General features: G+C 75.9%; 184 protein-coding genes, 1 pseudogene and 2 riboswitches. Of the genes and pseudogenes, 79 read left to right on the top strand and 106 right to left on the bottom strand.

What is annotated here, in order from left to right; genetic code table 11:
• Positions 1–115: 115 nt before the first annotated feature.
• The 6 genes from D0Z06_RS05065 to lspA all read right to left on the bottom strand — a co-directional run bounded on the left by D0Z06_RS05065 (position 116) and on the right by lspA (position 7694).
• On the bottom strand, positions 116–808 hold the full coding sequence (locus D0Z06_RS05065; protein WP_158579885.1) for a DUF2567 domain-containing protein: 693 nt from the start codon (positions 806–808) through the stop codon (positions 116–118).
• Positions 809–953: 145 nt separating this feature from the next.
• A complete protein-coding gene (dnaE, locus tag D0Z06_RS05060) occupies positions 954–4520 on the bottom strand; it encodes a DNA polymerase III subunit alpha (RefSeq protein WP_199522134.1) in 3567 nt (1188 codons plus the stop codon).
• Between the two features lie 249 nt (positions 4521–4769).
• Positions 4770–5201 carry a GNAT family N-acetyltransferase gene (locus D0Z06_RS05055; RefSeq protein ID WP_117376281.1) on the bottom strand — a complete coding sequence of 144 codons (432 nt, stop codon included), beginning with the start codon at positions 5199–5201 and terminating at the stop codon, positions 4770–4772.
• Positions 5198–5986: a CPBP family intramembrane glutamic endopeptidase gene (locus D0Z06_RS05050; RefSeq protein ID WP_117376280.1), complete on the bottom strand. Its 789-nt coding sequence runs from the start codon at positions 5984–5986 to the stop codon at positions 5198–5200. Before D0Z06_RS05050 ends, D0Z06_RS05055 begins: the two co-directional genes overlap by 4 nt.
• Positions 5987–5994: 8 nt before the next feature.
• Positions 5995–6942: an RluA family pseudouridine synthase gene (locus D0Z06_RS05045; protein ID WP_117376279.1), complete on the bottom strand. Its 948-nt coding sequence runs from the start codon at positions 6940–6942 to the stop codon at positions 5995–5997.
• A 125-nt stretch (positions 6943–7067) separates the two neighbouring features.
• Positions 7068–7694 carry a signal peptidase II gene (gene lspA / locus D0Z06_RS05040; protein WP_117376278.1) on the bottom strand — a complete coding sequence of 209 codons (627 nt, stop codon included), beginning with the start codon at positions 7692–7694 and terminating at the stop codon, positions 7068–7070.
• A 187-nt stretch (positions 7695–7881) separates the two neighbouring features.
• Between lspA and mqo the strand changes: the two genes are divergently transcribed.
• On the top strand, positions 7882–9372 hold the full coding sequence (mqo, locus tag D0Z06_RS05035; RefSeq protein ID WP_117376277.1) for a malate dehydrogenase (quinone): 1491 nt from the start codon (positions 7882–7884) through the stop codon (positions 9370–9372).
• A 42-nt stretch (positions 9373–9414) separates the two neighbouring features.
• Here mqo and D0Z06_RS05030 read toward each other — a convergent pair whose 3' ends face one another.
• Both D0Z06_RS05030 and D0Z06_RS05025 read right to left on the bottom strand, forming a co-directional pair.
• A complete protein-coding gene (locus D0Z06_RS05030) occupies positions 9415–10524 on the bottom strand; it encodes an ABC transporter ATP-binding protein (protein ID WP_117376276.1) in 1110 nt (369 codons plus the stop codon).
• A gap of 151 nt (positions 10525–10675) precedes the next feature.
• Entirely contained in the window at positions 10676–12187 is a 1512-nt protein-coding gene (locus D0Z06_RS05025; RefSeq protein WP_117376275.1) for a potassium/proton antiporter, read from the bottom strand.
• Positions 12188–12302: 115 nt separating this feature from the next.
• Here D0Z06_RS05025 and ileS point away from each other — a divergent pair, with 115 nt between their 5' ends.
• The gene (ileS, locus tag D0Z06_RS05020; RefSeq protein WP_233517454.1) at positions 12303–15521 is read left to right on the top strand and encodes an isoleucine--tRNA ligase; all 3219 of its coding nucleotides are present in this window, start codon (positions 12303–12305) and stop codon (positions 15519–15521) included.
• A gap of 42 nt (positions 15522–15563) precedes the next feature.
• On the opposite strand, the gene D0Z06_RS05015 is transcribed toward ileS, so the two are convergent.
• Entirely contained in the window at positions 15564–16151 is a 588-nt protein-coding gene (locus D0Z06_RS05015; RefSeq protein ID WP_117376274.1) for a hypothetical protein, read from the bottom strand.
• A 244-nt stretch (positions 16152–16395) separates the two neighbouring features.
• Here D0Z06_RS05015 and D0Z06_RS05010 point away from each other — a divergent pair, with 244 nt between their 5' ends.
• The 3 genes from D0Z06_RS05010 to D0Z06_RS05000 all read left to right on the top strand — a co-directional run bounded on the left by D0Z06_RS05010 (position 16396) and on the right by D0Z06_RS05000 (position 19808).
• A complete protein-coding gene (locus tag D0Z06_RS05010; protein WP_117376403.1) occupies positions 16396–17778 on the top strand; it encodes an ABC transporter substrate-binding protein in 1383 nt (460 codons plus the stop codon).
• Between the two features lie 120 nt (positions 17779–17898).
• Entirely contained in the window at positions 17899–18888 is a 990-nt protein-coding gene (locus D0Z06_RS05005) for a carbohydrate ABC transporter permease (protein WP_199522132.1), read from the top strand.
• Positions 18885–19808 (top strand): carbohydrate ABC transporter permease, encoded by a 924-nt coding sequence (locus D0Z06_RS05000; protein WP_117376273.1) that lies wholly within the window; start codon positions 18885–18887, stop codon positions 19806–19808. Before D0Z06_RS05005 ends, D0Z06_RS05000 begins: the two co-directional genes overlap by 4 nt.
• A 180-nt stretch (positions 19809–19988) precedes the next feature.
• Here D0Z06_RS05000 and D0Z06_RS04995 read toward each other — a convergent pair whose 3' ends face one another.
• From D0Z06_RS04995 to mraZ, 18 genes are all read right to left on the bottom strand, one after another.
• Positions 19989–20705: a DivIVA domain-containing protein gene (locus D0Z06_RS04995; RefSeq protein WP_117376272.1), complete on the bottom strand. Its 717-nt coding sequence runs from the start codon at positions 20703–20705 to the stop codon at positions 19989–19991.
• 100 nt (positions 20706–20805) lie between these two features.
• Positions 20806–21102 (bottom strand): YggT family protein, encoded by a 297-nt coding sequence (locus tag D0Z06_RS04990; protein WP_117376271.1) that lies wholly within the window; start codon positions 21100–21102, stop codon positions 20806–20808.
• 48 nt (positions 21103–21150) lie between these two features.
• Entirely contained in the window at positions 21151–21993 is an 843-nt protein-coding gene (locus tag D0Z06_RS26885; RefSeq protein WP_117376270.1) for a cell division protein SepF, read from the bottom strand.
• A 31-nt stretch (positions 21994–22024) separates the two neighbouring features.
• Entirely contained in the window at positions 22025–22765 is a 741-nt protein-coding gene (locus tag D0Z06_RS04980; protein ID WP_117376269.1) for a YggS family pyridoxal phosphate-dependent enzyme, read from the bottom strand.
• A gap of 14 nt (positions 22766–22779) precedes the next feature.
• Positions 22780–23511 carry a peptidoglycan editing factor PgeF gene (gene pgeF / locus D0Z06_RS04975; protein WP_117376268.1) on the bottom strand — a complete coding sequence of 244 codons (732 nt, stop codon included), beginning with the start codon at positions 23509–23511 and terminating at the stop codon, positions 22780–22782.
• A gap of 178 nt (positions 23512–23689) precedes the next feature.
• Positions 23690–24964 (bottom strand): cell division protein FtsZ, encoded by a 1275-nt coding sequence (gene ftsZ, locus D0Z06_RS04970; protein WP_117376267.1) that lies wholly within the window; start codon positions 24962–24964, stop codon positions 23690–23692.
• 351 nt (positions 24965–25315) lie between these two features.
• Positions 25316–25900 (bottom strand): peroxidase-related enzyme, encoded by a 585-nt coding sequence (locus tag D0Z06_RS04965; RefSeq protein ID WP_117376266.1) that lies wholly within the window; start codon positions 25898–25900, stop codon positions 25316–25318.
• 21 nt (positions 25901–25921) lie between these two features.
• Positions 25922–26701 (bottom strand): cell division protein FtsQ/DivIB, encoded by a 780-nt coding sequence (locus D0Z06_RS04960; RefSeq protein WP_233517453.1) that lies wholly within the window; start codon positions 26699–26701, stop codon positions 25922–25924.
• Positions 26698–28143 carry a UDP-N-acetylmuramate--L-alanine ligase gene (gene murC, locus D0Z06_RS04955; RefSeq protein ID WP_117376265.1) on the bottom strand — a complete coding sequence of 482 codons (1446 nt, stop codon included), beginning with the start codon at positions 28141–28143 and terminating at the stop codon, positions 26698–26700. Before murC ends, D0Z06_RS04960 begins: the two co-directional genes overlap by 4 nt.
• Complete coding sequence (gene murG, locus D0Z06_RS04950) at positions 28133–29272, bottom strand: undecaprenyldiphospho-muramoylpentapeptide beta-N-acetylglucosaminyltransferase (protein WP_233517452.1); 1140 nt, start codon at positions 29270–29272, stop codon at positions 28133–28135. The genes murC and murG overlap by 11 nt, the downstream gene beginning before the upstream one ends.
• Positions 29269–30777: a putative lipid II flippase FtsW gene (gene ftsW / locus D0Z06_RS04945; protein WP_233517451.1), complete on the bottom strand. Its 1509-nt coding sequence runs from the start codon at positions 30775–30777 to the stop codon at positions 29269–29271. The genes murG and ftsW overlap by 4 nt, the downstream gene beginning before the upstream one ends.
• An 80-nt stretch (positions 30778–30857) precedes the next feature.
• A complete protein-coding gene (mraY, locus tag D0Z06_RS04940) occupies positions 30858–31937 on the bottom strand; it encodes a phospho-N-acetylmuramoyl-pentapeptide-transferase (protein WP_117376264.1) in 1080 nt (359 codons plus the stop codon).
• A complete protein-coding gene (locus D0Z06_RS04935; protein ID WP_117376263.1) occupies positions 31934–33358 on the bottom strand; it encodes a UDP-N-acetylmuramoyl-tripeptide--D-alanyl-D-alanine ligase in 1425 nt (474 codons plus the stop codon). Before D0Z06_RS04935 ends, mraY begins: the two co-directional genes overlap by 4 nt.
• The gene (locus tag D0Z06_RS04930) at positions 33355–34932 is read right to left on the bottom strand and encodes a UDP-N-acetylmuramoyl-L-alanyl-D-glutamate--2,6-diaminopimelate ligase (RefSeq protein ID WP_117376262.1); all 1578 of its coding nucleotides are present in this window, start codon (positions 34930–34932) and stop codon (positions 33355–33357) included. The genes D0Z06_RS04935 and D0Z06_RS04930 overlap by 4 nt, the downstream gene beginning before the upstream one ends.
• Positions 34933–35026: 94 nt before the next feature.
• Positions 35027–36850, bottom strand: a complete 1824-nt coding sequence (locus D0Z06_RS04925; RefSeq protein WP_117376261.1) for a peptidoglycan D,D-transpeptidase FtsI family protein — start codon at positions 36848–36850, stop codon at positions 35027–35029.
• Between the two features lie 3 nt (positions 36851–36853).
• The gene (locus D0Z06_RS04920; protein WP_117376260.1) at positions 36854–37774 is read right to left on the bottom strand and encodes a hypothetical protein; all 921 of its coding nucleotides are present in this window, start codon (positions 37772–37774) and stop codon (positions 36854–36856) included.
• Positions 37771–38754: a 16S rRNA (cytosine(1402)-N(4))-methyltransferase RsmH gene (rsmH, locus tag D0Z06_RS04915; protein WP_117376259.1), complete on the bottom strand. Its 984-nt coding sequence runs from the start codon at positions 38752–38754 to the stop codon at positions 37771–37773. Before rsmH ends, D0Z06_RS04920 begins: the two co-directional genes overlap by 4 nt.
• A gap of 463 nt (positions 38755–39217) precedes the next feature.
• Positions 39218–39652 carry a division/cell wall cluster transcriptional repressor MraZ gene (gene mraZ, locus D0Z06_RS04910; RefSeq protein ID WP_117376258.1) on the bottom strand — a complete coding sequence of 145 codons (435 nt, stop codon included), beginning with the start codon at positions 39650–39652 and terminating at the stop codon, positions 39218–39220.
• A 401-nt stretch (positions 39653–40053) separates the two neighbouring features.
• Between mraZ and D0Z06_RS04905 the strand changes: the two genes are divergently transcribed.
• The 3 genes from D0Z06_RS04905 to D0Z06_RS04895 are packed head-to-tail and all read left to right on the top strand — an operon-like array spanning position 40054 to position 44788.
• Entirely contained in the window at positions 40054–41040 is a 987-nt protein-coding gene (locus tag D0Z06_RS04905; protein WP_233517450.1) for an AAA family ATPase, read from the top strand.
• Between the two features lie 2 nt (positions 41041–41042).
• Positions 41043–42404 (top strand): DUF58 domain-containing protein, encoded by a 1362-nt coding sequence (locus D0Z06_RS04900; protein WP_117376257.1) that lies wholly within the window; start codon positions 41043–41045, stop codon positions 42402–42404.
• Positions 42401–44788, top strand: a complete 2388-nt coding sequence (locus D0Z06_RS04895; protein WP_117376256.1) for a transglutaminase family protein — start codon at positions 42401–42403, stop codon at positions 44786–44788. Before D0Z06_RS04900 ends, D0Z06_RS04895 begins: the two co-directional genes overlap by 4 nt.
• A gap of 68 nt (positions 44789–44856) precedes the next feature.
• Here the strand turns inward: D0Z06_RS04895 and D0Z06_RS04890 are convergent, their stop codons facing one another.
• The 3 genes from D0Z06_RS04890 to dinB all read right to left on the bottom strand — a co-directional run bounded on the left by D0Z06_RS04890 (position 44857) and on the right by dinB (position 47187).
• Entirely contained in the window at positions 44857–45267 is a 411-nt protein-coding gene (locus D0Z06_RS04890; protein WP_117376255.1) for a DUF2750 domain-containing protein, read from the bottom strand.
• A gap of 128 nt (positions 45268–45395) precedes the next feature.
• Positions 45396–45785: a DUF3040 domain-containing protein gene (locus D0Z06_RS04885; protein WP_117376397.1), complete on the bottom strand. Its 390-nt coding sequence runs from the start codon at positions 45783–45785 to the stop codon at positions 45396–45398.
• 208 nt (positions 45786–45993) lie between these two features.
• Entirely contained in the window at positions 45994–47187 is a 1194-nt protein-coding gene (gene dinB, locus D0Z06_RS04880; RefSeq protein ID WP_117376254.1) for a DNA polymerase IV, read from the bottom strand.
• Positions 47188–47648: 461 nt separating this feature from the next.
• Here dinB and D0Z06_RS04875 point away from each other — a divergent pair, with 461 nt between their 5' ends.
• The 3 genes from D0Z06_RS04875 (at position 47649) to D0Z06_RS04865 (ending at position 50205) form a co-directional block, all read left to right on the top strand.
• Positions 47649–47990 (top strand): BatC protein, encoded by a 342-nt coding sequence (locus D0Z06_RS04875; RefSeq protein WP_117376253.1) that lies wholly within the window; start codon positions 47649–47651, stop codon positions 47988–47990.
• Between the two features lie 239 nt (positions 47991–48229).
• The gene (locus tag D0Z06_RS04870; protein WP_370453288.1) at positions 48230–49261 is read left to right on the top strand and encodes a cupin domain-containing protein; all 1032 of its coding nucleotides are present in this window, start codon (positions 48230–48232) and stop codon (positions 49259–49261) included.
• Positions 49258–50205, top strand: a complete 948-nt coding sequence (locus tag D0Z06_RS04865) for a sucrase ferredoxin (RefSeq protein ID WP_117376251.1) — start codon at positions 49258–49260, stop codon at positions 50203–50205. The genes D0Z06_RS04870 and D0Z06_RS04865 overlap by 4 nt, the downstream gene beginning before the upstream one ends.
• Before the next feature lie 6 nt (positions 50206–50211).
• Here D0Z06_RS04865 and D0Z06_RS04860 read toward each other — a convergent pair whose 3' ends face one another.
• The 6 genes from D0Z06_RS04860 to D0Z06_RS04835 form a co-directional block, all read right to left on the bottom strand.
• Positions 50212–51381, bottom strand: a complete 1170-nt coding sequence (locus D0Z06_RS04860; RefSeq protein ID WP_117376250.1) for an alkaline phosphatase family protein — start codon at positions 51379–51381, stop codon at positions 50212–50214.
• The gene (locus D0Z06_RS04855) at positions 51378–52118 is read right to left on the bottom strand and encodes a methyltransferase domain-containing protein (RefSeq protein ID WP_117376249.1); all 741 of its coding nucleotides are present in this window, start codon (positions 52116–52118) and stop codon (positions 51378–51380) included. Before D0Z06_RS04855 ends, D0Z06_RS04860 begins: the two co-directional genes overlap by 4 nt.
• Before the next feature lie 167 nt (positions 52119–52285).
• Complete coding sequence (locus tag D0Z06_RS04850; RefSeq protein WP_117376248.1) at positions 52286–52771, bottom strand: VOC family protein; 486 nt, start codon at positions 52769–52771, stop codon at positions 52286–52288.
• 115 nt (positions 52772–52886) lie between these two features.
• A complete protein-coding gene (locus D0Z06_RS04845) occupies positions 52887–56687 on the bottom strand; it encodes a DNA polymerase III subunit alpha (RefSeq protein WP_117376247.1) in 3801 nt (1266 codons plus the stop codon).
• On the bottom strand, positions 56684–57151 hold the full coding sequence (locus D0Z06_RS04840) for an SAV_6107 family HEPN domain-containing protein (protein ID WP_233517449.1): 468 nt from the start codon (positions 57149–57151) through the stop codon (positions 56684–56686). The genes D0Z06_RS04845 and D0Z06_RS04840 overlap by 4 nt, the downstream gene beginning before the upstream one ends.
• Before the next feature lie 17 nt (positions 57152–57168).
• Positions 57169–57489 (bottom strand): DUF6504 family protein, encoded by a 321-nt coding sequence (locus D0Z06_RS04835; protein WP_117376245.1) that lies wholly within the window; start codon positions 57487–57489, stop codon positions 57169–57171.
• Between the two features lie 348 nt (positions 57490–57837).
• Here D0Z06_RS04835 and D0Z06_RS04830 point away from each other — a divergent pair, with 348 nt between their 5' ends.
• The 6 genes from D0Z06_RS04830 to D0Z06_RS04805 are packed head-to-tail and all read left to right on the top strand — an operon-like array spanning position 57838 to position 63187.
• Positions 57838–58368: a YbaK/EbsC family protein gene (locus tag D0Z06_RS04830; protein WP_117376244.1), complete on the top strand. Its 531-nt coding sequence runs from the start codon at positions 57838–57840 to the stop codon at positions 58366–58368.
• Complete coding sequence (locus D0Z06_RS04825) at positions 58365–58952, top strand: GNAT family N-acetyltransferase (RefSeq protein ID WP_117376243.1); 588 nt, start codon at positions 58365–58367, stop codon at positions 58950–58952. The genes D0Z06_RS04830 and D0Z06_RS04825 overlap by 4 nt, the downstream gene beginning before the upstream one ends.
• Positions 58949–60592 (top strand): phytoene desaturase family protein, encoded by a 1644-nt coding sequence (locus D0Z06_RS04820; RefSeq protein ID WP_117376242.1) that lies wholly within the window; start codon positions 58949–58951, stop codon positions 60590–60592. The genes D0Z06_RS04825 and D0Z06_RS04820 overlap by 4 nt, the downstream gene beginning before the upstream one ends.
• Positions 60589–61389, top strand: coding sequence for a carotenoid biosynthesis protein (locus tag D0Z06_RS04815; protein ID WP_117376241.1), 801 nt, complete (start codon positions 60589–60591; stop codon positions 61387–61389). The genes D0Z06_RS04820 and D0Z06_RS04815 overlap by 4 nt, the downstream gene beginning before the upstream one ends.
• A complete protein-coding gene (locus tag D0Z06_RS04810; RefSeq protein WP_199522131.1) occupies positions 61386–62540 on the top strand; it encodes a glycosyltransferase family 2 protein in 1155 nt (384 codons plus the stop codon). Before D0Z06_RS04815 ends, D0Z06_RS04810 begins: the two co-directional genes overlap by 4 nt.
• Positions 62537–63187 carry a flavin reductase family protein gene (locus D0Z06_RS04805; RefSeq protein WP_233517448.1) on the top strand — a complete coding sequence of 217 codons (651 nt, stop codon included), beginning with the start codon at positions 62537–62539 and terminating at the stop codon, positions 63185–63187. Before D0Z06_RS04810 ends, D0Z06_RS04805 begins: the two co-directional genes overlap by 4 nt.
• 10 nt (positions 63188–63197) lie before the next feature.
• On the opposite strand, the gene D0Z06_RS04800 is transcribed toward D0Z06_RS04805, so the two are convergent.
• Both D0Z06_RS04800 and D0Z06_RS04795 read right to left on the bottom strand, forming a co-directional pair.
• Positions 63198–64175 carry a carbohydrate kinase family protein gene (locus tag D0Z06_RS04800; RefSeq protein WP_117376240.1) on the bottom strand — a complete coding sequence of 326 codons (978 nt, stop codon included), beginning with the start codon at positions 64173–64175 and terminating at the stop codon, positions 63198–63200.
• A gap of 113 nt (positions 64176–64288) precedes the next feature.
• A complete protein-coding gene (locus tag D0Z06_RS04795; RefSeq protein WP_117376239.1) occupies positions 64289–64951 on the bottom strand; it encodes a CDP-alcohol phosphatidyltransferase family protein in 663 nt (220 codons plus the stop codon).
• Positions 64952–65009: 58 nt separating this feature from the next.
• On the opposite strand from D0Z06_RS04795, the gene D0Z06_RS04790 reads away from it, so the two are divergent.
• Positions 65010–65795: a lipase family alpha/beta hydrolase gene (locus tag D0Z06_RS04790; RefSeq protein ID WP_117376238.1), complete on the top strand. Its 786-nt coding sequence runs from the start codon at positions 65010–65012 to the stop codon at positions 65793–65795.
• Between the two features lie 37 nt (positions 65796–65832).
• Here D0Z06_RS04790 and D0Z06_RS04785 read toward each other — a convergent pair whose 3' ends face one another.
• The gene (locus D0Z06_RS04785; protein ID WP_117376237.1) at positions 65833–67323 is read right to left on the bottom strand and encodes a carboxylesterase/lipase family protein; all 1491 of its coding nucleotides are present in this window, start codon (positions 67321–67323) and stop codon (positions 65833–65835) included.
• A 187-nt stretch (positions 67324–67510) separates the two neighbouring features.
• Between D0Z06_RS04785 and D0Z06_RS04775 the strand changes: the two genes are divergently transcribed.
• Positions 67511–68173: a hypothetical protein gene (locus D0Z06_RS04775; protein ID WP_117376235.1), complete on the top strand. Its 663-nt coding sequence runs from the start codon at positions 67511–67513 to the stop codon at positions 68171–68173.
• Here D0Z06_RS04775 and metF read toward each other — a convergent pair.
• Positions 68163–69098, bottom strand: a complete 936-nt coding sequence (gene metF, locus D0Z06_RS04770) for a methylenetetrahydrofolate reductase [NAD(P)H] (protein ID WP_117376234.1) — start codon at positions 69096–69098, stop codon at positions 68163–68165. The genes D0Z06_RS04775 and metF overlap by 11 nt on opposite strands.
• Positions 69099–69268: 170 nt before the next feature.
• Here metF and D0Z06_RS04765 point away from each other — a divergent pair, with 170 nt between their 5' ends.
• The 3 genes from D0Z06_RS04765 to D0Z06_RS04755 are packed head-to-tail and all read left to right on the top strand — an operon-like array spanning position 69269 to position 72881.
• On the top strand, positions 69269–70396 hold the full coding sequence (locus D0Z06_RS04765; RefSeq protein ID WP_117376233.1) for a polyprenyl synthetase family protein: 1128 nt from the start codon (positions 69269–69271) through the stop codon (positions 70394–70396).
• Positions 70396–71931, top strand: coding sequence for a phytoene desaturase family protein (gene crtI / locus D0Z06_RS04760; RefSeq protein WP_117376232.1), 1536 nt, complete (start codon positions 70396–70398; stop codon positions 71929–71931). The genes D0Z06_RS04765 and crtI overlap by 1 nt, the downstream gene beginning before the upstream one ends.
• Positions 71928–72881: a phytoene/squalene synthase family protein gene (locus tag D0Z06_RS04755; RefSeq protein ID WP_199522130.1), complete on the top strand. Its 954-nt coding sequence runs from the start codon at positions 71928–71930 to the stop codon at positions 72879–72881. The genes crtI and D0Z06_RS04755 overlap by 4 nt, the downstream gene beginning before the upstream one ends.
• Here D0Z06_RS04755 and D0Z06_RS26140 read toward each other — a convergent pair.
• From D0Z06_RS26140 to D0Z06_RS04740, 3 genes and pseudogenes are all read right to left on the bottom strand, one after another.
• Positions 72878–73042 (bottom strand): annotated as a pseudogene (locus D0Z06_RS26140) (lycopene cyclase domain-containing protein); the annotation flags it as partial. The gene D0Z06_RS04755 and the pseudogene D0Z06_RS26140 sit on opposite strands and share 4 nt — an antisense overlap.
• 41 nt (positions 73043–73083) lie before the next feature.
• Positions 73084–73434 (bottom strand): lycopene cyclase domain-containing protein, encoded by a 351-nt coding sequence (locus D0Z06_RS04745; RefSeq protein WP_117376230.1) that lies wholly within the window; start codon positions 73432–73434, stop codon positions 73084–73086.
• 52 nt (positions 73435–73486) lie between these two features.
• On the bottom strand, positions 73487–73810 hold the full coding sequence (locus D0Z06_RS04740) for an Rv2175c family DNA-binding protein (protein WP_117376229.1): 324 nt from the start codon (positions 73808–73810) through the stop codon (positions 73487–73489).
• Between the two features lie 61 nt (positions 73811–73871).
• Positions 73872–73957: riboswitch (ZMP/ZTP riboswitch) on the top strand.
• A 29-nt stretch (positions 73958–73986) separates the two neighbouring features.
• Between D0Z06_RS04740 and D0Z06_RS04735 the strand changes: the two genes are divergently transcribed.
• The 10 genes from D0Z06_RS04735 to D0Z06_RS04690 all read left to right on the top strand — a co-directional run bounded on the left by D0Z06_RS04735 (position 73987) and on the right by D0Z06_RS04690 (position 94916).
• A complete protein-coding gene (locus D0Z06_RS04735) occupies positions 73987–75450 on the top strand; it encodes a glycine hydroxymethyltransferase (protein ID WP_117376228.1) in 1464 nt (487 codons plus the stop codon).
• Between the two features lie 154 nt (positions 75451–75604).
• Positions 75605–77605, top strand: coding sequence for a Stk1 family PASTA domain-containing Ser/Thr kinase (gene pknB, locus D0Z06_RS04730; RefSeq protein WP_199522129.1), 2001 nt, complete (start codon positions 75605–75607; stop codon positions 77603–77605).
• A gap of 4 nt (positions 77606–77609) precedes the next feature.
• Entirely contained in the window at positions 77610–78515 is a 906-nt protein-coding gene (locus tag D0Z06_RS04725; protein ID WP_117376227.1) for a deoxyribonuclease IV, read from the top strand.
• 288 nt (positions 78516–78803) lie between these two features.
• Positions 78804–79640, top strand: coding sequence for an ABC transporter ATP-binding protein (locus D0Z06_RS04720; protein WP_199522128.1), 837 nt, complete (start codon positions 78804–78806; stop codon positions 79638–79640).
• Complete coding sequence (locus D0Z06_RS04715; RefSeq protein WP_117376226.1) at positions 79640–82039, top strand: ABC transporter permease; 2400 nt, start codon at positions 79640–79642, stop codon at positions 82037–82039. Before D0Z06_RS04720 ends, D0Z06_RS04715 begins: the two co-directional genes overlap by 1 nt.
• 525 nt (positions 82040–82564) lie before the next feature.
• Positions 82565–90328: a type I polyketide synthase gene (locus tag D0Z06_RS04710; protein ID WP_117376225.1), complete on the top strand. Its 7764-nt coding sequence runs from the start codon at positions 82565–82567 to the stop codon at positions 90326–90328.
• A 236-nt stretch (positions 90329–90564) separates the two neighbouring features.
• Positions 90565–91773, top strand: coding sequence for a thioester reductase domain-containing protein (locus D0Z06_RS04705; protein WP_158579884.1), 1209 nt, complete (start codon positions 90565–90567; stop codon positions 91771–91773).
• A 24-nt stretch (positions 91774–91797) separates the two neighbouring features.
• Entirely contained in the window at positions 91798–93006 is a 1209-nt protein-coding gene (locus tag D0Z06_RS04700) for a glycosyltransferase (RefSeq protein WP_117376223.1), read from the top strand.
• Positions 92993–93748 carry a 4'-phosphopantetheinyl transferase family protein gene (locus tag D0Z06_RS04695; protein ID WP_117376222.1) on the top strand — a complete coding sequence of 252 codons (756 nt, stop codon included), beginning with the start codon at positions 92993–92995 and terminating at the stop codon, positions 93746–93748. The genes D0Z06_RS04700 and D0Z06_RS04695 overlap by 14 nt, the downstream gene beginning before the upstream one ends.
• 25 nt (positions 93749–93773) lie before the next feature.
• Positions 93774–94916, top strand: coding sequence for a sulfotransferase family protein (locus D0Z06_RS04690; protein WP_199522127.1), 1143 nt, complete (start codon positions 93774–93776; stop codon positions 94914–94916).
• Between the two features lie 45 nt (positions 94917–94961).
• Here D0Z06_RS04690 and D0Z06_RS04685 read toward each other — a convergent pair whose 3' ends face one another.
• The 3 genes from D0Z06_RS04685 to D0Z06_RS04670 form a co-directional block, all read right to left on the bottom strand.
• A complete protein-coding gene (locus D0Z06_RS04685) occupies positions 94962–95963 on the bottom strand; it encodes a threonine aldolase family protein (RefSeq protein WP_117376221.1) in 1002 nt (333 codons plus the stop codon).
• Between the two features lie 124 nt (positions 95964–96087).
• A complete protein-coding gene (locus tag D0Z06_RS04675) occupies positions 96088–97425 on the bottom strand; it encodes a class II 3-deoxy-7-phosphoheptulonate synthase (protein ID WP_117376220.1) in 1338 nt (445 codons plus the stop codon).
• A gap of 28 nt (positions 97426–97453) precedes the next feature.
• Positions 97454–98479: a 6-phosphofructokinase gene (locus tag D0Z06_RS04670; protein WP_117376219.1), complete on the bottom strand. Its 1026-nt coding sequence runs from the start codon at positions 98477–98479 to the stop codon at positions 97454–97456.
• Positions 98480–98565: 86 nt separating this feature from the next.
• Here D0Z06_RS04670 and D0Z06_RS04665 point away from each other — a divergent pair, with 86 nt between their 5' ends.
• Positions 98566–99447 carry an NmrA family NAD(P)-binding protein gene (locus D0Z06_RS04665; RefSeq protein WP_117376218.1) on the top strand — a complete coding sequence of 294 codons (882 nt, stop codon included), beginning with the start codon at positions 98566–98568 and terminating at the stop codon, positions 99445–99447.
• 41 nt (positions 99448–99488) lie between these two features.
• On the opposite strand, the gene D0Z06_RS04660 is transcribed toward D0Z06_RS04665, so the two are convergent.
• From D0Z06_RS04660 to D0Z06_RS04640, 5 genes are all read right to left on the bottom strand, one after another.
• The gene (locus D0Z06_RS04660; protein WP_147331979.1) at positions 99489–100094 is read right to left on the bottom strand and encodes a hypothetical protein; all 606 of its coding nucleotides are present in this window, start codon (positions 100092–100094) and stop codon (positions 99489–99491) included.
• 133 nt (positions 100095–100227) lie between these two features.
• Positions 100228–100653: an STAS domain-containing protein gene (locus tag D0Z06_RS04655; RefSeq protein WP_117376216.1), complete on the bottom strand. Its 426-nt coding sequence runs from the start codon at positions 100651–100653 to the stop codon at positions 100228–100230.
• Between the two features lie 99 nt (positions 100654–100752).
• On the bottom strand, positions 100753–101970 hold the full coding sequence (locus tag D0Z06_RS04650; RefSeq protein WP_117376215.1) for a PucR family transcriptional regulator: 1218 nt from the start codon (positions 101968–101970) through the stop codon (positions 100753–100755).
• Positions 101971–102055: 85 nt separating this feature from the next.
• Positions 102056–102541 carry a polyadenylate-specific 3'-exoribonuclease AS gene (locus D0Z06_RS04645; protein ID WP_117376214.1) on the bottom strand — a complete coding sequence of 162 codons (486 nt, stop codon included), beginning with the start codon at positions 102539–102541 and terminating at the stop codon, positions 102056–102058.
• A gap of 239 nt (positions 102542–102780) precedes the next feature.
• On the bottom strand, positions 102781–103545 hold the full coding sequence (locus tag D0Z06_RS04640; protein WP_233517447.1) for a lysophospholipid acyltransferase family protein: 765 nt from the start codon (positions 103543–103545) through the stop codon (positions 102781–102783).
• Between the two features lie 121 nt (positions 103546–103666).
• On the opposite strand from D0Z06_RS04640, the gene D0Z06_RS04635 reads away from it, so the two are divergent.
• The 3 genes from D0Z06_RS04635 to D0Z06_RS04625 all read left to right on the top strand — a co-directional run bounded on the left by D0Z06_RS04635 (position 103667) and on the right by D0Z06_RS04625 (position 106686).
• Complete coding sequence (locus D0Z06_RS04635) at positions 103667–104452, top strand: alpha/beta hydrolase (RefSeq protein ID WP_117376213.1); 786 nt, start codon at positions 103667–103669, stop codon at positions 104450–104452.
• On the top strand, positions 104449–105144 hold the full coding sequence (locus tag D0Z06_RS04630) for a hypothetical protein (RefSeq protein WP_117376390.1): 696 nt from the start codon (positions 104449–104451) through the stop codon (positions 105142–105144). Before D0Z06_RS04635 ends, D0Z06_RS04630 begins: the two co-directional genes overlap by 4 nt.
• A gap of 294 nt (positions 105145–105438) precedes the next feature.
• The gene (locus tag D0Z06_RS04625; protein ID WP_233517446.1) at positions 105439–106686 is read left to right on the top strand and encodes an ornithine cyclodeaminase, nickel-pincer nucleotide-dependent; all 1248 of its coding nucleotides are present in this window, start codon (positions 105439–105441) and stop codon (positions 106684–106686) included.
• A 19-nt stretch (positions 106687–106705) separates the two neighbouring features.
• On the opposite strand, the gene D0Z06_RS04620 is transcribed toward D0Z06_RS04625, so the two are convergent.
• Genes D0Z06_RS04620 through D0Z06_RS04605 form a run of 4 tightly spaced genes read right to left on the bottom strand, consistent with a single transcriptional unit; the run spans position 106706 to position 109682 of the window.
• Positions 106706–107710 carry an ROK family glucokinase gene (locus D0Z06_RS04620; RefSeq protein WP_117376212.1) on the bottom strand — a complete coding sequence of 335 codons (1005 nt, stop codon included), beginning with the start codon at positions 107708–107710 and terminating at the stop codon, positions 106706–106708.
• Complete coding sequence (locus D0Z06_RS04615) at positions 107711–108091, bottom strand: hypothetical protein (RefSeq protein WP_117376211.1); 381 nt, start codon at positions 108089–108091, stop codon at positions 107711–107713. It lies immediately after the preceding gene.
• Positions 108088–109242, bottom strand: a complete 1155-nt coding sequence (locus D0Z06_RS04610) for an ArsA family ATPase (RefSeq protein WP_117376210.1) — start codon at positions 109240–109242, stop codon at positions 108088–108090. The genes D0Z06_RS04615 and D0Z06_RS04610 overlap by 4 nt, the downstream gene beginning before the upstream one ends.
• Before the next feature lie 5 nt (positions 109243–109247).
• The gene (locus D0Z06_RS04605; protein WP_117376209.1) at positions 109248–109682 is read right to left on the bottom strand and encodes an SRPBCC family protein; all 435 of its coding nucleotides are present in this window, start codon (positions 109680–109682) and stop codon (positions 109248–109250) included.
• A gap of 158 nt (positions 109683–109840) precedes the next feature.
• Between D0Z06_RS04605 and D0Z06_RS04600 the strand changes: the two genes are divergently transcribed.
• Positions 109841–111634, top strand: coding sequence for an AMP-dependent synthetase/ligase (locus D0Z06_RS04600; RefSeq protein WP_117376208.1), 1794 nt, complete (start codon positions 109841–109843; stop codon positions 111632–111634).
• Positions 111635–111642: 8 nt separating this feature from the next.
• Here the strand turns inward: D0Z06_RS04600 and D0Z06_RS04595 are convergent, their stop codons facing one another.
• The 4 genes from D0Z06_RS04595 to D0Z06_RS04580 form a co-directional block, all read right to left on the bottom strand.
• Positions 111643–112764, bottom strand: a complete 1122-nt coding sequence (locus D0Z06_RS04595) for a glycosyltransferase family 4 protein (RefSeq protein WP_117376207.1) — start codon at positions 112762–112764, stop codon at positions 111643–111645.
• Positions 112761–114029, bottom strand: coding sequence for a M48 family metallopeptidase (locus D0Z06_RS04590; protein ID WP_117376206.1), 1269 nt, complete (start codon positions 114027–114029; stop codon positions 112761–112763). The genes D0Z06_RS04595 and D0Z06_RS04590 overlap by 4 nt, the downstream gene beginning before the upstream one ends.
• 73 nt (positions 114030–114102) lie before the next feature.
• Positions 114103–115170, bottom strand: a complete 1068-nt coding sequence (locus tag D0Z06_RS04585) for a C40 family peptidase (protein ID WP_117376205.1) — start codon at positions 115168–115170, stop codon at positions 114103–114105.
• Positions 115171–115187: 17 nt separating this feature from the next.
• Positions 115188–115386, bottom strand: a riboswitch (cyclic di-AMP (ydaO/yuaA leader).
• Positions 115387–115521: 135 nt separating this feature from the next.
• Entirely contained in the window at positions 115522–115902 is a 381-nt protein-coding gene (locus D0Z06_RS04580; RefSeq protein ID WP_233517445.1) for a hypothetical protein, read from the bottom strand.
• A 77-nt stretch (positions 115903–115979) separates the two neighbouring features.
• Between D0Z06_RS04580 and D0Z06_RS04575 the strand changes: the two genes are divergently transcribed.
• Complete coding sequence (locus D0Z06_RS04575; protein ID WP_117376204.1) at positions 115980–117854, top strand: DEDD exonuclease domain-containing protein; 1875 nt, start codon at positions 115980–115982, stop codon at positions 117852–117854.
• Between the two features lie 175 nt (positions 117855–118029).
• Positions 118030–118317 carry an Lrp/AsnC family transcriptional regulator gene (locus tag D0Z06_RS04570; protein ID WP_117376203.1) on the top strand — a complete coding sequence of 96 codons (288 nt, stop codon included), beginning with the start codon at positions 118030–118032 and terminating at the stop codon, positions 118315–118317.
• 48 nt (positions 118318–118365) lie between these two features.
• Here the strand turns inward: D0Z06_RS04570 and trpD are convergent, their stop codons facing one another.
• On the bottom strand, positions 118366–119406 hold the full coding sequence (gene trpD / locus D0Z06_RS04565; RefSeq protein WP_117376202.1) for an anthranilate phosphoribosyltransferase: 1041 nt from the start codon (positions 119404–119406) through the stop codon (positions 118366–118368).
• The gene (locus tag D0Z06_RS04560) at positions 119403–119822 is read right to left on the bottom strand and encodes a response regulator (protein ID WP_117376201.1); all 420 of its coding nucleotides are present in this window, start codon (positions 119820–119822) and stop codon (positions 119403–119405) included. The genes trpD and D0Z06_RS04560 overlap by 4 nt, the downstream gene beginning before the upstream one ends.
• Positions 119823–120038: 216 nt before the next feature.
• Here D0Z06_RS04560 and ctaE point away from each other — a divergent pair, with 216 nt between their 5' ends.
• From ctaE to qcrB, 4 genes are read left to right on the top strand one after another with little or no spacing between them, the layout of a single operon-like run.
• Positions 120039–120653 carry an aa3-type cytochrome oxidase subunit III gene (ctaE, locus tag D0Z06_RS04555; RefSeq protein WP_117376387.1) on the top strand — a complete coding sequence of 205 codons (615 nt, stop codon included), beginning with the start codon at positions 120039–120041 and terminating at the stop codon, positions 120651–120653.
• 7 nt (positions 120654–120660) lie between these two features.
• A complete protein-coding gene (gene qcrC / locus D0Z06_RS26880; protein ID WP_117376200.1) occupies positions 120661–121554 on the top strand; it encodes a cytochrome bc1 complex diheme cytochrome c subunit in 894 nt (297 codons plus the stop codon).
• On the top strand, positions 121551–122663 hold the full coding sequence (gene qcrA, locus D0Z06_RS04545) for a cytochrome bc1 complex Rieske iron-sulfur subunit (protein WP_199522125.1): 1113 nt from the start codon (positions 121551–121553) through the stop codon (positions 122661–122663). Before qcrC ends, qcrA begins: the two co-directional genes overlap by 4 nt.
• On the top strand, positions 122663–124327 hold the full coding sequence (gene qcrB / locus D0Z06_RS04540; RefSeq protein ID WP_117376199.1) for a cytochrome bc1 complex cytochrome b subunit: 1665 nt from the start codon (positions 122663–122665) through the stop codon (positions 124325–124327). Before qcrA ends, qcrB begins: the two co-directional genes overlap by 1 nt.
• A gap of 570 nt (positions 124328–124897) precedes the next feature.
• On the opposite strand, the gene D0Z06_RS04535 is transcribed toward qcrB, so the two are convergent.
• Both D0Z06_RS04535 and ctaC read right to left on the bottom strand, forming a co-directional pair.
• Positions 124898–125299, bottom strand: coding sequence for a cytochrome c oxidase subunit 4 (locus tag D0Z06_RS04535; RefSeq protein ID WP_117376198.1), 402 nt, complete (start codon positions 125297–125299; stop codon positions 124898–124900).
• 42 nt (positions 125300–125341) lie between these two features.
• Complete coding sequence (ctaC, locus tag D0Z06_RS04530; protein ID WP_233517444.1) at positions 125342–126142, bottom strand: aa3-type cytochrome oxidase subunit II; 801 nt, start codon at positions 126140–126142, stop codon at positions 125342–125344.
• Between the two features lie 334 nt (positions 126143–126476).
• Between ctaC and D0Z06_RS04525 the strand changes: the two genes are divergently transcribed.
• The 3 genes from D0Z06_RS04525 to asnB are packed head-to-tail and all read left to right on the top strand — an operon-like array spanning position 126477 to position 129212.
• The gene (locus tag D0Z06_RS04525) at positions 126477–126842 is read left to right on the top strand and encodes a metalloprotease (protein WP_117376197.1); all 366 of its coding nucleotides are present in this window, start codon (positions 126477–126479) and stop codon (positions 126840–126842) included.
• Positions 126832–127206, top strand: coding sequence for a DUF3817 domain-containing protein (locus D0Z06_RS04520; protein WP_117376196.1), 375 nt, complete (start codon positions 126832–126834; stop codon positions 127204–127206). Before D0Z06_RS04525 ends, D0Z06_RS04520 begins: the two co-directional genes overlap by 11 nt.
• Positions 127207–127262: 56 nt before the next feature.
• On the top strand, positions 127263–129212 hold the full coding sequence (asnB, locus tag D0Z06_RS04515; protein ID WP_117376195.1) for an asparagine synthase (glutamine-hydrolyzing): 1950 nt from the start codon (positions 127263–127265) through the stop codon (positions 129210–129212).
• A gap of 373 nt (positions 129213–129585) precedes the next feature.
• On the opposite strand, the gene D0Z06_RS04510 is transcribed toward asnB, so the two are convergent.
• Positions 129586–129933 carry a HesB/IscA family protein gene (locus D0Z06_RS04510; protein WP_117376194.1) on the bottom strand — a complete coding sequence of 116 codons (348 nt, stop codon included), beginning with the start codon at positions 129931–129933 and terminating at the stop codon, positions 129586–129588.
• A 145-nt stretch (positions 129934–130078) separates the two neighbouring features.
• Here D0Z06_RS04510 and D0Z06_RS04505 point away from each other — a divergent pair, with 145 nt between their 5' ends.
• Both D0Z06_RS04505 and D0Z06_RS04500 read left to right on the top strand, forming a co-directional pair.
• The gene (locus D0Z06_RS04505) at positions 130079–130684 is read left to right on the top strand and encodes a DUF3043 domain-containing protein (RefSeq protein ID WP_117376193.1); all 606 of its coding nucleotides are present in this window, start codon (positions 130079–130081) and stop codon (positions 130682–130684) included.
• Between the two features lie 31 nt (positions 130685–130715).
• On the top strand, positions 130716–131699 hold the full coding sequence (locus D0Z06_RS04500; RefSeq protein ID WP_117376192.1) for an aldo/keto reductase family protein: 984 nt from the start codon (positions 130716–130718) through the stop codon (positions 131697–131699).
• Between the two features lie 51 nt (positions 131700–131750).
• On the opposite strand, the gene D0Z06_RS04495 is transcribed toward D0Z06_RS04500, so the two are convergent.
• Positions 131751–131963, bottom strand: a complete 213-nt coding sequence (locus D0Z06_RS04495) for a hypothetical protein (protein ID WP_117376191.1) — start codon at positions 131961–131963, stop codon at positions 131751–131753.
• Positions 131964–132062: 99 nt separating this feature from the next.
• Between D0Z06_RS04495 and D0Z06_RS04490 the strand changes: the two genes are divergently transcribed.
• The 4 genes from D0Z06_RS04490 to D0Z06_RS04475 are packed head-to-tail and all read left to right on the top strand — an operon-like array spanning position 132063 to position 134398.
• Complete coding sequence (locus D0Z06_RS04490) at positions 132063–132497, top strand: phage holin family protein (protein WP_117376190.1); 435 nt, start codon at positions 132063–132065, stop codon at positions 132495–132497.
• Positions 132494–132973, top strand: coding sequence for a DUF3618 domain-containing protein (locus D0Z06_RS04485; RefSeq protein WP_117376189.1), 480 nt, complete (start codon positions 132494–132496; stop codon positions 132971–132973). The genes D0Z06_RS04490 and D0Z06_RS04485 overlap by 4 nt, the downstream gene beginning before the upstream one ends.
• A complete protein-coding gene (locus D0Z06_RS04480) occupies positions 132970–133257 on the top strand; it encodes a DUF4235 domain-containing protein (RefSeq protein WP_117376188.1) in 288 nt (95 codons plus the stop codon). The genes D0Z06_RS04485 and D0Z06_RS04480 overlap by 4 nt, the downstream gene beginning before the upstream one ends.
• A gap of 1 nt (position 133258) precedes the next feature.
• The gene (locus D0Z06_RS04475) at positions 133259–134398 is read left to right on the top strand and encodes a YihY/virulence factor BrkB family protein (RefSeq protein WP_117376187.1); all 1140 of its coding nucleotides are present in this window, start codon (positions 133259–133261) and stop codon (positions 134396–134398) included.
• A 43-nt stretch (positions 134399–134441) separates the two neighbouring features.
• On the opposite strand, the gene gcvT is transcribed toward D0Z06_RS04475, so the two are convergent.
• Positions 134442–135560 (bottom strand): glycine cleavage system aminomethyltransferase GcvT, encoded by a 1119-nt coding sequence (gcvT, locus tag D0Z06_RS04470; RefSeq protein WP_117376186.1) that lies wholly within the window; start codon positions 135558–135560, stop codon positions 134442–134444.
• Positions 135561–135911: 351 nt separating this feature from the next.
• On the opposite strand from gcvT, the gene D0Z06_RS04465 reads away from it, so the two are divergent.
• The gene (locus D0Z06_RS04465; RefSeq protein WP_117376185.1) at positions 135912–137423 is read left to right on the top strand and encodes a leucyl aminopeptidase; all 1512 of its coding nucleotides are present in this window, start codon (positions 135912–135914) and stop codon (positions 137421–137423) included.
• 19 nt (positions 137424–137442) lie between these two features.
• Here the strand turns inward: D0Z06_RS04465 and D0Z06_RS04460 are convergent, their stop codons facing one another.
• Positions 137443–137778 carry an oxidoreductase gene (locus D0Z06_RS04460; RefSeq protein ID WP_117376184.1) on the bottom strand — a complete coding sequence of 112 codons (336 nt, stop codon included), beginning with the start codon at positions 137776–137778 and terminating at the stop codon, positions 137443–137445.
• A 147-nt stretch (positions 137779–137925) separates the two neighbouring features.
• Here D0Z06_RS04460 and lpdA point away from each other — a divergent pair, with 147 nt between their 5' ends.
• From lpdA to D0Z06_RS04445, 3 genes are all read left to right on the top strand, one after another.
• Positions 137926–139305, top strand: a complete 1380-nt coding sequence (gene lpdA, locus D0Z06_RS04455; RefSeq protein WP_117376183.1) for a dihydrolipoyl dehydrogenase — start codon at positions 137926–137928, stop codon at positions 139303–139305.
• A gap of 48 nt (positions 139306–139353) precedes the next feature.
• A complete protein-coding gene (sucB, locus tag D0Z06_RS04450; RefSeq protein ID WP_117376182.1) occupies positions 139354–141234 on the top strand; it encodes a 2-oxoglutarate dehydrogenase, E2 component, dihydrolipoamide succinyltransferase in 1881 nt (626 codons plus the stop codon).
• 181 nt (positions 141235–141415) lie between these two features.
• A complete protein-coding gene (locus tag D0Z06_RS04445; RefSeq protein ID WP_117376181.1) occupies positions 141416–142324 on the top strand; it encodes a TIGR01777 family oxidoreductase in 909 nt (302 codons plus the stop codon).
• A gap of 2 nt (positions 142325–142326) precedes the next feature.
• Here D0Z06_RS04445 and D0Z06_RS26875 read toward each other — a convergent pair whose 3' ends face one another.
• Positions 142327–144000, bottom strand: a complete 1674-nt coding sequence (locus D0Z06_RS26875) for a serine/threonine-protein kinase (RefSeq protein ID WP_304999746.1) — start codon at positions 143998–144000, stop codon at positions 142327–142329.
• Between the two features lie 132 nt (positions 144001–144132).
• Here D0Z06_RS26875 and D0Z06_RS04435 point away from each other — a divergent pair, with 132 nt between their 5' ends.
• Genes D0Z06_RS04435 through lipB form a run of 3 tightly spaced genes read left to right on the top strand, consistent with a single transcriptional unit; the run spans position 144133 to position 146817 of the window.
• A complete protein-coding gene (locus tag D0Z06_RS04435) occupies positions 144133–145377 on the top strand; it encodes an NAD(P)/FAD-dependent oxidoreductase (protein WP_117376180.1) in 1245 nt (414 codons plus the stop codon).
• 2 nt (positions 145378–145379) lie between these two features.
• Positions 145380–146114: a Type 1 glutamine amidotransferase-like domain-containing protein gene (locus tag D0Z06_RS04430; protein ID WP_117376179.1), complete on the top strand. Its 735-nt coding sequence runs from the start codon at positions 145380–145382 to the stop codon at positions 146112–146114.
• 49 nt (positions 146115–146163) lie between these two features.
• Entirely contained in the window at positions 146164–146817 is a 654-nt protein-coding gene (gene lipB, locus D0Z06_RS04425) for a lipoyl(octanoyl) transferase LipB (protein WP_117376178.1), read from the top strand.
• 60 nt (positions 146818–146877) lie between these two features.
• On the opposite strand, the gene leuS is transcribed toward lipB, so the two are convergent.
• Together leuS and D0Z06_RS04415 are read right to left on the bottom strand one after the other, a co-directional pair.
• Positions 146878–149769 carry a leucine--tRNA ligase gene (gene leuS, locus D0Z06_RS04420; protein WP_117376177.1) on the bottom strand — a complete coding sequence of 964 codons (2892 nt, stop codon included), beginning with the start codon at positions 149767–149769 and terminating at the stop codon, positions 146878–146880.
• Between the two features lie 215 nt (positions 149770–149984).
• A complete protein-coding gene (locus tag D0Z06_RS04415) occupies positions 149985–150914 on the bottom strand; it encodes an LLM class F420-dependent oxidoreductase (protein WP_117376176.1) in 930 nt (309 codons plus the stop codon).
• A 119-nt stretch (positions 150915–151033) separates the two neighbouring features.
• Between D0Z06_RS04415 and D0Z06_RS04410 the strand changes: the two genes are divergently transcribed.
• The 3 genes from D0Z06_RS04410 (at position 151034) to D0Z06_RS04400 (ending at position 154156) form a co-directional block, all read left to right on the top strand.
• The gene (locus D0Z06_RS04410; protein ID WP_147331978.1) at positions 151034–152173 is read left to right on the top strand and encodes a hypothetical protein; all 1140 of its coding nucleotides are present in this window, start codon (positions 151034–151036) and stop codon (positions 152171–152173) included.
• Positions 152174–152274: 101 nt separating this feature from the next.
• Positions 152275–153249 carry a lipoyl synthase gene (lipA, locus tag D0Z06_RS04405; protein WP_117376174.1) on the top strand — a complete coding sequence of 325 codons (975 nt, stop codon included), beginning with the start codon at positions 152275–152277 and terminating at the stop codon, positions 153247–153249.
• 82 nt (positions 153250–153331) lie between these two features.
• Positions 153332–154156 (top strand): DUF4191 domain-containing protein, encoded by an 825-nt coding sequence (locus D0Z06_RS04400; protein ID WP_117376173.1) that lies wholly within the window; start codon positions 153332–153334, stop codon positions 154154–154156.
• A gap of 62 nt (positions 154157–154218) precedes the next feature.
• On the opposite strand, the gene D0Z06_RS04395 is transcribed toward D0Z06_RS04400, so the two are convergent.
• The gene (locus D0Z06_RS04395; RefSeq protein WP_233517442.1) at positions 154219–154626 is read right to left on the bottom strand and encodes an RDD family protein; all 408 of its coding nucleotides are present in this window, start codon (positions 154624–154626) and stop codon (positions 154219–154221) included.
• A 178-nt stretch (positions 154627–154804) separates the two neighbouring features.
• Between D0Z06_RS04395 and glnA the strand changes: the two genes are divergently transcribed.
• On the top strand, positions 154805–156238 hold the full coding sequence (gene glnA, locus D0Z06_RS04390) for a type I glutamate--ammonia ligase (protein ID WP_117376171.1): 1434 nt from the start codon (positions 154805–154807) through the stop codon (positions 156236–156238).
• 265 nt (positions 156239–156503) lie between these two features.
• Here glnA and D0Z06_RS04385 read toward each other — a convergent pair whose 3' ends face one another.
• Both D0Z06_RS04385 and D0Z06_RS04380 read right to left on the bottom strand, forming a co-directional pair.
• On the bottom strand, positions 156504–157637 hold the full coding sequence (locus tag D0Z06_RS04385; protein ID WP_158579882.1) for a serine hydrolase domain-containing protein: 1134 nt from the start codon (positions 157635–157637) through the stop codon (positions 156504–156506).
• A gap of 129 nt (positions 157638–157766) precedes the next feature.
• Positions 157767–158543 (bottom strand): hypothetical protein, encoded by a 777-nt coding sequence (locus D0Z06_RS04380; protein ID WP_147331977.1) that lies wholly within the window; start codon positions 158541–158543, stop codon positions 157767–157769.
• A gap of 232 nt (positions 158544–158775) precedes the next feature.
• Between D0Z06_RS04380 and D0Z06_RS04375 the strand changes: the two genes are divergently transcribed.
• From D0Z06_RS04375 to D0Z06_RS04365, 3 genes are all read left to right on the top strand, one after another.
• On the top strand, positions 158776–159933 hold the full coding sequence (locus tag D0Z06_RS04375; RefSeq protein WP_199522124.1) for a sensor histidine kinase: 1158 nt from the start codon (positions 158776–158778) through the stop codon (positions 159931–159933).
• Positions 159930–160589, top strand: a complete 660-nt coding sequence (locus tag D0Z06_RS04370) for a response regulator (RefSeq protein WP_117376168.1) — start codon at positions 159930–159932, stop codon at positions 160587–160589. The genes D0Z06_RS04375 and D0Z06_RS04370 overlap by 4 nt, the downstream gene beginning before the upstream one ends.
• A gap of 352 nt (positions 160590–160941) precedes the next feature.
• Positions 160942–162756, top strand: coding sequence for a bifunctional metallophosphatase/5'-nucleotidase (locus tag D0Z06_RS04365; protein ID WP_117376167.1), 1815 nt, complete (start codon positions 160942–160944; stop codon positions 162754–162756).
• A gap of 85 nt (positions 162757–162841) precedes the next feature.
• Here the strand turns inward: D0Z06_RS04365 and D0Z06_RS04360 are convergent, their stop codons facing one another.
• The 15 genes from D0Z06_RS04360 to D0Z06_RS04295 all read right to left on the bottom strand — a co-directional run bounded on the left by D0Z06_RS04360 (position 162842) and on the right by D0Z06_RS04295 (position 178872).
• The gene (locus D0Z06_RS04360) at positions 162842–163417 is read right to left on the bottom strand and encodes an ester cyclase (protein WP_117376166.1); all 576 of its coding nucleotides are present in this window, start codon (positions 163415–163417) and stop codon (positions 162842–162844) included.
• Positions 163405–165045, bottom strand: a complete 1641-nt coding sequence (locus D0Z06_RS04355) for a phytoene desaturase family protein (RefSeq protein WP_117376165.1) — start codon at positions 165043–165045, stop codon at positions 163405–163407. Before D0Z06_RS04355 ends, D0Z06_RS04360 begins: the two co-directional genes overlap by 13 nt.
• A 90-nt stretch (positions 165046–165135) precedes the next feature.
• On the bottom strand, positions 165136–165843 hold the full coding sequence (locus tag D0Z06_RS04350; RefSeq protein ID WP_117376164.1) for an RNA polymerase sigma factor: 708 nt from the start codon (positions 165841–165843) through the stop codon (positions 165136–165138).
• A gap of 177 nt (positions 165844–166020) precedes the next feature.
• A complete protein-coding gene (locus D0Z06_RS04345) occupies positions 166021–168480 on the bottom strand; it encodes an MMPL family transporter (RefSeq protein ID WP_158579881.1) in 2460 nt (819 codons plus the stop codon).
• The gene (locus tag D0Z06_RS04340; RefSeq protein ID WP_117376162.1) at positions 168477–169367 is read right to left on the bottom strand and encodes a ThiF family adenylyltransferase; all 891 of its coding nucleotides are present in this window, start codon (positions 169365–169367) and stop codon (positions 168477–168479) included. The genes D0Z06_RS04345 and D0Z06_RS04340 overlap by 4 nt, the downstream gene beginning before the upstream one ends.
• Positions 169368–169404: 37 nt before the next feature.
• The gene (locus D0Z06_RS04335; RefSeq protein ID WP_158579880.1) at positions 169405–169995 is read right to left on the bottom strand and encodes a DivIVA domain-containing protein; all 591 of its coding nucleotides are present in this window, start codon (positions 169993–169995) and stop codon (positions 169405–169407) included.
• A 29-nt stretch (positions 169996–170024) separates the two neighbouring features.
• The gene (locus D0Z06_RS25245; protein ID WP_158579879.1) at positions 170025–170936 is read right to left on the bottom strand and encodes a hypothetical protein; all 912 of its coding nucleotides are present in this window, start codon (positions 170934–170936) and stop codon (positions 170025–170027) included.
• A 30-nt stretch (positions 170937–170966) separates the two neighbouring features.
• The gene (locus D0Z06_RS04330; protein ID WP_199522123.1) at positions 170967–172190 is read right to left on the bottom strand and encodes an acyl-CoA dehydrogenase family protein; all 1224 of its coding nucleotides are present in this window, start codon (positions 172188–172190) and stop codon (positions 170967–170969) included.
• 37 nt (positions 172191–172227) lie between these two features.
• Positions 172228–172623: an SCP2 sterol-binding domain-containing protein gene (locus D0Z06_RS04325; protein ID WP_117376160.1), complete on the bottom strand. Its 396-nt coding sequence runs from the start codon at positions 172621–172623 to the stop codon at positions 172228–172230.
• An 86-nt stretch (positions 172624–172709) separates the two neighbouring features.
• Entirely contained in the window at positions 172710–173516 is an 807-nt protein-coding gene (locus tag D0Z06_RS26870) for an esterase/lipase family protein (RefSeq protein WP_117376159.1), read from the bottom strand.
• Between the two features lie 42 nt (positions 173517–173558).
• On the bottom strand, positions 173559–173750 hold the full coding sequence (locus D0Z06_RS04315) for a hypothetical protein (RefSeq protein ID WP_117376158.1): 192 nt from the start codon (positions 173748–173750) through the stop codon (positions 173559–173561).
• Positions 173751–173931: 181 nt separating this feature from the next.
• Positions 173932–176127, bottom strand: a complete 2196-nt coding sequence (locus tag D0Z06_RS04310) for a sensor histidine kinase (RefSeq protein WP_117376157.1) — start codon at positions 176125–176127, stop codon at positions 173932–173934.
• Complete coding sequence (locus tag D0Z06_RS25240) at positions 176124–177506, bottom strand: hypothetical protein (RefSeq protein WP_158579878.1); 1383 nt, start codon at positions 177504–177506, stop codon at positions 176124–176126. The genes D0Z06_RS04310 and D0Z06_RS25240 overlap by 4 nt, the downstream gene beginning before the upstream one ends.
• A gap of 56 nt (positions 177507–177562) precedes the next feature.
• Positions 177563–178231, bottom strand: a complete 669-nt coding sequence (locus tag D0Z06_RS04300) for a LuxR C-terminal-related transcriptional regulator (RefSeq protein ID WP_117376156.1) — start codon at positions 178229–178231, stop codon at positions 177563–177565.
• Complete coding sequence (locus tag D0Z06_RS04295; RefSeq protein WP_117376155.1) at positions 178222–178872, bottom strand: histidine kinase; 651 nt, start codon at positions 178870–178872, stop codon at positions 178222–178224. The genes D0Z06_RS04300 and D0Z06_RS04295 overlap by 10 nt, the downstream gene beginning before the upstream one ends.
• A 201-nt stretch (positions 178873–179073) precedes the next feature.
• On the opposite strand from D0Z06_RS04295, the gene D0Z06_RS04290 reads away from it, so the two are divergent.
• Positions 179074–181557, top strand: coding sequence for an Hsp70 family protein (locus D0Z06_RS04290; protein ID WP_117376154.1), 2484 nt, complete (start codon positions 179074–179076; stop codon positions 181555–181557).
• Positions 181558–181576: 19 nt separating this feature from the next.
• Here D0Z06_RS04290 and D0Z06_RS04285 read toward each other — a convergent pair whose 3' ends face one another.
• From D0Z06_RS04285 to D0Z06_RS04275, 3 genes are all read right to left on the bottom strand, one after another.
• Entirely contained in the window at positions 181577–181798 is a 222-nt protein-coding gene (locus tag D0Z06_RS04285; RefSeq protein ID WP_117376153.1) for a hypothetical protein, read from the bottom strand.
• 184 nt (positions 181799–181982) lie between these two features.
• Positions 181983–182735: an IclR family transcriptional regulator gene (locus tag D0Z06_RS04280; protein WP_117376152.1), complete on the bottom strand. Its 753-nt coding sequence runs from the start codon at positions 182733–182735 to the stop codon at positions 181983–181985.
• Positions 182732–184198, bottom strand: a complete 1467-nt coding sequence (locus tag D0Z06_RS04275) for an APC family permease (protein ID WP_117376151.1) — start codon at positions 184196–184198, stop codon at positions 182732–182734. Before D0Z06_RS04275 ends, D0Z06_RS04280 begins: the two co-directional genes overlap by 4 nt.
• Positions 184199–184433: 235 nt before the next feature.
• Here D0Z06_RS04275 and D0Z06_RS04270 point away from each other — a divergent pair, with 235 nt between their 5' ends.
• From D0Z06_RS04270 to D0Z06_RS04255, 4 genes are read left to right on the top strand one after another with little or no spacing between them, the layout of a single operon-like run.
• A complete protein-coding gene (locus D0Z06_RS04270) occupies positions 184434–185909 on the top strand; it encodes an APC family permease (RefSeq protein ID WP_117376150.1) in 1476 nt (491 codons plus the stop codon).
• 13 nt (positions 185910–185922) lie between these two features.
• The gene (locus D0Z06_RS04265; protein WP_117376149.1) at positions 185923–187836 is read left to right on the top strand and encodes a primary-amine oxidase; all 1914 of its coding nucleotides are present in this window, start codon (positions 185923–185925) and stop codon (positions 187834–187836) included.
• Positions 187836–188246 (top strand): hypothetical protein, encoded by a 411-nt coding sequence (locus D0Z06_RS04260; RefSeq protein ID WP_117376148.1) that lies wholly within the window; start codon positions 187836–187838, stop codon positions 188244–188246. The genes D0Z06_RS04265 and D0Z06_RS04260 overlap by 1 nt, the downstream gene beginning before the upstream one ends.
• On the top strand, positions 188243–189946 hold the full coding sequence (locus D0Z06_RS04255) for an AMP-binding protein (protein WP_117376147.1): 1704 nt from the start codon (positions 188243–188245) through the stop codon (positions 189944–189946). Before D0Z06_RS04260 ends, D0Z06_RS04255 begins: the two co-directional genes overlap by 4 nt.
• A gap of 112 nt (positions 189947–190058) precedes the next feature.
• On the opposite strand, the gene D0Z06_RS04250 is transcribed toward D0Z06_RS04255, so the two are convergent.
• The 8 genes from D0Z06_RS04250 to D0Z06_RS04215 form a co-directional block, all read right to left on the bottom strand.
• Positions 190059–191195 carry a 5-methyltetrahydropteroyltriglutamate--homocysteine S-methyltransferase gene (locus tag D0Z06_RS04250; RefSeq protein WP_117376382.1) on the bottom strand — a complete coding sequence of 379 codons (1137 nt, stop codon included), beginning with the start codon at positions 191193–191195 and terminating at the stop codon, positions 190059–190061.
• A 315-nt stretch (positions 191196–191510) separates the two neighbouring features.
• Positions 191511–192146, bottom strand: coding sequence for a class II aldolase/adducin family protein (locus D0Z06_RS04245; RefSeq protein WP_117376146.1), 636 nt, complete (start codon positions 192144–192146; stop codon positions 191511–191513).
• Between the two features lie 10 nt (positions 192147–192156).
• Positions 192157–193173, bottom strand: coding sequence for a s-methyl-5-thioribose-1-phosphate isomerase (locus D0Z06_RS04240; RefSeq protein ID WP_233517441.1), 1017 nt, complete (start codon positions 193171–193173; stop codon positions 192157–192159).
• Positions 193174–193248: 75 nt separating this feature from the next.
• Positions 193249–195540 carry a xanthine dehydrogenase subunit D gene (pucD, locus tag D0Z06_RS04235; protein WP_117376144.1) on the bottom strand — a complete coding sequence of 764 codons (2292 nt, stop codon included), beginning with the start codon at positions 195538–195540 and terminating at the stop codon, positions 193249–193251.
• Entirely contained in the window at positions 195537–196013 is a 477-nt protein-coding gene (locus tag D0Z06_RS04230; protein WP_117376143.1) for a (2Fe-2S)-binding protein, read from the bottom strand. Before D0Z06_RS04230 ends, pucD begins: the two co-directional genes overlap by 4 nt.
• Positions 196013–196873 carry an FAD binding domain-containing protein gene (locus D0Z06_RS04225; RefSeq protein ID WP_117376142.1) on the bottom strand — a complete coding sequence of 287 codons (861 nt, stop codon included), beginning with the start codon at positions 196871–196873 and terminating at the stop codon, positions 196013–196015. The genes D0Z06_RS04230 and D0Z06_RS04225 overlap by 1 nt, the downstream gene beginning before the upstream one ends.
• 134 nt (positions 196874–197007) lie before the next feature.
• Positions 197008–198555, bottom strand: a complete 1548-nt coding sequence (locus D0Z06_RS04220) for an AMIN-like domain-containing (lipo)protein (protein WP_117376141.1) — start codon at positions 198553–198555, stop codon at positions 197008–197010.
• 148 nt (positions 198556–198703) lie between these two features.
• Positions 198704–199309 (bottom strand): hypothetical protein, encoded by a 606-nt coding sequence (locus D0Z06_RS04215; RefSeq protein ID WP_117376140.1) that lies wholly within the window; start codon positions 199307–199309, stop codon positions 198704–198706.
• A 143-nt stretch (positions 199310–199452) separates the two neighbouring features.
• On the opposite strand from D0Z06_RS04215, the gene D0Z06_RS04210 reads away from it, so the two are divergent.
• Entirely contained in the window at positions 199453–200553 is a 1101-nt protein-coding gene (locus D0Z06_RS04210) for an iron-containing redox enzyme family protein (protein ID WP_117376381.1), read from the top strand.
• Here D0Z06_RS04210 and D0Z06_RS04205 read toward each other — a convergent pair.
• The 7 genes from D0Z06_RS04205 to D0Z06_RS04175 all read right to left on the bottom strand — a co-directional run bounded on the left by D0Z06_RS04205 (position 200463) and on the right by D0Z06_RS04175 (position 209625).
• On the bottom strand, positions 200463–201344 hold the full coding sequence (locus D0Z06_RS04205) for a bile acid:sodium symporter family protein (RefSeq protein WP_117376380.1): 882 nt from the start codon (positions 201342–201344) through the stop codon (positions 200463–200465). The genes D0Z06_RS04210 and D0Z06_RS04205 overlap by 91 nt on opposite strands.
• Before the next feature lie 151 nt (positions 201345–201495).
• Positions 201496–201840, bottom strand: coding sequence for a CDGSH iron-sulfur domain-containing protein (locus tag D0Z06_RS04200; RefSeq protein ID WP_233517440.1), 345 nt, complete (start codon positions 201838–201840; stop codon positions 201496–201498).
• A 43-nt stretch (positions 201841–201883) separates the two neighbouring features.
• Positions 201884–202714, bottom strand: coding sequence for an MIP/aquaporin family protein (locus D0Z06_RS04195; RefSeq protein ID WP_117376139.1), 831 nt, complete (start codon positions 202712–202714; stop codon positions 201884–201886).
• Positions 202715–202863: 149 nt separating this feature from the next.
• Positions 202864–205968, bottom strand: coding sequence for a bifunctional [glutamine synthetase] adenylyltransferase/[glutamine synthetase]-adenylyl-L-tyrosine phosphorylase (locus tag D0Z06_RS04190; RefSeq protein WP_117376138.1), 3105 nt, complete (start codon positions 205966–205968; stop codon positions 202864–202866).
• Positions 205965–206702: a type 1 glutamine amidotransferase gene (locus tag D0Z06_RS04185; RefSeq protein ID WP_199522122.1), complete on the bottom strand. Its 738-nt coding sequence runs from the start codon at positions 206700–206702 to the stop codon at positions 205965–205967. Before D0Z06_RS04185 ends, D0Z06_RS04190 begins: the two co-directional genes overlap by 4 nt.
• Positions 206703–206847: 145 nt before the next feature.
• Positions 206848–208197 (bottom strand): glutamine synthetase family protein, encoded by a 1350-nt coding sequence (locus D0Z06_RS04180; RefSeq protein ID WP_233517439.1) that lies wholly within the window; start codon positions 208195–208197, stop codon positions 206848–206850.
• Positions 208198–208389: 192 nt separating this feature from the next.
• The gene (locus tag D0Z06_RS04175) at positions 208390–209625 is read right to left on the bottom strand and encodes an NAD(P)/FAD-dependent oxidoreductase (RefSeq protein ID WP_117376136.1); all 1236 of its coding nucleotides are present in this window, start codon (positions 209623–209625) and stop codon (positions 208390–208392) included.
• Positions 209626–209791: 166 nt separating this feature from the next.
• Here D0Z06_RS04175 and D0Z06_RS04170 point away from each other — a divergent pair, with 166 nt between their 5' ends.
• The 7 genes from D0Z06_RS04170 to panB all read left to right on the top strand — a co-directional run bounded on the left by D0Z06_RS04170 (position 209792) and on the right by panB (position 215248).
• Complete coding sequence (locus D0Z06_RS04170; protein ID WP_158579876.1) at positions 209792–210322, top strand: DinB family protein; 531 nt, start codon at positions 209792–209794, stop codon at positions 210320–210322.
• Positions 210319–211098: an SDR family oxidoreductase gene (locus D0Z06_RS04165; RefSeq protein ID WP_199522121.1), complete on the top strand. Its 780-nt coding sequence runs from the start codon at positions 210319–210321 to the stop codon at positions 211096–211098. The genes D0Z06_RS04170 and D0Z06_RS04165 overlap by 4 nt, the downstream gene beginning before the upstream one ends.
• Before the next feature lie 123 nt (positions 211099–211221).
• On the top strand, positions 211222–211440 hold the full coding sequence (locus tag D0Z06_RS04160) for a heavy-metal-associated domain-containing protein (protein WP_117376376.1): 219 nt from the start codon (positions 211222–211224) through the stop codon (positions 211438–211440).
• A gap of 34 nt (positions 211441–211474) precedes the next feature.
• Entirely contained in the window at positions 211475–211945 is a 471-nt protein-coding gene (locus tag D0Z06_RS04155) for a hypothetical protein (protein WP_199522120.1), read from the top strand.
• 33 nt (positions 211946–211978) lie between these two features.
• Positions 211979–212449 (top strand): GNAT family N-acetyltransferase, encoded by a 471-nt coding sequence (locus tag D0Z06_RS04150; RefSeq protein ID WP_117376134.1) that lies wholly within the window; start codon positions 211979–211981, stop codon positions 212447–212449.
• Between the two features lie 136 nt (positions 212450–212585).
• Positions 212586–214421 (top strand): NAD+ synthase, encoded by a 1836-nt coding sequence (locus D0Z06_RS04145; RefSeq protein WP_117376133.1) that lies wholly within the window; start codon positions 212586–212588, stop codon positions 214419–214421.
• Positions 214418–215248 carry a 3-methyl-2-oxobutanoate hydroxymethyltransferase gene (gene panB, locus D0Z06_RS04140; RefSeq protein ID WP_117376132.1) on the top strand — a complete coding sequence of 277 codons (831 nt, stop codon included), beginning with the start codon at positions 214418–214420 and terminating at the stop codon, positions 215246–215248. The genes D0Z06_RS04145 and panB overlap by 4 nt, the downstream gene beginning before the upstream one ends.
• Positions 215249–215610: the final 362 nt, after the last annotated feature.

Below are 215610 nucleotides of genomic sequence, written 5' to 3'. Positions count from 1 at the left end.
GCCCGCGGGGCGGGCGGGCGGGCGGGGCGGGACCCTGCAGGAGGGCCGCCGCCCCCCCCCCCCCCCCCCCCCCCGCACGCTCGGCGCGGGACCCTGCAGCGGGGCCGCCGTCCTCCTACCCGCCGGCCGGCTCGTGGCTGGGCGCTGCGGAGCTCCTGCCCGGGACCGGGTCGACCCCACCGGGTGGCGGGCCGCCGGCCGAGGGAGCGGGCCGGACCGGGTCGGGCCGGTCGAGGTCCTCGGCCGGGGAGAGGAGCGCGGCGACCACGTAGGCCAGGACGGCGGCGAAGGGCCCCACCGCCAGTGCCGGCAGCGAGGCCAGGTCGAGGCCGGTCGTGAACCGCCCGCCGACCTCGGCGACCTGCTCCGGCGTGGGGCCGGGCGCCAGCAGCTCCCCCAGCTGCCAGGCGACCAGCGCGGCGAGCAGCGTGCCGACCGACAGACCGAGCAGCGTGCCCACGCCGCGGCGGGACCGCCACCACCACGCGCCCGCGCCGGACAGCAGCCCGAGGCCCGCCAGCAGGAGGGTGAACACGGCGTCGGCGGCCACCAGCAGCTCGGCGGAGGGCCGGCCGACGACCACCGGGCCGTCGGCGGTCACGTCGAAGCGGGCCTGCGGGGTCAGCACCACCCAGAGGACGCCGGCCGGCACCCCCGCCAGGGTCAGCGCGGTGGCCAGCAGCAGGGCGGGGCGCCGGTCGGCCCGCAGCTCCGCGGTGCCCGGCCAGCGCCGGCCGCCGTGCCCGCGGGCACGCCGGGGCACGCGCCCGGGCCGGCCGTCGCCGACCGGGACGGGAGGAGGGGTCACCGGACCAGTGAACCCCGGCGGGCCCGGGACGCGCCGGGCCGCCCCTCCTCCGCGACCCACCGGCGGGGCCTGGCTCGGCCCGGGGAGGCGGCCGCCCCGGGCCTCACGGCCGCACCCCGGGCAGGGCGGCCCACAGCAGGGCGGCTCACAGCAGGGCCACGCTGGTAGGCCCCAGCAGGGCCTTGATGTCGCCCATGAGGGCGGTGCTCGGACGGACCCGGAGGCCCTGGTCGAGGCGGAGCACCGTCTCCCGGCTCCCGTTGACGAGCTTGAGCTGCACCTCGGTCGTCCCCGGGTGGCTGCCGAGCACCTCGCGCAGCCGCTCGACCACCGGGGGCGTGCAGCGGGCCGCGGCCATCGACACCAGCACCGGGCCGCGCGGCCCCTCGGTGAGCTCGGGGATGGTGACCTCGGACCCGAACAGCGAGGGCTGGTCGTCGCGGCGGCTGATCCGGCCCTTGACCACGACGATCTGGTCGCGGACCACCTTCTCCGACACCTCGGCCCAGGTCTTGGGGAAGAAGAGGACCTCGATGCCGGACTCGAGGTCCTCGAGGGTGGCGATCGCCCAGGGCGCACCCTGCTTGTTGGTCCGCGGCTGCACCGAGGTCAGGATGCCGGCGATGGTGACGTTCGCGCCGTCCTCGACCCCACCGGCGTTGATCTCCGCGATGGGGGTGTCGGCGTTGGCCGCGAGCACGTGCTCGACCCCGTGCAGCGGGTGGTCGGAGACGTAGAGGCCCAGCATGTCCCGCTCGAACACCAGGCGCTCGGACTTCGACCAGTCGGCCGTGGGGATGGCGATGTCCAGCGCGCCGCCGAACGGGTCCCCCGCACCGTCGCCGTCGGCGCCGAAGCTGCCGAACAGGTCGAACTGGCCCTCGGCCTCCTTCCGCTTGAGCGCCATCGCCGAGTCGACCGCCTGCGCGTGGACGGCGACGATGCCCTGGCGGGAGTGGCCGAGGGAGTCGAACGCCCCGGCCTTGGCCAGGGACTCGATGACCTTCTTGTTGCAGGCCACCGTGTCGATCTTGCGCAGGAAGTCCGCGAAGTCCTTGAAGGCGCCCTTCTCCTCGCGGGCCCGGCGGATCGAGTCGACGACGTTGTGCCCGACGTTGCGCACCGACGCCAGGCCGAAGCGGATGTCGGTGCCGACGGCGGTGAAGTCCCAGGAGGACTCGTTGACGTCCGGCGGGAGCACCTTGATGCCCATGCGCCGGCACTCGGCCAGGTAGATGGGCCGGCGGTCCTTGTCGTCGCCGACGCTGGTGAGCAGGCCGGCCATGTACTCGGCCGGGTAGTTGGCCTTGAGGTAGGCCGTCCAGTAGGACACCAGGCCGTAGGCCGCCGAGTGCGCCTTGTTGAACGCGTAGTCGGCGAACGGGACCAGGATGTCCCACAGCGTCTTGATCGCCGCGGCGGAGTAGCCGCGCTCCTTCATGCCGGCCTCGAAGCCGACGAACTCGGCGTCCAGGACCGACTTCTTCTTCTTGCCCATCGCCCGGCGCAGCAGGTCGGCCTTGCCGAGGGAGTACCCGGCGACCTTCTGCGCGATCGCCATGACCTGCTCCTGGTAGACGATCAGGCCGTAGGTCGTGCCGAGGATGTCCTCCAGCGGCTCGGCCAGCTCCGGGTGGATCGGCGTGATCTCCTGCTGGCCGTTCTTGCGCAGCGCGTAGTTCGTGTGCGAGTTCGCGCCCATCGGGCCGGGCCGGTACAGCGCGCCGACCGCGGAGATGTCCTCGAAGTTGTCCGGCCGCATGAGCCGCAGCAGCGACCGCATCGGGCCGCCGTCGAACTGGAAGACCCCCAGGGTGTCGCCCCGGGAGAGCAGCGCGTAGGTGGCCGGGTCGGTGAGGTCCTTGCTGATCTCGTCGAGGTCGATCGGCTCCTTGCCGTTGGCCACGATGTTGCGCAGCGCGTCGTCGATGACCGTGAGGTTGCGCAGGCCCAGGAAGTCCATCTTCAGCAGGCCGAGCGTCTCGCAGGTCGGGTAGTCGAACTGCGTGATGACCGCGCCGTCGGCCTCGCGCCGCATGATCGGGATGCTGTCGATCAGCGGGTAGCGGCCGATGATCACCCCGGCCGCGTGCACGCCCCACTGCCGCTTCAGCCCCTCGAGCTTGCGGGCCTGGTCGACGACCTCGGCCGCGCCCGGGTCGGACTCGTAGCGGGCCCGGAACTCCGCGGCCTCCCTGTAGCGCGGGTGCGCCGGGTCGAAGATCCCCGACAGCGGGATGTCCTTGCCCATGACCGCCGGCGGCATGAGCTTGGTGAGCTCGTCGCCGACCGAGAACGGCCGGTCGAGCACGCGGGCGGCGTCCTTGATCGCGGCCTTGGCCTTGATCGTGCCGTACGTGACGATCTGGCTGACCCGCTCCTCGCCGTACTTCTGCGACACGTACTGGATGACCTCGCCGCGCCGGCGGTCGTCGAAGTCGATGTCGACGTCGGGCATCGAGACGCGCTCGGGATTGAGGAACCGCTCGAAGATCAGCCCGTGCGCCAGCGGGTCCAGGTCGGTGATGCCCATGGCGTAGGCGGCCAGGGAGCCCGCGGCCGAGCCACGGCCGGGGCCGACCCGGATGCCGTTGTCCTTGGCCCAGTTGATGAAGTCGGCGACCACGAGGAAGTACCCCGGGAAGCCCATCTGGGTGATGATCCCGACCTCGTAGTCGGCCTGCTTGCGCACGTGGTCGGGGATGCCGTTCGGGTAGCGCTTGTGCAGCCCCCGCTCGACCTCCTTGACGAACCAGGAGGTCTCGTCCTCCCCCGGCGGCAGCGGGAACCGGGGCATGAGGTCGGCGCCCTCGGTGAAGGACACCTCGCACATCTCGGCGACCAGCAGGGTGTTGTCGCAGGCGGCGCGCAGGTCCCCCGGGAACAGCGCGCGCATCTCCTCGGCGCTCTTGAGGTAGTAGCCGTTCCCGTTGAACCGGAAGCGGTTGGTCTCGCCCAGCCGCGACCCGGTCTGGATGCACAGCAGCGCGTCGTGCGCCTCGGCGTCCTCCTTGCGCGTGTAGTGCAGGTCGTTGGTCGCCAGCAGCGGGATGCCGAGGTCCTTCGCGATCGCCAGCAGCTGCGGGCGCGTCTTCTGCTCGATGGCCAGCCCGTGGTCCATCAGCTCGGCGAAGAAGTTCTCCTTGCCGAAGATGTCCTGGAAGTCCGCGGCGGCCTGGCGGGCCTTGTCCTCCTTGCCCGCCCGCAGCCACATGTTCACCTCGCCCGAGGGGCAGCCGGTGGTGGCGATGAGACCCGTGCCGTAGCGCTCGAGCAGGTCGCGGTCGAAGCGCGGCTTGCGGTACTGCCCCTCCAGGCTGGCCAGCGAGGAGATGCGGAACAGGTTGTGCATGCCCTCGGTGGTGCGGGCCAGCAGGGTCATGTGCGTGTAGGCGGCCTTGCCGCGCGAGGAGCCGCCCTCGCCGTCCTCGTCGATGAGGTTGTCGCCGAAGTCGAACGGCGCCCGGTCGAAGCGCGACCCGGGGGTGTAGTAGCCCTCCATGCCGATGATCGGCTCGACCCCGGCACCCTTGGCCTGCTTGTAGAAGTCGTAGGCGCCGAAGACGTTGCCGTGGTCGGTCATGGCCAGCGCCGGCATCCCGTACTCGGCAGCGGCCGCGGTGACCTCGGGCAGCTTCGCCGCACCGTCGAGCATCGAGTACTCGGTGTGGACGTGCAGGTGCACGAACGAGTCGGGTGACGGGGTGCTCACGTGCTCAGGGGCTCCTCACGGGTCGTGCGTGCCCGGCCGCCGGGATCCGCGGCGGGCGACCGGCGGGGAAGACCGGCGGCGGGGTGGAGCTCGGCGCGCCGGGCCGGGCGGTCGGGGCCGCCGGAGCCGTCGCACCGGCCGCCGGGTCGACCTCGGCTCGGTGGGGTCGATCCTCGCACCCTGCGAGGTCTACCCCGGGGGACCGACAGTCCGTGTCGCCCGTGTCCGGACCGCTCCGTCACGCCCCGCTCACGGGAGGGTCCGGCGCATCGTGACGTGCGCGATACCGGCCTCCTCGTACTCGTCCCCGACGGCGGTGTAGCCGGCCCGCTCGTAGAAGCCGCGGGCGCTCACCTGGGCGTGCAGCTCGACCTCCGCCAGGCCGCGGGCGAGGGCCTGCCGGTGCAGCACGGCGAGGACGGCGGCGCCGTACCCGCGGCCGCGGGCGGCCGCGTCCACGGCCATCCGCCCCACGACGGCCACGCCGCCGCGCTCGACCAGCCGCCCGGTCGCCACGACCCGGCCCCGCTCGTCGCGGGCCAGCGCGTGCACCGCCGTGGCGTCGAGCGCGTCGCGCTCCACCTCGGCGGGGACGCCCTGCTCCTCGACGAACACGCGGGTCCGCAGCGCTGCGACCTCGGGCAGGTCGGCCCGCGTCGCCACCGCGCCGGCCGGCCTCACCGGGGCACCGCCGGCAGGGCGCGGGCCGGGACGAGCAGGAACCGCAGGTCGACCAGGACGTGCAGGAGGACCGGCAGCAGCAGCGAGCCGGTGTCGACGTAGAGCCAGGCGAACACCCCGCCGAGGACGCCGGTGGTCACCACCCCGGCGACGCCCTGGTAGGCGTGCGCCAGGCCGAAGGCGACCGCGCCGACGACCACCAGCACGGCGGCGGGCGGGCCGCCGAGGACGGCGGCGACGACGGCGAGCAGGAAGCCGCGGTAGAGCCACTCCTCGCAGATCCCGGCCGTGGTGCCGACGAGGGTGAACAGCCGCCGCTCGGCGCGCGTGCGGGGCAGCAGGGCCAGCGTGGCGTGCACCGGCGGCTCGGCGTGCCGGCCCCGGGTGGTCGGGGGGTGACCCGGCTGCTGCGCGACCGCGTCGGCCACCGCCCCCGAGCGCAGGGCCCGGGTCGACACGACCACCAGCAGCAGCACGGCCGCGCCGGCCACGGCCGCGGCCGGACCGGGCGCCGACACCGGCCAGCACAGGCCCACCGCCGCGGCGTCCACCCCCGGGGCCGCCAGCCAGACGACCAGGGCCACCAGGGCGAGCCCCCACTCGAGCACCAGCAGCCGGCGGTAGAAGGAGCGGCGGGCGCCGGGGTCGGTGCGCAGCCTGCCCTCGAAGCGGCGGTGCAGGACCGCACCGACCACCGGCTCGCCCAGCACCAGGTAGCCGGCCACGACCACCGCCGACAGGGCCGCCGGCCCGAGGTCGGCGAGGGAGCCGGGGAGGCCGTCCACCGGCGACCTCAGGCCTCGGCGCGCAGGGTGTCGAGCGCGCCGGCCAGGTCGGGTGGGTACGGGCTGGTGAACTCGACCCAGGAACCGTCGGCCGGGTGCGGCAGGCCGAGGCGGACGGCGTGCAGCCACTGCCGCGACACCCCCAGCCGGGCGGCCAGCGTCGGGTCCGCCCCGTAGGTCGTGTCGCCCACGCAGGGGTGGCGCAGCGCGGCGAAGTGGACGCGGATCTGGTGGGTGCGGCCGGTCTCGAGCCGGACGTCGACCAGGCTGGCGGCCGGGAACGCCTCGACCACCTCGTAGTGGGTCACCGAGGGCTTGCCGCCCTGGACGACGGCGAAGCGCCAGTCGTGACGGGGGTGCCGGTCGATCGGGGCGTCGATGGTGCCCCGCGAGGGGTCGGGGTGGCCCTGCACCAGCGCGGCGTACCGCTTCTCGACGGTCCGCTGCTTGAACGCCGCCTTGAGCGCGGTGTAGGCCCGCTCGCTCTTGGCCACCACCATGAGCCCGGTGGTGGCGGCGTCCAGCCGGTGCACCACCCCCTGCCGCTCGGCGGCCCCGGAGGTGGAGATGCGGTAGCCGGCCGCGGCCAGGCCGCCGACCACGGTCGGGCCCTCCCAGCCGGGGCTGGGGTGGGCGGCGACGCCGACCGGCTTGTCGACCACCACCATGTCGTCGTCGTCGTGGACGACGGTGAGCCCGGGGACCGGCTCGGGTGCCCGCGGCTCGCCCGGCGGCGGGGGCAGCTCGACCTCCAGCCAGCTGCCGCCGGTGACCCGGTCGCCCTTGCCGCGCACCCGGCCGTCGAGGAGCACCCCGCCGGCGTCGGCGAGGTCGGCGGCCGCGCCGCGGGAGAGGCCGAACAGCCGCGACAGCGCCTGGTCGACGCGCTGCCCCTCCAGCCCGTCGGGGACCGGGAGCGCCCGGTGCTGACCCGCGGTGCTGCTCACGCCCCCCATCGTGACAGAGGGAGGACCCCGCCCTCGTCACCGGAGAGGGACCCCGTCCTCCTCACGGCTCGCCCGCTCGCGGCGAGCCCCCGGGACGGGCCGGGCGGGCGGCGGCCCCCGGACGGGGCCCGGCCCTACGGGCGCGCCGGGCCGCCGTCGCCCACCTCGCGGCCACGGGCGTGCCGGGAGCCGTCGAACTCCACGCCGCGCAGCGCGAGCAGGACGCCGAGCACCCCGCCGCAGACGATGGCGGAGTCGGCGATGTTGAAGATCGGGTAGACCCGGCCGTCGGGGGCGAAGACGGACAGGAAGTCGACGACGCCACCGCGCAGGAAACCGGGGTCGCGGAAGACCCGGTCGACGAGGTTGCCCACCGCCCCGCCCAGGACCAGGCCGAGCGCCACCGCCCAGCCGGTGGAGAACAGGCGCCGCGCGGTGCGCACGATGACGACCACCACCACGGCGGCGATCAGCGTGAACACCACGGTGAAGCCCTCGGCGAAGGAGAAGGCCGCGCCGGTGTTGCGGGCATGCGTCAGGTAGAGCGCCCCGCCGAGCAGCCGGATGTTCTCGCCCCGGTCGATGGTGGCGACCACCAGCAGCTTGCTGGCCAGGTCGGCGAGGAGGACGAGCACGGCGATCGCGGCCAGCAGCCGGGTGCGGGCGCGGCGGGCGGGCGGCGTCCCGCCGGCCGGGGCGCTGCGGTCCTCGCGCGGCTCGTCCAGCGGGGCTCCTCGGGTCGTGGGGCGCGGCGGGTGCACGCGGCCTCGCCGCCGACGATAGCCGCGCGGTGCGGCGGTCGGCCCCGCGACGGGGGGGGTTCGGCCCGGCCGTGACGGCTCTCACGGCGGAGTGCGACGAATCTCACCACTCCCGGTGACATGTCCAGGCCGGCTGTGGCCGACGTTGGAGGGGAACCGTTCACCCCGCCGTCACGGAAGGCCGTACGTGTCACCCGAACCCGCGTCCTCGACCGACCCCGACGTAGTCCTCGTCGGAGGCGGGATCATGAGCGCGACCCTCGCCTCGCTCCTCGGCATCGTCGCCCCCGGGTGGAGCACCGTGGTCTTCGAGTCCGGGCCCTCGGTGGCCGGCGAGAGCAGCGGCCCCTGGAACAACGCCGGCACCGGCCACGCCGCCCTCTGCGAGCTCAACTACACCCCGGCCGCCCGGGACGGCTCGGTCGACGTCTCCAAGGCCGTCACGATCAACGAGCAGTTCCAGGTCTCGCGGCAGTTCTGGTCCCACCTGGTGCGCGCCGGCCTGACCGGCTCGCCCAAGGACTTCATCGCCCCCGTCCCGCACGTCAGCTTCGTGACCGGGGACGTCGGGCGCCGCTACATGCGCGCGCGCTGGTCGGCGATGACCGCGCGGCCGCTCTTCGAGGGCATGGAGTACACCGACGACCCGGCCGAGCTGGCCTCCTGGGTGCCGCTGATGATGGCCGGCCGCGACCCCTCCCAGACGGTGGCGGCGACCCGGTCGGCGGCCGGGACCGACGTGGACTTCGGCTCGCTGTCCCGGCTGCAGTTCGCCGCCGCCGAGGCGCGGGGGGTGCAGGTGCACACCGGCCAGCGGGTGACCGGTCTGGCCCGCCGGGACGACGGCCGGTGGGACGTCAGCGTGACCGACCGCGCCGGGGAGCGGCGCCGGCTGCGCGCCCGCTTCGTCTTCGTGGGCGCCGGCGGGGGCGCGCTCCCGCTGCTGCAGGGCTCGGGGATCCGCGAGATCCGCGGCTTCGGCGGCTTCCCGGTGAGCGGCCGGTTCCTGCGGACCCGCTCCCCCGAGCTGGTCTCGGCCCACCAGGCGAAGGTCTACGGGCAGGCCGCCGTCGGGGCGCCGCCGATGTCGGTGCCGCACCTGGACCTGCGGCTCATCGACGGCGACCACTCGCTGCTCTTCGGCCCCTACGCCGGCTTCTCCCCGCGCTTCCTCAAGGCCGGGAAGCTGTGGGACCTCCCGCTGTCGGTCAAGCCCGGCAACCTGGGCTCGATGCTGGGCGTGGCGCGCACCGAGCTGGGGCTGACGCGGTACCTGATCGGCGAGCTGCTCAAGGGCGCCGAGGCCCGGCACGCGACGCTGAGCGACTTCGTGCCCGAGGCCCGGGCCCGCGACTGGGAGCTGATCACCGCCGGGCAGCGGGTGCAGGTCATCAAGCGCGACCCGGCCACCGGCCGCGGCGTCCTGCAGTTCGGCACCGAGCTGGTCGTCGGGGCCGAGGGCACCGTCGCCGGCCTGCTCGGGGCCTCGCCCGGCGCCTCCACCGCGGTGTCGGCGATGCTCGCCGTCCTCGAGCGCTGCTTCCCCGACCGGGTCGAGGGCTGGCGCCCGGCGCTGCAGGAGGCCATCCCCTCCTACGGGCGCCGGCTCTCCGACGACCCGCGCCTGCTGGCCGAGGTCCGCGCCGAGACGACGCAGACCCTGGAGCTCAACGGCTGACCCGGCCGGGTGCCGCACCCCGGGGGTGCGGCACCCGGCCGGTCAGCGCTCGTCCGCCGTGACCCGCCGGCCGCTCTCGCTGGAGAAGACGTGGCCCTCGCCGGCCCGGATCGCCACGTGCACGGTCTCCCCCTTGGCCGGGGGCTTGCGGGGGTCGACGCGCAGGGTGAGCAGCGGGTCGACGGTCTGCCCGGTCGCGGTGGTCAGCCGGCCGTAGGCGTAGGCGTCGGAGCCGAGCTCCTCGACGACCACCACCTCGACGGGGAAGCCCTCGCCGGCGCGCACCAGCTCCACCGACTCGGGGCGGAAGCCCAGCGTCGCGGTGCGCCCGCCCGCGTCGGCCAGCGCGGCGACCGCCGAGCGCTGCAGGGGGACGGTGTGGCCGCCCAGCCGTGCCCCGCCCTCGGTCAGCTCCACGTCGACGAGGTTCATCGCCGGGGAGCCGATGAAGCCGGCGACGAAGGCGTTGGCCGGCTTGTCGTAGAGGTTGCGCGGGGTGTCGACCTGCTGGAGGAAGCCGTCCTTGAGGACGGCCACCCGGTCGCCCATCGTCATGGCCTCGACCTGGTCGTGGGTGACGTAGACGGTGGTGACGCCGAGGCGGCGCTGCAGCGCGGCGATCTCGGTGCGGGTCTGCACGCGCAGCTTGGCGTCGAGGTTGGACAGCGGCTCGTCCATCAGGAAGGCCTGCGGGGAGCGCACGATCGCCCGGCCCATCGCCACCCGCTGCCGCTGCCCGCCCGAGAGCGCCTTGGGCTTGCGGTCGAGGTAGGGCTCGAGGTCGAGGATCTTGGCCGCCTCGCGCACGCGGGTGCCGATCTCGTCCTTCTTCATGCCGGCGATCTTGAGCGCGAAGCCCATGTTGTCGGCCACGGTCATGTGCGGGTACAGCGCGTAGTTCTGGAACACCATCGCGATGTCCCGCTCCTTCGGGGGCAGGTGCGTGACGTCGCGGTCCCCGATGCGGATCGTGCCCTCGGTGACGTCCTCGAGGCCGGCGAGCATGCGCAGGGACGTCGACTTGCCGCATCCGGATGGGCCGACGAGGACCAGGAACTCGCCGTCGGCGATCTCCAGGTCCAGCGCGTTGACCGAGGGCCGGGTGGCACCCGGGTAGGTCAGCGTCGCGTGGTCGTACGTGATGGCGGCCATGGGGTCCTTCCTCGTCCCGGCACAGGTCGGGCACGACTGTGACACGCACGACCGGCCCCCGCCACGGTCCGGTGACCCATTGGGGGCCGATCCGTTACCGGCCGGGCACGGACGGGTGACCGGCCCACCCGGACGGGCTCGGTCAGCCCCATCAGTCCGCGTCGCTGGGCCGCCCGGTCTCACCGCGCCACGTCGCCAGCCGGCCGGCCCGGCTCACCGCGCGCAGCCGGCGCTCGGCCTCCGGCCGGGACTGCCGCGCCGAGACCAGCAGCGCCTGGTCCCCGCGCACGAGCCGCGTGGTGGGGCCCGGGACGAAGGCCCGCCCGTCCCGGACGACGAGCACCACCGCGGCGTCCTCGGGCAGCCGCAGCTCGGGCAGGTACACGCCGTGCAGCCGGGAACCCGGCGGCACCGTCAGCTGCATGAGCTCCGCGTCGAGCTCCTCCAGGGGGGCGGCCTCCACCTCGATGTCGCGCGGCGTGACCGGCGCGGTGATGCGCAGCAGCCGGGCGACCCACGGCAGCGACCAGCCCTGGAGCAGGGTGAAGACCACGACCAGCACGAACACCGTGTCGAAGATGCGCAGCCCGCCGTCCACGCCGGCGGCGACCGGGAAGGTCGCCAGCACGATGGGCACCGCCCCGCGCAGCCCCGCCCAGGACAGGAACGCCTGCTGCCGCAGGGGCATGCGGAACCAGACCACGCTGAGCAGCACCGACAGCGGCCGCGCCACCAGCAGCAGCGCCCCGCCCACGAGCAGCGCCGGCAGCACCGCCTCCCCCAGCCGGGACGGCGAGGCCAGCAGGCCCAGCATCACGAACAGCCCGATCTGGGCCAGCGAGGCCATGCCCTCGGCGAACCCGAGGCTGGCGGCGCGGTGCGGCAGGGTGGCGTTGCCCAGCACCAGGCCGCACAGGTAGACCGCGACGATGCCGGAGGTGGCGGCCAGCGTGGCCGCCGCGAACGCCAGCACGCACAGCGCGAGGGTGGCCAGCGGGTAGAAGCCGGCCACGGGCAGCGCCACCCGCCGCAGCAGCCAGGCACCCGCCACGCCCAGTGCCAGGCCCACCGCCGCACCGCCGACCAGCTGGACCACGACGTCGACGGCCACCCACCACCACGAGTCGGCCGCGCCGGTGGTCAGCTGGACCGAGAGCACCGTGACCAGCAGGATCACCGGAGCGTCGTTGAGACCGCTCTCGGCCTCCAGGGACGCGGCCAGCCGGCGCGGCAGCGGCAGCCGGCGCAGGGTGGCGAACACGGCGGCGGCGTCGGTGGAGCTGACCACGGCGGCCAGCAGGACGGCGAACCCCCACGACAGGTCGAGCAGCCAGACCGAGATGGCCGCCGTCACCGCGACGCTGACCGCGACGCCGACGGTCGCGAGGGTCAGCCCCGGCCCCACCGCCCGCCGCAGGTCGCCCCACCGGGTGGTGAGGCCGCCCTCGGCGAGGATGACCACGAGCGCGGCCACGCCCAGCGTCTGGGTGAGGTCGACGTCGTCGAACTCGATGCCCAGCCCGCTCTCGCCGAGCAGCAGGCCGAGGGCCAGGTAGAGCAGCAGGCCGGGCAGCCCCACGCGGTCGGCCAGCCGCAGCGCGACGGCGGCCACGAGGACGACGAGGGCACCGACGGCGAGCGCGATGGTGACCGTCGTGTTCACCTGTGCCGCCCGTCCACCTGCACAGTCTCCCGTACCGCCCGGCCCGGCCCGGGCGGCCGCCCCGGGGCCGGGCGCGCCCGCCGGCGGGTGCCGGCCGGGTGGGAGGATTCGGGGCGTGAGTTCTCCCGGCCCCTCCAGCGCAACGCCCCCGGGGCGCTTCCGCGCCCTGCCCCCCCAGGTCGACCTGCCCGCCCTCGAGCAGGAGATCCTGCGGCGGTGGGAGGCCGACAAGGTCTTCGCCCGCTCGCTCGAGGCCTCGGCCGGCCGGCCGCAGTGGAACTTCTACGAGGGCCCGCCGACCGCCAACGGCCGTCCGGGGACCCACCACATCGAGGCGCGCGCGTTCAAGGACGTGTTCCCCCGGTTCAAGACCATGCAGGGCTGGCACGTGCCCCGCCGCGCCGGCTGGGACTGCCACGGCCTGCCGGTCGAGATCGCCGTCGAGCAGGAGCTGGGCTTCGCCGGCAAGCCCGACATCGAGCGCTACGGCATCGCGGAGTTCAACGCCCGCTGCCGCGTGTCGGTGGAGCGGCACGTGGCCGACTTCTCCGACCTGACCCGGCGCATGGGCTACTGGGTCGACCTGACCACCGCCTACTGGACGATGGACCCCTCCTACGTCCAGAGCGTCTGGTGGTCGCTCAAGCAGGTCTTCGACAAGGGCCTGCTGGTCGAGGACCACCGGGTCGCGCCGTACTGCCCCCGCTGCGGCACCGGGCTGTCCGACCACGAGGTCGCCCAGGGCTACGAGTCGATCACCGACCCGTCGGTGTACGTCCGGCTGCCGGTCACCAGCGGGGAGTGGGCCGGGAAGGCCGACCTGCTCGTCTGGACGACGACGCCGTGGACGCTGCCCTCGAACACCGCGGTCGCGGCCAACCCCGACGTCACCTACCTGGTGGTCCGGACGACGCACGGCGACGAGCAGCGCACGGTCGTCGTCGCCGAGCCCCTCGTCGACGCCGTCCTCGACGCGGAGGCACCGCGTGAGGTGCTGGCCCGCACCACCGGCCGGGACTGGGAGCGGGTGCACTACCGGCGGCCGTTCGAGCTGGTCGAGTTCCCCGAGGGGCAGGACACCCACTTCGTCGTCCTGGCCGACTACGTGACCACCGACGACGGGACGGGGCTGGTCCACCAGTCCCCCGCGTTCGGCGCCGACGACCTCGCCGTCTGCCGGGCCTACGGCCTGCCGGTGGTCAACCCGGTCGACGCGACCGGCCACTTCCTGCCCGAGATCCCGCTGGTCGGCAGGCACTTCTTCAAGGCCGCCGACCCCGCGCTGGTGGAGGACCTGCAGGCCCGGGGCCTGCTGTGGCGCGAGCAGCGCTACGAGCACAGCTACCCGCACTGCTGGCGCTGCCACACGCCGCTGATGTACTACGCGCTGCCCTCCTGGTACATCCGCACCTCGGCGGTGAAGGACCAGCTGCTGGCCGAGAACGAGCGCACGACGTGGTACCCGCAGACCATCCAGTGGGGCCGCTACGGCGACTGGCTGCGCAACAACGTCGACTGGGCGCTGTCCCGCGACCGCTACTGGGGCACGCCCCTGCCGATCTGGCGCAACGACGCCGACCCGTCGAAGGTCGTCGCGGTGGGCTCCCTGGCCGAGCTCTCGGAGCTGGCCGGGCGGGACGTCTCCTCGATCGACCCGCACCGCCCGTTCATCGACGAGGTCACCTTCACCCTGCCCGGCGAGGAGGGCACCTACCGGCGGGTGCCGCAGGTCATCGACGCCTGGTACGACTCGGGCTCGATGCCGTTCGCCCAGTGGGGGGCGCCCTACCGCGACCAGGCGGAGTTCGAGGCGGCCTACCCGGCGCAGTTCATCTGCGAGGCGATCGACCAGACCCGGGGGTGGTTCTACTCGCTGATGGCGGTCGGCACCCTGGTGTTCGGGCGCAGCTCGTACGAGAACGTGCTCTGCCTGGGCCACATCCTGGCCGAGGACGGCCGGAAGATGAGCAAGCACCTGGGCAACATCCTCGAGCCGATCCCGCTGATGGACCGGCACGGCGCCGACGCCGTCCGCTGGTTCATGCTGGCCGGCGGGTCGCCCTGGTCGGCGCGCCGGGTGGGGCACGAGACGCTCTCCGAGGTGGTCCGCAAGGTCCTGCTCACCTACTGGAACACCGCCAGCTTCTTCACCCTCTACGCCGAGACCAACCGGTGGGGCGGGCCGGGGGCGGACGTGCCGGCCCGGGCCGACCGGCCGCTGCTGGACCGCTGGGCGCTGGCCGAGCTGGCCGCGGTCACCGAGGGCGTCACCGCGGCGCTCGAGGACTTCGACACCGCCGGGGCCGGCCGGCTGCTGGCCGGGTTCGTCGACGACCTGTCCAACTGGTACGTGCGCCGCTCCCGGCGGCGGTTCTGGGACGGCGACCCGGCGGCGCTGGCCACGCTGCACGAGGTGCTCGACGGGCTGACCCGCATGATGGCGCCCTTCACCCCGTTCGTGACCGAGGAGGTCTGGGCCCGCGCGGTCGTGCCGGGCCTGACCGCGGCCGGGGTCGGGGAGGTGCCCGACTCGGTGCACCTGGCGTCCTGGCCGGCCGTCGACGAGGGCGCTCGCGACCCGCGCCTGGTCGAGCAGGTCGACCTGGTGCGGCGGCTGGTCGAGCTGGGCCGCTCGGCCCGGACCTCGGCGAAGGTGCGCACCCGGCAGCCCCTGGCCCGCGCGCTGGTCGCGGCACCGGGCTGGGCCGGGCTGCCGCGCGACCTCGTGGCCGAGGTGGCCGACGAGCTCAACGTGGCCGAGGTGCTGGACCTCTCCGCGGTCGAGGCCGAGCTGGTCGACGTCCGGGTGAAGGTCGACTTCCGGGCGGTGGGCCGGCGGCTCGGCGGGCAGGTGCAGGCCGTCGCCCGGGCGGTGGCGGCGGCCGACCCGGCCGAGCTGGTGGCCGCCTACCGGGCGGGCACGGCGAGCGTCGAGGTCGACGGCGCGCCGGTGCCCCTGGCCGAGGGCGACCTGGTGGTCACCGAGACCCCGCGGGAGGGCTGGACCGTGGCCAGCGGCGCCGGGCTCACGGTGGCGCTGGACCTGGAGCTGACGCCCGAGCTGGAGCGGGCCGGGCTGGTCCGCGAGGCGGTCCGGCTGGTGCAGGAGGCGCGGAAGGCGGCGGGGCTGGCCGTCAGCGACCGCATCGAGCTGTGGTGGGCCACCGACGGGTCCCCCGCGGCCGCCCGCGTCGCCGAGGCGCTGTCCGAGCACGCCGAGCAGGTCGCGGCCGAGGTCCTCGCCGTCCGGGTGCACGCGGGGACGCCGGGCGACGGTGAGCCGGTCACGGGTCCCGGGGGCACCCGGTTCTGGCTGGCCCGGGCCACCGGCTGAGCCCGGGCGGGTCCGGCCGGGTCAGCCGCCGGTCCGGCCGGATCAGCCCCGGCCGGGCCCGCGGCGGCTCCGCGCCGCCAGCGAGGAGACCGGCCGGCACACGGCGCAGGGGGTGAGCCCCTCGTCGCGGGCGTCGGCCAGGGCCCGGCCCTCGGAGGGACGCCCCTCCGCGTGCGGGCACCCCGCCAGGTGGTAGCGCGGCTCCCCGGGCACCACCCGGACCTCCTCACGGCTGTCCATGACCGCCAGCAGGTCGGTGAACTCGGCGTCCTCCTCCGGCGGCACCGGCCCGGACGCCGCCGGCCGGGCCGGCGTGGACGCCCCTCCGGTGCGCTCGGGCGGCGGGGGCGGCGGGCGGTCGGCCGGCCGCATCCGCCGCGGCGCGTCCGGCCCCCCGGCCGTCGGCTCGGTGCCGCGGCGGGCGGCGTCCCGGTCGGCCTCCCGGGTGGCCTCCCGGGTGGCCTCCCGGGTGGCCTCTCGGGTGGCACGGCGCCCGACGAGCACGAGCAGGACGCCGGCGAGCGCGGCCGCGGCCGCGGCGGACCAGAAGAGGACGGCGGTGCCGGTCACCAGCCCCGCGACGAACAGCCCGAGACCGGCCAGGACGAGGACGACGGCGGCCGGGAACACCCGGCGACCCTATCCCCGCCGCCCGCCCGGGGCCGGTCCCGGCCGGCGGCGCGCCCGGTCTCCCCCGACCGGGTGGTGCACGGCCGTGTGACGGGCGTGCTTCATAACGGTTCCATCGCAGGTCACCCGCACAGCCGTCGCGCACGGTTATCGTCCGGCCACCCTGGCGGTCACCGCGGACCCCGCGTGGCCGCCCTCTGCGCACCTGGTGCGCATGCACCACGACACGGGAGGACGAATGACCATGCGCGCGAGAGGCCGGCGCACGGCTGCCCTGGCCGGTGGCCTGGGCGTCGTGCTGGCACTGGCCGGCTGCGCCGACACCGCCGACAGCGGCGGCGGTGCCACCACGGGCGGCGGCACCGCCGACGCCTCCGAGCTGGAGATCGACTGCGCGCCCTACGAGGAGTTCGGCGACCTGGAGGGCGAGACGGTCAGCGTCTACACCTCCATCGTCGACCCGGAGGACCAGCCGCACATCGACTCGTACGTGCCGTTCGAGGAGTGCACGGGCGTCGACGTGCAGTACGAGGGGTCCCGCGAGTTCGAGGCGCAGCTCGTCGTCCGCACGCAGAGCGGCAACGCGCCCGACATCGCCTACATCCCGCAGCCGGGCCTGCTGGCCAACCTGGTCCGCTCCGGCGACGTCGTCCCGGCCCCGGCGCAGGTCGAGGCCAACGTCGACGAGTACTGGGACGAGAGCTGGAAGGGCTACGGCTCCGTCGACGGCGAGTTCTACGCCGCGCCGCTGGGCGCGAACGCCAAGTCCTTCGTCTGGTACTCGCCGGCGGCCTTCGAGGAGGCCGGCTACGAGATCCCGCAGACCTGGGACGAGATGATCGCCCTCTCCGACGAGATCGCAGCCGGCGGCGCCACGCCGTGGTGCGCCGGCATCGGCTCCGGTGACGCCACCGGCTGGCCGGCCACCGACTGGCTCGAGGACGTCGTCCTGCGGACCGCCGGCCCCGAGGTCTACGACCAGTGGGTCAACCACGAGATCCCGTTCAACGACCCGCAGATCGTCGAGGCGCTGAACACCGTCGGCGAGATCCTCAAGAACCCCGAGTACGTCAACGGCGGCCTCGGCGAGGTGCAGTCCATCGCGTCGACCGAGTTCGGTGACGCCGGCCTGCCCATCCTGGACGGCAGCTGCTTCATGCACCGGCAGGCGTCCTTCTACCAGGCCAACTGGCCGGAGGGCACCGAGGTCGCCGAGGACGGCGACGTCTTCGCCTTCCCGCTGCCGCCCATCGGCGACGCCGGCACCCCGCCGGTGCTCGGCGGTGGCGAGTTCACCGCGGCGTTCAACGACGACCCGGCCACCCAGGCGTTCCAGACCTACCTCTCCTCCCCGGAGTGGGCCAACATCAAGGCCCAGGTCTCCGGCCCGGGCTGGGTCAGCGCGAACACCGGCCTGGAGGTCGACAACCTCGTCTCGCCGATCGACCAGCTCTCCGCCGAGCTGTTCCAGGACCCCGAGGCGGTCTTCCGGTTCGACGGGTCGGACCTCATGCCCGGTGAGATCGGCGCCGGCGCGCTGTGGACCGAGCTGACCAACTGGATCGCCAACGACGAGGCCACCGAGTCGGTCCTCACCGACGTCGAGAACGCCTGGCCGACGTCCTGACCGGGCGGGACCGCACCGGCCACCGGCCGGTGCGGTCCCGGCCACCCTCCGGAGCCGGGGGGACCGCGGCGCTGCCACGGTCCCCCCGGCGTCCCGTTCCCCGAGAAGAGGTCTCCAGCGGTGCAGTGGTTCCTCGACGCGAACTCCACCGGGCACAAGTTCGCCCTGATGGCCTTCGCCGTCCTGCTGTTCGCGGCGGTGATGGGCGCGATCCTCTTCGCGGTCGACCGGCCCAGGAGGGTCCCCACGTGGGTCGTGGCGGCCGGCTTCCTCGGCCCGACGCTGCTGCTGCTCCTGGTCGGCCTGGTGTACCCGGCCCTGGCCACGATCCGCGGGTCGTTCTACGACCGGGACGGGTCGGCCTTCGTCGGGCTCGACAACTACGCCACGGTCTTCACCGAGGACAACTTCCAGACCGTGCTGCGCAACACCGTCCTGTGGGTGGTGCTGGTCCCGCTGGTGACGACCGGCCTCGGCCTGGTCTACGCCTACCTGGTCGACCGCACCCGCTTCGAGTCGCTCGCCAAGGCCCTCGTGTTCCTGCCGATGGCCATCTCGATGGTCGGCGCCTCGGTCATCTGGAAGTTCGTCTACGAGTTCCGGCCCGACCAGCCCGGCGTGAACCAGATCGGCCTGCTCAACCAGCTGCTGGTCCTGGTCGGCCTGGAACCCCGGCAGTTCCTGCTCGGCGCGCCGTCCAACACCTTCTACCTGATCGTCGTCATGGTCTGGATCCAGGCCGGCTTCGCGATGACGGTGCTCTCCGCCGCGATCAAGGCCATCCCCGACGACATCGTCGAGGCCGCCCGGCTCGACGGTGTGAGCGGGCTGCAGATGTTCCGCTACGTCACCGTGCCGAGCATCCGCCCCGCGCTGGTCGTCGTCCTCACGACGGTCGCCATCGTGACGCTCAAGGTCTTCGACGTCGTCCGGACCATGACCGGTGGCCAGTTCGGGACCAGCGTGGTGGCCAACGAGTTCTACGTGCAGGCCTTCCGGCAGTTCAACTTCGGCCTCGGCGCGGCACTCGCGGTGCTGCTCTTCGTGCTGGTCATCCCGATCATCGCCTACAACGTCCGCCAGCTGCGCCTGGCCGAGGAGATCCGATGACCACGACGACCCCCGTCGCCGCCCCGGTCCCCCCTCAGGAGCGCAAGCTCTCCCGGGCCGAGCGCCGGGCGGTGACCGCCAAGACCAAGCTCAGCTCGCCGGCGGCGTCGGCGATCGCGATCATCATCGCCGTCCTGTGGACGGTGCCGACCCTGGGCCTGTTCATCACGTCCTTCCGCACCGAGCTGGACATCCGCCGCTCCGGCTGGTGGACGGTGGTCACCGACCCGCTGTTCACCCTGCGGAACTACCAGGAGGTGCTGTTCGGCGGGGGCAACGACTTCGCGACGCTGTTCATCAACTCGCTGGTCATCACCCTGCCCGCGGTGGTCATCCCGATCACCCTGGCGCTCCTGGCCGCCTACGCGTTCGCGTGGATCAGGTTCCCCGGCCGCAACATCCTCTTCGTCGCCGTGTTCGCGCTGCAGGTCGTTCCGATCCAGGTCACGCTCATCCCGCTGCTGACCCTCTACGTCGACACGGGCCTGGCCGGGTCCTTCTGGACGATCTGGCTGTCGCACTCGATCTTCGCGCTGCCGCTGGCGATCTTCCTGCTGCACAACTTCATGAAGGAGATCCCCGCCTCCCTCGTCGAGGCGGCGCGCATGGACGGCGCCGGGCACGTGAAGATCTTCTTCCAGGTGCTGCTGCCGCTGCTCACGCCGGCCATCGCCGCGTTCGGCGTGTTCCAGTTCCTGTGGGTGTGGAACGACCTGCTCGTGGCGCTGACCTTCGCCGGCGGGGCGCCGGACGTCGTCCCGCTGACCGTCCGCGTCGCGGAACTCGCCGGCACCCGCGGGTCGGACTGGTACCTGCTCTCCGCGGGCGCCTTCGTGTCGATCGTGCTGCCGCTGGTGGTCTTCCTCGCCCTGCAGCGCTACTTCGTCCGCGGGCTGCTCGCCGGCAGCGTCAAGGGGTAAGGACCCCCTGCCCCCCACCCCTCGCACGCTCGGGGCGGGACCCTGCAGGGGGCCGCGCTCGCAGGCTCGCGGCGAGCCTCCGGACGGGGCCGCCCTCCCCCGGCGCGCGCCGGGAGCGGCACCAGCACGCGAGAGGGCCCCCGGACCGTCCGGTCCGGGGGCCCTCGCGCGTTCGGTGCGTCAGGCGCCGGCGTGCGTGGCCTGGCGGCTGTTGGACGCCGGCTCGGCCGACCCGCGGCTGTCGAGGTCCCGCAGGTGGGACTCGAGGTAGGACCGCAACCGGGTGCGGTACTCGCGCTCGAACGTGCGCAGCTCCTCGATCTTGCGCTCCAGGCTGCTGCGCTTCTCCTCCAGCGAGCCCATCACCTCGCCGTGCCGGCGCTCGGCGTCCTGCTCGAGGGCGGCGGCCTTGGCGCGGGACTCCCGCTCCATCGTGTCGGCGCGGGTGCGCGCGTCGCCGACCATCGAGTCGGCGCGCATCTTGGCCTCGGAGACCAGCTGCTCGCTCTTGGCGCGGGCGTCGGCGACCATGCGCTCGCTGTTGGTCTGGGCCGTGGAGACCATCTGGTCGGCCTGGGCCTTGGCCTCGTTGACGTACTTGTCGGCGGTCTCGGTGGCCAGCGCCAGCATCCGCGAGGCGCGGGCGCTGTCGTCCTCGCGGGGAGCCGGCGGGGGCGGCGGCGCCGGGGCCGGGGCGGGCGTCGGCTCGGCCTCGGCCGGCCGGGTGCGGCCGGTGGCCGACCCGGACCGCAGCTCGTTGTTCTCCTCGATGAGCCGGGCCAGCTCGGCCTCGACGACGTCGAGGAAGGCGTCGACCTCGTCCTCGTCGTAGCCCCGCTTACCGATCGGCGGCTTCTTGAAGACGACGTTGTGCACGTCGGCAGGCGTGAGTGGCATCGGGCTCACCTCGGGTCGGACAGCGGGCACAGGGAGGTCCGCGGCGGGGTGGGAGCCCCGGGCCGAGGACCGGTCCGGCCGGATCGGCCGCGTGAGGTGGTCACGCGGTGAGGGCCAGCTGGGTCGTGATGCTCCGCAGGATGTACACGGCGATCAGGAGCACCATAAACGCGAGGTCCAGCCGGATCGACCCCAGGTTCAAGGGGGGGATCACCTTGCGGATGGCCTTGAGGGGCGGGTCCGTGGTGGCGTAGACGACCTCCAGGCCGGCGGCGACGAGCCCCGATGGACGCCAGCTGCGGGCCAGGACCATCACCCAGTCAACGACGAACCGCGCGAACAGCAGCACGAGGAAGACGAGCAGGACCGACGACACGATCTGCCAGAAGAGAGCCACGGTCCTCGTTCGGTCAGGGCACCTCGCGTGCCGGCCAGTCGTCCGGCCTCAGGACTGGTTGAAGAAGCCGCCCTCGCGGATCCGCGCCTTGTCCTCGGCCGTCACGTCGACGTCCCTCGGACTGAGGAGGAACACCTTGTTCGTGACGCGCTCGATACTACCGCGCAGGCCGAACGAGAGGCCCGCAGCGAAGTCCACGAGCCGCTTCGCGTCGGCGTCGTCCATCTCGGTGAGGTTCATGATCACCGGCATGCCGTCGCGGAAGCTCTCCCCGATCTGGCGCGCCTCGTTGTACGTCCGTGGGTGCAGCGTGGTGATCCGGTAGGGCTTCGGGGCGGGAGCGGGGGCCGGGGCGGGCGCCGGCTCCGGCGCGGCGGCCACGGGGGCGACCACCGGTTCGCGCACGGCCAGACCCGCGGCACCGCCACCGGCGCCCGCGCCGGGCGAGGACGCCGCGCCGGCCGCGGTGGCACCGGCGGGGGTCAGCCCCGCGGCGCGGAGGGGGCGCTCGGGACGGTCGGCGGAGGGGGCGAGGTCCAGCCGGCGGGCGGGGGCCGGACGGCGCGGGAGCGGGGCGGGCTCGGGGTCCGGGACCGGCGCGGGGTCGGCCTCGGCCTCGAAGTCGTGGTCGCCGTAGCCGGGGTCCCCGTAGTGGTCGTCCTTGTACGGGTCCTCGTACCGGTCACCCTTGTAGGAGGCGCCCTTGTAGGGGTCGTAGCCGTCGTCGTCGGCGTAGCGGGTGTAGCGGCGCTCGTCGGCACCCCGCTCGTCCAGCCGGTCGTGCCGGTCGGCGTACTCGGCCTGGCGGGCGTCGTACCGGCCGTAGGCGCGGGCGTCGTCGTCCTCGACCAGACCGAGGTAGATGCCCATCTTCCGCATGGCTCCGGCCATCAGCCCTTCCCCTCCGGGTGCAGCGCGTCGGTCACCCGGACCCCTGGGACCCGTGTGACTGGTGTGACTCGTCTTCCGGCGAGGGTAGGGGGCGCTCCCCGAAGAGGGCGGTTCCGACACGCACGAGGGTGCTGCCCGCCGCGACCGCCGCCTCGAGGTCGGCGCTCATGCCCGCCGACACCTCCGTGGCCCCGGGGTGGTCGGCGCGGACCCGCTCGGCGAGGGCGGCCAGCCGGGCGAACGCCGGTGCGGGGTCGGCGTCGCGCGGGGCGACCGCCATGAGACCGAGCAGCCGCAGGCCGGGGTCGGCGGCGACGACGTCGGCGAGGGTGGGCACGTCCGCGGGTGCCGCGCCGCCCCGGGCGGCCAGCTCGCCCTCCGGACCGCCGAGGTCGACCTGGACGAGGACCTCGACCGGCCGGCCGGCGTCGGCACCCGCGCGACCCAGCGTGCGGGCCAGGGAGGCGCGGTCGACCGAGTGGACGACCGCGCCCAGCCGGGCGACGGCGGCGGCCTTGTTGCGCTGGAGCTGGCCGACGAAGTGCCAGCGCAGGTCGAGGTCGTCCAGCTCGGCCGCCTTGGCCGTGAGCTCCTGGGCGCGGTTCTCGCCGAAGTCGGCCAGCCCCAGGCCGGCCAGCTCCCGCACGGCGGCGGCCGGCCAGGTCTTGCTGATCGCCACGAGCGACACCGCGGCGGGGTCGCGCCCGGCGGCCCGCGCCGCGGCGTCGACCCGCGCCCGGACCGCGGCGAGGCGGTCGGCGGGTGAGGTCACGCCGCGATACTCCCTCAGCCGAGCCAGACGACCCCGGCCTGGCGTCCGGTCACGTCGTCGCTACGGTGGGAGAACAGCCGCCGGTCCTCGACGGTGCAGCGGGGGTCGTGCACCACCTGGCCGACGCCGGCGGCCCCCAGCAGCTCGGCCACCCCGGCGCGCAGGTCGAGGGCGGGCGTCCCACGGCGGGTGCGCACGGCGGCGGCGGGGGCGACCCGCGCCACCTCCGCCTGCATCGCGCGGGGCACCTCGTAGCAGGCGCCGCACACGGCGGGGCCGAGCAGGGCGGTGACGTCGGCGGGGCGACTGCCCAGCCGGCGCATCGCCGCGAGCGCCGCGGGGACGACGCCCGTCCGGACGCCCTCCCGGCCGGCGTGCACCGCGGCGACCACGCCGGCGGCCGCGTCGGCCAGGAGCACCGGGACGCAGTCGGCGACCAGCACGCAGAGCACCAGGCCGGGCGTGCGGGTCACGACCGCGTCGGTCGCCGGCAGGGCACCCGTGACGGGCCCGTCGACCACCGCCACGCCGGTGCCGTGGACCTGCTGCATCCACACCAGGTGCTCCCCGGGCACGCCGAGCTCGGCGGCGAGGCGGGCGCGGTTGGCGGCCACGTCGGCGGGGTCGTCACCGACGTGGTCGCCGAGGTTGAACGTGTCGTACGGGGCCGAGGAGCGGCCGCCCCGCCGGTCGGTGACGACCCTGCGGGGTCGCACCGCCGGCGAGGCGGCCGGGAGCGAGCTCACGGCACGACGCCGGTGACGCAGTGGAACGGCCACCCCTCAGGGGCCCGCGCCGAGCCTGCGCGGCGTGGGGGGAAGGGTGCGGCCCCTGTGCAGGGGCCCGCCCCGGTGAGGGACTGGAACGGCCCTCCTGCAGGGGCCCGCAGCGAGCGTGCGAGCTGCGGGGGGCAGGAGGGCCCTTTCACTGGCGCAGGAACTCCGGGATGTCGAGCTCCTCGTCGAAGTCCTCGTTGGTCAGCGGGCGCCGCGCACCCGACTGCACCCCGCCCTGCACCGGCGGCAGCGGCGGGACGGTGATCCCGCCGCCGGTGGCCGGCCGCGAGGGCACCTGGGAGGTGGGCGGCGGGGTGCGCTGGGCCTGCGGCGCGGCCGGCGCCTGGCCGACCAGCCGCTCCCCCGTCGGCGCCGGCCGGACCGACCCGACCGGCTGCGACCCACCGGGCAGCCGGGAGGCCGACGGCGTCGCGGCCGGGGCGGCGGCCGCCGGGGCGTCCTTGCGGCCGACGGGCCGCCCACCGTCGAAGCCGGCGGCGATGACGGTCACCCGCACCTCGTCACCGAGGGCGTCGTCGATGACCGCACCGAAGATGATGTTGGCGTCGGCGTGCGCGGCGTCGGAGACCAGCGAGGCGGCCTCGTTGATCTCGAACAGCCCGAGGTCCGACCCGCCGGAGATGGAGAGCAGCACGCCGTGCGCGCCCTCCATGGAGGCCTCCAGCAGCGGGCTGGCGATCGCCTGCTCGGCGGCGAGCAGGGCGCGGTTGTCCCCGCGGGCGCTGCCGATGCCCATGAGCGCCGAACCGGCCCCGGACATGACCGACTTGACGTCGGCGAAGTCCAGGTTGATCAGACCGGGCGTGGTGATCAGGTCGGTGATGCCCTGGACACCGGAGAGCAGCACCTGGTCGGCGGTGCGGAAGGCGTCCATGACGCTGACGTTGCGGTCACCGAGCTGCAGCAACCGGTCGTTGGGGATGACGATGAGCGTGTCGCACTCGTTGCGCAGCTCCTCGATCCCGGACTCGGCCTGGACCGCCCGCCGCTTCCCCTCGAAGGAGAAGGGGCGGGTGACCACGCCGATGGTCAGCGCGCCGAGCTTGCGGGCGATCGAGGCGACGACGGGCGCGCCGCCGGTGCCGGTGCCGCCGCCCTCCCCCGCGGTCACGAAGACCATGTCGGCGCCCTTGAGCACCTCTTCGATCTCCTCGCGGTGGTCCTCGGCGGCCTGGCGCCCGACATCGGGCTGGGCGCCGGCGCCCAGCCCGCGGGTGAGCTCGCGACCGACGTCGAGCTTGACGTCGGCGTCGCTCATCAGCAGCGCCTGCGCGTCGGTGTTGATGGCGATGAACTCGACCCCCTTGAGGCCGACTTCGATCATCCGGTTGACCGCGTTCACCCCGCCGCCGCCGATGCCGACGACCTTGATGACCGCGAGGTAGTTGTGCGGAGGTGTCATGTGGGGCTCCCGACCTCGACCCTCATCCTCAGGTAAAGCCTTATAGTTATGTCAACTGGGTCGACGCGGACGAAGTTAGGTGGGCCCGACAGGTGCGACAAACACCCGCAACGACCCGGCGTGTCGCTGCCGGCCGATCGCAGGGCCCGCATGCGACCCAGAGGTCACACGCGCATCACGATCGGTGACGACCCGCGGCGGGAACGTCTCGAGTGGAGGTCGAAGGCACCGACACGCCGCGAGCGCGGATCCGACGAAGTCACCGGGCCGCCCGGGCGTGTCGCGCCGCCGCGCGTGTCGTCCGCCGATGGGGCCGGCGACGGAACGCGGTCGCTCCGTCGCCGGCGGTCGTCAGCTCCGCGGTAGCCGGCCCATGAGGTAGAACTCCTCGTTCGGCGGGATGGCCGCCCAGTGCGCCAGCCGGTTGGACAGCGCGAACAGCGAGACGATCGCGCCGACGTCCCAGACGTCGTCCTCGGTGAGCCCGTGGCCGCGCAGCCGGTCGAGGTCGGCCGCGGTCACCGCGGCCGGCTCGACCGCCAGCCGCACCGCCACGTCGAGCACCGCGTGCATCCGCGGCGGCAGCGGCGCCTTGCGCCAGTCGACGGCGACCTGGTCGGCGATGTGCGGGTCCCGGGCCCGGATCCGGGCGATGGCCCCGTGCGCCACCACGCAGTACAGGCAGTCGTTGGCCGCGCTGGTCGCCACCACGACGAGCTCGCGGTCGGCCTTGGACAGGCCCGGGGTCTCCTTGTCCATGAGCGCGTCGTGCAGCGCGAAGAACGCCGCCGCCTCGGCCGGGCGCCAGGCAAGGGCGGCGAACACGTTCGGGAGGAAGCCGGAGCGCTCCTCGACGGCGGCGTAGCGCTCGCGCAGCTCGGGGGCGAGCTGGTGGGGCGCGGGGACGGGGAACCGGCTGGCGGGGGTGTCGGACACCCCGACAGCCTGCCCCGGGGCTCAGCGCAGGACCACCGCCGAGGGCGCGCTGACGTCGATCGTCCCGGCCGGGTCGAGCTCACCGGCGGCCACCTGGTCCAGCAGCGCCACCAGCGCGGCAGCCTTGTCGTCGGCCCGCTCCGCCCCGCCCCAGAGCACGGTGGTGCCGTCGGCGAGCTCCAGGGTCACGTCCTCCGCGGTGCGCGCCGAGGCGGAGGCGACCTCCTCGCGCAGCCCCTCCGGGAGGGCGACGAGCGCGGCGAGCGCGGCGCGGGTGGCCGGGTCGTCCGGCCCCGGCGCGCGGACGTCGAGGTCCACCGCCCCGGCCGGCGCCGGGCCGGTGACGGTCCCGAACAGCACGCCCCCGGCGTCGACGAGCGTCCGCGTGCCGGCCTGCTCGACGACGGCGACCGGCACGCGCTCGACCACGGTCACCACGACGCTGCGCGGCCACCCGCGGGTCACCTCGACCGAGGCCACCTGGGGCAGGCGGGAGACCCGCCGCTCCGCGGCGGCCACGTCGACCCGCAGCAGCGGGGTCCCCTCCGCGACGCCGGCCACCTCGACCACCTCGGCGGTGGCCAGCGTGGCGGCCCCGTCGACGCGGACCTCGTGCACCGCCAGCAGCGGGCTGGCCCACAGCGCCCAGGCCAGCGTGGCCAGCACCGCCACGCCGATCCCGCCCCGCAGCCAGAGCCGGCGGCGACGGTCGGCGGGGGTCTCGGCGCGGCGGGCCGGCCGGCGCCGGGCCGCGGCCGGGTCGTCGGCGCGGTCCCGGGTGGTCGTCCCGGCGCGGTTCACCGGTCGGGGTCCGCCGGCTCGGCCAGCCGCGCCCGCAGGGCCTCGAGCACCTCGGGCCCGACCATCGACACGTTGCCGGCGCCCATGGTGATCACCAGGTCACCGGGGCCGGCCCGGTCGGCCAGCGCCGGCGCGGCAGCCGACCACGACGGCTCGAAGCGGACCCGCTCGGGGGGCAGCGGCACCGCCTCGGCCACCATCGCGCCGGTCACCCCGGGCACGGGGTCCTCGCGGGCGCCGTAGACGTCCATCACCACGACCTCGTCGGCCAGGCCGAGCGCCGCGCCGAAGCCGGCCGCGAACTGCCGGGTGCGGCTGTAGAGGTGCGGCTGGAAGGCCACCACCACGCGGCCGGTGCCGGCGACCGCCCGGGCGGCCCGCAGCTGGGCCTCGACCTCGGTCGGGTGGTGGGCGTAGTCGTCGTAGACCCGGACCCCGCCGACGGTGCCCTTGAGCTCGAAGCGCCGGTGCACGCCGCCGAAGCGGCCGAGGCCGGCCACCAGGCCCTCCGCGGGCAGCCCGAGCTCCAGCCCGGCCAGCAGCGCGGCGGCGCTGTTGCGCGCCATGTGCTCCCCCGGCACGCGGATCTGCACCCGGCCGAGCACGCGGCCGTCCAGGACGGCGGTCCACGCGGTGGCCTCGGGGCCGACCTCGACGTCGAGCACCCGCAGGTCGGCGTCCGGGGTGGTGCCGTAGGTGCGCACCCGCGCCCCGGTGGGGACGCCGATCAGCCGGGCCGCACCGGGGTCGTCGGCGCACAGCACGACGAAGCCGGCCGGGTCGACGGTGCCCAGGAACCGGTCGAAGGCCTGCTCGACGGCGGCCAGGTCGCCGTAGTTGTCCAGGTGGTCGGCCTCGACGTTGGTGACCACGGCCCCGAACGGCGACAGCAGCAGGAAGGAGCGGTCGCTCTCGTCGGCCTCGGCCACGAACACGTCGCCCTCGCCGGCGTGCGCGTTGCTGCCGGACTCGTTGAGGTCGCCGCCGATGGCGAACGACGGGTCGGCACCGCAGGCCTGCACCGCGACGGTCAGCATGGAGGTGGTCGAGGTCTTGCCGTGGGTGCCGGCGACGGCCACGCTGCGCCGGCCGGCCATGACCGCGGCCAGGGCCACGGCCCGGGGCAGCACCCGCAGGCCCCGCTCCCGCGCCGCGGCGAGCTCGGGGTTGTCGTCCCGGATGGCGGTGGACACCACCACGGTGTCTGCCTCCCCCAGGTGCGCGGGGTCGTGACCGAGCTCCACCCGGGCGCCGAGGGCGCGCAGCGCGAGCAGGGTCGGGGTGTCGCGGCGGTCGCTGCCGGAGACGGTCACCCCCCGGGCCAGGAGGATCCGGGCGATGCCGCTCATCCCGGCCCCGCCGATGCCCACGAAGTGGACCGCACCCAGCTCCCCGGGCGAGGGCACGGGGCCCGACCAGGCGGCGACGTCGTCAGCGGGCACGGGCCACCTCGAGCACCAGGTCGGCCAGGCGCTCGTCGGCGTCCGGCACCCCGGCCGCCGCGGCGTGCGCGGCGTACCCGGCCAGCGCGGCGGGGTCGGTGACCAGCGGGACCACGTTCTCCTCGATCCAGGACGGCGACAGGTCGGCGTCGTCCACCAGCAGGCCGCCCCCGGCCGCCACGACCGGGAGTGCGTTGCGCCGCTGCTCCCCGTTCCCGATCGGCAGCGGCACGAACGCCGCCGGCAGCCCGACGGCCGAGAGCTCGGCCACGGTGACCGCGCCCGCCCGGCAGAGTGCCAGGTCCGCCGCGGCGTAGGCGAGGTCCATGCGGTCGAGGTAGTCGACGACGACGTAGGGTGCGGCACCCGCCGGCCGGCGGGGCACGGTGACGTCGCTGTTCTTGGGCCCGCGGGCGTGCAGCACCTGCACCCCCGCGGCGGTCAGCGCGCCTGCGGTCCCCGTCGCGGCCCGGTTGAGCGACGCGGCGCCCTGCGAGCCGCCGAAGACCAGCAGCGTCGGCCGGTCGGCGTCCAGGCCGAACGCGGCCCGTGCCTCCGCCCGGGCGGCGGCGCGGTCCAGCCGGCTGATCGCCGTCCGCAGGGGCATGCCGACGTGCACGCCGCCGCGCAGGGGCGTGCCCGGGGTGGTGACCGCGACCCGGGCGGCCAGGCGCGCCCCGATCCGGTTGGCCAGCCCGGGCAGGGCGTTCTGCTCGTGCACGACGACCGGCACCCGCTCCCGGCGGGCGGCCAGGTAGGCCGGCAGGGCGACGTACCCGCCGAAGCCCACCACCACGTCGGCGTCCAGCTCGCGCAGCAGGGCGCGGGTCTCGGCCACCGCGCGGAGCACCCGCCCCGGCACCCTCAGCAGGTCGGGGGTGGGCCGGCGCGGTAGCGGCACCGGCGGGATGAGCCGCAGGTCGTAGCCGCGGGCCGGCACCAGCCGGGTCTCCAGGCCCCGGGCGGTGCCCAGGCAGGTCACCCGCGGCCCCGGTCGGCGGGCGAGCGCGTCGGCGAGGGCGAGCATCGGCTCGATGTGCCCGCCGGTCCCGCCGCCGGCCAGGACGACGGACGGCGCGCCGGCGCCGCCGGTCGCCCCGGCCGCTCCCCCGCCGAGGTCGCCGGTCACCGGGGCCGCCTCGGGGCCTCGGCGCCGGACCGGGCCCGGGGCGGCGGCTGGCGGCGGGCGTCACCCGGCCGGCCGCGGCCGTCGGCCCGGCGTTCGCGTGGCGCCGCGCCACGCTCGCGGGCCGCCCCGGGGGTGACCCGGGCGACGGTGCGGGCGCCGCCGGGCACCACGGGGCGGCGCGCCGGGCGGTCGTCGTCGCGGCCGGGCCGGGACGCGTCGGGCCGGCCGGCCCCGCGGCGGCGCGGGCGGGGCGGCTCCACCGCCGCCGCGGGGACGGGCAGCAGCAGCCGCGCCAGCCACCCGCGCGGGTGGGTGCGCTGGTGCTCGACGGCCGCGGGCTCGGCGCGGGCGAAGCGGATCAGCAGGCCGACGATGAACAGGGTGAGCACCAGCGAGGTGCCCCCCGCCGAGATGAGCGGGAGGGTGACGCCGGTGACCGGGAGCAGGCCGACCACGTAGCCCATGTTCATGGCCGCCTGGCCGATCAGCCACACGGTGATCGCCATGCTGGCGAGCTGGACGAACCGGTCGGCGCTGCGCCGGGCGATCCGGGTGCCCGCGTAGGCGAGCACGCCGTAGAGGACGATCACCACCAGGCAGCCGAGGAAGCCCAGCTCCTCCCCGATGATCGCGAAGATGTAGTCGCTCTCGGCCTCGGGCAGCAGGTTCCACTTCATCGCGCTGTTGCCCAGGCCCACGCCCCACAGGCCGCCGGTGGCCAGCGCGTAGAACCCGCGGATGGCCTGGAAGCCGCTGTCGGTGGGGTCGGCGAACGGGTCGAGGAACGAGGTGATCCGCGCCATCCGGTACGGGGCCACGCGGATCATCACCGCGATCGCCAGCGCCCCGGCGAGGACGAACCAGCCGAAGTGGCGCAGCGGCAGGCCGCCGGCCCAGAGCAGCCCGACGAGCACCAGGCCGAGGGTGACCACGGCGCCGAAGTCGTTCTCCAGCAGGAACAGCCCCGCCATCACGGCGTAGACCGGCAGCAGCGGTACCAGCAGCGTCCGGACGGTCAGGAAGCGGTCCCGCAGCGCGAGGACGTGGGCGCCCCACAGCGCGAAGACGAGCTTGCCCAGCTCGGAGGGCTGGAAGTTGGTGAAGCCGAGGTCGATCCAGGCCCGGGAGCCGTTGTACTCGACGCCGATGCCGGGGACGAGCACGGCGAGCAGCAGGACCCCCACGCCCAGCAGGGCGATCGGCGCGGCGCGGCGCACCAGCCCGATGGGCAGGCGGACGGCGACCAGGAGCGCGACCAGCCCGATCAGGGCGAACACGAGCTGGTCGACGCCGGGGCGCCAGGCGGGCTGGTCGGCGAGGGCGGCCTTCATCGCCGAGGCCGAGAACACCATGACCAGGCCGATCGCGAGCAGCAGCCCGGCGGCGCCCACCACGAGGTGGCAGCTGGACATCGGGCCGTCGAGCCAGGCCAGGCGGCGGCCCGGGCCCGCGGTGCGCGCGCCGCGGCCTCCCCCGGGGGCGCGATCGACTCCGGTGGACTGCATCGGACCATCGTCGCCGCTCACGGCTGCCGCGCCGGGCAGGAGCCCGGGGCAGCGGCCGGCGTGTCGCGCGGGCGCCCGCCTCACAGGCCGGTGATCGCCAGCCAGTCGGCGTAGAACAGCCCGAGACCGAAGGCCACCGCCATCCCGGTCACCAGCCAGAACCGCACGATGACGGTGTTCTCCGCCCACCCGGCGAGCTCGAAGTGGTGGTGCAGCGGCGCCATCCGGAACACCCGGCGGCGGGTGGCCCGGAAGAAGGCCACCTGGATGACCACCGAGAGGGTGACGGCGACGAACAGCCCGCCGAGGACGACGAGCAGCAGCTCGGTGCGGGTGACGACGGCCAGCCCGGCGAGCAGCCCGCCGAGGGCCAGCGAGCCGGTGTCGCCCATGAAGATCCGCGCGGGGCTGGTGTTCCACCACAGGAAGCCCAGGCAGGCTCCCATCCCGGCGGCCGCCACCAGGGTCACGTCGAGCGGGTCGCGCACGGTGTAGCAGCCGTCGATCAGCTGGGTGGTGCAGTCGTGGGTGAACTGCCAGAAGCTGATGATCGTGTAGGCGCCGCAGACCATCGCCGAGCAGCCCGCGGCCAGCCCGTCGAGGCCGTCGGTGAGGTTCACCGCGTTGGAGAAGCCGGCGATGTAGAGGTAGGCCAGGACGACGAACCCGACCGACCCGAGCGCGAGCGGCTCGATGTCGCGGACGTAGGAGACGAACGTCGAGGCCGGGGTGGTGCCCGCCGGGTCGGGGAAGTTGATCGCCAGCACCGCGAAGGCGACACCGACGACCAGCTGGCCGACCAGCTTGGCGGTCTTGTTCAGCCCGAGGCTGCGCCGGTAGCGGATCTTGAGGTAGTCGTCGAGGAAGCCGACGGTGCCCAGGCCCACCATGAGGAAGAGCACCAGCAGGCCGCTGGCGGTGACGCCGCGCCCGGGCTGGTTGAGCAGGAACAGGTGGGCGATCAGGTAACCGCCGACGGTGGCGCCGACGATCACCGTGCCGCCCATGGTGGGCGTGCCCTTCTTCGAGAGGTGGCTCTCGGGGCCGTCGTCCCGGATCTCCTGGCCGAAGCCCTTGCGGCGGAACAGGTGCACCGCCATGGGCGTGGCCAGGATGGAGATCATCAGGCCGAACGCGGCCGCGACGAGGACGGATCTCACGCGCCTGCCCCGGCGTCGCGCGGGCCGGCGCCCGCCGGGTCCCCGCCGAGCAGGTCCATGGCGAGCAGCTCGAGCCCGTGGGCGCGACTGGCCTTGACCAGCACGACGTCACCGGGCACCAGGACCTCCGTCAGCAGTCGACGGGCAGCGGCGCGGTCGGGCACCGCGGCCACCCCCTCCCCCTCGCGGGCGCCGGCGGCGGCCGCGCCCTCGGCTATCCCTACCGCATCGGGCCCCACCGCGATGACGAGGTCCACCCCCGCGGCCACCGCGTCGGCGCCCAGCCGGGTGTGCTCCCCGGTCGCGGCCGGTCCCAGCTCGGCCATCCCGCCCAGGACCGCGACCCGCCGGCGGGCGGGCAGCCCGCCCAGCGCGGCCAGCGCGGCGCGCATCGACTCCGGGTTGGCGTTGTAGGCGTCGTTGACCACGGTCACGCCGTCCGGGCGGCGGGTGACCTCCATCCGCCAGCGGCTGCGCGGGGTGGCCGCCGACAGCGCGGTGGCCACGGCCTCCGGCGTCATCCCCGTGGCCAGGGCACCGGCGGCCGCGGCGAGCGCGTTGGCGACCTGGTGCTCGCCCACCACCCGGAGGGCCACCGGCAGCGACCGACCCGCGGCGGTGAGGGTGAACCGCGCCCGGCCGCCCTCGTCGAGGGTGACGTCCGCGGCGCGCACGTCGGCCTCGGGGCCGCGGCCGGTGGTCACCACGCGCGCCGCGGTCCGGGCGGCCATGGCCAGCACCCGCGGGTCGTCGGCGTTGAGGACGGCCGTGCCCCCGGCCGGCAGCGCGGCCACGAGCTCGCCCTTGGCCTCGGCGATCGCGTCGGCCGAGCCGAACTCGCCGAGGTGGGCCGACCCGACGTTGAGCACGATGCCGGTCCCCGGGCGGGCCACCTCGCACAGCCGGGCGATGTGCCCGCGCCCGCGGGCGCCCATCTCCAGCACCAGCGAGCGGGTGGCCGGGTCGGCCGCGAGGACGGTGAGCGGCAGCCCGATGTCGTTGTTGTACGACCCCGGCGGGCTGACGGTCGGCCCGGCGGTGGCGAGCACCTGGCCGAGCAGGTCCTTGGTCGAGGTCTTCCCGGCCGAGCCGGTGATCGCCAGGGTCCGCAGCCCGCCGGCGGCCAGCCGGCCGTGGACGGCGTGCGCGAGCCGGCCCAGGGCGGCGACCGGGTCGTCGACGAGCACGCAGGGCAGCGCGGGGTCGGGCCGGGTGGCCAGGGCGGCAACCGCGCCCGCGGCCGCCGCGGCGGGCAGGAAGTCGTGGCCGTCGACCCGCTCCCCGGGGAGGGCGACGAACAGGTCGCCGGGCGCGGCGGTGCGGCTGTCGACGGTGACCGCGCCGGTCACGGTGCCGGCCGCGCCGCCGGGCAGCCGCCCGCCGACCGCCGCGGCCACCTCGGCGAGGGTCAGGCTGATCACGGTCGGGTCTCTCCTCCGGCCCGGGCGCACCGCTCCAGGGCCTCGCGCAGCACGGCGCGGTCGTCGAAGGGGTGGACGGTGCCGCCCACCTCCTGGCCGGTCTCGTGCCCCTTGCCGGCGACGAGCACGGCGTCACCGGGCCGGGCCCGGGCCACGGCCGCGGTGATGGCGGCGCGGCGGTCGCCGATCTCGAGCACCTCGGCGCCGGCGGGCACGCCGGCCAGCATCGCGGCGCGGACGGCGGCGGGGTCCTCCGAGCGCGGGTTGTCGTCGGTGACCACCAGCAGGTCGCTGCCCCGGGCGGCGGCCTCCCCCATGGCCGGGCGCTTGCCGGGGTCGCGGTCGCCGCCGCAGCCGAGCACGGTGATCACCCGCCCGCTGGTGGCCGACCGCAGCGCGGCCAGCGCGGTGGCCACGGCGTCGGGGGTGTGCGCGTAGTCGACGACGGCGACGAACGGCTGACCGGCGTCCACCGGCTCCATGCGGCCGGGCACGACCGTGCCGGCCACCCCGCGCAGCGCGTCCTCGACGGCGACGCCGACGGCGTCGAGGAGCGCCACGGCGAGGACGGCGTTGGCCACGTTGAACGGGCCGGGCAGCCGCACCCGCGCCGGCCAGGTCCGCCCGCCCGGCCCGTGCAGGGTGAAGGCCGAGCCGCCGGCGGGGTCGGCGGTGACGCCGGTGGCCCGCCAGTCCGCGGCCGACCCGCGGCCGGAGACGGTGACCGCCCGGCGCCCGTCGAGCATCCCGGTCAGCCGCCGCCCGTGGGGGTCGTCGACGTCGACCACCTCGACCGCCGCCCGGCCGTCGAAGAGCCGCGCCTTGGCGAGGAAGTAGTCCTCGAGGTCGGCGTGGAAGTCCAGGTGGTCGCGGCCGAGGTTGGTGAACCCGGCGGCGGCGAACGGGATGCCGCCGACCCGGCCGAGCACGAGGGCGTGGCTGCTGACCTCCATGACGACGGTCTGCACCCCCTGCCCGGCCATCGTGGCGAGCAGCCGGTGCAGCGCCGGCGCCTCCGGGGTGGTGCGGACGCTCGGCAGCGTGGTGACCGTGGGGCGCCCGTCCGCGGTGCGGCCCCGGGTGCGGGTCTCGACCGTGCCGACCAGGCCGGTGGACCGGCCGGCCGCGGCGAGACCGGCCTCGACCAGGTAGGCGGTGGTGGTCTTGCCGTTGGTGCCGGTGATCCCGACCACCTGCAGCCGCCGGGCGGGCTCGCCGTACACCCGGGCGGCGACGGCACCGAGGACCGCGCGCGGGTCCTCGGTGACGCAGACCGGCAGGCCGGTGGCGCAGGCCTGCGCGCGCCCGGCCGGGTCGGTGAGGACGGCGACGGCCCCGCGGGCGGCGGCGTCCGCGGCGTGACGGGCGCCGTGGGTGCGCGCGCCCGGCAGGGCCGCGTACAGGTCCCCGGCGACGACCTCCCCGGAGGCCAGCGTGACACCGGTGGGCCGGGTGGCCGGGTCCCCCTGCACCGGTGCCCCCACGAGCTCGGCGAGGTCGGCGAGGGACGGGCGCGGCGGCGCGGGGCTGCTCCCCTCCGGACGGGGCGCCGACCCGCCAGGGGGCTGGTTCACGGGGCTCCAATCTACCGGCGGGCCGGTCGCCGTCCGCCGACCACACGCGGGCGGCGGGAGGACCGGCCGCAGCGGAGCCGGGCGGCGGGGCCTCCTACCGCTCCGGCCCGGTGAGGACGAAGTCCGGTCGCGGCGTCCCCGAGGGGACGACGGCGTCGGCCACCAGCACCTGCCGCATGATGTCGGCGAACACCGGCGCGGCCACCTGGCCGCCCTCGGCGTCGCTGGTCGGGCGCTCCAGGTCGACCGCGACCACGTACTGCGGGTCGTCGGCGGGGGCGAAGCCCACGAACGTGGTCACGTAGCCGCCGCCGTCGTAGCAGCCGCACTCGGGGTTGGCGCGCTGGGCGGTGCCCGTCTTGCCGGCGACCCGGTAGCCGTCGACCTGGGCCAGCGGCGCGGTGCCGCCCGGCCCCACGACGGCCTCGAGCATGCCGGCCATCTCCTCGGCGGTCTCGGTGCTCACCACCCGGGTCCCCTCGGGCCGCGGGGTCGGCTCGCCGCCCACCGAGGCGACCACCCGCGGCTCGATGCGCACGCCGTCGTTGGCGAGGGCCTGGTACACCGAGGCCATCTGCAGGGTGGTGACCGAGACCCCCTGCCCGATCGGCACGTTGGCCGCGCGGCTCTGGGTCCAGTCCTCCGAGCCCTCGAGGATGCCGCCGCTCTCGCCGGGCAGCTCGACGCCGGTGCGGCTGCCGATGCCGAAGGCGCGCAGGTAGCGCTCGAGCGTGGCGTCGCCGATCTCCCGGGCCAGCATGATCGTGCCGACGTTGCTGGACTTGGCGAGGATGCCGGTGACCGTCCAGTCGATCGGGTCGTGGTCGTGGGCGTCGGTGACCACCACGTCACCGGCCTGGATGTGCCCGTCGACGGTGAGCACGGTGCCCGGCTCGGCCGCCCCCTCCTCGAGGGCGGCGGCCAGGGTCACCGCCTTCATGACCGACCCGGGCTCGAACACGTCGGACACCACGGGGTTGCCGAGCAGCGCGGGATCGGTCCGGGACACCGCACCGGGGTCGTAGCCGGGGCAGGACCCCATGGCGACGACCTCGCCGGTGTGCACGTCGAGGACGACGGCCGACGCCCGGGTGGTCGCGCCGTCGGCGCACGCCTGCTCCAGCCGCTGCTCGGTGGCGTACTGGACGTCCTCGTCGAGGGTGAGCCGCACGTCGTCGCCGTCGACGGCGGGCGTGGACTCGTCGATGCCCGAGGGGATCGGGTTGCCGCCGCTGCCGACCTCGACCCGCCGCTGACCCGGGGTGCCGGCGAGCTGCTCGTCGAGGGTGCGCTCCACCCCCGCCAGGCCGGCGCCCTCCCGCCCGACGAACCCGACGACCTGGCCGGCGGTGCTGCCGGCCGGGTACAGCCGCACGGGGTCGTCCTCGAAGGAGACGCCGGCCAGCCCGAGCTCGACCACGGCGTCCACCGTCTCCGGCGGGACCTGGGCGGCGAGCACGACGTAGCGGCTGTCGCGGGAGAGCCGCTCGGTCAGCTCGGCGACGGGGACGTCGAGCAGCGTGGTCAGCGCGAGCGCGGTGCGGGCGGGGTCGCCGACGACGGTCGGGTCGGCCACCACGCGCGAGGCCGCCACCGTGTAGGCCAGCGGGTTGCCGTCGCGGTCGGTGATCTGCCCGCGCAGCGCGGCGATCGGGTAGGAGCTGAGGCGGTCGGCCTCGGCGGCGTTGGCGTAGGCCCGGCCGTCCACGCCCTGCAGCAGCACCAGCTTGCCGGTGACGAGCAGGAGGGGGACGAGGAGGAGGGTCAGGCCCAGGGTGGTCCGGCGGGGACCCGGGCGCAGCGGGCGGCGGACGCGGCGGCTGCCCGGGGGGCGGCGCGGCGCGAAGGCGCCGGGACGCCCGGAGCCGCGCTGGCCGCCGCGGCGGCCGGGGGCGGGGTGGCGGACGGTGCTCGCCACCCCTCAGCCCCCCGCCGCGGCCGGCGGGCCCGGTGGCTGCGCCGCAGGCTCGGGCGCGGGGGCCGGCTCGGGCCGGCCGCGGAGGACCACCGACCCGTCGGGGCCGAGCACCAGGTACGCCGCCGTCCCCGCGGGGACCAGCCCCGCGTCGCCCGCCGCGTCGGCCAGCCGGTCGGGGGTGCCGCCCGCGACGACCTGCTGCTCGAGCCGCTGGACCTCCTGGGCGCGCTCGGCGTTGGCGCTCTCCAGCTCGGTGGCCCGGAGCGAGTTCACGGCGATCGAGGTGTTGAGCACCAGCAGGCCCACGGTGGTCGCGGCCAGCAGGGCGACCACGAGCAGCGCGAACGGGGCCCGCCGGACGGCGATGCCGTGCCGCCCGCGGGCCGCCGGGGCGGCCGGCGCCGGGGAGGCGGCCCGGGCGGGCCGGCTGCCGGCACGCGGGGCGCGGGCGCGGAGGGCGCCGGTGCGCACCGGCACGCTGTGGGCCCGGCCGCGGACAGGGCCCGCCGGGGTGGCCGCACCACCGCCCGCCCGCTCGCCGACAGCCGACCGTGGCGCGGGGGCCCGGGAGGGCGGGTCGGTGCGGGCCGGGGCGGGCGGCCGGTCCGGGCCGGCCGCGGTGCGCCCGGCCGCGGTGCGCCCCGCCGCGCTGCGCCCGGCCGCGGTGCGCCCGGCCGTGGTGCGCCCGGCCGCGGCGCCGGGGTCCGTGCGGGGGGCGGGGGTCCGCGGCCCGTCGCCCCGCGGCGGTGCCTCCGCGGTGCGGGCGGCAGCGGAGCCGCCGGTGCGGGCAGCGCCGGCGGCCGGTACCCCGGTCCGGGTGTCCGCCGTCCCGGGGCCGGGCACCGGACGGGGCCGGCGGGTGGCGGGCGGGGCCGTCGGGGTCGGGTCCTCGGGCACCCCCGCGGCGCGGGCGGCGGCGCTCACGCGGCCACCTCGCGGCGGATCCGCTCCGCGGCCCGGACGCGGGCCGAGGCGGCGCGGGGGTTGGCCGCGACCTCGGCGTCCGACGGCGCCTCGCCACCGCGGGTGAGCAACCGCAGCGTCGGCCCGTGCCCGGGCAGCGGCACCGGCAGGCCCGGCGGGGTGCGGTCGGCGGCGCCCGCGGCGAGCACCCGCTTGACCATGCGGTCCTCGAGGGAGTGGAAGGTGATGACCGCCAGCCGGCCGCCCACGGCGAGCGCGGCCAGTGCCGCCGGCAGCGCCCGCTCGAGCACGCCGAGCTCGTCGTTCACCTCGATGCGCAGCGCCTGGAAGGTCCGCTTGGCCGGGTGGCCGCCGGTCCGGCGGGTGGCGGCGGGGATCGACGTCCGCACCAGCTCGGCCAGCCGGCCGGTGCGGGTGAACGGCTCCCGCGCCCGCTCCCGCTCGATCGCGGCCGCGATGCGGGTGGCGAAGCGCTCCTCGCCGTGGACGCGCAGCACGCGGGCCAGCTCCGCGGCGGGGTAGGTGTTCACCACGTCGGCCGCCGTCCGCGGGGCCGCGGGGTCCATCCGCATGTCGAGGGGGGCGTCGACGGCGTAGCTGAACCCCCGGTCGGGCCGGTCGAGCTGCAGGGAGGAGACGCCGAGGTCGAACAGCACCGCCGAGACCTCCGCCAGGCCGAGCCGGTCGAGGACGTCGGGCAGCTCGTCGAAGACCGCGGGGACGAGGGTGGCACGCCCGGTGCAGCCGGCGGCGGCGACGCGGCGGGCGGCCTCCGCGCGGGCGTCGGGGTCGCGGTCCAGGCCGACCAGCCGCAGCCCGGGGTGGGCGCGCAGCAGCGCGAGCGCGTGGCCGGCCAGGCCCAGGGTGGCGTCGACCAGGACGGCGCCGTCCCCCTCGCAGGCCGGGCCGAGCAGCTCGGTGACCCGGTGGAGGAGGACGGGCACGTGCACCGCGGGCCGCTCGGGCTCGGTGCTGCTCATCGTCGGGGCGCTCCTCGGGCGGGTCGGTACCGGCCGCGCCGGCCGGCGGGTCGGACGGGCCCGTCCATGGTGGGGCCGGACGGGGTTCGGCGGGTGGAGGCAGGAGGCGTTTCGCACGAGCCGGTGGCACCGGCGCGCGGTGCGGACGGGGCGGGTGGGCAGCGATGGGCCGGTGGGGAGCAGTGGGGCGGGTGGGGCGCGGTGGGGCGCTCGGAGCGGGTGGGTGGGAGCCGGCGCGCCCCGCGGGGCCCGCCTGGCGCCGGGGAAGTGCGTCAGGTGGGCCCCGCGGGGGCCGGGAGGTCCGTGCCGCGGAGCCGGCTCCTGCCGGCGGCCGGCCGCGGGGCGGCCGGTGCCCGGGGTCGGGGTGCACCGAGTCGCGGGGAAGGCGGCTCGGGGTCACCGACCCGGTCGAGCCGCGGGGAAGTCGGCTCGGCCGGGGGGCCCGGGCGGGGCACGGGGACGGTCAGGAGAGGGTGGGCATCCCCTCGCTCTCCATGTCGGCGAAGGCGGCCTCCTGCTCGGCGACGTAGGCGTCCCAGGTGGCGCTGTCCCAGATCTCGAAGCGGGTGTCGACGCCGACGACGACCACGTCGCGGTCGAGGCCGGCGTACTCGCGGAGGTTCGCCGGGATCGTGATGCGGCCGGTCTTGTCCGGCTCGACCTCGACCATCGAGCCGAAGCTCATCCGCGCACGCATGCGGGCGGCGGCGGTGTCGGCCGGGGCCATGGAGGCGACCGCGGCGCTCTGCTCGGCGACGCGGGCCATGGTCAGGCCGTAGATGCAGCGCTCCTGCCCCTTCTTGATCACCATGCCGCCGGCCACCTGCTCGCGGAAGCGCACGGGGAGGGCGAGCCGGCCCTTCTCGTCGAGGCGGAGCGGGTAGCTGCCGACGAACACCGGATCACCTCCCGCACTGGACCTCCCATGGCTCTCCGGGGACCCCGGAGCGGGCCCTGCTCCCCCACCGCGCCACACCCTAACCCACTGGGCCCCACCAGACACCACTCGACACCATGTCGTGACCGGCCTTCCCCACCGGTCACCGCGCAGGTCAGGGCGTCGTCGGCCACGGGTGGGGCGCGGTGGGGACCGGGTGGGACGGCGGCCCGTCCCCGGCCCCTCCCCGGCCCCCGCGGGCGCGCCCGCGGACCCACCGGTGGGAGCGCGGCCGCGGCCGTCGCACCGCTGCTCCCGCGAACGGCCCGGGGAACGGGTCGGCGACGTACCGTGAACCCCGAGCGCGGGGCCCGCCGGGGCCGGGGGCCGGACGCGCCGGCGGTCGCCGACGAGGAGGAGATGTGACGGAGCTGGCCCGGACTCCGGGGGGGACGGCCGGCGCGCCGCTCGACGTCGAGACCGAGGGACGGCGCATCGCGGCGAGCATGTCCCGCGTCGTCCACGGCAAGCCGGAGGTCGTGCACCTGGCCCTGGTGGTCCTGCTCGCCGAGGGGCACCTGCTCCTCGAGGACGTGCCCGGCGTCGGCAAGACCACGCTGGCCAAGTCGCTGGCCGCCTCGATCGACGCGACGGTGCACCGCATCCAGTTCACGCCCGACCTGCTGCCGAGCGACGTCACCGGCGTCTCCGTCTACGACCAGGAGAGCCGGGAGTTCGAGTTCAAGCCCGGCGCGGTGTTCGCCAACATCGTGGTCGCCGACGAGATCAACCGCGCCTCGCCCAAGACCCAGTCGGCGCTGCTCGAGGCCATGGAGGAGCGCCAGGTGACCGTGGACGGCGTCAGCTACGAGCTGGCCCGCCCGTTCCTGGTGGTGGCCACCCAGAACCCGATCGAGATGGAGGGCACCTACCCCCTCCCCGAGGCGCAGCGCGACCGCTTCACCGCGCGGATCTCCATGGGCTACCCCGACCGCGACGCCGAGCTGGCCATGCTCGACGACCTCACCACCACCGGCGACCCGCTGGCCGCGCTGACCCCGGTCGCCGACGCCGCGACCGTGCGCGAGCTCGTCGCGGGGGTGCGCCGGGTGCACGTCTCCGAGGCCGTCCGCCGGTACGTCGTGGCCCTGGTGGACGCGACCCGCCGGGCCCCCGAGCTGCGGCTCGGCGCCTCGCCGCGGGCCGGGCTGCAGCTGCTGCGGACCGCCCGCGCGTCGGCCGCGCTCTCCGGCCGCGACCACGTGCTGCCCGACGACGTCCAGGCCATGGCCGTCCCGGTGCTGGCCCACCGCCTGCTGCTCGCCCCCGACGCGGCCGCCGGTCGCCGCACCGCCGAGCAGGTGGTCACCGACCTGCTCGGGCACGTCCCGGTCCTGCGCGGGCGCTGACCGTGCGCGGACCGGTCGCCACGGCGCTGTCCTCCCTCACCCTCCGGGGCCGCTGCCTGGTCACCGGCGGGGCCACCCTCCTGGCCCTGGGCGTGCTGCTCGGCGAGACGGCGCTGGTCCAGGTCGCCGTCTTCGTCCTCGCCCTGCCCCTGGTGTCGGCGGCGGCGGTCGCCCGGCACCGGTTCCGCGCCACCTCCCGGCGCACGGTCACCCCGGCCCGGCTGCCGCGCGGCTCGGACGCCGGCGTCCGGCTCGAGGTCGGCAACGCCGGCCGTGGCCGCGGGGGGCTGTGGCTGCTCGCCGAGACCGTCCCCGCCGACCTCGGCCCCTCCCCGCAGTTCACCGTCGAGGGGCTGCCCGGCGGCGGGTCGGCGGTGCTGCACTACCGGGTGCACGGCGGCCGCCGGGGGCGTTACCGCCTCGGTCCGCTGCGGCTGCGGCTGGTGGACCCCTTCGGCCTGGTCCTGCGCACCGTCTCGGGCGCGGACACCGCGCCGCTGACCGTCGTCCCCCGGGTGCTTCCCCTGGGCCCGGGCGGGCCGGCGGGCAGCTCCGGCCGGGGCGGCGAGGGGACCCGGCGCGCGATCGCGGTGCACGGGGAGGACGACGTCAGCACGCGCGCCTACCGGCAGGGTGACGACCTGCGCAAGGTCCACTGGCGGGCGACCGCCCGGACCGGGGAGCTCATGGTCCGGCTGGAGGAGCGGCCGTGGCGCGCCCAGGCCACGCTGCTGCTCGACACCCGCACGCGGGCCCACCTCCTGGCCCGCGGGCACGCCGCGCCGCCGCCCCCGCCGGTCCCGGGTGACCCCGCCCCGCCGCAGGACAGCCTCGAGTGGCTGGTGGAGGCCGCCGCCGGCATCGGCACGGCGCTGCTCCGCCGCGGCGCGACCCTGCGGGTGGTCACCGACGCCGGGGAGCTGCCGCGCACGCCCGGGCACCCGGGCCTGGGCGAGGAGGAGCTGCTCGACCGGCTCGCCGGCCTGGGCCCCTCGCGGCTGCCGGGGCTCGGCCCGGGGGCGGAGCTGCTCGGCCGCGCCGCCGGCGACGGACCCGTGGTGGCGCTGCTGGGGGCGGTCGGCCCGGACGAGGCCGCGGAGCTGGCACGGGTCCGCTCCGGTCCCGGCACCGACGCCGCCGTCCTCACCGACCTGGGCAGCTGGGCCGCGGTCAGCGGCCGGGGGCGGCGCGGCGGCGGGGGCGCGGCGGGCGACGAGCTGTCCCGCCAGGTGACGGCGGCGGCCGACCTGCTGCGGGCCGCCGGGTGGCGGGTCGCCGTCGCCGGGGCGCGCGTGCCGCTGGCGGCGGTGTGGGCGCAGCTCGGACCGGCCGCCGCGCCGGTGCCCCAGGGGGTGCCGGGATGAGCGGCCACCGCGCACCGGCAGGCCGCGCGGCCCTCGACGAGGCCGGCACCACGGTGGCCGCCGCCGTCGCCAGCGTCCTGGGGGCGCTGGCCCTCCTGCCCGTCTTCACCGACCGGTCCTGGCTGCCGCCGGCGCTGGCCGCGATCGCGGTCGTGGCCGCCGGGGGGCTGCTGCTGCGGCTGGCCGGGGCCGTCGTGCGCGACGCCCTTCCCCGGTGGTCGGGGTCCCCCGTGGCGACCGCGCTCGGGGTGCCCCTCGTGCCGCTCCTGCAGCTCGGGCTGCTGCTCAGCGTGCTGACCGCCCTGTACGCGCCCGACGAGGCCGCGGGCGGGGTGCTGCCCACCGGGGAGGGCCTCGCGGCCCTGGGGCGGGTGCTGAGCGACGGGTCGGCCGAGATGCGCGAGCAGTCGACCCCGGCGCTGCCCCTGACGGGCCTGCTGGCGCTCACCGTGCTGCTCGTCGGGGTGGTCGCCGTCGTGGTCGACCTGGTGGCCGTCGGCGGCCGGCAGCCGGCGCTGGCCGGCCTCGGGCTGCTCGTCCTGGTGTGCGTGCCGGTCAGCACGGTCACCGGCAACGTCGGCGTACTCCCCGTCGCCGCTCCCTCCGCGGGCCTGGCCCTGCTGCTGTGGGCCGACCAGCGGCGCCGGCTGGGCACCGCCCCGCGCGAGGGGCGCCGGCCGCGGCGGGGGGCCGGCGCGCTCCCGGCGGTGCGCACCGGCGCGGTCGCCGTGGTGCTCGGTCTCGTGCTGGGCGCGCTGGTCCCGACCCTCACCGAGGGCGCCTTCGCCCGGGGCCTGGGCCCCGGCGGCGGGTCGACGGGGACCTCCCTCGACCCCGCCGCGGCGCTGCAGGGCCAGCTCACCCTCGACGAGCCGATCGAGCTGCTGCGCCTGGAGACCGCCGTCGAGGACCCCGGCTACCTGCGCGTCGTGGCCCTCGACGTCTACACCGCCGAGGACGGCTGGACGGTGGGCAACCTCGACGGCGAGCAGGCGGTGGCGGGCAACGCGGCGCTGGCGCCCCTGCCGGGCCGGCGGCCCGGCCGGCAGGTGGAGGCGCTGATCACCGCCCTGGGGCACGAGGACCGGTTCCTGCCGGTGCTGTTCTCCCCCCTGGCGGTGGGCGTGGCCGGCGCGGAGCGCTGGCGCTTCGACCCGAGCACCGCGACGGTCTTCGGCCGGGACACCTCCACCGCGGGGCAGACCTGGTCGGTCGTGGCCGTCGAGCCCCGGCCGGACCTGGCCGAGCTGTCCACCGCCGGTGAGCTGGCCCCGGCCGTGCCGCTGGTGGAGCGCCACACCGCCCTGCCCCCGCTGGACCCGTCGGTCACCGACCTGGTGGCCGCGGTCACCGCCGGGGCCACCACCCCGTACGAGCGGGCGCAGGCCCTGTACGCGCACTTCACCGACCCCGCCAACGGGTTCAGCTACTCCCTCGCCACCCCGGCGGGCACCAGCGGGGACGACCTGGTCGACTTCCTCGCCGGGCGGCGGGGCTACTGCGAGCAGTACGCCGGCGCCATGGCCGTGCTCGCCCGCGCCGCGGGGCTGCCGGCCCGGGTCGTGCTGGGGTACACCCCCGGGACCCCGCAGCCCGACGGCAGCCGGCTGGTCACCAGCGACGACGCGCACGCCTGGGTGGAGGTCTACTTCGACGACCTGGGCTGGATCCCGTTCGACCCCACGCCGATCGACGCCGACCGCGCCGTGGAGCTGCCGTGGGCGCCCCGCCCCCAGCAGGAGGAGGTGGCCGAGCGCACCGACGCACCGGCCGCGCCCCTCCCCGGGCCCGTCGCCCCCGCTCCGCAGGTCGACCCGCTCGCCGAGCCGGACCTGACCGCCACGCCGGCGGCGGAGGCCGGCACACCGGTCGGCCCGGTGCTCGCGGCCGGTGGCGCGGTCCTCGGGATCGCCGCGCTCGGGGCGACGCCGGCGGGGCTGCGGGCGCTCCAGCGCCGCCGCCGCGTCTCCTCCGGCGAGCCGGGCGCGCTGTGGGACGAGCTCACCGCGACCGCGCGGGACCTCGACCTGCCCTCGGACCCCGCCTGGACCCCGCGGCGGGCCGGGGAGCACCTGGTCGGCGCGCTCGGGCCCCCCGGGGGCGGGGCGCACCGGGCCGGGTCGCGGACCGCGTCGGCCGCCGCGGCGGTCCGCCGGCTGGCCCGGGCCGAGGAGGCGGCGTCCTACGCGGCGCCGGGCTCGGCACCCGGCGGCGACGAGCTGCGGGATGCCCTGGCCGACGCCCGGCACGGGCTCCTGGCGGCCGCGCCGCGGGGCGCCCGGCTGCGGGCGCTGCTGTGGCCGCCGTCCCTGGTGGCGGACGTGCGCGACGGGCTCCCCGCCGGGCTGCCCCGGCCGGCGCGCCGGCGGCCGGCCGCCGGCTGAGGCCGCCGCCGGCCGGGCGAGGAGGCCGCGGGCGGGGACCGGTGCCGGGGGACGGCGGCGGGGGCGGCTCAGCCGCGCATGTCCACCTGGGCCCGGAGCAGCCGGTCGGTCAGCTCGTCGAGGGCGACGGTGCCGGCGGCCCGGCCGGCCGCCGGCTGCAGCACCGCCGCGGCGACGCCGGCGGCCACCCAGTCGGGGACCTCGGCCAGCAGCTCGTCGACGGCGAGGAAGACCGGCCGCTCCCCCGGCTCGGCGTCGGCGCGGCACTCGGCCTCGGCGTCGGCCGCGCTGGTCCACAGCGGCAGGAGGTCGGTGCCGTCGTCGCTGGTCCAGGGCACGACGCCGTCGGCGTCACCCCAGGCCCACAGGCCGCCGTCGGCGCCGAGCCGGTCCCAGACGGCGGCGGTGGCGTCGTCCTCGGGGGTGTCGTCGGCGGGGGTGCCGGCGGGGGTGGCCCGGTCCTCCGGCTGCTGCGGCACGGTGTCCTCCTGACGGGCCCGGGGACGACGACAGCCGCCGGCCCGGGACGGGACGGCGGCTGTCGGGGAGACCTCGGTCGGGGGTCTGGCTCAGGCTCGGGAGCGAGGTCCGGGCTCGGGGCCCCGGCCTACTGGTCGTAGCGGCGGCGGAAGCGCTCCTCGAGGCGGTTCTTCATGGGCGGGCGACGGGGCTTGCCCCCGCGGCCGCGCCCGGCCGGCGCACCGCCGGGGCCGGCCTCGACGGTGCCGGTGGCCGCGCGGTAGTTGAGGACGGCGAGCGCGGCGCCGCCGAACATCACCAGGAAGCCCAGCACGCCGAGGGGCACGGAGGGGATCACCGCGCCGCCGACGAGGAGGGCCAGCCCCCCGAGGACGAGCAGGGCACCGAGCTGGAACCTGCGCCGGGCCTTGAGGCGGCGGTCGCCGCTGCGGACCGACGAGGCGAACTTGGGGTCGTCATCGACGAGGGCGCGCTCGATCTGCTCCAGCAGGCGCTGTTCGTGCTCGGAGAGCGGCACGTCGACCTCCACTTGGGCCTGAGCCAGTACCCGTCGGAGTGTTCGCCGACGGTGACTTCGAGGATACGAGCCCTTCGCAGGGCGCGAAAGGCGAGCCGGCGCCGACCCGCCGGGGATCGCGGGCGATCACCCTCGCGGGTGGCCCGCGACTCCGGGGAGGACGACGAACGGGCCCGGTACGGGGTTCCCGGCCGGGGGGCGCCGCCGCTCACCGGGGGCCTCCCCGCTGCAGCAGGGTGGCCGGGCGCACCGCTCCCGCCCCGAACCGGCGGGCGGCCCGGTCGGCGGCCAGCTCGGCGTCCCGCCGGCCGTGCTCCCGGGCGCCGAGCTCGAGCTGCCGGGGCGCGGAACCGGCTTCGACCAGGCGTTCGGCGCGGACGCCGACCAGCCGGATCCGCGCCCGGTCCAGGCCGAGGGCGTCGAAGAGCGCGCGGGCGGTCTCGTAGAGCTCCTGCCCGACGTCGGTGGGGACGCCGAGGGTGCGGCTGCGGGTGATCGTGGTGAAGTCGGCGAAGCGGACCTTGATCGTCACCGTGCGCGCCAGCCAGCCGCCCGCGCGCAGCCGGCCCGCCGTCCGCTCGGCCAGCCGCAGCAGCTCCCGGTGGACCACCGCCGGGTCGTCGACGTCGGTGCCGAAGGTCTCCTCGTGGCCGGTGGACCGCTCGGGCTCGTCGGGCACCACCCGCCGCGGGTCCCGGCCCCAGGCCAGCTCGTGCAGGTGCGCGCCGGCCGCCGGGCCCACCGCCCGCTGGAGGGTGCGCACGGGGACGTGCGCGAGGTCACCGACCGTGCGCAGCCCCAGCCGCAGGAGCACCTCCTCGGTCTTGGCCCCCACGCCCCACAGGGCACCGACCGGCAGGGGGTGCAGGAAGGCCATGACCTCGGCCGGTCGGACGACCCGCAGGCCGTCGGGCTTGGCGGAGGTGGAGGCCAGCTTGGCGACGAACTTGGTCGGCGCCACCCCGACCGAGCAGGTGATGCCCTGCTCGTCGTACACCCGGCCGCGCAGGTACTCGCCGATCTGGGCGGCGTCCCCGAGCCGGCGCCCGGCGCCCGCGACGTCGAGGAAGGCCTCGTCCATGCTCACCGGCTCCACCAGCGGGGTGACCGAGCGGAACAGGGCCATGACCGCGCGGGAGACCTCGGCGTAGAGCGCCACGTCCCCCGGCAGGACGGTGGCCGTCGGGCACAGCCGCAGGGCGCGGGACGTCGGCATCGCGGCGTGCACGCCGTGGCGGCGGGCCTCGTAGGTGGCCGAGGTGACCACCCCGCGGGTGCCCGCCCCGCCGACGATGACCGGCGTCCCGGCCAGCTCGGGGCGGCGGCGCACCTCGACGCTGGCGAAGAACGCGTCCATGTCGACGTGCAGCACCGTGCACCCCGCCGCCCGTCCCGGTGCCACCCCGACCTCCCGCCGCGTCCCTGCGGGTCGAACGCGTGTTCGACCTGCAGGGACGATAGCGGGCGACGGGCGGGCCCGGCGCCCGACGGGCGGGTGTCAGCGGTCCGTGACCACGCCCACCCGGTCGGCCTCGCGCTCCCGCTCGCCGGGCCACATCCTGGCGCGGAGCGCGCCGCCGAGGGCCGCGGCCGCGACGGGGAGCCCGAGCCCCGGGCCCGCCCAGGAGGCGCACGACTCCCGGTCATGCCATCCCCCTGCCTCGATCGTCGGTCCGGCTCCTCCTGCGGTTCCCCGGGGCCCGGCACCGGACCGGGCTGCGGTACCGCGACCGGATCGTCACCCGGCGCACCGCGGGAGGGCCGTCCCCGCTGGTCGCCCGGGGAGTGTGAGAGCACGATGGGCGAGGTACTGCAGCGACCGGAGGGCCACCACCCGGTGGCCCACGACCTGATGGGAGCAGCATGGCGCTCGACGACGACGACATGACCACCGCGGGCCACGGCCCGGCCGACGGCGGCGCCGCGGGTGGGGGCGCCGACGGCGGTGCGGACGGCGGTGCGGACGGCGGCGCGGGCCACGGCCCCGCCGACGGGGGTGCGGTCGGCGGCGGTGCGGACGGCGGTGCGGACGGCGGTGCGGACGGCGGTGCGGACGGCGGGGCGGACGGCGGTGCGGACGGCGGGGCTGACGGCGGGGCTGACGGCGCGGCCGGGCACGGCCCCGCGGACGGCGGCGCGGCCGGTGGTGGTTCCGACGGCGGCGCGGACGGCGGCGCCGACGGCGGTGCGGACGGTTCGGCCTGACCGCTGACCCCACCACGCAGGGCCGGTCGGAGGGCGCCCTCCGACCGGCCCTGCGTCGGTGCACCGCCCTGGACCCGGAGGTCTTCGCCGCGCAGTACTGGGGCCGCCGTCCGCTGCTGGTCCGCGCCGAGGAGACCGGCAGGTCGTTCGCCGACCTGCTCGACCTGGCCGCCGTCGACGAGCTGCTGTCCCGCCGCGGTCTGCGCACGCCGTTCCTGCGCATCGCCAAGGACGGCACGGTGGTCGACGCCCAGCGCTTCACCACGTCCGGCGGCGCGGGCGCCGAGGTGGCCGACCAGGTCTCGAGCGATGCGGTGCTGCGCCTGTTCGCCGAGGGCAGCACGGTCGTCCTCCAGGGGCTGCACCGCCTCTGGCCGCCGCTGATCGAGTTCGCCGACCAGCTCGCCGCCGACCTCGGGCACCCGACGCAGGTCAACGCCTACGTGACGCCACCGTCCTCGCGCGGCTTCTCCCCGCACTACGACGTCCACGACGTCTTCGTCCTGCAGGTCGCCGGGGAGAAGCACTGGCGGATCCACGAGCCGGTGCTCGCCGACCCGCTGCGCACCCAGCCCTGGAACGACCGGGCGGCCGACGTGGCCGCCGCGGCCCGGCGCGACCCGGTGGTCGACGCGGTGCTGCGGCCGGGGGACGCCCTCTACCTGCCCCGCGGCTACCTGCACTCGGCCGAGGCGCTCGGCCGGATCAGCGCCCACCTCACCGTCGGGGTGCACTCCGTGACCCGGTTCGCGGCCGCCGAGTCGGCCCTGGACCTCGTGCGCACCCTGGCCGCCGACGACCCGGAGCTGCGCCGGTCCCTGCCGCTGGGCCTGGACCTGTCGGACCCGGCCGGGGTGCGCCAGGAGCTCGCCACCGTGCTCACCGGGCTGCGCGACTGGCTGGGGCGGGTCGACCCCGACGAGGTCGCCGACCGGCTGCGGGCCCGCACCTGGGCCCAGGTGCGCCCGGAGCCGGTGGCCCCGCTGGCGCAGGCGACGGCCGCGGCGGCCCTGGGCCCGGGGACGGTGCTGCGGGTGCGGCGGCGGCTGCGGACGGCGCTGCGGGAGGCCACCGGGGACCGGGTGACCCTGCTGTTCGGGCGGCGGTCGCTGGACCTGCCGGCGAGCACCCGGCCGGCGCTGGCCGAGCTGCTGGCGGCCGGCGAGCTCAAGGTCGGCGACCTGCCCGGCCTGGACGCCGAGGACCAGCTCACCCTCGCTCGGCGGCTGGTGACCGAGTCGGTCGCGACCGTGCCGGACGCGACCGCGTGACCGGTCCGGACGTCCGCCGGCCGGCCCGGGTCCTGGGCCGGCCGGCCGGCCGGCTGAGCGCGGACCGGTGCTCGGTGCGCGCCCTCGCCCGCGGGGACTCCGGGGTGGGCACGGCCTCCCCCGCCCAGCGCTGGCTGCTGGTCGAGCAGCCGGGCCCGTGGGGGGTCGACGCGCTGACGCAGTCCCGGTTCGACCCGGCGGTGGCCCCCCGGCTGGCCCACCGGGCGCGCGAGGAGGGCGTCCGGGTGCTGCTGGTGCGCCGGCCCGGCGACCGGCTGGCCGACACCGGCCGGCGGTGGGCCTACGCCGACGGCCGGCCGGGGCGCGAGGGGCTGTGGTGGTCGGTGCGCGAGGACGACGCCGACATCGTCGACGCCCCCTGGGACGGGTCGGCCGGGCGCCCGGCGGACGGACCGACCTACCTGGTGTGCGCGCACGGCGGGCACGACGCCTGCTGCGCGGTGCGGGGCAGGCCGCTGGCGCAGGCGATGCCCGCCGACGACGTGTGGGAGTGCAGCCACCTGGGCGGGTGCCGGTTCGCGGCCAACGTGCTCGTGCTGCCGCACGGCTTCTACTACGGCCAGGTACCCGGGGACGGCGCCCCGCTGGTGGCCGCGCACGCCGCCGGCGAGGTGGCGCCGTCCTGGCTGCGCGGCCGGTCCGGCACCGCCCCGCCGGTGCAGGCGGCGCAGCAGGCGGCGCGCGAGGAGCTGGGCCTGCTCGGTGTCGACGACCTGCCGGCGCGCGAGGTGCGCCGGCTGACCCCGGCCGGGGCCGAGGAGGAGCGCTGGGTGGTCACGCTCGCCGGCCCGCACGGGGACGTGGTGATCGAGGTGGCCAGCCGGCCCGGGCCCGAAGGTGCTCGGCTGACCTGCCGGGCCACCCACGACGCGCACCCCCGCCTGTGGTCCGCCCGGCCGGCCGCCGGCCGCCCGGCGGGCTGAGGCGGCTCAGACCAGCGCGCGCCCCCGCGCGGTGAGCAGCGGGATCGCCAGCTCGGTCGCCGTGAGGGAGCCGTGGTAGGCGACCAGCCGGCTGGGGCCGGGCTCGCGCTCGGTGGCGGTGAGCGCCCAGGTCCCGCGGGCGAGCGCGACGACGTCGCCGATCCGGTCGGCCAGCGCGTCGTCCACCCGGCCGAAGACGCCGCTGGCGACCGCCTCCTCCCGGCCCACGACCCACGCCCGGTCGGCCAGCAGCTCCCGCCAGCGGGCCAGCAGCTCCCCGGCGGCGCCCGGGACGGTGTGCACGTAGCGCGCCCGCGGCTCCCCCGCGAGCAGCCGCACGCCCTCGGTCAGCTCCGGGGCGGCGTCCAGGTCGAGGCGGGTCGCGGCCGGGACGTCGAGCATGCCGTGGTCGGCGGTGACCAGGAGGGCGGCGTCGGCGGGCAGGCCGTCGACCACCTGCCGGACGAGCAGGTCGACGAGGGCGAGCTGGGCCCGCCAGCTCGGCGAGTCGACGCCGCGGACGTGCCCGGTCAGGTCGAGCTCGGCGGTGTAGCCGTAGACGAGGGTGCGCGGCGCGGCGGCGAGGGCCTCCAGCACCCGCCCGGCGAGGTCCCCCGCGCCGACCGTGCCGGCGTAGCGCGCCCCCCGGTAGGCGGCGGCGGTGAGGCCGGAGCCGGCGAAGGCGTACGGCGCGACCGCGGTGACCTCCACGCCGGCGGCGGCGACCCGCTCGAACACGCTGGGCCGGGGCTGCCAGGTGCGCGGGTCGGGGTCGTCGGCCCACTGGACGTGGTTGAGGGTGCGCTCCTCCCCCGGCACCGCCGTCACGAAGCCCAGCACCCCGTGGCTGCCGGGCGGCAGGCCGGTGCCCAGGCTGGTGAGGCTGACGGGGGTGGTGCTCGGGCAGGGGGCGGCGAGGTCCCCGGCGGGGGTGGCCAGCGCGGCGAGCGTGGGGGCGAGGTCGGCGTGCGCGCGCACGAGGTCGGCGCCGAGGCCGTCGACGAGCAGGACGGCGACCTTGCGGGCGCCGGCCAGCGCGGCGGTCAGCCCGAGCGGGTCGGCGGGCAGGCCGTCGCGCTCGACCGGCACGCCGAGGGCGGCGGCCGCCGAGGGCAGCACGTCGGCCAGCGTCCCCGCGCCGTAGGCCGGGACGGCCAGGTCGGCCGGGAGGGTCACGGGCGGGTGGCCAGGACGTGCAGCCCGCCGGCGACGTCCCGGTAGGGCGAGGTGCCGGCGAGGGCGAGCTCGAGCCGCCGGACCGCGGCGGGGTCGGCGTCGGCGGCCGCGTCGGCGCCCACGACGTCGAGCAGGTCGGCGACGACGGAGATCCCGCGCCAGGAGCCGGCGGTCAGCCCGGCGCCGGTGACCAGGTCCAGCAGGTCCGCGGGGGTGAAGCGGCGCCGCGACCGGGCGCCGCCGGGGCCCGGGCCCTCGAACAGGGCCAGGGCGTCGGTCGGGTGGCCGCCCACGGCGCGGGCCAGCACCGCGCCGGCCCGGTTGGCGACCGCGACGCTGGCGGTTCCGCCGGCGGTCAGGCTGCGGGCGATCTCGCCGAGGGTGGTCGCGGGGTCGTCGACCACCTCGAGGACCGAGTGGCACAGCGCGAGGTCGAAGCCGCCGGCGTCCGGGACCACCTCGTGCAGCAGGTCGCCGTCCCCCTGGACGCCGTGCACCCGCTCCCCGACGCCGGCGGTGCCGGCGCGCCGGGCGAGGGTGGCCAGGGCGTCGGCGCTGGGGTCGACGACGGTGACCTCGTGCCCCAGGCGGGCCAGCGGGACGGCGAAGACCCCGCTGCCGCCACCGACGTCGAGCACCCGCAGGGCGCTGCCCGCGCCGACGAGGGGGTCGAGGGCGGCCCAGACGGCGGCGGCGCGGGTGGGCAGCTGCTCGGAGGCGGGGGCGGACGGCGGCACCCGTCGAGCCTAGTGGCGGAGGCCGCCGGCCACCGGGCGCCGCCGCCCTCGCGGCGCCGCCGCCCTCGCGGCGCCGCCGCCCTCGCGGCGCCGCCGCCCTCGCGGCGCCGCCGTCCCCCGGGGCGCCGCCGTCCGCGGGCGTGCCGCCGTCGTGCGGCCCGGCCGGTTCAGGCGGGGACGGTGTCGGCGGCGCGGCGGATGGCGGCGAGGTCGATGCGGCGCATCTGCAGCATCGCCTGGGTGGCCCGCTGGGCGCGGCCGGGGTCGGCGTCGGCGGTCAGGGCCAGCAGCTCGACCGGGACGACCTGCCAGGAGACCCCGAACCTGTCCTTGAGCCAGCCGCACTGGCTCTCCTCGCCGCCCTCGGTGAGCCGGGTCCAGTAGTGGTCGGCCTCCTCCTGGTCGGCGCACATGATCTGGAAGGAGACCGCCTCGGTGAAGGGGAACTGCGGGCCACCGTTGAGGGCGGTGTACTCCTGGCCGTCGAGGGTGAAGGAGACCGTGAGGACGTCGCCCTCCTGCATCGGCGGGGGCATGTCGGGCCCGTAGCGCGTGATGGCGCCGATGCTCGAGTTGGGGAAGATCGAGGTGTAGTGCCGGGCGGCCTGCTCGGCCTGGCCGTCGAACCACAGGCACGGGATCTGCTGTGGCATGGTGGGTGCTCCTCCCTGGGGTGCGGGTGCGTTCGCGGTGTGGACCGCGGGGAGCCGCAGGACTCATCGGCGCCGGTGGGGCGGACCGGGTGCGCTGCCGTCGGGCCACGCGGGTTCAGTGGCCGGAGCTGCCGGGGCTGGAGTGCCACAGCTTGCGCGGCGCGGTGGCGGCCCGTCGGGCGGCCGTGGCGGCGTCGTCCCCGGCCGGCCTGATGTCGGCGTAGGGCGACATCCGGAACCCGGTCGGGTGCACGAGCACCGGCTTGACCACCACCGGCCGGGACCCGCGCGAGGCCGCGGCCCCGCTGATCGCCTCCTCGGTGTACCCCCCGGGCGCGGCCATGTGCTCGGCCACCGCCTCCGCCCCGCCTGCCTCCCACGCCTCGTGCAGCGCCGGCAGCTCCCAGGCGCCCGTGGCCCGCAGCGACACCCCGCGCGGGCCCGTCCGGCGCAGCACCCCCCGGATGACCAGCAGCCACCCGTGGAACACCGTCGCGGCGTAGGGCCCCTGCGCGTCCTCGAAGAACGTCGCGTCGGCGCAGCCGGTGCCGTCGTCCAGGGTCACGAAGACCACCCGGCGCCCCGACCGGATCGGCGGGGTCTGCGTGGCCACCTTGACCCCGGCCACCAGCACCTCCGCCCCGCTGCGGCAGCCGAGCAGCTCCCCCGCCGGCACCGCGCCCACCGCGGCGAGGAACGGCCGGTAGAAGTCCACGACGTGCCGGCTGGCGTCCAGGCCGAGCACCTCCAGCTCGGCGCGCACCAGCTCGGCGTCGGTGAACTCGGGCAACCCGCTGCCCTCGGCCCACTCCAGGCCGGGTTCGCCGTCCGCCCCCGCCTCGTCGGACGCCTCGGCCCCCGCGCCGAGCCCCATGAGGTCGAGGCTGAGCTGCCCGTGCGAGCCCGCCCGCGCGCCGCTGCGGCTCCACCGGTCGAGCTCGCCGATCTGCAGCAGGAGGTCGCGGCGGGTGACCTCGCGGCGGGAGCGGGTGGGCCGGCCCGTCTCGCGGTCGCGCACGCCGAAGCCGTAGAGGGAGTCGAAGCCACCGGCCAGCACCAGCCGCTCGACCACCGGCCGGGACACCGATGCCCGGTGCCAGAAGTCGGTGAGCGACCGGTAGGGCCGGCCGGCCACGATCCGGGCCACCTCCTCCTCGGAGATGCCCTTCACGTCGGCCAGCGACAGCCGGATGCCGTACCGCGCGGGGTCGGGCATCGACGCCGGCATCCAGGGCGGCCGCGTCCGGCCGGCGGCGCCCCGCCCCCCGGGGTCGTCGGCGCTCGCGGGGTCGTCGGCGTCCGCCAGCCGCTCCACCCGGTAGGTGCTGGTGGAGGCGTTGACGTCCAGGCCCAGCACCCGCACGCCGAAGTTGCGCGCGTCGTCGAGGATCAGCCGCTTGGGGTACATGCCGGGGTCGTGGGTCAGCACCCCGGCGAGGAAGGCCGCGGTGTGGTGGGCCTTGAGCCAGGCCGACTGGTAGGTGGGCAGGGCGAACGCCGCGGCGTGCGCCTTGCAGAAACCGAAGGACCCGAAGGCGACCAGCACCTCCCAGACCTGCTCGGCCACCTCCGGCGGGTAGCCCTCGGCCAGCACCCGGGGCATGAACCAGGCGCGCACCTCGGGGTGGGCGTCCTTCTCCCCCAGCGCCCGGCGCACCTCGTCGGCCTCGGCCAGGCTGCAGCCGGTCATCCGCGCGACGATCTGCAGGACCTGCTCGTGGAAGACCACGACCCCGGCGGTCTGCTCGAGGCAGAACGCGAGGTCGGGGTGCGGGTAGACCGGCTCCCGCCAGCCGTTCCGGGCCATGAGGAACGGGGTGACCATGTCGCTCTTCACCGGCCCGGGCCGGAACAGCGAGATGTCGATGACGATGTCCTCGAACGACTCCGGCCCGAACTTGCCGACCAGCTCCCGCTGCCCCGGGGACTCGATCTGGAACATGCCCAGCGTGCGGGTGCTCCGGATGAGCTCGAACGTCGTCGGGTCGTCGCGCGGCACCGCGTCGATGTCCACGGTCCGCCCGTCGACCCGGGCCACCTCGTCGAGCGCGTGCGCGATCGCCGACTGCATCCGGATGCCGAGCAGGTCGAGCTTGAGCAGCCCGAGCTCCTCGACGTCGTCCTTGTCGAACTGGCTCATCGGGTAGCCGAGGTAGCTGTTCTCCACCGGGGTGCGGTCGAGCAGCGTGGCGTCGGAGAGCAGCACGCCGCACGGGTGCAGGGCGATGTGCCGGGGCAGCCCGTCGAGCCGGGCGACCAGGTCGAACAGCAGGTCGAGGTCGCCGGTGCCGCCGCCGCGGCGCGACCCGAGCCGGCTGGCCCGCAGCTCCGGGAGGTCCCTGAGCGCGGCGTGCACCTGGCCGGCCCGGATGTGCGGGAAGGCCTTGGCGACCGCGTCGATCTCGGCCGGCGGCAGCCCGAGCGCGGCCCCGACGTCGCGGATGGCGTGCCGCACCCGGTAGGTGTCCATCATCGAGATGCAGCTGACCCGGTGGGCACCGAAGCGCTCGATGACCGCGTCGTAGACCTCCATCCGGCGGGCGGACTCCACGTCGATGTCGATGTCGGGCAGCTGGTGGCGCAGCGGGGAGAGGAAGCGCTCCATCAGCAGCCCGTACCGGATGGGGTCGACGTCGGAGATGCCCAGCAGGTAGGTGACCAGGCTGCCGGCACCGGACCCCCGGGCCGCGGCGCGGACCCGCAGGCCCTTGATCAGGTCCACCACGTCGGCGACGGTGAGGAAGTAGGACGGGTAGCCGAGGGCGTCGATGACCGAGAGCTCCTCCTCCAGCCGCACCCGCACCCGCTCGGTCGGCGCCATCCCGCGCCGGCCGAGACCGGCCTCGCAGCGGGCCCGCAGGACCTGCGAGGGGTCCATCCCCCGCTCGGCGGGGCCGGTGACCACGTCGAGCTCGGGGTAGCGCACGGTGCCGATGCCGAGGTCGGCCCGCACGTCGACGGCGCACTGCTCGGCCAGCCGGGCGGTGCGCTCCAGCAGCCGCAGGACGGCGTCCCGGTCGGGGCCGACGACGTCCTCGGCGACCTCGGCCATCTCCTTGCCCGACTTCAGGTACCCGTCGGCGGTGCGCCGGTCGACGTGCCGCAGGTCGAGCGGGACCAGCCGGCGCGCGGCGTCCAGGACGTCGGCGGTGGGGGCGTCGAGGGCGTCGACGTACCGGACGGCGTTGGTGAGCACCGCGGGCACGCCCTGCTCGGCCGCGAAGCGCAGCATCGCCTGCGCCCGGGCCCGGTCGCCCCGGCCCCGGTGGTGCACCAGCTCGAGCACCAGGGACCCCGGCCCGAAGACCGCCCGCCAGGCGGCCAGCCGCTCGGCGGCCACGTCGGCCCGCCCGGCGGCCAGCGCCCGGCCGACCGGGGACCCCGGGCCGAGCAGGGCGACCAGCCCGGGGGCGTGCTCGGCGGCCAGGGCCAGCGAGCCGACCGGCTCCCCCCGCGTGCCGCGCAGGTGCGTCGCGCTGGTGAGGCGGCACAGCGAGCGCCAGCCCGCACCGTCACGGGCCAGGAAGGTGACCCGGGGCAGGCGCGGGTCGACGCTGCTGCCGCCGCGCACCGGCACCCGCCGGCGGCCGGGCGTGCCGGCCGGTGCGCCCGGCCGGCGGGAGCGGGCCAGCGCGGGGGCGTGCTCCTCCCCCAGCAGCGGGGCCAGGGCCGGCGGTGTCGTGCCGTCCACCCCCGGGAGCACGGCGAGGTCCACCCCGAACAGCGGCCGGACGTCGGCCGCCCGGCAGGCCAGGGCGAACTTCACCGCGCCGTAGAGCCCGTCGCGGTCGGTGAGCGCCAGCGCCCGCATGCCGTGCTCGGCGGCCCGGGCGACCAGGTCGGCCGGGTGGTTGGCCCCGTACTGCATGGAGTAGCCCGAGGCGACGTGGAGGTGGACGAAGGGGTCGCCGCTCACCTCTGCTTCCGGTGCTCGGTGCCGCCGACCACCCGCGGGCGGGCGAGCCGGGGGGACTCGGGCAGGGGCGTGCGCCCCAGGTGCTCCTCGACCACGGCGAGGAAGGCGCGCACGTCGCGGACCAGGTCGTCGGCCTCCCGCTCGGTCACCGCCCGGGAGAGCCCGGCCTCGGCCGCGGCCCGCTTGGCCGCCCCGGCGGCGAAGAAGGTGGCCCACTCCCCCAGCTCGGGCGCGACCTGGCCCAGCAGGACCCAGGCGCTGCGCGGACGGCGCCGCCCCGACTCCGGCCGGGTGCGGGCCGCCAGCACCGCGGCGGCCGCGCGCAGCGCGCCCAGGTGCGCGGTGGCGTACCGCTCGCGCGCGTCGGTGCTCGCCGCGGCCTCGGCCAGCGCCCGGGTGGCCTGGTCGAGCAGCTGCGCGGCCGCCGCCGGCAGCGGCGGGGGGAGGGGGAGCTGATCGGCCATGACGCGGACCGCCCCCATCAGTCGTGCACCCGCACGAGCGACCACCGGTTGCCCCACGAGTCCCAGCTCAGGTCGTACACCCCGGCGAAGCTCATCCGCGAGCGCCCGGCCCGGACCGCCTCCACCCGCCAGACCTCCCGGGTGGCCACCAGCTCCGCGGAGGCGCCGCCCGCCTCCCCCTGCCGCCACCACGGCGCGGTCTCCACCCACGAGTCGAGCAGCTCGCCGACCTCGTAGCGCGACTGCCCGCGCCAGAACTGCACCGGCCCGAGCGGCCCGCGCTCGACCTGCACCTCCTCGCCGACCCGACCGCCGACCCCGCCCAGCACCCGGCTCATGACAACTCCCCACCGTTCGCGACCACCCGGCCGACCCCGACCCGCCGCACCCGGTGGGGAAGATCCGGGTACGGCGGGGGGCCGGCTACTGCTCGAACACGTGTTCGAACGAGTCGAGTAGACCCGACCCCGCCGACGACGTCAAGCCGGACGCGCCCGCACGGGACCGGCCCGCCTGCGGCGGACGGTACGGCCGGGGTCCGACACCTCGACGGGGGCCGCGACGGCCGGCACGCCGGGACGCGCCGCGACGACCTCCCCCGACCCACCACCGGCCGCACGCGGCGGCGGACGCCCGCGGCGCCCCGGGACGCGGCGCCGCTGCGGCCCCGATGGGAGGATCGGCCCATGAGCCGGCCCGACCACCCCCGGGTGGCAGCGATCGCCCGACTCCTGGCCGCGGCCGGTGCGACCGGTGAGGTGGTGGAGCTCCCCGGCAGCGCCCGCACCGCGGCCGCCGCGGCCGCGCAGCTCGGCGTGCCGGTCGGCGCCATCGCCAACAGCCTGGTCTTCGACGTGGCCGGCGCCCCCCTGCTCGTCCTGACCAGCGGCGCGCACCGGGTCGACGTCGGCACGGTCGCCGCGCTGCTCGGCGTCCCGGGGCTGGCGCCCGGCAGCCCGGAGTTCGTCCGGCAGCACACCGGCCAGCCGATCGGCGGGGTCGCGCCCGTCGGCCACCCCGAGCCGATCGGCACCCTCGTCGACGTCGAGCTGGCCCGCCACGAGCGGGTCTGGGCCGCGGCCGGGCACCCGCGCGCGGTCTTCCCCACCACCTACGACGAGCTGCTGCGGCTGACCGGCGGCACGGCCGCCGAGGTCGGTCCCGGCCCCGTCGACGCCGGAGCGGTCGGCCCGGCAGCGGACGCGGTGGCCCGGTGACCGGCACGACGCCCGCCGCGCGGGTCACCGAGCTGCCCGCCCGCTGGCTGCGCGAGCACATGCACGAGGCGCTGGCCATCTACGGCGAGGCCATGGGCTACACCCCGTCGGTGGTCGCCGGCCGGTACGGGTACGCCGTCCAGCACACCGAGCGGCCGGGGTTCCGGGCCGTGGGCGCCTTCGTCCCCACCCCGGACGGCGACCGGCTGGTCGGCTTCGGCTACGGCTACCTGGTGGCGCCCGGTCAGTGGTGGCACGACCAGGTGCGGGCCGCCCTCGACCGGCGGACGGCGAAGCGCTGGCTGCCCGGCGCCTTCGAGGTCTGCGAGCTGCACGTGCACCCCGACCACCAGAGCCGCGGCCTGGGCCGCCGGCTGCTGCACGCGCTGCTGGCCGACCTGCCCTACCCGGCGGCCCTGCTCTCCACCCCGGACAACGACACGAAGGCCTTCCGGCTCTACCACGCCGACGGCTTCGTCGACCTGGCCCGCAACCACCACTTCCCCGGCGACCTCCGCCCCTTCGCCATCCTCGGCGTCCGGCTCCCGCTGCCTGCTCCGTCGCCGCGGCCCGACGCCCGGTGAGGCCGCCCTCCCCCGCCGTCGACGCCGTCGTCGTCGGCTCCGGGCACAACGGCCTGGTCGCCGCCTGCTACCTGGCCCGCGCCGGTCTCCGGGTGGAGGTGCTCGAGCGCGACGAGGTGCTCGGCGGGGCGGTCTCCACCGTCGAGCGCTGGCCCGGGGTGCGGGTCGACCGCGGGTCGAGCGCGCACGTGATCATCCGGCAGAGCGGGATCGTCGAGGAGCTCGACCTCGCCGCCCACGGGCTCCGCTACGTCGACTGCGACCCGTGGGGGTTCGCCCCCGCCCCCTCCCCCGGCGACCCCGGGCCCGACGGCCGCCCGCTGGTCCTCTCGGTCGACCTGGACGCCACCTGCGCCTCCATCGAGGCCGCGTGCGGGCCCGCCGACGCGGCCGCCTACCGGGAGTTCGTCGCGGTGTGGCGCCCGCGCGCCCGCGCCGTCGTCACCTCCTTCCGCAACCGGCCCACCGCCGGCGGTCTGGTCCGCGCCTTCTGGCCGCTGGGCGCGCCGGCCGACGGCCGGCCGCGCACCCCCGGCGGCGACCTCGCCGCGGACTTCCTCGGCTCCGGGGACGCCCTGCTGGACCGCTGGTTCACCAGCGAGCGGCTCAAGGCGGCGCTGGCCTGGTTCGGTGCGCAGTCCGGCCCCCCGATGTCCGAACCGGGCACCGCGGCGATGGTCGGCTGGGTGGCGCTGCTGCACGACGTCCCGCCCGGCCACCCGGTCGGCGGCTCCGGCGGGCTGACCGCCGCGCTGCGCCGGCGGCTGGAGGCCGACGGCGGCCGCGTCGTCCTCGGGGACGGCGCGGCCCGGCTGCTGGTCGAGGACGGCCGGGTGACCGGCGTCGAGACGGTGTCGGGACGCCGGGTCGCGGCCCCCGTGGTGGTCGCCGCCTGCCACGTGCTGGCCACCCGCGACCTGGCCGGCGAGCACGCGCCCCCGGCGCTGGCCGCCGCCGCGCCGCCGCTGGGCAACGGGTTCGGCCTGGTGGTGCGGGCGCTGACCGACGCACCGCCGGCCTACCCCGGGGTCGACCCGGCGCTGGCGCAGGGCGGGCTGCAGCTGCTGTGCACCGACCGGGCGCAGCTGGCGGCGGCCCACGGCGACTGGCTGGCCGGCCGGCTGCCGCGCGAGCCGGTCGCGCTCGCGATGTGCTTCTCCGCGTCCGACGGCACCCTCGCCCCCGGAGGACGGCACGTGGTCACCGTGTGGGGGCAGTGGTACCCGTACGCCCTCGCCGGCGGCGGCGACTGGGACGCCCTCGCCGAGGCCGAGGCCCAGCGGCTCCTCGAGGCCGTCGACCGGTACGCCCCCGGATTCTCCGCCTCGGTCCGGCAGCGCTACGTGCAGACCCCGCTGCTGCTCGAACGCGAGCTGTCCCTGCTGCGTGGCAACGTGATGCACGTGGAGATGGGCCTGGCCAGCATGTTCGGCCTGCGGCCGACCCCGGCGCTCGCCGGCTACCGGGTGCCGGGCCTCGCCGGGCTCTACCTCGCCGGCGCCTCGACGCACCCCGGCGGCGGGGTGTCGGGCAACTCGGGGCGGACGGCGGCCGGCCTGGTGCTCACCGACCGCGGGCGGCTGGCCCGCGGCCGGGCCCTCGTGTCGGCGGCGGTCGGCCGCGTCCGGGGGCGGCGGTGACCGACCTCCAGGCACCCCCCGCCCGGCGGGCGCCCGCGCTGCCGTGGGCCCTGGCCGCGCTGGTGGTGCTGACCGCCATCGCCTACCCCCTGGCCGACGGCGGCACCCGGACGGCGATCAGCTGGGTCATCGTGCTGCTCGGCGCGGCGCTCTCGGTGGCCCACGCGGCGGTCAGCCGGGACGCCCGCACCGGCACGGTCGTCCTCGGCCTGGTGGCCGCGACCGCGGTCGTGTTCGAGTCGGTGGGGCTGGCCACCGGGTTCCCCTACGGCGAGTACTCCTACAGCGACGACCTCGGCCCCACGCTGCTCGGCGTCCCGTTCCTGGTGCCCCTGGCCTGGCTGATGATGGCCTGGCCGAGCTGGCTGCTGGCCGCCCGGCTCACCCGCGACGTCCGCCCGCGGCGGCGGCGCGCGGCCCGGGTCGCCGGAGCCGCCGCGGTCTTCGCCGGCTGGGACGTCGTGCTCGACCCGCAGCTGGTCCAGGCCGGCTTCTGGACCTGGGCCCACCCCGACCCCGGGCTGCCCGGCATCGACACCGTGCCGCTGACCAACCTGGCCGGCTGGCTGCTGGCCGGGGCGGTGCTGATGTCGCTGCTCGACCTCCTGGTCGCCGGCCGCCCGGTCCGCGCCGGCGACGGCCCGCCGCTGCTCGTGCTGGCCTGGATGACCCTCGGCGGGGCGCTGGCGCACGCCGGCTGGCTGGACCTCCCCGGCTCGGCGGCGTGGGGCGTGGTCCTCGCCGTCCCCGTGCTCGTCGCGCTGGCCGTCCAGCAGCGCCGGGCCGGACGGCGGTGAGCGGGCGGCCGGTGCGCGTGCTGGCCGGCCTGGCGGTGGCCGGGGCGGTGCACGCGGCGGTCAACGCCGCCCTCGTCCGCCGGCCGCCGGCCCAGCCGCCACCGGTCCGCCGGCCGGTGACGGTCGTGCTCCCGGTCCGGGACGAGGAGACCCAGGTCGGCGGCTGCCTGGCCGCGGTGCTCGCCCAGCGCGGCGTGCCGGACCTGCGCGTGGTGGTCGTCGACGACGGCTCCGCCGACGGCACCGCCGGCGTGGTGCGGTCGGTGGCGGACGACCGGGTCCGCCTGGTGCCCGCCGGCCCGCTGCCGGCCGGCTGGCTGGGCAAGCCGCACGCCTGCGCGGTCGGTGCCGGGGAGGCCGGCAGGGGCGACGGGGCCGGGCCCGACGACGGCGTCCTGGTCTTCGTCGACGCCGACGTCCGCCTGGAGCCCGACGCGGTGGCCGGCGCCGTCGCCGTCCTGGAGGCGCACGGGCTGGACCTCGTCTCGCCTTGGCCCCGGCCGGTGACCGGCGGCCCCGCGGAGCGGCTGGTGCAGCCGCTGGGCCCCTGGCTGTGGGTGACGACGCTGCCGGTCCGGCTGGCCGAGCGGTCACCGCGTCCCTCGCTGACCGCGGCCAACGGGCAGTTCCTCGTGCTCCCGCGATCGGCCTACGCGCGGGCCGGCGGGCACGCCGCCGTCCGCGGCGAGGTGATCGAGGACGTCGCCCTCGCCCGCGCCGTCAAGCGCACCGGCGGCCGCGCGGTGCCGGTCGACGGCTCCCGGCTGGCCTCCTGCCGCATGTACGACGGCTGGCCGGCCCTGCGGGCCGGCTACACGAAGTCGTTGTGGGCGTCGGTGGGCGGCTCGCCGGTGGCCAGCGCGGCGACGGCGGCGGCGCTGACGGCGGTCTGGGTGCTCCCCCCGCTGGCGGCGCTGCGCGGCTCGCGGGCCGGCCTGGTGGGCTACGCGGCCGGGGTGGCCGGGCGGGCGGTGTCGGCGGCCGCGACCGGGAGCCGGGTGTGGCCGGACGCCCTGGCCCACCCGGTCTCGCTGCTGGTCTTCGACCTGCTCGTGGCCGCGTCGGTGCGGGCCCGCCGGCGCGGCACGCTGAGCTGGCGCGGCCGCCCGGTGGGCGCGCCGGTCCGGGCGCGGGGGACGATGACCCGGTGACCAGCGGAACCGCCCGAGTGCAGTTCGACCCGGCGGGGATGGACAGCGGCGCCTTCTACCGGGTGCTCAACTCCGTCGTCGTCCCCAGGCCCATCGCCTGGGTGTGCAGCCGGTCGGCCGAGGGCCGGGTGAACCTGGCCCCGCACTCCTTCTACACGGTGGCCTGCGTGTCGCCGCCGGTCGTGCAGTTCACCTCGGTCGGCCGCAAGGACACCCTGACCAACGTGGAGGAGACCGGCGAGTTCACCGTCAGCCTGACGCCCGAGCCGCTGTTCGAGCAGGTCAACGCCACCGCCACCGACTTCCCGCACGGGGTCAGCGAGGCCGAGCAGTGCGGCGTGGCGCTGGAGCCGTCCGAGCGGGTCTCCGTGCCCCGGGTGGCCGGTTCGCCGGTGACGCTGGAGTGCCGCCTGCACTCGACCGTGCGGCTCGGGGACAGCACCGTCGTCTTCGGCCGGGTGGAACTGGTCAGCGTGTGGGAGGAGGCCGTGCACGACGGCCGGCCGCGGATCGAGCGGCTGCGCCCCCTGGCCCGGCTGGGCGGCAACGAGTGGTCGACCATCGGCGAGGTCAAGGAGATCCGCCGCATCCCCCACCGCCGGTGGGCCGAGGACCCCTCCATCGGCGAGCAGTTGCGCGGCAGCTGACCCCGCGCGCTCAGCCCGGGAGGAAGGGCGCGACCTCGTCCGCGGCCTCGGTGCCGAACGCGTCGGCGAAGCGGGCGAGGAACGGCTCCCGGTGCAGGCCGTACTCCTGGGTGCCGACGACCTCCACCGCCTCGGTGGCCACCGCCGAGCCCAGCTGCGTGGCCCGCTCGAGGGAGAGCCCCCAGGCGCGCCCGGCGATGAACCCGGCGCGCAGCGCGTCCCCGCCCCCGGTGGGCTCCACCGGCTTGGTCTCGGGCACCGCCTTGACCAGGATGTCCTCGGCCCCGGCCTGGCGCACCCGGGCGCCCTCGGCCGCGCGGGTGGTGACCCAGGTGCCCACCCGGGCGAGCACCTCGTCGTCGCCCCACCCGGTCTTCTGCCGGAGCAGCGCCGCCTCGTACTCGTTGGTGAACAGCACCTCCGCGCCGTCCACGAGCGAGCGGATCATCTCCCCGTCGGCCCAGGCCAGCTGCTGGCTCGGGTCCGCGGCGAAGGGGTAGCCCCGCTCCCGGCACTCCTCGGTGTGGCGGACCATCGCGACCGGGTCGTTCGGGCCGACCACCACCAGGTCCAGCGCGCCCACCCGCGCGGCCACCGGCGCCAGCTCGATCGAGGAGGCCTCCGACATCGCGCCCGAGTAGAACGACGCGATCTGGTTGTTCACCGCGTCGGTGGTGCAGACGAACCGGGCGGTGTGCTTGAGCTCCGACCAGTGCACGCTGCGGGTGTCCACGCCGTGCCGGTTCAGCCAGGCCTCGTAGTCGGCGAAGTCGCTGCCGACGGCCCCCACCAGCACCGGCCGCAGGCCGAGCAGGCCGAGCCCGTAGGCCATGTTCGCCCCGGCGCCGCCCCGGTGCTGCACGAGGTCGTCGACGAGGAAGGACAGGGACACGTTCTCCAGCTGGCCCTCGACGAACTGCTCGGTGAACTTGCCGGGGAACGTCATCAGGTGGTCGGTCGCGATGGAACCGGTGACGGCGACGGGCACGGGGCGCTCCTCGGGTGGGCGGTCGGTGGCACGTCCTGCGGGGTCGGTCCGGTGAACGCGAGGTGACGGCCAAAGCGTAGGGCCCGCGGGCCCGCGGCGCCGCCCGGCCCCGGTCAGTCGCCGAGGGCCCGGCGCAGCGCGACCCCCAGCTGGACCAGCGCGATCGCGCCCAGCAGCGACCCCACCGCGGTGCCTGCGGTCACCACGGGGGCGACCAGGTCGGCGTCCGCGGCGCTGACCACACCGGCCCCGCCGAGGGTGAAGCCGGCCATGGCCACCCGGGTCGGCCGCTCCCAGACCGAGAGCACGCCGGTCTCGCGCACCCCGGCCGACCCGGCGCGGGCCCGGAGGTACTCGGGCAGCCAGCACAGCGCGCCGAAGGCGGCGGCCAGCCAGCCCGGTGCGCCGGCGACCCACAGGGCGGCGGCGAACGCGGCCTCGCTGAGCCGGTCGACGGTCGAGTCGAGCACGTAACCGCGCCGCGACGCCCGCCCACCGGCGATGGCGAGGACGCCGTCGAGCGAGTCGAGGACCGCCGACACCCCGACGAGGACGCCGGCCGCCACCAGCCAGGCCCCGCCGGCGGCGGCGGGGACGACGGCGGCCACGGCCACCGCCAGCCCCAGCGCCGTGGCGACCACCGGCGGCGTCCCGGCGACCGGCCGGGCCAGCGCGTAGGACATCGACAGCCAGCCGCGCACCAGCCGGCTGCCGTCGGCGCCGGCGCCGCCGTGCCACCGCGACCACTCGGCGAGGTACTCGTCACGGCTGAGCACGGCGGGTCCCCATGCCGGGCAGTCCACCAGGCCGGCCCGCGTCGGGGACAGTGGGGCGGTGCCCGCCGTCCGCCGAGCCCGCGCCGCCGCCCTCGGCACCGCCCTCCTCACCACCGTCACCCTCCTGGCCGGCGGCTGCTCGGGCACCGGCGGCGGGGCGGCGGCCGACCCGGCGCCCCGGCCCGGCCCGGTGCTGCTCGTCCCCGGCTACGGCGGGTCCACCGCCGCGCTGCAGCCGCTGGCCGAGCGGCTGGGCGCCGAGGGCCGGGACGCCACCGTGGTGGCGCTGCCGGGCGACGGCACCGGCGACCTCGCGGTCTCGGCCGCGGCGCTGGCCACCGCCGTCGACGCGGCGCTCGAGCGCACCAGGGCCGCGGCCGCCGACGTCGTCGGCTACTCGGCCGGCGGGGTGGTGGCCCGGCTGTGGGTCGCCGGCGGCGGCGCGGACGTCGCCCGCCGGGTGGTCACCCTCGGCTCGCCGCACCACGGGACGACGCTGGCCGACCTGGCCGCCGGCCTGGCCCCGGAGCGCTGCCCGGAGGCCTGCCGCCAACTGGGCACCGCCAGCCCCGTCCTGGCCGCGCTCAACGCCGGCGACGAGACGCCGGCGGGCCCGGACTGGGTGTCGATCTGGACCACCGGCGACGAGACGGTCCGCCCGCCGGGGTCCGCCCGGTTGGAGGGCGCGCTGGACCTGCCGGTGCAGTCGGTGTGCGGCGACGCCCGCGTGGGCCACACCGACCTGCCCCGCGACCGGCTCGTGCAGGCCATGGTGGTCACCCAGCTCGGCGCCGGGGCCCCCGTCCCCCTCGGCCCGGACGACTGCGCCCGGCTGACCGGCTGACGCGACCGCATGCGGCCGGGCCGGCGCGTCGCCCGGCCTACCGGACGCCCTCCCACAGCTCCCGCTGGCCCGCCCGCGGGTCGGCCACCACCCCGCCGGGGACGCCGAACACCTGCACCGGCCGCTTGGCCGTGTCGTACGGCGGCCAGCCCGGGTCGCCGTCCCGCACGAACGCCACCCAGGCGGCGTGCATGGCGTCGGCGAGCTCCTGCGGCGCCGCCGGCCCCGCCATCGGCTCGACCCCCTCGGCGCCCAGGGTGTCGAAGGCGAAGGCGATCTCCAGGGCGTGGCAGGCCCCGAGCCGGCCGCCGAACTGCGGGCTGGGCCAGGCGAACTCGTAGACGAAGGTCCGCCCCGGCCCTCCCTGCCGCGCCTCGGCGAGCCGCACCGCCGGGATGCGGAAGAACCAGTCCGTGGCGGCCCGGACCAGCAGGTCACCGGGCGAGGCCGTGGGGGCGTCGGCGCGGTAGGCGGCGAGGGCGGCGCCGGCCGGCACCCCGTAGCCGGCCAGGACCATGTGCAGCGCCTGCTCGGTGACCACGTCGGCCACCCCGTTGGGGACGAGGAAGAGGGTGTGCTCGTCGGTGTTGCTCCCCACCAGCACGTCGACGTCCGCCCCGGCCCCGGCCGCGACCGCGGTGATCGGCAGGGCGGGCAGCACGTCGCCGTCGACGACGGGCTCGAAGACCATCGCGTTGAGCGTGATCTCGCCCCACCGCGCCGGGTCCGGGACGGTGGCGGCCTCCACGGACAGCGCCCGCTGCGCGGCCACCAGCTCCTCCACCGGCACCGCGGCCAGCGCCTCCCGGGTCGGCGGCACGCCCAGCCGCTGGCCGAGGTACCCGGCCACCCGGTGCGCGGTGGCCGGGGACAGCGCGTGGTGCCCGGCGCCGCTCTGGGCCACCGCCCGCCGGAACAGCCCGGCCGCCCGCGGCATCGACAGCAGCGACGTCACGCTCATCGCCCCCGCGGACTCGCCGGCGATCGTGACCCGGTCCGGGTCCCCGCCGAAGGCCGCGATGTTGTCCCGGACCCACTGCAGCGCGGCGACCTGGTCCAGCAGCCCGCGGTGGGCCGGGCCGTCGTCGTCGAAGTGCAGGAAGCCGTCGACGCCCAGCCGGTAGTTGACGGTCACCAGCACGATGCCGTCGCGCGCGAACGCCGTCCCGTCGTACACCGGCACCGCGCCCGAGCCGTTGACGAAGGCCCCGCCGTGGATCCACACCATCACCGGCAGGCCCCCGGCCCCCGGGTCCGGGGTCCAGACGTTGAGGTTGAGCACGTCCTCGCCCGGGATCACCGGCTCGGGCAGCAGCGCGTCCACGGGCACGGGGTACGGGGGCTTGAGCGCGGTGGGGCCGTACCCGGAGCAGTCCCGCACCCCCTCCCAGCGGGGCGCCGGGGCGGGCGCGGCGAAGCGCAGGTCGCCGAACGGCGGCGCGGCGTAGGGGATGCCCTTGAAGGCGACGACGGGACCGCTGGGGGCGCCGCGGACGACCCCGGACGTGGTGACCACCTCGAGCTGCATGCCCGAGGTCTACCCGACCCGCGCGCGGGCCGCCGCCCGGGCCCGGGCCGGCGGGCGGGGGCGGCTCCGCGTCGCGGTCGCCGGCTCCGCCGTGGACCGCGGGGCCGGCGGGCGCACGGCGAGGTCGGCGAGCACGCGCCCGACGCCCGGTGCATGGCCGACCGGCGGCCGCGGGTAGCCCCGGGCCATGGCGCCCCCCATCAGCGACGCGGTCGTCGTCGACGTCCTCCGCCGCGTCGACCGGCTGACCCGCCCCCTCGTGCGCCGGCTGGGCCGCCCCCCGGCCCGGCCGCAGGCCGAGCGCGACCGGTGGTGGGCCCACCGGCTCCCCCGGGTCCTGGCCGTGACCGGCGCCGCCCCGCGGTTCATCGGCAAGCTCGCCGACCTGCTGCCGCTGCAGAACGCCTTCGGCGCCGCGGCGCAGTCGCTGGTCGTCGGCGGGGTGGCCGTCGAGCACGCCGTGGACGATCCCGCCGAGCGGGTCGCCCTGCTCGCCCGCGTGCTGCTGGCCCGCGACCTCCCGGCCGACCGGGTCCGCCCGCTGCTCGCGCGCGAGAAGGGGGTCTACGCCGAGGAGGCCCTGGGCCCGCGGGACCGGCGCGCCGGGGTGCGGGGCAACCTGCGCACCCTCTGGCGGGTGGCCCGCCTGCTCTCCCGCATCGACGACGCGCTCGACGCCCGCCCCAAGGGGAAGCTGCGGCACCGGGCGCTGTCCAACCTGCCGGTCGTCGGCGTCCTCGGCGGGTACGCCGCCGAGCGGCAGGCGCTGCTCCGGGCCGCCGCGGCCGCCGCGGCGGCCGCGGACGGGTCGCGGGCGCCGGGCGACCCCGCGGTGCAGCTCAGGAAGTGACGGGGACGGCGGCGAGGTCGGCGTCCCGGGCGGCCGGGCCCGCCGTGAGGTTCGCGTGGACCTCGCGCGTCGCCGTCGACCGGTTCATGGTGATGAAGTGGATGCCGGGCACGCCCTCGGCCAGCAGCGTCCGGCACAGCTCGGTGGCCACCTCGACGCCGTAGGCGCGCACCGCGGCCCTGTCCTCGGGGCGGTCGCCGTCGAGCTCGGCGAACCGGGCCGCGAGCGGCTCCGGGAAGGCCTGCCCGGACAGCTGCACGATGCGGGTGATCTGCCGCGCGTTGGTGACCGGCATGACCCCGGCGATCACCGGGACGTCGCAGCCGCGCCCGGCGACCCGGTCGCGCAGCCGCAGGTAGTCCTCGGCCCGGAAGAACATCTGCGTGATGGCGAAGTCGGCCCCGGCCCGGCACTTGCGCACGAACATCTCGACGTCGGTCTCGAAGTCCGGCGAGCGCGGGTGGCGCTCCGGGAAGGCCGCCACCCCGACGGAGAAGTCGCCCATGGCGCGGATCAGCTCGACCAGCTCGGCGGCGTACCGCAGCCCCTCCGGGTGCGGGACCCACTCGGCCTGCGGGTCGGCACCCGGCGGGTCGCCGCGCAGCGCGAGCAGGTTGCGCACCCCGGCCGCGGCCAGCCGGCTGACCACGTGCCGCAGCTCGGCGACGCTGTGGTCGACCGCCGTCAGGTGCGCCAGCGGGGTCATCGTCGTCTCCGTGGCGATCCGCTCGGTCACCGAGACGGTGCCCTCGCGGGTGGAGCCGCCGGCGCCGTAGGTCACCGACACGAACGACGGCTGCAGCCGCTCCAGCTGCCGCAGCGCGGTCCACAGCTGCTCGGCGCCCTCGGGGGTCCGGGGCGGGAAGAACTCGAACGACCACGTGGGCCGGCCCTCGGCGAGCAGGTCCCGCACGGTCCGCGTCACGGGTCCCGAGGATACGGAGCGGCCCGCCGCACCGGTGCATCCGTCCCCGGGCACCCGGGCGAAGGGAGCGCGGAAGCCGCGCACCGTCCGCCCCGGGAGGACCCGTGACCTTGATCGACCACCACCAGCCGGTCGTGCCCCGCCGATCGGGTTCGGGCGATACTCGGACGGTGACGACCGGGGAGCAGCAGCGCGTGCCGAGGCCTGTACCCCCGGCCCCGCCCGAGGACGCGGCCGACGTCGCCCGGGTCCGGGCGGCGGTGGCCGACGCGCTGGAGGAGTTCCTCGGCCGCCAGCGCGAGACCCTCGCCGCGATGGACCCGGCGCTCACCCCGGTCATCGACGAGCTGTGCGCCCTGGCCGACGGCGGCAAGCGGCTGCGCCCCCTGTTCGCCTACTGGGGCTGGCGCGGCCTCACCGGCGAGGGTCCCGCCGAGGACGACGCCGCCGTCCTGCGGGCCGTCGCCGCGCTGGAGTTCGTGCACGCCAGCGCGCTGGTCCACGACGACGTCATGGACGGCGCGGTGACCCGCCGGGGCCGCGCCGCCACGCACGTCGGCTTCGCCCGGCTGCACGGCGACTCCGCGCTGGCCGGGGACGGCGAGGCCTTCGGGGTGGGCGCCGCCATCCTCGTCGGCGACCTCGCCCTGGTCTGGTCCGACGAGCTGCTGCGGCGCTCGGGCATCTCCCCCGCCGCCCTGACCCGCGCCCGGGGGGTCTGGGACACGATGCGCACCGAGGTCACCGCCGGCCAGTACCTCGACCTGCTGCGCGCCGCCGGAGGGCTGCCCGGCCCCCACGGCGCGCTCACCGTGGCCCGCTACAAGAGCGCCGGCTACACCGTGCAGCGGCCGCTGCAGCTCGGGGCGGCCATCGCCGGCGCCGGGGAGCGCGCCGCGGAGGTGTGCACGGCGATCGGCTTGCCGCTCGGCGAGGCGTTCCAGCTGCGCGACGACGTCCTCGGGGTGTTCGGCGACCCCTCGGTGACCGGCAAGTCCGCCGACGACGACCTGCGCGAGGGCAAGCGGACCCTGCTCATCGCCCTCGCCGAGGAGGCCGCCGACGCCGCTGGCCGCCGGCTGCTGGCCGACCTGCTGGGCAACGCCGAAGCCGGGCCGGAGGACTTCGAGGCGCTGCGGCGGCTGATCGAGACCACCGGCGCCCGCGCCCGGGTCGAGGAGCGGATCACCGAGCGCACCGCCCTGGCCCGCAGCGGCATCGCCGCCGCCCCGGTGACCGCGCCCGCCCGCGCCGCGCTCGACGCGCTGGCCGTGGCCGCGACCAGCCGCACCGCCTGATGGTCCGCACCGTTCCCGGGCGCACCGACCGGGTCGTCGTCGTCGGCGCCGGGCTCGCCGGGCTGGCCACCGCGCTGCGCCTGCGCGGCGCCGGGCGCGAGGTCACCGTCGTCGAGCGCGGGCCCGGGCCGGGCGGCCGGGCCGGCCGGGTCGAGGACCGCGGCTACGCCCTCGACACCGGCCCCTCGGTGTTCACCGCCCCCGAGGTCCTCGCCGACACCCTGGCCGCGGTGGGCGAGGACCTCACCGACCGCCTCGAGCTCCTCCCGCTGGAGACCAGCTACCGGGCGCAGTTCGCCGACGGCTCGCACCTGGACGTGCGCGCCGACCCCGACGCCTTCGCCGCCGAGGTGGAGGCGCTGTGCGGGCCGGCCGAGGCCGCCGCGCTGCGCCGCTACCTCGCCGACCTCGCCGACCTCTACCGGCTGCAGCGCGGCACGTTCATCGACCGCAACCTCGACACCCCGCTGGACCTGCTCGGCCCCGAGCTCGTGCGGCTGGTCCGCCGGGGCGGCTTCGGCCGGCTGTCACGGCACGTCGAGCGCGCCTTCACCGACGACCGGCTGCGCCGGCTGTTCAGCTTCCAGGCCCTCTACGCCGGGGTCAGCCCGTTCCGGGCCATCGCCGCCTACGCGGTCATCGCCCAGCTCGACATCGGCGCCGGCGTGCACCACCCGGTGGGCGGCATCGCCGCGGTGCCCCGGGCGCTCGCGGCCGCGGCGGCCGACGCCGGGGTCACGCTGCGGTACGACTGCGGCGTGACGGCGCTGGAAACCCGCGGATCCCGGGTCACCGCCGTCCGCACCGAGGACGGCGGCCGGCTGCCGGCCGACGCGGTCGTCGTCACCGCCGACGCGCCGCACCGGCTGGTGCCGGGGCTGCGCGGGCCCCGCCGGCCGGTCCACTCCCCCTCCTGCGTGGCCCTGCACGTCGGCGTGCGGACCGAGCTGCCCGGGCAGGCGCACCACACCATCACCTTCGGCGCGGCCTGGCGCGAGGTCTTCGACGAGCTGACCCGGCTGGGCCGGCCCATGACCGACCCGAGCCTGCTGGTCAGCATGCCGTCGGCCACGGACCGGTCCCTGGCCCCGGAGGGCGGGCAGGTGCTGAGCGTCGTCGCGCCGACCCCCAACCTGGACCGGCGCAGCGGCGGCAACCCCGACCTGGACTGGGCGGCGCTGGCCCCCCGCTACCGCGACGAGCTGCTCGCCGTGCTGGAGGCGCGGGGCTGGGCCGGGATCACCGGCGCGATCGAGGTGGAGCGCATGGACACACCGCTGACGTGGGCCGCGCAGGGCATGGCGGCCGGCACGCCGTTCGCCCTGGCGCACACCTTCGGCCAGACGGGGCCGTTCCGCCCGCCCACGCTGCCGCGCTCGGGCCCGGAGAACGTCGTCCTCGCGGGCTCCTCGGTGCAGCCGGGGGTCGGCGTCCCGATGGTGCTCATCAGCGGCCGGCTGGCCGCCGAGCGCATCACCGGCCCGGTGCAGCGCGCCGGCACGGCCGCCCCCGCCCGGCTGGAGGGGACCCGGTGACGCTCACCGGCCCCCCGCCGACGACCGCCGCCCGGCAGGCCCGCCTCGACGCGTCCTACCGGCACTGCGCCCGCATCGCCGCCGCGCACGGGAAGAGCTACCACCTGGCCACCCGGCTGCTGACCCCCGACCGCCGCCCGGCGGTGCACGCCCTCTACGCCGCCGCCCGCACCGCCGACGACCTGGTCGACCACCCCGGGCCCGACCCCGTCGGCGACCTGGGTGACTGGTCGCGGGCCGCCCTCGCCGAGCTGGAGGCCGGCTGGTCCGACGACCCCGTGCGCCTGGCCCTGGTGCACACCTACCGCCGCTACGCGATCCCGGTCGAGCACCTGGTCGACTTCCTGGCCGCCATGACCAGCGACCTCGAGGTCACCGGCTACGCCGACATGGACGCCCTCGACCGCTACATGTGGGGCTCGGCGGCGGTCATCGGCCTGCAGGTCCTCCCGGTGCTCGGCACCGCCCCCGGCGTGGCCCGGGAGGAGGCCGCGCCGCACGCGATCGCCCTGGGCGAGGCCTTCCAGCTGACCAACTTCCTCCGCGACGTCGCCGAGGACGTCGACCGCGGCCGGGTCTACCTGCCCGCCGACGTGATGGCCGCGCACGGCGTGACCCGCGAGCAGCTCGCCGCCAGGCACCACGACGCCCGGTTCCGGGGGCTCATGCGCGAGATGGTGGCGATCGTGCGCCGCCGCTACGACGACGCCGCCCCGGGGACGCCGATGCTGGCGCCGGGGTCGCGGGACTGCGTGCGGGCGGCCACCGCCCTGTACGGCGGCATCCTCACCGAGATCGAGCGGGCCGACTACCGGGTGCTCGACCGCCGGGTGCGGGTGTCCAGGCCGCGGCGCCTGGCGGTGTTCGCCCGCCGGTTGACCGCCGCCCAGCTGGCCAGGGTGAGCGTGACCATGGCGAAGCCGAACAGCAGGTCCTCGACCGGCGCGTAGGCGATCCGCGGCCCCCAGATCGTGCCGGGGTCGTAGGTCACCACGTCCAGGCCGGTGAGCACGCCGTTCATCAGCAGCTGGAAGGACACGATGATCGCGTAGGCCACCCAGAACACCGGGCGGGTGACCATGCGGGTGCGGTAGACGGCCAGGTCGACCACCAGCACGGCGACGACGGCGGCCACGGCCAGGGCGCTGTAGCTCACCGGCCCACCTCCGCTTCCTCGGCCGGGTACCCGGCGTCCCACCCGGTCACCGTGCGCACCGCCTCGAGCGCCAGCACCGAGCACACCGGGACGACGAGGAAGAACAGCACCTCCTCGACCGGGACACCGCCGGGCAGCCGGACGCCGAGGGTGAGCGACGCGGAGTAGTCCCAGTGGCCCTGGGAGATCGCGTACAGCACCCAGACGACGAAGACGACGAACTCCGGGGCGATCGCCAGGAGCAGCCGCCGCCAGCGGGCGTACACGCGGACCCGCAGCACCAGCTCCAGCGGCGCGGTGACGACCAGGCAGCCGGCCAGCAGCGCCAGGTAGGTCAGGGGGCCCACGCGCGCGCCCGGTGCAGCGGCAGGAGCACGGGGACCACGCCCTGACCCCGCATCAGAAGGCCAGGGCCTGGGCCCGGCGGGTGACCTCGGTGTGCCGGTCGCCGCGCAGCGCCTCGACCGGGGTGCCGGGCAGCGACTCGTCGGCCCGGAACAGCCAGTCGAACACCTCCTCGTCGGCGTACCCGCCGTCCCGCAGCACGGTGATCAGGCCGGGCAGGTGCTTGAGGACGGCGCCGTCCTTCAGGAAGTCGGCGGGGATGCGGCTGCCCCCGCTGCCCGGGACGGCGAGGAGCTTGCGCTCGCGCAGCAGCTGGCGGACCCGGTTGGGCGAGACCCCCAAGAGCGCGGCGACCTCCGCGGGGGTGAGCGTCTCCATGCCACGAGCCTAGGTCGGCGGGATCGCGTCCGGCCGACCGCCGTGCCGCGGCTACCATTCCCGGCGGGGCCGTGACTGGCGCATGGAGGTGGGACCGACCACCGGGGAGCGGCTCGCACCACCCCGCCGGGCGCCTGGGCACCCCTCCCGAGTCGACCCTGCGCTGGAGTGCTCCCATGACCGACGTGACCGTGACCCCCACCGCCACCGCAGCCGCCGCCAGCACCGCCTACGCGAGCGCCCTCGAGGTCATCGGCGCGGTGGAGCCGCGGGTGGCCGAGGCGATCGGCGCCGAGCTCGCCGACCAGCGCGCCTCGCTCAAGCTGATCGCCAGCGAGAACTACGCCAGCCCCGCAGTGCTGCTCACCATGGGCAACTGGTTCAGCGACAAGTACGCCGAGGGGACGGTCGGGCACCGCTTCTACGCCGGCTGCCAGAACGTCGACACCGTGGAGGCGCTGGCCGCCGAGCACGCCCGCGAGCTGTTCGGCGCCCCGTACGCCTACGTCCAGCCGCACTCGGGCATCGACGCCAACCTCGTCGCCTTCTGGGCGGTGCTCGCCCAGCGGGTCGAGGCCCCGGCGCTGGCCGAGGCCGGCGTGCGGCACGTCAACGACCTCACCGACGCCGACTGGTCCCGACTGCGCCACGCCCTGGGCGACCAGCGGATGCTCGGCATGTCCCTGGACGCCGGCGGCCACCTGACCCACGGCTTCCGCCCCAACATCAGCGGCAAGATGTTCGAGCAGTCCTCCTACGGCACCGACCCGGGGACCGGGCTGCTCGACTACGACGCCGTCCGCGCGCGGGCCCGGGAGTTCCGGCCGCTGATCCTCATGGCCGGCTACTCGGCCTACCCGCGCCGGGTGGACTTCGCCCGGATGCGCGAGATCGCCGACGAGGTCGGCGCCACCCTGGTCGTCGACATGGCCCACTTCGCCGGGCTGGTCGCCGGCAAGGTGTTCACCGGCGACCACGACCCGGTGCCGCACGCCCACGTCGTCACCACGACCACGCACAAGTCGCTGCGCGGGCCGCGCGGGGGCATGGTCCTGGCCCAGCCGGAGTACGCCGAGGCGGTCGACCGCGGCTGCCCGATGGTGCTCGGCGGCCCCCTGCCGCACGTGATGGCCGCCAAGGCGGTCGCGCTGGCCGAGGCCCGGCGTCCCGACTTCGCCGGCTACGCGCAGGCGGTGGCCGGCAACGCGCAGGCGCTCGCCGAGGGGCTCACCCGCCGGGGCGCCCGGCTGGTCACCGGCGGCACCGACAACCACCTCGTGCTCGTCGACGTGTCCGGCTTCGGGCTGACCGGCCGGCAGGCGGAGTCGGCGCTGCTGGACGCCGGCATCGTGACCAACCGCAACGCCGTGCCGGCCGACCCCAACGGGGCCTGGTACACCTCCGGCGTCCGCCTGGGCACCCCGGCGCTGACCACCCGCGGGTTCGGCGCTGCCGAGTTCGACCGCACCGCCGAGCTCATCGTCGACGTCCTCGGCGCGACCCGGCCCACCGCCACCCGCGACGGCAGCCCGTCGAAGGCGCGCTACGCCACCGCCGACGGGGTCGCCGACCGGACCCGTGCCGCGGCCGACGAGCTGCTCGCCGCCCACCCGCTCTACCCCGGCCTGGACCTCGCGTGAGGAGCGGGGTGGATCCGTCGGCGTGACGCCGACGGCGTGACGCCGACGGATCCACCCCGCACACCGTGGGGAGCGTGTGACGGGTGAACCGCCGCACCGGCCCCGCCCGCGTGTACCGGCCGTGACCGGCGGCGACGCTCCTACACTCGGCCGCGTGGACACCGCCGTGACCGACCCCGTGGTCGGCCTCGTTCTCGAGGGGCGCTACCACCTGCAGGAGCGGCTGGCCCGGGGCGGCATGTCCACCGTCTACGCGGCCCAGGACCTCCGCCTGCACCGCACCGTCGCGGTCAAGGTCATGGCCGAGCACCTGGCCCACGACCCGACCTTCGTCGACCGGTTCACCCGGGAGGCGCGGGCGGCGGCCATGCTCAGCCACCCCAACGTCGTGTCGGTCAGCGACCAGGGCAGCGACCAGGGCCTGGTGTTCCTCGTCATGGAGCTGGTCCGGGGGCGCACCCTGCGCGACCTGCTGCAGGCGCGCGGCCGGCTGACGGTCGCCGAGGCCTTCGCCGTCCTCGAGCCGGTGCTCGCCGGGCTGACCGCCGCGCACCGGGCCGGCATCGTGCACCGCGACATCAAGCCGGAGAACGTGCTCATCGGGGTCGACGGCGTGGTCAAGGTCGCCGACTTCGGCCTGGCCCGCGCGCTGACCGGCACCGGCCAGACCAGCCACACCGGCGGGGTGCTCATCGGCACGGTCGCCTACCTCTCCCCCGAGCAGCTCGAGCGGGGCAAGGCCGACGCGCGCAGCGACGTGTACGCCGCCGGGGTCGTCCTCTACGAGATGCTCACCGGCCACCCGCCCTACGGCGGGGACACCCCGCTGGCCGTGGCCTACCAGCACGTCCACCACGACATGCCGCCGCCGTCGGCGGAGGTGCCCGGCATCCCGTGGCAGGTCGACGAGCTGGTGACCCGCACGACCCGCCGCGAGCCCGCCGTCCGCCCGCTGGACGCCGGCGCGTTCCTCGCCGACCTGGAGGACGTCCGCAGCGACCTCGGGGTCGAGCGCATGCCGGTGCCCACCGGCCGCAGCAGCGCCGGCCCGGGGACCCTGCGGCCGACCAACCGGCCCACCCGTCCCCGGCCGCGGCACCCCAGCGACCCCGGCGAGCCGCGCACCCAGGTGCTCGGCCCCGGCGGCAGCCGGCCCGGCCGCGGCTCGCGGACGAGCACGCTGCCCGGCATGGGGGCCGGCCCGACCACCGACGTCGGCGCGCGCCGGCCGGCCCCGCCGGACCGCCCGCGGCCCGGTGTCCCGGAGGCGGTGCGCCGCCGCCGCGCCCGGCTGGCCGTGGCGGTCGTGCTCCTCGTGCTCGTGACGATCGGCGCCGTGGGCTGGTGGCTGGGCTCCGGCCGGTGGACGACGGTGCCCGCGCTGGCCGGCCGCGAGCAGGCGGTCGCGGTGGACCTGCTCCAGCAGGCCGGGCTCGACCCGGTCGTGGCCGAGGAGCGGTTCAGCGAGGACGTCCCGGCGGGCGTGGTCATCTCCGCCGACCCGGACGGCGGCGAGGCGATCCGCGGCACCGACGTCGAGCTGGTGGTGTCGCGGGGGCAGGAGCGCTTCGAGGTGGGCACCGACCTGGTCGGCCTGCCGCTGGACGAGGTCCGCACCCGGCTCGAGGACGTGCCCGTCGTCCCCTCCGAGGTGCAGGACTACAGCGACGACGTGCCCGTCGGCCACGTCTCCGGGTTCGAGCCGGAGGCCGGCACGCCGCTGCAGCGCGGCCAGGACCTCACCGTCTACGTGAGCCGCGGGCCTGCGCCCGTCGCCGTCCCGGCGCTGGTCGGCCTCGCCCCGGAGGAGGCCGCCGCGAACCTGGAGGCGCTGGGCTTCGACGTCGCCCGGGCCGAGGGCCGCAGCGCCGACGTCGACACCGGCGAGGTCATGTCCGTGACCCCCGCGACCGGCGTGAAGGCCGCCTACGGGAGCACCGTGACGATCACCGTCTCGGTCGGCGTGCCGCGGGTGGTCGTGCCGGACGTGTCCGGCCGCAGCCAGGAGGAGGCCGTCGCGCTCCTGGAGCAGGCCGGCCTGGTGCCCGAGTTCCAGACCTTCATCACCGGCGACCGCGTCTACCGCCAGGAACCCGCTGCCGGCGAGACCGTCGACCAGGGCACGACCGTCAACCTCTTGTTGAGCTTCGGGTAGGTCGGTGCGCACCCCACCCATCGGCGCGCACGTCCAGGTCGCGGGCGGCCTGGCCACCGGCGGCCTCGCCTACACCGACGCGGTCGGCGCCCGGGCGGTCCAGGTCTTCGTCGGCAACCCCCGCGGCTGGCGGCTGACCGCCGGCGACCCCCGCCAGGACGCCCGCTTCGTCGAGGGCTGCGCCGAGCGCGGCGTCCCGTCGTTCGTCCACACGCCGTTCCTGGTCAACGTGGGGTCCCCGTCGGAGGCGACCGTCGCGCGGTCGATCGCCGCGATAGCGCACAATCTGGCCCGCGGCGCGGAGCTCGGCTGCCGCGGCGTGGTGGTGCACGCCGGCTCGGCGGTCGGCGAGGACCGCTACGACGACGCCCTCCGCCAGCTGCACGAGCGGCTGCTGCCGGTGCTCGAGGCCGCGCCGGAGGACGGGCCGCGGCTGCTCGTCGAGCCGACCGCCGGCGGCGGGCGCTCGCTGGCCGCCACCGTCGAGGACCTCGGCCCCTACCTCGCCGCCCTGGAGCACCACCCGCAGGTCGGCGTCTGCTTCGACACCTGCCACGCCTGGGCGGCCGGCCACGACCTCGCCGTCCCCGGCGGGATGGCCGCGACCCTCGACGCGCTCGAGGCGGCGGTCGGCCCGGGCCGGCTGGGGCTGGTGCACGCCAACGACTCGCTCGACGGCTGCGGCTCGCGGCGCGACCGGCACACGACCATCGGCGCCGGCAGCATCGGCGGCGCGGCGTACGGCCTGGGGCCGTTCGCCGAGCTGCTCGCCCACCGCACGACGGCCGGCGTCCCGGTGGTGGTGGAGACGCCGAGCGAGCGGGGCGGCGTCCCCTGGGGCGGGCACGCCGCCGACATCGCGCTGCTGACCTCCCTGCTGCCGCCCGGGGCGGAGGACGCCGCCGCCTGAGCTCGGCCCCTCCGACGATCGCCGCGTCCGTCCTGTGCCCCGCACGGGTGCCCGCTCGTCGAACCCGAGCCGTGCCGGCTGTCCGGGCCGGCCACGTCCCCGCTGTGCCGAGCGCGGCGGGGGCCCGCACCTCCCCCGCACCCGGGCGGCCCGTAGCCAGTGGCACCGCGGCTCGACGCCGGGCACGGGGCCGCACCGTCCGCGCCGCCCCCCACTCACCGTGCACCGCTGACGCCGTTGACGGATATTCCCGTGCTACGGTGCTGACGCTTCCGCAGAACAATTCACGTGATCCTGACGCCGGATGTCCCGGTCGATGACGCCGGTGGATCCACATCGCAGCAGAGTGGCAGCAGATCGTGCTGGGTGGCTCACATGGGTGTGTCGGAGGGGCGTCACCGGTCCTCGGATCTCGCGCGTCTGATCGAGGTCCGGCAGGCCGTGAAGCGCTACGAAAGCGCAGCCGGGGCGTTCACCGCCCTCGACGGCGTGAGTCTTCGGATCGATTCCGGTGAATTCGTGGCCGTGATCGGCAAATCCGGCAGCGGCAAGTCGACACTTCTCAACATCATCGCCGGGATCGATCGTCCGACGTCAGGAGAAGTATTCGTCGACGGCACGGCCGTGCATTCTCTTCGCGAGCGTCGGATCGCTCCCTGGCGTGGGCGGACGCTCGGTGTCATCTTCCAGTTCTTCCAACTGCTGCCCACGCTCACGGTGCTCGAGAACGTCATGCTGCCGATGGACTTCTGCCACACGTACCCGTCGCGGGAACGGCGCGAACGGGCGCTGGACCTGCTGGTGCAGGTCGAACTGGCCGACCATGCCGCCAAGCTCCCCACGGCGCTGTCCGGCGGCCAGCAGCAGCGGGTGGCGATCGCCCGGGCGCTGGCCAACGACCCACCGATCCTCCTCGCCGACGAGCCGACCGGGAACCTCGACTCGCAGACCGCCGCAGCAGTGTTCCGCCTGTTCACGGACCTGGTGGACACCGGCAAGACGATCCTGATGGTGACGCACGACGCGGATCTGGCGCGCCAGGTCACGCGCGCTGTCGTCCTCCGCGACGGAGCAGTGGTGGACGAGGTGACGAACCAGCGGCCGTCCCTGGTCGGCAGCGACTGATGATCCGCCCCCGCTGGCGCAAGATCGCACGCGACATCGGGGGCAACAAGACGCGCACGTCCCTGGTCGCGCTGTCGATCGCCGTCGGCGTCTTCGCCGTCGGTACGACCGCCGGTACGTGGGTGCTGATGTCCCGCGACCTGTCCGCCGACTACGCCGCGATCGACCCCAGCAGTGCGATCCTCTTCACCGCACCCTTCGACGAGGAACTGGTCCGCTCGGTGCAGGACATGCCGGACGTGAGCGAAGCGGAGGGCCGCTTCAGCTTCGTCGTGCGCCTCAGGACCGGACCGGACGAGTGGCGCAACCTGCGGCTCGAGGCGATCGACGACTTCGACGACATCCGGCTCAACAGGGTCCGACCGGAGGAGGGCGCCTGGCCACCGCCGGAGCAGGAACTGCTCGTCGAGCGGGCCGCCATCGGGCTGACCGGTGCGGAGGTCGGCGACTCCCTCGTGCTCCGACCGTCCGACGGCACGGAGCGGGACCTGCGCATCGCCGGCCTCGCGCACGACCTGAACAAGGTGCCGGCCTCGTTCTCCGGGACACCGTACGGCTACATCACCTTCGACACGCTCGAGTGGCTCGGCTATCCGCGCTCCTTCAACACCCTGCACCTGCTCGTCGACGGGGACACCGCCGACGAGCAGCACGTCCAGGCGGTGATCGACCGGGTGAGGGACGAGGTCGAGCAGAGCGGGCGGACCGTCGACTGGATGTGGATCCCCGAGCCGGGGACGTTCGCCGCCGACGACGTCCTGCAGCCGATGGTCGTCGTCCTCGGTACGCTCGCGCTGCTCTCGCTCGTCCTCAGCGGCTTCCTGGTCGTCAACACGATCTCGGCACTGCTGGTGCAGCAGGTGCGCCAGATCGGCATGATGAAGTCGATCGGGGCACGCAACGGCCAGCTCGTGCGGCTCTACCTCGGTCTGGTGCTGATCCTCGGCCTGATCGCGCTCTGCATCGCGATCCCGCTGGCCGCGATCGCCGCGTACGCGATCTCCCGGTACCTCGCGAGCCTGATCAACTTCGATGCCACCGGCTTCCGCGTGCCCGTGCAGGTGCTCGCGCTCGAGATCGCCGTCGGTCTGCTGGTGCCACTGGTCGCGGCGTTGTACCCGGTCGTCTCCGGCGTCCGCATCACCGTGCGGGAAGCACTCGCCTTCCACGGCGTGGGAGGCGGCCAGTTCGGCCGGAGCCGCGTCGACCGGGTGGTCCAGCGGGTACGCGGCCTGTCGCGTCCCTTGCTGCTCTCCCTGCGGAACACCCTCCGGCGCAAGACACGGCTGGCCCTCACGATCGCGACCCTCACGCTGGGCGGCGCGGTCTTCATCGCCGTCTTCAGCGTCCGCGCCTCCCTGCTCACCACGCTCGACGAGTCGACCTCGTACCTGAACTACGACATCAGCGTGGATTTCGACGCTGCCTACGACACCGAGTCGATCGAGCGCACGGCCATGGGGGTACCGGGCGTCGCGGCAGCGGAGAGCTGGGGCAGCAGTACCGCGCGGCAGGTACGTCCGAGCGGTAGCGAGGGCTCCAGCTTCGAGCTCGATGCGCCGCCTGCCGGTACCGACCTGCTCCGCCCCGTCATCCTGGAAGGGCGTTGGCTGCACCCGGACGACGAGCGGGCGATCGTGCTCGACACCGACGTCCTCGAGAACGCACCGGGCATCGGCGTGGGCGACGAGGTCACGCTGCGGATCGAGCGGCGCGAGACGACCTGGGAGGTCGTCGGCATCGCGCAGACGACGCTGTCCGCGACGTTCATCCGCATCGGGACGGGTTACGTCGACCTCGGCGACCTCTCGAGCGTCGTCCCTCCGTCGGAGATCGACAGCAGCCTGCGCGTCGGCACCACGCGGCACGATGCCGACTTCCAGGCGTCCGTCGCGACCGCGCTGCAGGACCGGTTCGACGAGAGCGGGCTGGGGACGACGTCGATCAGGACGACCGCCGCGAACAACGAGGCGATCGAGTCCCAGTTCGACGTGCTGACGATCTTCCTGTCGATCCTGGCGACGTTGCTGGCGGTCGTCGGTGCCCTGAGCCTGATGGGCACGATGAGCATGAACGTCCACGAGCGCGCCCGGGAGATCGGTGTCATGCGCGCCATCGGCGCGTCGGACGGTGGGGTGCTGCGGATCTTCGTGGTCGAGGGCGTCCTCATCGGCCTGCTCAGTGCTCCCGTGGGGGCTGCACTGGCGCTGCCGATCAGCACGGCGCTGAGCGACGTCGTGGGCGAGGAGTTCACCCGCGCGCCGCTGAGCTACACGTTCTCGCTGGACGGCGCGCTGTTCTGGTTGGTGCTGGTCGGCGTCCTCGCCGCGCTGGCCAGCCTCCTGCCGGCGTGGAACGCCGCACGCCTGAGCGTGCGCGAGGTGCTGGGCTACGAATGAACCCGACGAGGCACGGTGTCCCACGGCTCCGCACCCGTGACGCTTTCCATTGACAGCAGCACGTCACGACGGAACGGTGGGCGGGCATCGGCGGACCTCCTCTGATGGGGTGGGGACGATGAAGCGGACTTGACGACGTCGATCCGGCCAATCGCTGCCAGGTGATCTCGCCGGGGCACCTGGCTCACCGAACTCTCCAGCAGACCCATTCGCGCAGCGCCACCCCGGCGCGTGCTCGGGCACGCCGGCGGACCACCGCCACGGCACGGGCCCCCTCCACGTCGCGGTTCACGAGGCCCTCTCGCACGTTCCGGTCCTGACCGCCGAACTCGTCCACCCCCGCCGCGGAACCACGGCACGGCCGAGGAAGCCCGGGGCCTCGATCACTGTCACGGCTCCCCGGCCCGGCCTGCCCCGCGACGGGTTCGGATGGTCACCCCGACAGCGCGGTTCGTGAACCGCCCAGCCGAACAACCCGTCCCCGTCGGCGGTGGGACACGCCGGCTCGCATCGAGGGAATGACGGATGAGCCAGCCCGAGCACGCCACAGCACTCCTCCCCGGTCATCGGACGGAACCGATCGCGATCATCGGGATCGGCTGTCGGCTGCCAGGCGGAGCGGACGACCCGGCACAGTTCTGGCGCCTGCTGACCGACGGCGTCGACGCCATCACCGAAGTGCCGGCGGATCGCTGGCACCCCCGCGCGTTCTACGATCCCGATCCGGCCCGGCCCGGGAAGACGTATGCCGCCAGGGGCGGGTTCATCCGCGGGGTCGACGAGTTCGACGCCTCCTTCTTCGGCATGTCCCCCCGTGAGGCGACGCGCGCGGATCCCCAGCAGCGCGTGCTGATGGAGGTCGCCTACGAGGCGGTCGAGGACGCCGGGATCGCGCCGGAGCGGCTCGCCGGGACGAACACCGGCGTCTTCATCGGCATCGCGACCCTCGATTACGGCGGGATCCAGACCAGCACGGTCGAGCGCCGTTCGATCAACGCCTACACGAACCTGGGGCTGGCGCTCTGCATCGCCGCCAACCGCCTGTCCTACCTCTTCGACCTGCACGGACCCAGCCTGGCGGTCGACACCGCCTGCTCCTCGTCGCTCGTCGCCACGCACATGGCGTGCCGGAGCATCTGGACCGGCGAGTGCGACATGGCGCTGACCGGTGGCGTGAACCTGATCCTCAGGCCGGAAGGGACCATCGGGTTCAGCAAGGCGTCCATGCTGGCCCCCGACGGCCGGTGCAAGAGCTTCGATGCGAGTGCCAACGGGTACGTCCGCTCGGAGGGCGCCGGTGTGGTCGTCCTGAAGCCGGTGTCCCGAGCACTGGCCGACGGTGATCCGATCCACGCCGTCGTCCACGGCACCGCGGTGAACCAGGACGGCCGCACCGCCGGCATCTCGTTGCCCAACGGCGCCGCCCAGGAGTCGATGCTGCGCGAGGCCTACCGCCAGGCCGGGGTCGCGCCGCGGCAGGTCCAGTACGTCGAGGCCCACGGCACCGGCACACCGGTCGGGGACCCGATCGAGCTGAAGGCGATCGGCGCGGTCCTCGGCCGTGATCGTCCGATGCAGGCCCCGTGCATCGTCGGCTCGGTGAAGACCAACATCGGTCATCTCGAGGCCGCGTCCGGTGTCGCCGGGCTCATCAAGGCGACGCTGGGTCTCGAGCACGGGCAGATCCCGCCGAACCTCCACTTCGACACGCCGAACCCCGACATCCCCTTCGACGCCCTGCGGCTGCGCGTCCCCCGGACCGTCGAGCCGTGGCCGGACACCGGCACGGCGCCGCGTCTGGCCGGGGTGAACTCGTTCGGATTCGGCGGTACCAATGCCCACGTCATCCTCGGATCGGCTCCCCCACGCGGCGACGACCGGCCGGACGACGGCACACGACCTGATCGCGCGGTGCTCGTGCCGCTGTCCGCGCGGGGCCCCGAGGCGTTGGAGGCGCGAGCACGGTCCTTGGTGTCGTTCCTGACGGACCGGGCCTCGGCCGGAGACGTGGCGGCCCACGACGTGGGCTACACCACGAGCCTGCGGCGGGGGCACCACGACCATCGTCTCGCCGTCGTCGCCCGGTCCGCGGAGGAACTGGTCGAACGGCTGGCAGCGTTCGCGGCGGGGCAGGCACGACCGACCACGTCCTCCGGGCGGGGTGTCGCGAGCCGCTCGCAGACGGTGGCCTTCGTCTTCTCCGGCATGGGTCCGCAGTGGTGGGCCATGGGGCGGCAACTGCTCGACGACGAGCCCGTCTTCCGCCAGGTGATCGAGCAGTGCGATGCGCTGCTGCGCCGGCACGCCCCGTGGTCCCTGTGGGACGAGCTGACCGCTGCGGAGACGCGCTCGCGCATGCACGAGGCCCACGTCGCGCAGCCGGCCACGTTCGCCCTCCAGGTGGCGCTGGCGACGCTCTGGCGATCCTGGGGCGTCGAACCGGCGGCGATCGTCGGGCACAGCGTCGGAGAGGTCGCCGCTGCGCACGTGGCGGGTGCGCTGGACCTCGAGGACGCCGTGCGGCTGATCTTCCACCGCAGCCGCCTGCAGCAGCAGACCACCGGGCAGGGGAAGATGCTGGCCGTCGGGCTGCCGGTCGAGGAGGCCGAGCACCTGCTGGCCGGCCGTGAGGACCGCCTGTCGATCGCGGCGGTCAACAGCCCCAGCGACGTCACGCTGTCCGGCGATGCCGCGGCGCTCGAGGAGATCGCGGCGTCCCTGCAGTCGACGCCGACCTTCTGCAGCTTCCTGCCGGTGGACGTGCCGTACCACAGCCCCCGGATGGACCCGCTCCGCCCGGAACTGCTGGCCTCGCTGCAGGACCTGCGCCCTCGGCCGGCCACGACCCCGTTGTTCTCCACCGCCGCGGGCCGTGCGGTCGGAGGTCCCGAGCTCGATGCCGCCTACTGGTGGGGCAACATGCGCGAGCCGGTGCGCTTCGCGGCCGCCATGGCGGCGCTCCTCGAGGCGAAGCACGGTCTGTTCCTCGAGATCAGCGCGCACCCGGTGCTGGCCACGTCGATCGCCAGGTGCATCGCGGAGGCGAAGCGGGAGGGAACCGCGCTGCCGTCGCTGAGGCGCGGGGAACCGGAACGGGCTCAGCTGCTCGGCACGCTCGGCAGGCTGTACACCTCCGGGTACCCGATCGACTGGCAGCGGCAGTACCCCGAGGGCGGCCGCCTGGTCCGCCTCCCGTCCTACCCCTGGCAGCGGGAGCGCTGCTGGCACGAGTCGGACCGGGCCCGGCGCGAGCGGCTGGGCACGAAGCGGCATCCCCTGCTGGGCAACCCGTTGGAGGCCGCCCACCCCGTCTGGCACGCGGAGCTCGACACGGGAGCACTCCCCTACCTGGCGGACCACCGCATCCAGGACACGGTCGTCTTCCCCGCTGCGGGATACGTGGAGATGGCCCTCGCGGCCGCCCGGGAGGGCTCCGGGCACCGCCCGTACGTCGCGGAGGACATCGCGCTGCAGCGGGCCCTGTTCCTGTCCGACGGGGAACCGCTCGCGGTGCAACTGGTCCGCGATCCGAGCCGGCCGTCCTTCGACATCTACAGCCGCGCCGACGGGACGGACCACGACTGGGTGCGGCACGCGACCGGCAAGCTCGGCCGTCCCGACGGCGAGGCGCCCGGGGGCGTGCCGTTGGAGGCGCTCCGCGACCGGTGCGGCCGCGAGATCGCCAAGAGCGACGTCTACCGGCTCTTCTCCGCCGCGGGCATGCAGTACGGCCCCCGCTTCCAGGGCATCGAACGCCTCTGGATCGGCGAGGGCGAGGCGCTGGGACTGGTCGAGCTGCAGGGTGCAGCGGAGGACGACTTCGACGACTACGAGGTGCACCCGACGATCCTCGACGCCGCGTTCCAGGTGCTGCTGGGAGCCATCGCGTCGAGGGGGACGGGGCGGACCGGTGCGGCGGGTGCCTACCTGCCGGTCCACATCGCCAGGGTCCGCGTGTTCGACCGCCCCGGTCGCCGGGTCCACGTCCACGCGCGGCTGGTCGAGGACGGTGCCTCACGGCTCGAGGGCGACCTGCAGCTGCTCGACGAGGCCGGGACCGTCCAGGCCGAGGTCCGGGGGTTCGTGTGCCGGCCGGTCGGACGCGGTGCCGAGCGGTGTGACGACCACCTGTACGAGTACCAGTGGAGGCTGAAGCCGCGCTCCGAGCACGGGGACGCGCGCCGCCCACCCGACTACCTCCCCTCCCCCTCCGCGATGGCCGATCGGCTCCGGCCGCGAGCGGACCGCCTGGCCGCGCTGCTCGAGCGCCGGCGGTACTACGAGGAGCTCGAGCCGCAGGACAGCGACCTGGCCCGGGCGTACATCCTCCGAGCGTTCCGACGACTCGGTTGGCGGCCCGCCGTGGGCCGGCGTTCCACGGCGGACTCGCTCGCCGACCGGCTCGGCGTCGCGCCGCAGCACCGGCGGCTCTTCGACCGGCTGCTCGGCATCCTGGCGGAGGACGGCGTGCTCGAGCACGCCGACGACCGGTGGCGGGTGGCCCGCGTTCCCGACGTCACCGATCCGGAGGAGATCTGGAGGGCGCTGTGGACGCGGTTCCCGGCCTACCAGGCAGAACTCACGCTCATCCGCCAGTGCGGCGACTCGCTGGCCGAGGTGCTCCGTGGTGACGTCGACCCCCTTCAGCTCATCTTCCCCCAGGGATCGCTGACCACGTCGGAGCACCTGTACCAGGACGCACCGACGTACCGGATCTACAACCTGTTGTCGCAGGAGGCCGTCGCGCACGCGCTGGAACGCCTGCCGGAAGGCCGCACCGTCCGCATCCTGGAGATCGGCGGCGGCACCGGCGGGATGACCTCCTACGTCCTGCGGAGGGTCCCGGCCGATCGGACGACCTACGTCTTCACCGACCTGACGCAGTTCCTCCTGGCGCACGCCGAGCAGAAGTTCCGCGCGCACCCCTTCGTCCAGTACCAGGTCCTCGACATCGAGGAGGACCCGGTGGCACAGGGGTTCGAGGCGCATTCCTTCGACCTGGTGCTCGCATCGGACGTCCTGCACGCCACCCGCGACCTGCGCCGCACGCTGGCCAACGTCACGGCGCTGCTGGCCTCCGAGGGGCTGCTGCTGCTCCTGGAGGGGACCAGGACGCCCCGCTCGGCCACCTTGATGTTCGGCCTGCTCGAGGGCTGGTGGCTGTTCGAGGACGTCGGCCTCCGCGGATCCGACCCGTGGATCTCGCAGGAGGCATGGCAACGGGTCCTCCACGACGCCGGCTTCACGGACGTGGCCTGGCTGACCGACACCGAACCCGCCGACCGGGCCGTGCACTCCGTCCTGCTGGCGCGAGGGCCCGTCGTCGAGCAGTCGTCCGCGGACGGCGAGGCGGCCGGTCCCCCTGCCCAGGAGCCGGGACGCTGGCTGGTCCTCGCCGACGACGGGGGCACCGGACTCCGGCTGGCCGATCACCTCAGGCGCTCCGGAGCGACACCGATCCTGGCATCGGCCGGTGAGACCTACCGGCGCCTCTCCGCTGACCGCTTCGAGGTGCCGCCGGCCCGGATCGATGACATGCGGCGGCTCGTCGAGGACGCCTTCGCCTGTGGCGAACCGTGCCGGGGCGTGGTCCACCTGTGGAGCCTCGACGCCCCAGCACCTGAGCAGACCAGCACGGCCGCGCTCGAGTCGGCGCAACGCCTGGGCAGCACCAGCGCGCTGCACCTGGCCCAGGTCCTCGCCGGCGCGGACGGGGACGAGAGCCCACGGCTCTGGCTGGTCACGCAGGGGGCGCAGGTCGCGGACCGGTCGACCCGAGCGGTCTCGGTCGCCCAAGCACCCCTGTGGGGGTTGGGCAGGGTCATCGTCAACGAGTTCCCGCAGCTCCGCTGCACCCTGGTCGACCTCGGCCCGACCGCCTCCCCCGAGGAGATCCGGTCGTTCGCCGAGGAGCTGCGGGCGCCGGACGCCGAGGACGAGATCGCGCTGCGCGGAGAAGCCCGCTACGTCCACAGGCTGCGCAACGTCGCGCTCGCCACGGTGGCCGGCCGGCGCGCGGACGTCGTCCGGCAGGGATCACGACCGTCCTTCCAGGTCGAGACCGCCCGGCCCGGCGTCCTCGATCACCTGACGTTCCTGGAAGCCCCGCGCCGCGAGCCGGGCACCGGTGAGGTCGAGATCGAGGTGCACGCGGTCGGCCTCAACTTCAAGGACGTCATGATCGCCCTGGGGCTGCTGCCGGAGCAGGCACTGGAAGGCGGGTACACCGGCAACGCGCTCGGGATGGAGTGCTCGGGGGTCATCCGCGCTGTCGGCCCGGGCGTGGAGGGGCTCGAGGTGGGCGACCCGGTGATCACGTCCGCCCCCGGGGCGCTGCGGACCCACCTGACCATCGAGGCACGGTTCGTGGTCCCCAAACCGGCCCACATCGGGTTCGAGGAAGCCGCCACGATCCCGATCACCTTTCTCACCGCGTACTACTCCCTGCACCACCTGGGCCGCATGCAGGCCGGTGATCGGGTGCTGATCCACGCCGCCGCGGGCGGGGTGGGACTGGCGGCGATCCAACTGGCCCAGCGGGCCGGTGCCGAGGTCTTCGCCACCGCCGGGACCCCGGGCAAGCGCGACCTGCTCCGGGCGATGGGCGTGCAGCACGTGATGGACTCACGGTCCCTCGCCTTCGCCGACGAGGTGGAGCAGATCACCGGCGGCCGAGGTGTCGACATCGTCCTGAACTCGTTGGCGGGCGAGGCGATCCCGAAGAGCCTGTCCGTCCTGGGCGCGTACGGACGGTTCATCGAGATCGGCAAGCGCGACATCTACGAGGACAGCAAGCTCGGCCTGCGGCCGTTCGGCAACAACCTGTCGCTGTTCGCCGTCGACCTGGACAAGCTGTGCGCGCAGCGGCCCGAACTCGTGCGCTCCTTCCTGCACGACATCATGCAGGGCTTCGTCGACGGCTCACTCCACCCGCTGCCCCACCGCGTCTTCCCCGTCCCGGACACCGTGAACGCCTTCCGGCACATGGCGCAGGCCAGGCACACCGGCAAGGTCGTGGTGTCCATGCACGAGGACGTCGTGGTGACCCCCCGACCGGAGGGCGCCCTGGCGTTGCGGGGGGACGGCTCCTACCTCGTCACCGGCGGCCTGGGTGGCTTCGGTCTGGCGGTCGCACGGTGGCTGGCGGAGCACGGTGCGGGCCATCTCGTGCTCGTGGGCCGCAGCGGTCTGTCGTCGACCGCGGCCGAGGCGGCGGTGACGGCCCTGCGCGAGTCCGGCGTGGACGTGGTCGTCGCCGCGGTGGACGTGACGGAGGAGTCCCAGGTCGCCACGCTGCTGGCCGGGATCCGCCGGTCGATGCCCCCGCTGCGCGGCATCGTCCACGCGGCCATGGTGCTGGACGACGCGCTGCTGCCGCAGCTGGACGAACGGCGCCTGCGCACGGTGATGGCGCCCAAGGTGCTCGGCGCCTGGAACCTCCACGCGCAGACCCTCGCCGATCCCCTCGACTTCTTCGTGTCCTTCTCCTCGATGACGTCGATGATCGGCAATCCCGGCCAGGGCAACTACGTGGCGGCGAACGCCTTCCTCGACGCTCTCGCACACCACCGCAGGCTCCAGCGGCTGCCGGCGCTCACCGTGAACTGGGGTGCGGTCTCCGAGGTCGGGTACGTCGCCGAGAACCCGGAGATCGGTCAGAAGCTCGACCACGTCGGCGTGAGATCCCTGCCCGCCCACCAGCTCCTGGGGATCCTGGGAGAACTCCTCCGCCACGACGCCGTGCAGGTCGGCGTGGGGCACATCGACTGGCCCCGGCTGGCGAAGGTGCACCTGATCCGGGTGACGCCGCGCTTCGCCCATCTGGTGGAGACCACGCCGGGGGACGACGGGGAAGGGACCGCTGCGTCGCTGATCGATGCGGTCCTGGCCGCGGACCCGGCCGAGCGGCAACCGTTGCTGTCGATGCACATCCGGGACCAGCTGGCACGGGTGCTCGGCATGTCACCGGAGAAGCTCGACGTGGAGCAGTCGTTGCTCAACCTGGGGCTCGACTCCCTCATGGCCGTGGAGATCGGCAACCAGATCCAGGCCATGGTGGGGGTGGAGGTGCCGACCATGAAGTTCATGGAGGGTCTCAGCATCGCCGGCCTGTCGGCCTTGGTGATCGAGCAGTTGAGCGGAGACGCGGCGGCCCCGGTGACGGCGCCGAGCGACCAGGACGACCCGGCGCAGGTGGTGGACGACGTGTCGCAGCTCTCCGACGAGGAGGTGTCGGCCCTGCTGCAGGAGATGGTGGCCGGGGAGGTCAGCGAGGAGGCGAACCCGTGAGCCGGACGCCTCCGGACCTGTCGTCCCTGTCCTCGGCGGAGAAGCGGGCGCTGCTCGTGAGACTGCTCGCGCGGAGGGCCCGGGGGGGCACGACGCCTTCGCCCGCGGACGTGCCGCACCGGAGCGCTCTCGACCAGTTCGCGGCTCCGGTGTCGGACCTGAGCGCTGAGGTGGACCTCGATCCGGCCATCCGACCGGGCGGTCCGCCCGTCGCCCGGCCGGCCGGCCGGGGTCACGTGTTCCTGACCGGTGCGACGGGCTTCCTGGGAGCCTTCCTGCTGCACGAACTGCTCGAGCGGACGGACGCGGTCATCCACTGCCTGGTCCGGGCCGCGACCCCCGAGGAGGCGCGACGGAGGATCGAGCAGAACCTCGCGTCCTACGTGCCCGATCGGGGGGATCGCCGATCGCGCGTCGTCCCCGTCGTCGGCGATCTGTCGAGGCCGCTGCTCGGCCTGACACCGGAGCGGTTCGATGCCCTCTCGTCGCGCGTCGACGCGATCTACCACAACGGTGCGGCGGTCAACTGGATCTCGTCCTACACCCGGCTGAAGCCCGCGAACGTGGCGGGGACGCAGGAGGTGCTGCGCCTGGCCTGTTCCGGCCGGGTCAAGCCGGTGCACGTCGTCTCCTCCCTCGCCGTCTTCCCCCTGGCGGACGATCCCGGAGGCACGGTCGTCCGGGAGCAGGACAGCCTCGACCACGGCGGGGTCCTCTTCGGGGGGTACACGCAGAGCAAGTGGGTCGCGGAGAAGCTGGTGGCCGTCGCCCGCTCCCGGGGCCTCCCCGTGGCCGTGTACCGACCGGGCATCATCACCGGGCACAGCCGGACCGGCGCGTGGAACACCGACGACTTCCTGCCCCGGCTGCTCACCAGCTGGGTCGAGCTGGGCACAGCTCCGGACCTGGACGGGGCGATCGACATGACGCCGGTCGACTACGTCAGCCGGGCGATGGTCCACCTGTCGCTGTCCGACCAGGCGCTCGGGGGCGTGTTCCACCTCGTCAACTCCCGGCCGGTGCACCTCCGGGAGCTCGCCCGGTGGATCCGTTCGTCCGGTTTCCCGGTCCGGCTGCTCCCCTACGACCGGTGGCGGACCACGCTGCTGAGCCCTGCGGGGCGTGCCAAGGCAGTCGGGGCGTCCCACCTCCTGCCGCTCTTCTCGGCGACCCCGGACGACCGTCCGCGAGGGCTGGACCGGGTGAGACCGGAGGTCCGGGGCACGGTGGACCGGGTCGGACGCGTCATGGCGGCCCAGTACGCAGCGCGGTCGGTGACGTTCGACGACCGGCACGCACGGGACGGGCTCGCCGGCACCACGATCACCTGTCCCCAGGTCGACGGGGACGTGCTCGCACGCTACCTGTCGTACTTCGTCCGCACCGGCTTCCTCCACCCCCCGGCGCACGTCGGTCGACGACCGCTCGTCGACCGGCCGGATTGATCCCGAGCTCGGTCGGAGGCTCCTGTGCGGGTGCTCGTCGTGGACGTGCTCTACGGCACGTTGCTCGCCATCATCGGCAGTTCCGTGCTGTGGACCCTCGTCATGCACCTCTGCACGTGGACCTATCTCGCCGGCCGTGACCCGTCGCCACGGCGGACGACGCACGAGCCCGAGGTCTCGGTCGTGAAGCCCACCAAGGGTGTCGACCAGTCGGCCTACGAGAACTTCGCCAGCTTCTGCCGGCAGGAGTACGGCGCCGCGTACGAGCTCCTGTTCTGCGTCGAGGAGGTGTCCGATCCGGTCGTCCCCGTCATCCGCCGGCTCATGGAGGAGCACCCGGACGAGCGGATCAGGCTGGTCTTCAGCGACTCCGCGGACTCACGGTCCTTCGGCAAGCTCAAGAACATGACGGCCGGGGTCGCAGCCAGCTCCTACGACGTGATCGTCTTCAGCGACTCCGACGCCCGTGTCCCGCCCACGTTCCTCCGCGACACCGTGGCGTGCATGGGCGATCCCTCGCTCGGCATCGCCTTCGGTCCGCCGGCGTACACCGGCTCCGAGGACTGGCCGGCAGCGCTCACCAGCACGTCGGTCAACGAGCTCGTGCTCCGGATCGCGACGTTGCACCGCTTCGGGCTCTTCGACGGCGCCATCGGGACCACGATGGTCACCCGACGATCGGTTCTGCGGGAGGTCGGCGGGATCGAGCGACTCGGATGGCACATCGCCGACGACATCCAGCTCGCCCGGGTGATCCGGCGTCGCGGGTACCGGATCCACCTGCTCAGGCAGCCGGCACTGGTCATCCACCCTCACGACAGCTTCCCGGGCTGGTGGTCGCACCGGCACCGCTGGCTGGTGATCATCCGCCACTACTGGCCGGTCCACTACCTGCTGATGCACCTGGTGGACCTCGTCCTCCTGTGGAGCCTCCTGCTCCTGGCCGTCACCCTGTTCCGGGGCAGTGACGTCCCGGTCGCCCTGACCTCGGTCCTCGTGGCCCTCGCCGTGCCGTCGGTCTCGGCGGTGGCCGTCAACACGGGCCTGGCACGCAACGAGAAGCTCGTACGCTTCCTCTGGGTCGTCCTGGTCCAGGAGCTGCTGCGGTTCCCGTTGTTCCTGCACAGCCTGGTCACGGACGAGATCGTGTGGCGGGGCCGGCGGTTCCGCGTCCACCCGGACGGAACGGCCAGCGTCGTCGAGCCCCGAGCGGTCGGTCATGGCACCGCGTGAGGCCGCGTGGGACTTCCCCTCTCCACGTCCCCGGCTCCCTCGGGGCGCGGTACACGTCTGGCGCGCGTCGCTGGATCCGCCCGCACGCCACCTCGAGCGCTCGCTGCGCGTCCTGTCGGATTCGGAACGCCGCCGAGCGGCGCAGTTCTGCTTCGAGCGAGATCGCAGGTGGTTCGTCGTCGGACGCGGTGTCGTCCGCATGATCCTGGCGTCGTACCTGACGATCCCCCCTCACCACCTGCAGGTGCACTCCGGCGGGACCGGGAAGCCGGCGCTGTCGGCGTCACAGGCCGGCGACGTGGAGTTCAGCGTGTCGCACTCGCTCGGGCTGGTCCTCTGTGCCGTCACGTGCGGCCGGCGGATCGGCATCGACGTCGAACGGATCCGCGACCTCGCGAGCGTGACGTCCCTGGCCGGGCGGGTCCTCTCGCCCCGCGAGCACGCGGCCTTCCAGACCCTCGCTCCCGAGCAGCGGCAGGCAGCCTTCTTCCGCGGCTGGACCCGCAAGGAGGCCTTCCTGAAGGCCTGCGGAGCAGGCCTGTCGCGATCGCCGGACCGCGTCGACGTCTCGCTGCCACCGTACGAACCGGCGCGCAGGCCGACCGTCGACGGCGATCCACGGCACTCCTCCCGCTGGTGGCTCCAGGACCTGGCGCCGGTGCCCGGCTACGTGGCTGCACTCGCCAACGAGGGGGACCAGGCACTGCCGGTGACCTGCGTGCAGTGGCCGGAGTGGCTCTGACCCACGGATGATGCGGAGGACCGACGTGACGGTGGCTTCCGGTGGCGGCCGGTCGGGTCCGGTCGAGGCCCTGCGGGTCTTCCTGGCCAGCTGGTTCTTCACCAGCCTGTACGGCATGACGCTCGGCGAGTACGTGCGCCTGCTGCGGAAGCACCGCTTCGCGGTCGCTCCGGCGTACTGGCCACGCGCGGCGTTCATGGCCGGCGCGGGCGTCCTGAACTCGGTCGTCGCTGGGCACGAGACGAGGGTCTACGGGCCCGAGCTGGCCGACGTCCGGATCCATCCCCCGCTCTTCATCCTCGGGCACTGGCGCAGCGGGACGACACACTTGCACAACCTGCTGGCCACCGACACGCAGTTCGCCTACCCGAACGTCTACCAGGTGCTCAACCCCCATACGTTCCTGACCACCGAACGGTATTCCAGGCTCCTGTTCGCCTCTCCGAGGACCCGCATCATGGATGAGGTACCCCTCGGTGCCGACGTCCCCTTCGAGGACGAGTTCGCGACCTGCGGCACGCTGCGTTCACCGTTCCTGACCTGGGTGTTCCCGCGGGACGCCGCGCAGTACCACCGGTACCTGACGTTTCGAGGGGTTCCCGAGCGAGAAGTCGCCGAGTGGACGGAGGCACTGACGCTCTTCTACCGGAAGCTGACGTGGAAGCACGGTCGCCCGCTCCTGCTCAAGTCACCGCCTCACACCGGCCGCATCAGGCTGCTCCTCGACACGTTCCCCGACGCGCGCTTCGTGCACATCCACCGCGATCCCTACGTGGTCTTCCAGTCCACGCAGCGGCAGAACCAGGTGAGCCTCCGCACGATGGGCCTCCAGCACTTCGACGTGCGCCGCATCCGCGATGTGGTCATCGAGCGTTTCAGGATCATGTACGACGCGTTCTTCGAGGAGCGTTCGCTGATCCCCGAGGGCAGGTACCACGAGGTGTGCTTCGAGGAACTCGAGAAGGACCCGGTAGGGCAGGTGGAGCGGATCTACGACACCCTCGGCATACCCGGCTTCGGCGCGGTGCAGCCCCCCCTGCAGCGCTACGTCGACTCCATCGTCGGCTATCGGAAGAACACCTACCCGGAGCTGTCGTCGTCCCTGCGCCGCGATGTCGGACGCGCCTGGCGGCGGAACTTCGAGGAGTGGGGATACGCCGCCGGCTGACGGTGAGGGCGACGGTGCCCGACCCCGCACGGCACGCCCCACCCCTCAGCGGTCGAGCAGCTCCGCCAGGACCTGCGCGGCGCGCTCGACCCCGGCGCGGTCCACGTCGAGGTGGGTGACCAGCCGCAGCCGGGTCGGGGCCACCTGGCTGACCAGGACGCCCCGGGCCTTGGCGGCCTCGGCCACCACGGGCGCGTTGACGCCGTCGATGCGCACGATGTTGGTCTCCACGCCGGCCGGGTCGACGCCGAGCCGCTCGGCGAGCAGCCGGGCGTGCGCGTGGTCCTCGGCCAGCCGCCCGAGGTGGTGGTCGAGGGCGTGGAGCCCCGCGGCGGCCAGCACCCCGGCCTGCCGCATGCCCCCACCGAGCCGCTTGCGCCACAGCCGGGCGACCGCGATGCGCTCGGCGGAGGCGACCAGCACCGAGCCGACCGGCGCACCGAGCCCCTTCGACAGGCACACCGAGGCGGTGTCGGCCAGCCGCCCGTAGGTGGCCGGGTCGACCCCGGCGGCGACCGCGGCGTTCCAGACCCGCGCGCCGTCGAGGTGCACCGCTACCCCGGCGCCCCGCGACCACTCCCAGAGCCGCTGCAGCTCCCCCAGCGGCTGCACCAGCCCACCGCCCCGGTTGTGCGTGTTCTCCACCGCGACCGCGGCGGTGGCGGTCAGGTGCCAGTCACCGCGCGGGCGCACCTGCGCGATGAGCGCGTCCACGTCGAGCCGGCCGGTGCCGGACACGACGGTGCGGGTGGAGATGCCGAAGACCGCGGCCGCGGCGCCCATCTCGTAGGTGACCACGTGCGCGTCGGCGTCGCAGAGCACCTCCTGGCCGGGCTCGCAGACCAGGCGCATGCCGATCTGGTTGCCCATGGTCCCCGACGGCACGAACAGCGCCGCCTCGTGGCCCATGAGGTCGGCGACCCGCTCCTCCAGCGCCCGGACCGACGGGTCCTCGCCGTAGACGTCGTCCCCCACGCAGGCCTCGGCCATCGCCCGGCGCATGCCGGGGGTGGGGCGGGTGACGGTGTCGGAGCGGAGGTCGATCACAGCGGCCTCTCCGGTCCCGTCCCGAGGCTCGTCCCGAGCCTGCGAGGGGTCGCCGGCCCCGTCCCGGGCACCGCCGCGAGCGGGCGAGCGGTGGGGAGGACGGGGTCCTTCCCGGGGTCCTTCTTCAGCCACGCAGCATCTCGGCGACCAGGAAGGCCAGCTCCAGCGACTGGCCGGTGTTCAGCCGGGGGTCGCAGGCGGTCTCGTAGCGGCTGTCGAGGTCCTCGTCGCTGATCTCCATCGCCCCGCCGAGGCACTCGGTGACGTCCTCGCCGGTGAGCTCGACGTGGATGCCGCCGGGCCAGGTGCCCAGGGCCCGGTGCACGTCGAAGAAGCCGAGGACCTCGTCGACGATCCGGTCGAAGTGCCGGGTCTTGTAGCCGGTGGGCGACTCGTGGGTGTTGCCGTGCATCGGGTCGCACTGCCAGACGACCTGGTGCCCGCTGGCGGTGACCTTCTCCACGATCGCCGGCAGCACGTCGCGGATCTTCCCGTTGCCCATGCGGCTGATGAGGGTCATCCGGCCGGGCACCCCGTCGGGGTCGAGCCGCTCGACGAGCTCGACGGCCTGCTCCGGCGTCGTCGTCGGGCCGATCTTGACGCCGATCGGGTTGGCGATGCGGGACATGAACTCCACGTGCGCACCGTCGAGCTGCCGGGTGCGCTCGCCGATCCACACGAAGTGCGCCGAGGAGGCGAAGGCCCGCGCGCCGTCGACCCGCAGCAGGGCCCGCTCGTAGTCGAGCACGAGCGCCTCGTGCGAGTTGTAGAGCTCCACCCCGCGCAGGGCGGTGTCGTCCACGCCGCAGGCCTTCATGAACGCCAGCGCCCGGTCGATCTCCCGGGCGATCACCTCGTAGCGCACGCCGGCCGGCGAGGTGGCGACGAAGTCCTTGTTCCAGTCGTGCACGGCGTGCAGGTCGGCCAGCCCGCCCCGGGCGTAGGCGCGGATCATGTTCATGGCCGCCGCGGCGTTGGCGTAGGCGCGGATCAGCCGGTTGGGGTCGGGGATCCGCTTCTCCAGCACCGGCTCGATCGAGTTGACCATGTCGCCGCGGTAGGACGGCAGGCCGAGGGCGTCGGTGTCCGACGAGCGGGGCTTGGCGTACTGCCCGGCCACCCGACCGACCTTCACCACCGGCACGCTCGCGCCGTAGGTGAGGACGACGGCCATCTGCAGCAGCGTCCGCGTGGTGCTCTGCAGGTGCGCGTCGGTGTTCTCGTCGAAGGTCTCGGCGCAGTCGCCGCCCTGGAGCAGGAACGCCTTGCCCTGCGCCACCAGCGCCAGCCGGGTGCGCAGCTCGTCCACCTCGCTGGCGGCGACGATGGGCGGCACCGACGACAGCGTGGCCAGGACGGTGTCGAGCGCGGCGCGGTCGGGCCACTGCGGCTGCTGGGCGGCGGGCAGGTCCCGCCACCGGTCCAGGCCGTCGACCAGCTGGGCGGGATCGCTGAGGCTCACGTCTGCCAAGGGTACGGCGGGCTCCCGGTCAGCCGAAGAAGACCTCCACCTCCGCGTACCGGTCCACGGGGACCAGCTTGAGCCGGGCGGTGGCCGCCGACAGCGGCACCCGCACGATGTCGGTGCCCCGCAGAGCGACCATGACCCCCGACTCGCCGTCGTGGACGGCGTCGATGGCGGCCAGGCCGAAGCGGGTGGCCAGCACCCGGTCGAAGTGGGACGGCGTGCCCCCGCGCTGCAGGTGCCCGAGGACCACGGCGCGGGCCTCCCGCCCGGTGCGCTCCTCGATGAGGGAGGCCAGCGCGATCCCGATCCCGCCCAGCCGGACGTGCCCGAAGGCGTCCGTCTCCCCCGTCTGGAGCGCCAGCTCCCCGCCCTTCGGGGCGGCGCCCTCCGACACCACGACGATCGGCGAGAACCCCGACTCGAAGCGGTGCTGGCAGTGCGTCACGACGGCGTCGACGTCGAAGGGCTGCTCGGGGATGAGGACGACGTTGGCCCCGCCGGCCATCCCGGCGTGCAGCGCGATCCAGCCGGCGTGCCGGCCCATCACCTCGACGACGAGCGTGCGGTGGTGGCTGTCGCCGGTGGTGTGCAGCCGGTCGATGGCCTCCATGGCCACACCGACCGCGGTGTCGAAGCCGAAGGTGTAGTCGGTGGCGTCGAGGTCGTTGTCGATCGTCTTCGGCACGCCGACGACCCGGACGCCGGCCTCGGCCAGCCGGGTGGCCACCCCGAGGGTGTCCTCGCCGCCGATGGGGATCAGCGCCTCGATCCCGAGCCGCTCCAGCGTGGCCAGGACACGGTCGGCACCTCCCTCGATGGCGTAGGGGTTGGTGCGCGAGGTGCCGAGCATGGTGCCGCCGCGCGGCAGGATGCCGCGGACCGCCGCGAGGTCGAGGGCGTGCGTGTCGGCCTCCAGCACCCCGCGCCAGCCGTCCCGGAAGCCGACCAGCTCGTCACCGTGGTGGGTGACGCCCTTGCGGACCACGGCGCGGATCACCGCGTTGAGCCCGGGGCAGTCGCCGCCGCCGGTCAGGATGCCGATGCGCATGTGCGTCCTCCGGGAAGGTCCGTGGCCAGTGGGCGGTTGGCACGCGTCATGATGCCGCAGCCCCGGGCCGTACCCGTAGGACACGCGTGATCGCCGTCACCGGGAGCACCGGCGTCCTCGGCGGCCGGGTGGCCCGCCGCCTGGCCGCGGCTCCCGGCGGGCCGCCGCTGCGCCTGGTGGTGCGCGACCCCGGTCGCGCACCGGCCCTGCCCGGGGCCGAGGTGGTCGCCGCACCAGGCGGCTACGCCGACGGCCCCGGCCTGGCCGCCGCCCTGACCGGCGTGCACACGCTCTACCTCGTGTCGGCCGCCGAGGCGGAGGACCGGCTGCAGCAGCACCTCTCCGCCGTCCGGGCGGCTGCGGACGCCGGCGTGCAGCGCGTCGTCTACACCTCCTTCGTCGGTGCCGCGCCGGACGCGGCCTTCACCCTGGCCCGCCAGCACGCCGCCACCGAGGAGGCCCTAGCGGCCACCGGGGTGCGGGCGACCGTCCTGCGGCACGGCATGTACGCCGACTTCGTGCCCTTCTTCGCCACCCGCGAGGAGGGCCGGGCGGTGATCGCCGCGCCCGGCGGGCAGGGCCGGGCGGGCTTCGTCTCCCGCGACGACCTCGCCGAGGTCGGGGCGGCCGCGCTGCTCGACGACTCCCCCGCCCTGGACGGCGCCGTCCTCACGGTGACCGGCCCGCAGGCGCTGACGCTGGCCGAGGCCGCCGCCGTCCTCACCGAGGTGACCGGGGTGCCGACCACGTACCGCGAGCAGACGGTCGAGGAGGCCTGGGCCACCCGCCGGCCCTCCGGGCACCCGGACTGGGAGGTCGAGGGGTGGGTGAGCAGCTACCTCGCGCTCGCCGCGGGCGAGCTGGCCGAGGTCACCGACGTCGTGCCGCGGCTGACCGGGCACCCGGCGCGGACCCTCGCCGAGCACCTGCGCGCTCACCCCGAGGACTGGGCCGCCCTGCGCGGCTGAGGACCGACCCCGCCGTCCGCCACGGGCTCGACCGACCGGGCTCACCCGGCCGCGTCGGCGCGGGTGGCCGGCCCCGGCGGGTCGCCGCCGGCGCGCAGCCAGGCCGCGACGCCCTCGGGGTCCCGGCGGGTCAGCTCGTCGAGCACCGCCGCGCGCCGGCGCACCGCCCGCGCGCGGTCGCGGGGCGAGGACCGCCGGTCGAGCACCGCACCGGCGGCCGCCCAGACGGCCACGAGCTGCGCGGTGGGCAGGGTGCGGAGGACCTCGTCCGCCGGCCCGTCGCCGTCCGCCGCGGCCACCTGCTCGAGCGCGGCGGCGGAGCCGAGGACCAGCACCAGGAGGACCAGCACGCCCCCGACGGGCTCGAGCTGGTTCGCGCCGGCCGCGAACGGCAGGGCCAGCACCCCGACGGCGCCGGCGAGCGCCGCGGCCCGCCGGGTGCCCGGCCGGACCGGGCCGCAGGGCTCGGCGGTGAGGACGACCCCGGCGGCGAACAGGCCGAGCAGCGGGCCCAGGCCGAGGACCGTCCAGGTCGGGAGGAGCAGCGCGCCGAGCAGCGACACCGGGATGACGACGAGCGGGACCGCGCGCCTCCCGGCGCGGGCCAGTGCCCGGCACCACGCGGGCAGCAGGGTCGGGTCCCCCACGGTCACCTCCTCGGCCGGGGTCGGCCCCTCCCGGCGGTCCCGCCCGCGGCGCCACCGGGCCCCGGGGCGCGCACCCGGGCGGGGACCGGAACGGCCGGGCGGGCGTTCCCTGCCGGGGTGCGGCAGCGGTCGCTCACCCCGGCGGCGGCCCGCCGGGCCGCCGCGCCGGGGTCGACGGCACCGGCGGTCCGCCGCGGGGCGGAGGGGCGCCCATCAGCGCGAGCAGCCGCGTCACCTCCGGCGAGGCGGCGACCAGGACGACGCCGGGCCGCAGCAGCGGCGCCAGACCGTGCGTGTCCGCGAACGGGACCGCCCGCAGGTCGACCGCGACGGGGCCGCCCTCGACCGCCGCCAGGTACTCCAGGACGGCGGTCAGCAGCCGCTCCCCGGCCGCGTCCAGCTCCCCGCGGACGACCACGACCGGCCCGGTGGGGCCCGTGCGGATCTCCGCGCTCAGGCCCTCCGACCAGGGCGCCGCGCCGTGCCGCGCCGGTGCCCGGCGTGGGGCGGTGCGCCGTTGCGGGGCGGGCGGGGCGACCGGGTGCGAGAGGGCACGCATGCACCGCATGCTCCCGGCAGCCGGCCCGCGCGCCCAGGTCCGGCCGGGGACGTCTCCTGGTCCCGGCACCTGCCGGGTCCCGGCAGGAACGGGCGGCGGTCAGGTCCCGGGCAGCGGCGTGCGGGGCCAGTCCAGCAGCCGCGCCCCGGTGACCGCGACCTGCAGGGGCAGGTCGGCGGCGGGATCGCCCGGGCGGTGGCCGGTGAGCTCCCGGACCCGCTCCAGGCGGTAGGTGACCGCCCGCACCGACAGGTGCAGCCGCCGGGCGGTCTCGGCGGAGTTGCGCCCGGCGGCGAACCAGGTCTCCAGGGTCCGCAGCAGCGGGACCGGCCCGCCCCGTGCCGCGGTCAGCGGCCCCAGGACGGTGCCCACCAGGTCGGCGATCGCCTCCTCGTCGCGCAGCAGCACCCGGTAGACCAGCAGGTCGCGGGCGTGCGTCACGCGCTGCGGCAGGTCCAGCCGCGCGGCCACGTCGAGGGCCTCCAGCGCCTCCAGGTAGGAGCGGGCGACGCCCTGCGGGCCGGGGTGGGCGCGACCGACCCCGGCGCGCCAGGTGACCTGGCGGGTGAGCCGGGCCACGGCCGGACCGGCCCGCGCGGCCAGCTCCTCCGCCGCGGCCGCGTGGGCTGCCGGGCCGGCCGCCGGCGGGACGGCGACCACGACGGCCAGCCGGCCCTCCTTCACCGCGAACAGCGTCCCGCGGTGCGCGGCGCGGGCCCGGAGGTCGTCCTCGAGCAGGGCGGCCACGGGCATGCCGGAGTCCGCGGCCCGGTCGGTGGCGGCCAGCAGCACGAGGTGGGTGCCGGCCAGCGAGAGCCCGAAGTGCTCGGCGCGCTCGACCAGCGACCCGACGTCCGAGCCGCCGCCGAGGAGGTCCTCGACGAACTCCCGGCGGAACGCCTCCTCGCGGCGCACCACCTGCCGCTGCGCCTCGCCGTGCCCCTCCGCCAGCGCGGCCAGCGCGGTGTCCGCCGCCTGCCACACCGCCTCGCCCAGCGCGACCAGCTCGGCCGTGCGGACCGGCCGGCCGCGGCCGGCGGCGACCAGCTCCGGCAGCCACGGCCACAGCCGCCGGGAGGCGGACATGTAGAGGTCCACGAGCACCGGCAGCCCGACGCCCGTGGCCGCGGCCTCCCCGCCGGCCCGCCGGCAGGCGTCCTCGTCCTCGGCGCTGAGCCGGCCGCCGGTGCGGGCCACGGCGACCAGCGCGCCGAGATAGCCCTCCAGCAGCCCCGGCGGCAGGGCGCGCTCCCGGGCGGCGGCCTCGGCGACGCGGGCGGTGACGGCCCCGGTCGTGTCCGCGGTGAGCGGGTCCACGGGCGCGACTCTGCCGCTCGACCCGGCCGCCCCGCCACGCCCGTCGGCGCCCGTCACGCGATCGCAACGGAGCCGTCCTGCCCCGTCAGCCCCCGCCGGGCTCCATGGCCCGCCACCGGGCCAGGTTGTACCGGGCGTCGACCAGCGCGTCGTGGCTGCCGGCCGGTTTCGGCGGCAGGGCAGGCTGCCCCCGGTCGTCCCAGCGCTGCCGCAGCTCGCGGGTGAACCGCGGCACCGCCCGGGGCAGCGCGGTCATCGGCCCCCACAGCTGGCAGAGGGCGACGTGGTCGTAGGCCCCGAACCAGGCCCACAGCTCCACCTCCTCGCCCGGGCCGGTGAGGAAGGCGAGCAGGTCCTCGCGGATCCGCCGCCGGCTGCGCCAGGCGCGGTCGGCGGGCGGGGGCAGCTGGTCGAGCACGTTGCGCCGCACCCACGGGATGGCCCTGCGCTCGTCGAACTCGGTGCTGACCGCGTAGAACTCCCGCCCGGCCTCGTCGACGACCCCGATGGACACCAGGTCGATGGTGGTGCCGTCCTCGATGAACTCGGTGTCGTAGAAGTACCGCCGCACGGCGCCCACCGTAGGTGCGCCCTCAGGTGGCCGTGACCGGAGCCGCGGCCTCGATCCCGACGAAGACCATCGGCATCGAGACCGGCGCCCGGGCGAGCGCGCGGGAGGACGGCGGCCAGCAGGGCCGCGACCCCCGCGGCCGCGTACACCAGTCCGGCCGGGTCCGGGCTCACCGCAGGGGACGACGGGGTCGACAGGGCACGGTCCGATCGTGCGACGCCGACCCCGGCGCCGCAGGGTCAGCCGGCCAGCGACTCCGGTGCGCGCTCGGCGGACTCCTCGGCCGGCGGCGTCATCCGCAGCAGGACCTCCGCCGCGCTGGCCCCGGTGGCGTCCATCGACTTCTTCACCCGCGCGCCGTAGACGTCGACGTACTCCTGCGCGGACAGGGTCATGATCTCGTACATGATCTCGTCGGTGATCGACCGCTCGACGAAGCGGTCACCGGCCAGGCCCTCGTAGCGGCTGAAGTCCAGCGGCTGCCCGAACCGCACGCACACCCGCGGCAACCTCCGGCCGACCAGCGGCCACGACCGCGGCTGGTAGACCATCGCCACCGGGACGACGGGCACCCGCGTCTCGAGCGCCATGCGCGCCACGCCGGTCTTGCCGCGGAACAGCCGGCCGTCGGGCGAGCGCGTGCCCTCGGGGTAGATGCCGAGCAACCTGCCCCCGCGCAGGATCCGCAGGCCCGTGCGGATCGCGTTCTCCGCGGCCGAGGCGTTGGTGCGGTCGATGGGCACCTGGCCCGCGCCGGCGAAGAAGGCCCGCTGCAGGAACCCCTTCACGCCGCGACCGGTGAAGTACTCGGACTTGGCGAGGAAGGTCACCCGCCGGCGCAGCGCCAGCGGCATGAACACCCAGTCCGCCGCCGACAGGTGGTTGCTCGCCAGGATCGCCGCCCCCGTGCGGGGGACGTGCGACGTGCCCTCGGCCCGCGGCCGGAGCACGAGCTTCACGACCGGGCCGATGGCCACGAACTTGAGGAACCAGTAGAACAACACGCCTCCCTCGGGGGCTGCCAGACTAAGGAGCCCGGCGGCGGGAGGACAATCGAGCCCGCCCTGTCCGCCGGACCAGCCGCGACGTACCCGCCGGGCCCCGCCCGGACGCCGAGGAGGACCCGTGCCCGACCCCGAGGTGCAGCCCGGCGCCGAGCCCTTCTCCGCCGCCGGCAGGCCGGCCGGCGAGGGCACCGGCGTGCTCCTGGTGCACGGCTTCACCGGCTCCCCGTTCAGCATGCGGCCCTGGGGCGAGCACCTGGCCGCCGAGGGCTTCGCCGTCCGCGCGCCGCTGCTGCCGGGCCACGGCACCCGCTGGCAGGACTGCAACCTCACCACGGAGGAGGACTGGGTCCGGGCGGTCTCCGCCGCTCTGGACGAGCTGGCCGCGGAGTGCGACCGCGTCGTGGTGGCCGGGCTGTCCATGGGCGGCACGCTGGCCCTGCGGCTGGCCCAGCTGCGCCCGGACGAGGTCGAGGGCCTGGTCCTGGTCAACCCGTCGCTGCTCACCGAGCGGCTCGACGCCAAGCTGCTGCCGCTGCTGGCCCGGGTCACGCCGAGCTGGCGGGCCATCGCCGACGACATCAAGAAGCCGGGGGTCACCGAGCGCGCGTACGGCCGGCTGCCGACCCGTGCCGTCCTGGGGCTGCGCCGGCTGTGGACGGCGACCCGGGCCGGGCTCGGCTCGGTGACCGCACCGCTGCTGGTGTTCCGCAGCGTCACCGACCACGTGGTCGAACCGGCATCGGTCCGGGTGCTGCTCGCCGAGGTGGGCAGCACCGACGTCACCGAGGTCCTCCTGGAGGACAGCTACCACGTGGCCACCCTGGACAACGACGCACCGCGCATCTTCGCCGGCTCCGTGGAGTGGATCCGCGCCCGCACGCCCGCCCGCGAGGCGGGCGCGTGAGCGGGCCGCGCCGCGGCAGGGGACGGCGCGACAACGGCCTGGACGCCGCGCTGTGGTCCCCCCTGCGCGACGTCGACCCGCGGGTCGGGGAGCACCTGCTCGACGTGCTGCGCGAGGCCGGCATCGCCGCCTACCTGGAGCCCTCGGCCGACGTGGAGCCCTACACCCGCACCGTGTCGCTGCCCAGCCCCCCGACCGACCGGCTGTTCGTCGACCGGGCCCGGGCCGGCGAGGGTCACGCCCTGGTCGACCAGCACGCCGACGAGCACGTCCCCGAGCGCACCCGGGCGCCGCGCGCGTCCCGGCCCGACCTCGACGAGGACGCCGAGTGGGCACGCATCGTCGCCGCCTACGAGGCCGAGCACGGCCGCGCGGCGGGCGGCGAGGGCGACGCCCCGGCGCCGGCCCTGGCGCCGGCACCGTCAGAGCCCGACCTGCTCGACGGCCCCGAGGAGCACTACGAGCCGCCGCCGCCCCCGCCGGTCCCGGCCCCCTCCCCCGCCTCCCTCTACGCCGTGCTGCTCGTGGCAGCCGGCGTCGTCCTCGTCTTCGCGCCGCGGGTGGTCGGGCTGTCCGGGGACACCGGCCTCGTGCTCGGGGTGGCCGCGGTGGCCGGCGGTGCGTGGCTGCTCCTCTCCCGCATGCGCGAGCGTTCGCTGGACGACGACGGCGACGACGGCGCGGTCGTCTGACCGTCCCACGGGGCAGGGGACCGCAGGGCTCCGCGCAGCGGCGACGGGACGGCTCGGCGCCGGTCGGGGACGGCAGGTGGTCGCGGACGTCGGCGCCAGTGGGGCCCGCAGGGCTCCGCGCAGCGGCGACGGGACGGCTCGGCGCCGGTCGGGGACGGCAGGTGGTCGCGGACGTCGGCGCCAGTGGGGCCCGCAGGGCTCCGCGCAGCGGCGACGGGACGGCTCGGCGCCGGTCGGGGACGGCAGGTGGTCGCGGTGTCGTCCGGAGGACGACCGTGCCATAGCCTCCGCCGGGTGGAGCCCACGCAGACCCCGACACCGCACGCCACGACGGTCGCTCTGAGCGGGCACCTCATGGACACCGGCGTCCTCGCCCGGGTCCTCGACGACGTCCTCGAGTACGGCGGGGACTACCGCATCGAGTCCCTCGACCTCGGCCGCCAGCACGAGGACGAGTCCCGAGCCCTGGTCCGGGTCAGCGCCGCCGACGCCGAGCTGCTCGACCGCATCGTGATGCGGCTGCAGACCCACGGCGCCAACGCCGTCGACCCGGGGACGGCCACCCTGCGGCCGGCCCCGGCCGACGGCGTGTTCCCCGACGACTTCTACTCCACGACCAACCTGGACACCTCCGTGCGGCTGGACCGCGAGTGGCTGCCGGTCGACCGCGCCGAGATGGACTGCGGGCTGGTCGTCTCGGAGGAGGGCGGCCGGCCGGTGGTGCGCACCGTCCCGGTCAGCGACGTCCGCGCCGGCGAGCGGGTGGTGTGCGGGTCGCACGGCGTCCGGGTCGAGCTGCCGCCCGCGGTCGCCCGCGGCGACGAGGAGGCCTTCGGCTTCATGTCCTCGGTGGCCTCGAGCGAGAAGCCGCAGGTGGTGCTGGTGCGCCAGATCGCCGAGCGGATGCGGGAGGTCAAGGCGGCCGGGCAGAAGGTGCTGTGGGTCGGCGGGCCGGCCGTCGTCCACACCGGCGCCGCGCCGGCGATGGTGCGGCTGGTCGAGGCCGGCTACGTCGACGTCCTCTTCGCCGGCAACGCGCTGGCCACCCACGACATCGAGTCGGCGCTGTTCGGCACGTCGCTGGGTGTCGACCTGGCCAAGGGCTCGGGCGTCCCGCACGGGCACGAGCACCACATCCGCGCGATCAACACGATCCGGCGGGCCGGGTCGATCGCGGGCGCGGTGTCCTCCGGCGTCCTCACCGGCGGGGTCATGCACGCGATGGTGCAGGCCGGGAAGCCGTTCGTGCTGGTCGGGTCGGTGCGCGACGACGGCCCGCTGCCCGACGTGCACACCGACGTCCTCGACGGTCAGCGGGCGATGCGGGCCCAGCTGCCGGGGGTCGGCTTCTGCATCATGGTGGCCACGATGCTGCACGCGATCGCGACCGGGAACATCCTCCCGGCGTCGGTGCCGCTGGTCTGCGTGGACATCAACCCGGCGACGGTGACCAAGCTGGCCGACCGCGGCAGCGCCCAGGCCATCGGCATCGTCACCGACATCGGCCTGTTCCTCGAGCAGCTGGCCCGCGAGCTGACGTAGCGGAGTGGACCCGTCGGCGTCACGCCGACGGATCCACTCCGCTCTCGGCGACCGCGGTGCGGACCAGGTCGGCGGCGCCCACGAGGCCGGCCTGCGCGCCGAGCTCGGCGACGACCACCCGCGGCCCGGGCCGGAACCCGCGGCCGGGCAGCGCCCGCTCGAGCCGCTCCCGCGCCGGCCCCAGCACCGTCTCGCCGAGCACGCTCACCCCACCGCCGATGACGACGACCTCCGGGTCGAGGACGGCGGCGAGGTCGGCGATGCCCTGCCCCAGCCACTCGCCCATCTCGGCCAGCAGCCCGCGGGCCAGCGGGTCGCCGTCGGCCGCGGCGCGGGCGACGTGCTCGCCGGTGAGCCGGTCGGGGTCGCCGTCCACCCGCTCGAGCAGCACCGCCGCGGCGGCCGGTGAGCTGCGGGCCACCTCCCGGGCGGTGTGGGCCAGCGCGGTCCCGCTGGCGTACTGCTCCCAGCAGCCGCGGTTGCCGCAGGCGCACAGCCGGCCGTCGGGGACCACCCGCATGTGCCCCCACTCCCCCGCGACGCCGTGCGAGCCGCGCTGCAGCCGGCCGCCCAGGACGATGCCGCCACCGATGCCGGTGCCCAGCGTGACCATCAGCGCGAGATCGGCCCCGCGGGCGGCGCCGTAGCGGTACTCCGCCCAGGCCGCCGCGTCGGCGTCGTTGCCGACCCACAGCGGCCGGCCGAACCGCGCGGCCAGGTCGCGGCGCAGGCTGGAGTTGCGCCAGGCCAGGTGGGGGCTGAACAGCACCCGGTCGCCGGTGCGGTCGAACCACCCGGCGGCCCCCACGCCGACGCCGACCGCGTCCCGGCCGGGGCCGGCGGCGAGCTCCTCGACGACGGCCGCGATCGCGTCCTCGGTCTCCTGGACCGAGGCGCCGGGGGTGGCCCGGCGCGCGGTGGCCAGGACCGCGCCGTCGGGCGCCACGACGCCACCGGCGACCTTGGTCCCGCCGATGTCGATGCCGAGCGCCGGCCGCCGGGCGGCCTCCTGCGTGCCGGTCACTCAGGCGATCTCGATGTGCTGGACCGGCGGCGACTGCGGCCGGGGCGGCACCCCGGGCTCCGCCGGCGCCGCGGCCGGGCGGGAGGTCGTGCCCGGGGTCGCACCGGGGGTCGCAGCCGGGGACGCGGCCGGGGACGAGGCCCGGCCCGCGGCCGTCGGCTCGGCCGGCGGCTCGGCCAGCGACCGCAGCGCGGCGGCGGCAGCGTCGAGCACACCGGCCAGCGCGGCGGCGACCTCGGGCCGCTCGCCGCGGACCACGGCCGCGACCTGGCAGACCGGGCACCACCGGCAGTCGGCCGGGTGCTCCCCCGCCCCGGACGCCCGGCCGAGGCCGGCCACCAGTCGCCGGGCCTGCTCCACCCAGTCGGGCGGCTCGCTCATCGTGTGCTCCCCTCGGCGGCCAGCAGGTCGGCCGGCCACTGCTCCGGATCGGGTGTGAAGGTGACCTCCAGGCGCGCGGACGCCGTGCCGGCGTCGGCCAGGGCGCCCGAGGTGACACGGCAGCGGCGCAGCAGCGCGTCCAGGCCGACCGCGCGCCGGGTGCCGGCGACGCTCACCACGAGGTCGTCCCCGGCGCGGGTCAGCGTGAGGTCGCCCCGCTCGGCGAACGGCAGCGGGAGGACGAGGCGACGTCCGCCCGGGGCCCGCTCGACGGTAGGGGCGGCCGGCGGGGGCGCGCTGCCCGGGTCGTCGGGCAGGAGGCCGGCCAGCCCCGCGGCCCCGGCCGGGGCCGCCGCGGCCTCGGGCACCGTCCGCAGCGGCGCCAGCGCGGCCAGCTCGGCCAGGACGGCGTCCTGCTCGGCGGCGCGCTCGGCCCACCACCCCGCGGGCGCGGGCGGCAGCACGCGGGCCAGCAGCGCCGCCGGCCGCTGGCCGTGCAGGGCCAGCGCGGTGACCGCGGCGCGCAGGGCGGCGGCGGCCCCGGGCCGCGGCAGCGCCACCAGCCGCACCTCGGTGGTGGCCGGGTCGTCGAGGGCCAGCCGGCCGAGCAGCGCCTCCAGCCGGGGGACGGCGTCCAGCGCCACGTCGAGGGGGCCGCGGGGCACCGCGCCGGCGCGCACCGCCGCCGTCCGCACCGCACCCAGCACCCGCGCCTGCCCGGGCAGGGCGCGGTCGAGCCACCAGCGCAGCGCGCCGGGCAGGGCGACCAGGGCCGGGCCGCCGGGCAGCGGGCCGGCGTCGACGACGACGGTGTCCGCCTCCGCCGCGGCTCCCGCCTCGGCCAGCCGGGTCAGCAGCGCGAGGTCCGCGGCGCCCGGCAGCAGCGGCACGGAGCTCGCCGGCGGGAGGGGCAGCCCCGGTGCGGCCGTGGCCAGCTCGGCCGACAGCGAGCCCCACAGCGCCTCCGCGGCGGCCAGCGGCTCGGGGCGCACGACGGCCAGCCCGGCCACGGCGTCGAGCCCGGCCGGCAGGGGGCCGGGGCGCGCCAGCAGCAGGGTGCGCGCTCCCGCCCGGGCGCTGCGCACCCCGGTCGCCGCGGCCAGCGTGGTGGTGCCGGCCCCACCGGGGCCGGTGAGGAGGAGGACCCGCACCCGGCTCAGCCCTCGACGCGCTTCTTGAGCTCCTTGAGCGCGGTGTCGAGGATGACCTTCTCCGCCTTGCGCTTGATCATCCCGAGCATGGGGATCGACAGGTCGATGGTGATCGCGTAGACGACCTCGGTTCCGCCGGCCGGGGTCGGCACGAGCGTGTAGGAGCCCTCCTGCCGCTTCTGCATCTGGCCGGTGACCAGGTGCCAGGAGACCCGCCGGTCGCCGTCCCAGTCGTACTCGAGGACGTAGTCGTCCTTCACCGCCCCGGCGTCCAGCACGAAGTGCACCCGGCGGGCGCGGCCGCCGGGGCCGGTCTCGAGCACCTCGACCGTCTTGGCCGCGGCCACCCACTGCGGGTAGGCCGGGAAGTCGGCGATGACCGCCATGACCGCCGGCGGCGGCGCCTCGACGGTGATCGACTGCGTGGACTGGTCGGCCATGCGGAGCAGGCTAGCCGCTCCCCGCCCCCCGACCGGGTACCGCTCCGGGCCGTCCCTGCTCGGGGGTAGCAGGCACCGGTTAGATTTCCGAGGAGGTACCCGTGACCGGGGCCGCGGGCGACGGAGCCGAGCGGCCGACGGGGAGGAGGAGACCAGGCGTGCGCGAGTTCAGCGTCCCCGCGACCACCGAGGTCGGCCCTGACGAGGCCGTGCCGGACCTGCTGGCCGCCAACGTCGCCGACCACGGCGACGAGGTCGGGCTGCGGGTCCAGCGCGACGGCGGGTGGGCCGACGTGACCTGGCGGGAGTTCGGCGACCAGGTCGCCGGCGTCGCCAAGGGCCTCATCGCCTCCGGCATCGAGGCCGGTGACCGCGTCGCCCTCCAGGCCCGGACCCGCTACGAGTGGACGGTGCTGGACTTCGCCATCTGGACGGCCGGCGCGGTCGTCGTCCCGGTGTACGAGACCTCCAGCCCGGACCAGGTGGCCTGGATCCTGTCCGACTCCGGCGCCACCGGGATCGTCGTCGAGCGCCCCGAGCACGCGGCCGCGGTCGAGTCGGTGCGCGACCAGGCGCCGGACCTGCGGTCGGTGTGGGTGATCGAGGACGGCGCCGTCGCGGCGCTCACCGCCGCCGGTGCCGACGTGGCCGACAGCGAGCTCGCCGCCCGCCGGGCCACGCTGAGGGCCGACAGCCTCGCCACGCTGATCTACACCAGCGGCACCACCGGGCGGCCCAAGGGCTGCGAGCTGACCCACGGCAACTTCCTGTTCGAGATCGGCAACGGGATGGGGCTGCTGGACCGCTACCTCGCCCCCGGCGGTTCGGTGCTGCTGTTCATCCCGCTGGCCCACGTCCTGGCCCGCGTGCTCGAGGTCGGCGCCGTCAAGACCCGTACCGTCATCGGGCACACCCCGGACGTGAGCAACCTGGTCGACGACCTCGGCGCCTTCCGCCCCACGTTCGTGCTGGCCGTGCCGCGGGTGTTCGAGAAGGTGTTCAACCAGGCCAAGGCGAAGGCCGAGGCCGGCGGCAAGGGGAAGATCTTCGACCGGGCCGCCGCGGTGGCCATCGCCTGGTCGCGGGCGCAGGACACCGGTGGCCCCGGGCTGGGTCTGCGGCTGCAGCACGCGCTGTTCGAGCGCCTGGTCTACGGCAAGCTGCGCGCCGCGCTGGGCGGCCGCTGCGGGGGCGCCATCTCCGGGGGCGCGCCCCTCGGGGAGCGGCTGGGCCACTTCTTCCGCGGCATCGGCGTCACCGTCTACGAGGGCTACGGGCTCACCGAGACGACGGCGGCGGCCTCGGTCAACCACGACGGCGCGCTGCGCATCGGCACCGTGGGCCGTCCCCTTCCGGGTGTGTCGGCGGCGATCGCCGACGACGGCGAGATCCTCGTCCGCGGCGGCATCGTGATGCGGGGCTACTGGCACAACGAGCAGGCCACGGCGGAGGCGATCGACGCCGACGGCTGGTTCCACACCGGCGACCTCGGCGACATCGACAGCGACGGCTTCCTGCGGATCACCGGCCGCAAGAAGGAGATCCTGGTGACCGCCGGCGGCAAGAACGTCGCCCCGGCCGTGCTGGAGGACCGGCTGCGCGCCCACCGCCTGGTCAGCCAGTGCATCGTGGTCGGCGACCAGCGCCCGTACATCGGCGCCCTGATCACCCTCGACGAGGAGGCCCTGCCGGCCTGGCTGGAGAGCAAGGGCAAGCCGGCCGGCACGAAGGCGGCCGACCTGACCGAGGACCCCGACGTGCAGGCCGAGATCGAGACCGCGGTCGCCGACGCGAACAAGGCGGTGTCGAAGGCCGAGGCGATCAAGCGGTTCCGGGTGCTCGGGGGCGACTTCACCGAGGCCAACGGCATGCTCACGCCCAGCCTCAAGCTCAAGCGCAGCGTCGTCCTCAAGGAGCACGACGCCGAGGTGGAGGCGCTCTACGCCCGCTGACGGGGCCGCTAGCCGGTGAGCAGCCGGTCGAGGTCCGCGGCGATCGTCGTCCACGACCACCGCTGCTCGACCCATGCGCGGCCTGCGGCCCCCATGGCCCGGGCCCGCGCCGGGTCGTCGAGCAGCGCGCACACGGCGTCGGCGACGGCCCCGGGTGAGCGCGGGTCCCCCACCACGGTGCCGGTGACGCCCTCGCGGACCGTCTCCGGGGCGCCGCCCGACGTGCCGGCGACCACCGGCCGCCCGCACGCGGCAGCCTCGAGGTAGACCATGCCGAGACCCTCGACGTCCAGACCGCCGCGGCGGGTCCGGCAGGGCATGGCGAACACCTCGCCGGCGGCGTAGTGCTCCGGCAGCCGGGCCGGCGGCACCGGGCCGGTAAGGACGACGGAGCCCGCCAGCCCGCGGGCCGCGACCGCGCGGCGCAGCGCCCCCTCGAGCGGGCCACCGCCGACCAGCAGCAGGCGGGCGCCGGGGTGGCGGGCCAGCACCCGCGGCCAGGCGGCGACGAGCACGTCCTGGCCCTTGCGGGGCACGAGCCGGGACACGCACACGACCACCGGCCCCCCGCCGAGGCGGTGCTGCCGCCGCACCGCCGCTCCGTCGGCGCGCGGGGTGAACAGGTCGACGTCCACGCCGGGCGAGAGCTGCGCGAGCCGCGTCCGGTCCCCCAACGCCGGCTCGAGGCGGTCGCGGGTGTAGTCGCTGATGCAGGTGAGCACGTCCAGACCGGCGGCGATCCGCCGCACGACCTGGCGTGCCCCCGGCAGCGCCACCCAGCCGGTCTCGTGCCCGTGCGTGATGCCGACCAGCCGCCGCACCCCGGCCGCGCGCAGCGCCGGGGCGATCAGGCCCAGCGGCGCCGCGGCGCCGAACAGCGCGGTGTCGCAGCCGTGCCGGCGGGCCAGGTCCGCGGCGGCCCGCGCGGTCGCCGGGGTGGGCAGCAACATGCCGGTGGGCCGGCGCACCACCGGGTAGGGCAGCTGCGCGTCGTGGGCCTGCCAGCCCGGCGACCGGGAGGTGAGCACGACCAGCGAGCCGGGCGGGCGGCGGGCGAGCAGGGCCGCGACGAAGGTCTGGATGCCGCCCTGGCGGGGTGGGAAGTCGTTGGTGACGACGAGCGTCCTCACCCGGCCTCCTGGAGGCGCTGCCAGTCCAGGGCGAAGGCCACCCGCTGCGGCCCGGTCGGGTGCGAGCCGAACCACCACTGCCAGGCGGCCGGCGGGTCGGGGTCGGAGAGGTTGGTCTCCGCGAGCCGGTCCTGCATGGCGATGAACGCGCCCGCGTCCCCGGTGAGCTCCAGGGCGTGCAGGTCCGCCCGGGCCTCGACGTGGCGGGACACCAGGTTCTGGACGGGCGCGGACAGCAGCGAGCCCAGGGTCAGCAGCAGCAGGGTCAGCGGCACCACCCGGGGGTCGGCCGAGGAGGTGGCGCCGGCCCGCCGCAGCAGCGGCGTCCACGCCAGCAGCCGGCCGAGCAGCGCCACCGCGGCCGCCGCCCCCAATGCGCCCATGACCGTGCCGGCGAGGACGTCGTCGGTGGCCACGTGGCCGAGCTCGTGCGCCACGATCGACTCGATCTCGTCGTCGGGCAGCCGCTCCAGGGTGGTGTCGTACAGGACGATGCGGCGGGTCGAGCCGAACCCGGAGACGTAGGCGTTGAGCGCGGTGGTGCGGCGGGAGGCGTCGGAGACGAGCACGTCCTCGACCGGGGTGCCGTTCTCCTCGGCGAGCGCCAGCAGGTCGGTGCGCAGCTCGGAGGGCGGCAGCGGGTCGAACCGGTTGAAGGCCGGCTCGATGAGCACCGGGTAGAGGAAGGACCCGACGACGACCAGGGCCGCCGCCCCGCCCGCGGTCCAGGCCCACCAGGTGCGCGGCAGCCGGCGGGCCAGCCCGACGACGACCAGCAGGCTCAGCGCGGTCAGGGCGGCGTCGATGGCGGTCGACAGCGCCACGTCGCGGGCCCACAGCCCCCAGCTGCGCGTCGACAGGCCGTAGCGGTGCCGCACCACCTCGCCGTAGGCGGCCACCGGCAGGGTCACCAGCCGACCGACGACCACGAGGACGACGGTGCCCAGGAGCACCTGCCAGGCCCAGCCGCCGCCGACGGGGCGGGCCACCCCGCGGACCAGGCGGGCGCCGATCGGCGTCAGGCCGAGCACGGCTGCGGTGGCCAGCCCCAGGACGATCGAGGCCAGCGTGGCCGGCCGCAGCGCCGCGGCGTACTCGGCGGCGAGCGCGCCGACCCCGGCGGGCAACCCCTCCTCGGGTCGGACCGGAGTCCGGCCGCCGGGCGGTTCGGGCAGCACCGTCCACGGCGTGGTCCACCAGATGACCGCGGTGAGCGCGCCACCCAGGACGGCCGCCACCACGAGGGCGGCCCGGGGGGCGCTCACCCGTCCGATCCTAGGTCGCCGACCATGACCACCGCGGGACGCCGCCGGGCCGGCGGCCGGCTGGCGGTGCGGGTCAGGCGACGCGGCGCATCGCGGTGATCCCGCCCATGGAGTCGACCGCGACGACCTCGACCGGTTGGCCGGAGGTCGAGGCGTGCACCATCTGCCCGTTGCCGATGTACATCGACACGTGGCTGACCGGGCTGCGGTAGAAGATCAGGTCGCCGGGCTGGAGGTCGGCGCGGGACACCGCGGTGCCCAGCTGCGACTGCATGCGGCTGGAGTGCGGCAGCGTGATGCCGGCCGCGGCGTAGGCGTACTGGGTCAGCCCGGAGCAGTCGAAGGCGTCCGGCCCGCCGGCTCCCCACACGTACGGGTCGCCCACCTGGCCGAGGGCGGTGTCGACGGCGACCTGGGCGGCGCCGCCGGGGGCCGCGGCCGGTGCCGGCGTGACGATCGCCTGCCCCCCGTGCGCGGCGACGACGACCTCCTGCTGGGCCACGGTGAGCGCGTCGTACTGCGCCCGGTAGTCGGCGATGTCGGCCTCGAGCTCGGCCTGGCGCGCGGCGACCTCGTCGAGGGCCCGCTGGGCCGCGCCCGTCGCTTCGTCGGCCTCGGCCTGTGCCTGCTCGGCGGCCGTCGCCGAGGCGGAGACCTGGGCGATCACCTCGCCGGTGTGACCGGCGATCGCGTCCAGGGTCGCCAGCCGGGAGACGAAGTCCTCGGCCGAGCCGCTGGTCAGCAGCAGCTCCAGCTCCGTCAGGTTCTCCCCGGTGAAGGCCGAGCGGGCGACCTGGCGGATCTGCCCGTCGAGCCCGTGGAGCTGCCGGCGGGCGGTCACGGCGGCCACGTGCGCGGCCTCGGCCGCGGCCTGCCGGCCGGCCAGCGTCTCGCGGGCCTCGTTGACCTGCTCGCTGACCACCTCGAGCTCGTGACCGGCCCGGGCGACGAGCTGCACGGCCTGCTCGGGGGTGGCCGCCCGCTCGGGGTCCGCGACCGCGGTACCCGGCAGGAGTGTGACCGCGAGGGTGGTGGTGGCCGCCACGAGGAGCACCCGGCCCAGGGGGCGGCGGGCTGCGACGGCGGGGTCGCGGTGGTCGGGGTCGACGGCATGCCCCGGGGCAGGGCGGCGGGACGCCACGGTCGGTGGCTCTCCGTTTCTTCCTCGGCGACCGCCTACCGGGTTAGCTGACGGGTTCGGGCTGGGAAGAAGCGCCCTATCTCTGCGCACCGGGGCAGCCGGTGCGTGCGCCCGGCGGACCGGGACGCGCGAGAACTCACCCCAGTGCTGCGGTGGGTCCCCGGTTCGCCCTCGTCGCTCTGCCGAGCGGGTCGGGCGATTCGGCGGTGTCCGCCCGAGGCCACCCCTCCAGGGGTGGCGACCACCCGGCCGGACCCGCACACCGTACGGGTGCGGTGCGGGGGTGACGAACGGGACCCCTGTGGTCTGCGGGGACCGGCGCGTGGGGGGACGGCCGGGCGCGCACCGCGCTCAGCCCGTCCGACGCCCGTGGGAACCGGCCCCCGGCGCGGGCCGGTGCCGCAGCGGCGGGACCAGGCCGCCATCGGCCAGCGCCCGCACGGCCCGCCGCTCGACGTCGTCGAGGTCCACCACCACGCCCGGCCGGACGACGACCGGCTCCTCCGCGCCCCCCGCGTCGTCGCGCGCGGTCATCGGGACGACGACCGGGTCCCTCCCCCGCCACCCCGGCGGGGCGCCCAGGAGCACGGTGACGACGCAGTCGGCGCAGCCGGTGCCGCGGACGGTGCAGGTGTCGCAGTCGATGTGCACGGCGCTCGCCTCCTCCTCGACCGACCGGGACGAGGCCGCCGTGGCCTCGGTCGGTGCGCGCCGGACGCTAGGAGCACCCACCGACAGTCCCCGCGGCCGTCCGGGCGCCCCGGCGCGCGTCCCCGGGACTGTCGGCACCCCGACCTAGCGTCCGCGCCGTGCACCTCTTCCCCGCCGGTCCGGCCGCCGCCACGACACCGGCCGCGGGCCGGCCGCGCTACGAGCAGGCGACGATCGACGAGCTGGGCACCCCGCTCGCGGAGGTCACCTTCGTCGTGGTCGACCTGGAGACCACCGGCGGGTCGCCGAACGACAGCGCGATCACCGAGATCGGCGCGGTCAAGGTGCGCGGGGGCGAGGTGCTGGGCGAGTTCCAGACCCTGGTCGACCCCGGCTGCGAGATCCCGCCCTACATCAGCGTGCTGACCGGCATCACCTCGACCATGGTGGCCGCCGCGCCGCGGATCGCCGCCGTCCTGCCGGCCTTCCTGGAGTTCGCCCGCGGCGCGGTGCTGGTGGCGCACAACGCGCCCTTCGACCTCGGCTTCCTCAAGGCCGCCTGCGCCGCCAGCGCGGTGCCGTGGCCGGCCGCGGCGTCGGTCGACACGGCCGTGCTGGCCCGCCGCCTGCTCAGCCGCGACGAGGTCCCCAACTGCAAGCTCGCCACCCTCGCGCCGTTCTTCTCAGCGACCACCTCGCCCACCCACCGGGCCCTCGACGACGCGCGGGCCACGGTGGACGTGCTGCACGGGCTCTTCGAGCGGCTCGGCCCGCTCGGCATCACCTCGCTGGAGGAGCTCTCCGGGCTCACCCGCCAGGTCGACCCCGAGCGGCGGCGCAAGCGGCACCTGGCCGACGACGTCCCCTCCGGCCCGGGGGTGTACGTCTTCCGCGGGCCCCGCGACGAGCCGCTCTACGTCGGCACGTCCACCGACCTGCGCAGCCGGGTGCGCAGCTACTTCACCTCCGGTGAGCAGCGCAGCCGGATCACCGAGATGGTGGCGCTGGCCCAGCGGGTCGACGCGGTCCCCTGCGCCCACGACCTGGAGGCCGCCGTCCGGGAGCTGCGCCTGATCGCCGAGCACAAACCCCGCTACAACCGGCGCTCCCGCTTCCCGGAGCGGGCCCTGTGGGTGCGCCTCACCGACGAGCCGTTCCCGCGGCTGTCGGTGGTGCGCCGCGTCCGCCCCGGTGCCGGGGTGTTCCTCGGCCCCTTCCCCGACCGGCGGGCGGCCGACTCCGCGGTCGCCGCCGTCCACGAGTCCCTGCCGCTGCGCCAGTGCACCGGCCGGCTGTCCCCGCGGGTGCTCGGCACGGCGTGCGCCCTCGCGGACATGGGCCGCTGTGGCGCGCCCTGCACCGGGGCGCAGTCGGTCGAGGAGTACGCCGCCGTCGCCGCGGTGCTGCGGGCCGCCGTGGCCGCCGACCCCCGCGCGCTGCTCACCCCGCTGCTGGACCGCGTCGAGCGGCTGGCCGCCGACGAGCGCTACGAGGACGCCGCCGTGCTGCGCGACCGGGTGGCGGTCCTCGTCCGCGCGGTGCGCCGCCGGCAGCGGCTGGAGTCGTTGGCCACCGTCCCGGAGCTGGTGCTGGCGCGGCCGGGGACCGAAGGGGGGTGGGCGCTGTCGCTCGTCCGGCGCGGCCGCCTCGTCGCCGCCGGCTGCGCCGCCCGCGGGTCCTCGGTGCGCTCGGCCCTGGCCGGCCTGCGGGCCACCGCCGAGACGCCGCTGGGTCCCGACGGCGAGCTGGCCGCCTCCGTGGACGAGACCGAGCTGGTGCTGCGCTGGATGGAGAAGCCCGGCACCCGCCTGGTGGAGGTGGACGGGACGCTCGCCTGCCCCGTACCGGGCACCGGTGGCTACAGCGACTTCCTGCACCGCGTCGAGCAGAGCCGCGCCGAGCGTGATCCCTTCGCCGACGACCGCCCGCTGCGCACCCGCGCGCGGCCCGAGCGGGTGTCGGCGGGCCCGCCCGGGCCCCGCGCTGGACGGGCCGGAACGGCCCTCCTGCCGGGGCCCGCGCCGAGCCGGTGACGGGCGGGAACGGCCCTCCCGCCGGGCCCGCGCCGAGCCGGTGACGGGCCGGAACGCCCTCGTGCCGGGGCCCGCGCCGAGCCGGGTGACGTGCTGGAACGGCCCTCCTACAGGGGCCCGCGCCGAGCGGAGCGAGGCGTGGGGGCAGGAGGGTCCTTCCACTAGCATCCCCGGCGTGATCACCGCCATCGTCATGATCGACGCGGCCACCGACGCGATCCCCGAGGTGGCCGAGGCCGTCGCCGACCTCGACGGCGTGAGCGAGGTCTACTCCGTGGCCGGGGACGTCGACCTCATCGCCGTCGTGCGGGTGCGGGAGTTCGACCAGGTGGCCGAGGTCATCGCAGGGCGGATCAACAAGGTCCCCGGTGTCCTGGAGACCGACACCCACATCGCTTTCCGCAGCTACTCGCGGCACGACCTGGAGGCCGCCTTCTCGATCGGCTTCGAGTCCGGCGCCTGAGCACGGCACCCGACCCGCCGCGGCGCCCCGCGCGGGTGCCCCCGGCCGTCAGCCGCGCAGCGCCCGGCTGACGGTCACCCAGCGGTCGAGCAGGGCAGCCGCCCGGCCGTCGTCGACCGCGGCCGCCGCCCGCTCCAGGCCCGCGGCCAGGGCGTCGTGCAGCCGCGCCGGCCGCTCGTCGAAGGCGGCCAGTGCCGCGGCCGCGTTGAGCAGCACGGCGTCGCGCACCGGCCCCGGCTCCCCCCGGACCACCCGCCGGAACGCATCGGCGTTGGCCGCGGGGTCACCGCCCCGGAGGGCGCCCGGCGGCGGCACCTCGAGGCCGAGGGCGGTGGGGTCGGCGCGGTCGGGCTCGACCTCTCCCCCGCGCACCACCCAGACCGAGGACGTCGTGGCCGTGGTGAGCTCGTCCAGGCCGTCGTCCCCCCGGAACACCAGCGCGCGCATGCCGCGCCCGGCCAAGACGGCCGCCAGCACCGGCGCCATCCGCGCGTCGGCGCAGCCGATCGCCGCGGCCACCGGCCGGGCCGGATTGGTGAGCGGCCCGAGGAAGTTGAAGACCGTGCCGATGCCCATCTCCCGCCGGGGCGCCGCGGTGTGCCGGTAGCCGGGGTGGAACACCGGGGCGAAGAAGAAGCCGATGCCGGCCTCCTGCACGCAGCGCGCGACCCCGGCCGCGGGCAGGTCGATGACCACGCCGAGCGCCTCGAGCACGTCGGCCGCCCCGGAGGACGACGACGCCGCACGGTTGCCGTGCTTGGCGACCGGGACCCCGGTGGCCGCCGTCACCACCGCCGCCATCGTGCTGATGTTGACCGTGTGCGCGCCGTCGCCGCCGGTGCCGACGATGTCGACGCAGGGCAGCGGGAGCGAGACCGGCGTGGCCTGCTCCAGCATCGTGGCCGCGAGGCCGGCGACCTCGGAGGGCGCCTCCCCCTTGGCCCGCAGCGCCACGGCGAAGCCGGCGACCTGCGCCGGCGTGGCCTCCCCGGTCATGACCTCGCGCATGGCCCACGCGGTGTCCTCGGCCGCGAGGTCCTCGCGGGCCAGCAGCCGGGTGAGCAGCGCCGGCCAGGTGCGGGCGCTCACCGGCGCGCGGCCGACCGCCCCCCGACGCGGTCGCGCAGCAGGGCCGCGACGACGTCGGGGGCGGTCAGCGGGTCGAGCGGGTGCGGGAGGGTCGCGTCGGCCTGCGACCAGTGCGCCAGCCACCGGTCGGGCTGCCGGGCCACCAGCACGCACAGCAGCGGGGGGTCGGCGAGCTCGATGCGCAGCTGCCGGGCCAGGCCCAACCCACCGGTGGGCTGGGCCTCGCCGTCGAGGACGCACAGGTCGACGCCGCCGCCGTCGACCGTGTCGACGACGTCCTGACCGGTGGCGCACTCCACCCAGGTGAGCGGGCCGACGTCCCTCGCCGGGCGCCGCCCCACGGCGGTCCGCACGGCGGCCCGGACCTCGGGGCGGGAGCTGTAGACCAGGACGGTGGCCGGCGCGGCGTCGATCACGCCGGCGAGCCTAGTGCCCGCCCGCCCGCCGCCCGGGGAGCGCGGGCCCGGAGCCGCGGCGGAGGCACCCCCCCGTTGCCCCCGCCGGGCCCCCCGGCCCGCTCGACCGGGCACCCGGACCCCCGGTCCCGGGCAAGGTCTCGGGCAGGTCACGGGAACGGCGCGCACACCACCCGCGGTCGGTGCGACGCCGGAGCCGATGCCATGATGGGCCTCGTGACAACGGCTCCCGTCGCGAGCGGCACCTTCGACACCTCGCGGGTGCACTCGCTGTCCCGACCGAACATGGTCAGCGTCGGAACGATCATCTGGCTGTCCAGCGAGCTGATGTTCTTCGCCGGCCTGTTCGCCATGTACTTCACCGCGCGGGCGCGCGCGACGGAGGGGTGGCCGCCGGAACCCACCGAGCTCAACCTGCCGTACGCGCTGGTCTTCACGATCATCCTGGTGCTGAGCTCGGTCACCTGCCAGCTGGGCGTCTTCGCCGCCGAGCAGGGCAACGTCTACGGGCTGCGCCGCTGGTTCACCATCACGTTCGCCATGGGCCTGGTCTTCGTGCTCGCCCAGGCCAACGAGTACCGCGTGCTGGTCGTGGACCACGGCACGAGCATCTCCAGCTCCACCTACGGGTCGGTCTTCTACCTGACGACCGGTTTCCACGCGCTGCACGTCATCGGGGGCCTGGTCGCCTTCGTGTACCTGCTCATCCGGTCCACGATGGGCCGCTTCACGCCGGCGCAGGCGACCGCGGCGATCGTGGTCTCCTACTACTGGCACTTCGTCGACGTCGTGTGGGTCGGGCTCTTCGCCACGATCTACCTGATCCGCTAGGGAACCGGTGTCCACCACGAACCCGCACTCCGACGCCCGGCACGACGACGCCTCCCCGCGGGGCCGCGGCCGCCGGTCCCGCCGTCCCGCCGCGGGCTCGCCGGCCGCGGCGGCCCGTGCACGGCGGCGCTCGCGGCAGCGCCGCCGCGTCACCAACGTGGCCGGCCTCATGGCCGCCCTGGTCCTGACCGGCACGCTGTACGCGTTCCTGTCCCCGGCCTACGCGGCCGGCGAGGAGGGGACGGCGACCACCGAGTCCTCCGCGGAGGCCGCCGGCCGCGAGCTCTACGAGCGCAGCTGCATCTCCTGCCACGGGGAGAACCTCGAAGGGGTGCCCAACCGTGGCCCCTCGCTCATCGGCGTCGGCGAGGCGGCCGTCTACTTCCAGGTCCACACCGGTCGCATGCCGCTGGTCCGGCAGGAGGCCGACGCCCCCGACAAGCCCGCGGTCTTCTCCGACGAGCAGATCGACCAGCTCATGGCCTACGTGCAGGCCAACGGCGGCGGCCCGACCCTGCCGTCGGGCGACCTGCGCGAGGGCGACCTCGCCGAGGGCGGTGAGCTGTTCCGGCTCAACTGCGCCTCCTGCCACAACTTCGTCGGCGCGGGCGGCGCGCTCTCCTCGGGCAAGGCGGCGCCGAGCCTGGAGAGCTCCAACGACCTGGAGATCTACACCGCGATGCTCAGCGGGCCGGAGAACATGCCGGTCTTCGGGGACAACCAGCTGACCCCCGAGGAGAAGCGGTCGATCATCAACTACGTCCAGACCATCAACGAGCAGGCCGACCCGGGCGGCGCCGGCATCGGGCGGATCGGCCCGGTGGCCGAGGGCCTGGTCATCTGGACCGTCGGAGTCAGCATCCTGCTGTTCGGCATCTTCTGGATGGGGAGCAAGGCGTGACCACGCAGCACACCGGCCCCGGCTCCCACGGCGGCGCCGGCGTCTCCGGCCCGCACGTCGGCGGGCCGGACGACCAGTACAGCGCCGAGCAGCTGGCGGCCATGCCGCGCGAGGAGCTCGACCGGCTCGGCGCGCGGTACGACGGCGTCGAGGTCCTGCACGTCGACCCCGGCCCGGAGCCGGGGTCGACGCTGGAGAAGCGGGCCGTCCGCCAGGTCGCGCTGACCTTCGCGCTGGCCGGGGTGGCCGCGCTCGCGTTCATCGTCGTCTACGTCGGCTCCGGCTGGTTCCTGCCCGACTGGCAGTGGGACATCACCGAGGGCGGCTGGAGCGCGATCTTCACCCCGTTGCTGGGCTCGCTCGGTGGCCTGTCGCTGATCCTGGTCGGCGTCGGGCTGGTGCTCTACACCAAGAAGCTCCTGCCGCACGAGACCGCGGTGCAGGACAAGCACGACGGCTCGCACTTCGACCGGGTCACCACCGGCGCCACCCTCGTCGGCGGCCTGCACGACAGCGGCCTGGCCCGGCGCAAGCTGCTCACCCGCTCGATGGTGTTCATGGGTGGCGCGCTCGGGGCCATGCTGATCATGCCGCTGGGCGGCCTGATCCGGAACCCGAACACCGGCAACCCGCTCGGGACCACCAGCTGGGGCGAGGGCGTCCGGCTGCTCCGGGACGACGGCACCCCGATCCGTCCGGGTGACCAGCAGCCCGGCTCGCTGGAGACGGTCTTCCCGGCCGTGCCCGGTGGCAACCGGGAGTCCGATGCGGCGACCATGCTCATCCGGCTGCGCCCGGAGCAGCTCGAGGCCGACCGGCCGATCCCCGGCCAGGAGGGCTTCGGCTACGGCGACTACGTCGCCTACTCGAAGATCTGCACGCACGCCGGCTGCCCCGTGTCGCTCTACGAGCAGGAGACCAGCCGGATCCTCTGCCCGTGCCACCAGTCGCAGTTCGACGTCACGCAGGGGGCCAAGCCGGTGTTCGGCCCGGCCACCCGCGCCCTGCCGCAGTTGCCCATCACGGTCGATGACGAGGGCTATTTTGTTGCGCGCAGCGATTACATTGAGGCCGTAGGCCCCACCTACTGGAACCGGGAGCGCATCTGATGGCTCGTACCGCCACGGCGCCGGGGGTCCCGACCACGCGGCTCGGCAAGGCCGCCGTGGACTTCGACGACCGCCTCATCGTCGCCGGCCCGCTGCGCCGGACCCTCAACAAGGTCTTCCCCGACCACTGGTCGTTCCTGCTCGGGGAGATCGCCCTCTACTCGTTCATCCTGCTGCTGCTGTCGGGCACCTACCTGACGTTCTTCTTCGACGCCTCCATGCGGGAGGTCGTCTACGACGGCAGCTACGCGCCGCTGCGGGGCGTGGAGATGTCGGCGGCCTACGACTCGACGCTGGACATCTCCTTCGACGTCCGCGGCGGGCTGTTCATGCGCCAGCTGCACCACTGGGCGGCGCTGCTGTTCGTCGCCGCCATCGTGGTGCACCTGCTGCGCATCTTCTTCACCGGCGCCTTCCGCCGGCCGCGGGAGACGAACTGGCTCATCGGCATCGCGCTGCTCGTCCTGTCCTTCGCCATGGGCTTCACCGGCTACTCGATGCCCGACGACCTGCTCTCCGGCACGGGCCTGCGGATCGTCTCGGCGATCATCCTGTCGATCCCGGTCGTGGGGACCTGGGTGCACTGGGCGGTCTTCAACGGCGACTACGTCGGTGAGTACATCGTCGGCCGCATGTACATCGTGCACGTGCTGATCGTGCCGGCGATCATGCTCGCGCTCATCGCCCTCCATCTGCTGATCCTGGTCAAGCAGAAGCACACCCAGTTCCCCGGCCCGGGGCGCACCGAGCACAACGTGGTCGGCAACCGGCTGTTCCCGGCCTTCGCGGGCAAGGCCACCGGTCTGGTGTTCATCGTCTTCGGCGTCTGCGCGGCCCTGGGCGGTCTGGTGCAGATCAACCCGCTGTGGCTGTGGGGCCCGTACAACCCGGCGCAGGTCTCGGCGGCGTCCCAGCCCGACTGGTACGTCATGTTCCTCGACGGCTCGACCCGGCTGTGGCCGGCCTGGGACATCAACCTGCCGGGTGACTACACGATCCCGGCGCTGTTCTGGCCGACGGTGGTGCTGCCGGGGATCCTGTTCACCCTCATGGCTCTCTACCCGGTGATCGAGCGCAAGCTCACCCGGGACGAGACCAGCCACCACCTGCTGCAGCGGCCGCGCGACGTCCCCGTCCGCACCTCGTTGGGGACGATGGCCATCACCTTCTACGTGGTGCTGATGATCTCCGGCGGCAACGACGTGGTCGCGGACAAGTTCGACATCAGCCTCAACGCGATGACCTGGATCGGCCGGATCGGACTCATCATCCTGCCGCCGATCGTCTACGTGATCACCTACCGGATCTGCCTGGGCCTGCAGAAGCACGACCGGGAGGTCCTCGAGCACGGCATCGAGACCGGTGTCATCCGGCGCCTGCCGCACGGCGAGTTCATCGAGGTGCACCAGCCGCTCGGACCGGTCGACGAGCACGGCCACGGCCAGCTCGCCTACGGCGGGGCCTCGGTGCCCAAGAAGATGAACCAGGTCGGCGCCGCCCGGCGGGCCGTCCGCGGCTTCTTCTCCCCCATCGAGGAGCCGGCCCAGGTGGAGCTCGAGCAGCGGCGCGAGTCCCACGGGGCAGCGGCCGCGGACGAGAGCCGCGAGCTCACCTCCTCCGGTCGCCCGTCCGACAGCGGACGCCCGCAGGAGCCGCGCGACTGAGTTCCCGCACGCGACGAGGGCCCCGACGGATCATCCGTCGGGGCCCTCGTCGTCCGTGCCCTGCCGGCCCCCGCGGAGCGGCCCGGGCGCTCGCCGAACCGGCCGGCCCGTCGGCCGGTTCGGCGTCGTCAGCGGCGGTCGGTGGCCGTCCACGTCCGGGCCGCAGCCGGCGGCCCTCACCTCGCGGTCGCCGTCCTCGCCGCCGGACGGGCGGCGACGATGCGGCGCGGACGCCGATCACCCGCCCCCGGGCGCTCCTGTGCCGCTGGGGGGTCCCCGCGGCCGCCCTGCGCCGCAGGGAAGGCCCTCCGCCCCGGCCGGTCGGCACGTACCGCTCAGGCACGGTCGGTGCCGCACCCGCCCAGGGACGGCGGCGGCCGGCTCAGCGCCGCCAGGAGGGCGGCAGCAGGCCCCGCCCTCCCCCGGGCCAGCCGCGGCTCGCCCGGGGCGCAGGGGCTGCGTGGCGCCCGCGGCCGCGCACCTCCGTCCGGGGAGCACGTCGCACGCTCCGACGACGAGGGCCCTCCCCGCCGGAGCGGGGAGGGCCCTCGTCGTCGGACCGGGTGCGGCTCAGCTGTGCGCGTTCTGCCCCACGTAGTACTCGAAGAGCAGACCGCCGACGGTGACGATGATGGCGGCCCCGGCCAGGAGGATCAGCCAGGCGTGGAAGTAGGCCAACCCGATGCCCATGAGGGCCGCGGAGAGCGCGATGCCGAAGGGCCAGTAGCTGCCGGGGCTGAAGAACCCGAGCTCACCGGCGCCGTCGGCGATCTCGGCGTCCTTGCGGTCCTCCGGGCGGGCGTCGATGCGGCGCGACACGAACCAGAAGAACCCCCCGATGAGGAAGACCAGCCCGCCGGACAGCGCCAGCGCCGTCGTCCCGATCGGCTCCCGGGCCCAGAGCCCGTAGACCACCGCCACCGCGATGCAGAACACCCCGATGAGGTTGAAGATGAGCGCTTCGACCTTCACGGCCGTCCCTCCTGCTGCGTGCCGGACGATGCCGGGCGGGTGTCAGCCATCGGCCCGCTGGGAGTCGGTGACCAGGTCGAAGGGGCTGGTGCTGATCGCCTCGCCGGGCTCGCCGATGCTCTCGAGCGCGTCGTAGGTCGTCAGCCCCGACTCGCGGGCGGCCAGGTAGGCGTCGTAGTCGTCCGGCGACACCGCCCGGACCTCGAAGTTCATGTACGCGTGGTACGTGCCGCACAGCTCGGCGCACCGGCCGACGAAGGCGCCCTCCTCGCGGACGGTCACCTCGAAGACGTTGTCCACGCCGTTCTCGTTGCCGGGGATGACGTCGAGCTTGAAGAGGAAGTCCGGCACCCAGAAGGAGTGGATGACGTCGGCCGAGGCCAGGTTGAACTGCACGGTCTGGTCGACCGGCACGACGACGATCGGGATCTCGTCGCTGGTGCCGACCGTGCTCACCGGCTCCCCGGTCTCCTCGTCGAAGGTCTCCGGGTAGACGAACTGCCAGTTCCACTTGAAGGCGTTGACCGCGATGGTGACGTCGGGGTCGGGGCTGCGCTCCTGGACCCGGTTCTGCACCACGACCGTGAAGAAGAACAGCCCGGCGATGATGAGGAACGGGATGATCGTGTAGACGATCTCCAGCGGCAGGTTGTACGCCGTCTGCCGGGGCAGCTCGTCGCCGCGCTTCTTGTAGCGCGCCATCGCGTAGAAGATCAGCCCCCACACGAGGGTGCCCACGATCATCGCGGCGATGATCGAGCCGATCCACAGGTCGTGCATCGCCTCGGCCTCGTCGGTGACGCCCTCGGGCCAGCCGATCTCCCAGAACCGGTCCCAGTTCACCGCACGCCTCCGCCCGTTCGGTCGACCGGGAGACCGAGCGCGGCCAGCCGCGCAGGCCTGCTGCCTCGAGCCACTGCTCGCTGCCTCCTCCTCCGTCCGGGCCTGCCGGACGGTCCTCCGGCGGGGCCGCCCGCCGGGTCCGGGCGGACGACGTCCTCCGCCGACGTCAGTCTGGGCCGAGCCTAACGGACCCCCCGTGGGCGCCGACCACCGGAGACGGGTGCCCGGCGGGTCGGGACGCCCGCGGGCCACGCCCGTCGCCGCGGGCCCCGACGCCCGTGAGCCGGCTCACCGGCACCCCGACCGGCAGGTCCCGGCGGTTACAGTCGGGGGCGTGTGGACGCGGCTGCTGACCCCCCGGTGGGTGCTCGGCCACCTTGTCGTGGCGGCGCTGTTCGTCGCCACCTTCTTCCTGGGGTACTGGCAGCTCACCAAGGCCGAGGCCGGCGGTGGGGCCGTCAACTGGAGCTACGCCCTGCAGTGGCCCCTCTACGGGTTCATGGGCCTGGGCTTCTACGTCAAGATGGCCCGGGACGAGCTGCACCGCGACCCCGACGAGGACGAGCCGGGCACCGCCGTCGTCCTCTACCAGCGGCCGCGCGTCGACACGACCGGCGACCCCGAGCTGGCCGCCTACAACGCCTACCTGGCCGAGCTCAACGCCAAGGCCCTGGGGCAGCGGGGCGACCGTGTCGGCTGAGCGCACCGCCACCGCCCCCCGACTGCCGCGGGCCCTGGCGCGCCGGGTCGGGAAGGACGTCCCCGCGGCCCTCACCCGCTACCGCGTCATGGCCTGGGTGGTCGGCGTCCTGCTCATCGCCCTCGTGCTCGTGGCCGTCCCGCTGAAGTACGCCGCGGGGATCGAGGGCCCGGTGACCGTCCTGGGCACGCTGCACGGCTGGCTCTACTTCATCTTCTTCCTCACCGCGTGCGACCTGGCACTCCGCGCCCGCTGGACCCTCAAGGGCGCGCTGCTGGTGCTCGTGGCCGGTACCGTGCCCGTGCTGTCCTTCTACGCCGAGCGCGTCGCCACCCGGCGGACCCGCGCCGGCGAGCGCGTCTGAGGGCCGCGGCGACGCCGCGCCCGGACGCGCCCTGACCCCCGGGAGACTCGCGCCCCATGTGCGGCCTGCTGGCCTACCTGTCCACCGACGCCGACCGGGTCGGCGACCCCCACGTCGCCGCCGTCCGGGAGGCGCTGCACTGCCTGCACCACCGCGGCCCCGACGACACCGCGGTCTGGTCCGACACCCGCGCCGTCCTCGGCTTCAACCGGCTGTCGATCATCGACCTGGAGGGCAGCCCGCAGCCCCTCCCCTACGCCGGCGACCGGTACCGGATCCTCTTCAACGGCGAGATCTACAACTACGTCGAGCTGCGCGCGGAGCTCGCCGCCGCCGGCGCGGACCTGCGCACGCACGGCGACACCGAGACGATCGTGGCCGGCTACCACCTGTGGGGGCCGGACGTCGTCCGCCGGCTGCGCGGCATGTTCTCCTTCGTCATCTGGGACACCGAGACCCGGACGGCGTTCGGCGCCCGCGACCCCTTCGGCATCAAGCCGCTGTTCACCGCGCGGCTGGCCGACGGCGGGCTCGTCTTCAGCTCCGAGAAGAAGGCGGTCCTGGAACTGCTCGGCGGGAGCGCCGCCGCCGGGGGTGTGGACCCGGCGTCGCTGCAGCACTACCTGACGCTGCAGTACGTGCCCGAGCCGGCGACCCTGCACCGCGGCATCCGCCGGATCGAGAGCGGCACGAGCTTCACCGTGGTGGACGGCGAGCTGTCCACCACGCGGTACTTCCACCCGACCTTCCGCCCGCAGCCGGTGCCGGCCGGGCGGGAGCAGGAGCTCTACGACCGGATCGCGGCGACCCTCGACGACTCGGTGGCCAAGCACATGCGGGCCGACGTCACCGTGGGCTCGTTCCTCTCCAGCGGCATCGACTCCACGGCGATCGCCGCGCTCGCGCACCGGTACAACCCGGACCTGATGACCTTCACGGTCGGCTTCGAGCGCGAGTCGACGTCGGAGGTGGACATCGCGGCGGAGTCGGCTGCGGCGCTCGGCGTCCGCCACGTGCCGGTCGTCATCGACGCCGAGCAGTTCGCCGCGGCCATCCCCGAGGTGGTCTGGTACCTCGACGACCCGGTCGCCGACCCCGCGCTCGTGCCCCTGTACTTCGTGGCCCGGGAGGCCCGCAAGCACGTCAAGGTGGTGCTCTCCGGCGAGGGTGCCGACGAGCTGTTCGGCGGCTACACCATCTACCGCGAGCCGCTGAGCCTGGCGTGGGCCGAGCGGGTGCCGCGGTCCGGCCGGCGGGCCATGGCCGCGCTGTCGGAGCGGCTGCCCGAGGGCATGCGGGGCAAGGACCTGCTGCGGCGGGCGTCGATCCCGCTGGAGGAGCGCTACTACGGCAACGCCCGCAACCTCTCCCCCGCCGAGCTCGCCCGGCTGATGCGCGGCCACGACCCGGACCTGTCGCACGTCGCGGTCACGGAGAGCCTCTACCGGCGCACCCGGGAGGCCGGGTACGACGACGTGACGGCGATGCAGTACGTCGACCTGTTCACCTGGCTGCGCGGCGACATCCTGGTCAAGGCCGACAAGATGACCATGGCCAACTCGCTCGAGCTGCGCGTGCCGTTCCTCGACCCCGAGGTGTTCGCCCTGGCCAGCACCATCCCGCTGGACGAGCGCGTGCCGCGCCGCGGCGCGGGCGACCGCAAGGGGGCGACCAAGTACGCGCTGCGGCGGGCGATGGAGCAGATCGTGCCGCCGGCCATCCTGCACCGGCGCAAGCTGGGCTTCCCCGTGCCGACGGCGGACTTCCTCGCCGGGCCGCTGCACGGCTGGGCCCGCGACATCGTGACCGAGAGCCAGACCGACGAGTGGCTCGACCGCGGCCAGGTCCTCGCCCTGCTCGAGCAGCTGCGCACCGCCGAGGTGCCGGGGAAGCGCACCGCCCGCCAGGTGTGGGAGGTGCTCGTGTTCATGGTCTGGCACGGGATCTTCGTCGAGGAGCGGATCAAGCCCGAGATCCCGGAGACGGTCTACCCGGTCCAGGTCTGACGGCCCGATTCGAGCGGGCGCGCCCGACGAGCGGGGGCCCGCAGGGTCCCCCGAGGAGGGCCCGACCGAGCGGCTCCGCGCCGGCCGGGGACGGCACCTGGCCGCGGGAGCGCCCGACGAGCGGGGGCCCGCAGGGTCCCCCGAGGAGGGCCCGACCGAGCGGCTCCGCGCCGGCCGGGGACGGCACCTGGCCGCGGGAGCGCCCGACGAGCGGGGGCCCGCAGGGTCCTCCGAGGAGGGCCCGACCGAGCGGCTCCGCGCCGGCCGGGGACGGCACCTGGCCGCGGGAGCGGTCCGGAGGACCGCAGATCACACAGCACGACGCCCGGCTCCCCACGGGGGAGCCGGGCGTCGTCGGGTCAGGCGGCGGGACTCAGCTGAAGGAGTCCCCGCAGGCGCACGAGCCCGTGGCGTTCGGGTTGTCGATCGTGAAGCCCTGCTTCTCGATGGTGTCGACGAAGTCGATCACCGCGCCGCCGAGGTAGGGGCCGCTCATGCGGTCCACGATGACCTCGACGCCGCCGAAGTCGTAGGTCTGGTCGCCGTCGAGGAAGCGCTCGTCGAAGAACAGCTGGTACCGCAGCCCGGAGCACCCGCCCGGCTGCACGGCGATGCGCAGCCGCAGGTCGTCGCGGCCCTCCTGGTCCAGCAGGGCCTTGACCTTCGCGGCAGCGGGGTCGCTCAGGACGACGCCGGTCGCTGCGGTGTCCTGCACCGTCATGTCTGTAGTCCTCCCAGGTTCGAGGGGTGCCTGCACCAGGCACGTCCTGCACCAGGCAACGCCGCCGGGGCGGCTCCTCTTCCCACTGTACGGCCCGGGGTCGCGCGCACCAGGGACGGCGGGACCCGCACGTAGACTCGGGAGCGTGAAGCTGCGCCTGCCCGGCCGTCGTGACCGCGCCGAGGCCGCCCCCGAGGCCACCGAGGCGGCCCCGTCGCTGGTGAAGGCCGGCGGCAAGGGCCGGCCCACGCCCAAGCGTCACGAGGCGCAGGGCCGCCGGCCCGGCCCCCCGCCGCCGCCTCCGACCACGCGCAAGGAGGCCTACAAGCGGATGCGGGAGCAGCAGGCCGCCCAGCGCGGCAGCGCGCGCTCCGCGGCCGTGCGCGGGGACGACAGCTACCTGCCGGCCCGCGACCGGGGGCCGGTCCGCAAGCTGGTGCGCGACGTGGTCGACGCCCGCCGCAACGCCGGGAGCTGGTTCCTGGTCGTCGCGGCGCTGGTGCTGGTGGGCTACTTCATCCCGAACCCGGCGGTGCAGAGCTACACCGTCTTCATCTGGTTCCTGTTCTTCCTCGTCATCATCGCCGACTCCTTCGTGCTCGGCCGCCGGATCAAGCGCAAGGTGCTCGAGCGCTTCCCGAACCAGGACCACAGGATGCGCGGCCTGGTCTGGTACGGCGTCAGCCGCGCCACGATGATCCGCCGCTGGCGGTTCCCCAAGCCGGAGGTCGCGCTCGGCGCCGAGGTGTGAGGTCGGCGGCCCCGGCCTAGCGTCGGGGCACGTGGAGTACCGACGCCTCGGCCGTTCCGGCCTGACCATCTCCGAGATCGCCTACGGCAACTGGCTGACCCACGGCGGTCAGGTCGAGGAGGACGCCGCGCAGGCCTGCGTGCGCGCCGCCCTCGACGCCGGGATCACGACCTTCGACACCGCGGACGTCTACGCCGGGACGCGCGCCGAGTCCGTCCTGGGGCGGGCGCTGGCCGGTCAGCGCCGCGAGGGGCTGGAGGTGTTCACGAAGGTCTACTGGCCCACCGGGCCCGGCCGCAACGACCGCGGCCTGTCCCGCAAGCACATCACCGAGAGCTGCGAGGCCTCGCTGCGGCGGCTGCAGACCGACCACATCGACCTCTACCAGGCGCACCGCTACGACGCGACGGTGCCGCTGGAGGAGACGATGACCGCCTTCGCCGACCTGGTGCGCGCGGGGAAGGTCCTCTACATCGGCGTCTCGGAGTGGCGCGCCGAGGAGATCGCCGCCGGCGCCGCGCTGGCCCGCGACCTCGGCGTCCAGCTGATCAGCAACCAGCCGCAGTACTCGATGCTGTGGCGGGTCATCGAGGACGAGGTGGTGCCCACCTGCGAGCGGGAGGGGGTGTCGCAGATCGTCTGGTCGCCGGTGGCCCAGGGCGTGCTGACCGGCAAGTACCGGCCCGGGGAGCAGCCGCCGGCGGGCAGCCGTGCGACCGACCCCGAGGGCAGCCGCTTCCTGGCCCGCTTCCTCCGCGACGAGGTGCTCACCCGGGTGCAGGACCTGCAGCCGGTCGCGGCCGACCTCGGGCTGAGCCTGGCGCAGCTCTCGATCGCGTGGGTGCTGCAGAACGGCAACGTGGCGGCGGCGATCATCGGCGCCAGCCGGCCGGAGCAGGTGCGGGACAACGTCGCGGCGGCCGGTGTCCGCCTGGACGCCGACGTCCTCCGGCGCATCGACGAGGTGCTCGGGGAGGTCGTCGAGCGGGACCCCGCGAAGACGGCCCGCGGCTGACGCGCGCCCCCGCCGGCGGCCGCACCGGCACGCCGGCGGGGGCCGGGCCGCTCAGGTGGCGGCGAGCCCCATCGGGCCGTACACCTCGCGGTCACCCTCGAACAGGGTCACGGTGGCCACCCCCCGCTCGAGCAGCACGCGCCAGTGCTCTCCGAGCCAGGACTCGGCGTCCCCCTGGTTGTCCGCGGGCGGGACCTCCACGCCCACGGACTCCGGGTCCACCTCCGCACCCGCGGGGTCCTCCAACCGCCACCACCAACCCATGGCCCGAGGCTAGCCGGGGTGTGACGCGGGTCGGGTTAAGCGGCCACGTCCAGGGGGCATGACAGATCATCGACCGTCCGTCCCAGCTCCGGAGGACCGATGAACGAGCCCACCACCGGCGCCACCCGCGCCGACGCGACGCCCCCACCCGGGGACGCCTCCACCGGTCAGCTCGTCGGGCAGCTGACCGAGCAGATCTCGCGGCTCGTCCGCGACGAGACCCGCCTGGCGCAGGCCGAGGTCAGCCAGAAGGCCAAGCGGCTGGGCGTCGGCGCCGGCCTCTTCGGCGGCGCCGGCCTGTTCGGCTTCTTCGGCCTCGCCGTCCTCATCACCACGGCCATCCTGCTGCTCGACCTCGTCCTGCCGGCATGGCTCGCTGCGCTGATCGTCGCCGTCGTGCTGTTCCTCGTCGCCGGCGTCCTGGCCCTGGTCGGGAAGAAGGACGTGCAGAAGGGCAGCCCGCCGATCCCGAGCGAGGCGATCGCCAGCACCAAGACCGACATCGCGACCGTGAAGGAGAGTGCACGCCGGTGAGCACCCCCAGCACCCCGGACGGGCAGTCGCCGCCCGCCAACGACCCCGACGCCATCAAGGCCGACATCGAGGCCACGCGGGAGCAGCTCAGCCGCACCGTCGACGAGCTGTCCTCGCGCCTCGACGTGCCGTCCCGGGCGAAGGAGGGGGCCTACCGGGCGCGGGACACCGCCGTCGAGACCTACCGGGAGAGCCCCCCGACCGTGATCGGCGCCGCGACCGGCGTGGCGGCGCTGCTGGCGCTGCTGGTCTGGCGGCGCAGCACCCGCGACCGGCGCCGGGCCAAGCGCGCCGCCAGGCGCGCCGCCAAGCGGGAGGCGAAGGCCACCGCCGCCCGGCGCGCGGCCCGGGCCAAGGCCCGCGAGCAGGCGCGCGAGAAGGCCGGCCGGGAGGCCCAGCGGGCGATCCGCCGCAGGCGGCGGTCGGTCCGCAAGGCCCGCCGCCACGCGCGCCGCACCGTGCGGAGGGCCTCGTGAGCGAGCGGGAGACGCACAAGGGCGCCGCGCTGGCCTACCGGCCGGTCGGCCTCCTCGGTGGTCTGCTCGCCGGTGTCGTCTCCGGCGCGGTGTTCAAGCAGGTGTGGAAGCGGCTCGCCCACGAGGACGACGCGCCGGGCGCGCTGCAGAGCGAGTACCGGATGCGCGAGGTCGTGCTCGCCGCCGCGCTCCAGGGGGCGATCTTCGGCGCGACCAAGGCCGCGATCGACCGCGCCGGCGCCCGTGGCTTCCACAAGCTGACCGGGTCCTGGCCGGGGGACTGAGGTGACCCGGTCACGGCCCCGGGACAGCGCGGTCGATCGGATCCGCCAGCGGGTCGAGGAGAAGGCCGCCCGCCGCGCCGCCGCCGCGCGGGCGGCCGCGGAGGGCGACCGCCCGCAGGGGACCGGGCTGCCGCCGGACGCCCCCGGGAACGAGCAGCAGCCCGGCATCGACGCCGGCACCCCCACCGAGATCCCCTGGCGGGGGTGGAAGCAGGTCCTCAAGCGGGCCTGGGCGGAGCACAAGGCCGACAACATGCCGATCATCGCCGGCGGTGTCGCGTTCTGGGGCTTCCTGTCGGTCTTCCCCGCCCTCATCGCGACGATCTCGCTCTACGGGCTGGTGGCCTCCCCGGAGACGGTGACCCGGCAGATCGAGGACCTCTCCGAACAGCTGCCCGAGAGCGCCGCGGGGCTCATCGGGGACCAGCTGGGCTCGATCGCCACGGGTGCCGGGGGTGCGCTCACCGTCAGCCTCGTGGTCTCCGTGCTCGGCGCCCTCTGGGCTGCCTCCGGCGGGGTGAACAACCTCGTCACCGCGGTCAACCTCGCCTACGACGAGGTGGAGACGCGCAACCTCGTCAAGCTGCGGGCCACGTCGCTGCTGCTGACCCTCGGCGCGATCGTTTTCGTGCTGATCTCCTTCAGCCTGGTCGCCGTCGTCCCGGCGGTGCTCAACGCGCTGCCGCTGGGACCGTTCGCCACGGTGCTCACCCAGGTCGTCCGCTGGGGCCTCCTGCTCGCCGTCTTCGCCGGGTCGCTGGCCGTCCTCTACCGCGTGGCACCCGACCGGGACGCCCCGCAGTTCCGCTGGGTGAGCCTCGGCGCCGTCGTCGTCACCGTGGTCTGGGTCCTGGTGAGCCTGGCGTTCAGCTTCTACGTCGACAACTTCGGCAGCTACAACGAGACCTACGGGACGATCGCCGGGGTCATCGTGCTGATGCTCTGGCTCTACATCACCTGCTTCCTGGTGCTGCTGGGCGCGGAGATCAACTCCGAGGCGGAGCACCAGACCGCGGAGGACACCACCCAGGGCGACCCCGAGCCCATGGGCCGCAGGGACGCCGTCGTCGCCGACACCCTCCCCGAGCGGCAGGAGCCCACGAAGGAGGACAAGGACCCCACCCGCAAGAACCGGGGGTAGCCCGGGCGTCACGGCCCGGGCGGACGTACCGCGCGCCCGCCGCTCAGCGCACGTGCGAGGGCACGAACGGCGGCCGCACGGCCTGCACGGCCTGCGGCCGCCCGCGCACGTCCACCGCCAGCTCGACGCCCTCCTCGACCCCTGCGGCGGTGTCGAGGAGCGCGAGGGCGATGCCGGTCCGCAGCGTCGGCGAGAACGTCCCGCTGGTCACCTCCCCGATCCGCTCCCCCGCGGCGCCGAGCACCGCCATGCCCGGCCGGGGGATCCCGCGCCCGGGCGCCCGCAGACCCCAGAGGAGCCGGGCCGGGCCGGACCCCTTCTCGGCCAGGAGGGCCGCCCGGCCCCAGAAGGCGTCCTTGCGCCAGCCGACCGCCCAGCCGGCCCGGGCCTGCAGCGGGCTGATCTCCGGGGACAGCTCGTGGCCGTGCAGGGGGTAGCCCATCTCGGTGCGCAGCGTGTCACGGGCACCGAGGCCGCACAGCCGCAGCCCCTCGTCGCGGCCGACGTCGACCAGCACGTCCCACAGCTCACCGGCCCGGTCGGCGGCCACCAGCAGCTCGTAGCCGTGCTCGCCCGTGTAACCGGTGCGGCAGACGGTCACCTCCGCGTCCCCGCCGCCGGTCCCGGTCACGAAGGACATGTACGCCAGCTCGCCGGGCAGCCCCAGCATGGAGAGCAGCACCGCCGATCGGGGGCCCTGGACGGCGAGGACGGCGACCTCGGTGTGCCGGTCGGTGACCGTCACCCCGGCGGGCGCCTCGGCGGACAGCCGGGCCACCACCTCGGCCGCGTTGGCCGCGTTGGGCACCAGCAGGACGTCGTCGGGCCCGTGCAGGTAGACGATCAGGTCGTCGACCACGCCGCCGGCGCGCGGGTCGCCGTCGGGCAGGCAGCACATCGTGTACTGCGCCTGCCCCGGGCCGATGCGGGTCAGGTCGTTGGTCAGGCAGCGGTCGACGAACGCCGCCGCGCCCGGGCCCCGCACGGTGGCGGTGCCCAGGTGCGAGACGTCGAAGAGCCCCACTCCCTCGCGGACGGCGGCGTGCTCGGCCAGCACCCCGCCGCCGGCGTACTCGATCGGCATCGACCACCCGCCGAAGTCCGCCAGCTTGGCGCCGGCGGCGACGTGCCGCTCGTGCAGGGGCGAGGTCCGCGCATCCACGACCGCACGCTATCGGTGCCGGCAGTCGACGAGCCGCGGGCACGGAGCTGTCCCCGGGAACGGCCCTCCTGCAGGGGCCCGCCGTGCACGACCGGAGCCGGGGGCGGCCCTCCTGCAGGGGCCCGCCGTGAGCCCGCGAACGGTGGGCGGGCGGCACCCGCGGCAGCCGGCCCTCGAAGCCCGAGCCCGGTGCGGCCCTCCTGCAGGGGCCCGCCGTGAGCCCGCGAAGGTGGGCAGGCGGCACCCGCGGCAGCCGGCCCTCGAAGCCCGAGCCCGGTGCGGCCCTCCTGCAGGGGCCCGCCGTGAGCCCGCGAACGGTGGGGAGCAGGAGGGTCCTTCTAGGATCGAGCGGTGCCGCCGACGATCACCGCCACCGACCGCCCCCTCGAGAAGCTCTCCGCCGACGCCGTGGTCGTCGGCGTCGGCAAGGGCCCCGATGGCCTGCTGTCCACCCCGGGGGCGGACGCCGTCGACCGGCTCCTCGGTGGCCGGCTGCTGTCCGCCCTCGCCGACCTCGGTGCCCGGGGCGGTGAGGACGAGGTCACCCGCGTCGCGACGCTCGGCCAGGGTCCGTTCCCCGTCGTGGTCGCCGTCGGCCTGGGCGCACCGAGCACCGGCGGCGGCTACGACGCCGAGGCGGTGCGCCGGGGTGCGGGTGCCGCCAGCCGGGCGCTGTCGGGCCGCGCGTCGGTGGTCACCCTGCTGGCCGCGGTGGGCGGGACGCCCGACGACCTGCGCCTGCACGCCGTCGCCGAGGGCAGCCTGCTGGGAGCCTACGAGTTCACCGCCTACAAGTCCGACCTGCCGGCGAACCGGCCGCTGCCCCCGCGCGAGTTCACCGTCGTCGTCCCGGACGCCGGGGACGCCAAGGCCGCGCTGGCCCGATCGCGTGCCGTGGCCGCAGCGGTCGGCCTCGTCCGGGACCTGGTCAACGCCCCGCCCAACGACCTGTACCCGGCCGAGCTGGCCGCCCGCGGTGCGGCCGCGGGCAAGAAGGCCGGCCTGAGCGTGGAGGTCCTCGACGAGGAGGCCCTGGCCGAGGGCGGCTACGGCGGCATCCTCGCCGTCGGCGGCGGCTCGGCCCGCAAGCCGCGCCTGCTGCGGATGACCTACCGGGGCAAGCGGGCGCAGAAGAAGGTCGCGCTGGTCGGCAAGGGGATCACCTTCGACAGCGGGGGCCTGTCGATCAAGCCGGCGCTGAAGATGGAGGACATGAAGAGCGACATGGCCGGCGCCGCCGCCGTGATCGCCACCGTGTGCCTCGTCGCGGAGCTCGGCCTCCCGGTGGAGGTGACGGCGACCGTCCCGATCGCGGAGAACCTGCCCAGCGGCACCGCCTACCGCCCGGCCGACGTGGTGACCTTCCGCAACGGCAAGAAGGCCGAGATCACCAACACCGACGCCGAGGGCCGCGTGGTGCTGGCCGACGCCATCTCCCGCGCCGCCGAGGACTCCCCCGACTGCCTGCTGGAGACCGCCACCCTCACCGGCGCCCAGCTGGTCGCGCTCGGCTCGCGCACGGCCGGCGTCATGGGCAGCGACGACCTGCGGGACGCCGTGGTGGCGGCCGGCCGGCGCTGCGGTGAGGCGATGTGGGCCATGCCGATGCCCGCCGAGCTGCGCCGGGGCCTGGACTCGCCGGTGGCCGACTTCGTCAACGCCAACGCCGACCGCATGGGCGGGATGCTGGTCGGCGCCCACTTCCTGGCGGAGTTCGTGCCGGCCGGGCTCCCCTGGGCGCACATCGACATCGCCGGCCCGAGCTACAACACCGGCTCCCCCTGGGGGTACACGCCCAAGGGCGGGACCGGCGTCCCGGTGCGCACCCTGCTCGCGACCATCGAGGGGCTGATCGCCGGCTGACCCCGCCGTGCCGCGCGGCTCAGCCCTGCCCGCGGTGCCGTCGCGTCCACGCCCGCATGCGCTGGGGGTAGCCGGTGACCTGCGCGTCGTAGACGGGGATGCCCAGCTCGCGGGAGAGGCGGCGGGCCGCCCGCGGCCCCGCGATCCGGCGCCGGGTCCACTCGCCGTCGGCGGCGACGAGCACGATCGTCGTCTCGGTGACCGCCGTCCGCGGTTCGACGTAGCCCTCGACGCCGCGGCGGGTCGCCACGAACCGCTCGAGGTGCGCGGCGTCGTCCCGGCCGGGCTCCCGGTCGAGCGTCGGCCGGCCGGGCGCACCGGCACGGTGCCCTCGCCGCCTGCGCCAGAACCGCATCCCGCCTCCGCCCCCGGGCCGCCGTGCCCGCCTCCCTGCCGGGTGAACGGCCGTTCCGGGCCGCGGGGTTCCCCTAGTGGCAGGATGAGCACGGACGTTCCCCCGCCCGTGCGGGCGGGGCGCCGACGACAGCGACGAGGAGTTCCCGTGAGTGCACCCACCTCCCCCGCCGACCTGGTCATCCTCGGTGGTGGCTCGGGTGGCTATGCCGCCGCGCTGCGCGGCGCCGAGCTCGGGTTGTCCGTCGTCCTGGTCGAGCGGGACAAGGTCGGCGGCACCTGCCTGCACCGCGGGTGCATCCCGACGAAGGCGCTGCTGCACGCCGGGGAGATCGCCGACGCCGCCCGCGAGGGCGAGCAGTTCGGCGTCAAGACCTCGCTGGCCGGCATCGACATGGACGGCGTCAACGCCTACAAGGACGGCGTGGTCTCGCGGCTCTACAAGGGCCTGCAGGGGCTCATCAAGAGCCGGAAGATCACCTACGTCGAGGGCGAGGGCCGGCTCGTCTCGCCCACGGCCGTCGAGGTCGACGGCCAGCGCTACGAGGGCCGGCACGTCCTGCTGGCCACGGGGTCCTACGCCCGCAGCCTGCCGGGCATCGAGCTCGACGGCACCAAGGTCATCACCAGCGACCACGCCCTCCGGATGGACCGCGTACCGACGTCGGCGGTGATCCTCGGCGGCGGCGTCATCGGCTGCGAGTTCGCCAGCGCCTGGAAGTCCTTCGGCGTGGACGTCACCATCGTCGAGGCGCTGCCCCACCTGGTCCCGCTGGAGGACGAGTCGTCGTCCAAGCTGCTCGAGCGCGCCTTCCGCCGCCGCAAGATCGGCTTCGAGCTGGGCAGCCGCGTCTCCGGGGTGCAGACCACGGAGGACGGCGTCAAGGTCGCGCTGGAGAACGGCAAGGAGATCGAGGCCGAGATCGTGCTCGTGGCCGTGGGCCGCGGCCCGGTCAGCCAGGGCCTCGGCTACGAGGAGGCCGGGGTCGCCATGGACCGCGGGTACGTGCTCGTCGACGAGTACTGCCGCACCAACGTCGAGACCATCTCGGCCGTCGGCGACCTCATCCCCACCCTGCAGCTGGCCCACGTCGGCTTCGGCGAGGGCATCCTCGTCGCCGAGCGCGTGGCCGGGCTCAACCCCCCGCCCATCGACTACGCCGGGGTGCCGCGCATCACCTATTCCGACCCGGAGGTGGCCTCGGTCGGCCTGACCGAGGCCCAGGCCAAGGAGCGCTTCGGCGAGGTCAAGACCCTGACCTACGACCTCGGCGGGAACGGCCGCAGCCAGATCCTCAAGACCCAGGGCGCGGTCAAGCTGGTGCAGGCCGTCGACGGCCCCGTCGTCGGCGTCCACATGGTGGGCAGCCGCGTCGGCGAGCTGATCGCCGAGGCCCAGCTGATCTACAACTGGGAGGCCGAGGCCGACGACGTCGCCGGCCTCATCCACCCGCACCCGACGCAGAGCGAGGCCCTCGGCGAGGCGCACCTCGCGCTGGCGGGCAAGCCCCTGCACGTGCACGGCTGACCCCGCCTCACCCCCACCCACCCAGCACTGCGAAGGAGCCCCGCCCCGATGCCGACCTCCGTCACCATGCCCGCCCTGGGCGAGAGCGTCACCGAGGGCACGGTCACCCGATGGCTCAAGCAGGAGGGTGAGCAGGTCGAGGCCGACGAGCCGTTGCTCGAGGTCTCGACCGACAAGGTCGACACCGAGATCCCGGCGCCGGCCGCCGGTGTCCTGAGCAAGATCCTCGTCGCCGAGGACGAGACCGTCGAGGTCGGCGCCGAGCTCGCCGTGATCGGTGGCGACGGGGACGGCGGTGGCGCACCGGCCGGCCAGGACGAGGACGCCGGAGCCGCCGAGGAGCAGCCCGCCGCGGCCGAGGAGCCCGCTCCGGAGCCGGCCGAGGAGCCGCAGCCGGAGGCCCAGCCCGCGGCGGAGGCGCCGTCCGGGGACTCCGGGGGCTCCTCCGGCGGCGGCGAGGGCACCCCGGTGACCATGCCCGCCCTCGGCGAGAGCGTCACCGAGGGCACGGTGACCCGGTGGCTGAAGTCCGTCGGCGACGAGGTGAGCGCCGACGAGCCGCTGCTCGAGGTGTCCACCGACAAGGTCGACACCGAGATCCCGGCGCCGGTCAGCGGCACCCTGCAGGAGATCCTGGTCGGCGAGGACGAGACCGTGGAGGTCGGCGCGCAGCTGGCCGTCATCGGCAGCGGCGCCGCCGGGGGCGGCTCCGCGCCCCAGCAGGCCGCACCGCAGCAGCAGGAGCGGCCGGCCGCCGAGCCGCAGCAGCAGGAGGAGCCGGCCGCCGAGCAACCCACCCCGGAGCGTGCGCAGCCGGCCTCCGAGCAGCCGGGCGCCGACTACGGCTCCAGCGGCGCAATGCCCGCCGAGTCGCCCACCTCGGCACCCTCCCCCGCGCAGGCGGTGGCCCCGCAGGCGCCTGAGGCGCCGAAGGCCCCGTCGCCCGCTCCCGCGGGCGGCGACGGCGGCGGTGACGGCGGCGGCACGTACGTCACCCCGCTCGTGCGCCGGCTGGCCGCCGAGCACGGCGTGGACCTGTCCTCGGTGAGCGGCACGGGCGTCGGCGGGCGGATCCGCAAGCAGGACGTGCTGGCGGCCGCGCAGCAGGGCCGGCAGCCCGCGGCGGAGCCGCAGGGGGAGACCCGGCAGGCCCCGGCCCGCACCGCCCCGACCCCGTCGCCGGCGGCCATGCCCGACACCTCGCTGCGCGGCCGCACCGAGAAGCTGTCCCGGCTGCGCAGCGTCATCGCCCGCCGGATGGTGGAGTCGCTGGCCGTCAGCGCGCAGCTGACCACGGTGGTCGAGGCCGACGTCACCGCGATCGCCCGGCTGCGGGACCGGGCCAAGCGGGACTTCGAGGCCCGCGAGGGCGTCAAGCTGTCCTTCCTGCCCTTCTTCGCCAAGGCGGCGGTCGAGGCGCTCAAGGCCCACCCGGCCGTGAACTCCTCGATCGACCTCGAGGCCGGCACGGTCACCTACCACGACGCCGAGAACCTGGGCGTCGCGGTCGACACCGAGCGCGGCCTGCTCGTGCCGGTCATCAAGGACGCCGGCGACCTGAGCATCGGCGGGCTGGCCCGCAAGATCGCCGACCTGGCCGAGCGCACCCGCACGAACAAGGTCACCCCGGACGAGCTGGGCGGCGGCACCTTCACGCTGACCAACACCGGCAGCCGCGGGGCGCTGTTCGACACGCCGATCATCAACCAGCCCCAGGTGGCCATCCTGGGCGTGGGCACGGTGGTCAAGCGCCCGGTCGTCGTCCAGGACCCCGACCTCGGCGAGGTGATCGCGGTCCGGTCGATGGTCTACCTGGCGCTGACCTACGACCACCGGATCGTCGACGGGGCCGACGCCGCCCGCTTCCTCGGCACGGTGAAGGAGCGGCTGGAGGCCGGCCAGTTCCACGGCGAGCTCGGGCTCAGCTGAGCGAGGTCCCCCGGGCCCCCTGCCACCCGTCGTCGACGGGCCCCGTCCCCCTCTCCCCCGGCGAGCCCGGGGCGAGCCCCGGGACGGGGCCGGCGGCGGCGCCCTGCAGGGGGCCATCGGGGCCCCGGCACCCGCCCGGGCCCCGTCGCGTCCGCCGTCCCGGCGCCAGCGGAGGAAGTGCATGAGGATCGCGGTCACCGGCTCGTCCGGTCTCATCGGCACGCACCTGGTCGCCGCGCTGCGGACCGACGGGCACGACGTGCTCCGCCTCGTCCGGCGGACGCCCCGGACGGCCGACGAGCACCGCTGGGACCCCCACCACCAGCGCGTCGACCCCACCCTGCTGGCCGACGTCGACGCCGTGGTCAATCTCGCCGGCACGCCCATCCGGCCGCGGCCGTTCACGTCCTCCTACAAGGAGAGCCTGCGCCGCAGCCGGCTGGACAGCACGACCACGGTCAGCAGGGCGTTCGCCGACGCCGCGACCGCCGAGCCCGGCCGTCGCCGGGTGCTGCTGTCGGCGTCCGCCGTGGGGTACTACGGCGACACCGGGGACCGGACGGTGACCGAGTCGGCCCCGTCCGGGCAGGACTTCCTGGCCCGCCTGTGCGCGGAGTGGGAGGCCGCCACCGCGCCCGCCGAGGCCGCCGGCATCCGGGTCGCCCACCTGCGCACGGGGCTCGTCGTCGGCCGCGGCGCCATGCTGGTCACGATCCTGGGCCTGGTCTTCCGCGCCGGCCTGGGCGGGCGGATGGGTTCGGGGCGCCAGTACTGGCCCTGGATCGGCCTGGAGGACGAGATCGCCGCGATCCGCTTCCTGCTCGACGCCGACGTCTCCGGCCCGGTCAACCTCACCGGGCCGGACCCGGTCACCAACGCCGAGTTCGTCCGGCGGCTGGCGCACGTCCTGCACCGGCCGGCCGTCCTGCCCGTGCCCGGCCCGGCCATCGCCCTCGCGCTGGGCGAGTTCGGCCGGTCCAGCGTCCTCGCCGGGCAGCGCGCCGTGCCCGCCGCGCTGCAGGAGGCCGGCTTCACCTGGACGCACCGGGACCTCGACTCGGCCCTGCGGACGGCGCTCGGCCGGGGCTGAGCTCAGCGCGCGGTCTGCGCCTCCGCGATCCGCCACCCGTCGTCCCCGCCGACGAGGGTGATCCGGGCACCGCTCGGCCCCCGGGGCCCGACGGTCTGCACCGGCGCCGTCCCGGGCGCCTCGACGACCGCGTAGGCCGCCCACTCGTCCACCACGGCGAGCACCACCCGCCCCTCGCCGGCCGACACGACGGAGGCCTGGACGACGCGGGGCGCGAACCCCTCGAGCCGGTGTCCCGCGGCGCGCAGCGCCTCCACCGCCGCCCGGTCGGCGGTCAGCAGCGGGCTGCCCGGGGCGTGCACCCGGTCCAGCGGGACGGGGTCGGACGTGGCGAACGCGCTGGCCCGGACCTCGTAGAGGTCCTCCAGCACGGCGCGCCAGTCGGCGCGGGGCCCCTCGCCGAACCCGTCGGTGGACCCCTCGCCGACCTCCGCCGCAGGGGGCTGCGACGGCGGGCCGCCCGGGGCCGTGCTGGGAGCGGCCGCGCCGCCCGGGGCCGTGCCGGGTGCGGCCGTGCCGCCGGGGGCCGCGCCGGGCGCGGCCGCCGGTGGGGGGTCTGCCGGACCCGGTGCCAGCGCCACGGCGACCGCCACCACGGCCAGCAGGACGGCGAGCACGGCAGCGGCCCGCACGGCCCCGGGCCGCAGCCCACCGGTGCGCAGCGCACCCATCCGCAGCGCACCGACCCGCAGCCGGCCGGCCAGCCGGCGCCGGAGCGGTGCGCGGTCCACCACCCGGGGCGGCTCGCGCCGGTGCCGCCCCGGCACCTGGTGGGTCAGCTCCGTGCGGGCGGGGGTGCCGGCGCCACTCCCGGCCGCCCGGTCGCCCGGGCCGGGTGGGCCCAGCTCCACGGGCTCGGGCCGGCAGGCGTGCCGGAGGTCCAGGGCGAAGGCCGCCGCCGTGCCCCTCCGGTGCGGGTGCGGGTCCAGCCCCCGGGCGATGACCGCCAGCAGCTCCGGCGGGGCCCCCGGGGCCAGCTCGGTGAGGTCGGGGAGCTCCCCTGCGGCTGCGACGCGCAGCGTGTCGGCCGGGGTGGCCGCGTTCCAGGGTGCGACGCCGGTGAGGGCGTGGAACGCCGCCGCGGCCACCCCGAACACGTCCGACGACGGGTCCGGTGCACCCCCGCGGGCCACGACCGGGTCCACGTAGGCCGGGGTGACCTCGGCGGCGGCCTCCTCGCCCAGCACCCGCGCCACGCCCAGGTCGGTGAGCACCGGGCGCCCCTCGGCGGTGAAGACGACGTTGCCCGGGGACAGGTCGCCGTGCACCACGCCCTGCTCGTGCGCGCAGGCCAGGGCAGCGGCCACCGGGGCGACCGCGGTGACCACCTCCCCCGGGCGGAGCCGACCCCGGCGGGCGAGCAGGGCCGCCAGGCTCCCGCCCGGGAGCAGCTCCAGGACCAGCGCCACCCGCGGGGGCCCGCCCCGGCGCGGCTGGTGCACCACCTCGACCAGGCGGACGAGGTGCGGGTGGTCCAGCGCGCCGAGGAGGGCCGCCTCGCGGGCCTGCCGCTCCGGGTCGCCGGCCACCAGCACCTTCACGGCCACGGGGGTGCCGCCGGCCCGCGGCACCGCGCGCCATACCTCCCCGGAGGCGCCGCGGCCGAGCAGGTGCTCGAGCCGGTAGCCGGGGACGACGGGGGCATCCGGGTTCCCGGGCGCAGGCAGGAGAGGCACGGCGGGCACGGTAGAGCCGCGGGCAGCGCGGGCGCCCCGGTTGTCCACAGGCGCCGGCCCGCCCGACGTCCGATGGGGGCGCGACCGCACCCGCCTCGTGTGGCCGGCGGGCCGGACCCCTAGGTTCGGGCCATGCCACCGCCCGCCCGCGCCGAGGTCGTCGTCGTCGGAGCCGGGCTGGCCGGCCTGTCCGCGGCGGTGCGGCTGGCCGGCGCCGGGTGCGACGTCCACGTCGTGGAGGCCGCGGCGCACGCCGGCGGCCGGCTGGCCACCGAGCGCATCGACGGGTTCGTCGTCGACCGCGGGTTCCAGGTCCTCAACACCGGCTACCCCCGGGCCGCCGACCTCGACCTGGCGGCCCTGGACCTCGGGTACTTCTGGCGCGGGGCGGTGATCCGCGTCGGCGACCGCCTCCACCGGCTGGTCGACCCGCGCCGGCACCCCGCGGCCGCGGTGGGCACCCTCCGCGCGCCGGTGGGGTCCCTCCCCCGCAAGGCCGCGCTCGCCGCCTTCTCCGCCCGTGCCGCCTGGACGCCCGTCCCCCGGCTGCTGCGGGCGCGGGAGCTCACCGCGGAGGAGCACCTGCGCCGCTCCGGGGTCGGCACGGCCGCGCTCGAGCGGTTCCTCCGGCCCTTCCTCTCCGGCGTGCTGCTCGAGTCGGGGCTGCAGACCTCCAGCCGGTACCTCGACCTGCTGTGGCGCAGCTTCGCCCGCGGGGACATCGGCCTGCCGGCGCGCGGGATGCAGGCCGTCGGGGAGCAGCTGGCCGGCCGCGTCGGGGACGGGCGGGTGCACCTCGGCGTACCGGTGACCGCGGTCGAGGGGACCTCCGTGCGCACCGGGCACGGCCGGGTGGAGGCCGACGCCGTCGTCGTCGCCACCGACCCGGGGACCGCGGGGCTGCTGGTCCCCGGCGTGGTCGCCACCGCACCGCGCCAGGTCACCACCCACCTGCACGTGCTGCCGTCCTCGCCGTGGCGCGACCCGCTGGTGCTGCTCGGCCGGCCCGGCGGCCGCCTGGTCAACTCCGCGGTGGTGACCGACGCCCAGCCCGCCTACAGCCCCGACGGGCGGGCCCTGCTCGCCAGCTCGACGCTGGCCCCGACCGGCGAGGCCGAGGTCCGGGACGAGATCGCCGCCCTGCACGGCGTCGCCCCGCGCGACCTCGAGCACCTCACGTCGGTGACCGTGCCCGGCGCCCAGCCGGCCGCCCTGCCCCCGTTGACCCTGCGCAAGCCGGTCGACCTGGGCGAGGGCCTCTTCGTCTGCGGCGACCACCGCGACACCCCGTCCATCCAGGGGGCCATGGCCAGCGGTGCGCGCACCGCCCGCGCCGTGCTGCGCGCCCTCCGCCCCGGCCAGCAGGGAGCCGCCTGACCGTGCCCGCACCCGCACCGACCATCCTGGCGACCAGCATCGGGTTCGACTCCCGTGGCCGCGGCCCGTACGACTGGGCGCCCGGGCCGGTCTTCGACCTCGCCTTCGACCTCGCCGGCCGGCCGGAGGCGCCCCGGCTGTGCTACGTCGGCACCGCCACCGGTGACGACCCGGTGCGCGTGGCCGGCGTCTACGGCGCGTTCGCCGGCAGCGGCGTCCGGGTGAGCCACCTGAGCCTCTTCCCGATGCCGACCGTGCCGGACCTGCGGGCGCACCTGCTCGCCCAGGACGTCGTCTGGGTGGGCGGCGGGAGCGTGGCGAACCTGCTGGCCGTGTGGCGCGTGCACGGCCTCGACGAGGTGCTGGCCGAGGTCTGGCGGGCCGGCGTCGTGCTCGGCGGGGTCTCGGCCGGGTCGCTGTGCTGGCACGTCGGGGGCACCACCGACTCCTACGGCCCGGACCTGCGGCCGGTGACGAACGGGCTGGGCCTCATCCCGACCTCCAACGGGGTGCACTACGACTCCGAGGAGCAGCGCCGCCCGCTCTACCACCGCCTCGTCGCCGACGGCACCCTGCCCGGCGGGCACGCCACCGACGACGGGGTGGGGCTGGTCTACCGCGGCACCGAGCTGGCCGAGGTGGTGGCCGACCGGTCCGGCCGGGCCGCCTACCGGGTCGAGCGGGGGGCGGACGGCGCCGTCGTCGAGACCCGGATCGAGCCGCGACGGCTGCGCTGACCGGCCGCCCTGCCCGTCGCGGCCCCGTCCCGGGCATAGGCTCGGGGGCGTGAGCGAGCTGCAGGTCATCCGCGCCGGCCTGGTCCCCTACGAGGAGGCCTGGGCCTGGCAGCGCAGGCTGCACGAGGAGCGGGTCGCCGGCACGGGCCCGGACACCCTGCTCCTGCTGGAGCACCCCCCGGTCTACACGGCCGGCAAGCGCACCGAGCCCCACGAGCGGCCGGTCGACGGCACCCCGGTCGTCGACGTCGACCGCGGTGGCAAGATCACCTGGCACGGGCCCGGGCAGCTCGTCGGCTACCCGGTCGTGGCGCTGCCCGACCCGGTCGACGTGGTCGCCCACGTCCGCCGCCTGGAGACCGCGCTCATGGCGGTCTGCGCCGGTCTGGGCCTGGCCACCGAGCAGGTCGAGGGGCGCAGCGGGGTGTGGGTGCCCGCCGACGCGCGCGGGCCGGACCGCAAGGTCGCGGCCATCGGGGTCCGGGTGGCCCGTGGCGTGACGATGCACGGCTTCGCGCTCAACTGCGACCCCGACCTCGCCGCCTTCGGCGCGATCGTCCCCTGCGGCATCGCCGACGCCGGCGTCACCTCGCTGTCGGCCGAGCTCGGCCGCGACGTCCCGGTCGGCGAGGTGCTCGACGCGGTCGAGACCGCCCTGCGCGCCGTGCGGACCGGCGCCGCCGCGGTCCCCGCCGCGAGCTGACCCGGCCGGGCGGGGTACCGGGGCGCGTCCACCGCGCCGCGGCGCCCCACCCGGGGGCGGCTAGCCGACCACGAAGTTGACCAGCCGGCCGGGCACCGCGATCACCCGGCGCACCGTCCGGCCCGCCAGCAGCCCGGCGACCTTCTCGTCGGCGCGGGCGGCCTCCTCCAGCCCGGCGGCGTCCGCGTCGGCCGCCACGTCCACCTGCGCGCGGACCTTGCCGTTGAGCTGCACGGCCACCTGGACGGTGTCCTCGACCAGCCAGCGCTCGTCGGCCACCGGGAACGGGGCCCAGGCCAGCGACTCGCCGTGCCCCAGCCGTGACCACAGCTCCTCGGCGATGTGCGGGGCCAGCGGGGCCAGCACGAGCACCAGCGGCTCGGCCACCGAGCGCGGGACCCGGCGCCCGTCCCCGTAGGCCTGCGTCAGGTGGTTGGTCAGCTCGGTGATCCGCGCGATGGCGATGTTGAACCGCAGCGTCGACATCCCGTCGCGGACGCCGGCGATCGCCCGGTGCAGCGCCCGCAGCGTGCCCTCGTCCGGCTCGGCGGCGTCGTCGGCGCGGACGGCCCCGGTCTCCTCGTCGACGACGACCCGCCAGATCCGCTGCAGCAGCCGCTGGGAGCCGACGACCGCCTTGGTCTCCCAGGGCCGGGACTGCTCCAGCGGCCCGGTCGACATCTCGTAGACCCGGAAGGTGTCGGCCCCGTAGGCGCCGATCATCTCGTCCGGGGTCACCATGTTCTTCAGGCTCTTGCCGATCTTGCCGTACTCACGGTTGACCTCGGCGCCCCCGTGGAAGAAGCGGCCGTCCCTCTCCTCCACCTCGGCGGCGGGCACGTAGAAGCCGCGCGCGTCGGTGTAGGCGTAGGCGGAGATGTAGCCCTGGTTGACCAGCCGGCGGAACGGCTCCTCGCTGGAGACGTACCCCAGGTCGAAGAGCACCTTGTGCCAGAACCGCGCGTACAGCAGGTGCAGCACCGCGTGCTCGACCCCGCCGACGTACAGGTCGACGCCGCCGACGTCGCCCTCGCCGCGGGGGCCCAGCCAGTACCGCTCCAGCTCCGGGTCGACCATCCGCTCGTCGTCGCCCGGGTCCAGGTAGCGCAGGTAGTACCAGCAGGACCCCGCCCAGTTGGGCATCGTGTTGGTCTCGCGCCGGTAGGTCCTCGGCCCGTCGCCCAGGTCCATCTCGACCGTCGTCCACTCCGTCGCCCGCGACAGCGGCGGCTCCGGTGCCGAGTCGGCGTCGTCGTCGGCGAAGGTCTTCGGCGAGTAGTCGTCGACCTCGGGCAGCAGCACCGGGAGCATCCGGTCCGGGACGGCGACCGGCAGGTCGTGCTCGTCGTAGACGATCGGGAACGGCTCGCCCCAGTAGCGCTGCCGGCTGAACAGCCAGTCGCGCAGCTTGTAGGTGGTGGTCGCCTCGCCGTGCCCGCGCGCCACCAGCCACGCGGTGATCCGCTCGATCGCCTCGGCCTTCGCCAGGCCGTCCAGCGAGACCTCGTCGTTCGCGGAGTTGATCATCGCGCCGGCGCCGGTCCAGGCCCCGCCCTCGAAGCCCTCGGGCGGCTGCACGGTGCGCACCACGGGCAGGCCGAACACCTCCGCGAACTCGAAGTCGCGGGTGTCCTCCCCCGGCACCGCCATGATCGCGCCGGTACCGTAGCCGGTCAGCACGTAATCGGCGATGAACACCGGCAGCTCGCGGCCGTTGACCGGGTTGACGGCCGTGACGCCCAGCCAGACACCGGTCTTCTCCCGCGCCTCGTTCTGCCGGTCCAGCTCGGAGCGGCGGGAGGCCTGCCGCTGGTAGTCGGCCACCGCCACGGCGGGGGTGGTCGCCCCGCCGGTCCAGCGCGGGTCGGTGCCCTCCGGCCAGGCGTCGGCGGTCAGCGCGTCGACCAACGGGTGCTCCGGGGCGATCACCACGTACGTGGCGCCGAACAGCGTGTCCGGCCGGGTGGTGAAGACCTCGATCGACTCCGCCCCGCAGGAGAACCGGAGGCGCGCGCCGGTCGAGCGGCCGATCCAGTTGCGCTGCATCAGCTTCAGCGAGTCCGACCAGTCCAGCCGGTCCAGGTCGGCCAGCAGCCGGTCGGCGTAGGCGGTGATCCGCATCATCCACTGCGTCAACGGACGGCGGAACACCGGGAAGTTGCCGCGCTCGGAGCGCCCGTCGGGGGTGACCTCCTCGTTCGACAGCACCGTGCCCAGGCCGGGGCACCAGTTGACCGGCGCCTCGTGCAGGTAGGCCAGCCGGTGGGCGTCGACGACCCGCCGCCGTTCGACGTCGTCCAGCTCCGCCCAGGGGCGGCCCGCCGGGTTGCTGCCGGGGGCGGGCTCCCGGGTGCCGGCGTCCAGCTCGGCCACCAGCTCGGCGATCGGCCGCGCCCGGCCGGCCTCCTCGTCGAACCAGGACCCGAAGACCTGCAGGAAGATCCACTGGGTCCACTTGTAGTAGCCGGGGTCGATGGTGGCGAAGGACCGGCGGTCGTCGTGGTCGACGCCCAGCCGGCGCAGCTGCGCCCTGATCGCGGCGATGTTCGCCTCGGTGGTCACCCGCGGGTGCTGGCCGGTCTGGACGGCGTACTGCTCGGCGGGCAGGCCGAAGGCGTCGTAGCCCATCGGGTGCAGCACGTTGTCGCCGTCCATCCGGCGGAACCGGCTGGTGACGTCGGTGCCCAGGTAGCCCAGCGGGTGCCCGACGTGCAGCCCGGCACCGGAGGGGTACGGGAACATGTCCATCACGAAGAACTTGGGCCGGTCGGCGACCCGGTCGAAGCCCGCGGACAGCCGCCCGGTCGGGTTCGGCGTGTGGCAGGTGCCCTCGGCCGCCCAGCGGTCCTGCCAGGCCAGCTCGATCCGCTGCGCCAGCGCGGGGGTGTACCGGTGCGGGGGCGTGCCCTCCGCGGCGGGGTCGGTGCTCGGCTGGCTGGCCGTCTGGCTCATCGTCAGTGCTCCTGGGGGCTCGTACCGGCGGCGGACATGAAAAAACCCCTCACGCAGGAGGGGTCGCCGTGCTGCCTGATCCGGTCAGGTCAGCACGGCCGCGGGAGGAGCCGACCGGTCACCGGCCCAGGATAGCGCGGCCCGGCCGCTCCGTTCCCGCGCTCGGCCCGGCCGACCCCACCCAGGCGCCGAGGGCGGGGGCGGCCGGCGCCGGGTCAGGCCAGCTGCGGGGCCACCTCGGCGGCCACCAGGTCCAGGTGGTCGAGGTCGGAGAGGTCGAGCACCTGCAGGTACGCCCGCGAGGCCCCCGCCTCGGCGTACCGGCCGAGGACGTCGACCACCTCGGCCGGGGTGCCCGCCGCGCCGTGCTCCCGCAGCTCGTCCACCTCGCGCCCGATCGCCGCGGCCCGGCGGGCCAGCTCGGCCTCGTCGCGGCCGACGCACAGCACCAGGGCGGAGCTGAACACCATCGACGCCGGGTCGCGGCCGGCCTCCTCGCAGGCCTCCCGGACCCCGGCGAAGAGCCGCGCGTTCTCCTCGACCGAGGAGAAGGGCACGTTGAACTCGGCCGCGTAGCGGGCGGCCAGCCGGGGGGTCCGCTTCCGCCCCCGGCCACCGACCAGCACCGGGACGCCGCCGTCCTGGGCCGGCTTGGGCAGCGCCGGCGAGCCGGCGACCCGGTAGTGCTCCCCGGCGAAGTCGAAGGTCTCCCCCACCGGCGTCGACCACAGCCCGGTGACGACGGCGAGCTGCTCCTCGAACCGGTCGAAGCGCTCGCCCAGCTCCGGGAACGGGATGCCGTAGGCGGTGTGCTCGGCCTCGTACCAGCCCGACCCCAGGCCGAGCTCGACGCGGCCACCGCTCATCCGGTCCACCTGCGCGACCGCGATGGCCAGCGGCCCCGGCAGCCGGAACGTGGCCGCGCTCATCAGGGTGCCGAGCCGGATGCGGCTGGTCTCCCGGGCCAGACCGGCGAGGGTCACCCACGCGTCCGTGGGCCCGGGCAGCCCGTCGCCGCCCATGGCCAGGTAGTGGTCGGACCGGAAGAAGGCGTCGAAGCCGGTCTCCTCCGTCCGGCGCGCGACGGCGAGCAGGTCGTCGTACGTGGCCCCCTGCTGGGGCTCGGTGAAGATCCGCAGCTGCACGGCGGCGACGCTAGCCCGCCCCCGCGGGGGTCGCGCGGCCGAGATCGCGGTCCGGGGTGTGCGCCCTGCGGCGAGCGGGCAGGATGGCCGCCGAGACGATCAACTCGGAGGTGCATCCCGTGTTCCGCAAGAAGACACACGGCCAGATCATCGGCGAGGAGCTGCAGGAGGGCTTCAGCCACCTCGGGACGGCGGTGGCCGAGGCGGGCCGGGCCGCGGCGGAGCAGCTCGCACCGCGTGTCGAGGCCGCCCGCGAGGCCTCCGGCCCGGCGCTGCAGGCCGCCAAGGTGGCGGTGGCGCCGAAGGTGGCCGCGGCCACCGCGGTCGCCGCCCCCGCGGTGGCGCAGGCCCGCGAGGCCGCCGGCCGGGCCGCCGCCGACCTGGCCCCGCGCGTGGAGGCCGCCCGCGAGGCCCTGGCGCCGCGGGTGGAGGCCGCCCGCGACTCCCTGGCCCCCCGGGTGGAGGCCGCGCGCATCGCCGCCCAGGAGGCGGCCGCCGACCTCGGCCCCCGGTTCGAGGCCGCCCGGGAGTCGGCCCGCAAGACCCTGGAGAAGGACGTCGGCCCCCGGCTGACCGCGGCGCAGGCGGCGGCCCTGGCCTACGCCACGCCGAAGGTGCTGGCCGCCCGCGAGTCGCTCGGCCCGGCGCTGGAGAACGCCCGCGACAGCCTGGCCGGCGTGCTCGAGGAGCTCGACCTGCGGCGCGAGGAGCTGGCCGCCGGCACGGACAAGGCGCGCAAGCAGGTCGCCAAGCGCCGCCGGGCCCTGGAGAAGCGGGCCGCCAAGCAGGGCCGGAAGGTGTCGAAGGGCACCACGGCGGCCAAGCGGCGGGCCGGCCTGGAGTCCCCGCCGCGCCGCTGGCCGTGGGCGGTCCTCCTCCTCGCCGTCGGCGCCGTCGCCTTCTCGCTGCTGCGCCGCCGCAAGGACGACGACCTGTGGACCCCCGCCCCCGCCGGGGACGGGCCCGTGCCCAGCTACCGAGAGGACCCCGTGCCCAGTTCCCCCAGCAACTCGGAGAAGTCGGTCTCCACCGCCCAGGAGACCGCCGGAGACGCGACCCCGCCCGACAGCGACCTGGGCGAGCAGCCGCAGCAGATGGCCTACGGGGACGCGGAGAACTCCGCCACCCCCGGGACGGCCACCACCACCCCGAACGACCCGGCGCTGGACACGGCGACCGCGTCGCCGACCGACCGGCCGCAGACGGCCAGCAGCGGCCAGGGCTCGGACGCCGAGGACCCGCGCAACCCGGCCACCTGAGCAGACCCGCACCCGCGGCACGCGACGGCGCCCGCCCCCGCAGGGGCGGGCGCCGTCGCACGTCCGGGCCAGGTCCGGCCCGAGGGGTACCGTGGGCGATCATGAGCGAGACGGTGGCCCCGACCCCCTCGTCCGACACGCCCCTCGCGCCCGGCGGCCGCAAGCTGCTGCGCCTCGAGGTCCGCAACAGCCAGGTCCCCATCGAGCGCAAGCCCGAGTGGATCAAGACGCGCTTGAAGACCGGCCCCGAGTACACCGAGCTCAAGTCGCTGGTCCGCCGCGAGGGGCTGCACACGGTCTGCGAGGAGGCCGGCTGCCCCAACATCTACGAGTGCTGGGAGGACCGCGAGGCCACGTTCCTCATCGGCGGGGACCAGTGCACCCGGCGCTGCGACTTCTGCCAGATCGACACCGGCAAGCCCGCCGACTTCGACGCCGACGAGCCCCGCCGCGTGGCCGAGAGCGTCGCGACGATGCAGCTGCGGTACGCGACCGTCACCGGGGTCGCCCGCGACGACCTGCCCGACGGCGGCGCGTGGCTCTACGCCGAGACGGTCCGGCAGATCCACGCCGCCGTCCCCGGGTGCGGCGTCGAGCTGCTCATCCCCGACTTCAACGCCGACCCCGATCAGCTCGCCGAGGTCTTCTCCTCCCGGCCGGAGGTCCTGGCGCACAACGTCGAGACCGTGCCGCGCATCTTCAAGCGGATCCGGCCCGGGTTCCGGTTCGAGCGCTCGCTGGCCGTGCTCACCGCCGCCCGCGAGGCCGGCCTGGTCACCAAGTCCAACCTCATCCTCGGCATGGGCGAGGAGCCCGACGAGGTCGTCGAGACGATGCGGGCCCTGCACGAGGCCGGCTGCGACCTGCTCACCATCACCCAGTACCTGCGGCCATCCCCGCGGCACCACCCGGTGGTCCGCTGGGTGAAGCCCGACGAGTTCGTCGGGTTCCAGCAGCAGGCGGAGGAGATCGGCTTCCCCGGCGTCCTCGCCGGGCCGCTGGTGCGCAGCTCCTACCGCGCCGGGCGGCTCTACCAGCAGGCCGTGGCGGCTCGAGGGATCACCGCGCCGAGCTGATCCGCCGGCCCCGGTGCAGGGACCCGCGGTGCGCGTCAGCGCGGCGTAGGGGGCACCGGGGTCCTTTCCCTATCCTGGGGGCATGGCACGCAGCAAGCCCACTGACCCCTCCGCGCCCACCGGCAAGGCCGGCCGGGGACCGGGCGCCGGCGCCCGCGGCCGGTCGGGGGCGACTGCGGCCGGTGGCAAGAGCGGCGCCGGCAAGCCGGAGAAGGCCCGCGGCGGCCGGCTGAAGCGGATCGGCAACCAGGCCCGCATGATCAAGCAGGCCTACTCGCTGACGCGCAAGAACGACCCGAAGCTGCCCTGGGTCATGCTCATCGCCTTCGTGGCGGTGGCCGCCGTCGTCGAGCTGGTCGCCGTCCTCTTCGGCTCGCCGTTCCTGTTCCTCCCGATCGCCGTCCTGTTCGGTCTGCTGGCGGCCATGATCGTCTTCGGTCGGCGGGCGCAGGGCTCGGCCTACCGCCAGGTGGAGGGCCAGCCGGGGGCGGCGGCCTGGGTGCTCGAGGGCATGCGGGGCGACTGGCAGGTCTCCTCCGGGGTCGCCGCGACCACGCAGATGGACGCCGTCCACCGGGTCACCGGCCGGCCCGGGATCATCCTCGTCGGCGAGGGCGTGCCCTCCCGGGTGCGGCCCCTGATGGCGCAGGAGAAGAAGAAGGTCGCGCGGATCGCCGGCGACGCCCCCATCTACGACCTGCTGGTCGGGGACGAGCAGGGCCAGGTCCCGCTGCGCAAGCTCTCCCCGCACGTGATGAAGCTGCCGCGCAACCTCTCCGGCGCGGAGCTCAACGCGCTGCGCAAGCGGCTGTCCGCGCTGGGCGGCCCGCGCATGCCCGTCCCCGGCGGCCCGCTCCCGGGCGGCCGGCAGATGTCGGTCAGCCAGCGGCAGGTCCGCCGGCGCTGACCACCCGGGGCCGAGCGGAGTGCCGCGGGCGAGGAGACCTCGTCCCGGGCACGCCGCCCACCTCACCCGCGGACGACGGCCGTCCCCGCCACCCGGTCGTGCAACCCGCGGCCGTCGGAGTCGACCAGCAGCGCGGGCACGAGCAGGCACAGCAGCGCCGTGCGGACGACGGCCCGCCAGGGTGCCAGCCGGGCTCCCTCCCTCGGGTGCGCCAGCCGCAGGCCGAGCAGCCGCATGCCGGGGGTCTGCCCGACCAGGGTCAGGCTCACGACGGTGATCGCCGCGAAGGCCACCAGGCTCCAGTTGCCCGGCAGCGCCGGTGCGGTGAACAGGCCGGCGACCAGCGCCGAGGCCAGCGCGTCGACGGCGAAGGCCGCGACCCGGCCGGAGAAGCCGGCCAGCGACCCCGGCCCCTCGGCGGGCAACCCCAGGGCGGCACCGCGCGGGCGTTCCTGAGAGGCTGACGGCACGTCCCTGACCATGCCAGCCAGCGTATGACCCGTCCGCAGCCGACCCGTCCGGCCGGGACGGCGCCGGGCCGGCGACACGCCGGAGCCCGATTTACCGCCCCGAAACAACCGGGACACCGCGGGGCAAAACCCCGCTCGTAGGTTCCCGGTCGGCTGTCCGCCCACTCCCGGAGGATCGATGTTCACCAGTCCCGACGAGGTCGCCGCCTACATCCGCGACAACGACGTCGAGTTCGTCGACGTCCGCTTCTGCGACCTGCCCGGAGTCATGCAGCACTTCACGGTCCCGGCGTCGAGCTTCGGTGAGGACACCTTCTCCGACGGGCTCGGCTTCGACGGCTCCTCGATCCGCGGGTTCCAGGCGATCAACGAGTCCGACATGCTGCTCCTGCCGGACGCCAACAGCGCCTTCGTGGACCCGTTCCGCAAGCACAAGACGCTCAACGTCAACTTCTTCATCCACGACCCGATCACGCGGGAGGCCTACAGCCGCGACCCGCGCAACGTGGCGAAGAAGGCCGAGGCGTACCTGGCCAGCAGCGGCATCGCCGACACCGCCTACTTCGGCCCGGAGGCGGAGTTCTACATCTTCGACTCGATCCGGCACTCGACCGGCATCAACGAGGGCTACTACCACATCGACTCGGTCGAGGGCGCCTGGAACTCGGGCGCGCTGACCGGCGAGAACGGCGGCCCCAACCTCGGCTACAAGACCCGCGCCAAGGGCGGCTACTTCCCCGTCGAGCCCTACGACCACTACAGCGACCTGCGCGCGGCGATGATGCAGAACCTGACCAACGTCGGGCTCGAGCTCGAGCGCGGTCACCACGAGGTGGGCACCGCCGGCCAGGCGGAGATCAACTACAAGTTCGACACCCTGCTGCGCGCCGCGGACAGCCTGATGCTGTTCAAGTACGTCATCAAGAACACCGCCTGGGCGGCCGGCAAGAGCGTCACCTTCATGCCGAAGCCGCTGTTCGGCGACAACGGCTCGGGCATGCACTGCCACCAGAGCCTCTGGAAGGACGGCGAGCCGCTCTTCCACGCCGAGACCGGCTACGCGGGCCTGTCCGACACCGCCCGGCACTACATCGGCGGCCTGCTGACCCATGCCCCCTCGCTGCTGGCCTTCACCAACCCGACCACCAACAGCTACCACCGGCTCGTGCCCGGGTACGAGGCGCCGATCAACCTGGTCTACTCGGCCCGCAACCGCTCGGCCTGCTGCCGCATCCCGATCTCCGGTGACAGCCCGAAGGCCAAGCGCATCGAGTTCCGCGTGCCCGACCCCTCGGCCAACCCCTACCTCGCCTTCTCGGCGATGCTGATGGCCGGCCTCGACGGCATCAAGAACAAGATCGAGCCGCCGGCCCCGGTCGACAAGGACCTCTACGAGCTGCCGCCCGAGGAGGCCCTGGGCATCGAGAAGGTGCCCGCGTCGCTGGACGCCGTCCTCGACCGGCTCGAGACCGACCACGAGTACCTCGTCGACGGCGGGGTGTTCACGCCCGACCTGATCGAGACGTGGATCGAGTACAAGCGGGAGTTCGAGATCGACCCGATCCGCCTGCGCCCGCACCCCCACGAGTTCGCGATGTACTACGACATCTGAGCTCGACCCATCGCTGACCCGAGCAGGTCTCCGGGAGGCGGCAGCAGTCCCCGACGAGTCCCCACGGGCCGCCAGCGCAGCAGCAACGGCGGCCCGTGGGGACTCGTCGCTGTCCGGCCACGTGTGGACCGCGTCATACCCGGCGGGGGCGTCCAGCCGGGAAGGACGGGGAGCGACCACGGTCTGCCCCGGGCGCGGGCACGACGACCCGGCGCTCGCCCACCCCGTCGTGGTGCGCGCCGCGCTGGCAACCCGGCGGCCTCGCTCACCCGTGGACCGCAGCGAGCGCCTCGAAGGCCACGAAGGCCTGCGGGCCGGAGGTCTCGACGTTCATCAGCACCGCTACCGCGGCCCCGCTGTCCGGATCGAACCCGAAGAACGCGGAGTGGACGGAGCCGCTACCCAGGTGGCCGTGGACGGTGAGCTGCTCGCTGGCGTACTCCTCGAACCCGAGGCCGTACCGGTGGTCGATGCCGAACTGCGAGAGGTCCTCGGCCGGGATGAACGTGCCCATCTCGGCCTGGCTCTGCTCGGACAGCAGCCGGCCGTCGCGCAGTGCCTCGGTGAACACGAGCAGGTCCGCAGCTGTCGACTCGAGCGCTCCCGCGGCGCCGCCGACACTGGGGTGCCAGCGGTCGGTCGCCTCGACGAGGCGCCCCTCGTCGACGACGTATCCCGGGACACCGCGCAGGCTGCCGAGCCGCGTGCCCTGCAGGTCGAGCGGTTCGACGATCCGCTCGTGGACCTCGTCGGTCCACGGGTTGCCGGTCACCTGCTCGATGATCTCGCCGAGCACGGTGTAGTTGGTGTTGGAGTAGGAGTGCGGGCCCCCGGGTCCTCCGGTCCGCCCGGCGGTCTCGGCGAGGGCGATCAGTTCCGCCGGGGTCCATTCGCGCCGGGCGTCGTCCAGCACGGCGGGTTGGTGGATGTAGTCGCCGAGCCCGCTGGTGTGCTGGAGGAGCTGACGGGGGGTGATCCGGTCGGCGCCGGCGAGATCGGGCAGGAAGTCCTCGATGCCGGTGTCGAGGTCGAGACGGCCCTCCTCGGCGAGTTGCAGGACGACGACGGCGACGAACGGTTTCGTGGCGCTGCCGATGTTCCAGGGGACGTCCGGGTCGACCGGGTCGCTGTCGACGTCCAGTGACTGCGCGCCCGCCGTGGTCGTGACGGCGGTCCCGTCCGCCGTGCGCAGGGCGAGGACGGCGCCGACGAACTCGTCGTCCGCTCGGTGCGCCTCGAGGATGCCGGTCATCGTCTGCTGGAGGTCGGAGTCGGCGGCCGGCGGCGCCGTCGGGCCGCTCGGCCTCGTGGCGGTAGGGGTGGGGATGGCGGCGGTCTCGTCGGCTCCGCCGCACGCCGCGGAAGCGATCAGCGCGGCGAGCAGGCCGGTCGCCGCCACGGTCCGCCTCCAGCGGCGGCGGGTCGCGGGAGTGGGCGGCGCCGGGACAGCCGGTATGCGTCCGCGGTCGGTGGTCGCGGTCGAGGTGGTGGTCATGGTGGTTCCCTCCTGGCGTGGGGAGCTCTGTGGTCAGCGGGTGGTCAGCGGGTGGTCAGCGGGTGGTCGGCCGGGGAGCGTGCGGACGTCGGGCCGGTCGTCGGTGTCCCGCCGCAGCGCCGGGCGGAGCAGCAGCCCGGCCAGCAGGATCACCACCAGGCCGGCGCCGATCACCGCCCAGCCGATGCCGCCGAGCGAGGGCAGCTCCGCGCCGATCCGGCCCCGGACGTCGATCCCTGCCGAGCCGTCGGCGTTCATCACCACGAACGCCCACCTGCCGCCGGCCGGATCCCAGGTCAGCTGCTGCGGGCCTGCGCCGGAGGCCTGGGCGGTCCAGAAGTCCTGGTCGGCGGGTGCCCCTGGGGGCGCACCTCCGGGGACCTCGTCCTCGGCGTCGGCCGGGGTGTCGAATCCGAGCGCGTCGACGGCGGTCCGCGCGACGCCGTCCAGGTAGGCCTGGGCCTCGGCGGCCGGGGCGATCCCGACGAAGACCCGATCCGCCGGGTCCGGCGTGATCTCGATCCGGGCGGTGCCCACCGGGGCGGCCCGCAGCAGCCGGTCGGCGCCGGCGCCCAGGTCGATCCGGTCGCTGACCAGGGCATGGCCGGGGGAGGTGAAGCGCTCCTCCGGGCTGACGACGAAGCCGTCGGCGCGGTGCAGGTGGTGGGCCCACAGCAGGGCCCCACCCCCGGCCAGCAGGCCCAGGCCGGGCAGCAGGAGCAGCACGCCGAGGACGAGCGCGGCAGCACGTCCGCTGCGGCTCGCTCGGCGGGGCGGTGTGCTCGACGTGGCTCGTCGGACGTCGGTCATGGGAGACCTCCGGGGGAAGGGGGTCGCCGCTCCCGCGGCGTGGGGCGGTCGCAGCCTGCTGCCGACGCAACGCCGGGCACGAGCCCCGCGCGGGGGCGGATGCGTGCCGGGATGAGTGGTCCGCGAAGTCCTGCCAGCGCCCTGGCGGGGGACCGCGACTCCCTCGCGGGAGGCAGACGGGACGACCCGTGCGAGGGCTCCCCTCGGTTTCCGCCCGGCGGGATGATGGGAAGTGTCGTCGTCCCTGCTCCGCCCGCTCCGGCTCGAGGCCCTGAGCCGTACCGATGCCGCGCTCGCCGGTGCCCTGGTGGTCGCCGGGGTCGCGCTCGTCCTGGCGATGCCCGTCGGTCCGCCCTACCGGCCCGTGGACGCCGCGGCCGTGGCGCTGGCCGCTGCCGGGCCGCTGGCGCTGCTGTGGCGGTCGGCCGCACCACTGGTGTCGCTGGTGGCGGCCGATGCGGTGCTGGTCGTCAACGCCGCCGCCGGCTACACGGTCGGCTTCCTGGCCTGGCCGTCGTGGATCGCGCTGTTCAGCTGCTTCGCCGCCGGCGGAAGCCGCGTGCGGGGAGCGGCCGTCGCGATCGCCGTCCCCGTCGTGGCCGCCTACGTGGCCTTCGACCCCGTCGACACCGTCGACGCGCTGCCGTACATCGGGATGACCTCGCTGGTCGCCATCGCGGCCGGCGAGATCAGCCACCGGCGGACCCGCGCGGCGGCCGCCGAGGCCCGCGAGGCCGCCGAGAGCCGGGCGCAGGCGCTGGCCGCTGAACGGCTCCTGCTGCAGGAGCGCGGTCGGCTGGCCCGTGAACTGCACGACTCGCTGGGCCACACGGTCAACGTGATGGTCATGCAGGCCGGGGTGGGCCGGCGGGTGTTCGCCGACAACCCGGCCTTCGCGCGCGAGGCGCTGGAGTCGATCGAGACGGTCGGGCGCACGGCGCTCGACGAGCTGGACCGACTGCTGCGGGTCCTGCAGCCCGACGAACGGAGGGCCCGGACCGGGCCGTTCGCGCCGACGGTCGCCGATCTGGAGGAGCTGGTCGAGCGGATACGGGCAACCGGCCGCCCGGTGGAGCTGCGCGCGGACGGGGTGCAGCTGACCGCCGGGAGCGCGCGGGCGCTGTACCGGATCGTGCAGGAGGCGCTGACCAACGCCGTCCGGCACAGCCAGGCCGGACCCATCCGGGTCGAGGTCCGCCAGGAGGCCGACCGGGTGCTGCTCGACGTCACGAGCGAGGGCGCCCCGGCGGACGACGTCGCGCCCGGCCGCGGGCTGGTCAACATGCGGGAGCGCGCCCGGGCCGAGGGCGGTGACCTGGAGGCCGGCCCCGTGGACGGCCGGTTCCGGGTGCGCGCGCACCTGCCGGCCGGAACGATGGTGCCGGCGTGATCCGGGTGCTGCTCGCCGACGACGACCGACTGGTGCGCAGCGGCCTGCGGGCCCTGCTCGACGCCGAGGACGACCTCAGCGTCGTCGGGGAGGCCGCCGACGGCCGGGAGGCGGTCGCGCGCGCCCGGGAGCTGCGGCCGGACGTCGTGGTCATGGACGTGCGCATGCCCCGTGTCGACGGGGTGGCCGCCACGCGCGAGATCATGACCTGGCCGCGCCGGCCCCGGGTGCTCGTCCTCACCACCTTCGACCTCGACGAGGTGGTCGACGACGCGCTGGGCGCCGGCGCCGACGGCTTCCTGCTCAAGCGGTCGACGCCGGAGCAGTTGATCGACGGCATCCGCACCGTGCAGGCCGGTGACGCGCTGGTCGCCCCGGCGGTGACCCGCCGGTTGCTCGCCGCCCACGCCGCCCACCGGCCGCCCGACCGGGAGCAGCTCGCGTTGGCGGCCGCGTTGACCGAGCGGGAGACGGAGGTGCTCTGCGCGCTGGCCGAGGGTCTGTCCAACGCCGAGATCGCCGGCCAGGTCTGGCTGTCACCGGAGACCGTCAAGACCCACGTCAAGGCCATCCTCGGCAAGCTGGGCGTGCGGGACCGCACCCAGGCGGTGGTGTGGGCCTACCGGACCGGCTTCGTCCAGCGGGACCACGAGTAGGCCGGTGACCGCCGTGGGTGGTGCGCGTGCTGCGCTGCCACCCGCCCGGTAGCGACGCTGCCGGGCACCCGACCGGCGCAGCGCCCCGCCGCCGCGGCCGGCGCCGACCCGGATCCGGTGCATCGGCGACCCCGGCCGCGCCAGCACCGACCCGACCGCAACGCGGCTCCCGCCCGGGCAGGTGCGGCGGGTGGGGGTCCGATCACCGACCGTGTCGGGCCCGCCGGTCGCCCGATAGGGGGACGCCGGGCGCCCCCGGAGTCGACATGTCGACCTCGGCAGGGCGTCACTCGCTCGTTACGTTCCGACTGTTCCCTTCGCAGTGCTCAGCAGTCCCCGACCCCGGAGAACCATGTCCTTCCTCCTCCTGCGCCGTGGCGCCGTCGTCCTCACCGCGGCGGGCGCCACCGCCGCCGGCGGCCTCACCGGCACCGCCGTCGCCGGCCCGCCCGCTGGTACGCCCGCGGCCGAGCGCCCCGACTTCACGCTCACACTCCTGCACGGCAACGACCAGGAGTCCGCGCTGCTGCCGGTGACCGGCGAGGACGGCGGCACCTACGCCGGCGCCGCGCTGTTCACCGAGCTGCTCCAGCAGCAGCGGGACGCGGCCGGCACGGGGCGGCCCGCGCCCGGCCAAGCCGGCAAGCGCGGTGTGCTGACCGTCTCGGCGGGTGACCACTTCCTGCCGGGCCCGCAGCTGGCCGCCAGCGACGCCTCCGGCGGGCGCATCTACGACGCGGTCGCCTTCACCGAGGCCGGCTGGGACGTCGCCATCCTGGGCAACCACGACTTCGACCGGACACCGGACTTCCTCGGCCGGTTCCTGGAGGACATCGGCGACGGGACGCCGTTCGTGTCGGACAACCTCGGCTTCGACGAGGAGCCGGCGCTGCTGGCGCAGGTGGAGGACGGCACGATCGTCACCGCCCACGTGGAGCGGGTGACGGGCGAGCGGATCGGCATCATCGGCCTGACCACGCCCGAGCTGCCCCAGCTCACCAGCCTGGGCGAGGTCACCGTCGACCCGGACCTCGCCGGCATCGCCAACGCGCAGGCCGCCGCCTACGCCGCCGAGGGCGTCGACAAGGTCGTCCTGGTCTCGCACCTGCAGGACATCGACAACGAGGTGGCGCTGGCCGCCGACCTCTCCGGGGTCGACGTCATCATCGGCGCCGGCGGCGGCGAGCTGCTCGCCGACGAGGGCGACCCGCTCGCCCCCGACGGCACCGAGGTGTACGACTCCTACCCGATCGACGCCCTCGACGCCGACGGGGAGGTCGTGCCCGTCGTCACCACGCCGGGCCTGTACGGCTACGTCGGCCGGCTGGTGGTCACCTTCGACGCGCAGGGCGAGCTGCTCTCGATCGACGAGGAGGCCTCCCGCCCGCTGGTCGTCGCCGCCCAGGGCCCGGATGCGGTCGAGCCCGACGAGACCGTGCGCACCCAGGTCGAGGAGCCGGTCGCGGCCGCGGTGGCCGCCCTGGCCGAGACCGTGGTCGCCACCACCGCGGTGCCGCTCGACGGGATCCGCGCCGAGGTGCGCAGCCGGGAGACCAACCTCGGCGACCTCGTGGCCGACGCGCTGCTCGACGCCGGCCAGGACCAGGCCGACGCCGCCGGCGTGGCCGCGCCGGTGGTCGCGCTGCAGAACGGCGGGGGCATCCGCAACGACTCGGTCCTCGAGGCGGGCGACCTCACCGCCCTGGACACCTTCGACGTGCTGCCGTTCGCGAACTTCGTCGCCGTCGCCCCGGAGACGCCGATCGAGACGTTCGTGGCCGCGGTCGAGAACGGGCTCTCCGGGGACGTGGTCGACGGCGTGCTGCAGCCGGCCGGCCAGTTCGCGCAGGTCGCCGGGTTCACGGTCACCTACGACCCCGCGCAGGAGGTCGGCTCGCGGGTGGTGGACCTGACCCTCGACGACGGCACGGTGGTCGTCGCGGGTGGCGATCTGGTGGCCGACCCCTCGGCGACCGTCTCGCTGGCGACGATCGACTTCCTGCTGCGCGGCGGCGACGGCTACCCGTTCGAGGGGGTGGACTTCACCGTCCTGCCGGTGACCTACCAGGAGGCCCTGGAGAACTACCTCGTCGAGGACCTGGCGGGCACGGTGCCCGCCGCCGACTACCCGGTGGGCGGCGAGGGCCGCATCACGGCGGTCGGCTGACCCCTGGCGCGGCCCGCGGCCCCCGTCCCCTCCCCGGGGCGGGGGCCGCGGTGCGTCCCGGCAGGACGGGTCCGTGCACGCCTGGTCACCGGGTCCAGCGGCGGGATCGGCCCGGAGCCGGCCCGCCGGCCGGGCCTCGGGCCCGGCGGACGGCGAGCGCCCGCCGCGGCGAGCGGAGCACGACGGCCACCTGCAGGGCCCGCCGTCCCCAGCGGGTGTCGGCCACGTCCAGCGGCGGGAACAGCCCCATCTGCCCCAGCACGCCCGCGAGGTCGACGTAGAAGGTGTCCTCGGCGAGCCGTCCGTCCCGCAACCGCACGAAGCTCACCGCCTGGATGCGCAGCGGCCGGCCGGTCGGCGGGAGGCCGAACAGCGGCCCCAGGTGGGTGCCCGTGATCGTGTACTCCTCGGCGACCCGGTCCCCGTGCGGCACCCGGCTGGTGAGGTCCAGCCGGAGATCGGGGACGGCGGCGAAGAGGGCGGCGAGGAAGCGGCCGACCTCGGCCTTGCCGTGGTAGCTCCGCCCGCGGGCCCGGTCGTGCCAGGTGATGGCCTCGTCGTAGTGGGACAGGATCCCGGCGACGTCGCGCCGGTTCCAGTGCGGTACCACCGCCGCCATCGTGGCGAGGTTGCGCCTCTCGGTCGGGGTCAGTGCGCCCACCGGGGGTGCCCTCCGGCGTCGGCGAGCACCATGCCCGCGGTGTTGTAGCCCGACAGCACCACCCACGGCAGCCCGGCCGCGGGCGTCGTCCAGTGCCCGGCCAGGTACAGACCCGGTAGCGGCGAGCGCTGCTGCGGCCGGCCGCGGGTGAGCATCTGCGGCACGAAGGCCCACCCGGCGAAGGCACCGTCGGAGTTGTTGGTCCGCCGCGCCATGTCCAGCGGCGTGACCACCCGCCGGACGACGACGTGCCGGCGCAGATCGGGGATCAGCTCCTCGGTGCGGCGGATGAAGACGTCGGCGATGGCGTCCTTGTCCCGATCCCAGTCGATGCCGACGCTGTCGAGCCGGGTGGGGCACTCCAGCTTGATCGAGTGCATGCCGGTCGGGGCCAGCTCGGGCTGGTGGAAGGTGGCGACGTACAGGTAGTACGCCGCCTCCTCGACGTTGCCCAGCGGGAAGTTGGCCATCGCCTTGTCGATGTCGCGGTGCGGGTACACGAAGTTCAGCCGCTTGACCGAGGCGGCGTGCTCGGCCAGGTCGGTGTCGATGCCGAGCTGGACCTGGAAGAACGCCGGCGTGGTCGGCGCGGTCCCCACGTCGGAGCGCAGCCTGCGGGGGACGACGCCGGCGGGCAGCTGCTCGGTGTAGAGACGACGGGCGTCGGAGGCGCAGACGACCGCGCGGGCCCGGTACTCGCGGCCGTCGACGGTGCGCACGCCGTGGACCCGGCCGCCGGTGACCAGCACCCGCTCCACCTCCGCCCCGGTGACGATCGTGCCTCCGGCCTCGAGGAACATGGCGCGCAGCACCTCGGCCAGCCGGCCGAAGCCGCCCTCCGGCATCCACATGGGCCGCAGCGCGTGCACCAGGAAGACCGACGCGATGACGGCGGACAGCTCCGAGGGCGCGGTGCCGATCCCGACGCAGAGCATGGACAGGGTCGCCTTGAGGGCCGGGTCGCGCAGGTGCTCGTCGAGCAGCTGCTGCAGCGTCCGGGTCTGGTACGTCAGCAGCGTGTGCCCCGGCAGGCGCAGCCGGCCGGCCAGCGGCGCGACGGCGTCGCCCAGCCACGGTCGCTGGAACTGCTCGAGCAGGCCGTCGAGGAGGCGGCGCTCACCGGGGTGGTCGGCGATCCGGAAGGAGGGCACGACGACGTCGAGGTCGGCGACCATCCGCTCCATGACCAGCAGGAGCCGGGTGATCCCGTCCCGCTCGGCCGGGTACTGCTCGGACAGCCGCTCGGCGGCCGTCGTCAGGTCGGCCGGGATCTCGGTCCGCTCGTCGGGGAAGACGCACTGGAAGGTCTGCAGGTCCGGGACCATCGCGATGCGCCGGTCGATGCCGAGCCGCTCGAACACCCGGCGGGTGGGCATCCCGAGCCGGTAGCCGAGCAGGACGTGCCCGCCGTGGTCCCAGCGGAAGCCCTGCTCGCCGTCGCCGTGGGCGTAGCCGCCGACGTAGGGGTTCTTCTCCAGGACCAACGTGCGGGCGCCCTGCTGCGCCAGGGTGAGTGCGGTGGTGAGGCCGCCGGCGCCGGCCCCGGTGACGATGGCGTCGTAGCCGGGCTGCCGGGGGTCGGGCCCGGCAGGGGCGGGGCGGCGGAACTCGGGGGGCTCTGCGGGCACGGGCTGTTCCTCTCGGCTGGGTGTCCCACGGCGGGGACGGCGGTGGTGTCAGGAGGGGCGGGGCGGCGGCCTGATACGTGGTGCTCTCGCTCAGGCGGCGTCGGTCAGGCCGGCCGCTGCGAGGTCCGTGCGCAGGCGGGCCAGCAGGCGGGCGCGGGTCGGGCCGATGCTGCCGACCGGCATGCCGAGCCGGCCCCCGATCTCCTCGTAGCTCAGCGGTGGGGACGCGACCAGCAGCTCCAGCAGCCGCTGGGAACGCTCGGGCAGCTCCCGGACGGCGGACCGGACCGATGCCAGCTGCTCGCGGCGGAGCAGGCTGGCCTCGGGGTCGCCGTCGATCCGCTCGCACGCGCGCTCGCGGCCCAGGCCCTGCCGGCCGTGCGGGTTCCACGGCTGCTCGCGGCGGGCCCGGCCGATCCCCTCGAGGCAGGCGCGACGCGCGGTGGTGCGCAGCCAGCCGGGCAGCCGCTCCGGCTCGCGGATCGCCCCGGCGTGCTCGAACAGCCTGAGCCAGGTGGTCTGCACCGCGTCCGCGGCCTGGGCCTCGGGCAGCCGGAAGCCGTGCACGACCGACCACACCAGCGGTCCGTACCGCTCGACGACGTGCTGCCAGGCGGTCCGGTCGCCGTGGGCCGCCCTCCGGAGCAGCTCGGCCGTGGCCCGGTGGCCCGCGCGGCGGTCCGCCGGGGTCCCCGGCCGCGGCGCGGGCACCGGCACCGGCCGGACGGCGTCCGGTCGGCGGGTCCTGCCGGTGGCTGCGCCGCGGGGGCGGGTGGGCTCGCGCGGGCTGACGGTCATGTCGTGCCTCGTCTCGTCGGCGCCGGAGGGACGGCGCGCTGCCGGGTTCCTCGACACCGAGCCTGGTGGCGCGGCCGGCCCGGGACGATCGGGCAGCCCCCCGGTCCGCCGCCCTCTCCCCCCGTTCCCGGGGTGGGGCGGACCCGCCCGCGGACGGGGGAGATCCCGCCCCACGGGTCAGGCACCTGCGACGGGGGCGGTGGCACGGGCGGGAGCGGTGGCACGGGCGGGAGCGGTGGCACGGGCGGGAGCGGTGGCACGGGCGGGAGCGGTGGCACGGGCGGGAGCGGTGGCGCGGGCGGGGGCCGGGCGGGCGGCCGCCCCGGGAACGGCCGGCCGGGATGCCTCCGTCGGGTGCCCCCGGGTTGGGCGGCGGGGTGCCGCGCGCCGGGCCCGGGTGTGCCGCTGCAGGGGCATCCACCAGTTGCAGGCACCCATGAGCCGCATCGATGCGGGGACGACGACCAGCCGGATGACGGTGGCGTCCAGCGCGATGGCGACGGCCATGCCGAAGCCGAGCTGCTTCATCGGCAGGATGCCGGCGAAGGAGAAGGCCCCGAACACCACGACCATGAGCAGCGCCGCGCCGGAGATGAGCGGTGCGGTCCGAGCGAGCCCCGTGGCGACGCTGCCGGCGTCGTCACCGGTCCGCCGGTGCTCCTCGCGCACCCGGCTGAGCAGGAAGACCTCGTAGTCGGTGCTGAGGCTGAACAGCAGGGTCAGCAGCAGCACCGGGACGAAGTTCTGCACGTACCCGGTCTCCTCGAAGCCCAGCAGGTCGGCGCCGAGGCCGTGCTGGAAGACCAGCACGAGGGCGCCGTAGGTGGCCGCGACCGACAGCAGGTTGATGAGGATCGCCTTGAGCGGCAGGAACAGCGACCGGAAGGCGACCAGCAGGAACAGGTAGATGACCGCCAGCATCGCCAGCACCACCCGCGGCATGTTCTCGGTGATGGTGTCGTTGCTGTCCACCCCCTGCGCGGTCTCGCCGCCGACGTCGACCGCCAGCCCCGGGGCCGCGGTCCGGGCGGCCTCGGCCCGCACCTCCCCCAGCAGCTCCTGGGTGCGCTCGGCGGCGGCCGGCCCGTCGGGGACGACGCTGAGCAGGAGCCGCCGCCCGTCGGCGGAGACGAAGTGGTCGACGGTCCGGCGCGGGTCCGGGGGCAGCGCCGCCCGGGCGTCGGGCGCCAGCGCGGCCAGCGGGTCGCCCGGGACCGCGGCGGCCAGCGCCGGCAGCGCGGAGTCCACCCGGACCACCGACGGCAGCTCCTGCAGCCGCTGCGCCAGGTCGGTGACCGCGGCGCCGTCGTCGGGGCCGAGCGGCTCCGGTGAGCTGACCAGGACCTGCAGCGGGGCCGTCGAGCCGACCCCGAACTGGTCCTGCACCAGCGCGTAGCCGGCCCGCACCGGCTCACCGGCCGGGATGATCCGGGCGTCGGGCGTGAACGTGGCCAGGCCCAGCGACGGGGCGGCGAGCAGGAGCAGGCCGGCGACGCAGGCGGTGAGGAACGCCACCGGCCGGCGCATGACGCGGCCGGCGAACGCGGCCCAGCGCGCGGCGGCCGGGCGGCGGTGGGTGCCCTTGCGGACGACGACCACCCACCGGTCGACGCGCCGACCGAGCAGCTGCAGGAGCACCGGGAGCAGCAGCACGCTGGTGAGCACGGAGAAGGCGACGACGACGACCGCGCCGAGCGCGATCGAGCCGATGACCCCGAGCGGCACCAGGAACAGCGTGCACATGGCGGCGACGACGGTGACACCGGAGGAGACCACCGTCTCCCCCGCGGTGCGCAGCGTGGTGGCGATCGCGCTCTCGACGTCGCGGCCGGCGGCCAGCTCCTCCTTGAAGCGGGCGATGACGAACAGCGAGTAGTCGATGCCGACGCCCAGGCCCAGCATGGTGGCGGTGTTCTGAACGAACAGCGACAGCTCGACGGAGCCGGCCAGCACGCTCAGCAGCGCCAGGGTGAACGCGATCGAGGTCACCCCGACCGACAGCGCCACCAGCGCCGCCACCACGCCGCCGAACAGCAGCACCACCACGAGCACGACCAGCGGCAGCGTGATCAGCTCGGCGCGGACCAGGCCCTGCTCGCTGAGCTCGTTCACCTCGCCCCAGAACGCGGCCGCGCCGACCACCGAGACGTCCAGGCCCTGCTCGGCGAACCGCTCGCGCAGCCGGTCCTGCACCTCGGGCAGCTCCTGCCGCGCGTGGCCGTCGTCGACGCCGAGACCCACGACCTCGGTCACGGTGCGCCGGTCCGCACCGACGAACGCGGCCCGCGCGTCCGGGCCGAGGGTCGACCAGCCGTAGCTGCTGCGCACGTCCAGCGCCGGCTCCTCGGCCACCGCCGTCAGCACCTCCCGCACCCGGCCGTCGAACGGCTCCTGGTCGACCGTGTGCTGCCGGTCCCGGACGACGACGGTGAGGGTGCTCTCGCCACGACCGGCGAAGCCCTCCCGCAGCGCCGCCTCGACGGCCGCGGACTGCGAGCCCTCGACGTCCCACCCGCCGCCGCTGAGCTTGCCGGGGAGGGTCGTGGCCACGACGGCCGCCCCGGCCACGGCGAGCACCCAGACGACCGCGATCGCCCAGCGGGCCCGGCGGGTGAACGAGGCGAAGCGGGCGATCACCGGCGGCGGCCGGGGCCGCGCTCGAGGACCGCCAGGTCCCGCAGGGCCAGCGCCGCGACCCACGGCTTGCGCAGCCGGGCGCGCAGGGCGGACGCCGGCGGGCGCACCGCGCGGTGCACGTCGACCACGGTGTGCCGGCGGACCGGGCGGCCGTCGAGGACGTCGACGACCATCCGCGAGGCCAGGGCGCCGAACAGCATGGAGGTGTAGACCAGCTGGGAGACCGACCCGTCCCCGGAGGCGACCGCGCGGCGAGCGCTCTCGAGCATCTCGACCGGGACCACGCGCAGGGGCACCGCCTGCCGCAGCAGGCGCCACGTCGCCCCGGCCTCGACCTGCTCCCGGGTGACCGCGCCGTCGAACGGCGCCGAGGTGCGGCGGTAGTCGTAGAACCGCACGTACTGGGTGCCGGCCATGTCGTAGCCCGAGATCACCGGGCGTCCCAGCTCCGCGGCGGCCTCGTGCAGCGCGTACTTGGCGCGCCACCCGGCGGCCTCGGTGACGTCGACGCCGTCGATGACCACGTCGCAGGCGGCCACCATCCCGCGGACGGTGCCGGGCCGGATGCCGTCGGTGTCCACCCGGGTGCGGGCGTGCGGGTTGACCTCGGCCACGTGCCGGGCGCAGACCTCGGCCTTGTACGCGCCGACGTCGGCCTGCGCGGCGCTCTGCCGGTTGAGGTTGTTCAGCTCGTAGGTGCCGTTGTCGGCGAGGACGAAGTCCTGCACCCCCAGCCGGACGAGCGGCTCGACCGCGGCCCCGCCGGTGGACCCGCAGCCGGCGACCAGCACGGTCGCCGCGCGCAGCCGCCCCTGGGTCTCCGGCGGGAGGAAGCCGCGGTTGCGGCAGGTGAGCTCGTCGTAGAGGTCGGTGGCCTGCGGGGTCATGGCGGTGCCTTCCGGGAGCGGGGGGCGGGGGCGGGGGTCAGCGGACGGCGGACATCGGGAGGGTCGTGACGACCCGGCGGACGGCGGGGAGCGGGGTGTCGCGCTGGACGGGGGTGCGGGCCGGTGGCTCCGGGACCGCCGGCGCCGGCGGTCGGGGCTCGCGCAGCCGGCCGTGCGCGTCGAGCCAGCCGTGCAGCTCCTCGCGGCAGCGGCGCTCGGACTCCTCGAGACGGTCGAGCTCGGCCCGCAGCCGGCGGCCGCGGGCGACGAGCTCGTCGACCTCCGAGGCCGACCGGAGGTGGGCCCCGGCGGTGAGCTGCGCGGCCCGGGCGCGGGCGTCGGCCAGGATCGCCTCGGCCTCCTCCTGCGCCCGCGTGCGGACGGCGGTGGCCTCCGCGGTGGCCTCGGCGAGCACCTGCTCGGCCATCTGCTCGGCGTGCAGCAGCGTGCGCACCGCGCGGCCGGGGAGGCCGCCCGGGCCGTCGTCCTCCGGCGCGGTGGGGACCTCGGCCGGGCGGGCCAGCTGCTCCTCCAGCCGGTCGAGGAAGGCGTCGACCTCCTCGACGTCGTAGCCGCGGAAGACCACCCGGAACTGCTGGGACCGGAGGGCGGCGGGGTCGATGGGCACGGGGGCTCCTCGGGGTCGGGCGGGGACGGTCAGGCGGCGACCCGCCGGGTGGCGCCGCGGACCGCGCCGGCGAAGGCGTCGGCGGCCTCGAAGAGGTCCTCGGAGGCGAGGGTGGCCTCCAGCAGCTCGATGCGCTGCCGCAGCTCCGCGACGTCGGGGACGCCCGCCACGAAGGGCTTCACCGCGCCGCGGCGGGTGTAGGCCAGGTGCAGCAGGTCGTCGTCGGGCAGCCACGGCTCGGTGTCCTCGACGAGGTGCACCTCCAGACCGGCCAGCAGCAGGTGCCGCAGCGCGACGTCCTCCTCGACGTCCCCGACGAGGACCTGCACGGCCGGCTCGACCGCGAGCAGCGTGCGCCCGGCGCCGAGCAGCAGCTCGAGGGTCACCCGCAGGCGCTGCGCCCGGTCGGTGAGCGTCCGCGCGTGCACGAACCGCTTGAGCTCGCGCACCCCGTCGCTGCGCACCCCCTCCGGGGCGGGGACCCGGTCGAACAGGTCGATCCGGTGGGCGGCCTCGACGGGGAACCGCGCCCGGTCCGGGTCGCGCAGCTCCCGCGGTGCGACGTCCCCCGAGGTGGTGAGGCTGAGGTAGCCGAGGATCCGCCCGGTCCGGCTGCTCGCGGTCAGCACGTGCACGTCGTCGGGGTGCAGCGCCTGCAGGGGCTCGCAGAACCCGGCACTGCGGTGCAGCGCCTCCTCGCAGGCCCACCCGAGCTGCAGGTACTGGGCCAGGCGGAAGCCCTGCAGGCCGAGCAGGTAGCGGTGCGGCAGCTGCTCGGTGGTCGCCGCGACGGTCACGAGCCCGTCACCGCGGACGGCGAGGTGCGGGAGGTCGTCCTGCGGCAGGTGGTCCAGCAGGCGGGCGTAGGTCATCCGGTCGTGCATCGCCACGATGTCGGCGGCGTACCGGCGGGTGGTGGGGCTGGTCGGCGTGGTGCACACGGCTCGGCTCCTGGGTCTCGGGGGTGCCGGTCAGAGGTCGTCGTCGTCGGCGTACAGGGACTCGGTGATGGCCAGGGCCAGCACCTCGGGCGTGCCCTCGTAGATGCGGGCGCCCAGCGCCTCGCGCAGGTACTTCTCCATGACCCAGTCGCGGACGTAGCCGCGGGCGCCCATGAGGGACATCGCCTCCTCGGCGACCTCGATGGCGATCCGGTCGGCGAAGAGCTTGGCGACGGCGGGCTCGTAGGCCGGGGCGGGGATCTCGGTGTCGGCCAGCTGGGCGGCCCGCAGGTACAGCAGCCGGGCGGCGTCGACCTTCATCGACATCTCGGCCAGCTTGCGGGCGGTGAACTGGTGCCTGTACAGCGGCACCCCACCCTGGACGCGCTCGCCGCACCACTGCCGGGCCAGCTCCAGGGCGCCGCGCGCGACGCCGGTGGAGATCGCGGCCACGGCCGCGCGGGCCATGTTCATCTGCTGGACGTTGACGAACACACCGCCGCCCTCGCCGCCGATCACGTTCTCGGCCGGCACCCGGACGCCGGTGAAGGCCATCTCGGTGCCCAGGCAGGCGCGGTAGCCCATCTTGTCCGCCACCGCGCCGAGCTCCACGCCGGGCGAGTCGAGCGGGACGACGAAGCAGGTCAGCGCGCTCGCCCCCGGGGTGCCCTCGACGGCGGCGAACACCGTCGCGTAGCGGGCGACCTTGCCGTTGGTGATGAACTTCTTGGCCCCGTCGAGCACGTAGTGGTCGCCGTCCCGGCGGGCCCGCATGACGTCACGGGCGTGCACGGCGTTCTCGGGGATCAGCAGGTCGCAGCCGGCCTGGTCCTCGGTGATGGCGTTGCACGCCAGGACCGGCTCGTCGCCGGCGAACAACGGCAGGAAGCGGGCCTGCAGCGCGGGGTCACCCGACAGCAGCAGCGGCGCCTGGCCGAGCATGGTCGCCCCGAAGACCAGCGCGTAGCCGGCGTCGACGGCGGCGAGCTCCTCCAGGGCCACGGCGACGCCGAGCTCGCCGTAGCCCAGGCCGCCGTGCTGGCGGGAGATGACCAGGCGGGTCAGGCCGAGCTGGTGCCCCTCGGTCACCAGCTCCCAGTCGAAGTCGGCGGCGTCGGCCTGGTCGAGCCGGCGGACGGCGGGGCGCAGCCGCTCCTGGGCGAAGGCGCGGACGCGGTCGCGCAGCTCCTCGACGTGCGGGGGCAGGGAGGTGAACGTGGGGACGGCGGTCCCGGGGACGGTCAGGTCGAGCACGGTGGGGTCGCTCCTCGGGGGTGCAGGTGGGGGTCGGTCAGGAGGCGGCGGGCACGCCGGCGGCCGCGGCGAGCTCGGGGTAGCGGTCGAAGGCCGGCCGCAGCAGCGGCACGAACTCGACGACGGTGGCGACGCTGCCCTTGATCCGGATCCGGCCGGTGGCGACCGCGACGGGCATGAGCAGCCGGCCGGTCCACAGGGCGTCCGCGGTGTCGCAGGACATCGTGATCGTCAACGAGGCGGGCGCGGGCGGGCCGCCGACCCGGACGCCGTCGGCGTCGACGTGCAGCTGGAGGTCGGGCTTGGTGTGCACGAAGCGCACCGACAGCCCGCGGTCCCGCACGATCGCCCCGAACTGGGGGTCCTCGAGGAGGATCTCGAACAGCTGCGGGAAGACGGCGGCGGCCTGGGCCTGGGACGTGAACGCGGGCATGGCGGGACCTCGATCTCGGGGTGGGGGGATCGCCGGACCTGGCGGTCCGGCGGCACCGGGGCGGTGCGCGGCGCGGGTGCGCCGGGTCAGGCGGCGACCGGCGGGCGGTCGCGGACGGTGGGCACGGCCGTCGCGAACGGCGTGCCGTGGGTCAGCAGGTGCACGACCGAGCCGAGGAACTGCGGGTCGCGCACGATGCCGAGGTGCCCGGCGCCGCGCACCAGGACGTTGGTGGCGCGGAGAGCCTCCTCGTCGAGCCGGGCGGAGTGGGGACGGACGACGAAGTCGCGGTCCGACCAGTAGGAGACCCAGCGGACGGCGGAGGGCCGGGCCCGGCGCCGCAGGTCGTCGAGGACCCGGGAGCCGGGACGCAGCTGCGCCACCAGCGACCCGCGGCCCAGCAGCGCGGTCAGCGTCCCCCGGTGGGGGGCGGCGACGGTGACCGCGGTCCGCGCGTGGGCGTGCAGCCCGAGCTCCTGGACCGCGTAGCGGACGACGACCCCGCCGAGGCTGTGCCCGATGAGGTGCACCCGGTCGGTACCGGCCCGCTCCATCGCGTCGGTGCACTCGCGGGCCAGGGTCCCTGCGATCTCGGTGACGCAGGGCGCGAGAGGGCTGTAGGTCATGACGTGCAGGTCGGTGAACCCCGCACCGGCCAGCCGGCTCCGCAGGGCCCACCAGGTGGCCCGGCCGCCCCCGTAGCCGTGGACGAGGACGACCGGCGTCCGGTGCCCGGGCGTCCCGGCGGCCGGGACCGGGGTCCGCCCGTGCAGCGCGGGCGGTCGGGGCAGGGTGGGCGAGCCGAACGGGTGGAGGAGGTCCGCCACCGCCGTCCCCTGGGTGGCACCGAGGGCCTCGAGAGCCGCTGCCGGCAGCGGTGACGGGGCGTGCACGCGGGCCTCCTCGGTGGGTCCGGTGGTCGGGGTCGGGGCGGGTCAGGCGACCAGCGCGAGGACCGCGCGGCGCGGAGCCGGCCGCAGGGTCACGACGGCGGCCGTGGAGGCGGTGTGGTCGTGCCCGGCGGCGTCGCGGGCGGCGATCGCGCGGGAGAGGTGCCAGCTGGTGCAGTCGTCGCAGTAGGCCATCCAGCGGCCGGAGTGGCGGTAGCACGGGCGCGGAGCGGACATCGTCTTCCTTCTTCCTGGAGTCCCGGCCTGCTGCCCGGGTGTGGTGCGCTGTGGGAGAAGCGTCGCGGTCCGGCGGCGCGGGGACGATCGAGCACACCCCCGTCTTCCACGTGCGCAGCCCCCGGACCGCGGGTGGGGTCCGCCCCACCCCCGCCCGGGGGTCGGGCTCCGGCGCGGGTGGTCAGGCCGGGGCGGGCGTCGCCGCGAGCAGCCGCTCGCAGGCCAGCACCAGCGCCGCGGCCAGCCGGCGGGTACCGGCGCCGGAGGCCGGGGAGGTGGCGAGCCGCTGCCACGCGGCCAGCGCCTCGCCGGCGGCGCGCGCCAGGTCGTCGGCACCGGCGTCCGCGGGGCAGCCGAGGCGGGCGGCCGGGTCCACGCCCTCGGCGCCGAGCAGCCGCTCCGCGGCCCGCCGCTGCTCGTCCGGGACGGCCAGTTCCCCCGACCACAGCGCGTCGAGGAGGTCGAGCTCGGCGAGCTCGGCGGCGCCGGACCGGAGCTCGTCGGCCCGGTAGCGCAGCGACCACGTGGCCCTCCGGGCGGGCGCGGCCTGCAGGACGACCTCGAGCACGGCCAGGACGGCGCGGGCGCGCAGCGCCCCGGCCCGTGCGGCGAGCCGGATGCCGACGAGGTCCTGCACCGGGGCGAGCGCGCCCTCCGCGCCGTCGCGCGGGACGGCCACGACGGCCGAGCAGAGCCGGTGCAGTGCGGGTGCGGGCCCCTCCCCCACGAGCACGCCGACGGCCTGGGTGGGGCGGACCCGCCCGGGCAGGCACAGGAACAGGTCAGGGTCGTCGGCACCGGCGCCGTCGAGGACGAGCACGTAGGCGTCCGCCGGCGTGGGCGCCGGGCGTTCGGAGGCCGCCGGCTCCGCCGTGAGGTACTGGACGCCGGGGGTGGGTCGGGCGGTGAGGGCCCGCGCGACGCGGGCGAGCGGCGCGCCGGGCGGTCCGGTGACGCAGACCCGCAGCGGGTCGTCGAGCGTCCGCGCGAGCGCCTCCAACCGGTCGGCCTGCGGGGTGCCGTGGCAGGCGTCGCGGGCCGACCGCACGAGCGTGCGCACCTGGTCCAGCAGGCCCGGCCCCACCGGCCCGCCGGCGGCCGGGCGGGCGGAGGTGGTCGCGGGCAGGGGAACGGCCCCCTCGACGCTCGTACCCCTGCCCGGCTGCGCCCGCACCTCCACCTCGCCACCGACCGCGGCGACCCGGGCGGCGACGTTGCGCAGGCCGCGCCCCGCGGAGGCGGTCCCCGACGCGGGGTCCAGGCCCGGGCCGTCGTCGTGCACCGCGAAACGCAACCGGTCGTCCTCGACCGCGACCCGGACCCGGGCGCGGGCGCCCGGCGCATGCTTGCGCGTGTTGCTCACCGCCTCCAGGCAGCAGAAGTAGACGGCGGCGGCGATGTCCACCGGGAGGTCCTGCGGGAGGTCGGCGCGGTCCGGGAGCTCGAGGTCGACCGGCGGGTCCTCGGCGCCGAGCTCGGCGCGCAGCGCGGCGACCAGGCCTGCCTCTGCGAGCACCCGGGAGCTCATCCCGGCCGTGGTGCGGCCCAGCAGCTCCTCCACCGCGTCGACCTGCCCGGCCAGCCGGGTCAGCCCGGTGCGGGCGTCCTCGAGCCGGCCGCCGGTCACGGCGTGCTCCACCAGCCCCAGGGCCAGGCTCAGCGAGACCAGGTGGTGCTGGGCCCCGTCGTGCAGGTCGCGTTCGATGCGGCGGCGCTCGCTGTCGGACTCGGCGACCGCCCGGCGGCGGGCGGCGGCGATGTCGGTGGCGTGCGCCAGCGCGGCCCGGAGCTGGCGCTCGAGCTCGATGCCGGAGCGCGTCGCCTGCAGCACCACCCCGAGGCTGCTGGCGACCGCCTCCAGCAGCCGCCGTCGCTCCGCTTCGGTCCCCGGCACGGACACCCGGTCGACGGTCAGCAGGCCGACGTCCACCCCACCGTGCCGGACGGGCACCTCCTCGCGGGCCGGCGCGACCTCCGCGTCGTCCCGGGTCCACGTCACCACCCGGTCGCGCAGCCCGGGTCGCCGCACGGTCAGCATGCACAGCCCCGCGCCCAGGCCCCGGCCCACGGCCGCGACGACCGCCCCCAGGTCGGGGACGCCGCCGGGCGACGGCGGGGGCTGCGCCGCCAGCTGGGCCAGCACCCGGTAGCCGGCCGGGGGCTCGCGCGGGGCCGGCAGGTCGGCGAGGCGCCGGGCCCCGAGGTACGCGGGCAGGGCGAGGGCCGCGGCGACCGCCGTGGCTGCCGCCGCGGCGACCGCCGGGCCGGTCAGCGCCCCGGCGGCTGCGGCCACGGCGAGGTACGCACCCCCGACGACGGCGGTGACCACGGCGATCGGGAGCAACGCCGCGGACCCACCCGGCCGCCACCCGCTCACCGGACCGCGACCTCGGTCCCGGTGGTGTCGACGACGACCGGCTCCACCCGGTCGGGCAGCCAGGCCGACACCAGCAGCGGGCCGCTCGGGTCCGGGCCCGCCGCCGGGGGGGCGGGGTCGAGCGCCACCCCGCCGCCGAGCGCGGCCAGCCGGTCGCCGTCGTCGGCCAGGAGCGCGCGCAGCCGGTCCGGCGGCAGCGGTGGCGCGGTGTCCTCGACGGTGACGCCGATCCGACCACCGGTGTGCTCCAGCCGGACCAGCAGCGGGGTCTCGCCGGGCTTCCCGGCCAGTGCCCGGACGGCGGTCGCCGCGACGTAGTAGAGGCCCGACTCCAGCTCCCACGGCAACCGACCGCCCAGGTCCCCGGTGAGCCGCACGTCGCGGGGCAGGTCGGCGACCACCTCGTCGAGGGCCGCGGCCGGCCCGTGGTCGCGCAGCACCGCCGGGTACACGCCCCGGGCGACGGTGCGGAAGCGGTCGAGGAGGTCGTCGAGGTCGGCCCGGGCGCCGGCCAGGGCCTCCCGCGCCGCCCGGGGGTCCGCCGTGGCGGGGGCGAGCCCGGCGGAAGCGGTCGCGAGCTGGGCCCGGAGCCCGTCCAGCCGGTCCCCGGTGGCGTGGGCCAGCTCGGCGACCAGCCGGCGGCGCTCGGCCGCGCGGGCGGAGGCCAGCCGCCCGCGCGAGGCCGAGAGCTCCTCGGCGAGGTCGGCGGCGCGCTGCACCCGCTCGGCCAGCTCGGCGTTGAGCGCGACCACCCGGAGGAGCAGGCTCGCCCCGTTGGCGACGTCCTGCATGAGCTGCCGGTCGGCGGCGGTGACCGGGGCCGGCTTGGTGATGGCCAGGGCCGCGCGCAGCACCGTGGCGTCCACCACCGGGACGACGTGGTCGGTGCCGGGCCGGGTGAGCACGGCGGCCAGGTCGGGCACCGACTCCTCCCCCGCCGCGGGGTCGGGCGGGTACCGCGCCGCGGCCACCAGCCGGTCCCCGACCGCCAGCCACACCACCGCCCGGTCGGCGCCGGTGCCCTCGGCCACCACCTGCGCCAGGCCGGGCAGTGCCTCCTCGAGGGTCCCCGACTGCAGCCTCCGGGCGGCCTCGGCCAGCGCGGGGTACCGCCCGCCCGCCCCGCCGGAGCGCCGGGTGCGCGCGCGGCCGACGGCCAGGTGCACGCCGGCGGCCGCGACCGCGCCGCCGACGAACGGCCAGACGGCGGCGGGCACCGCGGCGCCCGCGGCCCGGCCGCCGCCCTGCACCACGAGGGCCAGGACCGCGGCCACCCCGCCGGCCACGAGCAGACCGCGCACGACGCCGGAGGACATCGCCCGGGTCATCCCCACCACCGGCCCCTCGACCCGCCGAACCGCACGGTCGCGTGCGGTCACGCTAGGCCGGGCACCGGCCCGGGCCAAGGGCGGTCCGCGCGCCCGGCGGGGACCGGTCAGGACCGGGCCGCCCGCTGGGAGCGGAGGTAGGTCAGGACGGCGAGCACCCGGCGGTGGTGCTCGGACCCCTCCTCCTGCAGGCCGAACTTGGCGAAGATGTTCGCGATGTGCTTCTCCACCGCCTTGGGCGTCACGAACAACTGCCCCGCGATGCCGTTGTTGGACCGGCCCTCGGCCATCAGCCGCAGCACGTCGAGCTCCCGGGGCGAGAGCTGGTCGACGACCTCCTTGCGGTCCCCGCGCGGCCGCTCGACGAGCCGCTTGGCCAGCACCGGCTCGATGACGATCTCGCCGGCGGCGATCCGGTCGAGGGTGTCGGTGAGGACGTCGACGCTGCCGACCTTCTCCTTGAGCCGGTAGCCGATCGCCTCGGTGCCGATCTCCAGGATCCGCATCAGGTAGTGCGTCTCGGCGTAGTGGGACAGGAACAGCAGCCCCATGGCCGGGTGGGCGGCCCGCAACCGCTCGGCGGTGACCAGCCCGCCGTCGGGCTCGGGGGGCATCCGGATGTCCAGGACGGCGATGTCCGCCGGCTGCTCGGCCAACAGCCGCACCAGGGCGTCGCCGTCGGCGGTGCAGCCGACGACCTCGTGGCCGGCGGCCTCGAGCAGCAGGAGCAGGCCCTCGCGGAACAGGGCGCCGTCCTCGGCCAGGGCTACGCGCACGGGATCCTCGCCTCGATCGTCCCGGTGTCCGGTCCCCCGTCGGCGCGGACCTGCCCGCCGAGGCCGCCGACGTGGTCGCGGACGCCGGCGGCCAGCCGCGTCGGCACCCCGGACAGGGCCACGACCAGCTCGTCGCCGTCCCGCCGGGCGGTGACGAGCACCGGCGGGGAACCCGGGAGGAGAGCGGCGAGGCAGTCGGCGACCGCGAAGTAGGCGGCGCCCTCGACGGCGGCGCCGTACCGCCCGGGGGCGACGTCGACGCGGACCGGGACCTCGGCCCGCTCGGCGCACTCGCGCAACGCCGGGCCCAGGCCGGCCTCGTCGAGCAGCGGCGGGTAGATGGCGCGGGCGATCTCGCGCAGCTCCTGCAGCACCGTGTGCAGCTGGTCCTGCAGCCCCTCGATCGACGCGTCGAGGTCCCGGTGCGCGGCAGGCACCCGGTTGCGGACGACGCCCAGCTGGGGCACCAACGCGGAGATCCGCAGCGAGGCCCCGTCGTGCAGCTGCCGCTGCAGCCGCAGCCGTCGCTGCCAGTGCTCGCGCTCGAACCGCGACGGCCGGGGCGACGCGGCAGCGGGCGGACCGTCGGCGTGCGCCGGGCCGGCCGCGGCCGGCGGGTCGCCCGCGGACGAGGCAGGCATCGACGTCACCCCTGCAGGGTCGCGGCAGCGGACCGCCCGGGGAAGGGTGCCGCCCCTACCCAGAGGTGGGGTTGTCCCCCCGTCCGTGTCCGACGCACCGGCGGCGCGGGACGGGGCGTTGCCAACCGGATGCGTGCGGTGCTTCCTTGCTCCCGTCACGGGAGATCGCCCGTGCGCACTCCGGCGTGTCCGGGAGGCGCGGTGAGCTACTGCCTGGGAGTCGACCTCGGTACCACGTTCGTGGCCGCGGCGATCGCGCACGACACCAGCGTCGAGATGGTCGTCCTGGGCGACCGGGCGACGGTCATGCCCGCCGCGGTCCACGTCCGGGACGACGGCGTCCTCGTGACCGGCGACGCCGCGGCCCGCCGCGCGGTGAGCAGTCCCGACCGGGTCGCCACCGAGTTCAAGCGCCGGCTGGGCGACCCCACCCCGGTGCTGCTCGGCGGCACCTCCTACCCGGTGACCGACCTGCTCGGCGCGCTGCTGCGCGACGTCCTCGCCCGGGTCGGCGAGGAGCGGGGCGGCCCGCCGGAGGAGGTCGTCCTCACCCACCCGGCCAACTGGGGACCCTTCCGGCGGGAGCTGTTCGAGGAGGTGCCGCGGTACGCGGGCCTCTCCTCGGCGCTCACCGTCACCGAGCCGGAGGCCGCCGCGGCCTTCTACGCGACCGTGCGGCGACTGGGCGAGGGCGAGGTCATCGCGGTCTACGACCTCGGCGGGGGCACGTTCGACGCCACGGTCCTGCAGCGCACCTCCCACGGCATCGAGATCCTCGGCGCCCCGGAGGGCATCGAGCGGCTGGGCGGCGCCGACTTCGACGAGGCGGTGCTGGCCCACGTCAACCACGCGGCGGGCGGCGCGCTGTCGGAGCTCGACCTCGGCGATCCCCGGACGGTCATGGCGCTGGCCCGGCTGCGGCAGGACTGCGTGCTGGCCAAGGAGGCGCTGTCGGTCGACACCGAGACCGTCATCCCGGTGTTCCTGCCCGGCCGGCACCTCGACGTGCGGCTCACGCGTGCGCAGTTCGAGGACATGATCCGGGCGCCGGTCGAGTCGACGATCGGCACCCTCAGCCGGGCCCTGCGGACCGCGGAGGTGCCGCCGGATCGGCTCTCGGCGGTGCTGCTGGTGGGCGGCTCCTCGCGCATCCCGCTGATCGGCCAGACGATCGCCGCGGAGTTGCAGCGCCCGGTCGTCGTCGACGCGCACCCCAAGCACGCGGTCGCGCTGGGGGCGGCCATCCTCGCCCAGACGCACGCCGGCGTCGGCGGGCCGGGCGCCCGGGACGAGGAGGTGCCCACGGCCGTGGCCGGCGCCGCCGGGACGGCGCCACCCGCTCCCCTGCCCCCGCCCCGCGCCGCCGCGCCGGCCCGGGTGGAGGCGGCCGTCGGCGCCCCGGCCGAGGCCCCGCCCCCCGCCGGGGCGCCGGGCGCCCCGGGCAGGCCGCCGTCCCCGGCCGGACCGCCCGAGGCGGGCGGCAACGGGCACGGCCGGGGCACCGGCGCTCCCCCGTGGCCGGGCGCGGCCGCCGGGGCCTGGGCCGGCGCGCCCCCGGCGCCGCCACCGGCGCTCCCGCGGCGTGGCCGGCCACGGCGCCGCGGGCTGCTCATCGGTGCCGCCGTCCTGGTCGTGGTGGTGGTGCTGGGCGCGGTGCTCGGCGGGCTCCTGCTCGGGGACGACCCGGACCCGGGGACCGCCGGTGGGGGCGGGCCGTCGGCGGAGGCGCAGCAGGAGCCGGGGCCGGCACCGGCGCCGGCCGAGCCGGAGGCGGCCGTCCCGATCCCGACCATCGGTGCGCCGATCGACGTCGGGCCCACGTCGGGGTTCGTCGCGGTCTCCCCCAACGGCCGCCAGCTCTACGTCGCCAACCGGGCCGCGGGGGTGGTCACGGTGGTGGACACGGCCGTCGACGCGGTCACCGCCACCATCCCGATCGCCGCCGGGCCGCCGCAGTTCCTCACCTTCTCCCCCGACGGGAGCCGGCTGTACGTCAGCGTGTTCGACGACGCCCGCACCATCGCCGCGGTCACCGTGCTGGACACGTCGGACAACAGCGAGGTCACCACCGTCCCGGTGCGCACCCGCCCGTACCTCGGCGCGGTCACCCCCGACGGGTCGCGGCTGTTCGTGCCGAACCACGACTCGGGGTCGATCTCGGTGATCGACAGCACCACCGACGCGGTCGTCGACGAGGTCCAGGTGCCGGCCAACCCGCACTGGATCGAGTTCACCCCCGACGGCTCGCGGGCCTACGTGGCCAACCACGAGTCGAACGTGGTGACCGCGCTCGACCCCGAGACCCTCGCGGTGGTCGCCGAGGTGCCCGTCGAGGTCAGCCCGCACAGCGTCGCGGTCCACCCGACCCGGCCGCTGGTCGCCAACGTGAACTACGACTCGGCCTCGGTGACGATGATCGACACGACCACGCACACGGTGGTCGCGACCGTGCCGGTGGGGGCGAACCCGCAGGACATCACCTGGTCGGCCGACGGTCGGTTCGCCTACACGGCCAACGTGACCGACGACTCGGTGTCGGTGATCAACGCCGAGACCTTCGAGGTCACCGCCCGGCTGCCGGTGGGTGACGGCCCGACGTCGGTCGCGGTGCTGCCCGACGGCAGCCGCGCCTTCGTCAGCATCCTCCACGAGGGCCGGCTCGTGCCGCTCGACCTCGCCGGCTGAGGGAGCGCCGGCGGGCCGGTCAACGGCCCCGGGCGTCGAGGTGCATGTCCAGGACGGCGTCGATCCGGGCGCGGCACCCGGCGACGGCGGCCCGGTGGGCCGGCGTGTCCTTGGCGGCCTGCCGGGACCGGGCCGCGGACCACTCGGTGCACGCGCGGGCGAAGTCGGCCTCGAGGACGTCGCGGATGCCGGCGCCGGTGGCCCCGGCGGGAGGGACGGTCGCCGTCAGGATGGTGGTCACGGTGCACTCCTCGGGGATCGCCGGTGCGGGGCTCCCGGTCGGCGCCCCGCTGGTGGACTCGGGAACAGCGTCGTGCCGCGGCGGCCACCGGGCCATCGAGCCACCCCCCGGATCCGGCGGCCGCACCCCCCGTTCCCGGGTGGGGGTGCCCCCCGGTGCAGCGCCGCGGCCCGGCCGCTCGGGCTCAGCCGAGCAGCGGGCCCAGCTGCCGGGCGTGGTCGCGGGCGCCCTCGGCGCGGGCGGCGGCCAGCGCGGCGTCCTCCCCCGCGACGGAGACCGCGAGGGCACCGACGAGCACGTCGGACGGCGAGCGCACGGCCACCGCGGCGCAGGACACGCCCTCGTGCAGCTGCCCGGCCTGGGTCGCGAGCCCGGTCGCCCGGACCGCGCGCAGCTCGGCGTCGAGGTCCGCCGGGCGGGTGACGGTGCGCGGGGTCAGCGCGTGCATCCGGCGGGGGTGGACGACCTCGCGCCAGTCCGGCTGCTCGGCCAGCAGCAGCTTGCCGACGGCCGAGGCGTGCAGGTGCCGCTCCACGGCCTCGACCGAGCGCAGCGGGTGGTCCGGGTCGACGTCCACGCAGCGCAGCACCGGCCCGGAGTACACCACCAGGTGGACGGCGTGGCGCACCCGGCCGCGCAGGTCGGCGACCACCTCCCGGGCCGCCGTCGGCACCTGCGCGGGGCTGGCCCAGCCCGCCAGCCCGGCCACCTTGCGGCCGAGCGCGAAGCCGTGCAGGTCGGGCAGGCGCACCAGGTACTCCTCCCCCACCAGCAGGTTGAGCAGCCGGTAGGTGGTGGCCGGCGGCAGGCCGAGGTCCTCGCAGACCTCCTTGGCGGTGACGCCGGCACCGGCCCGCGCCACCGACTCGAGGACGGCCAGCGCGCTCTGCACGGCCTTGGGCTGCCGCCCGGTGATCCCCCGGTCGACCGGGCTCACCGCCGCCGCCCGGCCGGGACGCTGCCCGGGAGCACGCTGCTCGCCGTCGCGGTGTCGTAGACGCCGACCGGGCGCAGCCGCCCCGGGTCGCGCAGCCGCAGCCACGCCGTCCAGGCCAGCCCCGGCAGCATGGCGGCGAGGAAGACGACGACCACAGCCCGGTCCCCGGACACGGTGATGCCGGCCATCGCGCCCACCAGGACGACCAGCCCGCCGCCGCCGGCCACCAGGCCGCCGGCCGCCGCCGGCGCGGTCAGCTCGCCGATGCGGCGCAGGAACAGCGGCATGGCCAGGCAGGCCAGCACGTAGGCCACGACGTAGCCGAAGGCCGACACGGTGAGCGAGGCGGTGAGCACCGCCCGGGGGCCGCCGCCGGCCAGCAGGGCCACCACCGGCACCCCCACCACGGCCGGCAGGACGACGGCCAGCGCCACGTGCGGCGTCTCGAACCGGTCGTGGGTGCGGCCGAGCCGCGCGGGCAGGACCCCCTCGCGGCCCATGGAGAACAGCACCCGGCCCAGCGCGTTGGTCGACCCGGTCACGCAGGCCAGGAACGAGGCGGCGATGCCGAGGTCGAGCACGCGCCGCAGCAGCACGAGCCCCTCCCGGTCGGCGAGCTCGGCCACCGGCACCGGGCTGGTGAGCACGTCGAGCGGCGCGGCCCGCAGCAGCACCACCTGGGCGGCGGTCGCGGCGACGAACAGCAGCCCCGCGACGGCGGGGGTCCACAGCACCGCGCGCGGGACGGCGACCAGCGGGCGGCGGGCCTCCACGCCGAGGGTCGCCGCGCTCTCGAAGCCCATGAACCCGGTGACCCCCAGCACGACCGCCACCGCGACGCCGCCCCAGGTCACCGGGGCGTCGACCACGGGGGCGGCGGACCCCGGCCCGCCCCGCGCGCCGAGCAGCAGCACGCCCAGCACGGCCAGGACCACCCCGATGGAGAGCACCTCGAGGGCGAGGGCCACCCGGGCGGAGAGCTGGATGCCGCGGACGGTGCACAGCGTGGCCAGGACGCCGAGCCCCGCGGCCAGGACGGCGACGACCCCGGGCGTGGGGCGCGCCCCCAGCAGCCCGGCGGTGTAGACCGCCGCGCCGGTGAGGGCCGACATCGCCACCGCGGCGTAGCCGACCAGCAGGGCCCACCCGCCGACCAGCGCGCCCACCGGGCCCAGCCCCTTGGCGGTGTAGCTGTAGGTGCCGCCGACCGCGGCCATCCGCCGGCCGAACTGGGTGAGGCACCAGCCGACGAGCAGGACCAGCAGCGTGGCCACGACGAACGCCGGCAGCGTGGCCGCCCCGGACTCGACCAGCACGATGGAGGGCACGACGACGATGGCCGCCGAGGGCGCCAGCGCCGACACCGACTGCGCCAGCACCTCGGGGAAGCTCAGCCCGCGCCGGCGCAGCCCGGCCACCGGGGAGCGGGTGGGCAGCCGGCTGGGAACGCTCCGCTGCCCCATCGCCCTCCCGCCGCCGGCCTGCCCGATGGTCGGCGAGCGTAGCCACTGCGCCACCCTCAAGGGGCCCTCGTCCGGAGGGGCGGTCGAATGAGAAAAGGGTGAGCCAGCTCTCATTCGGGGTTACGTGGATGTTTCCGAGACGTTACGGCCGGGTGACCGGACCGGTCGGGACGGCGGCCAGGGTGGCACCACCCACGTCCCCGGCGGCCGCGCGCCGCCGTCCCCGGGAGGTCCCATGGCCGTCTCCGACCCGCCACCGACCGCGACCGCCACCCCTGCCGCCGCGGGTGCCCACCGGCTCCGCGGCGCCCTCGGCCCGGCCGCGATCGTCTTCATGGTGGTCGCCGCCGCCGCCCCGCTGACCGTCGTGGCCGGCTCGGTGCCCATCGGCATCGCGGCCGGCAACGGCCCGGGCTACCCGGCGATGTACGTCGTCGCGGCGGTCGTCCTGATGTTCTTCGCGGTCGGGTTCACCGCCATGACCCGCCACGTCCCCAACGCGGGCGCGTTCTACTCCTACGTGGGCACCGGGCTCGGCCGGGCGCCGGGCCTGGGCAGCGCGCTGGTCGCGCTGATCAGCTACGTGACCGTGCAGGGCGCCGTCTACGGCTACATCGGGTTCCTGCTCGGCGACCTGGTGGCCGGGTGGGGCGGGCCCGCGCTGCCCTGGTGGCTGTGGACCGCGCTGGCGCTGGCGGTCACCGGCCTGCTGGGGTACCGGCACATCGAGCTGTCCAGCAAGGTGCTCGCCGTCCTCCTGGTCGCCGAGGTCGGCATCGTGCTGGTCCTGGACGCCGCGGTGATCGGCCGCGGCGGTGGCGAGGAGGGGCTCTCGACGGCGTTCCTCACCCCCGGCGAGGTGCTCGCCGGCGCGCCGGGCATCGGGCTGATGTTCGCCATCGCCGGGTTCATCGGGTTCGAGGCCACCGCGATCTTCCGCGACGAGGCCCGCGACCCCGACCGCACCGTCCCCCGCGCGACCTACGCGGCGCTGGCCATCATCGGGGTCTTCTACACCGTCTCCGCATGGGCCATCGTGAGTGCATGGGGCGACAGCCGGATCGTCGAGGCCGCGGCCGCGGACCCGGGTGGCATCGTCGTCGCCACCGCCGAGCAGTACGTCGGCACGGTCGCGGCCGACGTGATGACCGTGCTCTTCGTGACCAGCCTGTTCGCCGCGATCCTGGCCTTCCACAACGTGCTCGCCCGGTACGTGTTCTCGCTCGGCAACACCGGCGTGCTGCCCGGCGTCTGCGGCCGCAGCCACACCCGGCACGCCTCGCCGCACGTCGCCTCCCTGCTCACCTCGGCCGCGGGCGGGCTGCTCATGGCGGTCTGCGCGCTCGCCGGCCTGGACCCGGTGCTCGAGGTCTTCACCTGGCTGGCCGGCATCGCCAGCGTCGGCATCGTGCTGCTCATGCTGCTGGCCTGCCTGGCGGTCCTCGTCTTCTTCCGCCGCACCGGCCGGGACCGCCGCCCGTGGCAGACCCTCGTCGCGCCCGCCCTGGGCCTGCTCGGGCTGGCCGCCATCCTCGTGCTGCTCGTCGAGAACCTGCCGCTGCTCATGGGCGGCTCCACCGCGCTGGGCGTCGGGGCCGGGGTCCTCCTCGCCGTCGCCCTCGCCGCCGGCTGGCCGCTGGCCGCCGCCCGACCGCAGGCGGCGCGGGACCTCGCCGCCGCCACCCCCGCCGACTCCGCCCCGCAGATCTGACCGAAGGAGCACCATGACGCTGACCGAGCCCACCACCACCGTCACCCACCCGCTGGCGCGCATGACGGCCGCGGAGATCGACACCGCCCGGGAGGTCGTCGCCGCCGCCGGCCTGGTCGGCGAGCGGACCAAGTTCGTGTACGTCGGCCTCGAGGAGCCGCACAAGGCCGACGTGCTGGCCTGGTCGCCCGGCGACCCGCTCGAGCGGCGGCTGCGGGTGCTCCTGCTGGACCAGACCACCGGCCAGGGCAGGGACCTCACCGTCTCGGTCACCGGCCGCGAGGTGGTCCGCGTGGCCGCCATCGACGGCGTCGCCGACGGGCAGGTGCCCATCCTGGACGCCGAGTTCGAGGCGATCGAGCCGATCCTCGCCGTCGACGAGCGCTGGGTCGCCGCGATGGCCAAGCGCGGGCTGGACGTCGCGACCGTCCGGGCCGTGCCGCTGTCGGCCGGCTCGTACTTCCCGGAGGAGTTCGGGCACCGGGTGGTCCGCGTGCTCGGCTTCCACCAGGCCGACGAGGCCGACCTCCCGTGGGCGCACCCGGTGGACGGCGTCGTCGCCTACGTCGACATCACCCAGGGCGTGGTGACCGCGGTGCACGACCACTTCGACCTGCCCGTGCCGGCCGAGCGGGGCGACCTCGACCAGGCCACCCACCCGCACCCGGTCCGCGACCTCAAGCCCCTGGAGATCACCCAGCCCGAGGGGCCGACCTTCACCGTGGAGGACGACGTCGTCCGCTGGGCCGGCTGGGAGGTGCGGGTCGGCTTCGACATGCGCGAGGGCCTCACCCTGCACCAGGTCTCCGTCGACGGCCGGTCGGTCGTCTACCGGGCCTCGATCTCGGAGATGGTCGTCCCCTACGCCGACCCCTCCCCGGTGCGGTTCTGGCAGAACTACTTCGACACCGGCGAGTACCTCTTCGCCCGCTACACCAACTCCCTCGAGCTGGGCTGCGACTGCCTCGGCGAGATCCACTACTTCGACGCCACCATCGCCGACGAGGACGGCAACCCGCGCGCCATCCGCAACGCCATCTGCCTCCACGAGGAGGACTACGGCGTGGGGTGGAAGCACACCGACCTGTTCAACGGCATGGCCGAGACCCGCCGCTCCCGCCGGCTGGTGATCAGCTTCTTCACCACGATCGGCAACTACGACTACGGCTTCTACTGGTACCTCTACCTCGACGGCACCATCCAGCTGGAGTCCAAGGCGACCGGCATCGTCTTCACCTCGGCCTACCGGGGCGACGAGCACCCCTACGCCACCGAGATCGCCCCCGGCCTCGGCGCGCCGTTCCACCAGCACCTGTTCTCCGCTCGGCTGGACATGGCCGTCGACGGGACCGGCAACACCGTGCACGAGGTGGAGGCCGTGCGGGAGCCCATGGGCCCGCAGAACCCCTACGGCAACTCGTTCCGCCGCAGCAGCACCCCGCTCACCCGGGAGTCCGAGGCCGCCCGGGTGGCCGACGCGACCGTCGGGCGGACCTGGCACGTGGTCAACCCGTCGAAGACCAACCGGCTCGGCCAGCCGGTCGGCTACGCCCTGCACCCGCAGAACTCACCGCTGCTGCTCGCCGACCCGGGATCCTCGATCCACCAGCGGGCGACCTTCTCGACGAAGAGCCTGTGGGTCACCGCCTACGACCCGACCGAGCGCTACGCCGCCGGCGACTTCGTCAACCAGCACCCCGGCTCGGGCGGGCTGCCGGCGTTCGTCGCCGACGACGCCCCGATCGAGGACGCCGACGTCGTGGTCTGGCACACCTTTGGGCTCACCCACTTCCCGCGCCCGGAGGACTGGCCGGTCATGCCCACCGACTACACCGGCTTCACCCTCAAGCCGGTCGGCTTCTTCGACCGCAACCCGGCCCTCGGGGTGCCGCCGTCGGCGTCGTCCCACTGCTCGTCGCACGAGTGATGACCAGCGCCGCCCTCCCCCCGGGGATCGCGGCCGGGCCGGTGGCCGAGCGGGCCACCGGCCGGGTCGCGGCGGTGCTGGCGCTCGGCTCCGCGGTCGCGCACGTGGCGGCCGTGGACGCCGCGTCGCTGGCCTCGCTGGCGATCGCCGCGATGGCGCTGGCCTGCCTGCCGTGCGCCTGGCACCTGTGGCGGGCGCCGACCCGGTCGGTGTGGGCGGTGACCGTCGCCGTGGATGTCGGGATGCTCGCCGTTCACGCGCCGATGGCCGCCGGCGCGCACCACCACGGCGCCGCCTCCCCCTGGCCCGGCCTGGTCCTGGTCACCGCGTCGCTGCTGGTCGGGCTCGCCGTCCTCGCGCGCGGACGGGGTGCGGACCGGGCCGCGACCCGGGAGGCTCTCGGTCCGTGACCACCGCCACAGATGCCTACCGTGCCGCCCGCGACCAGCTGCTCGCCCTGCGCGGGGAGCACGACCGCGCGCTCACCGCGTTCCGCTGGCCCGACGTCGGCGACCGGTTCAACTGGGCCGTCGACTGGTTCGACGCGGTCGGCCGGGACAGCGACCGGCCGGCCCTCGTGCTCGTCGACGAGGACGGGGGTACCACCACCCGCAGCTATGCCGAGATGTGCCGGCGCTCCGACCGGCTGGCCGCGTGGCTGGCCGGCCGGGGCGTCGGCCGCGGCGACCGGGTGCTGCTCATGCTCGGCAACCAGGTCGAGCTGTGGGAGTCGATGCTGGCGGTCGTGAAGCTCGGCGCGGTGATCCTGCCGACCACGACCGCGCTGGGCCCGGCCGACCTCACCGACCGGGTCGCCCGCGGCGGCGCAGGGTACGTCGTCTGCAACCCCGCCGACGCGGCCAAGTTCGCCGACGTGCCCGGCGGCTACGACCGGATCAGCGTCGGGCCGGTCGAGGGCTGGGCCGACCTGCACGAGGGCTACGCCCTCGAGGCCGGCCCCGCGCCGCACCCGGGCACCGCACCGGGCGACCCGCTGCTGCTCTACTTCACCTCCGGGACGACGTCGCGGCCCAAGCTGGTCGAGCACACCCAGGTCTCCTACCCCGTGGGCCACCTGACGACGGCGTACTGGCTGGGGCTGCAGCCCGGCGACGTGCACCTCAACGTCTCCTCGCCCGGGTGGGCCAAGCACGCCTGGTCCTGCTTCTTCGCCCCCTGGATCGCCGAGGCCACGGTCTTCCAGTACGCCTACACCCGGCTGGACCCGGTCGTGCTGCTCGACCGCATCCGCGAGCACGGGGTGACGTCGTTCTGCGCGCCGCCCACGGTGTGGCGGATGCTGGTCAACGCCGACCTCTCCGGCGGGCCCGGCGCGCTGCGCGAGGTGATCGGGGCCGGGGAGCCGCTCAACCCCGAGGTGATCGAGCAGGTCCGTCGGGCCTGGGGGCTCACCGTCCGCGACGGCTACGGGCAGACCGAGACCACCGCCCAGGTCGGCAACACCCCCGGGTCGGAGGTGCGGCCCGGGTCGATGGGCCGCCCGCTGCCCGGCGTCCCCGTGGTGCTCGTCGACCCGCTGACCGGCACCCTGGTCGAGGGCCCGGGCGAGGGCGAGATCTGCCTGGACCTGGCCGAGCGGCCGCTGCCGCTGATGACCGGCTACCGGGACGACCCCGCCCGCGACGCGGAGGCGATGGCCGGCGGGTACTACCACACCGGTGACATCGCCTCCCGGGACGCCGACGGGTACATCACCTACGTCGGGCGGACCGACGACGTCTTCAAGGCCTCCGACTACAAGATCAGCCCGTTCGAGCTGGAGTCGGTGCTGATCGAGCACCCGGCGGTCGCCGAGGCCGCCGTCGTCCCGGCGCCGGACCCGGTGCGCCTGGCCGTGCCCAAGGCCTACGTCAGCCTGGCGCCGGGGCACGAGCCGAGCGAGCAGACGGCCTTCGACATCCTCCGCTACGCCCGGGAGCACCTGGCCCCGTTCCAGCGGGTGCGCCGGCTGGAGTTCGCGGAGCTGCCGAAGACCATCTCGGGGAAGATCCGCCGGGTCGAGCTGCGCGGCCGGGAGGAGGAGCTGGCCGGGAGCGGGGCCCACCCCGGCGAGTGGCGCGACGACCAGTTCCCGGCCCTGCGCGGCTGACCCGGGCCGGCCGACGATCAGGTCAGATCACCCTTGCCGGTCCTGGCTCACCACCGGTGGTGAGCCAGGACCGGCAACGACCAGGTCACCTGATCATCGGGGGGGTGCCGGGTCAGGCGTAGCCCCAGACCTCCTGGGCGACCTCGACGACGAGCGCGAGCTTGGCGATCTGGTCCTCGCGGGTCAGCGCGTTGCCCTCCACCGTGGAGGAGAACCCGCACTGGGGCGAGAGGCACAGCTGCTCCAGCGGCACGAACCTCGACGCCTCGTCGATGCGCCGCTTGAGGACGTCCTTGTCCTCGAGCTCCGGCCGCTTGCTGGTGACCAGGCCGAGGACGACCCGCTTGCCCGGCGGGACGAACCGCAGCGGCTCGAAACCCCCCGAGCGGGCGTCGTCGTACTCGAGGAAGAAGCCGTCGACCTCGAGGCCGCCGAAGAGCGCCTCGGCGACGAAGTCGTAGCCGCCCTCGGCCGCCCAGGAGGAGCGGAAGTTGCCCCGGCACATGTGGGTGGTGACGGTCAGCCCCGCGGGCCGGTCGGCGAGGGCCGCGTTGATCTGCCGGATGTAGCGCTCGTGCTGGTGCTCGGCGTCGCGGCCCTGCTCGGCCAGCTCGGCCCGCTGGGCGGGGTCGTTGAGGTAGGCCAGGCTGGTGTCGTCCAGCTGCAGGTAGGTGCAGCCGAGGGCGGCCAGGCCGCGCACCTCCTGCCGGTAGGCGGCCGACAGGGCGTCCCAGAACGCGTCCTCGTCGGGGTAGACGGCCGGGTCGATCGCGGCAGCGCCCCCGCGGTAGTGGACCATCGACGGCGAGGGGATCGTCAGCTTCGCCGTCTGCCCCTCCCCGGTCTGCGACTGCAGGTACCGGAAGTGGTCCCCGAAGATCGGCGCCCGCTCGTCGATCGACAGCGGCCCGTCGACGTGCAGCCCGGCGGGCACCCAGTCGATGTCCCCGTTGGCGTTGTGGAAGTGGACCGGCCGGCCCTCGCCCTCCACCTTGGTGATGCCGCCGATCGCGTAGATGAAGTCCATGTGCCAGGTGGCGCGGCGGAACTCGCCGTCCGTGGCGGTGTGCAGGCCGACGTCGCGCTGCAGGCGGACGGCATCGGCGATCGCGGCGTCCTCCACCGCGCGCAGCTCGTCGGCACCGATCTCGCCGGCGGCGGCGCGGGTGCGGGCGTCGAGCAGGTCGGCGGGGCGCAGGAGGCTGCCGACGTGGTCGGCGCGGAACGGCGGGCCGGAGACGTCACTCATGTCCAGCAGCTTGGTGCAGCCGCTCCTCCGGCGCAGCCCCACCGGCGACGGCCGGCATGACCTGCACGTTCCCGGGTACCGGAGGGTGGTCGGGCAGCACCGTGGAGGGAGGGATCATGGGACTCGTGTCGGGTCTGTTCAAGGGCGCCGTCCTCAGCAAGCTGCTGAACCGGTTCTTCGGTGGCCGCCGCCGCTACTGAGATCCGCCGGTGCGGGCGTGCCCGCACGCAGGGCGCGGCCTCGGCCCCTCGCGGGGTCGGGGCCGTGCCGCGTCCGGGAGCCCGCCCCCCGCCCGCCGCCGGCGGCCCGCCGGGCTCAGCCGCCGTGCACCCCGGGACCGTGCCCGGCCGGGAACGCGGTCGTCGTGTCCCCGAGCAGCAGCGCGCGGTAGGTGGCGACGGCGGCCTCCTCCAGGTTGAGCGCCCGCCGGTAGGCCGTGCCCACGTCCGGGCCGAGGGCCGAGCAGCCGTGGTGGGCCAGCACGATGCAGTCGTGCGCGCGGGCGGCCTCCGCCGCGGCGTCGGCGAGCTCGTCGGAGCCGGTCGGCAGGTAGGGCACGACGCCCACCGAGCGGACGTGGGCGACGTGGTCGAGCGTGATCAGCCGGATGCGGTGGCCGAGCGCGTCGACGAGCACGGCGTGCTGCGGGTGCAGGTGCACGACCGCGCCGACGTCGGGGCGGGCGCGGTAGGTGCGCTGGTGCAGCCTCCACTCGGTCGACGGGCGCGGGGCCCCGCCGGTGACCGCGCCGTCCAGGGTGACCACGCTGAAGTCCGCCGGCGTCAGCCGGTCCAGCCAGGTGCCGGCGGCGGTGACCACGAACCCCGCCGTGCCGGGCAGCCGCGCCGAGAGGTTGCCGCCGCTGGCCAGCACCAGGCCGCGGGCCACCGCCGAGGCGCCCACCTCGACGAGCCGGTCGACCAGCTCCTCCCGGGTCCGTGCCGGTCCCATCCCGCCGCCCTCACGCCGACCAGTACGACGCGACGTCGGCGGGGGCGAACCGGCCGCGGTCGGTGACCACGACGCTGACGAACCGCGGCGGGGTGACGTCGAAGGCCGGGTAGACGCCGGTGGCCCGCGCCGAACCGGTGCGCCGGCCCAGGCAGTGCAGCACCTCGGCGCCGTCCCGGTCCTCGAGCTCGACGTCGGCGGCCGTCGCCGCCTGCGGGTCGGGCGCCTGCACCAGCGCCAGGTACGGGACGCCGAACGCGTGCGCGGCCACCGCGATCTGCAGCGTGCCGACCTTGTTGACCACCGAGCCGTCCATCGCCACCCGGTCGGCGCCGGTGACGAAGACGCCGACGTCCCCGCGGCTCATCAGGTGCGCCGCCATCCCGTCGGTGATCAGCCGGGTGGGCACGCCCATCTCGGCGAGCGACTCCGCGGTGAGCCGGGCGCCCTGCAGGTACGGCCGGGTCTCGGTGCAGACCGCGTCGAGGTGCTTGCCGGCTCGCAGCGCCGCGGCCACCGTCTCGGTCAGGTAGGTCTCGGCCCAGCAGTGGGTGAGCAGCGTGGCGCCGTCCGGCACGAGCGCGGCGGCGTGCTCACCCAGCCGTCGGTGGCCGGCGCGGACGCGGTCGCCGGCCTCGCGCGCGGCCCGCTCGACCGCGGGCCCCACGGGCGCGCCGTCGGCCAGCGCCGGCTCCGCGGCCGCCAGCAGCCCGGCGACGACGTCCCGGATGCCGTTGTTGGTCGGCCGGGTGGCCACCAGCCGGCCCGCGGCGGCGGCGAGGTGGTCCCGCCGGGCCGCCGCGGCCGGCAGCCGGTCGGCCGCCCGGGCGGCGAGCACCATGCCCCCGGCGGCGGCGAACCAGGGGCCGAGGCTCTGGGTGACCATGTCCTCGATCGCGCGGGCGACGTCCTCGACGTCCCGGCAGGTCACCCAGGTGCGCTCGAACGGGAAGACCCGGCGGTCGAGGATGCGGACGGCGTCGTCCTCGACCAGCACGCTCCGCGCGACCAGCGTCGGGACGGGCACCTCGCCGCCGCCCGAGGCAGAGGAGGCTTTCCCCACGTTCTCGGCCCCAGGACGCATGACAAGCTTCCTGTGCCCTCAGGTCCCGGTGATGTGCTCGGGGCGGATCGGCAACCGGGTCAGCGGCCGCCCGCAGGCGGCCCGGACGGCGGCGGCCACCGCCGGGCCCGAGGAGATCGTCGGCGGCTCCCCCACCCCGCGCACCCCGTAGGGCGCGTGCGGGTCGGCGTACTCGAGCACCTCCACCCGCATCGGGGGCATGTCCAGCACCGTGGGCAGCAGGTAGTCGGTGAACGACGGGTTGCGCACGTGGCCGTCGGTCACCACGACCTCCTCCATGAGCGCCAGCCCCAGCCCCTGGGCGCTGCCGCCGTGGATCTGGCCGACGACGGCGTCCGGGTTCAGCGCGCGCCCGACGTCCTGGGCGGTGTCGAGCGCGACCACCTTCACCAGGCCCAGCTCGACGTCCACGTCGACCACCGCCCGGTGCGCGGAGAAGGCGAACTGCACGTGGGCGTCGCCCTGGCCGGTCTCCGGGTCGATCGCGTGGGTGGGCCGGTGCCGCCACTCCACGGTCTCCTCGACCGCGTCGTCCCCCAGCACGTCGGCCAGGGCGGCCAGCACCGCGCCGTCGGCGGCCAGCACCTTGCCGCCGTCCAGCCGCAGCCCGTCGACGGCCACGTCCAGGGCGACCGCGGCCCGGCGCAGCACGGCGGCGCGCACGGCCTCGCACGCGGCCCTGACCGCGCCGCCGGTCACGTAGGTCTGCCGGGACGCCGACGTCGACCCGGCGGAGCCGACCGAGGTGTCGGCCGGGACGACGACCACCCGGTCCACGCCGAGCTCGGTGCGGGCGATCTGCTGCTGCACGGTGACCAGCCCCTGGCCGACCTCGGCGGCCGCGGTGTGCACGGCTGCCACCGGCTCCCCGGCGGTGACCTGCAGGCGCACGCGGGCGGTCGAGTAGTCGTCGAAGCCCTCGGAGAAGCCGACGTTCTTGTACGTCACCGCGTACCCGACGCCCCGGCGCACGCCCTCGCCGCGGGTGGTGTTCCCGACCGCCCCGGGCCGGGCCCGCGGGTCACCGGGGTCGGCGGGCGGGGGCAGCGGCATGGCGGCCACCCGCTCGACCAGCTCGGCGACCGGCGCGGCGGAGTCGACCACCTGGCCGGTGATGTTCCGGTCGCCCTCCCGCAGGCCGTTGCGGCGCCGGATCTCGACCGGGTCGAGGCCGACCGCCTCGGCCAACCGGTCCATCAGCGCCTCGACGGCGAAGGCGGTCTGCACGCAGCCGAAACCGCGCATCGCGCCGCACGGCGGGTTGTGGGTGAACACCCCGTACACGTCGACCTCGACCGAGCCGAACCGGTAGGGCCCGAGCCCGAGCGTGCCGGCGTTGCCGACGACCGCGGCCGTGGAGGACGCGTAGGCGCCGCCGTCGAGCACCGTCCGCGCCCGGCCGTGGACCAGCGTGCCGTCGCGCTCGGCGCCGAACTCGTAGGTCATCCACGCCGGGTGCCGGTGCACGTGGCCGTAGAAGGACTCCTCCCGGCCGTAGCTCATCTTCACCGGCCGCCCGGTGCGCAGCGCCAGCAGGCAGGCGTGCACGTGCACCGAGAGGTCCTCGCGGCCGCCGAACGCGCCGCCCACGCCCGCGAGGGTGAGCCGCACCCGCTCCGGCGGCAGGCCGAGGGCCAGGCACACCTGGCGCTGGTCGACGTGCAGCCACTGCGTGGCCACGTAGAGGTCGACCCCGCCCTCGCCGTCGGGCACGGCCAGGCCGGACTCCGGGCCGAGGAAGGCCTGGTCCTGCATGCCGACCTCGACGTCGAGCGAGACGACGACGGGCGCCTCCGGTCGCGGCTCGCCCCGGCGCAGCCGCAGGTGGCGGACCAGGTTGCCCCCGGGGTGCACCTGCGGGGCGTCGCCGTCGAGGGCCCGCAGCGGGTCGGTGAGCGCGGGCAGGACCTCGTAGTCGACGCGGATCCGCCGGGCCGCGCGGCGGGCGGTCTCGGGGTGGTCGGCGGCGACCAGCGCCACCGGCTCGCCCTCGTAGCGGACCACGTCGGCGGCCAGCACCGGCTGGTCGGCGTGCTCGAGCCCGAAGGCGTTCTCGCCCGGGACGTCGTCGGCGGTCAGCACCGCGGTCACCCCCGGCACCGCGAGCGCCTCGGCGACGTCGATGCCGCGGATGCGGGCGTGCGGGTGCGGGCTGCGCAGCGTGACGCCCCAGACCATGTCGTCGTGCCAGAGGTCGCTGGCGTAGGCGAACTCGCCGGTCACCTTGAGCGTGCCGTCCGGCCGGACGGCGTTCTCGCCGATCCGGCCGGTGCCGGTGGTGGCCGGCGCGGCGGTGGTGGTGGCCGTCATCGCCCCGCCTGCCGCCGGGCGGCCAGCCGGACCGCGTCGAGGATCTTCTCGTAGCCGGTGCAGCGGCACAGGTTGCCGGCCAGCGCCTCGCGGATCTCGGGGTCGGCGGGCTCGGGGACCCGCGCGAGCAGGTCGTGCGCCGCGACGACCAGGCCCGGCGTGCAGAAACCGCACTGCACCGCGCCGGCGTCGACGAAGGCCTGCTGCACGGGGTGCAGCCCGGCCCCTCCTGCACCGGTCAGGCCCTCGACCGTGGTGACCTCGCGGCCGGCGACCTGCCCGGCCGCGACCAGGCAGGAGCAGACGACCTCGCCGTCGAGGTAGACCGTGCAGGAGCCGCACTCGCCCTGCTCGCAGGCGTTCTTGGCGCCGGGCAGGCCGAGCCGCTCGCGGAGCAGGTACAGCAGGCTCTCCCCCGGCCAGACGTCGTCCGCGGTCCGTTCGGTGCCGTTGACGGTCACGGTGACCCGCATCAGGCCGCCCTCCTCAGGTCGTCCCACGCCCAGGTGAGCGCGCGCCGGGCCATGACCGCCAGCGCGTGGCGGCGGTAGGCCGCGCTGCCCCGGACGTCGTCGATGGGCGCGGCCGCAGCGGCGACCCGGTGGCCGAACTCCGCGGCCAGGCCGTCGTCCAGCGCCGTGCGGCCGGCCCAGTCCAGCTCCTCGGCCACCAGCTGCTCGGCCTTCGGGGCCCGGCGGGGGGTGGGGGCGGCCGAGCCGATGCCGGTGCCGACCGCGCGGCGATCGGGGTGCAGGGCGACGGCGACCGACGTCACGGCGATCACCATCGCGTTGCGGGTGCCGACCTTGCAGAACTGCTGCGGCCCGGCGGCCACCGGGACGAGCACCGCGGCGATGAGCTCGTCGGCGGCCAGCGCGCTGCGCTTGGGGCCGGTGAAGAAGTCGGCGACCGGCAGGCGGCGGGTGCCCCGGGCGGCGGAGGCCAGCTCGACCTCGGCGCCGGCGGCCAGCAGCGGCGGGTGCGCGTCCCCGGCCGGCGACGCCGAGCCCAGGTTGCCGCCGACGGTCCCGCGGGTGCGGATCTGCGGCGACCCGACGGTGCGGGCGGCGATCGCCAGCCCGGGCAGCCGGCCGGCCAGCTCGGTCAGCACGCGGGCGTAGGGGACGCCGGCGCCCAGCCGCACCCGGTCGCCCTCCAGCGCCCACTCCTGCAGGTCCGGGACGCGGGTGAGGTCGAGCAGGGCGGCCGGGCGCCGGCGGTCGAAGGTCAGGTCGACCATGACGTCGGTGCCGCCGGCCAGCGGCAGGGCGTCGGGGCGCTCGGCCCGCAGCGCGAGCGCCTCCGACCAGGTCGCCGGCTGGAGGAAGTCCACCCGCGCACGATCCCAGCCCGCGGGCCCGCAGACCAGGGACCGCGCCCGGACGGGCGTCGTCCTGCCCCCCTCCGGGGGTCGCGTGGTCGCCGTCCGCACCGCCGGCCGCGGGGACTGCGCCCACCGCGGCGGCGTCAGCCGGTCAGCGCCGGGTCGAGGTCCAGGGTGCGCACCATCGAGTCCAGGACGGCGGTGTCGTACCCGTGGTCGGAGCCCGGCCGCTGCACCGCGTCGGCGACCAGCGTGCGCGGCCCGTCCGGCCCGGGGGCGAGCTCGACGGCGTAGGAGGTGATGAGCGTGCCGGCCGGGTACAGCCCCTGCCCCTCGGTCCCGGTGAAGGTGCGCACGGCCGGTCGGCCGTCGAGGGTGAGCTCCACGCGCTCCCGCTCACCGGCCCGCGGCTCGGTGACCCGCTCGAACGGCGCCGGTTCCACGCGGAGCACGACGGGCGCGACGCGGGCGTCGGTGCCCGCCTCCAGGTCGAGGTCGTCCCGCGCGAAGCGGCTGCAGGGGGGCACCACGTCGCCGGGGTTGACCGACCAGTCGGCGGGGTGGTCGACCGTCCACCGGCCGGGGCTGGTGCACGTGGCCGCCAGCCGCACCTCGTCGGGAGGCGTGGTCAGCACGTCGACGACGATGCGCGCGGGGTCCTCGAGCCGGGTCACCGCGAACGGCCGGCGTTCGTCCAGCCCGGCGAAGAACGCGTACCGGCCCTCGTACAGGCCGTCGGTGACCAACGCCCGCAGCGCCTCCGTGCCGGCGACCTCCAGCCGCTCCGGGCCGGCCCAGGGCTCGGTGCCCTCGGGCGCGTCACGGGGCAGCGTGACGCCGGTCAGCGTGATCCCGAGGGTGGCGTCACCCGGGACCTCGACGGGTGCGCCCGAGCCCTGGCTGCGCGGGTCGTCGGTGTAGCCGACCGCGTAGCCGGCCTCGCCGCCGCCGGCCGTCTCGAACACGACGCGGTCGAAGCCGTCGTGGGCGCCGAGCCGGACGTCGGTGAGCACCACCGGCTGACCGTCGACGTCGGCGGTGACCTCGTCGGTGCCGCCCGGGCCGAACGGCTCGAGGCCTCCCGGGCTGCCCCCCGGGTGCCGGACGTCGACGACCAGCCGCGCCGGGTCCTGCAGGGTGGTCACGCCGAACGGGACGCGCTCCTCGAGCCCCAGGTGCCAGGTGAGGACGCCCTCGAAGTCCCCGGTCTGCACCGCCTCGAGGAGCACCTCGCCGTCGGGGACGTTGACCACGCCACGGTCGGGGTAGGTGGTCCGCGGCTCGTCGCCGGAGAGGTCCACGCCGCTGGCCGGGGCGGCCTGCACGCGCAGCACCGCCCGGCCGGCCAGGGCCACCTCCCGCCCGGAGGGGTCCTCGGTGACCGGGGGCTCGACGTACTCGACCCGGTAGCCGGGCAGCGCGTCGCGCTCGAACTCCAGGACGAAGCGGTCGAAGCCGTCGTGGCCGGCGGCCCGCGCGTCGGCCAGGTGGGCGGTCGGGCCGGAGCCGGGGTACCCGTCGGTCACGACGGGGTCGGTCCCGGCCTCGCCGACGGGCCGCGGTGCCGCGGTGGTGGTCGCGACCGTGGTGGTCGCGGTGGTCGTGGTCGTGGACTGGGTGTGCGCCGCGGCCGGCACGGGAGCGGCGATCAGCGCTCCGGCGCCCAGCCCGGCGACGAGGGTTCGCACCATCGCGATCCCGCACCTCCCGGGTCTCGGGGACGTCGTCCCCGAGGGCCCTGCCCGCGACCTCCGGGCGGCCGAACGCCGGTCGTGCGTTCTCCACGTGATCGCAACGTGGTGACCGCGGCGTGGTGACCGCGACGTGCGCCGGGGCGGGTCAGGCGAGGCCGGCGCCGTCCAGCTCGAGGGAGGCCACCATCTCGTCGAGGACGGCGACGTCGCGCGGGTGGTCGGTGCCGGGCAGGCCCACCGCGGTCGCGACCAGCGTGCGGCCGCCGCCCAGGTCGACGCGGTGCTGGGTGACCGGGGTCCCGGTCGGCCACAGGCCGGGACCGGTCCGCAGCTCCTCGCGCACGGCCGCCCGGCCGTCGACGGTCCCCTCGGTCGAGTCCACCACCGCGGCGCCGGGGTCGCCGGCCTCCGCCGGCGGCACGGGCAGCACCTCGAAGGAGATCGGGGCGGTGCGCACGTCGGAGGCCTCGGGGACCTCGAACGGGCCGGGGCCGAACCAGCTGCAGGCGGGCAGCACGCCGGCCGCGTTGGTCGACCAGTCCGCCGGGAGCGCGACGGTGAAGCCCTCGGGGTTGCTGCAGGTCACCGACGAGGTGTCGTCCGGCGTCGCAGCCGCGGTGGCGGGGGTCGCCGCGGCGGCACCCACCCCGGCCGGGGCGGCAGCGGGCAGGGGCGCGCCACCGCTCAGCGAGGAGGTGCACGCGGTCAGGGCCAGCACGGCGAGGCCGGCACCGGGGAGGAGCTGCCGCACGAGGTGGCCGCCTTCCGGGTCGGGGTCGGTGACCTCCCCTCCCTGCCCAGCCGGGCGGAGGCCGAACCACGCGGCACCCGGGTGTGTGACGCGCCACCGGGGCGCACGCATCGGACCGCGTCCACCTGGGCATGGCGTCGGTCATGCAGCTGCCCGAGCCCCGGGGCCCCCTCTCGGCCGCCCTCGCCACCGACCTGCGCGAGCGGTCCGCCGTCGACCCCGCCACCGCCGAGCTCGCCGCCCGCGCCGTCGACGGGATCGCCGCGGCGGCGGCCGACCCGCTGCTCGACGAGGACCTGCAGCTGTCGCTGGCGGTCTGCTACGAGCTGCACTACCGCGGGTTCGACGACGTCGACCCGGCCTGGGAGTGGGAGCCCTCGCTGCTCGCCCTCCGGGCCCGCCTGGAGGCCGCGCACCTGGCCGGGCTGCGCGCACTCGTCGGTGAACCGCCCGCCGGCGAGGGGCCGGTGGACAGCCGGCTGGCCGACCTGGTCGCCGCCGACGACGGCCCGTCGCTGTCGCGGTACCTGGCGCGGGACGGCAGCCGCGAGCAGTGGCGGGAGTACCTGACGCTGCGGTCGGTCTACCACCTCAAGGAGGGCGACCCGCACAGCTTCGCCATCCCGCGGCTCGAGGGCCGGGCGAAGTCCGCGATGGTGGAGATCCAGGCCGACGAGTACGGCGGCGGGTCGGCGGCGCGGATGCACAGCACCCTGTTCGCCGGCATGCTCCACGACCTCGACCTGCCCGACGCCTACGGGGCGCTCTGGGACGCCGCGCCCGCACCGGCCTTCGCGTCGGTGAACACGATGTCGCTGTTCGGCCTGCACCGCCGCTGGCGCGGGGCCGCCGTCGGGCACCTGACCGCGGTGGAGATGACCTCGTCGGAGCCCAGCCGCCGCTACTCGGCCGGGCTGCGCCGGCTCGGGTTCGGCGAGGGCACCCGGGTGTTCTACGACGAGCACGTCGAGGCCGACGCGGTGCACGAGCAGATCGCCGCGGTGGACATGTGCGGGTCGCTGGTCACCGGGGACCCCGCTCTGGCCGACGACGTCCTGTTCGGTGCCGCCTGCGCGCTGGCCCTCGACGGGCTGACCGCCCGGTACCTGCTCGACCGGTGGGAGGACGGGGGCTCCGCCCTGCGGCGTCCGGGTCAGCCGGGCACCGCGGCCTCCCGCTCGCGCCCCGCCCGGGTGATCGCCCAGCCGAAGACGGTGGCCGCCGGGAACATGAGCACGCTGTAGACCGCCGCGGGGACGGCGAGCTGCACGCTGCCCAGCACGCTGATCGCCACCGCGATGGCCAGCGTGCCGTTGTGCACGCCGATCTCGAAGGCGCTGGCGACCGCCTGCCTGCGCACCACGCCGAACGCGCGGGGGACGAGGAACCCGGCGGTCAGGCTGATCAGGCAGAACAGCAGTGCCGGCAGGCCGACGTCGGCCATGTACTCCCCCACGTTCTCCCGCTCCGCCACGACGGTGCCGACGATGACCAGCGCGAGCACGGCCGCGGAGCCGATGCGCACGGGCGTGTCCATCCGGTCGGCGAACGCGGTCGCGCGGTTGCGGACGAGCATGCCGACGGCCACGGGGACCAGCACGACCGCGAACACCTGCACCGTCTTGCCGAACTGCAGGCCGAGGTTGCCGGCGCCGGGCGGGTCGAACCAGGCGATCGCCAGGTTCGTGACGACCGGCAGGGTGACCACCGCGATCAGCGAGTTCACCGCGGTGAGCGTGACGTTGAGCGCGACGTCGCCCCGGAACAGGTGGCTGAAGAGGTTGGCCGTCGTGCCGCCGGGGCTCGCGGCCAGGAGCAGCATCCCGACGGCGAGCAGCGGCGGCAGGCCGAAGGCCAGCACGAGCCCGAAGCAGACGGCCGGGAGCACGACCAGCTGCAGGCCCAGGGCGATGGTCACCGCGCGGGGGTGGCGGCCGACGCGGACGAAGTCGCCGACGGTGAGCGACAGGCCCAGGCCGAGCATGACCAGGGCGAGCGCCGCCGGCAGGGCGAGGTCGGTGAGTGCCGATCCCATGGAGACCTCCGTCCCGGCGCCCGCTGCGCCGTCGACCGGCATCCTCGGGCACGGAGGGCCCCGCGCGGCAGCGTGTCCCTCGGCGCGGCGACCGTCCGGCTCACCCGGTACCGCTCCTGCCGAGGCGGTCGCCGCCACCGGCCGAGCACCGTCAGGCCCGGTCGCCGTCCTCGCGGCGGATCCGCGCGGCCGGGCGCGGTCGGGCGGGGGCGCTGGGCGCGCGGAACCCGGCCCGCTTGTGCGTGCCGTCGCAGAAGGGCTTGATGCCCGACCGGCCGCACCGGCAGAGCGCGACCGTCTCCCGGCCGGGGTCGATCTCGGTGCCGTCCTGGTCGACCAGCCGGAAGTCCCCGCGCACCAGCAGCGGCCCGTCCCGGTAGGGCGTGATCGTCGCGCGCCCCGCCGGCGCGGCCGGCGCGGCGTCGGGCGGGGCGGGGAGGTCGTCGGGCCGGGCCGCGGGGTCGTCGGGGTCGGGCGGGAGGGGCAGCGCGCTCACACCCCTCCCCTGCCCTGCCCCGACCCGCCGCACACGCGCGGGGTCAGCCGCCCCGGGCCGCCCCGCTCCCCGGCTCGCCGGACACCGGGCGCCCGCTCTCCGTGCGAGGTGCCGGCGGCGCGCTCTCCGGCGGTGCGGTCTCCGACGGCAGCTCGGCGCCGGTCCGGTCGGCGGGCAGCCCCTCCACCGGCCGCTCCGCCGGGGCGGTGAGCAGCGGGGCGACGAGGGCGGCGAGGACCGCCCCGACCAGCGGGGCCACCAGGAACAGCCAGACCTGCTCCAGCGACTCGCCGCCGGCGAACACCGCCGGGCCCAGGGAGCGGGCCGGGTTGACCGAGGTGCCGGTGAGCGGGATCCCCACCAGGTGGACGGCGGCGAGGGACAGGCCGATGGCCAGGCCCGCGAAGCCCGGCGCCGCGGCCCGCCCGGTCACCAGGAGCACCACGAGGACGAAGGCGACGGTGAGCAGCGCCTCGAGCACGAAGGCGCCGGTGGCGCTGATCGTCGTGCCGTACGCGTTGCTGCCCAGCGCGCCGGTCTGGTCGACCAGCTCACCGACGTCGCTGGTGAGCAGCTGCAGCACCGCGGCCCCGGCGATCCCGCCGGCGAACTGCGCGACCCAGTAGCCGACGGCCTCGGGCAGCGTCATGCCGCGCGAGAGCAGGACGCCCAGGGTGACGGCCGGGTTGATGTGGCAGCCCGACACCGGGCCGAGGGCGTAGGCGAGGGCCACCAGCACCAGGCCGAAGGCCAGGGCCACGCCGGTCGGCCCGAGCTGGTCGATCCCGGCCACGGCCGAGCCCACCGCGACGACCACCAGCAGGGCGGTGCCGAGGAACTCGGCGCCCAGGGAACGGACGAAGGTGGGCGACACGGCCCCTCCTCCCGGACGACCACAGCCGGTCCCCCGCGCCGCCGCGGCGGCAGCTCCGGTGCGGGTCGGACACAGGTTGCACGCAACCGGCCGCGACACGCCAGGCCCCGCGGCGCGGTCCGGGCCGGGCCTCCACCCGGTCCCGCGGGTCAGCCGCCGGGTGACTCGTAGCCGTAGAACACCCGCTCCACGACACCGCGCGCGTGCCGCGTGGCGCGGCGGTACTCGTCGAGGAACTCACCCGGCTCGACGTCGGCGCCGCGGCCGCTGGCCCGCGCGACGCCGGCCAGCTCCACGCCCGGCCGCGGCAGCTGGTCGCTGGGCCGGCCGCGGACCAGGAAGACCGCGTTGCGGGCCCGGCTGGCCAGCTCCCACGCCGTCCGCAGGCTGTCGGCGTCGTCGCCGTCGAGCAGGCCGGCCTCCCGCAGCGCCGCGAGGCCGGCGACGGTCGCCGGCACGCGGAGGGACGGCACCCGCGCGACGTGCTGCAGCTGGAGCAGCTGGACGGTCCACTCGACGTCGGCCAGGCCGCCGCGGCCGAGCTTGGTGTGCGTCGCCGGGTCGGCGCCGCGCGGCAGCCGCTCGCGCTCCACCCGCGCCTTGATCCGCCGGATCTCGGCCACCTGCGCGTCGGTCAGGCCCTCGGCGGGGTAGCGGATCGGGTCGACGAGGGCGACGAAGTCCCGCCCCAGCTGCTCGTCCCCGGCCACCGGCACCGCCCGCAGCAGGGCCTGCACCTCCCAGACCGACACCCAGCGCTCGTAGTACTCCCGGTAGGCCGAGAGGCTGCGCACCAGCGCCCCCTGCCGGCCCTCGGGGCGCAGGTCGGCGTCGACCTCGAAGGCCGGGTCGGGGGCGGGCTCGCCCAGCAGCCGGCGCAGGGTGTGCGCCACCGCGTTCGCCGCCGCGGTGGCCCTGCCCTCCTCGGCGCCGGCCCGGGGGCGGTGCACGAACAGCACGTCGGCGTCCGACCCGTAGCCCATCTCCGCGCCGCCGAGCCGGCCCATGCCGATGACCGCGAGGTCCATCGGCACGTCGTCGGGCGCCGTGCCGCTCTCGGCCGCCCACGCCCGGGTCGCGGCGTCCACCCCGACCTGGAGCGTCGCGACGGCGACGTCGGTCAGGGCGCGCCCCACCTCGACGACGTCGAGCAGGCCGAGCAGGTCCGCGCAGGCGATGCGCAGCAGCTCCGAGCGGCGCAGCCCGCGCACCACGCGGACGCCGTCGGCCGGGTCGGCGGCGCGGCCCGCGGCCTGCCGCCAGGCCCCGGCCAGCGCGTCGGCGGTCCGCGGCCGCAGCTCGTCGTCGTCGGCGAGGATGCGCAGGGCCTCCGGGGTGCGGGTGAGCAGCGAGGCCACGTACTGGCTCGAGCCGAGCAGCTGGGCCAGCCGCTCGGCCACGTGCCCCTCGTCGCGCAGCAGCCGCAGGTACCACTGGTTCCCGCCGAGGGCCTCGCTCACCTGCCGGTAGGCCAGCAGGCCGGCATCGGGCGAGGCGCAGTCGGCGAGGGTCTGCAGCACGACCGGCAGGAGGTACTTCTGCATCGCCGCGGAGCGGGAGACCCCGCCGGTGAGCGCGCCCATGTGCCGGAGCGCGCCGTCGGGATCGGCGAAGCCGAGGGCGCGCAGCCAGTCACCGGCGGCCTTCGAACCCAGGTGCGCGGCCTCCGGCGGCACCTTGGCCACGGCCGACAGCAGCGGCCGGTAGAAGAGCTTCTCGTGCAGCCGGCGCACCTCCCGGGTGTGCAGGCCCAGCTCGGCGTCGAGGACGGCGACGGCGTCCCCCCGGTGGTCGGGCTTGTAGCCCAGCGCCCGGGCCAGCCAGCGCAGCTGCTGCTCGTCGGTGGGCAGCAGGTGCGTGCGGCGCAGCCGCAGCAGCTGCAGCCGGTGCTCGACGGTGCGCAGGAACCGGTACGAGGCGATGAGCGTGTCGGCGTCGTCGCGGCCCACGTAGCCACCGGCCCGCAGCGCGTGCAGGGCCGGCAGCGTCCCGCCGACGCGGAGCCGCACGTCGACCCGGCCGTGCACCAGCTGCAGCAACTGGACGGCGAACTCCACGTCGCGCAGCCCACCGCGGCCGAGCTTGAGCTCGCGCTCGACCTGGGCGGGCGGGATGTTCTCCAGCACCCGCCGGCGCATCGCCTGCACCTCGGCGACGAAGCCGGGGCGCTCCCCGGCCTCCCAGACCAGCGGGAAGAGCTCCTCGACGTAGGCCCGGCCGAGGTCGGGGTCGCCGGCGACCGGCCGCATCTTCAGCAGCGCCTGGAACTCCCACGTGCTGGCCCACTGGCGGTAGTAGGAGGCGTGCCCGGCCAGCGTGCGCACGAGCGGGCCGGCCTTGCCCTCCGGGCGCAGCGCGGCGTCGACCTCCCAGGCGGCCTGCGTGCAGATGCGCATGAGGGCGGCGGCCACGCGCGTGGCGACGGCCAGGGCCGGCGCGTCGGGCTCCCCGGCCTCGACCGGCTCGGCGACGAAGACGACGTCGACGTCGCTGACGTAGTTGAGCTCCCGGCCGCCGCACTTGCCCAGCCCGATGACGGCCAGCCGGCAGGCGGGGGCGTCGGCCGGCTGCTCGGCGACCGCGACCGCCAGGGCGGCGGTGAGCACGGCGGCGGCGATGTCGGCGAGCTCGGCGGCGACCTCGTCGGAGGTGAGCCCCTCGCCGAGGTCGCGGCCGGCGAGGGAGAGCACCGCGCGGCGGTAGGCCAGCCGCAGCGCGGCGACCCGCTGCGGGGAGGCGTCGGGGGCGGCCCGGCCCAGGCGGACGCCCCACGGCGGGTCGTCGGGGTCGGCGCCGACGGCGACGAGCATCTGCCGCTCGAGGGCCTGCGGGGTCGGCCGGGTGGGGCCGCGGCCGTCCTCGTCGAGGACGGTCCAGTCGCCGGGGTGCGCGGCGAGGTGGTCGGCCAACCCGGAGCTCGCGCCGAGGACGGCGAGCAGCCGGGCGCGCAGCAGCGCCGAGCCCCGCAGCCGGGCCAGCAGCGCGGCCGCCGACCCGCCGCCGGGGTCGGCGGCGTCGAGCGCCTCGACCAGCCGGCGCAGGGAGAGCACCGCCAGGTCGGGGTCGCCGGCGCGGGCCAGTGCGGAGACGACCGGCCCGGCCTCGGGATCGGCCGGCTCGTTGCGCTCGAGGTCCCACAGGCCCAGCTCCGGCTCCGACAGCAGCCGGGCGGCCCGCTCGCCGTCGAGGAAGCCGAAGCGGACCAGCCGGACGACGGCCCGGCGGGGGATCTCCCGTGCGTCGCTGGCGGTCACGGTCGGGCCGCGGCGCCGGCGCGGGCACGCACCAGGTCGGCGAACCGGCCGGCGAACGGAGCCCACACCGCCGCCAGGTCGTCGGCCACGGCCGCCACCCGCTCGGCGTGCGTGTCGGCGTCGAACGGGCTCGCGGCCACGCCGGCGGGGTCCCCGTGCGCCCACTGCGCGACCCGCGCGGCCGTCGGCTCGACGTGGAACTGCAGCCCGTAGACCCGCTGCCCCACGCGGAAGGCCTGGTGCGGGTACACCGGGCCCGCGGCGAGCAGCAGCGCCCCGGGTGGCAGCTCGCTGACCTCGTCGTGGTGCCACTGGACGACGTCCGGGGTCATGGGCAGCGGACCGAACAGCGGGTCGCGCTCGGCGGCGTCCCGCTTGGCGACCAGCGCGGCGCCGACCTCGGGGCCCTCGGTGCCCACCCGGATGCGCCCGCCGGCGACCTGGGCCAGCAGCTGGGCGCCCAGGCACACGGCCAGGGTCGGCACGTCGCCGGCCACCGCCTGCGCCAGCAGCGCCCGGACGCCGGTCAGCTCGGGGCTGGTCGCCGCGTCGTCCAGCGAGGACTGCGGCCCGCCGAGCACCACCAGCCCGTCGACGCCGGCGAGGTCGTCGGGTAGCTCGTCGCCCTCGCCGACCGACCGGACGTCGAGCTCCAGGCCTGCCGCGCGCAGCCACTCGCCGAGGCGCTCCGGCGGATCGGTCGGGCTGGGGACGACGACGAGCAGACGGGCCACACGGCGAGCGTAGTTCCCGCCCGTTGCCGTGCCCCGGCAGCGACCACCCGCCAGGGGCCCGCGCCGAGCCGGGTGACGTGCTGGAATGGCCCCCCTGCAGGGACCCGCGCCGAGCGTGCGACGCGCGGGGGGCAGGGGGGTCCTTCTACATGCCCGGCAGGTAGCGGCGCAGCTCCCAGGGCGTGACATTCTGCCGGTAGGCGTTGAACTCCTCCCACTTGTTGCGCAGGAAGAACTCGAAGACGTGCTCGCCGAGGGTCTCGGCGACCAGCTCGCTGCCCTGCATGGCCGTCAGCGCCTCGCCGAGGGAGACCGGCAGGTCCTCGTAGCCGGCCGCGCGCCGCTCGGTGTCGGTGAGCGACCACACGTCGTCCTCGGCCTCGGGGGGCAGGTCGTAGCCCTTCTCGATGCCGCGCAGGCCGGCCGCCAGCAGGACGGCGAAGGTCAGGTACGGGTTGCACGCCGAGTCCGGCGAGCGGACCTCGACCCGCGCCGACTGGCCCTTGTTCGGCTTGTAGGACGGCAGGCGCACCAGCGCCGAGCGGTTGGCCCGGCCCCAGGTGGCGGCGGTCGGGGCCTCGGTGCCGGCGAGCAGCCGCCGGTAGGAGTTCACCGTCTGGTTGGTGACGGCGGTGTACTCCCGCGCGTGGTGCAGCAGCCCGGCGATGAACTGCTTGCCGGTGGTCGACAGCTTCATCGGGTCGGCGGGGTCGTGGAAGGCGTTGCGGTCGCCCTCGAACAGCGACAGGTGGGTGTGCATGGCCGAGCCGGCCAGCTCGGTGAACGGCTTGGGCATGAAGGTGGCGTGCACGTCCTGGCCGAGCGCGACCTCCCGGACGACGTGCCGCAGCGTCATGATGTTGTCGGCCATGGAGAGGGCGTCGGCGTAGCGCAGGTCGATCTCCTGCTGGCCGGGGGCCACCTCGTGGTGGCTGAACTCGACCGAGATGCCCATGGCCTCGAGCGCGAAGACCGCCTCGCGGCGGAAGTCGTGGGCCACGTTGTGCGTGGACAGGTCGAAGTAGCCGCCGGTGTCGGCGGGCTCGGGCGGGCCGCCGTCGGTCGGGAGGTCCTTGAGCAGGAAGAACTCGACCTCGGGGTGGGTGTAGAAGGTGAACCCCATGTCGGCGGCCTTGGACAGCGCACGGCGCAGCACGTGGCGCGGGTCGGCCCAGGACGGCGAGCCGTCGGGCAGCGTGAGGTCGCAGAACATCCGCGCGGTGTCGCTGGCCTGCCCCTTGGCCGCCGGCATCACCTGGAACGTGCCGGGGTCGGGCTTGGCGAGCATGTCGGACTCGTAGACCCGCGCGAAGCCCTCGATCGCCGACCCGTCGAAGCCGATGCCCTCGGCGAAGGCCGCCTCGATCTCCGCGGGCGCCACCGCCACCGCCTTGAGGTAGCCGGAGACGTCGGTGAACCACAGCCGCACGAAGCGGATGTCGCGTTCCTCGAGGGTGCGCAGGACGAACTCCTGCTGCCGGTCCATGCTCGCCATGATCGAAGTCCAGTCGTGTCCGCTCGGTGACGTCGCCCGACAGCCTGCCCCGTCCGGCGGGTCGGCACACCGCCGGGGCGCGCCCTACCGCCCGCGGCTCACCCTCCGGGCGCGCCGTGCCGCCCGCGGCTCACCCTCCGGGCGCCGTGCCGCCAGCGGCCCACCCTCCGGGCGCGCCGTGCCGCCAGCGGCTCACCCTCCGGCGAGGTCGGCCAGCGGCACGTCCGGGTCGGCCAGGTGCTCCGTGGACACCGGTTGGCGCGCCCGCACGAGCGCCTGGACGGCGTCGGTGACGTCCCAGACGTTGACGTTCATCCCCGCGGTGACCCGGTCCTCGGCGTCCAGCCAGAAGGCGACGAACTCGCCGCCCTCGGGGTCGCCGCGGCACACCACCCGCTCCCCGGGCGCCCCGAGGCCCGAGTACTCCATCCCCAGGTCGTACTGGTCGGTGAAGAAGTAGGGCACGCGGTCGTAGGTGACCTCCCGGCCCAGCGCGGAGCGCGCCGCGGCGGGGCCCTGGTTGAGCGCGTTGGCCCAGTGCTCGACGCGGACGTGCCGGCCGTGCAGCGGGGAGAACGCGGCGGCCACGTCCCCGGCGGCGAAGACGTCCGGTGCCGAGGTGCGCAGCGCGGCGTCGACGAGCACGCCGTCGCCGACGTCGAGCCCGGCCGCGGCGGCCAGCCCCGTCTCGGGGACGACGCCCACGCCCACGACGACGAGGTCGGCCGGCAGCTCGCCGTCCGGGTCGAGCCGCACCGCGGCCACCCGCCCGCCGACCCCGACGAGCTCCCGCACCCCGGTGCCGGTCCGCAGGTCCACCCCGTGGGCGCGGTGCAGCCGCGCGAACACCTCCCCCATCTCGGGCCCGAGCACGCGGTGCAGGGGGGTGGGGAGCGGCTCGACGACCGCGACCTCGTTGCCGTACGACCGGGCCGCGGCGGCCACCTCCAGCCCGATCCAGCCGGCGCCGACCACCACGACCCGTCGGTCCCCGGCCGACAGCTCCGCCCGCAACCCGTCGGCGTCCGGGAGGGTGCGCAGGTAGCGGACGCCGGCCAGGTCGGCGCCGGGCGCGCCCAGCCGGCGGGGCGCGGCGCCGGTGGTGAGCAGCAGCCGCCCGTAGCGGAGCACCTCGCCGGTGCCGAGCTCGAGCCGGTGGTCGGCCGGGTCCAGCGCGGTGGCGCGGACGCCGGTGCGCAGCTCGACGTCGTGCCCGGCGTACCACCCCTCGTCGTGCACGAAGGCGCCCTCGCGCGGCGCGCCGCCGGACAGGTACTGCTTGGACAGCGGCGGCCGCTCGTAGGGTCGCTCGGGTTCGGCGCCGAGCAGCACGACCGGCCCGTCGTGGCCCTCGTCGCGGAGGGTCTCGACGGCCTTGGCACCGGCCAGCCCTGCACCGACGACGACGACGGGTTCCGGCTGCGGCATGGTGGCGTCCGTCCTCAGCTCGGCGCGGGATCGCAGCGATCCTCCCGCCGGGAAGGGCACGGCGGAAGCCCCGCCGCGCGCCCCACCCGGTGTGACGAGGACCACGGGTGGTGCCGGGGACAACGGCCCTGTCGGAACCGGTACGGGCGGGTCATGCTGCCCGGCCATGACCGCCGTACAGGAACAGGTGGCCGCCGCGGCCGGGGCGCTGGCCCGGCAGCAGGCCCGTGTGGACGCCCTCGTGAGCACCGCCGTCGCCGGGGACGGCTGGACCGCCCGGCTGTCCGCCGCGGACCGCGCCCGCCTGGTCGGGCAGGGGCACTTCCCCGCCTACGCGGCGGAGCTCGACTGGACACCCCGGGAGGTCGCCGGGCACCTGCGGGACAGCGCCCTGGTGTTCACCGAGCGCGTCTACCGGGTGCGGCGCGAGGAGCGGCCGGTGCTCCCGGACTTCGTCACCGACGCGCCCGAGCGCCTGGCCGGCTACCGGGCGACGGCACCGGTGCAGCTGGTCGAGCAGCTGCGGGCGGCGCAGGCCGCGCTGTTCGAGGCGGTCGCGTCGGTCCCCCCCGCCGAGCTGACCCGTGCCGGCGTCCACGAGGTCGACGGGCCGGTGACCCTGGCCGACCTCCTCGCGTTCCTGCCGGACCACCAGCGGGACCACGCCGAGCAGCTGGCGGCGCTGCTCGGCCGGTGACCGGCCCGCTGGCCGGGCGGGCGGCCCTGGTCACCGGCGCGAGCCGGCGGATCGGCATCGGCGCGGCGGTCGCCCGGCGGCTGGTGGCCGACGGGGCCGCCGTCCTGCTGCACTCCTGGTCCCCGCACGACGCGGAGCAGCCCTGGGGTGCCGATCCCGGCGGCGCCGAGGCCCTGGTCGCCGAGCTGCGGGCGGCCGGGGCCGAGGTGGCGCACGTCGCCGCGGACCTGGCCGACCCCGCGGCCCCGGCGAGCCTGGTGGACGCCGCCCGGGAGGCGTTCGGCCACCTCGACGCCCTCGTCGCCGTGCACGCGCGGAGCAGCGCGCAGTCCCTCGAGCAGCTCACCGCCGCGGAGCTGGACCTCACCTGGGCGGTCAACACCCGGTCGACCCTCCTGCTGGCGCAGGCCTTCGCCGCGCAGCACGACGGCCGGCCCGGCGGCCGCCTGCTCACCTTCACCTCCGGGCAGTACGCCGGCGCGATGCCCGGGGAGCTGCCCTACGTGGCGTCCAAGGCCGCGCTGCACCAGCTGACCCGCAGCCTGGCGGTCCACCTCGTGCCGCGGGGCATCACGGTGAACTGCGTGGACCCGGGACCCAACGACACCGGGTACGCCGACGCGGAGCTGCGGGCCGCCGTGGCGGCGGCCCACCCCGGCGGGCGCTGGGGCACCCCGGCGGACGCCGCCGCCCTGGTCGCCTGGCTGGTCGGGGACGAGGCCGCGTGGGTCACCGGCCAGGTCATCGCCTCCGACGGGGGCTGGTCGGCCCGCTGACAGCAGCGGACCCCGGCGACACCCCGGCGACCGACCCGGCGGTCTTCCCGGCGCGAACGGCCGGGCCCGGACCGGAGTCTCGGGTCGTCCGATCCACCGACCCGATCCGGGAGCCCCGCCGTGATGACCAGCACCCCCCGCACCTTCGTCGGCACGACGACCTCCGCCGTCACCGGCATGACCTGCGCCCACTGCCGGCAGGCGGTCACCGAGGAGATCAGCCGGGTGGCCGGCGTCCGCGACGTCACCGTCGACCTGGCCGGCGGCACCGTCACCGTGACCGTCGACCGGGCCGACATCGCCGCGGCCGTCGACGAGGCCGGCTACGCCCTCGTCCCGTGACCCCACCGCCCGTCCAGGACCCTCGGAGCACGCCGTGACCACCGTTCCCACCGCCCCGCCGTCCCAGCCCGCCGTCCCGCCGGGGGGCACCGACCGGGCCGCCGCTGCGGCGCACCGCCGCACGCGCCGCCGCAAGCTCGTCCTGCACTACCTCGAGATGGTCGTCGCGATGGCCGTCGGCATGGTCGCGCTGCACCCGGTGTGGTCGTTCCTGCTGGACGCCGTCGGCTGGGGCGCGGTGCTCGACGCGACCGAGCCCATGACGATGGTCATGGCGACGAACATGACGATCGGGATGACGCTGGTCATGCGCTGGCGCGGCCACGGCTGGCGCGCCTGCGCCGAGATGGCCGCCGCGATGTACCTGCCGTTCCTCGTGCTGTTCGTCCCGATGTGGGCCGGGCTCGTCCCGGCCGGCGGCGTGGTGCTCTGGGGTCACGTCCTGATGCTGGTCGCGATGGCCGGCGCGATGGCGATCCGCCCGCACGAGTACGCGCACTGCTGAACCCGACCCACCCCGCCCGACCGAGAGGACCGCATGACCGCCACCGCCCCGCCCGTGACCGTCCGCCGCGCCGGACCAGAGGACGCCGCGACGGTGCTCGCGCTGGTCCGGGAGATCGCCGCCCACGAGGGCGACGTGGCCGACGTCGCCAGCGACCTGCCCACCTGGACGGCGATGCTCGGCCGCCCCGAGGTGCTGGTGCTGCTCGCCGAGCGGGACGGCGCCGCGGTCGGCTTCGTCTCCGCCGTCCGCCGGCTGCACCTGTGGCTGGGCGCCGACGTCCTGGGGCTGGACGACCTGTTCGTCCGCGACGGGCACCGCGACGCCGGGATCGGGCGGCTGCTCATGGCCGAGCTGGGTGCGCTGGCCGCCGCGGAGGGCCTGGTGGTCCGGTGGGAGGCCCGCGAGGACAACACCGCGGCGCACCGGCTCTACCGGCGGCTGGGCGCCACCCAGCGGACCAAGGCCGTCTTCGTCTGGCGCCCCCTGCCACCGCGATCATGAAGTCCGGGGAGCGACAGGCCGGTGCTCCCCGGTGTGCCGCTTCCCGGACCTCGTGATCGCCGCGCGAAGCGGACGGGGAGGGGCCGGAGCGGGGGCCCGGTGGCCGGGGCTCGGCGGCTCCGGCCAGGATGGGGCGGTGACCGAGAACGCGCCGGTACGGCTCCGCGTGGCCCTGGCCCAGGTCGACACCCGCGTCGGCGACATCCAGGGCAACTGCGAGCTGGTGACCCGCTGGACGGCGGAGGCCGCCGGGGACGACGCCCACCTCGTGGTGTTCCCCGAGATGACCCTGACCGGGTACCCGCCGGAGGACCTCGTGCTCCGCGAGTCGTTCGCCAAGGCCAGCGAGCGGGCACTGGTCGACCTGGCCGGCGCCCTCGCCGAGCAGGGGCTCGGGCACCTCGCGGTGGTCGTCGGGTACCTGGCGCACACCGAGGGCGCCGGTCCCGCGCCGGTGGAGGAGCCGCCGGTGGACGACGACCGCCCGGCCGACGCCAACCCCCGCCGCGGGGCCCCGCGCAACGCCGCGGCGCTGCTGCACGGCGGCGAGGTCGTCGTCCGCTACTACAAGCGGCACCTGCCCAACTACGGCGTCTTCGACGAGGCCCGCTACTTCGTGCCCGGCACGGAGCTGCCCGTGGTGCGGCTGCACGGGGTGGACGTCGCGCTGACCGTCTGCGAGGACCTCTGGGTCGAGGGCGGCCCGTGCGGGGTGGCCGGCCGGGCCGGCGTCGACCTCGTCGTCTCCCCGAACGCCTCCCCCTACGAGCGGGCCAAGGACGACCTGCGGCTGCCGCTGGTCCGCCGCCGCGCGGCCGAGGCCCGCGCCACGATCGTCTACTGCAACCAGGTGGGCGGCCAGGACGAGCTGGTCTTCGACGGCGACTCGATGGCGGTCGCGCCGGACGGCGAGCTGCTGGGGCGGGCGCCCCAGTTCGTGGAGCACCTGCTGACCTGCGACCTGGAGATCGACCCGTCGTCGGTCCCCGAGCGGACCGAGGGCCGGATCGGGCCGATGACGGTGACCCGGCACGTGCTGTCGGAGGAGCCCGTCGCCGCCTTCGCCCCGCGCCCGGCGGCGATCGCGGCGCCGCTGTCGGACCCCGAGGAGGTCTGGCGGGCCCTCGTCCTGGGCCTGCGGGACTTCATCGACAAGAACGGCTTCCCCTCGGTGGTCCTCGGTCTGTCCGGCGGGATCGACTCGGCCGTCTGCGCGGCGCTGGCGGTGGACGCCCTCGGGGCCGACCGGGTGCACGGGGTGGGGTTGCCGTCGAAGTGGTCCACCGAGCACTCGCTGGCCGACGCCGAGGACCTCGCCCGGCGCACCGGGCTGCACTGGTCGGTGGTGCCGATCAAGCCGGTGGTCGAGGCGTTCCACGAGTCGGTCGACCTCGACGGGGTGGCCGCGGAGAACCTGCAGGCGCGCATCCGGGGCACGCTGCTCATGGGGCTGTCCAACCAGCACGGGCACCTGCTGCTCACCACGGGCAACAAGAGCGAGGTCGCGGTCGGCTACTCGACGCTCTACGGCGACTCCGCCGGCGGGTTCGCCCCGATCAAGGACGTGCCCAAGACCCTGGTCTGGGAGCTGGCCCGCTGGCGCAACGCGTACGCCCGGGAGCGGGGCGAGACCGAGCCCATCCCGGCCAACTCGATCGAGAAGCCGCCGTCGGCGGAGCTCGCACCCGGGCAGGTGGACACCGACTCGCTGCCCTCCTACGACGAGCTCGACGCGGTGATCGCCGACTACGTCGACCGCGACCTCGGCATGGCCGAGCTGCTGGAGCGGGGCCACGACCCGGAGGTGGTCGCCCGCGTGCTGCGCCTGGTGGACGCCGCCGAGTTCAAGCGCCGGCAGTCGGCCCCGGGAACGAAGATCAGCCTGAAGGCGTTCGGACGTGATCGACGGCTGCCCGTCACCAACCGCTGGCGGGAGACGCTGCCCACGGTCCGCGAAGGAGCGACGGCATGACCGAGTCGGTGCTGTACGGCGGCGGTTCGACCGCCCGGGTGCGCGTGCACCACCTCCAGCAGGCCAAGGAGCGCGGCGAGCGCTGGGCGATGCTCACCGCCTACGACACCACCAGCGCGTCGGTGTTCGAGGAGGCCGGCATCCCGGTCCTGCTGGTGGGTGACTCCGCCGGCAACGTCGTCCTCGGGCACACCTCGACCGTGCCGGTGACCGTCGAGGACCTCCTGCTGATGACCAGGGCGGTCACCCGCTCCACCAAGCGGGCCCTGGTCGTGGCCGACCTGCCGTTCGGGAGCTACGAGGCCTCGCCGCAGCAGGCGCTGGCCACCGCCGTGCGGATGATGAAGGAGGGCGGCGCGCAGGCGGTCAAGCTCGAGGGCGGCGTGCGGGTGGCCCCGCAGATCCGCACGCTCACCGAGAACGGCATCCCGGTGATGGCCCACGTCGGGTTCACCCCGCAGAGCGAGCACGCGCTCGGCGGCTTCCGGGTGCAGGGCCGGGGTGCGGGCGCCGAGCAGCTGCTCGCCGACGCGCACGCGGTCCAGGACGCCGGGGCGTTCGCCGTCGTCCTGGAGATGGTGCCCGCCGCGATCGCCGCGCAGGTGACCAAGGAGCTGGCCATCCCCACGATCGGCATCGGCGCCGGCGTCGACTGCGACGCGCAGGTGCTGGTGTGGCCGGACATGGCCGGGCTGACCGGCGGGCGGGTGCCGCGCTTCGTCAAGCGGTACGCCGACCTGCGGGGCGAGCTGCTGCGGGCCGCGCGGGAGTACGCCGACGAGGTGCGCAGCGGGGCCTTCCCGGGCCCGGAGCACTCCTTCGACTAGGCACTTCGCCCCGCGGTGGCCCGGGCGGCTCCGGGCACCCCGACGCGTGCGGGAGGCGCGGGCGGCCGGCAGCCCGTGCCCGAGGGCGTCGAGCCGCACCGTGAGCGCGTCGGTGCCGACTCGGGTGGCGGTCGCCGCCTGATCGAGACCGAGCGGACCGTGGGCGTAGCTGCCGGGAAGCCGTCGGGCAGCGGCGGGGCGCTCCGCACGGCGCCGCCGTCCGGCTCGCTGTCAGACGTCGGTGACGCGGATGCCGGCGTGGGCCTTGTACCGGCGGTTGACCGACACCAGGTTGACCGTCAACGCCTCCACCTGCGCGGCGTTGCGCAACCGCCCCGCGTACACCCCCCGCATCCCCGGCA

The organism is Geodermatophilus marinus, assembly GCF_003428645.1.
Lineage (GTDB): Bacteria > Actinomycetota > Actinomycetes > Mycobacteriales > Geodermatophilaceae > Geodermatophilus.
The sequence above is the reverse complement of the archived record's forward strand: the minus strand, read 5'-3'. Positions and strand labels throughout refer to the sequence as shown.

Bases quoted from the DNA above. Each gene is read 5' to 3' on its own strand.
- D0Z06_RS05045 (WP_117376279.1), bottom strand. From the start codon at position 6,942: ATGGGGGGCGTGAGCAGCACCGCGGGTCAGCACCGGGCGCTCCCGGTC.
- D0Z06_RS05030 (WP_117376276.1), bottom strand. From the start codon at position 10,524: ATGGCCGCCATCACGTACGACCACGCGACGCTGACCTACCCGGGTGCC.
- D0Z06_RS05010 (WP_117376403.1), top strand. From the start codon at position 16,396: ATGCGCGCGAGAGGCCGGCGCACGGCTGCCCTGGCCGGTGGCCTGGGC.
- D0Z06_RS05000 (WP_117376273.1), top strand. From the start codon at position 18,885: ATGACCACGACGACCCCCGTCGCCGCCCCGGTCCCCCCTCAGGAGCGC.
- D0Z06_RS04995 (WP_117376272.1), bottom strand. From the start codon at position 20,705: ATGCCACTCACGCCTGCCGACGTGCACAACGTCGTCTTCAAGAAGCCG.
- D0Z06_RS26885 (WP_117376270.1), bottom strand. From the start codon at position 21,993: ATGGCCGGAGCCATGCGGAAGATGGGCATCTACCTCGGTCTGGTCGAG.
- ftsZ (WP_117376267.1), bottom strand. From the start codon at position 24,964: ATGACACCTCCGCACAACTACCTCGCGGTCATCAAGGTCGTCGGCATC.
- ftsW (WP_233517451.1), bottom strand. From the start codon at position 30,777: ATGCAGTCCACCGGAGTCGATCGCGCCCCCGGGGGAGGCCGCGGCGCG.
- rsmH (WP_117376259.1), bottom strand. From the start codon at position 38,754: ATGAGCAGCACCGAGCCCGAGCGGCCCGCGGTGCACGTGCCCGTCCTC.
- D0Z06_RS04895 (WP_117376256.1), top strand. From the start codon at position 42,401: ATGAGCGGCCACCGCGCACCGGCAGGCCGCGCGGCCCTCGACGAGGCC.
- D0Z06_RS04875 (WP_117376253.1), top strand. From the start codon at position 47,649: ATGGCGCTCGACGACGACGACATGACCACCGCGGGCCACGGCCCGGCC.
- D0Z06_RS04850 (WP_117376248.1), bottom strand. From the start codon at position 52,771: ATGCCACAGCAGATCCCGTGCCTGTGGTTCGACGGCCAGGCCGAGCAG.
- D0Z06_RS04840 (WP_233517449.1), bottom strand. From the start codon at position 57,151: ATGGCCGATCAGCTCCCCCTCCCCCCGCCGCTGCCGGCGGCGGCCGCG.
- D0Z06_RS04835 (WP_117376245.1), bottom strand. From the start codon at position 57,489: ATGAGCCGGGTGCTGGGCGGGGTCGGCGGTCGGGTCGGCGAGGAGGTG.
- D0Z06_RS04830 (WP_117376244.1), top strand. From the start codon at position 57,838: ATGAGCCGGCCCGACCACCCCCGGGTGGCAGCGATCGCCCGACTCCTG.
- D0Z06_RS04785 (WP_117376237.1), bottom strand. From the start codon at position 67,323: ATGCAGCTCGAGGTGGTCACCACGTCCGGGGTCGTCCGCGGCGCCCCC.
- D0Z06_RS04775 (WP_117376235.1), top strand. From the start codon at position 67,511: ATGGCGCCCCCCATCAGCGACGCGGTCGTCGTCGACGTCCTCCGCCGC.
- crtI (WP_117376232.1), top strand. From the start codon at position 70,396: ATGGTCCGCACCGTTCCCGGGCGCACCGACCGGGTCGTCGTCGTCGGC.
- D0Z06_RS04740 (WP_117376229.1), bottom strand. From the start codon at position 73,810: ATGGAGACGCTCACCCCCGCGGAGGTCGCCGCGCTCTTGGGGGTCTCG.
- D0Z06_RS04735 (WP_117376228.1), top strand. From the start codon at position 73,987: ATGACCGACGTGACCGTGACCCCCACCGCCACCGCAGCCGCCGCCAGC.
- D0Z06_RS04715 (WP_117376226.1), top strand. From the start codon at position 79,640: ATGATCCGCCCCCGCTGGCGCAAGATCGCACGCGACATCGGGGGCAAC.
- D0Z06_RS04710 (WP_117376225.1), top strand. From the start codon at position 82,565: ATGAGCCAGCCCGAGCACGCCACAGCACTCCTCCCCGGTCATCGGACG.
- D0Z06_RS04695 (WP_117376222.1), top strand. From the start codon at position 92,993: ATGGCACCGCGTGAGGCCGCGTGGGACTTCCCCTCTCCACGTCCCCGG.
- D0Z06_RS04670 (WP_117376219.1), bottom strand. From the start codon at position 98,479: ATGCGCATCGGCATCCTGACCGGCGGCGGCGACTGCCCCGGGCTCAAC.
- D0Z06_RS04655 (WP_117376216.1), bottom strand. From the start codon at position 100,653: ATGCGTGCCCTCTCGCACCCGGTCGCCCCGCCCGCCCCGCAACGGCGC.
- D0Z06_RS04615 (WP_117376211.1), bottom strand. From the start codon at position 108,091: ATGAGCGAGCCGCCCGACTGGGTGGAGCAGGCCCGGCGACTGGTGGCC.
- D0Z06_RS04605 (WP_117376209.1), bottom strand. From the start codon at position 109,682: ATGGCCGACCAGTCCACGCAGTCGATCACCGTCGAGGCGCCGCCGCCG.
- qcrB (WP_117376199.1), top strand. From the start codon at position 122,663: ATGGCTCGTACCGCCACGGCGCCGGGGGTCCCGACCACGCGGCTCGGC.
- asnB (WP_117376195.1), top strand. From the start codon at position 127,263: ATGTGCGGCCTGCTGGCCTACCTGTCCACCGACGCCGACCGGGTCGGC.
- D0Z06_RS04510 (WP_117376194.1), bottom strand. From the start codon at position 129,933: ATGACGGTGCAGGACACCGCAGCGACCGGCGTCGTCCTGAGCGACCCC.
- D0Z06_RS04495 (WP_117376191.1), bottom strand. From the start codon at position 131,963: ATGGGTTGGTGGTGGCGGTTGGAGGACCCCGCGGGTGCGGAGGTGGAC.
- D0Z06_RS04490 (WP_117376190.1), top strand. From the start codon at position 132,063: ATGAACGAGCCCACCACCGGCGCCACCCGCGCCGACGCGACGCCCCCA.
- D0Z06_RS04460 (WP_117376184.1), bottom strand. From the start codon at position 137,778: ATGCGGTTCTGGCGCAGGCGGCGAGGGCACCGTGCCGGTGCGCCCGGC.
- sucB (WP_117376182.1), top strand. From the start codon at position 139,354: ATGCCGACCTCCGTCACCATGCCCGCCCTGGGCGAGAGCGTCACCGAG.
- D0Z06_RS04445 (WP_117376181.1), top strand. From the start codon at position 141,416: ATGAGGATCGCGGTCACCGGCTCGTCCGGTCTCATCGGCACGCACCTG.
- D0Z06_RS04435 (WP_117376180.1), top strand. From the start codon at position 144,133: ATGCCACCGCCCGCCCGCGCCGAGGTCGTCGTCGTCGGAGCCGGGCTG.
- leuS (WP_117376177.1), bottom strand. From the start codon at position 149,769: ATGAGCCAGACGGCCAGCCAGCCGAGCACCGACCCCGCCGCGGAGGGC.
- lipA (WP_117376174.1), top strand. From the start codon at position 152,275: ATGAGCGAGACGGTGGCCCCGACCCCCTCGTCCGACACGCCCCTCGCG.
- D0Z06_RS04400 (WP_117376173.1), top strand. From the start codon at position 153,332: ATGGCACGCAGCAAGCCCACTGACCCCTCCGCGCCCACCGGCAAGGCC.
- glnA (WP_117376171.1), top strand. From the start codon at position 154,805: ATGTTCACCAGTCCCGACGAGGTCGCCGCCTACATCCGCGACAACGAC.
- D0Z06_RS04380 (WP_147331977.1), bottom strand. From the start codon at position 158,543: ATGACCGACGTCCGACGAGCCACGTCGAGCACACCGCCCCGCCGAGCG.
- D0Z06_RS04365 (WP_117376167.1), top strand. From the start codon at position 160,942: ATGTCCTTCCTCCTCCTGCGCCGTGGCGCCGTCGTCCTCACCGCGGCG.
- D0Z06_RS04350 (WP_117376164.1), bottom strand. From the start codon at position 165,843: ATGACCGTCAGCCCGCGCGAGCCCACCCGCCCCCGCGGCGCAGCCACC.
- D0Z06_RS04340 (WP_117376162.1), bottom strand. From the start codon at position 169,367: ATGACCCCGCAGGCCACCGACCTCTACGACGAGCTCACCTGCCGCAAC.
- D0Z06_RS04325 (WP_117376160.1), bottom strand. From the start codon at position 172,623: ATGCCCGCGTTCACGTCCCAGGCCCAGGCCGCCGCCGTCTTCCCGCAG.
- D0Z06_RS04315 (WP_117376158.1), bottom strand. From the start codon at position 173,750: ATGTCCGCTCCGCGCCCGTGCTACCGCCACTCCGGCCGCTGGATGGCC.
- D0Z06_RS04295 (WP_117376155.1), bottom strand. From the start codon at position 178,872: ATGCCTGCCTCGTCCGCGGGCGACCCGCCGGCCGCGGCCGGCCCGGCG.
- D0Z06_RS04275 (WP_117376151.1), bottom strand. From the start codon at position 184,198: ATGGGGCAGCGGAGCGTTCCCAGCCGGCTGCCCACCCGCTCCCCGGTG.
- D0Z06_RS04270 (WP_117376150.1), top strand. From the start codon at position 184,434: ATGGCCGTCTCCGACCCGCCACCGACCGCGACCGCCACCCCTGCCGCC.
- D0Z06_RS04265 (WP_117376149.1), top strand. From the start codon at position 185,923: ATGACGCTGACCGAGCCCACCACCACCGTCACCCACCCGCTGGCGCGC.
- D0Z06_RS04260 (WP_117376148.1), top strand. From the start codon at position 187,836: ATGACCAGCGCCGCCCTCCCCCCGGGGATCGCGGCCGGGCCGGTGGCC.
- D0Z06_RS04250 (WP_117376382.1), bottom strand. From the start codon at position 191,195: ATGAGTGACGTCTCCGGCCCGCCGTTCCGCGCCGACCACGTCGGCAGC.
- D0Z06_RS04245 (WP_117376146.1), bottom strand. From the start codon at position 192,146: ATGGGACCGGCACGGACCCGGGAGGAGCTGGTCGACCGGCTCGTCGAG.
- pucD (WP_117376144.1), bottom strand. From the start codon at position 195,540: ATGACGGCCACCACCACCGCCGCGCCGGCCACCACCGGCACCGGCCGG.
- D0Z06_RS04230 (WP_117376143.1), bottom strand. From the start codon at position 196,013: ATGCGGGTCACCGTGACCGTCAACGGCACCGAACGGACCGCGGACGAC.
- D0Z06_RS04220 (WP_117376141.1), bottom strand. From the start codon at position 198,555: ATGGTGCGAACCCTCGTCGCCGGGCTGGGCGCCGGAGCGCTGATCGCC.
- D0Z06_RS04210 (WP_117376381.1), top strand. From the start codon at position 199,453: ATGCAGCTGCCCGAGCCCCGGGGCCCCCTCTCGGCCGCCCTCGCCACC.
- D0Z06_RS04205 (WP_117376380.1), bottom strand. From the start codon at position 201,344: ATGGGATCGGCACTCACCGACCTCGCCCTGCCGGCGGCGCTCGCCCTG.
- D0Z06_RS04180 (WP_233517439.1), bottom strand. From the start codon at position 208,197: ATGGCGAGCATGGACCGGCAGCAGGAGTTCGTCCTGCGCACCCTCGAG.
- D0Z06_RS04175 (WP_117376136.1), bottom strand. From the start codon at position 209,625: ATGCCGCAGCCGGAACCCGTCGTCGTCGTCGGTGCAGGGCTGGCCGGT.
- D0Z06_RS04170 (WP_158579876.1), top strand. From the start codon at position 209,792: ATGACCGCCGTACAGGAACAGGTGGCCGCCGCGGCCGGGGCGCTGGCC.
- D0Z06_RS04160 (WP_117376376.1), top strand. From the start codon at position 211,222: ATGACCAGCACCCCCCGCACCTTCGTCGGCACGACGACCTCCGCCGTC.
- D0Z06_RS04150 (WP_117376134.1), top strand. From the start codon at position 211,979: ATGACCGCCACCGCCCCGCCCGTGACCGTCCGCCGCGCCGGACCAGAG.
- panB (WP_117376132.1), top strand. From the start codon at position 214,418: ATGACCGAGTCGGTGCTGTACGGCGGCGGTTCGACCGCCCGGGTGCGC.